We start from the raw sequence: 230686 nt of genomic DNA on the forward strand, positions 1-230686 counted from the left end.
TTTCTTCTATTCCGATTCCTGCTTTAGCAGATGCTAATACCGCTTCAGAAGCATCTAATCCAATTACTTCTTCAACTTCTTGTCTTACACGTTCAGGCTCTGCACTTGGTAAGTCAATCTTATTAATAACCGGTAAGATTTCTAAGTCATTATCTAAAGCTAAATATACGTTCGCCAATGTTTGAGCTTCGATACCTTGTGCAGCATCAACTACAAGAATTGCGCCTTCACAAGCTGCTAAACTACGTGAAACTTCATAAGTGAAGTCGACATGTCCAGGGGTATCAATTAAATGAAGAATATATTCTTCTCCATTTTTAGCTTTATATTGTAACTGCACAGCATTTAATTTAATGGTAATTCCACGTTCACGCTCTAAATCCATTGAGTCTAATAGCTGAGACTTCATCTCACGCTGAGTTAATGCATTTGTTTTCTCAAGAATTCTATCTGCTAATGTAGATTTTCCATGGTCAATGTGTGCGATGATTGAAAAGTTTCTAATTCTCTTTTGTCTTTCTGATCTTGACTCTTTATTCATTTCATCACTCCTAAATTTCTCGACAGCATAGATAGTTTTGATTATATCAAAGAAATAGGGAAATATTCAATCTATATTAGCAGTATATGTCGAATGAAGTTTAGAAGGTCTAATTAAAGCTATCAATAATAGAAGGAATTTTTTCAACAATCTTAACCCCTTTTTCAGTTACATACGTAACAAAATGGGATAGTCCTTTACCAACAACTGTAAAATAATTAAATGCCCCTAATCTTTCTAAATGATCTTCTCTAATTGCTAGTCCTTCTTTCGTGTAATCCTTTCCAAAAAGTACTGGACCAGCTTTCCCATCTTCTTTTGAGATTTTTACTACATCGTCTACATGATAGTAATCAGTTGAAGTAACTTTACTTATTCCATCTTTTGCAACTTGCATACAAGTAATGATTGTTATCGAAAAAATGATGATTAGTGTAAAATACCGAACCATATATTTCATTTGTTTCTCCTCACTTACGAAATATTAATGAGTATATGAGCCAATATTGTCTTGATTAATTTTAGAATGCAGAGCAGCGTTCATACCGCCAGCAATAATATTTGCCATATCTTCAATAAATGTATCCACTTCTTTTGGTGTAACCATTAAATTATGACCTAGTGGTGATAGTACTTCATGAATTAATTTCCGTTTTTCATTTTCTTCAAGTGTTCCTACAATCCCCATAAATGCCATTCGTTCTTTTTCATTAGGCATATCTTCTTCGGTATACTTTTTCTTTTCTCCAAATGCCATTCCTGAAGGGATTAGCGCTTTAGCAGGCTTGTCTCCCTCTTTCATTTCTCGTCCAAAATGTTTTAAAATGAAGTCAATTGTATCACTTGTAATAGCAACAGCATCAACAACAGTTGGAACGCCAATAGCAATTACTGGAATACCTAGTGTTTCTTTACTTAGTTCCTTACGTTTATTCCCTATTCCAGAACCTGGATGAATGCCATTATCTGTAATTTGGATTGTTGTATTAACTCGCTCAATGGACCTAGCTGCAAGCGCATCAATTGCAATAACAAAATCTGGTTTTACTTTATCAATGACACCTGAAATAATATCGCTCGTTTCAATTCCAGTTATCCCCATTACACCAGGGGATAAAGCACAAACTGGACGATATCCATCTTGTACACTCTCAGGCTGTAATTCAAAAAGATGCTTCGTAACAACTAAATTTTCAACAACCATTGGACCAAGTGCATCAGGCGTCACATTCCAATTTCCTAATCCGACTACTAAACAAGTTTGCTCTTCCGTAATGCCTAAATTTTTTAGGAATGCAGAAAACTCGTTTGCAAAAACTTTTTCAACCTTTTCTTGAAGTTCAGTATCTTGTTCACGAATCCCCTGAACTTGAAGTGTTAAATAATTCCCTGGCTTTTTACCGATTCTTTCAGATGCTGATTCTTTAATATGAACATGAGAAATACTTACACCATCTGCTTCACGTTCTTTGACGATTACGCCGGTAATTTCTTCCTTTGACTGTTCACGCTCCTCGAGCATCTCTTTTGCCTCTACTGCTAAATCTGTTCGAACACTATATTGACTTAAATCTAACTCACTCATTTATCTAGCCTCCACAATACTCATCGAAATTTAACAATTCTCTTCTTAACTAGTTTAGCTAGATGTTACTAATTCTAAACGAGTTGTTTATTTTTCTTTTGAAAAGGCGAAAATAGCTTTATGAATTCTATTGCCAAATGGGACTTGTTTTGATAAAATAAGTTTTGTTCTATTTGTATTCGAGGCAAATTTCTCGACTGCATTCGGGAGGTGAAAGGTATGCCAAATATTAAATCAGCTATTAAACGTGTAAAAACAGCTGAAGCTCATCGTGCTCACAACGCATCTCTAAAATCAGAAATGCGTACTGCAGTGAAAACTGTTGAAGCTTTAGTTACTAATAACGAAACTGAAAAAGCGCAAGAAGCTTTATTAACTGCTTCTAAAAAATTAGATAAAGCTGTTAACAGCAATCTAATCCACAAAAACGCTGCTTCACGTCAAAAGTCTCGTTTAGCTAAAAAAGTTAACGCTATGAACGCGTAATGAATTAAATGGTGTCTCAGATGAGACACCATTTTTTCGTGCAATAAAGTTTTTTAATTTCAAAAGACAGGACCACTTATCGCATAAGTTTATTACATTCGCGAATCATAAACTCTATATAATCAATCGCATCTTTTCTTCTTGTAAAAATTGATTTGTAATATGATTTTTTTTGATTAGTTCGTAATCTCATTGACTCGTTAATAATCTTATGCCATCTTTTGGGTACAGCCTCTAAAACATATTCACCTGCTCCTACTTTCGATGTAATATCTTTTTCTTTAAATGTATAATAAAGTCGAGAAATTCCCAAAATCCCCCATTCAATACTTCTTAAACTTATAAATAAACTCAAGTATTTAACTGTAGGAAACTTCTTACTGTTGTTTAACCAGCTAAGCCAATAAGAATTAAGATTGTCTCTCATATTAGCTAGTATTGTATCCCAGTTTACCGAAATATCCATATTATCAATATTTAGCCCTCTGACAGTTATGCCGTATTTTTTTAATTGAAAAGCATCTATGGAGTTCTTTTGAAATTTATTTAAACCTTGAAACTTCCCATCATTGAAACGAACACATAATATCCCTTCTTCATTTAAGGACTCAATATCTTCATTAAGAATATACCACCCATCCAAAATTGTATTAGGAAACTTTCTTTGCACATCTTTATGAATTTCTTTAAGTTTCTTTAAATCGGCATCAGATACTTTGCGCTTAACAACTGCTATAAAATCGATATCGCTAAATCCATTCTTAAAAGCACCTAATGTAATTGATCCATAAAGATAAAAAGAATCAATTAAATTGGGTAATTTTAAATCAAAATATTGTAAGTATGTAGCTAATACAACGTTTATTTCTTTAGGAATTTCCTTCATTCACCCATCTCCCAAATAGCTCTTCTTGGTAAATATTAACAATTACTACATTATAACAAATTGTAAAAGTTGTAGACTGAAAATCATGGCCTTTTTATAACACAAAAATGGCAGTCCAATTTAATGTTATCGGACTGCCATTTGATTTGTTTTTATACTCATTTAAGACTGAATTTCTTACAATTATTTATTTAATTGAAGAATCAACATTTCAAGGATCATAACCTTATCTCCTTGACCAGTTTTCATTTTGTAATCAACTTCAGCAATTAATCGTATTGCTTCTTTCAATTCACTTGCTTGAAAGTTATTCGCTTGCTTTTGTCCATAAAACACTCTTCCTGGTGATACACCAACTGAAGAGGCAATTTGATTATTTGAATATCCACTACTTGATAATTGTTTTATTCCGTACAATAATCTAAACTGACTAGCTAACAAGGCAACTATTTTTATCGGTTCTTCACCTATAAATAATAATTCATGAAGAATTTTAAGTGCCTCAGTTGTCTGTCTTACTGCTGTTTTTTCAATAAGAGAAAAAACGTTTTGTTCAATGGTTTTTGCTACCATCATTTCTACTAGGTCTGCATCAACTTCGCCTTCATTCCCAATAAACAATTGTAGCTTCTCACATTCAAGTTTTAAAATTGATAAATTATTTCCAACTAGTAATTTTAATTTTTCAATTGCATCTTTAGTAATCGTTACATTCCCAGTGAAACGCTCTTTAATCCAGCCGTCTAAATTACTCGTTTCAACAGGATGACATTCAACTAGCTCTACTTGTTTTTTTATCGCTTTTGTTACTTTTTTCCGCTCATCCAATTTTTCAAAAGGAGCAACAAAAACAACAGTAGTAAAAGGCGCAGGATTTTCAATATAATCAAATAGTGGTTCTATATCTTGTACAATTTTTTCTTTTTGAGCTGTTAAAAACAAACATGATTTTATGATGATAACTTTATTTCCACCGAAAAAGGACGGTGTTTGTGCATCCTCAAGTGCTTCACTTAAATAAGACTCTTTTAAATCATATGTTTGATAGTTAAAATCATCAATTTCTCCTTGTAAAGCTGCTTTCACGATTAAGTTTTCTGCTTCTTGAAGTAAAAAATCTTCAGTACCTACCAATAAATACATTGGCGACACATTCTTTTTCAATTTTTTATGTAAATCATTAATCATGTTTTGCTCCTCTACACTAATTTTCTTAGTATAGTATAACATGTCCTACATGAGAAGGAAGAGATTAGTAAATACTAATCTCTAATTTATATTAACGTTTTAAATAAAGACCCGGTTTCTTCATTTAAAACGGTATAACTAAAACAAACATACTATGGATTTTTTAGTTATATTGATTTATACTAAAATTGAATTAGGAGGGGTTATTTGTGAATACTTTTGAAAAAAATGTTCAAAGCAAACGTAATGATTCAACAGATTCTGGCGTTGGCTTTGCTGTTTCATTTGGTTTCTTCGCTACTCTATTTATCATCGCAACAATTGTGGAGTTTGTTACGAGATAATACATAGAATCAAATGACGGGACTGCCTCGGCAGTCTTTTTAATTTCTTTCTTGGTTTCTGTTATTTGTTTTACGATATGCTTTAAATGTATAAATGGTACCTTGTCCTCTTTTAAATTCATAAGTTATTGCACCAAGTTCATCAGTACGTAAGGTTTTAACATTGTACTTTTTTAATCGATCAAGTACTTCTTTTGTTGGATGACCATATCGATTTTTTTCGCCAACTGAAATAATGCCAATTTTAGGCATAACTGCTTTAATAAATCTTTCGGAAGTAGATGTTTTGCTCCCATGATGCCCTATTTTCAAAACATCTGCCTTTAAATCAGGATATTTAGAGATCAGTCGATTTTCTCCATTTTCATCTAAATCACCAGAAAACATCCAATTCTTTCCGCCTATATATGCCTTTAAAACAATTGACCCTTGGTTTTCCTCACCTACATAGTCTTTAATTGGCGAAATCACTTGAAAATAATTTGTATCGATTTTCCAACTCATACCTTCGCTTATTTTTTTAATTTCGACTCCCTTTTTTATGGCTATACTAATTCTTTCTTTTTCTGCTGAAGTAAATTCCGTCTTGTCACCTACGATTAATTGTTTAACATTAAATGACTGTAGTACCTCTTTTCCACCTCCAATATGATCAATGTCACCATGTGTAAATATTAATTTATCTATTTTACTAATTCCTTCTCCTTTTAATAATGGAATCAATAGATCATTGCCAGTAGAAAATGGCTTTTTACGCTTCATCCATGTTTCTTCTTTACCAGTTAACTTACCTCCAGTATCAATTACATAATTCCCTTTATTAAAAGGCAATTTTATTAGTATACAGTCTCCTTGACCTACATCTATAAACATAATCTTTCCAACAGGGTTAATAGAGGGATATACTAAATGACCGAATATAAGAATAAATAATCCAATCAGGCAATTCATCAATAATTTCTTATCTTTCTGACTTTCCATAAAGTATAAAATTAAAAATATTAACACGATATAAATAAACAGTATTCCTTTTGAAGGATGTATAAAAATCAACTTAATAAATGGTAATTGCATGCAAATACTCAATAATTTATCTGACATGTTAATAAAGAGTGTTAGCAATAATGTTAACATTTCGCTGATTTCTAAATTAATAAAACTTAAACCAAAACAAAAAATACATAGTGGCATTATAATAAAACTAATATAAGGAATGAAAAGTAAGTTGATTATTATACTGTATGGTGATAATTCATGAAAATTAAAAAGTAATATAGGGATTGATGCTAATTGGGTAATACTCGATGTATAAAGAGCCCTTGCATACCAAGATTTGTAATTTAAAATTTGTTCAGAAGTTAAAACCAATACAAAACTTGTTACAAAGGAAAATTGAAATCCAATATCATCAATATAATTTGGTTTTGCAAATAACATGATTATACAAGAACTAAATAATAGTGAAGTAATGTCAACTTTCATTTTCGCTAACTTGTAGAAGCAAACTAGAACCCCAATAATAACTGCCCTGACAACTGATGCTGAAGCACCTGCAAGAAATCCATACGATATAATACACAAAATCGTTATAAAAAAACTGGTTTCCTTCGTTACTCCAATTCTAATCAATAGAAAATAGATACCAAGACTCAATAAACTAATATGAGAACCGCTAATCGCAAGTAAATGCACAATCCCAACTATTTGATATTGAGATTCTGTAATTGCATTCATTTTTGTACGGTCCCCAAATAGTAGAGCATTAATATAACCTTCTGTATTGGAATTAAAATTTACCTCTACATATTTAGTTAATGCATGTCGACTATAATTTATTGATTGAATGATGGTCCGTTTTCCATTTTCACAATCCCCTAAACTATTTGGATTAGCAGTAATAATCCAGTGAATCCCTTGATTTAATAAGTATTTCTTATAATTAAACAAGTATGGGTTAGAGTTTTCTAAAGGCAATGTAACCTCACCTTTTACTTCACATATTTCACCAATTTTTCTTTTTTGAAAAACTTTTAATTGTTCTTTTGTATTAGCAAAACTATTAAGTAAGATCTCTTGATTATGGAGTTTAAATGTAAACGAAACCTTATTACCATCTATTATTGGAGTAGAAGTAATTTCACCACGAACATTTTGCGAGGGCTTTGGTTTAGAGGAAATCATTTTATTGTTTTGTAGGTAACATATACTTGAGGTAATACATAGCGAAATAACACAAATTATTAAAAGCAGCCATTTTTTCTTTCCGACTAAAAAAATCATTAAAATGAGTAATATTAATATAAAGAATAAATTATCGCTTTTAAAAAAGACGATTGTTATTATTTGTACAAAAACAATATAAGCCAGATAAATACTCATAATAATTTAAATTAGCGAATGACAATATACGGAGTCATTTTTTCAATGGATTTTTTACCGATTCCATTTACAGATTCTAATTGTTCTACTGAAGTAAATGGTCCGTTTTGATCAATATACTCTAAAATATTTTTTGCTTTCGTTGGACCAACACCCGGTATTTTTTCCAAATCTGACTGTGATGCATGGTTTATATCAATCATCTCATTTTGTTTAGTTTCATCCCCTCTATTAGTAATGATAGTTTGATCGGTTTCTTCTCCAATGAACGGTACATAAATGACCATCTCGTCAACTATTTTTTCGGCTAAATTAACCTTATTAACATCAGCTTTTTCTTTAAATCCCCCCGCCAATCTAATCACGTCAAAAACACGTTCTCCTTCATTACATTGGATTAGACCTGGTTTTTGTATTGCACCTTTTACATCAACCATAAATACTTTTGAATTCACTGGCATACTAACTTCTTTTTTCTGATCATCTTTCTTCTTTACTATTTCTTCTTCAATTGTTTGTTTCGCAAAAACCACTTCATTTTTACGCTCGGTTTGATAAAAATTCACGACTAATATACCGACAATTACGAGACCGAGCCAAACTAGTTTATTATGAATTAACTTTTTCATTATTAGTCCTCCATTTAACTTATATCATTATTTTCGACCTTGCTTCATATAGTGTAGGAGAGAATGTATGCAAAGGAAGGGATGTACTCATGAACGTAGGAATCATAGGTACAGGAAATATGGGCACTATATTGCTCAATGGATTTATAAAATCAAATGCCGTGAAGCCCTCCGAAATAACTGTTACAAACCGCTCAATGTATAAAGCTTATGAGCTAAAAAATATATATCCTGATTTAAATGTTGTTGAGACAGCCAAAGAAGTAATTACCGCTTCTGAAATTGTATTAGTGTGTGTAAAGCCTTTAGAAATTCAGCCACTTTTATCATCTTTACAAAAATATTTCACTAAAAAACATTGCGTTATATCGATTACTAGTCCAATTAATGTTGAACAATTAGAGGCGATCTTACCATGTCAAGTTGCACGCGTTATTCCAAGTATTACGAATCAAGCATTGAGTGGGGTAACTTTAGTTAATTTCGGGAATAGGTGTACGGCCAAAAGTAAGGAACAAATAATCGAACTTTTTTCGAACATATCTAAGCCAGTCATGATTACAGAAGATATCACAAGAGTTTCATCGGATATCGCAAGCTGTGGACCCGCATTTTTTAGTTACTTGCTTCAAAAATTTATTGATGCGGCTGTTTGTCAAACTTCAATTTCAAAAGAGCAAGCAACGATCTTAGCTGAAGAAATGATTATTGGTTTTGGAAAACTAATTGAACAAAAACATTTTACGCTTGAGACACTTCAAGAAAAGGTATGTGTAAAAGGCGGAATTACTGGTGAAGGTATTAAAGTATTAGAAGCACGAGTAGGAGATTTATTCGAAGAAATTTTTGAAAAAACACATGATAAGTTTGATAAGGAAATTGAGCGAGTAAAGGAACAATTTTGATTAACTTTAAAATGATTATACTGCTTTACTCCTTTCGTAACAAAAATACAAAATTCAATTTTGTACGTCTAACAAATAAAAAAACCCTTTAAGAAAAGGAATTTTCTTAAAAGGGTTTTTTTATTTTTTCATTGTAATAAAAAAGATTCGTTCAGAAGTATCATCTACAACTTCATCGAAATCTGCTATGATTTCTTTTACTTCGAATCCAGTTTGATTTAACAATGATTTATACGTATTAATTGGAAATGTTCTTTGATTGTGATATTCTTCGAAGCGTTCATATAAATCACGATTTTCCTCTTTCATAAAGAAAACTAAATCATGTTCAACACTTAATGGATGTTCCCCTTGCGTACAAGACCAGACTAAGCTTAACTCTGCATCATCAATAAAAAATGTCTCTTCACCAAAGATTTCTTCAATTTTATATGGAGAATGTACATCAAATAAAAATAAACCATTATCTTTTAAGCTTTCATTTACTCTTATAAAGGTTTGTTTCACTTGATCTTCTGTTTCTAAATAATTAAGTGAATCACAGAAAATCGTTACACAATCTAATTGATCAAACCCTTCTAATTCCACCATATTTTGTTGAAAAAAAGGGATATTAACTTTTTCAATTTCTGCTTTAGCCATTGCAACACTTAACATTTCCTCAGATAAATCAACCCCGCTAATTGAATAATTCAATTTTGCCAATGAGATGGGTAATGTACCTGTTCCACAACCTATATCTAAAATTGAAGGCTGAAGCATTTCATATTTTTGAAATGCATCTTTTAGGAATTGAACCCATCTTTCATATGGGACATCATTCATTAATTGATCATACAAATACGCGAAGCGATTGTATGTCATGAAAGAAGCTCTCCGTAAACATCAAGAGAAGGTGCATCTCCCCAAAGTTTTTCTAAGTTGTAATAGTTTCTTTCGTCACGATGGAAAACATGAACGACAACGTCACCGATGTCTACTAATACCCAACGAGCTTCGTCAAATCCTTCTAGACGTTTAACATCTTTACCATTTTGTAGAGCTTGATCTTTCACTTCTCTTGCAATAGCCTGAACTTGCTTATCTGAATTACCGTGACAAATAATGAAATAATCTGCAATTGCAGAGATTCCTTTCATATCTAATACGACTAAATCCTCAGCTTTTTTATCGTCAGCAGCATTTACAGCTAGCTTCATTAATTCTTTTTCATTCATTTTTTTATTCCCCCTGGCTTTTAACTTGCTTTAATATTGAGTTATATGTTTTAACCGTTAATGGGTAGACTGTTTGTTCTTTAGCAATCAAAAATGTAATTGTATTTTTTAATGCAAATAATAAAGCTCGATCTAAATCTTGATCCGCTAATCCACGAGCTTCCTCTACACCTGGAAAATTACGATTAGGTTCAATATAATCTGCTACATATATTACTTTATCTAATAAATTCATCTCTTTATGACCACTTGTATGATATGTGATTGCTTGTAATATCTCTTGATCATCAATTCCATATTCATGTTCAGTAAGATATGCACCAACAGGAGCATGCCATAATTCTTTATTGTACTTTAAAAGCTTTAATGAAAGTTTATTTTCTTCCATTATTGATTTTAAGTCTTTAATCGGCATGCATTTTGCGACATCATGGAAAATTGCAGCTAGTTCTGCTTTTTTTACATCCGCACCATACTTTTCGGCTAGCCTAACTGCTGTCTCCATCACACCAATAGTATGTGTAAAACGCCCATTCGTTAGTTTTTCTTTTACAAGTGAAAGTGCTTTTTGTTTATCCATTAATCCGCTTCTCCTCTAATTAACGGTATTTTACATATTAAGGTAGTACGATTGTTTTATTTTCTTCAGACTCTTTATATAAAACAACTGTATGTCCAATTACTTGTACTAGTTCAGCGTTTGTACCTTCAACAAGCTGATCTGCTACATCATAACGATCATCATCACAATTTTGAAGTATACTTACTTTTAAAAGTTCCCTTACTTCAAGCGCTTCTGAAATTTGTTTAACCATATTTTCATTAACTCCACCTTTACCTACTTGAAAAATAGGGTTTAAGTGATGAGCTTTCGAACGTAAAAATCTTTTTTGTTTACCTGTTAACATTTTGTTCCTCCAAGTTTTCTTTCTAATAATGAGTATGCATCAATGGTATTTGGAAAAATTCCCGTCCACTCTTGAAATGCTAATGCTCCTTGATATATAAACATCGGTAATCCGTTTTGTATAGTCGCATTTCTTTCTTCAGCTTCTTTTAAGAATACTGTTTTAAATGGGCTATATATTAGGTCCGATACAATTGCATCTGGTGATAAATTCGTTAGTGCTATTGGCGTGCTATTTTCATTTGGCTTCATTCCAACAGAAGTTGTTTGAATAATAAGAGAAAAGTTACCTAAATGTTCTTCAGCATCTGAAATGGGCATAATATTAACTTCATTCATCAGCTTACCATCTAGTAGATCCTCTGCTTTTTCTAACGTTCGGTTGGTGATTGTAATATGCTTAACCCCTAAGTGCAGTAAACTATAAAGGATTGCTCTAGCAGCACCGCCTGCACCGATGATTAAAATCTTTTCATCTTCAATCGGATTTTTCAAAACATAAGATAAGCCCCTACAATAACCGATTCCATCCGTATTTTTACCATAAAGTTTTCCATTTTTATTGATGACAGTATTAACTGCCCCAATTGCTTTTGCTAATGGATCTATTTCATCTAAGTACTGCATAATTTCTACTTTTAGTGGTGCTGTTACATTAAATCCTTTAACTGTTGAACGAAATTCTGTCATAACTGATTCTAATTCTGTTATCCCAACTTCTTTTGCAGAATAGTGACCCGAAATCTGATTAGAGCCAAACCATTCATTATGCATAGTTGGTGACATTGAATGACCAATCGGTTGACCGATTACATAATATTGGTCTTTCATTTCTCAGCCCCCAAATTATTCTTATATAATAGAATTACGAAGAGTTACAGATACACCTTTTGGTACATGAGCAACAATTTTAGCACCTGGTTCATTCACTGTGATCCATCCTAACCCTGAATAAACTATATCAGTTTTAGCATCTTTTATCATAAATTCATGTTTCACTAATTTAGGAAGCTCATTTATTTGTTCACCATATGGTGGGACTAATAATTCCCCAGCTTGTCTTTCATATAAATCATCAGCATTTTCTTGTTTAGTACGATGAATTGATAATTCGTTTGAGAAGTGACAAGTAAAAGAACGTCTTCCACCCTCTAAATAATCAAAACGGGCTAAACCACCAAAGAATAATGTTTGTCCTTCATTTAATTGATAAACCATAGGCTTAATTTCTTTTTTTGGTGTAATGATCTTTAAACCTTTTTTATCAACGAAATGAGCCATTTGATGATGATTAATAATACCTGGTGTATCAATTAGATCACTCTGATCATCAAGTGGGATTTGAATCATATCAAGTGTTGTACCCGGAAAATGCGATGTTGTAATGATATTACTATTCTCTTCACTATAACGTTTAATCATCGTATTGATAAATGTTGATTTTCCAACATTTGTACAACCTACAACGTATACATCCTTACCCTCACGATGCTTTTCAATACTTTCAGCTAATTCATCTATACCAGTGCCTTTTACTGCACTAATTAAATGAACACCTACAGGTTTAAGTCCCCAACGTTTTGCAGTTCCGCTCATCCATTGCGTAAGCTTATTTTTCTTAACTGACTTCGGAATTAAATCTGCCTTATTTCCAACTAATAATATTTTGTTGTTTCCAACGAATCGATTAATTCCATTTAACCAGCTACCAGAAAAATCAAAAACATCAACGACTTTAATAACAAGACAATCCTTAGAACCTATCCCATTTAAGATACGAATAAAGTCAGAATCAGTCAACTCTACATCTTGAATCTCATTATAGTTTTTTAAACGGAAACAACGTTGGCAAATAATCTCTTCTTTTTCTAATGAAGATGGAGGTGCATATCCAAGCTTATTCTTATCTTCTGTTTGAATTTCAACCCCACAACCAATACATCTAACTTCTGTATTACTCACTTTTTATCCTCCCATTGTAGCAATCCTTGCTTCCTTAAGGATGAAAGAATTCTACGTTCTACCATTCGATTAAATCTTGTCCAAATTCCATCTGTACTTGCAACCGGAACAACTAAAATTGTATGAATTCCTTGACGATTACCACCAAATACGTCTGTAAGCAATTGATCACCAATCATCACGACTTCATTTGGCTTTAAATTCATTTGTTTATATGCTTTTTTATATGATGTAGCGAGTGGCTTACGCGCACGATGAATGAATGGAATTCCTAAAGGATCACAAAACTTTCCAACACGCTCAGCATTGTTATTCGATACAACTGTAATTTTGATCCCTGCATCATCCATGCTTTTAAACCATTTCGTTAGCTCTGGAGTAGCTAATGGACGGTCCCACTCTACTAATGTGTTATCTAAATCAGTAATGATCCCTTTTATTCCTAAGCCTTTTAAATGCCCAGGCGTAATTGCATAAACATTATTAACAGTTTCACTCGGTAAAAATTTATTAAACATTATTACACCTCAATATATTCTTAAAATCGTTCGACAAATAACTACAATCATTCTAACTGTGGATAAATCTTATACACATTATCCTTAGTCCAAGAACCTACCTTTTTTAGAATATATAAACAATTTACCCACAACTTATCCACCTATTTCTGTGGATAAACGAACGATTGTTCTATTTTTAAAAATTTGATACATTAAGTTTACGAAGAAATTCAAAAAACTTTTCTCACTCGGAGGTGAATGCCCAACCGGGCAAATAATATGTACAAATTAAATGATGAGTTGTTACTTGAGTCCTACAAAAAAGCTCTAGGTTTACAGCTTGATCCTGCCTTCATTTATTTAATTGAAAAAGAAATTAAACGAAGAGGTCTAGATTACTATATAAAAAAAACATCTTAAACATTTTTATTATTTTCAATATATGCAAATAATACAAGTGAAATTAAAATACAAGCACTCTTTACAATAACAGAAAAAGAACCATCTTTCTATACGATGGCCCTCATTTCGTGAAAAAAAGTGCATACTTAGTGTAATTTACCAAGATTTTGACCAACTCTGATTGCTTGGCCAGATTGAAGTTTCAAATTTGGTGAAAAACTATTAGCTTCAAAAAGTAAAACAACTGTAGAACCGAAAGAAAAATACCCTACTTCTTCACCTTTTTTCAAACGCTTTTCTTCTTTGGTTACTACGATTGTGTTAACAAACATAGCACCAACTTTAATCATCGCAACATGTTTATTGTTTTCAGAGCATAATACTTCAGAAATAACTCGATAATTTTTTGAAAGTGGATCTTTACCATAAGTTAATCCTGCTTTATTTACTGGATAAGATTTAGCACCTAACTCGAATTGTGATACAATTTCGCCATCGATCGGGCTATGTATACGATGGTAATGGCTAGGACTTAAATACAAGACCATATAATAACCCTCATCATATTTATCTGCCATTTCCTTTGAACCTAACATCTCAATAATGCTATATGTCTTTCCTTTAACGACAAATTTAATATCCATCTCAATTTTCCCACATGACTCTAACACACCATCTACCGGACAAGCTAATTCACTTTCTCCTGCATGAATCGGTCTAGCATTTTGCTTTAGTTCTCTAGTAAACAAAGCATGTAAAGTAGGAAAAACAGTCTCTTTACTCTCATCCATATTTAAATTAAACGCTTTAATATAAGGATTAATAAATACCCTACTAAATCTAGAAGTAGCAAGCCTATGCAAAAGACCCGAAGTAAAACGATTATTCGTCAACTCTATAAACAAACGATAAAAACTCTGTTTCATCAATGTACTCCTAACTAAAATTATATATATAAATTTATAACATATTATTCCAAAACTAACAAAACCCTAAATGTCTTACTTTCGCTGCTATAAATTGTTTATTCTTATAATATTACTTGCACTCTCTGCTTCTTTAATGATCCTGCCATTGCTATCCTTTACTATTCCCTTTACCGAAAACACTTAAAATCCCTGTATCTTACTTGTCACTAACTGTTCACCAAGATTTCACACTGAGTTCACATTAAGCTGGTACAATTACTGATGTAATATACATTAGGAGGTTGCCTATGTTGAAAGATCAAAGCTTAGGTGAATGGACTAACACACTTTTAATATATAAATTTGCGTTAGATGAAATCAATACTAAAATTAGAATTTTAAATGAAGAATTTACTTTAACTCATAATCATAATCCAATAGAACACGTAAAATCTCGCTTAAAAAAACCTGACAGTATAATAGAAAAGCTTGAGCGAAAAGGATTAGAACTTACCCAATATAATTTGGAAAATTATATGAGTGATATAGCTGGAGTTCGTATTAGTTGTTCATTTATTAGTGATATTTATATGATTTATGAACTATTAAAACAACAAGATGATATCCATATAATAGAAATAAAAGATTATATAAAAAATCCAAAACCAAATGGCTATAAAAGCTTTCATATGATTATTGAAATTCCAATTTTCCTTGCTTCTGAAACGAAAAGAGTAAAAGTGGAAATCCAAATTAGAACCGTTGCAATGGATTTCTGGGCAAGCCTTGAACACAAGATTTTTTATAAATACAATAAAAAGGTACCAAAAGCAATTATCGAAAGTCTAAATGAAGCTTCTGCAACTGTAAATTCATTAGACTATAAAATGGAAATGATTAGAGATCAAGTAAATCAGCTGAATTGAATAAAATAGAACTAACGCTAGGCTATTTTCTTTCCTAGTATTCCTAATATTAAATTTAGTAATAAAGAAACAAGGTATATTGACATACCTTGTTTTTTAGAGTGTTGAAATATAAATAGGTCAAAAATATATTAAGTGAACCTTTATTGATTTGATAAAATAATTCATTCTTTGATGATCTAATAATGTTTTTAAATGTTAATATGTTTGAGTAGTTTTATAATATCAACAAACTCTAGTAATTGTATATTTCTTGAGAAGTTAAAGAAATTTCAAATTGATTTATAAGCTGTTATGCTACTCTAAGTAAAGGATCTTAAATTAGGTTTTTAGTGTATCTTTTTTTGATGAATAAATTGATTGGAATGGAGGGATGCTCGACTCCTATGGGATAAGCGGGAAGGCTGAGACCCCGCAGGCGCGGCCGAGGAGGCTCAGCTCTCGCCCCATGGAAAGCGAGCATCTCGTAGTGGAAATCAATCTCACTAAACCCCTTTACGAAAATTTGGTAATTTAATTAACAAGGGATATTAGCATACCTTGTTTTTTTAATTAGGTTTTAGTACATTCTCAACTCATATAATCCACTCAATCTTTCATATATTAAATAACAAAGCTTTTAAAAGAATTACACTCATATATTCTATTTCTAGTTCTTTCAGCTTTAAATTTAAGATAAAATAGGATATGTTAGTATAAATATAAATTAGAAAGTTTATGAACATAGATCAAAAAATTGGAGGAGCCGATTTGGATAATGAATTAAACTATAAAACAATCATTCCAGAAAATATTCCGAATGAACGTAAGTCCGCCTTAAAAACACTTGGCTACTATTTTTTAATATTTATTGTTGGTTTGAACTTACTAATCTTGATTGCTTCAATATGGGGTATGATTTTTGTTAGTGTAGCGGATATAAACCTTACTGAAAAACAATTTGATAATCTTGTAAATACCGTATCAATTTATTCGGATTCAATTTTTGGTGTCCTCAGCTTATTATGGCTCTATTATTATACGAAGAAAAAAGGACTTCTAACTTTAAGACGAATAAATATAAATGTGATTGATGTTGTGATCGTTTTAGGGGCATACGTAGTTCTTATGGCTTCTTCACAACTTCTTGATGTTATTTTTCAACATTTCAATTACTCAATTGCTACGCCAGATAACCAAAAAGCAGTGGAAGGCTTATTACGGACAAATCCAGTCCTTATGATTATATCTGCGGTTATTCTTGCACCAATAAAAGAAGAATGGATTACACGAAAGTTAATTATTGGATCAATTTTTAAAAACTCGCCGATTATTGGTTTAATTGTAAGTTCATTTGGGTTTGGTTTATTGCATATGCTTGCTGGTTTTTCAATCTATGCATTACTATCTTATTCTTTAGCTGGTTTAATTTTTGGTATTATCTATATCAAAACAAAAAAAATCGAAGTTACGATTTTTGCCCATTTTTTAAATAACTTAGTTTCAATTATTGCTTTTTTTATTGTAAACTAACAAAAAAAACGCTCTAAGGAGCGTTTTTATAATGTTTTTATGAGGTGTTTTATGAATTACTTATTTATACTAATCGGAGGATTTTTTGGAGCAATTCTCCGTTACCTAATAGGTCTATCAATCCATCCTCTTTCAAATGGATTTCCAATTCAAACGTTTTTAATTAATATAATAGGATGCTTCTTTTTAGGTTTCTTTTTACCTATGGCTAAAGTTAAATTAAAACCTGAATATACTTTACTAATCGGAACTGGATTTACTGGAGCATTCACTACATTCTCTACTTTTTCACTTGAAAATGTTGCCCTGATGGATGAAAAAAAATTGCTAGTAAGTTTAGTCTATATCATCTCAAGTTTAGTGATTGGAATAAGTTTGGCGTATCTTGGTTTTAAAGGGGCTGAGAAATTCAACAAAGTAAAAGGAGAAACCTCATCATGATTTTTATTGTTGGAATAGGTGGGGGAATCGGAGCAATTTTTCGTTATGCCCTTGGAAACTATGTTAATAAAAAAGTTAAAACAAATTTCCCTGATGGAACATTCGTTATAAACATACTCGGATCGTTTATTTTAGGTTTACTAAACCATTTATATCTCGATAAATCGATTTCTACTACAATGTGGCTGTTTATTGGGGTAGGAATATTAGGTGGGTTTACAACCTTTTCTACATTTGGTTACGAATCGATTCAATTATTGGTTGCAAAAAAGTATAAAACTGCGTTATCTTATATCATTTTATCTACTATTATTAGTATTTGTAGTGCATATGTCGGTTTTCATATTTTTAGATGAACCGATAAATTTAAATCTAAAACAAAAACCTCTGTTCCCAGAGATTTCAGACTGTTGATAAGCGCTCGCTTTCTTCGTTGCTTCGTCTGTCTGCGGTGCTCATTACCGTCAAAGGTAACTCCGCTCCTCACCTGCCTTCGCGCCTCGAAAGACAAGCGTTTTCAATCAGTCTGAAAATCAAATTTTAGAACTTTGTCTACACACTGAAACCTCTGTTCCCAGAGGTTTTTTTATTTTCAATTTTCACCAGCCGAAATCTAGTGTTTTACCAGCTTCTGCATAAGTTTTTACATTACTTAAAATCATTGGCCAGGTTGATTTCGTATTTTCATAAGAAGGGTGATTTTCTGGCCATTTGTCGTTTACTAGTGTTAATTTTGTGCATTCACCCGTCTCTTCAAGTGTAAGTGTAATTCTAGTTTCTAATTCAGCATGATTTTCACGGTAAACTGGGCCTGGATGTTCTGTATAGCTCATCATTTTATGAGGCTCAAATGCTAGAATTTCTCCATAAACATGCACTGTATGATCTCCAGCTTCTCCTGGTCCGACATATTCATATTGTGCTCCGACTTCAAATGTTGATTTTAAAATACAACCAAAAAAGATAGCTTTAGTTCCTTCTGGCGAAACAAATATGTTCCACACCTCTTCAGGTTTAGCCCCAATATAAAACTCATACTTAAGATCTTCCATTTTCTCATCCTCCATTTGTTTTATGTGTAGAATGATGAATTGATTCTAGATGACACTTCCATTATATACCAAAAACGGATCAACTTATTATTTCATTTGTTTTCCAGTACTTATAGATTAAAATTAAATCATACGAAATTTATTTAAAGCTAAAGAATCAATTTTAATGAGGGGTGACAAGATGAATTTAACTTATGAAGTGATTGACGAGAATCAAATGGAATTATGTAAAGATTTATGTAATGAATTAATGACTTTTCAGAAGGCAAAAGCGAAGATAAAACCAGAGTTGTTTGATCGTATGAATTTCGATTCACGTATGGTTCCTTCAGTAAAAAAGGCTATACATAATTATATTGTGATCGTGAAAGATGAAGATCAAATTGTTGGTTACGTTTATTCAAATATTTCTCCAAAAGAAGTATATTCAAGCGAATTTGCAACTTTTTTTGACCTTTCTTCAGTCCATAAAAAGAATGTTGGATGTTTATCTCAATTTTACATTAAAGAAGAATATAGAAAATATGGAGTAGGCTCTAAACTATTCAAAATGTCAATGAACTGGCTAAAGCAATTTGATGATGTAGAGGATTATTTTATCTATGTTTCAAATGGAAATGAAGACGCTCTAGAATTTTATAAACGTAAGGGATTCTCTGTTAGTCATACAATATTAGATGGGTTTATAACGGTTTTAAGAAGTAACGATCAATTTCAAACAATTTAAGAACAGTAAAAATAAAGGGGAGTCTCAAAAAATCTTTTGAGACTCCCCTTTTCTTTTTATTTACTATTAAAATGCCCAGTTACCATTTCTCATGATTGGTTCAACTGAACCATCTTCTTTAATTCCATCGATGTTTAATTCCGCTGATCCGATCATAAAATCAACGTGAGTTAAACTTTGGTTAATTCCTAATTTTTCTTGCTCTTCTGAAGGTAATTTTTCTCCATCCTTCATATTGTTTGGATATGCTTTACCTAAAGCTAAGTGGCAAGAAGCATTTTCATCATATAATGTGTTGAAGAAAATTAAACCTGTATTTGAAATTGGTGAATCATGTGGTACTAAAGCTACTTCACCTAGACGGCGAGCACCTTCATCAGTATCTAATAAGTGTTGTAAAGTATCATAGCCTTTTTCAGCTGTGAAATCGACAACTTTACCATCTTTAAATGTTAAAGAGAAGTTTTCAATTAAATTTCCACCGTAATTTAATGGTAATGTCGCTTGAACAGTACCATTTACACCATGGCTATGTGGCATAGAGAAAACTTCTTCAGTTGGAATATTAGGATTAAACCATTTTCCATCTTCACTGTTCGCTCCGCCACCTTTCCATACATGATTATCTACTAAATCTAGTTTTAAATCAGTACCAGGTGCTGTGTAATGTAATGTTTTGTAACGTTTGTCATTTAATTGAACAACTTTTTCTTGTAAGAAATCATTGTGTTTAACCCAAGCTTCAACTGGATTTTCATTGTCAACTCGGCAAATTTTGAATACTGAATCCCAAAGTAAATCCATCGCTTTATCAATTGGTTCATTTGGATAAACTTTTTCAGCCCATTCAACACATGGAATAGCTACAATTGACCAACGAATTCTATCAGCCATCATGTATTCACGATAATTATGTAGTGCTTTGCTAGCTGTTTTATTAAAATTTGCAATACGTTTTGGATCGATCCCTTTTAATAATTCTGGGTTTGGTGAAATTACTGATAAAACAGCACCGCCATTTTCAGCTAATTCTTCCATTGCTGTTACTTTCCAGCCTGGGAATTCTTCAAAAACTTCATCAGGAGCTAGTTCATATTTAGTACGAGTAATTACATCATCATTCCAATCGATGTTTACATTTTTAGCTCCAGCTTCGTAAGCGAATTTTACTACTTTACGAACGAATTCTGCAGCTCCGATTGGTGCATTTATTTGTAATGTTTGTCCTGGTACGATATTAACACCACTTTTTACCGCAAGTTCAGCATATTTTTCTAATGATTTTTCAAACTGAGACATTGATATCCCTCCATGTTTAACGAATTAAAAACCTAACCTACTAAATTATAATATAAAGTTCAGAAAATTGGTACTCAAAAGAGACTGACTATTCATTTTTATTTGAAATGTCAGAAAGACCTTACCTGATTAGCAAATGACTTGATTAGTTGTCGCTATTTAACCAAAAAAAGCACTTTCGAAAAGTGCTTTTTTAGTGTATAGACAAAGTCCTAAAAACTTGATTTTTTATGAAACAATGTATGTCTCATAACCATTAACATTTAGGAATTTTTCAGCTTTCTCTCTGTCATTTTCTGTTTGAAGGCTTATTCTTAGTACACCTGGTAAACCTTCACGTGATTCTATGATCCTTAGATTCGTAATGCTTACTTCGTGAATCGATAAGATTGTCGTGATGTTAGCAAGCTCACCGACCCGATCTAAAACGTCTACATACAAATCAAAATAACTTGGGATGGCGCCATTTGCTTTTGCTGGCATGTTGTCTCTATAATCTTTTGATTCCTTGAAATAATGAAAGATATCTTCTTTATCCTGGCTTTCAACAAGCTGATACATTTGTTTCATATCATCAATCCAATTCGAAATTAATGAAAGCAATGTATCTTTATTTTGAATCACAATATCAGTCCACATTTTTGGGCTGCTTGATGCAATCCTAGTAATGTCTCGAAACCCACCAGCAGCTAAAGCTGTTACTAAAGGCTCGTCCTTCGCGTAGGTTTTAACTTGCTTAACAAGATTAGAAGCAATGAGATGTGGAAAATGGCTTACCACTCCAGTGATTTGATCATGTGTTTCTTCATCAATTACAACAAAATGTGAACCTGTTCCTTTAAGCCATTCTTTTAATTTATCGATTTGATCATTTTTAGTATTTTCACTTGGTGTCAAAATAAAATATGCATTTTCAAATAAATGAACTTTTGCACTCTCGATGCCCGTTTTATGGGAGCCTGCCATTGGATGACCTCCAATAAAGCAATAACCTTTATCTGTAAGAGTCTTCGAATGCCTCATAATTTCACTTTTCGTACTACCTACATCAGTTAATATGACATCATTCTTAAGTTCATATTCACTTAACATATGTATATATTTTATTGATTCCTCTACAGGACAAGAAAAAATGATTAGATGAGCCTTCTCGGCACAGTCTTTGAGCTGTACCGAGATTTCATCTAAAACTTGAATTCTTTTACCAATTTCAAGTTGTTTTTCGTTTATATCATATCCAATTATATTTACATCATGAACTTTTTTTATTGCCAAGGCAATTGAGCCTCCGATTAATCCAGTGCCAATTAAAAGGACGTTCTTTTTCAAGGCATTCACCGCCTATCCTTCATTAAGTAATATTATTTATGATTGAAGCTTTGCACGGAAGTCTTTTAACTCAAACATGAATTCTTCAAATTGCGGGATATTCATTTGTTGAGCTGAATCTGATAAAGCAACTGCTGGATCAGGGTGTACTTCAGCCATTACTGCATCTGCTCCAATTGCTAATGCTGCTTTTGCTGTCGGTAATAATAAGTCCTTACGACCTGTTGAATGGGTAACATCTACAACTACTGGTAAATGTGTTTCTTTCTTCAAAATAGGTACTGCTGAGATATCTAATGTATTTCTTGTAGCTTTCTCGTAAGTACGAATTCCTCTTTCACAAAGAATAATTTGGTCATTTCCTTGCGAAATAATGTATTCTGCTGCATTAATAAATTCTTCAATTGTTGCTGAAAGTCCACGTTTTAATAATACAGGTTTATTTACTTGCCCCACTGTTCTAAGTAAATCAAAGTTTTGCATATTACGTGCACCAATTTGAATTACATCAACGTATTCTAAAGATCTTTCAACATCATTTGGATTTAGTATTTCACTAATTACTGCTAAATCAAATTCATTTGCAACTTCTCTTAAAATTTGTAGTCCTTCGTAACCAAGTCCTTGGAAATCATATGGAGAAGTTCTAGGTTTAAATGCACCGCCTCGCATCATTGTTAAACCTTGTTGTTTCATAGCTTGTGCTACTGCACGAACTTGTTCGTAGCTCTCAACTGCACATGGCCCCATAATAAATGATTGAGAACCATCACCAAGAACAATATCATTTTTCACTTTAACGATTGTATTGTCTGGCTTTTTCTTTCTTGAAACTAAAAGAGCTTTTCTGTGATCATCCTCTTGTAGTTCTAAGCTTGCTTGGAAGATGGTCTTGAAAATATGTTGTAAAGTTGAAGTTTCAAATGGACCTTCATTTACATTTGCAATCATATCTAACACTTCACGCTCACGAACTGGATCGAAACGCTTAATACCATGTTTAATCTTTTGCTGACCAATTTCTTGAACAACTTTTCCACGCTCGTTTAATAATTCAACGATTTTTAAATTAATCTCATCAACCTTATCACGTAATTGCACTAACTCATTATTTGTACTCATTCCTTTTTCCTCCTCAAATTTTAAATGTCTATTCCAATACCACTTCTTTTATCAAGAAGAAAGTATGTAAAAAATGAAAACAAAAAGTCCCTACTGAATAAACAGTAGGGACGAATTATTTAATCGCGGTACCACCCTAGTTGTGAACAAAAATTCTGTTCACCACCTTCATTTTGTTAACGATCAAAATGACCGTCTCTATTTTCATTAAATGAAATAGAAATTGCTCCAAGAATGTAATTCAGCATACCTTATGTACTGACTCGCAGCTTCCGTCAGTTCTCTTAAACAGGGAAGTTATGCCTACTGTGCCCTTATCAACGCAATATATTTAATTGTCAAAAGATTCATTAAAAAAGTTATTAATGAGGATTATAAAGCACTTTTAAATAGACTGTCAATGCATTTTTTTCTAGAATATGTATCGATTTTAAAAAAGATACATCGTTATCGGAATGGTAGCGCTTACTATTTTCAACATTTTTTTTACACAGCTTACATTTTTTTTATGGTACAGACACACAGAATTTGTACATTACATAAATATATAAATAACAACCAACCTTACCTTCCTTAGGAGTGATTATATGCCTGGTTTATTTACCGCCTTAAGTCTTTTCTTAAAAGAAGTGTTTGTGTTTGTTTCCTATGTTAAAAATAATGCCTTCCCTCAACCTCTTTCTCAAGCCGAAGAGACGCTCTATTTAAATCGTATGGCAAATGGAGATGGAGAAGCACGAAATTTATTAATTGAACATAATTTAAGGCTTGTTGCTCACATTGTTAAGAAATTTGAAAATACTGGAGAAGATGCTGAAGATTTAATTTCGATTGGCACAATAGGTTTAATAAAGGCAATTGAGAGCTTTGTTCAAGGTAAAGGAACAAAATTAGCCACATATGCTGCTAGATGTATTGAAAACGAAATACTTATGCATTTACGTGCTTTAAAGAAAACAAAAAAAGATGTCTCCCTTCATGATCCGATAGGTCAGGATAAAGAGGGCAATGAAATTTCACTTTTAGACATATTAAAAACTGAGACAGAAGATGTAGTTGATCAAATTCAACTTAATATGGAATTAGAAAAAATCAAGCAATATATTAAGATTCTAGATGACCGTGAAAAGGATGTAATTATTCAGCGCTTTGGTATTGATATGGATAAGGAACTAACTCAACGTGAAATCGCAAAGAAATTAGGAATCTCAAGAAGTTATGTTTCGAGAATTGAAAAACGTGCTTTAATGAAAATGTACCACGAGTTTTTAAGAGCTGAAAAAGAAAAGAAAAAAGATAAAAAATAAACCACTAAAGATGAATATGACCTCCAATTGTTAGTCTGAACTAACAATTGGAGTGATTCATTTTTAGTGGTTTTATGCTTGCTCTTCTTTTTGCATTTTGCGTTTAAAATAATTGGATGTCAGAAAGAAACCTAATGCAATAATCAGCATTGTAAAAACGATACTCTCGACTATTAATATTTTATGTTGGGTTAATCCGTCCTTTGGAAGGAGAGTCCCGATATAGAAAAAAGTAGCCAATGCTGTTGTTATTGCTCCAAAAGTTTTAAAATCATTAACCTTCGCCTGTAGCTTTTTTAAATTCACGAATACTACACCTTCCCTTCTTGTTGACTTAATAACTTTAACATACTTTATACAAAAAAAGTGAAGGTAATTAAAGGTAGTACATGTAGAGATTAGTAAGTACATTTTGTCAATGAATTAAATATTGTCTTGTTGATTTAGACTTTTTGATAAATCACTAAAACTATATTGCTAAAACATAAAATGTAAAAAAGAAGAAAGGAATTATTTATAATCCCTTTCTTCTTTGAATGTTTTCACTATGTCAGCTATAAGTTATTTTAGACCATTCTTAATAAACTCAATTGTACGTTCAGTTTCCTGTTCTTCGTTCCAAAAAGGTGTATTTTCAAGGACGATTGAAGAGATCACTAGACCAATTACTGTTGAGATAATTAGTCTTAGTACAATCGGTATCGGTAGTTCTTTTATTTGTCCTTTATCGATAAACGATTGTAGTACAGTGGCTACTTTAGGGTACATTTTATCTTTAAAGAGTCTTTTTAGCTCTTCTTGCATATCGTCTTGGAATGGCATTTCTTGTATGATTATTTTTACGGCTGCCTTATTTTTCTTAGCAAATTCCATACGATTTTTAATCAGCGCATTAAGAAAATCTTCAAATGTTTCGTACTCTAAATGAAATACTGCTTTAGAAAAACGATCCATTTCAAAAGGAGCAATTGTTTTTACTAAGGTCGGTTTGATAATACTTTTTAATAAATCCTTTTTTGTTTTAAAGTAACGAAAAATAGTACCTTCAGCTACATTTGCTTTTTTTGCGATCTCATTGGTAGATGTACTAACGAAACCTTTTTCTGCAAAAATTTCAATTGCAGCTTCAAGAATTTTTATTTCTTTTTCATTCATTTCTTGTAATTTTTCTTCTGGAAAAAACTCTTCTAATTTAATTGGTAACACTCCTTAAATTGAACGCTGTTTCTTTAATGCAACTATATTTAAAGAAATAAATACGATTGAAAATCCAAGTAGGATCAATAATTGATATACAACATCAGAAAGCGACTGCCCTTTTATCATAATACCTCTAAGAGCTTCTGCTCCATATGTTAGTGGTAAAATACCCCCGATAAATTTGAACCAATTTGGTAAAAACGCCGTTGAGAATATACCTGAAAAAAGTATTTGCGGAACAGCAATAACAGGAATAAATTGTACAACTTGAAATTCATTATTTGCATATGCAGATAACAGCATACCAAGTGTAAGAGCAGTTAGAGATAATAAAATATTAACTACGCAGACTTCCCATGCACTTCCTACATTATACATATCTAATACACTGATTGAAAAGACAGTTATAATGATCGATTGGATTAAAGCAAAAAATCCAAAGCCTAGAATATAACCAACAACAATTTCCCATCTTTTAACTGGCGTGACGAGTAATCTTTCAAGTGTTGTTGTTAATCTTTCCCTTACAAATGAAATACCTGATAAGATAAATACAAATAAGAACGAGAAAAATCCAATAAAAATCGGTCCAATTGAATCAAATGATTCCATATTTTTACTACCATAAATTGGGTCCATTACAATTTTAAAATTAGAAGGTTTATTCTCCTTAACTGCTGATTGAATCGCATCCATTACTGCAGTTGTTCTTGCTTTATCTGTACCTTCAAACTGTACTACTATTTCTCCTGATTTAAATAAGACAGCACCATCAAGATCCATCTTTTTCAATTTATCTTCAATGTCTGAAGGATTTACATTTTTTACTTTCGCATAATCTTTTACTATTTGCTCAAATGCTGGAGGGGCATCTACTAGGGCTAAAGTTGGTTTTGTGTCATCTTGTTTTAAGATATAAGAAAATAAAAACAATAATACGATCGGAGCAACAAAAATCATTGCAAGGGATCTTCTATCTTTTAAAAATTGTTTTATTATTCGTTTAGAAATAGCAAAGACTCTCATGAGCTCACCTCAGTATTAAAATATAGGTCTTCGATTTTGCCTGTTTTAGATTGCGAGATTAAATTTTCAGTAGTATCTAAAGCGATTAATTCTCCTTCTCTAATTAATCCGATTCGTTCACATTTTTCAGCTTCTTCCATGATATGGGTTGTAATGATGATCGTAGTACCTTGTTTTTTCATTTCAAAAAATTGATTCCAAATTTGCTTTCTGAGTACTGGATCAATTCCAACTGTTGGTTCATCAAGGATTAGTAAAGTAGGTTTATGGAGGATTGATATGGCAAGAGAAAGTCGTTTTTTCATTCCCCCTGAATATTGATTAACTTGCTTGTTTAATGAATCCTCTAACCCAACGATTTGGGCTACTTCTTGAATTCTCGACTTAAGTTCTTTACCTTTTAAATTATATAGGGCACCAAAAAAACTTAAATTATCAGCACCCGTTAAATCGCTGTATAAAGCGTCAGATTGTCCCATATAGCCTATTGACGGAAGGACTGCGAAATTAGGCATTTCGTTATTATAAACTAATACTTCTCCTCTTGAACTTTTATCAATCCCTGCAATCAATTTTATTAAAGTTGTTTTACCTGAACCTGATGGACCTAAAATCCCAAATATCTCCCCTTCTTGAATGTTCATTGAAATATTTTTTAGTACAGCTCTTTTTCCAAATAAACGATCAACTTTTTGGATTTGAACAACATTGCTCATTTTTTTATTCCTCCGTTCAAGTCTATATCTTTTCTAGTACAATGAGTGAGTACTCACTTTATACCTTTATCTTAATTCACTTTTTATTGCTAGTCAACAAAAAGTGAGTACTCACTCAATTGTATTTAAACAAAAAAAGAAAGATGCCTATAATACATCTTTCTTTAAACAATTTATAACGCTTTAATCATTTCCTCAACCATTAATGTTGAATTAACAGCCGCAGTATGAAGGAATTGATCAAATGAAATATTTGATTCTTTACCTGCAATATCTGACAACGCACGTGTTACAACAAATGGTACTTTAAAAGCATAACAAACTTGAGCAATTGCAGCTGCTTCCATCTCTACAGCATACAGATCACCAAATTTCTCTTTTACGAAGTCAACTCTTACTGGATCGTTCATAAATGAATCGCCAGTTACGATTAATCCTTCAACAACTTGGATACCATTAATTTTTTCAGCGCATTTTTTAGCGATAGACTTTAATTTATCATCAGAAGGGAATGCAGCTGGCATACCTGGAACTTGTCCGTATTCATAATTGAATGCTGTAACGTCTACGTCATGATGACGCACTTCAGTTGAGATAACAACGTCACCAACATTTAAGTCCGTATGAAGTCCGCCTGCAGATCCTGTGTTAATAACAACATCTGGTTGATATTTTTCTAAAAGAATTGCTGTTGCCATTGCTGCATTAACTTTACCAATGCCAGACTTTAATAAAATTACTTCTTTTCCTTCGTATGTACCTATGTTATATTCTGAGCCTGCAACTTCTTCTTTTCTCAGGTTGTCTAATTTATCACGTAATACATGTACTTCTTCTTCCATTGCTCCAATAATAGCTATTTTCATTCTTTCAATTCCCTACTTTCTCTTTCAAACTTTAATCATTTTACCATATAGCGACATATCATTCATCTTTAAGAATACGTACAACTTTATTCTCGCGTTTTAATACTTTAACTCGTTTACTTCTTGTACCAAAATAGGGAGCCAGCCCTCTTTTACAACCCAGTGTAAGTATACGACATATTTATAGCTTAAGTCGTTTGTGGCAACGTATATTTTTATACTTTGCTGATCATATCCTTGACCAATATGCCAAACTGAATAATCTTCTTTTGTTAAAGAAATCGCATTTGATACTGCTTCTTCCATTTCATAAAAGTCCTGAGACCTATGACTATAGTGAACTGTATGAGGCTCAATTTGTCTTGTTTTGTTCGGTGTCCATTCTTTTACAGTCGATTCTATAATATTTTCATCATTTATTGAATCTTTAATAATCTCATTTACTTTTTCACGATATTTCGCTTGATATGGATTCGGTATATCAGTCATTTGCTTTGGTTCTTGAGCAATCGTAGTAATCTTAGCTTTTGCAGTATTAGGCTCGATCTTTTGTTGGTTGACAATCGGTAAAGTTATTTTTATCCCTAAATAGATGATTCCAAAAAGAAGTGGAATAAGTAGTATTCTGTAAAAATAATTTCCTCTTCGTACTCGTCTTAATTTTTGGACCCTTTTGTTTGGTTCAATCGATGACATTGACAAAATCCTCCAAAAACAACTAATTTTTCCCTATTTTAACATAGAGTTAATTAATTAAAAATAGCTATTTTGTGTGGTTTTTATCAAAGTTATATATTGATTTTATTAAACTTGTAACAGTGTCAGAGGTAGATGTAACTTCGTTTGAAACATTTAAACTAACTACTGCGAATGCATATCTTGGCTTATCATATGGAAAATAACCTGCAAACCATTTGTTTTGTTCAACAATTTTACCATCTACTACTTTTGTTTCTGCTGTACCACTTTTCCCTGCTAAAGTATAAGGCAAACTAGTATAGCGATTTCCCGTTCCTTTTGCATCTGTCACTACACCTCGAAGTAACTCTCTTAATTGTTGCATTGAATCTGGAGCTAGATAATCATCTACTAATGTCTGTTCTGGGAATTTAAACATTTCTGTACCATTTTTATATAATACAGAATCTACTACTTTTATTTGTTTTGGGCTACCACCTCGTGCAATAGTAGCCATCATATTAGCTACGGCTAAAGGGGATACTTTTACATCCTGTTGCCCAATGGAAGTATTTAAGAGCTTATCACTTAAATAGTTTCCTACAAAATAAGTTGGTTTCCCTTCATTTTGAAATTGACTAAAATTAGACTCATGATAAACAGATCCTGTCCATCCTACTGGACCATCTAATCCTAGCTTTTTGGCATATGTTTGAAACATATCTTTATTTTTTAAAGTTAATTGCTTACCTAATTGGCCAAATGTGTAATTACAACTTTCATAGAAACTTTGTTGAAAATTTAAATTACCTTTTCGCTTTTTCTCTTCATCTTCGTATTTACCGACTAGATTATTATTACAATTATACATTTGATTTTCTTTCACAATTCCTTGATCTATTGCGGCAGCCGCTACAACTGTTTTAAAGACTGAACCAGGTGTACTAGCTAATAGTGCATAATTAGTCGCTGTATTATCATTCGAAGAATATAAATTTTGGAAATTCATATTTGGCCGGCTAACCATTGCTAATAAATTGTTAGTCTTGACGTCAATTAGCACTGCTGCACCTTTTTGAAGTTTAGCTTGGTCTACAGCTTGTTCTAATATTTGTTGTAAATCTTTATCTAATGTAGTTGAAAGGGAAACTGGATAAAATGGATTACTAGGTTTTGCGTATTTTACTTCATTTCCAAACATCGGTTTACCTAAATTATCTACGTGAAGCATTAAATTAGATGTACCATCAGATTTTAAGAAATCTTCAAACTGAGCTTCTAAACCAATTACTCCAAATTCTTTAGGCTTATAATCTCGATCACTTTCATACTGTTTTTCATATTGTTTTTTATTTTCCCTAGCTATTCCAATTAGGTGTTCAGCCAATTGTTTATCGTCTTTATCTTGAGACAACATGGAAATTAATCCAGAAACATGTAAATTATTTATTTCATCAATTTTTTCCGATGTTAATGTTTTTGTTATTCCTTCTAATGTAAAAGGTTCTTTTTTACCATTAAACTGATTTTTAATTTTTGCAACCGGTACTCCTGTAATCGATGATAATTTATCAATCGGCCAATCAATTGTTTTTAAAAATGGAAATAAAATAACTTTTGGAGTGTAAGCTGCACTTAATAATTTTCCATTCCGGTCAAGTATTTGTCCACGTCCATTATCAATCCGAAACTGAAATGTTCTTTGAGCAACACTTCGTTCGACTAAATTTACCTTTTGTGGGCCAAAATTCTTTTGATGAAGTACACTAATATCTAAACATCTGTATACGATTAACGAAAATAGTAACGAAATAATAATTAATATGGCTTTTATCCGTCTATGCATATAAAAAACACCTCATCTACAGTGTAGACGGGGTGTTCTTTTTTCAAACAATTAAATTGTTAAACAAATCAAATTATTTAACAGCAATAATTCTTACTTGCATATCTCCACCTGGAGTATTAACTGTCACTTCTTCACCAACAGTTTTGCCTAATAAGCTTTTTGCGATTGGAGAATCATTTGAAATTTTACCTTCAAATGGATCAGCCTCAGCACTACCTACAATTGTATAAGTTTCTTCGTCACCAGCTGGTAATTCTAAGAAAGTTACAGATTTACCTAAAGTTACTGTATCTGATGCATCATTATTTTCAGTAATAATTTCAGCATTACGGATCATATTTTCTAAAGTTGTAATACGACCTTCAACAAATGCTTGTTCATCTTTTGCAGCATCGTATTCAGAGTTCTCTGAAAGGTCACCAAAGCTACGAGCAATTTTAATACGCTCTACTACTTCAGCACGCTTTACTGTTTTTAAATTTTCTAATTCTTGTTCTAATTTTTGTTTCCCAGCTAAAGTCATAGGGAATTTTTTTTCGTTAGCCATTTTGTACACTCCTTTTAGTATCCACCGTTTCTTTTATGTAAAACTTCTAAATATATGTTTATACAATGTAGTTGTACAAACAGTGTATGAGAATAATTTATGAAACATTTAACTTATGAAAACGCATTCTTTTATATAGAAAGATGAAGAAGTATGTGCTTCTCCATCTTTCCAAAATTATATTTAGGAATTATTCTCTTATATGAACGTATTATAATACACTTACTCTTTCAAGTATAGTCTGAATTTTTGTAGCCATTAAATCAATAGCCACAAAGTTCTGACCGCCTTCTGGTATGATAATATCTGCGAATTTCTTAGATGGTTCACAGAATTGATTATGCATAGGTCGTACAACATTTACATATTGGTCTACCACAGAATCGACTGTTCTTCCACGTTCTTTTATATCTCGTTGTATTCGACGAAGAATTCGTAAGTCAGCATCCGTATCTACAAATATTTTTATATCCATTAAGTCACGTAAACGCTCGTCTTCTAATACTAGAATACCTTCTAAAATAATTACTTCTTTTGGTTCTACAGGGATTGTTTCTGAAGATCTTGTATGAATTGTATAGTCATATACAGGTTTTTCAATTGCTTTGTATTGCAATAAATCTTTTATATGCTCAATAAACAAATCATTATCAAATGCTAATGGATGGTCATAATTTGTTTTCAATCTTTCTTCCATTGGTAAATGCGTTTGATCTCTATAATAAGAATCTTGCTGAATCATTAAAATTGAATGACCTTTAAATTGATCATAGATTGCTTTTGTTACAGAAGTTTTACCAGAGCCAGTCCCTCCAGCAATTCCAATTACAATGGGCTTATTCCCCATACTTCAATCCCTCTTTCTTATCAAACTAACTTTTTTCTCATCATGTTGTAAGGATAAACTTTTTGATCCACTTTAATTTTTACAATTTCTAATGGATGTCTTGCAGCGTCTACTTCTGTACCTTCTTCATTAACAATTACACCAACTGTTTGTTTGAAGTTGTCCATTTCAGGTCCAAAGAATTCAATTTGGTCACCTGGTTTGAAGTAGTTACGTTGTTGGATTGTTGCGATACCAGTTTCATCATCATAGTCTAATACAAGACCTGCAAAATCATACGTTGTTTTTTTGCTATGATTTCCATACATTTGCTCTTTCATTCCTGGGAATCCTTCAAAGAACGAAGATGCAGTGTCACGATTCGCACATTTATCTAGTTCTTCAACCCATTCTTCTTTAAATTCAAAGTTTTCTGGGTCAGCACAATATGCATCAATTATTTTACGATAAACAGATACAACTGTTGCTACGTAATGAATTGACTTCATACGTCCTTCAATTTTTAAACTATCTACACCCATTTCAATAAATTTAGGAATTGAACGTAATAAATTTAAATCTTTCGGGCTCATTGCAAATGGAGCATCTTCTTCAGCAAATAAAGCATTTTCTGAAGCATCCGGATTTTGAGACTCAGTTTGAACTAAATCGTAATCCCAACGACATGATTGACAGCATCCACCACGGTTTGAATCACGTGCAGTCATATGATTACTCAACGTACAACGGCCAGAATAAGCAATACACATTGCTCCATGAATAAACGTTTCAATTTCAACGTCTACTTTTTCTTTGATTTCTCTTATTTCTTCATAGCTCGTCTCACGTGCTAATACTAATCGATGTAATCCTTCTTCTTTCCAGTACTGTGCAGCACGATAATTTGATAACGATTGTTGTGTACTTAAATGTACCTCTAATTTAGGTGCAGCTTCTTTACATGTTTCAATAATATATGGGTCAGCTACAATAATACCTGTAACTCCTGCAGCTTCAATGCCTTGTAAATACTCAACTAATCCGTCCATGTTTTCGTTATGAGCAAATATATTTGTTGTTACATAAATTTTCGCATTAAATTTGTTTGCAAACTCTACACCTTCAGCCATTTCTTCAATAGAGAAGTTATCTGCATTCGAACGTAAACCAAACTCTCTACCACCAATAAATACAGCATCTGCGCCATATCTTACTGCAATTTTTAATTTTTCTAAATTACCAGCTGGTGCTAATAGTTCAGGTTTCTTCACGATTACACGTTTGCCATCAACTATTTTATCTAATTGTCCAATTGCCATTATTAGTCCTCCTCTTTAATACAGGTAAGGTACAAGGTTCTAGTTCTAGAATTCCCTGGCTTTCCTGCTTTTCAAGCATAAATCTTACCTCTATTAATAAACTGTTTCTTTAAAGAAGAATCCAGTGTCCAGTGGTCTATTTACAGGTTGGATTGCTTCGATTTTGTCGAAAAGTTCGTCTTTGATTTCTTCGTATGCTTCACGGTCTTCTACACATAGGTCTATAGCTTGTCTGTATAGTTTAGTTACTTCAATGATATACTCTGAAGATTTTAAGACACCATCAATTTTGAATGAATCAATACCTGCATCAACTAATTCTTCTAACTCGTTAACGATACAAATATCATTTGGACTCATAATATGAGTTCCATTTTGATCTTCAAAAATTGGATATTTATTATTACGCTCGTGGTCAACTAAGAACATATTTTCTTCATATTTCTTTTGCTCAACGATTTCTAAATTCTTTCCTTGGTATTCAAAATAGTTACCAACAAGTGAACGTTTTGATTGGAACATAGCAGTCATTCCATGTACTTGTACTTCGATTTCTACTTTAGCATTTTCTTTAATTTCAGCGACAGCTTCAAAACTTAATTCTCTAGCTAATACCGCACGTTTTGATCCACGTTTACCCCAGTAATTACAAGTAAACCAGTTTGTAGCCGTTGTTTCTGTATTCCAATGTAATTGCATATTAGGTGCAATCGCACGTACTGACATAAGAACAGCAGGATCTCCGAATACAATTGCATCCACATTTGCATCTCTTAAAAAAGCAATATAATCTTCAATTTCATCAAGAATTTCATTATGGTAAACGCCATTCATCGCTACATATACTTTTACATTTTTTTTATGTGCAATTTCTACTGCTTCTTTTACAGCTTCACGACTAAATTCGCCCGCTAAGCGTAATCCAAAACGTTGTTCACCAATAATAACTGCATCTGCACCAGCATCAGCTAATTTATCTATATCATTTAGGTTAGTTGGCGTAACTAATAATTCAGGCTTAATCATTATTAACTCCCCTTTTCTTACTAATAGCAACTCCATCACCAATTGGTATAATTGTCGAATCATACTTAGGGTGATTCATTAGCCATTCATTGTAATTTTGAATCTTTTTTATTAAAGCTTTCTTTCGTCGGTCATCAACTAAATCCGCACTTTCAGCAACTTGGCCTTTAAATAAAACATTATCTGAAATGATAACACCTCTGTCCGATAACAAAGGCTCATATAATTCAAAAAATCGTTTATATTGAGCTTTAGCTGCGTCGATAAAAATAACATCAAATTGTCTGTTCTCAGGCAACTTTTCTTTTAAAAGTAAAGCATCACCTTCTAAAAGTAAAATTCGATTACTGTAATCACTTCGCTCAATAAACTCTTTTGCTTTTCGAATTCTCTCTGCATTTCGCTCCATTGTAACAATCTTCACATTTGGAAACTCTTTTGCCATTCGAATACTTGAATAACCTATCGCACTACCAATTTCGAGAATGGAAGTTGGCTGTATTAAATAAAGTAAACCAAGCATAAATTCCATGCCTGCTTTATCCATTATCGGCACATGATGCTCCAATGCATATGTTTCCATTTCTTCTATAAAAGGTTCTCTATGTTTATAAAAATTCGCCAAGTATTGACGAACTAAAACGTCATTCATTGCTTATAAAGCCTCCAATAGAAATACAACCTTGTCTTAAAACAAGGTGTAAGTAAAATTTCTGTGTATCTGAATTTTTTTAGACCCGTAATATTCTAACATAAAAAAAAGACCCTTGGCTAGTACCAAGAATAGTTGCAACGCTTTCACAATTTTTTAATTTACAAAATTCCTCAGTAGACTATTTATACTACTGAGGAATTTAATATTTTCACTTTAAAAAAAATTATAAATTGGCAGCAAGGTAGAGTACTCGATGTGGTTGCCAATTTTAGGAATAAAGTATAAGTTCAACTACGCCTCTGTCTTCGCCTATAAGGCTTATCACTCGACGAGTTTTCTATAATATACAAGTATTTCCAACTTTTTATTTTATATGCTTTTCTTTTTCTGTATTGTGCTCTGCTAACGATTTTGTAAAGATTACTTTTCCTGTTTTATCAGCAAGGAAATATAAATAATCTGATTTGGCAGGCTCAAGAGCAGCTACTATACTATCAACGCCAGCACTTGCGATTGGTCCTACCGGTAACCCTTTAATATAATAAGTATTATAAGGAGATTTAACTTCTAAATCTTTATATAATACACGTTCTTTATGTTTACCCAGTGCATACAAAACTGTTGGATCCGTCTGTAATGGCATTCCAACTTTAAGTCGATTATAAAATACACTTGAAATTAACTTTCGATCGGTTGTACCAGTTGCTTCTTCTTCAATTAACGAGGCCATTGTTAATGTCTGATGAGGCGTAAGTTTTTTGTTACTCATTTCTGCTTTATATTGGTCCAAAATTTTCACTGTTTCATTTAGCATAGGAGTGATAATTTCTTCTAAGCTCGGAGTAAAATCCCCATACATATAAGTTGAAGGATATAAGTACCCTTCTAAGGGATAGCGAATTCCAGGTTTAAAAACATCATTCGTTATTAATTGAGGAAACTTTTTTTGTAGCCCCTGAATAAATGCTTTATCATTCAACTGTTTTAGTACAGCTGCTTGATCTAATTTAAATTCTTTTGCGATAATCGCTGCGATTTCGTTTAATTGAGATCCTTCAGGAATCATTAAATCCTTTACAGCAACTTGATATTTACCACCTACCTGTAAATGGTTTACAATCGTTGCAACCCCTTGGTTTTCGCTAAAATGATAATTCCCTGATTTTAGACTAGCGTTGTTATGCAACTTCACATATAGTTTAAAAATTGATGTATTTTTTATTAAGTTTTTCTTTTTAAAAATTGCTGCAATATTATCAACAGAACTTCCTTCAGGAATTGTTACCAATTTAATTTGTTTATTTGCTGAATTAACAGGTTTTAACATATATTTATAAGTTGCAAAACCCGCACCAACTATGACAATACAAGCAATAAGTAAATATGTAAAAATAAGCATACCTCTGCTTTTTTTATTTGTATTCTTGTATCCATTTTTATCAAAATCATTAAATGACAAACTTATCTACCTCCTTTTCCACGTTATAGTATACTACAAATATGTGCTAAATCGGCAATTTTCTACATAAAAAAATGCTAAACACTTTTATAAGCGCTTAGCATTTTTAAATCCAGAGATATTATTCTCCCTCTTCTTCATCAAAGAAAGTGTTTAATACTTCTTCAACCATTTCCCACTCTTCGTCAGATTCGATTGGATATAACTCTCCATCTTCACCATCTTCTGCAGGAATGAAGCTAGATGCATGGTAAATTGGGTCTCCATCTTCATCAAACTCTTGTCCAACTGGACTATAAATTACGTATGATTTACCATAATCATCTGATTCAAAAGTCATGATAATATTGCAAAGAATCTCATTACCTTCCTCATCGATGATTGTAATTTGTCTGTCTTCACCGTGTTCCATTTATATCACCTCAATTATTTATCCTTTTATGTATAAGTGAATAGTTGGAGGGGCCGCCCAATTAGTTAGATTGCAAATACACTTATTGTCGGCCAGGCTCCATTCTTCTTTATCACTTTATACTATCTAAGTAGTTTTGTAAAATAACTACTGCTGCCATTTTATCGATAACTTGTTTTCTTTTCTTACGACTTACGTCAGCAGAGATTAGAAAACGTTCGGCAGCCATTGTTGAAAGTCTTTCATCCCATAGTATAACCGGAAGATTGAATTCTTCTTCAATCATTTTTCCAAAACGCGTACAAGCTTCACCGCGTTCACCAATACTTCCGTTCATATTTTTAGGTAAGCCTACAACTATTTTTTCGACTTCGTAGCTGTCGATGATTTCTTTTAGTCGGTCTAGTCCAAATTTCTGACGTTCTTCATCTATTTTGACTGTCTCAATACCTTGAGCTGTCCAACCAAGAGCATCACTTACAGCTACACCAATTGTTTTAGTACCTACATCTAGCCCAAGTGCTCTCATTAATTATTCTCCACGATGTTGTTGTAAGTAAGATTTAACTAATTCCTCAATGATTTCATCACGTTCTAATTTTTTCATCATACTTCTTGCGTCATTGTGACGAGGAATGTATGCAGGATCACCTGATAATAAGTATCCTACTATTTGATTGATTGGATTATAGCCTTTTTCTTGTAACGCGTCATGAACCTTTAACAAAACTTCATTAACTCGTATATCTTGACCTTCATCTTGCAAACTAAACTTCATCGTTTTATCAAATGAATCCATACAAAGCACCCCACTTATCCGTATATTTTTAGCTAATTACATTGTACCATTTTTATTACACAGTTACGAATCAGCTAAAAATTTTTATATCTGTTATTGTACACGATTTTTGTATTATTTTGAAATCGTGTTCATCCATTTTTCAACAAAAGCAACAGCCTCGTCTAATTTCGAAGGATCTTTACCGCCAGCTTGAGCCATATCAGGACGGCCTCCGCCTCCTCCGCCACAAATTGAAGCAGCTTCTTTTATTAGATTTCCTGCATGATACCCTTGCTCTACTAAATCTTTTGTAACCCCAGCAATTAAGTTTACTTTACCTTCATTAGCAGAACCAAGTAATACAACAACAGAACCAATTTTATTTTTAAGGTCATCAACCATTGTGCGAAGACTATTCATATCTGCTCCATTTACTTTAGCAGCAACGAATTTTACTCCATTTACTTCTTTCACGTTATTACTAATATTTCCTGCTTCAATATTGCTTAATTTTGAAGAAAGTGATTCATTCTCTTTTTGTACTTGTTTTAAATCTGATTGTAAAGTTTCAATACGAGCAACAACGTCTTTCGTATTTGATTTTAATAGGCTAGCTGCCTCTTTTAGTTGACCAATTTGTTCTTGCATATATTCGTAAGCTGATTTGCCAGTTACTGCTTCAATACGGCGCGTACCAGCTCCAATACCTGACTCAGAAATTATTTTAAATGTACCGATTGATGCTGTGTTATCAACATGACATCCACCACATAGCTCAAGACTATAATCTCCAACTTGTACTACTCGTACTACATCACCATATTTTTCACCGAATAATGCCATTGCTCCCATTGCTTTTGCTTCAGCAATTGCTTTTTCAGAAATTTGAACTGGAATGCTTTCCCAAATTTTTTCATTCACAATTTTTTCAATTATTTCAAGTTCTTCAGACGTTACTTGACCGAAATGTGAGAAGTCAAAACGTAAGCGTTCTTGGTTTACTAATGAACCAGCTTGATTTACATGAGTTCCAAGTACATCCTTTAATGCTTGGTGTAATAAATGAGTAGCTGTGTGGTTCTTTACAATACTCGAACGGTTAGCTTTATTAATTGTTGATTCAACTTTAGCACCAACTGATAACGCACCTTCAACAACCTTCACTCGATGTAAATTTTGCCCGTTTGGAGCTTTTTGAACATCAAGAACTTCTACTTTTAAACCAGGAGCAGTTAACGTTCCACGGTCTGCAATTTGACCTCCACTTTCAGCGTAGAAAGGAGTTACATCAAGAATTAAATGAGCTTCTTCGCCATTTGCTACATCTTCAACTCGCTCTCCGTCTTGTACTAGAACAAGAACTGTAGATTCTATCGAACCTTTGCTATAACCGACAAAAGTTGAAGTTTCCTTGATTTCACGAAGTGCTTCACTTTGTACCTGCATTGAGTCAACATCTTGTCTTGCAGAACGAGCACGCTCACGTTGTTTTTCCATTTCAACTTCGAAACCGTCATGATCAACTGTTAATCCTTCTTCTTCTGCATATTCTTCTGTTAATTCAATCGGGAATCCATATGTGTCATAAAGACGGAAAACATCTTCACCTTTAATAACAGTATTTCCTTTTGCTTTTGCATCCTTCATTACATTTGTAAGAAGGGATAATCCTTCATGTAATGTTTCGTGGAAACGCTCTTCCTCATTTTTAATTACTTTTTGAATGAACGGTACCTTTTCTTTTACATTTGGATAGTAGCTTTCCATGATTTCAGCAACAACTGGAACAAGTTCAAACATAAATGGACGTTCAATACCTAGTTTTTTAGCAAAACGAACTGCACGACGGATTAATCGACGTAATACATATCCACGACCTTCATTTGAAGGAAGAGCGCCATCTGCAACAGCAAAAGATACTGTACGAATATGGTCAGCAATTACTTTAAAAGCAGTATCTTGATCTAATTGTCCATTTCGATATTTTTGACCAGAGATTGTTTCAACAACATTGATAATTGGCATAAATAAATCAGTGTCAAAGTTTGTGTCTACTTCTTGTAGTACACTTGCCATACGCTCTAAGCCCATTCCAGTATCAATGTTTTTGTTTGGTAATTCTGGATATTCTTTGCGGTCTAAACCATCTTTTGAATTAAATTGAGAGAATACAATATTCCAAATTTCTAAATATCGATCATTTTCTAAATCCTCTTTTAATAATTTAATTCCAATGTTTTCTGGATCATATTTTGTTCCACGATCATAGAAAATCTCTGTACATGGTCCACATGGTCCTTCACCAATTTCCCAGAAGTTACCTTCTAACAGTATAATATGCTCAGGATTTAATCCTAATTTAATCCATAAATCATACGTTTCTTTATCTTCAGGATAAACAGTAACGTATAATTTTTCTTTTTCAAAACCAAACCATTCAGATGAAGTTAAAAGCTCCCAACCCCATGTTACAGCTTCTTCACGGAAATAATCCCCGATTGAGAAATTACCTAACATTTCAAAAAATGTATGGTGACGAGCTGTTTTTCCAACATTCTCAATATCATTTGTTCGAATTGATTTTTGTGAATTTGTTATCCTTGGATTCTCTGGTATTACTCGACCATCAAAATATTTTTTTAATGTCGCTACACCACTATTAATCCATAATAAAGTTGGATCTTCTACTGGTACTAAAGATGCACTTGGCTCAATCGAATGACCTTTTTCTTTAAAGAAGTCTAAGTACATTTGGCGAATTTGAGCAGCAGTTAGCTTTTTCATTATATTAACCTCCATTTAGTAAATTTATAATGTTATAAAAACAAAAAAATCCCGTCCCTAAAACAGGGACGAGATGTACTCGCGATACCACCCTGATTATGAATAGAAAGCTTATTGCTTAGGCAAAATGCCTCGAAGTCTATTCATCACCTCAAGAGACCGTAACGTGGTCTGACGCGTCAGTGATTAGCTGCATTCAGGAGTAGCTTTTCTGTCACCCTTCATTAAAGTTTCTTTCAGCCTAGGAAACTTCTCTCTTTTGCATAAGCTTAAATGGTTTAGTGACATACTTGTTCCTTCAAAATTTTGCAAATATAAATTGTATGAAAAAATAGTATCATTGTCAAAAATGAAAGTCAAGTTGAGAGACGTTCTTTTCTATTACTGTAATAGCGAATAACAGAAATAATGACAACTAATAATGGAACCGCAATTAACAAACCAATAAAACCAGCTATTTCACCTGCAACTAATAATGAAAACATAATAATAACTGGATGTGTATGAATTGATTTTCCAATAATGAGCGGAGAAAGGACGTTCCCTTCAATCAATTGTAATACAATTAATGTAATACCTACTCTAATTAATAAACTGGTCCCCTCCGAAGCGGCTAGAAACAAGGTTGGTACAGCTCCAATAACCGGTCCGAAATATGGAATGATATCTGTTATTCCTATGATCACTCCTAATACTAGAGCATATTTCATTCGAACTATCCATAGAAATATTGTTGCTAATCCAAACAGCAAAAAACAAACTAATATTTGACCACGAATATATTTTCCAAATGTATTATTAAGCTCTTTTGCTAAACCTTTTGCTTCATATCGCCATTTGTAAGGGATAATTTTCCAAAACATATTCGATAAGACCTTATAGTCTTTTAAAAAGTAAAAAACGATAAACGGAATGATAAAGAGTGAAATAATATTATTTACTAATTGCTTCATCCATTCACCAGATTTATTCAATAATGATAATCCTGATCTTTCAGCGCCATTAATCATTAAATCAATACGATTATGAAGAAAAATTGGCATCCTCGAAGTTTTTCGATCGATTTTTGATAAGAAATTATCATATAATGCCATTACTTTAGGAAAAGCTCTTAAAATATCTTGCCACTGTTGTTTAAAAATAGGGAGTAATAAATAAAGTCCTAGTACACACCCTCCAAAAAATAATAAATAGATCAATAAAATCGCAATTACTCGTTTTATCCCTTTATTATGAATATATTCAATTGCAGGATGTAACAAATAGGCAATGATTAAACCAATTAAAAATGGAACCATCGATTTTAAAACACCAATTACAATATGTAAATAAACCGGTTTTAAATAATAAAAAACGATTCCAACTAATCCAATTAGCAAAATTAAACATAATCGGTATATCCATTTTAACTTTAAACCGTCCATAAAAAACCTCCATACTGGTAATAGTATGGAGAATTTCAATTAAATTATGTGACTTGTTAAAAATTTTGCGAAGTCTTCTCTCTTAACAACATTCAATACACATTTGGTTTTTGCTTCTTTTTCAACGATTGTTAGTTCATTTGGAAATTCCTTCTCTACACCAATTGTCATATAAGCTAATTTCTCTTGTGCACGCCTTGACCTAGTATTTGAATCTTTTGCTCCAGCAAAAACATAGTCCATCTTCAACTCGTTAAAAGCAATTTTTAAGATTTCAACTTTTGAAGCTTCATTATAACCTTGCCCCCAAAATGGAACTCCTATCCAAGTACCGATATGGCAAATTCCATCTCCTCGGTCAATATGCTTTAAACTAGTTATACCGACAACCTCATCTTGCTCATTCAAAATTATCCGATTAATTACCTTACCTGCTGATTCCTGCTGAACAATATTACTAATAAATCCAATTGTATCATCAATATGATCTACTTTTATTCCTAAAACATCTTTCACACCGGGATCTGATGACAACTTAAAAACCTGCTCTGCATACTTTACATCATTCTTAACAAGCCTAACTCCCACTCCCATATTTACCATCTCTTTTCCATGTTTTTATAAATGATAAAAGAAGATGTTCATTTTCTCAATGAAAACTTTTAAATAAATTTGGAATGTATAATTAGGATTCGATTTAATAAATTAAAAAACAAAGCACATGTCTTTTAAGAGACATTTCAGAGATTTTTATACAATAATGATTTTAAATGTGATATGTTGAGAGGTTTTATAAGATCAACAAACTCAAGTAATTGTTTAATCTTGAGAAGTTTAAAAAATATAATTGCTAATTTTTAGAAAAACAAATACTTAACCTACAAACTCATTAACAAAACAAGTTGTTATATTACTCAAAGTAAAGGATATTAAATTAGGTTTTTTAGTGTAGCCATTTTTTGATGAGTAAGTTGATTGGAACGGAGGGATGCTCGACTCCTATGGGATAAGCGGGAAGGCTGAGACCCCGCAGGCTTGCCGAGGAGGCGAAAGAATCTCGCCCCATGGAAAGCGAGCATCCTGAAGTGGAAATCAACATCATTTTACTCCTTTTACGAAAATTTGATAATTAAATTGATAGGTTGTATTTCAACAGCGTAACAGGTTCTTTTTAGACATGTGCTAACTACCGACTGCGCTTCGGGTTAAATATTAGTAAAAAATTGACTAACTCTTTTTCTGCAGTAAAAAAGCACATGCCTCATAGACATGTGCTAAAAAAAATTAAAGCATTTTTTTCAATGACTTTCTCATACGTTTCATATTCTTTGAAGTAAGCCATTTGTTATCGTACATTAACTTCATCGCAAGTGCACCTGCACCTAAACCTAAACCTAATAAAGAGCTTTTTCTAGCCATTAATTACCCACTCCTACATACTAAGTTTTCGATCCTCTTCGTCAAATAAATCATCCAACGAACTTAACGTACCATCTTCTTCAACTTGGTGGGTATAAATTATACCTTTATTAATTGTTAGTTCAATATAACATCCCCAACAATAATATTGATTTACACCTATTTTCCCTAAGTCTTTACTATGACAATTTGGACAAATCACAACGCTCGCTCCCTTAGCCAAAAAAGGCAATGTTTCTAAGCATTGTGACCAAATTTTCATAAAAATATACGTTAGTACAGGAATCGTCTTGCACTATATATTCTTAGTCATTTACATGAAATCATAAGGTGAAAGATTTGGTAATTCGTCTGAAAGCTGAAATGGTAAATCCTCGTTTAGTTGTACTTCTCCATTTTCAATCCCTTTTAGTTTCATACATAGAGTAGTCTGTCTTTGACCATCATCTGTTCTGCCTATGCCTTGAATAAATGCATCTTGTTCACCGCACATGATTAAGAACTTCTTACTTCTTGTCACTGCAGTGTAAATTAAATTTCTTCGAAGCATTCGATAATAACTTTTGACAATCGGAAGCACAATAATATCAAATTCACTACCTTGAGACTTATGAATTGAACAACAATAAGCAAGAGTTAATTGAGAAAAGTCTGGTCTAGTATACGTCACTTCATTACCATCAAATGAAACGATTATAATGTCTTGTTGTTCTACATTTTCTTTGGCGAAAAAAATGTTTACAATTTCACCCATATCTCCATTAAAAACATTATTTTCAGGAACATTTACGAGTTGGAGAACTTTATCACCTGTCCGAAAAGTTGTATCACCAAAATTCATTTCACGTTGCTTTTCTTTTTTGGGGTTAAACACTTCTTGAAGCCCTTCATTTAGAGCATCAATTCCTGCTGGGCCACGATACATCGGTGCTAATACTTGGATATCTCTTACAGGAAAACCTTTTTTATTGGCGTTTTCACACACTTTTTTGACGACTTCAACAACTTGTTGACTTGAACAACCGATAAATGAACGATCTTTTCTTTGTTCAAATAAATCCTCGGATATTGTTCCATCTTTTATATAATGTGCAAGCGTAATAATCGAAGAATCTTCTGATTGACGGTAAATATCTTTTAATCGTACTGTTGGAACTGTACCAGAGTTTAATAAATCCTTTAAGACTTGACCTGGGCCAACAGAAGGTAATTGATCCTCATCCCCTACAAAAATGACTTGGCATCCTTCTGGAATGCTTTTGAGTAATTGATTCCCTAACCAAACATCGACCATTGAAAACTCATCAATAATTAGTAACTTTCCATTTAAAGGATTTTCCTCATGATGGCTAAACTCCCCTTCTCTTGTCCAACCGAGTAAACGATGGATTGTTAATGCCGGTAATCCAGTTGCTTCACTCATTCTTTTTGCCGCTCTACCTGTAGGTGCAGCAAGCAAATAAGGGAATGGATCATCTTTCGGGTAAGAATGCTGATCTAATGATAAATCATGGATTGTTGAAAACAGATTAACAATTCCTTTAATAACTGTCGTTTTACCTGTCCCTGGTCCACCTGTAAGGACCATCATAGCTGACTCCATAGCCTTTTTGATTGCTTGTGCCTGTGAAGGGGCATATTTTACATTCATTTTTGATTCGAGGTCTTCTAGCTCTTTTGCAAATCTAGTTTCAGTCATTTCTCCTAAATCTGGAGCACCACTTAATAATTTTTGGATCGCATTTACAATGCCTTTCTCAGCGTAATAAAGCGCAGATAAATAGATTCTCTCATCTTCCATTACTAGCTTTCCGTCAGCTACCAATCGTTTCATTTCCCGAGAAATGTCGACTGCTTCGACAAGCTCTTTATCCTGTTTCATTAATAATTGTCTAGTTTCATCAATAAACTGATCTTGCGTTATATAAACATGTCCTTCTTGCATCGATAAATGTTCTAAAATATAAATACAACCCGCTCGTATCCGATCCGGATGATTTCCTGTAATACCGATAGCTCGACCAATTTCATCTGCTCTTCCAAACCCAATCCCATCCACATCTTCAATTAACTTAAATGGATTTGTTCTGATAACATCAAGAGTTGATTCATTATAAGTCTTATAAATTTTTATCGATAAACCCGTTCCAATACCGTAGCTACTTAAAAAGCTGATTACTTTTTCAAGACCTTGATGAGATAAAATTGTTTCATAAATTTCTTTAGCTTTAGATTTTGCCAGCCCGGGAACACCTTCTAGGCTATCTGCATTATCTAAAATTTTATTAATCGCACCTTCACCTAAATGATCAACGATTTTCTCGGCTGTTTTCTTTCCAATTCCTTTAAATAAATCAGATGATAAATATTGAATAACACCTTTTTTAGTAGATGGAAGCTCTTTTTCAAATGATGAAATTTGAAACTGTTTACCATACCTCGGATGGTCTTTTACAATCCCTTTAAATGTATATGTTTCATCTTCATTCATCCTTGGAATATTCCCAGTAATGGTCATTTCCTGTTCACAATTTGATAAATTTGTATCAACTACTTTTACCTTTGCAACAGTATAAAAATTTTCTGCATTATAAAAGATGATTGTTGTGATATGCCCTTTAATATATGGTGTCTCATCAACAAACAATTCCATTTCACTTTGGGTTTGCATTTCTCCACCTCCCCGAACTTACACAACTAAACTAGCTTCATTCTACTTCTTTATTTTCAATTACTTTTAAAGCATGCATAGCAAGCATATGATCATCTTGACTTTCAATCGCTTTATTAAAATGGTCTTTCGCAATTGTAACTTGATCATTAAACATCGCAATTATGCCTAGATTATAATGTGCATCCGCATGAAGTTCATCTAATTGTATAACTTTTTCTAAATTAATTTTTGCTTCATCTAGCATTTCTAATTTAGCTAAAGTAAGGCCATATTGGAATAATGCGTCAACATCTTGATCATCTAGCTCAATCGCTCGTTGAAAAAATGGAAGTGCAAAACGATCTTTGCCATTATTAACACAGCATAATCCAATCATAAAATGGACATCACGATCATTCATGCCAAGTTTCACACAATGTTGAAAATGTTTTTTAGCTAATTCAAACTTTCCATCTTCAAAATATACTGTTCCAACTGCATAATGCGCTGCAGCCAATTCCGGATCAATTTCTAAAGCCTTTTCAAAAAAACGACAAGCTCGTTCGACATCACCCATTGATAGTAAAAGCTGACCAAAGTTTACATATGCTAATGTATTAGTAGGATTTTCTTCAATTTCTTTCGTTAAAAAATTAGCTGCATCCTCTAAGTTTCCCTCTTGTAGGGCTGCTACTCCACGTTCAAAATTATTCATATATGACACCTCTATGTATTTTCTTTCAATTATTTTTGATAGACTCCATTTTCTGTACTAATCAGTTTAAGAAACTTAATATACCTATTTAACACTATCACACCATAGTATACATTTCAAAGGAACGTTTCTTCAAAATTTCTACGATAAATTATGTATTTCCATTCAAAAAAACAACCCCAACCATTATGATTGGGGTAAATAGATTTATCTTAAATAAGTTAATTCATTACCATCGATAAATGCACGATCAATTGTTCCACCACCTAGACAGTCTGTCCCGTCGTAAAATACAACGGCTTGTCCTGGAGTGATTGCACGAATTTTTTCGTGGCAAAGAATTCTTACTGAGTTATCATCTAAAATGTGAACTGTTACTTCATTATCTTCAGAACGATAACGGAATTTAGCAGTACATGTAAATGAACCTTCTTTCGGTTTATTTGATGTCCAACTAATATCAGAAGCAAGTACTTCATTACTATAAAGTAACTCATTATGGAAACCTTGTTCAACTAATAAAATATTATTTTTCAAGTCTTTTCCTACAACGAACCATGGGTCTCCATTTCCACCGATTCCAAGTCCATGACGTTGACCAATTGTATAATACATAAGCCCATCATGTTTACCTTTAACTTCCCCGTTCATCGTTCTCATTTCACCAGGTTGTGCAGGTAAATAATTACTTAGAAATTCTTTAAAGTTACGTTCACCTATGAAGCAAATTCCAGTACTGTCTTTTTTCTTAGCTGTCGCTAAATCTGCCTCTTCAGCAATTTTACGGATTTCTGGCTTTAAATAGCCTCCAAGTGGAAACATAACTTTCGATAGTTGTTCTTGACCAAGTTGATTTAGGAAATAAGTTTGGTCTTTATTGCTATCAATTCCTCGTAACATTTTATATTCATCGTCACGAAACTCAACTCCAGCATAATGACCTGTCGCTACATAATCTGCTCCAAGCTCCATTGCATGTTCAAGAAATGCTTTAAACTTAATTTCTTTATTACACATTACGTCTGGGTTTGGTGTTCTACCTTTTTTATATTCATCTAAGAAATAGGTAAACACTTTATCCCAATATTGCTTTTCAAAATTCACTGCATAATACGGAATTCCTATTTGATTACAAACTGCAATTACATCTTCATAATCTTCAGTTGCTGTACATACGCCAAATTCATCTGTGTCATCCCAGTTTTTCATAAAAATACCGATGACATCATATCCTTGTTGTTTCAATAAATATGCTGTTACAGATGAATCTACACCACCTGACATTCCTACTACTACGCGAGTCTCTTTTGGATCTTTTTTATTCATAAATTATATCCCCTCGCACTTAAAAAATTTATATTTTAACTAATCGTTTTACAATTGAAGATACACGTTCTCCAAGTATACGGATTTGTTCGTTTGTATTCCCATAACCAAAGCTGAATCGAACCGAAGAACGTATTTTAGGTGAATCTATTCCAAACATTTCAACTAAAACATGTGATGGATCTATACTACCAGCTGTACAAGCAGATCCGCTTGAAGCAGCTATACCTGATAAATCGAGGTTTACCAAAAATGATTCAATCGAAATATCTTCAAATGATAAGTTTAACACATGTGGTGCAAAAAACGACTCATTTCCATTCTTTTCAAAACGAATTCCATTTTCTTTTAGAACATTCATTAAAATTTCATGGAAATGCAAATAGCTTTCTATACGATCATCTCTTTCGATGTGAATTACTTCTACTGCTTTAGCTAATCCAACAATACCAGGAACATTTTCTGTACCCGCACGGCGTTTACGCTCTTGCTGTCCGCCATATTGTAATTGTGTAAAAATTGCATTTTCACTTACATAAAGAAAACCTACACCTTTTGGTCCATTAATCTTATGTGAGGAAATGGATAAAAAGTCGACACCAAGTTCTTCAACATTAATTGGAATTAAGCCGTAAGCTTGTACTGCATCTGTATGGAAATGAGCTTTATGGTTACTAAGAAGTTCACCAATTTCTTTAATTGGTTGAACTGTTCCGATTTCATTATTAACCATCATAATTGATACTAAAATTGTATCATCACGTAGTGCAGCCTTTACATCCTCTACATTCACACGACCTGTATAATCAACAGGTAAATACGTAACCTCAAAGCCTTCCTTTTCAAGAGCCTGGCATGTATGTAATATAGCATGATGCTCGATGCTAGAGGTAATAATGTGCTTACCATACTTTTGATTCGCATAAGCTGCGCCTAACACAGCAAGGTTATCACTTTCCGTTCCACCGCTTGTAAAAATAATTTCGTTAACTTTTGATCCTATACTATTAGCACAAACCATGCGTGCAGTATCAATCTTTTGGCGAGCTTGTCGGCCAAATGAATGAATACTAGATGGATTTCCAAAAGTCTCTTGCATTTCTACAACCATCTTTTCAATTACTTCTGGATGCATTGGAGAAGTCGCAGCATGATCTACATAAATACGTTCCATTTTTATTAAACCCTTTCTTTATGAAGCGTTCACCTATCTTTGAACGCACTAAAATTAAATATAAAACATATATCCATTTAAATCATCAGATTCTAATTTTGCTAAATCCTCAAGACTCGTATGGTCTAACACTTCATTAATCGCTTTTTGAACACGAGTCCATAACTCTCTTTGTGCAGGATTTTCATCTTCAAGATTTTCGATTGGAGATAGTGATCCTTCAAGTGCAGTTATTACTTCACCTGCAGAAATTTCATTCGGTTCCTTTGTTAAAATATACCCACCATATGCTCCACGAATACTCTTAACTAATCCTGCATTACGTAATAATGAAATAATTTGTTCTAAATAATGCTCAGAAAGATTTTGTGCTTTCGCAATACTCTTGAGTGAAATTGGTTTATCACAATATCTTTTAGCTAATTCAATCATAACTGTCAGTCCGTATCTTCCCTTAGTTGAAATCTTCATTAATTCACTCCGTTCAATAAACTGTATCTCTTATTTTTATCTGATTTATCCTATTTTTAAACTGTAGTAATACAATTATTGTACACTATTTATCCTATAAATTCACATGACATGAAAAAAATGCACTAAACCAATTGGAAAAGTGCAATATCCATCTATGTTAATAACTAGTCAGGTAAGTTTACTAACTTGAACTTCATCGCTTTATAAATTCTAAAATTTTTACTCCATCATTCTCGCTAATTATCTAGTAATCTCAAAACCGGGGACAAAGATTAATATTTCTCTAAATCTACAAAAAAGAAACACCCCTAATGTTATATAGTTTAACCATACGACATTAGGGGTTTTTTTCTATTTTAGTCTGTTTGCTTTCGTTTTTTGCTTGCTTAACTTTTCAATTTACCAGCACGTACGAATTGAGCAGCTGCCGCTTTTTCATCGAAATCTTCAACATTTTTTCTAGATTCTTTTATGTTGTTTAAAAAGCTAATGACTTGGAATTCGATACTTTTAATTTCGTATTCAGTATCAGCATTTAATAAATCCTCTAATAAATCTAAATAAATGGCTTTCTCTTCGGGTGTTAGCACTAGCCTCATTACATGCCTCCTTCATCTTTTGCCAAGTAAATTATTGAAAATACTACACAATTTGCTTAGAAATATTATGCAGTGAACTTACCCTTTCCCGTTCAGTGTTAAGTGCCCTGCTTAAAAGAAAGCTTTGAGATGAGAGACCAGCTAATATACAGTATCCGATTACCATTCGCATATCTTTTAACATGTTTTCTGGTATAAATAAAGAAACAAATAATGTCGCGGCTGTTGCTCCAAATAAAATATCTGCAAGAAAACCTAAATAAAAGCCTTTCTTTCGTCTCACCGGGAGCATAATCGTACCTTTGTTAAACAGGATGTGAAAAATAAATCCGGTCACTCCACCAATGACAACCGCCAGGACATAGAGTTTAACCATGTTCATCCTCCTTCTTATTTTTAGGTACAAAAAAAATTCCTACTTTCGTTTCGAGAATAAGTTAATCGAAATGATCGCTAGGATTGGACAAGTTCTATATAAAATATGAACAGCTTGTTCTTATTATTATAAAAGCTTAAAAATAAATTATCAAAACCATTTTGTAAAATTTATCCAATTATGACAAAAAATGAGGTAAAAGACCTGAATTTTTATTTAAACAAATACACTACAAGACTATTTAACTATTTCTCAATACCCTTATTATGATATATTGGAATTAAAAAGAAGCTAGAGGAGGTTTTCAGTTGGCTGTACAAAGAAAATTCAAGAGAATAGTAAAACAATTACACCACCAAGATCTATATCAGCGTGCAAAAGGCATAGACCAACTTAGAAAGTCTCTTCGATCAAGTGCTTCTATTGAATCATTAATTTATTTATTAGAAGAAGCGGGAAGCAATTTCCCGAAATCAATAGAAGATTGGGATGATGGAAGCTATCACTTAGTTGGATTTTGTTCAGAGTTTGCACTCCAAGAATTAATAACTCCAATCGAAAAGAATTTTGAAGCATATAGTGAACGAGCAAAACTTCAAGCCCTCTATTTATTAATAAGTCTGAACTCAGAGTTAGCTAGAGATGCTTATATACGAATCATAGAAAAAAATAGTAAACGGTACTCGCTTGATATCGATGTTCAATTCATTTTCGAAGAGACAAATTGGGCTCCAGAACTTGTAAAAAAACTATTACGTTTAATCGAAAATGAAGAAACTGCAGTTTCAATTTTTCATCTGATTCTATTGTGTAAAAGAAATTCAATCTCATTACCTTTTTCATCCGATGAGAAAAATTATATAATCGAACAAATTAAAGTTTTATATAAGCTTAAACGAGAATCATATTTAAATTATGATCAAGATTACAACTTAAAATATGTTTACCAAGCTTGGAAAGAATCTTACCTCATCGTTCGAACAGAAATGGGTATTTGCCTTCAATTAATGCAATATTATTTTGACAATCACATGCATGAATATTTAAATGCAGCACTTGAATATAAAGATCCTTACCTAAAAGTGGATGCTGTTCTATCACTGATGGAACATGGCGTACAAATTGAAAAAGAAATCCTTGATTATTGTGCTCATAATATTGAATCTGCGGTATGGTTTTATACAAAATTAAATGAATTTTCAAAGAAAGATATCTACACATTTACGGAAGTGCATCAACATAGTTTTGTAAAAAACAGACTGTTTCTTTATTTAATTGCTCATGAAGATTTTGGTGTGATTCCCGACGAGATCGAAATTATAAAGCGTTATGATACTTCAAACTATTATGAACAAGAAGTAACTTATTATTTAACTAAATTTCGTAGTCACCAAGAAAATTGGGAAGAAAATGATTGGATGGCTGCATATGTAGGGGCTTATATCTCTGACCAAATTCCTAGCCCACGATTTTACGATGAAACAATTACGGCATTTACAAAATGGGATAAATATACTGAGGATGAACATAAAGCCCAACTTGAATTATTAAATAAAGAAGAAAACGATAAATTAGGTAAAGAAGTCATTTTGGAATCAAAGCCAAGCTGGCATTTTGGTACTTATTTTCTAGGCTTTCTAACTGCTGTTAGAACCGGTACTGCTTTTGGAAATCACGATCCTTTTTATTTTTTATTACTTGCTTTACTATGGATTATTTTCTTATATAAAGTGTATGCAACAATTCAACTTCGAAAAGAATCAAAAGTAATTTTAACAAGTAGACAGCTAACCTTAAAAAAAGGTAATGAATTGAAGTCGATCGAGCTTCATAAGATAAACCGGATGACGATCGAACTCCGAAAATGGGGTAAAAACGAAGGTAAAATGGCAGCATATCAACGAAAAGTTAATTATATTGTTTTCTATGATAAAGATGACGAAGAGATTTTATCAATCCCTTCAACTTTTATTAAACCCGATTTACTTTTCCTCGAGATAAAATTATTAACTAGTCATTTAGTTGATTCTCCAACTATTGAAGTTTTTGAAAATGATGTTAGTGCTTAAAAGTCGAGACCCGAATCTCGACTTTTTTTATTCATGTTCCGTTCATATTAGGTTGTTATGATATTAATTAAATAATTTTATACTAAATTACATATTATCAAACTAAATATCGGGGGACAGGTTTATTTATGAATTCTAAAAAAAGTTGGTGGATTTTATTTATTATTTCGCTTTGTGTCATTGTTCCATTTATGGCTCCTTATTTTCTTATTGATCCAGATAAAAGTCGTATCCAAATTAGTTCAACTTCAATTCAATACCCTGCTTTAATAACACATATCTTTTTTGCATTTATTGCTTTAATTGCTGGGTTCATTCAGTTTGTTAAGAACATTAGTACTCGTTACCCAAGAATCCATCGAATGATTGGAACTACTTACTATACTAGCGTTTTTATAAGCGGAATTTTGTCATTAATCGTAATATTTTCTATTGAAAATTTTTCAAAAGTAATGTCTTTTCTTGTTTTAGCTATACTTTGGATTTTCACTACAATTAAAGGTATTCATAGCACAAAGAAGAAAAATTACATAGCTCACCAAATCTGGATGATTCGAAGTTTTGGAATCACATTAGTAGCAGTTAGTGGTAGGGTTTTAGTACCATTAATATTATTAGCCTACTTTTCGCTAAATGGATTGCATATACCTGGTGGAAGAGAACAAATGGTTGAGGAAGCCCTAAATGTTAATATATGGGTAGGTTTATTAATAAATTTAATCATAATTGAGTGGATCATAATTAAAAAGGAAGGTAGATTAAGCGACCAATTTCGCTTTATATCTACCTTCTCTTTAATTAATGACTTAATTACGATTTTTCTTAAACTGCTGTAGTTTTTCAAAAATAGCCCCGTAACGTTTTTCGTTTCCTGCTTCTTTTGGTTTATAGTAAACTTGATTTGCTAATCGATCTGGAAGATATTGTTGATTTACCCAACCGCCAAAATTACCTAAAGGATGATCATGCGGATAAATATAACCTATCCCATGCCCCATATCCTTCGCTCCAGCATAGTGCGCATCTTTTAAATGTGCTGGGATATCATCATGTAACCCACTTCTCACATCATTTAATGCTCGATCAATTGATGTGACACTAGAATTAGATTTGGATGACAAACAGAGCTCAATTACTGCATTTGAAAGAATAATTCTTGCTTCAGGAAATCCAACTTGCTTTGCGGCTTCACAAGCCAGGACAACTTTCCATGGATCTCCAGCTAATCCGATATCCTCATAAGCAATCACTAATAATCTTCGAATAATGCTAGTTAAATCGCCCGCTTCAATGAGCCTTGCCAAATAATAAAGTGCCGCATTTACATCACTTCCACGAATACTCTTTTGGAAACCAGACAATGTGTCATAATGAAAGTCTCCATTTTTATCATGATTAAAACCTTTTGAACGAAGAAATTCATCAATAATTTTATCTTGTACTATAATCGTTCCGTCTGACTCCTTTGTTGAACCGTATACGATTGATTCCAAAATATTTAATGATGATCTTGCATCTCCGTTTACTCCATGAGCAATTTTTAAAATTTGTTCCTCTGAAATTTGGATTTGCAAGTTTCCTAATCCTCTATCCTCATCTCTCAAGGCTTTATCTAATAATTTATAAATATGTTTTGGTAAAAGCGGTTCTAATTTTAAAATGTGGTTACAGCGAGATCGTATGGCACTGTTAACATCGTGGTATGGATTCTCAGTTGTTGCCCCAATTAACGTAATAAATCCGCTTTCTACATATGATAATAAATAATCCTGTTGCAGCTTTGACCAACGATGAATTTCATCTGCAAATAGAATGATTTCACCGAACATTTTCGCCTCATGAACGATATCCTCAAGTTCTTTTTTACCAGAAGTAGTCGCATTAACAGTTACAAAACGTTTATCAACCGTACCAGCAATTGCATGGGCAAACGATGTTTTACCTATTCCAGGTTCCCCGTGAATTAACATTGAAGGAACTCGTCCGTTATGTATTAATCGATATAACGCTGATTCTTTTCCGATAATTTTTTCCTGACCAATTAATTCATCAATCGTTCTTGGTCTCATACGGTATGCTAGAGGTTCATGACTCAATTTTCTCCCTCCTTTACAACTCTTTTTACTATTGTAATTGAATTGGAAACATTTTTCATCTGCACCCCGCAAATATTTCTTTTTACTAATCATTTATTTGGTGAACATAATAATAGTTGAAATAAAGAAGGTGAAAAAATGAATGACCCAAAAACAAAATGGTCACTAGAAGATGAAAACACATTAATTGAACTAGTTGAAAAATACGAAAGCAAAGGTAAATCAAAGCAAGAAGCATTTGAAATGGTAGCAAATATTATTAATCGGACAAAGACAGCATGTGCGTCTAGATACCGAAAACTATCAAAAGATCAATTTAAAGAAATAAACAAACCTAAAGAAGTTACCAAATTAAATAACCCTATAAATCCTCCTTCAATGAATATTGAAATGGTCATCCAATTCTTAATGAATTTCGAACAAAAGCATAAAGCTTCGGAGGAAAATAGGCAGTTAAAAGAAAGAGTAGTTAAATTAAAAATTGAAAATGAAAATTTAAACAAAAAAATTGTTAATCTAAAAATATTAATCCGAAAGAAACAAAATGTATTGATCAATCTAACAGAATAAATTTGGACAAAATAATGTAAAACATTCACAGTATATTATCACTTGTACTATTGTATAATGAAGTAACAAAATGCAAGCAATAGTAAGGAGTATAATGAAATGAATTGGAAAAAAGGCGGTTTATGGATAATTATATTTTTTATTATTAAAGGTACGTTATCTACACTTTTAATTGTTACCGGTGCTAAATACTTTAACTTATCCTATCTTCAAATTCTACTTCTTGTAGTTGGACTATTAGTTATCTCTCTAATTGGACGCCAATTTGTGAGAAGACGTAAAAATAGTTCTAAAAATGAGAAGGATTTAAATATGTAATCCCCTTTTCCACTATATGGTAATGTGTCTGATCAGCTGATTGCTAGCGCTTGTCTTTCGAGGCGCGAAGCATGGTGAGGAGCGGAGTTAGCCTTACGCGGTAATGAGCCCAACGAAGAAAGCGATCGTTTTCGGGCAGACTGAAACCCCCAATAATTTGGGGGTCTTTTTTATTTATTAGGCTTACGTTTATTCATTTCAATGGATTCCATATCGTTAACGACGCCATCTTTGCCAACCTTACCATTTTTCTCGACAACATTATTTTTCTTTTTATACTTAACATTAATCCGATTGGATAAATTATCTACATGATGCTGTTTTGAATCTTTTTCCACGTCACTTGTACTGTTACAAGCAGTTAATAATGATAATGATAATCCGAAAGTACAAAATACTTTTAAGGCTCTATTCAACATCAAACACCTCCTATTGAAGGTAGTTTTTACATTAATAAACAAAAAAACTGTAGGAAATTAATTCCTACAGTCAGCAATGTTTGAGCATTAGTTATTCTTTACCTACACGCTTAATTTCAATATCCTTTATTAATTCACGAACTGCATGACTAGCTGCGATTAAGCCGGCAACTGATGGTACAAAGGCGTTTGAAGATGGTGGCATTTTCGCTTTACGAATTTTTGTATTTTCATCTGGTACGATTTCTTTACGTACATCTTCACGAATAACAATAGGACTTTCATCTGAATAGACAACTGTTACTCCTTTTTGAATACCTTCTTTGCGAAGTTTAGTTCGAATAACCTTTGCAATAGGATCGTGTGTTGTTTTTGATATATCAGCAATTTTAAAGCGAGTCGGATCCATCTTATTAGCAGCACCCATACTTGAAATAAGTGGAATTTCACGGCGACGACACTCTTTAATTAAGTGAATTTTATATGTAATTGTATCAGAAGCATCAATTACATAATCTAATGGAATTTCAAAAAACTTTTCAAATGTTTCTTCTGTATAAAACATTCTATGTGTAATTACTTCGCACTCAGGATTAATCTCAAGAATACGTTGCTTCATCATTTCTACTTTAGGCTCTCCAACTGTTGATAATAAAGCATGGATTTGTCTATTCACGTTTGTAATATCAATAACATCTTTATCCACTAGTATTAAACGTCCGACTCCAGAACGAGCTAATGCTTCTGCAGAAAATGAGCCAACGCCTCCAATACCTAAAATAGCTACCGTACTGTTTTGTAATCGCTCTAAACCTGCTTTACCAAAAGCAAGCTCATTACGAGAAAATTGGTGTAACATTTATTCAACTCCCACTATCTTAATCAGATTACAATGATTTAAATATACATGATACAAGCTATTTACATCAAGCTTGAATTAAAGAAATACAGAATTTTTCTTAATCCTTCAACAAGAAAAAGGAAAGGATTAAGAAAATTAATTCCTTCACCCTTCCTTTTTATTTTACTCTTCTACAGTTGTTTTTAACGCTAATTCTTCTAATTGTGCAGAAGAAACTGGACTTGGTGCATTTGTTAATAAGCAACTTGCTGATGCTGTTTTAGGGAATGCAATTGTGTCACGTAAATTTGAGCGACCTGCAAGTAACATAACAATACGGTCTAATCCTAGCGCAATTCCGCCATGTGGTGGAGTTCCGTATTCAAATGCTTCCATTAAGAAACCAAATTGCGCTTGTGCTTCTTCGTCAGAAAATCCTAAGCATTTGAACATTTTTTCTTGTATGTCTCTTTCGTAAATACGAACTGATCCTCCACCAAGCTCGTAACCATTTAGTACTAAGTCATAAGCTTGAGCTTTTACACTACCTGGATCTGTATCTAATTTATCAATATCTTCACGAACAGGTGATGTGAATGGATGATGAGCAGCAAAATAACGATTTAAATCTGCATCATACTCAAGTAATGGCCAGTCAGTAACCCATAAGAAATTGAATTTAGATTGATCAATTAATTCTAAGTCTTTACCTAGTTTTAATCGAAGTGCACCTAAGCTATTTGCAACTACTGAAGCATCTGAAGCTACGAATAAAATTAAGTCTCCTGCTTCCGCCTCTACAGCTAATTTTAATGTAGCAAATTCTTCTTCACTAAAGAATTTAGCGATTGGACCTTTGAAACCATCTTCTTCAAGTTTTAACCAAGCAAGACCTTTTGCTCCATATCGACCAGCATATTCTTGAAGACCATCGATGTCTTTACGAGAATAATTTGCAGCTTGACCTTTTACATTTAAACATTTTACTTGGCCACCGTTTTCAACAGCTGAAGTAAATACTTTAAATCCACTTTCTTTAGCAAAAGAAGAAACATCAATTAACTCTAATCCGAAACGAGTATCAGGCTTATCAGAACCGTAGCGATTCATCGCTTCATCATAGCTCATACGAGGAAGTGGAGTAACTAGGTCAACACCTTTTGTTTCCTTCATCATTTTAACCATCATTCTTTCAGACATTTCCATTATTTCCTCTTGAGAAAGGAAGCTAGTTTCAATGTCTATTTGAGTAAATTCTGGTTGACGGTCAGCACGTAAATCTTCGTCACGGAAGCATCGTGCAATTTGGAAATAGCGTTCAAATCCTGAAACCATTAATAATTGTTTAAAAATTTGAGGTGATTGTGGTAAAGCATAAAACTCACCTGGATGTACTCGGCTAGGAACTAAATAGTCACGAGCTCCTTCTGGTGTACTCTTCGTTAAAATTGGCGTTTCAACTTCTAAGAAGTCTTCACCATCTAAGAAATCACGAATTGATTTTGTAATTTTTGAACGTAATTTAAATGTGTCATACATAACTGGACGACGTAGATCTAAATAACGATATTTTAAACGAAGGTCTTCTGCTACTTCCGTTTTATTTTCAATTGCAAATGGAGGATTCTTAGCTTTATTAATAATCTCAAGCTTTTCAACAGAAACTTCAATTGCTCCCGTTTCAAGATTTTGATTAGCTGTACCTTCACCACGAGATACTACTTTCCCGTGAACGTGAAGAATAAATTCATTACGTACAGTTTCAGCTAGAGCTAAAGCTTCATCTGAAGTTTCAGGATTAAAAACGATTTGTACAAGTCCAGAACGGTCACGTAAATCAATAAAAATTAATCCACCTAAATCGCGTCTTTTTTGTACCCATCCTTTAAGTGTTACACTTTGACCAATATGTGATTCTCTTAGTTCTCCACATAAATGCGTTCGTTGTTCCATTTTCAATTCCCCCATTTGTTTATTTAGAGCTTACGTATTTTACAAAGATGTCTAATGCAACTTCTTCTTGTACACCAGTCTCTTGGTCTTTTAAATTAATAACACCTCGAGATAATTCTTCTTCACCAAGAACCGCTACGTATTTTGCTTTATAACGGTCCGCTGCTTTGAATTGCGCTTTTATTTTACGATCTTGGTAATCTTTTTCACAAACTAGACCAGCTTTACGCAATTGATATAAAATAGCAGTCGCTTCTTTTTTCACTTCTTCTCCAAGTCCAATTAGGAATACATCCATTTCTTGTTGAATTGGAAGTTCGATTCCTTCTGTCTCAAGAGCTAATATTAAACGTTCGATACTTAATGCGAAACCAATACCTGGAGTGTTAGGTCCGCCGATTTCTTCAACTAATCCGTTATAGCGACCACCACCACTTAAAGTTGAAATTGTACCGAATCCTTTACCTTCTAACATAATTTCAAATACAGTGTGATTATAATAATCTAACCCACGTACTAAGTTTGCATCGATCTCAAACGGAATTTTCATAGCTGTTAAGTAAGATTGAACAGCTTTGAAATAGTTCATAGATTCTTCATTTAAATATTCTAATATCGATGGAGCTGTCTTCATTGAAGGGTGATCGTGATCCTTTTTACAATCTAAAACACGTAATGGATTAGTTTCTAAACGATTATTACAATCACTACATAGCTCATGTGCTACCGGTTTAAAATGATTCACAAGCGCTTCACGGTGTGCTTTACGGCTTTCTAAGTCACCTAAACTATTAAGGACTAACTTAACATTTTTCAATCCAAGACCACGATATAAATCCATCGATAAAGCTAATACCTCTGCATCGATAGATGGATCATTACTTCCTAAAGCTTCGATACCAAATTGCACGAACTGACGATAGCGTCCAGCCTGTGGACGTTCATAACGGAACATAGGACCGATATAGTACAACTTAGTAGGTTGATTGCTATTTCCGTACATTTTATTTTCAACATAAGAACGAGCGATTGACGCTGTTCCTTCTGGGCGTAATGTTAATTGACGATCTCCACGATCAGTAAATGTGTACATTTCTTTTTGAACAATATCCGTTGTATCTCCAACACCACGTTGGAATAATTCAGTATGTTCAAAGATTGGTGTACGAATTTCGTTATAGTTATATCGTTTGCATAAATCACGTGCAAACTTTTCAATATACTGCCATTTTTCAATCGTACCAGGTAAAAGATCCTGAGTTCCTCTTGGGATATTAATCGACATTGTAAATCCTCCTAAATAATAAACCTTTATAAATACAAAAAACCCTCGTGCCTACTGAAATAAAAACAGTAGGGACGAGAGTTATAAGCCCGTGGTGCCACCCTAATTGAAGAACAATAAACTGTTCTCCCACTTTCATCGTTAACGCCGATTACGTTTATCCTTACTAGAAATCGTTCAGGATAAAGCCTCGGGAGTGTCTTTCAAATAGTCTACTTGTGGAAATGCTCTCAGCCACGGCATTTCCTCTCTCTACAAGAGATTCTATCCTACTTTTCTCCGTCTATGGAATGTTACTATGTATCAATATGTTATTTAATATCTTACGTTCGGATACAACAAATGTCAAGAACAGTTAAAAATTTTTTACGAACGCTCTAACTGTCTTTTCAAATCACGCACTTCTCTTAAAGTTAAACCAAACTCACTTGCCATCTCTAATGAATTAGATTCTTGTCCCCTATTTTGAAACTCATGAAAATCCATATTCAAGACACCTTTTCTACCTGATCCTAGACTATTACGATTATTTATTCTCATGCTGCAGTCTCCTTCCAAGTATGTTGTTATATAGGATGTCCAAATAATTAATGGATTAAACAATTAAAATACTGTTGTGAAACTTAAGTAAGTTTTTAGTTGAGATTCCAGATTTTTATTTGCTATTCACTTTTTTATTTGTGATTCCAGGATTTATTAGTGATTCCTGGGTTTTAATTACGATCCCACGTTTTATTTTGCCATTCCCAGCTATTATTAACTACATCTGACATTCTCATTTCAACTAAAAAAACCATGGTACATACCATGGTCTAATGAAATATTCTTAAACTAGATTGAATGCTTTCAACTGATCCGTCAATGAAATACATTAATCCGTAATAAACTAGGATGATTAAAATAACAAATAAAAGTGCTTTAAAGAAACTTTTGAGGATTGTAAACAAAATTACACCAGCGATAAGGATTAACACAATTGTAATTATGTCCATATAGTTGCCTCCTCTAAATTCTTTGTAAAAACCGTGTAATTAAGTATATTCGCTCTAAGAAGTTATTATTTTAATAATTAATTCTAGCAAAAAAAAATGCCTCCTTTTGGAAAAGGAGGTTAAAGATTGGCTTATTTACTTTCAATCATAATTGTAATTGGTCCCCAGTTTGTAAAGGTTACATCCATATCTGCACCAAAAATGCCTGTTTGTACTTCGTATCCTTGTTCGCGTAAATATGAATTAAAATATTCGTATAATTCATTTGCGATATCTGGTTTAGCTGCATCTGTGAAGCTTGGACGTCTACCTTTTCTCGTATCGCCATATAAGGTGAATTGAGAAACAGATAGAATCTGGCCACCAACATCATTTAATGATAAATTCATTTTTCCGAGTTCATCTTCAAAAATTCTTAGGTTAACTGCTTTGTCAGCACAATATTTCACATCTTCTATCGTGTCTTCATGCGTTATTCCGACTAGTAATAATAACCCTTTAGGAATTTGACCTACTACTTGTCCGTCCACTACGACTTTTGCTTCTTTTGTGCGCTGTAATAATACTTTCATAAGTGGCACCTCCTATTAGTGGAAAATACGTCTCACAGAGTAAATGTCTGGAATTTGTTTAACCTTATCCACTACTTTTTGCAGGTGGTTTATATTACGAATAGATAAACTCATTGTAATAGTTGCCATTTTATTTCGATCATTTTTTCCTGTTACTGAAGAGATATTAGTTTTTGTTTCATTTACTACTGAAAGAACTTCATTTAAAAGACCACGACGATCGTAACCGAAAATTTCTATATCGACGTTATAATCACGTTCAAATGTAGGGCTTTCTTCCCAATCAACTTCAATAAAACGATCTTCTTCACTATCATTTAACATGTTTACACAATCGCTTCTATGAACTGAGATTCCTCTACCTTTTGTGATATATCCAACAATATCATCACCAGGAACAGGATTACAGCATTTTGATAAACGGATTAATAAATTATCTACACCTTTTACAGAAATACCAGCATCTTTACGACGTGATGGAGCTTTTTTAAGATCCGAAGAAAGTTCTTTTAATCGGTCTTCTAGCTCAATTTCAGTACGTTTACGGAATTTATCTGTTAAACGGTGAGCAATCTGTGTTGCAGTAATTCCATTGTATCCAACGGCTGCATACATATCTTCTGCATTAGAGAAATTAAATTTCTCTGCGACGCGTTTTAAATTTTCAGACGTTAATACTTCTTTTAAATCACATTCTAGAGCTTTAATTTCTTTTTCAACTAATTCCTTGCCTTTTTCAACATTCTCTTCTCTTCTTTGCTTTTTAAAATATTGACGTATTTTATTTTTAGCATGTGAAGACTGAGCGACCTTTAACCAGTCTTGGCTAGGTCCATACGAATGCTTCGATGTCATAATCTCAACGATATCACCGGTTTTAAGTTTGTAATCAAGGGGTACCATTTTCCCATTTACTTTTGAACCAATTGTTTTATTTCCGATTTCAGAGTGAATTCGGTAAGCAAAATCGATTGGAACAGATCCTAGTGGTAATTCAAAAACATCACCTTTTGGAGTAAATACAAAAACCATATCAGAGAATAAATCCATTTTTACTGATTCCATGAACTCCTCTGCATTTGTAGAATTATCTTGCCATTCGATAATTTCACGGAACCAACTTAATTTATTTTCTAACGTTTTTTGTGAAGGAAGATTTGCATTTTCATCTTTGTATGCCCAGTGTGCTGCAACACCATATTCAGCAATTTGGTGCATTTCTTGTGTACGAATTTGTACTTCTAATGGCTCACCTTTTGGACCGATTACAGTCGTATGAAGTGATTGATATAGATTTGCCTTAGGCATTGCAATATAATCTTTAAAACGGCCTGGCATTGGTTTCCAGCATGTATGAATAACGCCTAAAACAGCGTAGCAATCTTTAATACTATTAACAATCACACGTACGGCTAATAAGTCATAGATCTCGTTAAATTGTTTATTCTGCTTAGCCATTTTATGATAAATGCTATAAATATGCTTAGGTCGTCCAGAAATTTCTGTTTTTATTTCCACATCCTCAAGTTGAGATGAGATTTCGTTTATAACCTCTTCTAAATATTGCTCGCGCTCTGCTCTTTTTCGCTTCATTAAGTTAACGATTCGATAGTATTGTTGTGGATTTAAATAGCGTAATGCCGTATCTTCAAGCTCCCACTTTACTTTACTAATCCCTAGTCGATGAGCTAGCGGTGCAAATATTTCTAACGTTTCATTCGCAATTCGCATACGTTTTTCTTGAGGTAAGTGTTTTAACGTTCTCATATTGTGAAGGCGATCGGCTAATTTAATTAATATTACTCTCAAGTCCTGTGCCATCGCTACAAACATTTTGCGATGATTTTCAGCTTGCTGTTCTTCCTTCGATTTAAACTTGATTTTACCTAACTTTGTTACACCATCTACAAGCATAGATACTTCTTTGCCAAATTGGTTCTCTAAGTCCTCTTTAGATACTTCAGTATCCTCTACTACATCATGAAGAAAACCAGCACTAATGGTTGTAGCATCCATCTCCAAGCCAACAAGGATACCTGCTACTTGAACCGGGTGTATAATATATGGTTCACCTGACTTACGAAATTGCTCACTATGTGCGTCACGAGCATATTCATAAGCACGTTTAATAAACGCCACATCATCTTCTTTTAAATAATGGGTCGCTTGCTCTAAAACCTGTTCTGCTGTCAAAACTTGCTCAGTAGCCATCTAATCACCTTAAATCATTATTTCTTCTATTATCATGAAAATTTCGTTTTTTGTAAAGCAGGAGTCGTCAAATTTCATTTTTTTTTGCAGATCTTTGATAGAAAAAGAGCACTCTGATTAATCAGAGTACCCTATTTGAATAACAATATCATATGTTAAAAATTAATATGTCATTAGTGTAAATATATCATAGCCTTCTAATTTTTTACGACCTTCTAAGTAAGAAAGCTCAATTAAGAAAGCAATTCCTACTACAATTCCACCTAATTCTTCAACTAGTTTGATTGTAGCTTCAATCGTACCACCAGTAGCTAATAAATCATCAGTGATCAGAATACGTTGACCTGGTTTAATAGCATCTTTATGCATTGTTAACGTATTTGTACCATATTCTAAATCGTAATTGTAGCTAATAACTTCACGAGGTAATTTACCTGGTTTACGAACAGGTGCAAAACCAATTTCTAAAGCATAAGAAATTGGACAACCAACGATAAATCCACGAGCTTCTGGTCCAACTACTAAATCAACATCTTTTTCTTTCGCATAAGCTACAATTTGATCAGTTGCTTCTTTATAAGCTTTTCCATCATTCATTAATGATGAAATATCTTTAAACTGTACGCCTTCTTTTGGCCAGTCCGGTACGATCGTTATATAATCTTTTAAATTCATTAAATAAGTGCCTCCCCATTTTCGGAAAAATGACTTTTCATATTTTGAAAAAATGTAGTTAATTCATCACATTTTGAGTACAGAAACAAACGTTCTAGTTCAATACTAGCTAATTTTTTTGCATACGTATTAGATAAAGAGAGATCTTTCTTCTCAGTTTGTGGCAACAAACGAATTTTTCCATCCTCTATTGTAACAAATTCTAAATCAAAAAACACCTTTGTCATAAAATCGACTTGTTCTTTTTTCCATCCCATCTTACGACATAATGCCACTTCATACATGTTCATGTCAAATGGATTGGTATTTGCTAAGATTGAATAGAATTTTTTAAAACTTTCTCTACTCGGAATTGGTGAGAAGAAATGTAATTCTTCTTGATTAAAAATTAAGTAGATCCGTTCTGATAAACCATTTCGAAAAACTTCTTTCAAATTATTTTCAGAACTAGGTAAATCAAGTAGGATTACATAATTATTTTGTATATTAATATCTAAGTTTAATACATCTTCGTATGCAACAAACGTAGAAATAGGATATTTAGTCTTTAAATTTTCATATTCATTTGATGATTGATGTAAAAATATGAATTTTTCTTCGGTATGAGGTAAAGTTAATCGATGTGGCTCTTGACCTCTTAAGTCAAATAACTGCCAATGATTTACTTTAATATCATGAATCATTAACTGTGGCTTTCGTTTACCATTCCATTCGTTAATAGAAGCCATTCCTAAGCAGGATATTTTTGATCCAGTTGCAATTTCATTAGCAACATGTCCAAATCCAAACCCTACAGCATCAAGGAATGTAACATCATCTTTTAGTTGTACTTTAAGATGTGCACCTTCATTACCGATTTGTTTAATATTTAGAGCATCAACCTCGTTTATTTCTAATACAGGTTTTGGATTATGCATACCAAAAGGTGCCAGCATATTTAATTCATTAATAAATGAAATTGAAACTTCACTAGCCTGACATTTTAAATCGACTTCTTTTAATGGGATAAAATCTTCATCTGTCATAATTTGATCTGCATATTCATTTAAACGATGTCTTAATAGCTCGACATCTTCAATTGCCAATGTCATACCAGCAGCAAGTGTATGCCCTCCAAAATGAGGTAAAATATCTTTACATTTTGTTAAGTTTTCAAATAGAGAAAACCCTTCAATGCTTCTTGCTGAACCTTTTGCTATTCCTTTTTCATGATCAATACTTAGAACAATTACTGGTTTGTAAAACCGATCAACTAATTTCGAAGCAACGATTCCAACTACCCCTGCATTCCAACCTTCTTTTGCGACAATAATTACTTTATTTGAACAAGATGAATCAAGTTCGTTAACTTGCTTAATTGCCTCTTCTGTCATACGTGAAACTAATTCTTGTCGTTCCTTATTTAGAATTTCAATTTGCTCTGCTCTTTTTTTAGCAAGTGCTCGATCATTTTCTAAAACTAAGTCTACTGCAGGCTTAGCATCACCGAGTCTACCAACTGCGTTAATTCTAGGACCAATTGCAAATCCAATTGTTTCTTCCGTAATTGAATCTGTTGTAGTTCCACTAATCTCTAAAAGAGCTCTTAGTCCTTCACGTTGAGTTTGCTTCAGTTGCCTTACACCTTTTTTTACGATTAAACGATTTTCATCAACTAAAGGTACTAAATCAGCAACCGTCCCAATCGAAACTAGTTCCAAATATTCCTCTGGCTCCCTACCTAATAATGCGGAAGCGAATTTAAACACCACTCCTACACCCGCTAATTCTTTAAAAGGATAGCTAGGACTTAGCTTTGGATGAATGATTGCAATAGCATTTGGTAATTCCTCTGGTGGTTCATGATGATCCGTAATAATTACGTCCATACCTAGTTCATTTGCAAAATTAACTTCCTCAGCTGCTGAAATACCTGTATCTACAGTAATGATTAATGAATAACCTTGTTCGTTCGCCCATTTAAATGCATTCTTATTTGGACCATACCCTTCAGTAAAACGGTTAGGTATATAAAAATCTACTTTTGCTTCTAGTTCGATTAATGTTAAATACAATACTGAAGTACTGCTAACTCCATCTGCATCATAATCGCCAAAAATTAATATTTTTTCATTTTCTTCAATCGCTTGAAATACTCTGTCAATTGCAATATCCATACCCTCTAATAAAAACGGGTCATGAAAGCTCATTTGATCTTCATATAAAAACTTACTTGCTGCATCTACTGTATTAAATCCACGAGTAACAAGTAGTTTAGCTAATAGAGGGGAAATCTGTAATTCTTTACTTAATAATTGCTCTTCTTGGTGATTCGATAATTTCGGTTTCCAACGTGCTTTTGACTTTAACAATACTCTCACCCCTAACTGTACTATTATACTAAAGTAAACTTATTGGATGAAAGAGTTATTTTTATCATTATATGGATTAATATGGACAAAAACATTTTCCACATCTTTTTGTTCCATCAACTTTGCTTTAACATTTTTACCAATCTTATGTCCTTCTTCAACCGTTATATATGGATCTACTGAGACTTTCAAATCGATTATGACGTAATAGCCATGTTCCCTTGCATAGAGAGAATTTATCTCTTTAACACCTTCTACGTTTTTAACGATTTCTTTATATGGTTCAATATCTTCTTCATGAAGGACATGATCCATTGTTGTATGTATTGATTCTGCTCCTATATCCCAAGCCATTTTTAAAATCATAATTGCTACAATAAGCCCAGCCGCAGGGTCTGCATATAAAAGTACTGGCATATTAAATTTAGTACCTAAAATTGCAATTCCAATACCAACCATAGCTGCAGCAGATGAGTATACATCAGAGCGATGTTCATATGCATTAGCGATGATTGCGTCACTATTTAACCTTTTCCCTAAAGCATATTTATAGCGAAACATCCATTCTTTTAAAAATATAGATATAAAAGCTGCTAATAAAGCGATTAACTCTGGTGGATGAACTGGTTTAAAAAACGCGGTTATAGAGGATTTAGTTATTTCAATTCCAACGATAAATAAAAGTACGGCAACAATAATTGCAGCGATTGATTCAGCTTTACCATGTCCATAAGGATGATCCTCGTCTGGAGGCATTTTCGCAGCTCTTAAACCAAATAAAACCGCTATTGAACCGACCACATCTGACGCAGAATGTACTGCATCGGCCATTAACGCTTTACTATTTCCAATATATCCGATAACTGCTTTAACAATTGCTAGAAGTAAATTTCCATATATTCCGATATAAGCCCCTTTCCTGGCTTCCTTATAACGCTCTTCCTGTTCCATATACTTTACCTACTTCCCTTTTTCTAACTCTAAAAAACACACTTATCATTATTAACACATTATATTAGTATCTTCAAATCATAATGAATTTAATACAAAAAAGAGTATAAGCAATAGCCTATACTCTTTTTTGTTTATTTAGCTTCTTCAACATCAATTACTTGGTTTTTATCAAGTTGGCGACCTTTAATAAATAACCAAATTTGTGAAGCGATAAAGATTGAAGAATATGTTCCAACAACTAAACCGATTAATAATGCAAGTGAGAAGTTAAGAATTGCATGACTTCCGAATAAAAGCAATGCAAGTACTGCTAATAGTACAGTAAGAACTGTTTTAACAGATCGGCCTAAAGTTTGACGAATTGATTCGTTTACGACTTGTTTCAATTCTTCTCTAGAACGAATTTTCTTCTTAAGCTTCATATTTTCACGAACTCGGTCAAATGTAACGATCGAGTCATTAATCGAATAACCAACAATCGTTAGAACCGCTGCGATGAAAGTGATATCTACTTCTAATCTAAAAATACTAAATACTACAACAATGAAGAATGCATCATGTAGTAGGGCAATTACTGAAGCAATTGCATATGAGAATTGGAAACGTAATGATACATAGAGAATAATACCTGCTGATGCGATAATTAATGCTTTAATAGCATTAGCTGCTAATTCTCTACCAACAACTGGATCAACAGTACTTACGTTTGGTTCTACCCCAAATTTAGCTGTAAAATCCTTTTTCAAATCATTAATCTGATTTTTTGTTAATACACCTTTAAATACGATTGAACCTGTTTTTGCATCATTTGTAGAAACAGTAATACTTTCAGGCTTCAAGTTCATTTTTGAAATTTCATCATTAACAACTTGTTTTGTAACAGCTGATTTTGATTCAAATGTTACACGTGTACCACTTGCAAAATCAATTCCTAAATTTAATCGGAAAATAGAAAGTAGAATAACCCCAACTACTAATGTAACAATTGAAAAATAAACAAATTTTCGACCAACGCTTACAAAATCAACTTTATCATATTTTGTAGGAGGGTGCGCTAAGTTATGATTTAAACCAAGAATTTCACTTTGTTTAATACCAAACCATGTCTTCTTATTATTTAAGTAACGACTTTGAACTAATAAAGAAAGTAATAAACGAGTACCGAATACTGCAGTTAAAAAGCTTACTAAAATACTAACAATTAAACTTGTTGCAAATCCTTTTACTGAGCTTGTACCGAATGAGAACAAAACTACAGCAGCAAGTAAAGTTGTAATATTAGCATCAAAAATCGTTCCAAATGAACGCTGATTACCTGCACGATACGCTGACGCAACTGATTTTCCTAGTTTAAGTTCGTCCTTCAATCTCTCAAAAGTGATAATATTGTTATCAACCGCAATACCAACACCAAGTATTAATGCCGCAATACCTGGAAGTGTTAATACCGCATTCATGCCGTCAAATACAAGTAATGTTACATAAGTATAAGCCATTAACATGATGCTTGCGATTAAACCTGGTAAGCGATAGAAATAAAGCATAAATAAGAAAATAACTGATACACCAATAATTCCAGCAAAAATTGTTTCATGTAGAGCATCTGTACCAAATTTTGCACCGATTGATGTTGAATACATTTCTTCAAGGTGTACTGGAAGAGCCCCTGCATTTAATAAATCTGAAAGTTCTTTTGCACTTTCAACTGTGAAAGTAGAACCAACAATGGAAAGTGTATCGTCGGTAAATACTTGGTTTACACTAGCTGCAGATAAGAATTTAGGCTTTGCTTTTGCAGATTCCTTTTTGAAAGAGTCTTCTCCTTCTTTGAAATCTAACCAAATAACCATCATATTATTTGGAGCACCCATTTTTAACACTTTACTTGTAACATCTTTAACCTTAGAAGCATCCTTAAATGTGATTGATACACTTGGTTTACCCATTTGGTCAAATGTTTGCTTTGAAGCGCCTTCTTTTAAATCCGCTCCAGTCATTAGAACCTTATCATTTACGTCACGAATTGTTAAGTTCGCTTCCGTAGAAAGAATATCACGTGCTTTAGCTTGATCTTTTACACCAGCTAATTGTACACGAATACGATCTTTCCCTTCGATTTGAATGTTTGGTTCACTTACTCCTAATACGTTTACACGTTTTTCAAGAGCTTTTGCTGTACTTACTAAAACATTTTTGTTAATTTTATCGCCTTTCTTAATCGGCTTAACTTTGTAAAGCACCTCAAACCCGCCCTGTAAATCCAGACCAAGTTTAATATTTTTCGCGGTACCAAATACAGTTGTGCCAATTACTGCTGCTAACACAGCAATAATTAAGAAGAAGGCAACAATCCTGTTACGCTTCACCATGTTGTGAATTTCCTCCTCTAACTAGTTCAAGTTCTAGTACGAAAATGGTATGTTTTCATTCTTATATTATACAAATGCAATTTTTTTATTGTCAATTAATGGTTAAACTGACTCCCCAAACTGCCAAGTAGGTGATTTAAATGCTTCGATTCGAATATAATTCATATAATCGTTTACAGTTAATGAGAGTATGTCTTCTACCAGTTGAAAAAGCTTTGGTTCATCCTCTTTCTTTCGCCATATAGTTCTTTCGAGGCATTCCCATAAGTCATCCTCACTGACAGTATCGAATCCAAGCATTCTAAATTCATCCAGTTTACTTTCAATTACTACCTGTAGCTGTGGTTTAAATTCTGCAGCTTGTTGATGAAAAGTCGACATACTCTTCCCTCCTAATTTTCTGTATTTTTAGAAAAATGATTTTAGACCTTCACATTCATTTCCTAGATGTTGAACTAACTTGTCATGCTTGCCTACATTTCTAGCATATATATAATTGTAAATCATTCTAGGCTGTTTGAGAAGGTGGTAAAAGTAATGACAAAGCAAACGTTTTTAAGAGGAACGTTTTTTTTACTTATTGCAGGGCTCATCACAAGAATATTAGGATTTTTTAATCGTATTGTTGTAGCAAGAATTATGGGTGAAGAAGGCGTAGGATTATTTATGATGGCAGTACCAACACTATTTTTGGTCATGACGCTAACACAGCTCGGCCTACCAATTGCCATCTCAAAATTAATTGCAGAAGCAGTTGCTCAAAATAGACATGATCGGATAAAAAAGATTTTAGCTGTTTCAATGTCAATAACTGGCATTTTAAGTATTATTTTTACTACTGCAATGATCTTTTTATCCCCTTTCATCGCTAAAAACTTATTAACGGATGCAAGGACTATGTACCCATTAATTGCCATCGCTCCAGTTGTTCCAATTATCGCAATCTCATCAGTTTTACGCGGATATTTTCAAGGCGTACAGAATATGCGCCCTTCTTCCTTTTCCCAAGTTATTGAACAAGTTGTTCGTATTGTACTAGTTGCAGTTTGTACTAAAACTTTTTTACCATATGGAGTTGAATTTGCCGCTAGTGGCGCCATTATCTCTTCTGTATTAGGAGAATTAGCTTCGTTAATTTATATGCTTTATGTTTTTAAGAAAGAAAAAAATGCAAAGTTCATTTCTGGATTTAAGAACAATATTAAAGATGGAAGAAAAACGCTTAGCGATCTATTAAGTATTGCATTACCAACAACTGGAAGTCGTTTAATTGGTTCAATATCAATGTTTTTAGAACCAATCGTTGTCTCACAAAGTTTAGCAATTGCAGGGGTAACTGCAGCTGTTGCAACAAAACAATATGGATTACTTGCAGGATACGCTTTACCACTTTTACTTTTACCAGCGTTTATTACTTATGCACTATCTACTGCACTTGTGCCAGCGATTAGTGAAGCAATGGCCAAAAAAGATCGTGTAACTGTTGAAAGAAGATTGCAACAAGCACTACGCTACTCAATGATTGCTGGTGGTTGGTCTGTTGTCATTTTATACGTCTTTGCTTCACCGATTTTAACACTAATGTACAAAAGTGACCAAGCTACGAATTTTATATTACTTTTAGCACCATGCTTTATTTTTTACTATTTCCAAGGACCACTACAAGCTGTATTGCAGGCACTTAATCTTGCAAATTCAGCTATGATAAATAGCTTTGTCGGTTCAGTCGTTAAAATCGCTAGTATTTTATTACTAGCTACAAATCCAAAGTTCGGTATTAACGGTGTTGCCTTAGCTATGAATATTAGCATTGTAACAATAACAGTTCTTCACTATTTCACTGTATTAAAGGCCATCAACTTCTCAATTTTTGTTAAGGATTATGTTTATTGTCTAATCATTTTAGGAATTTGTATTTATGTCGGAAAATTCATCAAAGAATATGTAGTTTTTTCACCTTCATTATTAGTACAAACCTTAGTGAGTATTTCTGTTGTTACATTAATGTATATCTTATTAATTTTATTATTTAACCTAGTTAAGAAAGATGAGATCATCCGAATCCCATTCTTTAAAAAGCTAATTACAAGATAATTGACAATAGAATAGACAAAACAAAACCACAAAGTAATTTAAGAACTTTGTGGTTTCAGAGTGTTGAAATATAAAGTGGTCAATAGGGAAAACGGACATTAATTGAACATTTATTAAGGATAAAATTATCATTTGCTTGGATGTTCTATTAATGGTTTTAAATGTAAACATGTATGAGGAATTTAATGATTCTAATAACACACACTTACTATTATTTCAGAAGTTAAAAAGATTATGAGCTAATTTTTTGGCAAACAAAACCAATTGATTAGTTTATTTAATGTTCGATATTAATTGACCTACAAAAATGATTATAAACAACTGTTAGGTTACTCTAAGTAAAGTTTTTTTGATTAGGTTTTACTGCAGACTTTTTTGATGAATAAGTTGATTGGAACGGAGGGGTGCCCGACTCCTATGGGATTAGCGGGAAGGCTGAGACCCCGCAGGCTTGCCGAGGAGGCTCAGGTCTCGCCCCATGGAAAACGAGCATCCTGTAGTGCAAATCAACATCACTATACTCCTTTTACGAAAATTTGGTAACTTAATTGACAACGCTGTTTTTCAACATCGTGAAACCACAAAGTAATTAATGTACTTTGTGGTTTATTTATTTTCTTATATGTAAATGTATGTTATGTTAGTTAATTTCCACTGCAAGATACTGTTAACCCTAGATCCTTCGTTATTCGTCTTTTTTATCAAAAAATATTTCTCCGCCTCGTAAGCTACAATAAGATACTTGTTTAAAATCATCATAACCATGTTTTTTTAACTCTTCTAATAACCATTGTTTATCTTTATAATACTGATTTAAATTATCTTCTTGAACGACACCGTCTAATATTAATGGAAATGTGAGTGAACTATAGTTTATATCACCGTTTATTTCTTTTTTAAATATTGATAATTTCCCTGTAGGCTCTAGTAATGCATAATCAACATCCCTAACATCTCCAATATCCTTCTCTCTTAGTTGTAGTAATAGATCATCAAATGTGTATCTCTGTTTTTTCATCTCTTTCTCTAGTACTTTTCCCTTACTAATAATTAATACTGGATGTCCATCTAATATTTTTCTAAACATAACACTTTTTAATGAGATAAGAGAAAAAATTATTTGTATAACCACAATTAAAAACATTGGATAAATCACTTTTATAATCGGTTCATTGTGGGTTTCAATTCCGATAGCTGCTATTTCAGTTAACAAAATATATACTACCAAATCTAACAAACTTAACTCCCCAATTTCTCTTTTACCCATTAATCGAAAGAAAAGTGCAATGATTAAATAGATTGAAATCGTCCGAATCGTCATAGAACCTAATTCCATTTTACTTACCCTCACATCCAAAACTTGTTGATTTTAAAAAACATGTTCTTTAGCTAGCACTTAATACCAGTAAATATGAGTTAAAATACAACTAATTTTCCATAAAGAAAATAATAGTAGAATTTTGTTCATAATTTTACTATTTGTAATTGCCCTATAAGTATTCTAAAAATTCATCTCATGAATATGCTTGTATTAAAAGAGTGTACAAGGGGGAATATGAATGAAAAAAACAGCTGTAGCTGTCTCTTTTGGCTTTTTAACTATTCTATTATTAGTATTGTCAATTAGTTTGATTTTATCATTATTACTTAAACTAACTTCACTTACAGAAGCAAGTGTCACAACAACAACTCTTATCCTATCATTTATCGTTATGTTAATTGGTGGTTTTGTTACAGGAGCGAAAGGGAAAGAAAAAGGTTGGATTCTTGGATTATTAACGAGTGGGGCGTATTCTATTTTTGTATTTTTTGTACAGTTTCTTGGCTATGACCGAACTTTTTCACAGGAACAAATAATGTATCATGGGATCTTCTTAGGTGTTTGTATGTTAGGGTCAATTTTTGGAGTGAATGCAGCAAGTAATAAATCTTATAATAAATAATCAGTCTCAGACTGCCCGAAAACGCTCGCTTTCTTTGTTTCTTCGCCTGCTGAGCGCGGTGCTCATTACTGTCTAAGGTAACTCCGCGCCTCGAAAGACAATCGCTTGCAATCAGTCTAATCTCAACTTTTTTGGGATTTGTCTAGAACACTAATTTAAATTTCTTACAAAATAAACAAAACGCTAGTTTCCGAAATGGAACTAGCGTTTCTTACGATACAATTAATTAAAATTAAGCTTGTGTTCTTGTTTCACGAATTGCGCTTTTTTCAAATACCATACGTGATCCATCAGTAGTTTTTAAAGTAATTGTATTATTTTCTTCGTTGACAGCATCAACTAAACCGTGTAATCCACCGATTGTTACAACCATATCGCCTTTGCTAATTCCAGCTTGCATATTAGCTGTTTGCTTTTGACGCTTTTGTTGTGGACGGATTAGTAAGAAATAGAAAACTATGAACATTAATATTAGAGGTAAAATCCCCATTAAACCATTACCCATCTTAATCTTCCTTTCAATATGTAAATTTTAGAAGTTCCTAGCGTTCGGCTTATTAAAACCGTATTGTTCAAAAAACTCTTCTCGGAAATCACCTAAACGGTCTTCGCGGATTGCTTGGCGAACTTGTTCCATTAATTGTAACAGAAAATGTAAGTTATGGTAAGTAGTCAAACGCATTCCAAACGTCTCTTCGCATCGGATTAAATGACGGATATATGCTCTTGTGTAGTTTTTACATGCATAACAATCACAATTAGGATCAAGAGGAGAATAGTCCTCTGCATATTTTGCATTCTTAATTACTAATCGACCTTCACTTGTCATACATGTACCATTTCGAGCAATACGCGTTGGAAGTACGCAGTCAAACATATCCACTCCACGAATTGCACCATCAATTAATGAGTCAGGAGAACCTACCCCCATTAAATACCTTGGTTTATCCGTTGGTAGTAAAGGAGTCGTAAATTCTAAAACTCTATTCATTACATCCTTTGGTTCACCAACTGATAATCCACCAATTGCATAACCTGGGAAATCTAAAGATACTAAGTCTCTTGCGGATTGTTTACGCAGTTCTTCGTATTCTCCACCTTGTACAATACCAAATAATCCTTGATCCTCTGGTCTTTGGTGTGAATTTAAACAACGCTCTGCCCATCTACTAGTTCTTTCAACTGAACGTTTCATGTAATCATACTCAGCAGGGTATGGAGGACACTCATCAAACGCCATCATGATATCAGAACCTAATGCATTTTGAATTTCCATCGCCTTTTCAGGTGAAAGGAATAATTTATCGCCATTTAAGTGATTTCTGAAATGTACGCCTTCTTCTTCTATTTTTCGGAATTGACTTAAGCTAAATACTTGGAATCCACCTGAATCTGTTAAGATTGCACGATCCCAGTTCATAAATTTATGTAAGCCACCAGCTTTTTTAATAATCTCATGTCCTGGTCTTAACCATAAATGGTAAGTATTACTTAAAATAATCCCTGATCCCATTGCTTTTAAATCTTCAGGAGACATTGTTTTAACAGTGGCTAAAGTTCCAACAGGCATAAATGCTGGAGTTTCAAATGAACCATGTGGAGTATGGACAATTCCTAATCTCGCACCTGTTTGCTTACAAGTTTTAATATGTTCATAACGAATTGCTGTCATTTTTCGATTCCTTTCAATTCTTAAAGTATTAACATTGCATCGCCAAAGCTAAAAAAGCGATATTTTTGATCTACTGCTTCTTTATAAGCAGATAAAACTGGTTCTCTTCCAGCTAAAGCACTAATTAGCATAATTAGAGTTGATTTTGGTAAATGGAAGTTGGTAATCATCCCGTCAATTCCCATAAATTTATATCCTGGGAAAATGAAGATAGACGTCCAACCACTAGACCCTTCAAACTTACCGTTATTTGCCGTAGCAATCGTTTCAACTGTTCGTGTAGAAGTTGTTCCAACAGTAATGATTCTACCACCGTTTGCTTTCGTTTCATTTAACAGTTTAGCCGTTTCATCAGACATATAGTAGTATTCTGAATGCATATCATGTTCTTCAATGGACTCTACACTTACCGGTCTAAATGTACCTAACCCTACATGCAATGTAATAAATGCTAACTTTACACCTTTTTCTTGAACTTTAGCTAAGAGTTCTTTTGTAAAATGTAAACCTGCCGTAGGTGCCGCCGCTGAACCAATTTCTTTTGCGAATACAGTCTGATAACGATCTTTATCTTCTAATTTTTCTTTAATATATGGAGGAAGCGGCATTTCACCTAGTTGGTCTAAGATCTCATAAAAAATTCCATCGTATTGGAATTTTAATTTTCTTCCACCTTGATCACTTGAACCTACACATTCTGCCTTTAATCTGCCATCTCCAAATAAAATGATTGTACCTTCTTTTACTCTTTTAGCAGGCTTAACTAATGTTTCCCATACATCCTGCTCTTCTTGTTGAAGTAATAATACTTCAATTTGAGCACCTGTATCTTCTTTCACACCAAATAATCTAGCAGGCATGACTTTTGTTTCATTTAAAACTAAACAGTCTCCCTCTTGTAAATAATCTAACACATCTGGAAACTGTTTATGCTCTACATTGCCAGAGTCTTTATGTAATACCATAAGTCTCGATGCTTCTCGGTCCAACAGAGGAGTCTGAGCAATCAATTCTTCAGGTAAATCAAAATCAAATAAATTTACATCCATTTTTATACACCTCATAAATTTCAGGAGTAAGGACAAGGGAGGTTACCCACAATTCCCTTTTCCAAACTCTATTTATTCCTACTCATTTATTTTCTCCCAAATAGTGAAAAAATAAGTGAAAGTAAAATACTTATGATAATACATGTTACAATCGGAAAGTAAAATGATACATTTCCTTTTTTTATAAAAATATCGCCCGGAAGTTTTCCTACAAATCGAATAAACAATCCAACAACTAATAAGATAATTCCTAACGTAATTAAAATTTTTGACAAATCAATCATTGCTCCGGCACCTGCAACCGGAAATGTTTGTATGTTAAATCAGTAACAATTCGTCCCCTAGGAGTCCGCTGAAGAAATCCAATTTGAAGTAAATACGGCTCATATACATCTTCAATCGTTTGTGACTCTTCACCGATCGAAGCTGCAATCGTATCAACCCCAACAGGACCGCCTTTAAATCGCTCAATAATAGCTAGTAACAATTTATGATCGATATGGTCTAGACCTGCTTCATCTACCTGCATTTGAATTAAAGAGTCTTTTGCTATTTCAAAGGTAATAATTCCACTCCCTTGAACTTGAGCAAAATCTCTAACCCTTCGTAATAAACGGTTTGCAATTCGGGGTGTACCTCGAGACCTTCTAGCTACCTCTAAAGCAGCGTCATTTTCAATTTCCATTCCAAATAACTCTGCTGTTCTTTTTACGATCAATGCTAGCTGTTCAACTGTATAAAATTCTAACCGATTTAATACTCCAAAACGATCTCTAAGTGGTGAAGAAAGGAGACCTGCTCTAGTTGTTGCACCTATTAATGTAAATGGTGGCAAATCAATTCTTACCGACCTTGCAGTTGCATCCTTGCCAATTACGATATCAAAGAAAAAGTCTTCCATTGCTGGGTAAAGTACTTCTTCCACTGTTCGAGGCAGTCGGTGAATTTCATCAATAAATAATACATCACCTGGTTGAAGTGAAGTCAAAATAGCTGCTAGATCTCCAGGACGTTCAATCGCTGGTCCTGAAGTCGTTTTGAATCCAACACCTAGTTCATTGGCAATAATCGCTGCTAAAGTGGTTTTACCTAATCCAGGAGGACCGTATAATAGAACATGATCTAAAGACTCATTTCGCATTTTTGCCGCTTCAATAAAAACTTGCAAATTCTTTTTAACTTTATCTTGCCCTATATATTCCCTTAATGATTGAGGCCTTAGTGAAAGCTCTTGATCAAATTCCTCGCCACTGCTTTCACTTGATAAAATTCGGTCATCCATTTTCATCACCTCTTAGCTTGCAATAGTAATTGAAGTGCTTTTTTAATATATTCATCAGTTGAAAGTTTTTCATTTTTTAATAACGGTACAATCCTTTTAACTTCTTTTTCCGCATAGCCTAATGCTTTTAAAGCTTCAATTGCATCATCTAATGAAGATGCTGCACTTTCTTTCTCTTCTATAGCATCTAGGTCAGTAAATAAATCAACTTGTACTGCTCCAAAGACTTTTTCAAGTTTTCCTTTTAAATCAAGGATCATTTGTCTTGCTGTCTTTTTACCAACACCAGGAAACTTTGTTAAAAATACTTCGTCCTCTTCTTCTATCGCATGAACAATTTGATTTGGCTCTCCAGTCGCAACAATTGCCAAGGCACCTTTAGGACCGATACCTGATACACTTAACAATTTTTGAAATAAAGTACGTTCATCTAGTGTTTTAAAACCATATAACATCATAACATCTTCTCTTACATAATGATGAGTATAAACTTTTAAGATTTCATTTGAAGGTCTAAAAACATATGGATTAGGTGTAAATAATTGATAGCCCATTCCATTATGATCAATTACAATATATTCTGGTCCAACCCATTCTATCTTTCCAATTATGTATTCGTACATGGTTTTCTCCCCTTTTTACATGTATTCCATTGTACCATAGATAGAAGAAGGAAAAAAATAGTCGGCTGTCGAAAATAAAAATTTTATACATATGATTTAATGAAAAAGTTTAGATAAAAATGACTAATGAATATAGCAAAATTTTAAAAGCTAGTTACTTAAGAAAATCCAAAGGGAGGCTATTCGATTTGGACATGTTTCCAATTCTAACTACAGAGAGACTTTATTTACGAGAAATTAAAGTCACTGATCTTAATCGAATGTTCAATATTTTATCAAGAGAAGATGTCACCAAATATTATGGACTCGATGCACTAAAAAATAGTAGTGAAGTATTGGACGTAATTCATTATTTTAGAGAAATGTATGAAACGCGCAATGGCATCCGTTGGGGAATGATTGATAATGAAACAAACAAATTAATCGGAACATGTGGATTTAATGCCTACCAAGAACGAAACAAAAGAGCAGAAGTTGGCTATGAGCTACACCCAGACTATTGGAGAAAAGGTTTTGCGACAGAAGCTTTAAAGGCATTAATATCATATGGTTTTGATGTTCTCCAACTAAATCGAATTGGAGCGATCGTTTATCCTGAAAATCTCCCTTCCCAAAAACTTCTTGAAAAAATAGGATTTACGAATGAGGGTCTACTACGCGAGTATTTAATACAAGGAAGTACAGCGCATGATACTTATGTTTATTCAATTTTGAGAAATGAATGGGAAAGAGCCCAGGAAAAGAAAGTTCGAGATAGAAAAATGATTTGAACCCTTAAAATACAAAAAATCCACAAGGAAAATAAATCACCTTTGTGGATTATTTTTATATTTAGATAGTCGTTACCGATTGATCACAGGCGAATTCCGAAATTCAATTTACGATTCTTTCATACTCTTTTAAGTAATGTAATAAATATTCGTAATGATCTTTGGTCGAAATTTTAATCCCTTTCTCAAGCTGCTTTTGTTTATTTACTTCTAATTTATTCGTATCTATTTGAAAAAAAGATTCAATAATATTATTACCACTTGGCGCTCCAATATATAAATTCAAAACTCCATTTGAATTTATTCCTAAATAACCTTTCGACTTTAAAGTAGGTGAAAGATCATTTATTTTTTTCATTAATACGATTTGATCATCATTTTCTTCTATGACTTTCCAACCCTTAAACTCTTTTTTCACTTGCCCAAGAGTTTTGTGTTGATTAATATAAATTTCCTCAATCACTTCACCGTTTATATATACTTTATGTAAAATGATTGTAATCCCCTTTTTGTTGGAACTATGATGAATATCATTATGAGCTGCCAATGTTTCAGTTTGTGCCGGTATTAATAAAGCTAGTAAACAAACAAATATTAAAATGAACTTTTTCACAAACATCCACTCCTTTAGACAAATTCATACAAGCTTTTTTAGTTTGACCATTCCTTTTATCTTTATCCAAGATGTTTAAAATTTTTTAAATGGCCATTAATCTTTTAAACAAAAAAAACGAAAGAGTTGTCTTTAGGAAAGGGGGGTTGAAAGCTAATGATCATCATCTTTTTTACATTTTAATTTTATCTTTAAAGATTAGATGTATTTTCAAATAGAGATATATAAAAATTAGGTGCCACTTCAATTTCCTTATGAAATGTAAAACCAGAAGTTTTATATAAGTTAATGGCCGGTAGGTTATCTGACCCTGTTGAAACAATTACCTTTTTCTTTTTGGCAATTTCATTTAAAAAATAATGAACTAATTTTCTTGCTATCCCCCGCTTAAAGCAAATAGGATGTACTACCAATCTACATATTTGATATTCGTTATCGCCTTCTGAATAGGCTAAAAATCCTTTTAAATCATTATCAATCACATAACCGATAAAGATTTCTCTGGAATCTCTAATACTTTCAACATTGTCCTTTAATTGTGGTATCCCTTCAAAATTGATTAACTTTGCCTCTACCTTATATGCAGGTAACTGTACATTTAAAATTGAATTTGCCATTTTTCTGTCTTTATTGTCTAATTTAAAAATCAAAATTTTCTCCTCCTAATCCCCTAACCCTTAATCATGCCCTTTTGATAAACCATTTAGGATATAAAAGTTAAATAACTCAGTAATTTTTTTAGGACTTAGTGCTTCGTGCTCTTTCTCCCAATCGATTTTAAGTGTGGTATAAAGTCGAAACATTACTAAAGCGGTTATTTCGGGATCACATTCAACAATTTCTTTCTTTGCAATTGCCTCTTCAATTTTTTTCTGTATGTAGAGAATGATTGAATGATTCAATCGTCTTAAAGCATCATGTACGATAGTTGTTCCCATTTCTTTTTGTTCCTGAAGTAACTTTATTGTTAATTCATGTTCATTATGAAAGGCAATAAAAACTTCAATTCCTTTATGTGCTTTTTCGATGAATGAATCTTCATCACGAATGGATTGTTCTGCTAAAAATTTCATTTCAGTAATCAAATTATTGATGATTTCATCAAACAACTCTTCTTTATTTTTGAAGAAAGTATAGATTGTTCCCTTTCCAACATTTGCCTGTTTTGCGATTTGACTCATTGTAGTTGCTTTATAGCCAAAGATGGTAAATGACTTTGTGGCAGCTTGTAAAATATTTTGCTTTTTCAAAAAACTCACCTCAAATTCTCTTTTTAACCAATTGACCACTTCGAACTTTTGGTCAATATAAAAATCACTTTACCATATTGTTTAACCCTCATCAAACGAATTATTTAACTATTCTAAGAACTAATAGTAACTAAACTTGATAAAATCCAACCCCAAAAACCTGAACACTTAAAAAAAGGAAGAAGCAAGGGCTTCTTCCTTTTCAATGTAAAAATTTGTTTTTATCGGTTTGGATTAGTTGCATCCTTAACATCATTTTTTACATTACGATACATATGTTTAACATTTTCTTTTGTATCGTATAATACATTTTTAGTGGCATTAGGAACATTATTTGTAATGTTATTTAAATTATTTCTTATTGTACCATCGAATGTTACATATACTTTTTTACCACTCGTGTATGGTGATAAAGCGTCTTTGATTTTAGATCTAAATGCGCTTTCATCAACATTTTTATTTACTAAATCTACTGCAACTAGAACTTGATCACCAACAGCTACCGTGTTTGCTTTGGCAACATTTGACATTTGTTCTACTCGTTTAGAAATTTGGTCAGCAAACTTTCGTTCACCAGCATTCATATTAGTATTTGTACTAATATTTGTATATGGTACAAGAGGAGCTGTGTTTAAATCGTTATTATAACGAACTTGATCCATCGTGTAGTTTCTATTCATATTGTTAACATTTCTTCCATATGTTCCATCATGGATTACGCCATCATTAGAATACTCACTACTTAAACCTTCATTTATACGATCATTTCCGTAGTGATTATTTTTCTTTGTGAAATAATCTTGGTTATTAGGATAGTTTACGTTTTCATAACGATCATTAACAGCATAAGGGTTTGTCGGTCTATTGAAGTTTACTTTTTCATAACCAACATTTCTTTTATGGTCATTCATGGCATTATTGTTTGTTCCACAAGCAGATAATGTTATAGCTGTTAGCACCGTACCTGTAGCAACGATAAGACCTTTTTTATTCAATATAAAACCCTCCCTTTAATTACAGCCAATTGTAATACTAAAGTTGTATTACAAAGTTAGGTTGACCTTTTTAGGTGGATTTTAAATTGTTAATTGATGGTTGGAAACTCATTTTAAGTAAAAAAGTAGCCTTTAAAGGCTGTTTCATGAGAATTTAATTTCTACACCAATTAATTCCTGTATTGAAATAGAAAATAAAAAAAAGACGATTAAAAATTAATCGCCTTTTTAAATAAAATTCTTTATTGTTCATCTTCCTCGAAATATGGCACTCCGTATGAAGACTGATTTTGTGCATAAGGAGTAAATAATTGCGAATTTGGATCAAAATAAGGTTCTGATGCATCACGATACATTGGAGTCGGTCCAGTAGCATACGGTGTAGCAACTGGTGCGCCTTGGAACTTTGGATAGTCCATAGCAGGCAATGTTTGTGGGAAGTTTTCATTTGGTCCCATATACGCTGGCAATGTTTGCGGGAAGTTTGCGTTTGGTCCCATATATGCTGGCATTGTTGCTGGGAAGTTTGCGTTTGGTCCCATATATGCTGGCATTGTTGCTGGGAAGTTTTCATTTGGTCCCATATATGCTGGTAGTGTTGCTGGGAAGTTTGCGTTTGGTCCCATATATGCTGGCATTGTTGCTGGGAAGTTTTCATTTGGTCCCATATATGCTGGTAGTGTTGCTGGGAAGTTTGCGTTTGGTCCCATATATGCTGGTAGTGTTGCTGGGAAGTTTTCATTTGGTCCCATATATGCCGGCATTGTTGCTGGGAAGTTTTCATTTGGTCCCATATATGCTGGTAATGTTTGTGGGAAGTTTCCGCTCGGTCCCATGTATGCCGGTAATGTTTGCGCTAAATTTGGATTCGGTCCCATATATGCTGGTAGTGTTTGCCCTGTATTTGGATTTGGTCCCATATACGATGGCATTGTTTGCCCAGTATTTCCTGGCATTGGCGCTGGTAATGGCATTGGCATCGCAGTTGGCGGAACTGGTGCTCCTGGTGCTCCTGGTGCTCCTGGTGCTCCTGGTGCTCCTGGTGCTCCTGGTGCTCCTCCAGTCACTCCTGGTGCTTCTCCAGATCCTGGCAACATCGGCATAGCTCCAAAACTCGGTAATGTTGGTAATGCCCCTCCTTCTCCACGTGGATAATATGGGTATCCAGCATTTGGTCCCATATATGCTGGTAATGTTTGTGGGAAGTTTGCGTTTGGTCCCATATATGCTGGTAATGTTTGTGGGAAGTTTGCGTTTGGTCCCATATATGCTGGTAATGTTTGTGGGAAGTTTGCGTTTGGTCCCATATATGCTGGCATTGTTTGTGGGAAGTTTGCGTTTGGTCCCATATATGCCGGCATTGTTTGTGGGAAGTTTTCATTTGGTCCCATATATGCTGGTAACGTTTGGGCTGCGTTTGGGTTTGGTCCTACATATGCTGGTAATGTTTGGGCTGCGTTTGGATTTGGTCCCATATATGCTGGTAATGTTTGGGCTGCGTTTGGATTCGGTCCTACATATGCTGGTAGCGTTTGAGCTGCGTTTGGATTTGGTCCTACATACGCTGGTAATGTTTGCGGTACATTCGGTCCTGCGTATGCTGGTAGTGTTTGTGGTGCATTCGGTCCCATAAACGCTGGTAATGTTTGGGCTTTATTAGTAGCTACTGGTGATACTTGCGCATTTGGCTTTCCTGTTGCCACTGGCGATACTTGCATATTCGGTTTTCCTGTTGATACTGGTGATACTTGCATATTTGGTTTTCCTGTTGATACTGGTGACACTTGCATATTTGGTTTCCCTGTTGATACTGGTGATACTTGCATATTCGGCTTTCCAGTTGATACTGGTGATACTTGCATGTTTGGTTTCCCTGTAGATACTGGTGATACTTGCATATTCGGTTTTCCTGTTGCTACAGGTAATACTTGCTCTTTTGGTTTTCCTGTTGATATTGGTGATACTTGCACATTTGGTTTTCCTGTTGATACTGGTGATACTTGCACATTTGGTTTTCCTGTTGATACTGGTGATACTTGTTGATTTGGTTTTCCTGTTGATACAGGCGATACTTGTTGATTTGGTTTTCCTGTTTCCGCTGGCGATACTTGCGGAGTTGGTGTTGACGGAGAAACTAATGATCCTGGGAAGTAGTTCTTTTTCTCTGACATGCTTTGTCCTCCCTTGGTGTTCACATTTGATTTATTATCATTTATCGGATTTTTAACTGCCACTGGCGAAACAACTTGCGGTATGTTCGCATTTGGTTTTCCAGTTTGAACAGGAGATACTTGTTGATTCGCATTATTTGTCGCAGGTGATACAGTCGGTTTCGCAGGTGGAATAGGTACCTGAATTACAGGTTTTACTGTCGGTGTAACCTCTACATTAATATTCAAATTATTATCAACAGGCTTTGTATTCGGCATGACAGCAGGTTGTGTCTGTGCTACAGGTTGAACATTTCCTTCTTCTACCTCCAAAGCAACACTTGGTTTAGGTTGCTGTACCTCCTTTTTAGAACCTATTGGGGCTGGTTTTTCTCCCCTTTCTGGCACTTTTATTTTCATGCCAGGATAGATCATATCTGGATTACTTAGTTGGGCATTTAATTTAACTATCTCTTCGTAGTCGATGTTATATTTTTGAGCAATGCTCTTAAGGGTATCGCCCTTTATTACTATGTGAATTCTCACCTTTTCCCCTCCTGACCAATTGCCTCTACGTTGGATTGTACATTAGTACCTCACAACAATGTATGTCTGAATATTTGTATTTATGATAGAAGGTATTTTAATTTATGACGAGTAAGCTTGTATAAGTATTTACTTTATTCTTGTTTTTTCTATAAAAAAAATCATTTAGCTCAGAATGAACTAAATGATTTTAATTTTTTTGCTATTTAATTTTTAAGCAAGCTCAAGCATTTTATCTAATGCTTTAACTGCATCTTTTGCAGTTTGCTTATCTACTGTAATAATATTTTGAATGTTACCTTTTTCGATATTTTCTAAAGACCATAATAAATGTGGTAAATCGATACGATTCATCGTTAAGCAAGGACACATAAACGGATTTAATGAAATGATCTCCTTATCAGGATGATTTTTAATAATTCTTTGAACTAGGTTCATTTCAGTTCCAATTGCCCATTTACTTCCTGCAGGAGCAGCTTCAATTTGGTCAATAATATATTTAGTAGATCCATTGTCATCACTTGCTGCTACAACTTCTCTAGAACATTCTGGATGCACAATAATTCTCATATCTGGATGATTTTTTCGTACATTCTCAATATTTTTCACTGTAAAATTCTCATGAACAGAGCAGTGACCTTTCCAAAGTATTACTTTGATGTTATTTAGATCATCACCCTCATATTCTAAAGTGTCCGTTATTGGATTCCAAATCGCCATATGCTCTAACGGTACACCTAATTCAAATGCTGTGTTTCTACCTAAATGTTGATCGGGTAGGAACAAAATACGTTCCTTTTGTGTAAAAGCCCACGAAACAACTTTTTTAGCATTAGATGATGTTACGGTTGCTCCATCATTTCTACCGACAAACGCTTTAATAGCAGCAGTTGAATTAACATATGTTAACGGTAAAATTGTGTCTCCGAAAAGCTTCTGTAACTCTACCCATGCACGATCAGTTTGATGGTGATCTGCCATATCTGCCATTGAACAGCCTGCTCTCATATCAGGTAAAATAACAATCTGTTCGTCTTCTGTTAAAATATCTGCGGTCTCTGCCATAAAATGTACACCACAGAATACGATATATTTCGCTTTTTTATTATTAGCAGCAACTTGAGCAAGTTGTAGAGAATCTCCAGTCGAATCTGAAAAAACTACAACTTCTTCCTTTTGATAATGATGACCTGGAATGAAAAGAGCATCACCTAATCTCTCTTTTATATCTTTTACTCTTTTTTCCATTTCCTCAGTTGATAATGTATAGTATTCATCAGGAATTTGATATCCTTCATTTTTTTGTATCATATCTAAAACGTTCATTGTCCCCACTCCAATCCCTCTTTATTACAAGTAGAAGCTTATATCTAATGCTTTTGCCGAATGTGTTAAACAGCCTAAAGAAATAACATTTACACCACAGTTTTGAAAACTTGCTAAATTATCTAAAGTAATTCCACCAGAAGCTTCTGTTACAATCGTTTCTGGAACAAGCTTAACGAATTCTTTTATTTCATCTGGAGTACGATTATCAAACATAATGACATCTGCACCAGCTTCAATGGCTTGAAGAACTTGATCTTTGTTTTCTGTCTCGACTTCAATTTTGACCATATGACCTAATTTATGACGTAATGAATCTACTGCATTTTTAATTGAACCTGCGTAAGCAATATGATTATCTTTCAGCATCACTGCATCATATAAGCCGAAACGATGGTTTGAGCCTCCACCACAAGTAACTGCATACTTATCAAACAAACGTAAACCTGGCATCGTTTTTCTTGTATCAACAAGTTTGATTTTCTCGTCGTTTAATGTTTCAACTGCTTTTGAAGTAAGCGTTGCAATCCCACTCATTCGTTGTAAAAGATTAAGCATAACTCTTTCACCTGATAATAACACTTGAACTGGTCCTTCTACTTCCGCAAGGAGCTGCCCTGCCTGAACAGTTTCACCATCTTTAACGTGCAGTGTTACTTTTATATCTTCATGAAGTAATTTATAAGTTATTTCGATTAAATCAGTACCAGCAATTACTCCATCTGCTTTTGCAAGTACTTTTCCAGTTGTTCTTTCATGCATTGGAAAAATATGAATTGAGGATAGATCTCCTTCTCCAATATCCTCTAGTAAAAATTGCTCAATCATTTTTTTAGCTTTTAATGTATTCATGCATTTCTCTCCTCAAATATTAGCTGTTTGATCGATATATTCTATAAAATGTGAGCCGATGCTTTCTTTTCTTCTTATTGCAGCTTCTGCTATTAGTTTTCCAGTAATTAGCATATTGTATCTTTCTATTTCCTCTTTGTTCATCGGGCGTGTATCAACTGTTTTAGATTCTAAGAAGTAAGAAAAATAGGTGATTGCTTTAGTTAAATCGTCTTCTTTTCTTACAATACCGATATACTTCATCATTATTTCTTTAATTTCATCTTTTGTAGGTAATGTTCTAAATCTTGGTAACATGTATTTTGGCAGATTCTCATTTATTTTAGCTAAAGGAAGGTCAGCAATAAATTTCGCAACCTTTTTACCAAACACAATCCCTTCCAATAAAGAATTACTTGCGAGTCGATTTGCACCATGCACACCTGTACAAGCAACCTCTCCTACTGCATACAATCCAGGTATTGTCGTTTCTCCATTTGCAGATGTCTTTACCCCACCCATGTGGAAATGTGCGCCAGGAACAACAGGAATCAATCCTTTTTCTAGATCAATTCCATTATTAATAAGATTGGCAGTAATTGTTGGAAAACGTTGTTCAAATCCATCAATCATTTCAATCGATAAATAGATTTCTTCCCCGTTTTGCATTTCATTAAAAATCGCCCTACTAACAACATCTCTTGGTGCTAAATCTTCAAAAGGATGAATTCCTTTCATAATGCGACGACCAGTTTTCGTAACTAAAAAAGCTCCTTCGCCTCTAACAGCTTCTGATACTAGACCTTTACATGCCCCATTAATGTAAAGCATGGTTGGATGAAATTGAATAAACTCCAAATCTGCCATCTCACAACCTGCTCGAAATGCCATAGCAATTCCATCTCCGGTTATGGCCCTATTATTGGAACTAAATTGATACATTGCCCCAATACCGCCAGTTGCCAAAAGTGTTGTGTTTGCAAAACAGGATTCTAATTCCCCATTTTCATTAAGTATATAAACACCCTTACATATTCCATCTTGTATGATTAAATCAATTACCATTTCATGTTCTATAATCGTTATTTTATCTTTTAACCGAGCATAGATAGTTTCAACTAAATGCTTTCCAGTGGCATCTCCGCCAGAATGTAAAATTCTATTTTTCCGATGCGCTCCTTCTCTACCAAGATGAAATTGACCTAATTCATCTTTATCAAACTCCATGCCAATAGAAACAAGATCCTTCATAGACGTTGTTCCGTTCTTTACTAGTTCTTCTACTGCTTCTATATTATTTACATTACAACCCGCTTCGAGCGTATCTTGTTTATGAAGTTCCCAAGAATCATCATCAGACATTACAGCTGCAATTCCACCTTGTGCAAGCATCGAATTGCTGTCCCAAATTTTTTTCTTTGTGAATAGAATCACATTTTTAGACTGACAAATTTCCTCAGCAGCCATTAAAGCAGCAATCCCACTGCCAATAATGACAACGTCTGCAGTTCGCATAGTTGCCCCCTCCATTTACAGTACATCTATTTAAATTTTATCTTATAGATAAAAAAGCTGTCTTGACACCTATATTTACATATATTTAAACTAATGACAAGAAATTTTTTTTTAATGAGTAAAAAAGGAGACTTTAATTTGATTTATTTAGACTATGCTGCAACAACTCCAATGAGTGAAGAAGCCATTGAGACATTTATCACTGCCTCTAAAAATTACTTTGGAAATGAGCGAAGTTTACATGATATTGGCTCAAAGGCATCACTGTTACTTGAAGCATGCCGCAAGCAATTAGCAGGCTTTATAAATGCTAGCCCCGCTTCAATTTACTTTACAAGTGGAGGAACTGAATCAAATTTAATTGCTATTCAAACCCTCTTGAAGAGTACAAAAAAAGTCGGAAAACACATACTAACCACAACATTAGAGCATTCTTCAATAAGTAATTATTTAAAAGTACTGGAAGAACAAGGATATGAAGTTTCTTATTTGCCAGTTACAAATAGCGGGATTATCTCTTTAGAAGTAATTGAAAATGCAATTCGTGAAGATACTATATTGGGCATTTTTCAACATGTAAATTCTGAAATTGGAGCTATTCAACCGATTAACGAGATTGCAAATTTATTTAATTCATCAAATATTTTACTTCATTGCGATTGTGTACAATCATTTGGAAAAATAACAATTGATGTCTCAAAATATGAAATTTCTAGTCTGAGTATTTCAGGTCATAAATTATATGGACCAAAAGGGATCGGAGCCCTTTATTTAAATCCTAAATTAACTTGTCAACCAATCTATCCCGGTACATCTCATGAAAGTGGGATACGCCCCGGTACTGTTAATGTCCCAGCAATTGCATCATTTGTAACAGCAGCTGGTCATATAATAAAAAATCAAGATGAAGAGCAAAAGAGATGTCTCTATTTAAAAAATGTTTTAAAATCACAATTACAAGATGTTCAACATCTTGTAAAATTTGAAGGTTCTGATGGAGAGTATATTCCAAATATAATTGGAATGAGGATCATTGGACTTGAAGGTCAGTTTGTTATGCTTGAATGTAATCGACATCAATTTGCCATTTCAACGGGAAGTGCTTGTGCAATTGGTATGCAAAAACCTTCAGAAACAATGTTAGCAATTGGAAGAGACCCCCATGAGGCAAAACAATTCTTCAGAGTTTCAATCGGAAAACATACAACAGAAGAAGACTTAGTCAAATTTTCGTCTGTGTTAAAATTAATCATTAATCAAAATTTTTAATCGAGGAAATTAAAATGAATAAAAAACTTTTAGGGGAAGAAAGAAGAAAGAAAGTTTTACAATGGTTAAAGGAGTCTGAGTCGCCCTTATCAGGCAATTCCTTAGCTAAAAGAGCAAATGTTAGTCGACAAGTTGTCGTAGGTGATATTACACTTTTAAAAGCGAAAAATGAGCCTATACTAGCAACTGCACAAGGCTATATTTATATACATCCTAATAAGGAAACCGACAAAATTAGAAAAGTAATCATTTGTCACCATACAGCTGAAGACACTCAAAAAGAACTAGAAATATTAGTCGATCACGGTGTTACTGTTAAGGATGTAATGGTTGAACATCCCGTCTATGGATATATCACAGCCCAATTACAAATTGCGAACCGTTATGATATAAGCTTATTCCTTCAAAAAATGGGAGAAACGAGCTCTGTCCCACTGTCAAATTTAACAAATGGAACACATCTTCATACGATAGAGGCAGATAGTGAACAGCAGCTTGAAAGTGCAATCTTACAATTAAAAACTGAAGGTTTTTTAGTAGACATGCCATAAGTGAACAATAAGGAGTGTCTCATATGTCAAGGAAATGGACATATGGGCATCCTTTTTTTATTTTGAGCAGGGGTATCTTAGTTAGACTTTAAATTGTAGTTGAAGTTTTCGATCTTGTGGATGGTCATTTCAGCAAGCTTTAATCAATTTTCAATCGAAATAGGAGTAAAATTGCTTCTTTCCCTTTATAAGGGTCTTATTTTTGTACAATGTGAAATCAGTATACCTTTACTAGTATGGGTAAAACTTTATCTTATTTGCGATTATTGGAAATTTATTTGCTGTTTTGCCAAGTTTAACTGCTATTTTAACAATGTTAATTGCGATTCTCCAAATTTATTTGCAGTTCGCTTTTTAGTTACCTATTTATGAATAAATAAGAAAGAGGGTGCCCAAAATTTGGACACCCTCTTTTTATATAGGAATTATTAATCGATAAATTCGAATTCGTATTCAGAAATTTTAACGATATCTCCGTTTTTCGCGCCACGTTGACGTAGTGCTTCATCAATCCCCATTCCACGCATTTGACGTGCAAATCGACGAATTGACTCTTCACGTTCAAAGTTAGTCATTTTGAATAGTTTTTCAAGCTCTTCACCTTTAACGACGAACGTTCCATCACTTTCACGAGTAATCTCAAAAGTAGGTTCTTCTTTTTGATATTTATAAAGAACTCGTAATGGTTTATCTTCCTCTTCGTCATGAAGTGGGAATTCTGGAGTTGTTTCAACTAAATCTGCAACTGTAAATAATAAATCACGTAAACCTTGACGTGTTACCGCAGAAATTGGGAAAATTTGAACTTCATCTCCAACTTGTTCTTTAAACTTAATTAAGTTTTCTTCAGCTTCTGGAATATCCATTTTATTTGCAACGACTACTTGAGGTCGTTCAGTTAAACGTAAATTATATTCTTTTAGCTCTTGATTAATTGTTAAGTAATCTTCATACGGGTCTCTGCCTTCAAGACCTGACATATCAATTACATGAACAATTACACGTGTTCTTTCAATATGACGTAGGAATTGATGCCCAAGTCCAACGCCTTGATGTGCTCCTTCAATTAACCCTGGTAAATCGGCCATTACAAAACTTCGATTATCTTCTGTTTCTACAACACCTAAATTAGGAACAATAGTTGTAAAATGATAATCAGCGATTTTTGGTCTAGCAGAACTTACAACAGATAGTAATGTTGATTTACCAACACTTGGGAAACCAACTAATCCAACGTCAGCTAAAACTTTAAGTTCTAGTTTAATGTTTCTTTCCTTACCTGGCTCACCATTTTCAGCTATTTCTGGAGCCGGATTTGCAGGCGATGCAAATCGACTATTTCCACGGCCTCCACGGCCTCCTCTTGCAATAATAGCTGTTTGACCATCCATTGTAAGGTCAGCTATTAATTCACCTGAATCAGCATCTGTTACAATCGTCCCAGGTGGTACTTTTACAATCATATCTTCTGCATTTTTACCATGTTGATTTTTAGACATACCATGTTGACCACGATCTGCTTTAAAATGACGTTTATAACGGAAATCCATTAATGTTCTTAAGCCTTCATCTACTTTAAATACAACATTAGCTCCCCTACCACCGTCTCCTCCAGCAGGGCCACCTTTTGGAACATATTTTTCACGACGGAAGGCTACCATACCGTTTCCACCGTCTCCACCTTTTACATATATCTTGACTTGATCAATAAACATAAATCCACCACTCTTTTATTTTTCCATTTTAAATTCGATACTGCACTCTTCTGTCTCACAAAAATATGACATCATTCTAATTTTTGAGCTGTCATTTGATGATGAAACAATCCACTTCAACATATCTTCTTTCTTTGTTAGTTTACCTCTGAAGTCAAAAAAGAAACTAACTGTTTTATCATTTATTTCAATTGTTAAACTAACAAAATTTTCCTCATAAATATGTACCCAAGATTCTAGTTTTTCTAAAAAATTTTGAATCCATTCTGTCATCACTTCGTCTAAATTTTTAAGCGAACATGGTTCCCCTAAAATTTCATAATCTAGTACAATTGTACGAGGCTTCCAGTTATAGGTAATGATAAATTCTGCAAACTCTGGAATTTGTAACGAACAAATTTTAGCTTCATTCAAAGAATCAGCGACAATTTTTGTTATCGTTTCTTCTAGCTGGTCAGATTGACCTGTGGCCATGTATCCTTTTATTAATTGAATTCGATTTAACCAATCATGACGTGAATGTCTTAATACCTCTAGAACGTCCCATTTCTCCTGCATTGTATTCTCCTATAGGTTTACATTTTTGGTATTTATGAAGGTAATAAAAAAGTTAGACTCGGCAATTCATTGATCATATTGAAAGTCTCAAACTAGTCTGTAGCTTGTAAAATGCCGAGTCTTTGGAGCATATTGTTTGAGAGGTTGCTATAACAACACCTATTTTCATGTTGAATAGCAATTTATTATAAATAAAAATGTCTTAAGTACAGAAAAACTCTAACCTAAAAGGTTAGAGTTTCTAAGTTAGTTTCTTAAGCTTCTTGAGCTACAGGGTATACACTTACTTGTTTGCGGTCACGGCCTAAACGTTCGAATTTAACTACGCCATCAACCTTCGCAAATAATGTGTCATCTCCACCACGACCAACGTTTACACCTGGATAAATCTTAGTGCCGCGTTGACGGTAAAGAATTGAACCACCAGTTACGAATTGTCCATCAGCACGTTTAGCGCCAAGACGTTTTGACATTGAGTCACGACCGTTTTTTGTAGAACCTACTCCCTTTTTAGAAGCAAATAACTGAAGATTTAATTTTAACATGGTTACACCTCCTGTTTTACTCGTTTATAGTGACATAGTCACCGTAACTTGCAGCGATAGTTTGTAAAGATACGATCATCGCTTCAAGGATAAGTTGCGCTTTTTGCATATTTTCTTCATTTAAATCAATCGGTAATTGATACTTCAAGAAACCTTTCTTTTCATCAATCACTGTATTTAATTCCGAATCTATACGGCAAATTGCTTCCAAAGCATTTACAGATCCTACTGAAACTGCTGATATACCGGCACAAACAATGTCAGTTCCGGCATCAGAAAAAAATGCATGTCCACTTATTTTAAAGGAACCTATACGTCCATCTTTTAAACGTTCAATTGTTATTTTAGTCATTACTTAAAATTAAGCGTTGATTTTTTCGATAACAACTTTAGTGTAAGGTTGACGATGACCTTGCTTACGACGGTAGTTCTTTTTAGATTTGTATTTGAATACAAGAATCTTTTTAGCTTTACCGTTCTTTTCAACTTTTGCAGTTACAGTAGCTCCTTCAACAGTTGGGCTACCAACTTTGATGTTTTCGCCACCTACGAATAAAACTTTGTCGAATGTTACAGTTTCACCTGCGTTAGTATCAAGTTTTTCGATGTAGATTGCTTGACCTTCTTCAACTTTGATTTGTTTACCACCAGTTTCAATAATTGCGTACATAATTGCACCTCCTCAATAGTCTAAGACTCGCCACCAATAGGCATGCTAAAAATAGCAATTTAATACCTATTATGCGCGGTTGTAGCACGGGTGCGCTACAAACAATAACATTATGATGTTACCATGGCGCATGTCGAATGTCAACAACTTCTTCAGTTAATGACTGCTTCTAAATAGCTGGTGATTTCCTTGGTCGTACCAGTTCGAACTATATTATAAAAAGGTGTTTTTGAAGATAAAATTTTTAAACAGATTTTTATAAACATTGCTTTTTCTAGTCTTTGTACATGATTATTTTGATCTCCATTTAACGCTATTGCGACATCTTCACTACATTCAACAAGTAAAGCCTCAATATCACGACTTGTTGAGAGCTCCCAAAGCGCTCTTTCTAGCTCAAAAACTGTCTGAACTGTGTTTTTTACAAGCCCACTACCATTACACTCAGGGCACTTTTGATGTGTTGCTTCGATATGTGAATGAGCTGTTCTTTTGCGTGTAAGTTCAAATAAACCAAGGTCAGAAAATCCAAATAGCTTTGTATATGCTCGATCATTTTTAAAGGCTTCCTTTAATTGATCGCCTATACTTTTTTGCTGTTCAACGGACTTCATATTTATAAAATCAATAATAATCATGCCACCAATATCACGAAGTCTTAATTGGCGAACAATCTCATTTGCAGCTAATTTATTTGTATGATAAACAGTTTCTTCACGATTATTTTTCCCGCTAAATTTACCTGTATTTACATCGATCACTGTCATAGCTTCAGTTTGCTCGATTAGAAGAAATGAACCATTTTTTAACCATACAATTTGTTTAAAAGATTTCTCTATTTGTTCTTCAATTTTAAATGCCACGAAAATATTTTCATTTCCTCTATAACTAATTATTTGAAGATCTTCAGGCAAATAATTTTTATAAGCAGCTAAATCATCAATGATTAATTCACTGATTGTATCTTTAGGATGTAATTTAAAAAACTTAGTAAACAAGGAATTCGCTTCCCATACACATGTGATTTTTTTAAAACTTTGATTTTTTAATGAATCATAAAATGTTTGAAAGCCTTTTAACTCATTTAAAATCACATCTGATTCAACATTTTCACATGAAGATCTGAAAATTAGCCCCTCATTCTCACTAGTGTAATCTCGGCCTAATGAGTATAATTTATTTCGTTTCGATTCTTTTTTTATTTTATTTGAAACAGCAACTTGTTTTGTAAGAGGGAAATATACAACGTAATCACCAGAGAACTCAAGATTATTTGTAAGCTTAGGACCTTTCTCATCAAACGCATCCTTTATGACTTGAACCAAAATATATTGTCCTTTTTGGAACTTTTTTCTTATTAATTCGTCTTTATTGATTTCAGATTCTTTACCCTCGACTGTATCTTCGAATCTCATGAAGCCATTTTTATTTAAACCAATATTTACAAAAATTGCATTTAATTTCGGCATTACTTCTTGGATTTGTCCTACATATATATTTCCTACATATGTATTTTGGTCTGCAGAAGAAAACCATTCAACTAGCTGTTCATTTTCAGTTACAGCAATTCTTTTCTCTGAATGTTTTACATTCATAATAACTTTCTTCAAATTCATCTTCCTAACTATGTATAGTATCTATCACATTTTATTCATTTAAGTAGAAAAAAGCTAGTTAATACAAACTAATTAGTTCGTCTACTCACATGAATAGTAGAAATTGAATATTATATTAAGATTTCACTTACATTTTCCCCTTTTCTTTTCCTGTATTACCCTTTCTTTTACTTAATCCTGATTTAGAATGGAGCGATTATATGGATATAATTCTATCAATTCTTATTTCAACTGTCCCCGAAAGAATGGGGTATTTAAATAATATTATTAATGAATTAGATAAACAGAGTAAAGCATATCCAGTTGAAATATTAGTACTTTTAGAAAATAAGAAAAGAAGCATTGGTGAAAAGAGAAATGTTCTAATTGAGCAAGCAAAAGGAGATTATGTAGTTTTTATAGATGACGATGATCGGATAGAACCAAATTATATCGAATTATTGTGCTCAGCAATCAATGAAACGCCAAATGTTGACTGTGTTGTATTTGACGTTTTAGTAAATTTTAATAACCAATTTTCTAAAGTTTGTAAATATGGGAAAGAGTTTGCACATGGGGAAGATGAAAATTATTATTATCGAAAACCAAATCATTTAATGTGCTATTCAAAAAAGATTGCCTCGGCACATAAATTTCTTAATATTAGTTTTGGAGAAGACGATGAATGGGGCAGACGAGTTTCAAACGATATAATAATTCAAAAAAGGATCCCTTCTATACTGTATTACTATGACTATATTCCAAAAGACTCCTCGTGGTATGTATAGTAATAATTGAATAAAATTAATTAAAAAATGGCCTCACCTAGAGACCATCTTTTTTTGTTTGCTATTGGAATGCTTATTTTAATTTTCAGCTCTATAAAGATAGCTTTATATCAAGCCATCTTGAGTTTATAGAAAATGTATTAAATAATTGAAATCTAACTAATTAACTCTTCAAGCGAGTAGGTTGCTTTCTTCTCAGTAAAGTAAGCATGTAATAATTCATTTTCATCTAACATTTGTTGATTTTTTTTATCAAGAGAAAAGACGACGTTGTATTTATATCCTTTTTGAAAGTTAGAAAAAACTTGAAATAATTTTGTTTCTTTATTCAAGGAGATCGATTTAATTTTTTGGATATATTGTTCATTTCCATAAAACCGTTCCATTAAAAATCGTATAACAACAAAATGCCTATTTTTCCATTCTCCCCATAAGGAAACGATTAAAAATAATAGACAAACCCAAATTGTAATATTCATAGGCTGTATGATGATTGTAAGTAATGAGGATAACAATAAAAATACAAATGATGAGTACAAGCTATATATATGAGCTTTAACGAACGGAAAGATCAATGAAAATAACTGATAGATTAATTTTCCACCGTCTAATGGCCATATTGGTAATAAATTAAAACAAAGAATACTAAGATTGTAATTGATAAAAAGCGTATAAAGGTTTTCAGGCATTAAATTGATTTGAAATAGGAAGTTAGCGATTATATATAAAGTTAAATGTTGAATGGGGCCAGAAATTGTAACAATAAACTCCTCATAGGTTGGTCGATTTCCATGTTCATCAAGATCTACAACCCCCCCAAAGGGAAGTAGCGTAATTTTATTTATTCTCCAATTAAATGAAGTAGCAGCAATGGCGTGACCTAGTTCGTGGCAGAAAATGATAATTGATACAAACAATACTGACCAAAAATTAGCTGTCATAATACCAATACATGCAATGAATAAATACAGTGGATGAACAGAAATTTTGGAAGGAAGAGTTAGCCATTTATTCAAATGGAATCACCTGTTTCGGATCTATAAATTTTTCCCCCATTTTAATTGCGAAATAATAAGTCCCTAGATTCCCTTCATCATTAGATGATACCGTTCCGATAACCTTTTTACTATCCACTTCGTCATAAACTTTTACGTTAGTTGTTCCTAATTTTCCGTACCAAGATTCTGAACCATCGGCGTGTTGAATAATGACCGTATTTCCTAAATTATCTTTCTTTCCTACAAAAAGTACTCGACCTTTTTTGATTGACTCTACTTTTTGGTTAGCTTCAGTTTGAATCAATATACCTTGGCCGTCCGTTTTAAAACTTTGCAGTACTTTACCACTTGCAGGAACAGCATAATTATCATTTCCAGCATTGTCTTTTTGATCATTTAATTGCGGTAAAAAAGCAATAGGACTTCCAAAGCGATCTTCATACCATTTCTGTAATGAAGCAAACTGAAATTCACTTTCATAAACTTGTGATAGACCATGCCGAACTTGAGATGCCATAGGTGAGTTACTTTTTAAGATGATGGCTAAAGCTAGTACAATAATCGCGCATAATAAACTTCTAAACATAAAGTTAGAGTTATTCATTATTTTCTTACCCTGCTCTTCTACCAAATCATCATAAGTATAAGTGTATCCGCCCTCAGTATTTTGCACTTCTTTTACCGGAAATTTGCTCATCATTTGATTCTGATTCGGGTTTCCCCATTTTTCTTCTTGTTCACGCCGTTTAGCGATCCGCTTTCTTATATCATCTACGCGCTTACTCAAAGTGTCACCTCTCCTCGCAAACTAGTTAATTAATTTATATGAATCTATAGGACAACTTATGAGTAGATAATTTGAAAAGTGGATAAAGCTATTAGGCAGTATTTTGGAAGAGATTAAAGAGGACTTTTGAAAAATAGAAAAAGAAAAACACTTCGCTTTTTACGAAGTGTTATCGAATACCAAATAATTTTTTCACTTTAAAGAAAATACTCTTTTCAGTTTCTAATGATTGTAATGGTACAGATTCCCCTAGTACTCTTCTTGCAATATTTCTATATGCAATAGAAGCTTTTGAATTTGGATTCATCGCTACAGGTTCACCACTATTAGTTGCCTTAATAACGTTTTCATCATCTTGGACAATACCAATTAAATCTACAGCTAACATTGAAGTAATTTCATCAACATCTAAGCTATCTCTATTTTCCATCATATGACTTCTAATACGATTGATTACTAGTTTAGGAGGCTCAATATCCTCTTGATCTAATAATCCAATAATACGATCTGCATCACGAATTGAAGAAACTTCAGGAGTTGTGACAACGATCGCTTTATCTGCACCTGCTACTGCATTTTTATATCCTTGCTCAATACCAGCAGGGCAATCTATTAATATATAATCATAGTCTTTTTTTAATTCATCAACAAGCTCTCTCATTTGTTCAGGAGAAACAGCAGTTTTATCGCTAGTTTGTGCAGCAGGTAATAAATATAAGCACTCAAAACGCTTATCCTTTATTAATGCCTGATGCGTCTTACAGCGACCTTCAACAACGTCCACTAAATCATAGACGATGCGGTTTTCTAATCCCATGACAACGTCTAAGTTACGTAGGCCGATATCAGTGTCAATTAAGCACACTTTTTTTCCAAACATCGCTAATGCTGTTCCTAAATTTGCCGATGTAGTTGTTTTACCAACTCCACCTTTACCAGATGTAATTACTATAGCCTCTCCCACAGTTACATCATGCCCCTTTCTAACCTTGTCAAACTAGGTCTAAGATGAGTCAGAAATTGTATGCGATCGACAATGATTTGGCTGTCTTCGTTTATATACGCGCATTCCATCTCATTGCCTTCATCACCATAATGATCCGGTGCTCTGTTCATTATGCTGCAAATTCTCAACTGCATTGGTCTCATTATTGATGCCGCAATAACTGCCTCCCTATTACCATTAAAACCGGCATGAGCAGTACCTCTTAGTGCACCCATAATAAAGATATTTCCACCCGCAATAACAGTTCCACCTGGGTTAACATCACCGATTAACAGTAAATCACCTTTCACTTGGAGAATCTGACCGGATCTTACCATTCTACAAATAGGTACAATTTCCTCCCTTTTCATCCATTCAATAGCTTCTTGCTTCGAAATCACATTACTTTCGATTGTTTCAACCACAAGATTATTCTTTTTACGAACAATTGAACGAATAATTTCATCTTGTTCGGGAGATAAAAAACGATTTCCTATTTTTAAACGAACTGCAAGTAAGGGACGATCATTGCTCTCAAACAAGTGGGTAGACAGTCTTTCTTCAATTTCATCTACTAAAATTTGAAAAGAACATGTATCATCGAGGTGCAGTGTTAGACCATCTTTCGTTCCTTTTATTGTAACATATTGTTGCCTCTGTTCCATGATAAGTGTTCACCCCGATTGTATAATTCGACATGCACCAGAAAAATCCTTTATTTTTCCTCATTATTTTCACTAATCGTTCTTAATAATGATGAGAAAGGATATGCAAAAATTAATATAAATAGTGCATTCAGTAATAATGTCGGAAATAATCGATGATTTAAAAAGTATGTATTATTCATATTAGTAAATCCGAACAACGCATTTAATCCGTATACTAAATATTCTAAGGCTGCTGTCCATATTAAAACAAGAATACTTCGTACGAATAAGTTCGCGTAAAGTATTTTAATTGCCTGACTTATTAAAAAGATAAATAACGGAAAAGCAGCTAAATATATACCTATAATCTCTGTATAAACAATATCATAAATGAATCCAAAGATAACACCATAAATAAGCGCCTTCTTCGGATTGTAATATAATGTAATAAATAATAAACCAAAAAATAAAAAATGTGGAACAATTATCGCATTGTGACCAAGAATATTTGGCGATACAGTTGATACATAAATATTTTCTAAAATAAACAGAAATGTTAAAAGGAGAGGTAAACCATACTTACTCATTTACTAATTACTCTCCTTTCTGTGGCTGATCAATTGAACGCTTAACAGCTAGTACATGATTTAGGTCATTAAAATCTGCTTGCGGTTTAATATAAGCTGTTTGAGTTAGCCCATGTTCATCTGGAACAACTTCCTCAACTTTTCCTATCACTAGATTAGCTGGAAAAACACCACCAAGACCTGAAGTCACGACTGTTTGTCCTTTTTTTACTTTTGCATTTGAAGGAATTCGTTTAAATAATAAAGCTTGTTTCTCAACATCATAACCTTCTATCAAACCAAAAACCGTATCTTTTTGCTGAATTTTTGCAGAAATTCGATTTGTTCGATCTGAAGAACTTAATAATTGTACAGTTGATGAAAATTTAGAAACATTTTTAACTTTACCAATTAAGCCTTTAGAAGTGATAACTGCCATTTCTTTTTCAATTCCACTTATCGATCCTTTATCAATTGTAATGATTTGTTGCCATTTATCAGGATCTCTTATTGTTACTGTAGCTTGAAATGTATCATAATCACTTAAACTTTTTTTGATTCCAATCGTGTCTTTTAATTCTTTGTTTTCTTTTTCTAATGCTTTCTCACGTACAGATAATTCAACATATTTATCGAGCTTACTTTTCAAAACTTGATTTTCTTCATATGTATCTTTTAAGTCCGCCATATTATTAAATAAACCCGCAATAAGTTGTGCGGGCTTATTAAATACTTTTTCAGTCAAACTTACTGTATCTTTAATAAACTGCTCAGGAATTGAAAGGTTTCTATTACTTCTTAAAGAATAACCTAGAAGTGCCACTAGTAAGATAATAGCAGCTAAGACAATCATTAAACGTTTATTTTGAAAAAATTGTGGCATTCTTACACCCTCTTATAACAATTCAACTTTTTGTTCTAACGATTTCATGAATGTAATCCTCACTAATTGTAGTGAGGATTACAAATTTTAACTAATCTTCTTATTAAAGAACTTATTTAGTAGTTCAACCTTTTAGAAAACTAGCTTATTTTTCAATACATTTTCCATTCAATTTTATCGATATTGACTTGAATTTGCACCAAAATTCTTTTTGAAAATATCGATATTATCTAACGCTTTACCTGTCCCCATTGCAACACAATCAAGAGGGTCTTCTGCAACTATTACAGGCATATTTGTTTCTTGAGCAATTACTTTGTCAATATTACGAAGAAGTGCTCCACCGCCTGTAAGAACGATTCCACGATCAATAATGTCTGCTGCTAATTCAGGTGGCGTTTTCTCTAAAGTATTTTTTACAGATTCAACAATTGCGGCAACTGTATCACTTAATGCTGTTGCAATTTCTTCTCCATGGATTGTAATTGTTTTAGGTAAACCAGAAATTAAATCACGACCACGAATATCCATTTGTTCATCTGATTCAGTTTTAATAGCTGAACCAATTTCAAGCTTTAACTGTTCGGCAGTTCGTTCACCAATTGATAAGTTATAGTTCTTTTTAATATATTGAATGATCGCTTCGTCCATATCATCACCAGCAGTACGAATCGATTGACTTGTAACGATTCCACCTAATGAGATAATTGCAACTTCAGTTGTTCCTCCACCAATATCAACAACCATACTTCCAGTTGGTTCCATAACTGGTAAATTAGCACCAATTGCAGCAGCAAAAGGTTCTTCAATTAAGAATGCATCACGTGCACCAGCTTGTCTTGTTGCATCAATAACAGCTCTTTTTTCAACAGCAGTAATACCTGATGGTACACATACCATTACGTAAGGTTTACGTGAAAAAAATCCGTTACTCTTTTGAGCTTGATCAATATAGTGCTTCATCATTGTTGCTGTTGTTTCAAAATCAGCAATTACACCATCTTTCATTGGTCTAGTTGCAACAACATTTCCTGGAGTACGACCAATCATTAATTTTGCTGAATTACCTACAGCAACAATTTGTTTCGTATCCGTCCTTAAAGCAACTACAGAAGGTTCTCTAACTACTATTCCTTTTCCTTTTACAAAGACTAAAGTATTCGCAGTACCTAAGTCTATTCCTAAATCACGAGTAAATCCACCTAATCCAAACATATGTATCTTCCTTTCTAAAACGTACAACTTAAATTCATATTTAAAGTATCTATACTATATTCTCTTATCGTTAGTAAATAACAGGTTTTTATCCATAACTTACATTATAAAACAATTAGCTACTAATGAACACCCTTAAACGTAACCTTTTTCTTTTAAACTGACATACTTATGTTCACCAATTATGATATGGTCTAGTAATTCAATTCCAATTATTTTTCCACATTCAACTAATCGTTTTGTTACTTCGATATCTTCTCGACTTGGAGTTGGATCCCCACTTGGATGATTGTGTAAACAAATAATCGAGCTTGCAGATCTACGAAAAGCTTCTTTAAAAACTTCACGAGGATGGACGATCGAAGCATTTAAACTACCTTTAAAAATAGTTTCGCGGGCAATAACTTGATTTTTCGTATTTAAGTATAAACATACAAAATGCTCTTGTTCAAGAAATCGCATTTCATCCATCATAAATTTAGCACAATCATCTGGACTTTTAATACTAAATCTTTCGTCATATTGAAGACGGTTAATCCTTTTTCCTAATTCAAAGGCAGCAATTAACTGTACAGCTTTCGCTTCACCGATCCCTTTAATATTTGATATTTCTTCAACAGACGCATTCATTAATAATCTTAGTCCATCAAATTTCAATAAAAGTTCGTTTGAAACTTTTAAAACCGATTCATTTTTTGTCCCAGTCCTTAATAAGATCGCAAGTAAATCTTGATTAGACAAACTACCGGGACCAAATTTTAACAATCGCTCTCTTGGCCTTTCATCTTTCGGAAAATCTTTAATGAGAACCGAATTTGACAAAATATCACCTCAAATCAAAAGTTAAAAATTTAGTTCTCTTAGTTTTTTCTTAACTTTATTGATCGGAAGTCCAACAACAGAATAATAGTCGCCGTCTATTTTCTCTACAAATGTTCCGCCATATCCTTGTATGCCGTAAGAACCAGCTTTATCCATCGGTTCATTAGTATTGATATAATCAATTATTTCTTGATCACTTAGTTCACTAAAGGTAATTTTTGTACATTGATAAAAGCTACTACTTTTACCTTCATTAATAATTGAAACTCCAGTAAAAACCTCGTGTGTTTTTCCAGATAGCATTTTTAACATTGCAAATGCATCTTCTTTTGAGGTAGGCTTACCTAGTTTTTTATCATTATAAGTAACGATCGTATCAGCACCGATTACTACTGCATTTGGAAATTTATTGGATACATCTGTAGCTTTTTCTTCCGCCAATTTCATTACAATCTCAGAAGACTGCAAGTTCTGCTCCATTACTTCTTCAACATCACTAGTTTCAATGATAAAAGGGATATTTAACATGCTAAGAAGTTCTTTTCTTCGAGGAGATGCAGAGGCTAATATAAGTTTTTTCATTGTCATTCACCTATTATTTAATTTTAAAGGAAGGATACAAGATTATCCTACCCAAGTAATCACTATAACACAAATTAGTAAAAAACACTTTTCGTTGTCTATTCGTTATTAAAATGTAATAAAAATGAAAGTTTTGTTAAGTATTAAAATACCCTAATAATAAAATTTCATTTTTAAATATTTTATGTCCAAACCCAGTCTTTTCGGAGTAAAATTTGCTTAAAATTTGAATAGATATCAATTTCTAGAAGAAGTTTTTAATGTTAAATATTAATTTCTTTCATTTAATTTGTAATAAAAAATACAAAAATAATTTGCCAGTGTATTCACGTTGTTGAAAAATGATCTTGTCAATTTATTTTCAAATTTTCGTAAAGGAGTAGAGTGATGTTGAATTCCATTACAGGATGCTCGCTTTCCATGGGGCGAGATTCTTTCGCCTCCTCGGCAAGCCTGTGGGGTCTCAGCCTTCCCGCTTATCCCATAGGAGTCAAGCATCCCTTTCGTTCCAATCAACTTTTTCAATCAAAAAAGTCTGCAATAAATACTAATCTAATAGCTTTTACTTAGAGTAACTTTAAACCATTAATAAATCATCCAAAAAGTAATAATTTCATCATTAATAAATGTTCATTTAATGTCCGTTTTCTCTATTGACCATTTTATATTTCAGCACTCTGGATTAAATGCTAATTTAATGTCCTTTACTTAGCATAAAAAAACAGTTTTTCATTTGTTTGTATGTCAATTGAGATCAAACATCAACTTATAAACTAATCATTAGAATTTATCTAATATTTACTCTTAATTTTTAACTCTTCAATAAAACAATTACTATAGTTTGTTGGTTTAATAAAATTGTTTAAACACACATTAACATCTAAAATCTTAATAGGTCTTCAAAATATGAATTTTAACATCAATAATGTTCAACTGATTGACTTTTATATTTCAACAAACTAAAAATACACTAACAAAATTTAATTTGTTAGTGTATTTTTTTGTTCTTTTAATATTTTAAATAAGGATAACATGTCATATTGGACTGATTGGGTTACTTTATTTAGATTGTGCTTAGTGTTTGAGGACATTACTTTTTCGATGTTTTGTAAATGCTTAAGTCCACTTAGTAATTGCTTATTTTTAATATAATCTTTTTGTTTAGACAAAATTAACATGGTTGAGCTTATTTGTTCAAGCTGTTTTTCGTTATTAAAGTTTTTATCTGTTAAGTACGATAACATAAAATTAAATGTTTCCACTTCAGCTTTGTACATATCTACTGATTGTTTTGGGCCTTTGTATTCTTGCCCACCAACTGTCTCTTCTTTTAAATATGTGCTTTTTAATTTTTTCTTAACTTCATCTGCTAAAAACGTGCTATCTTTCCCGCTCAAAGCAATAACGACGAAAAAATTATTATTTTTTTCATAAATGACAGGGGTAAAGCCATTTGTAGATACTTCTTTTTCATTTTTCTTAGCTGATTCCATACTTTTATACATTCCAACTTGTGCGAGATCAAACTTCACTGCTGGAATCTTCATTTGTACTTGATTTGTTGCTGTACCAGAAACCGATACACTATTTTTTGTTGGGTTAAGTGCATCTGGCTTTGATTGTTTAAATATGCCTAAAAATACAAACCCAAAACACAGTCCTATTAAACTTGCACCTATAATAGAAATAATAATACTTTTCGAAGGTGACTTCTTTGTGAAAAAAGAAATCTTCTTTTTCTTTTTCTCCTTCACCTTTTGCTCTGGCTTAATCTTTTTCTTCTTTTTAACATCATCTAAAACGATTACTTTTTTGCCTAACCCATCAGGAGTTGGTAAAACCCATCCAAATTCCCCGTTCTTCTCCTCTACCTGATCTTGAGAAGTCACGGCACCTTCTTCAAACGCTTTTTCCTCGCCATTAATTTTAATTGATATCTTTGAGGACTTGTCCATATGAATCCTCCTACTACTTTATTTTAAAACGTAAAAAAATACTAACATATAATTCCAGAAAAACACGCCGACATTTGTCGAGGGCAAACAGGTATCGTGCAACAAAAAATTACAAAAACTTGCCTATTTTTTATCTACATAAATAAATAACCACCGTAGAATTCCCGGTGGTTATTTGCTATACATTGCCACTTTATTTCTTCCAGCATTTTTTGCTTTTGAATACATAGCTCTGTCTGCACATCGAATTAAGTCTGACGGTTCTGTCGCCACAAATGGTGCAACTGCTGCTCCTATACTTGCTGTTACTGTTAATTTAATCTGCTGATCTTCGTTAGTCATATGATTTGTAATGTAAAATGGAATAATTTCAAGTGATTTTCTAATTTCTTCTGCTAAATTATATGTTTCTCTTTCATTATGATTTACAAGAAGTACTGAAAATTCCTCTCCACCAAAGCGAGCAACTAAACCACTTTGCTTCACTACCATTTTAATCCGTCTTGCAACTTCAAATAATACTTCATTACCTGCTTGATGACCATATTCGTCATTCACTCTTTTAAAATAATCTAAATCTATGAGGAGTAATGAAATTGACTTTATCTTGAATGATTTCAACTGTTCAAATTCATCTTTAATTTTAGATTCGAGATATTCAAAATTATATAAGCCGGTTAAAGAATCAGTTTCACTTCTGATTTTTGTTTGTAAGTAAAACCTTGCATTTTCAACCGCAATTGCGAGATATAATGCAAGTATTTCGATCAGAACTACTTGGTATTTTTTAAACGCATTTTTTTGTTCTGATGCAATTGTAAGTACACCAACTACTTCTTGATTTTTTATAATTGGGATTGATAATAAACTTTCTGCTTCTGAAAATTTCAAATGATCATTAGTGTACCATTGTGATCGTCTGCTAAAACTATATCTTCTTTTATCAGAAAAAACTTTTTTAGATATTGAACCTTCAAGCGTATCAAAGTAAGGACAACTAAATATTTTTTCATCACATTTATTTTGAAAATATCTTTTTAATTTAAGCGATTTATCTTCAACTATAAATAAATTTCCATATGAAACTGGAATTAAAGTAGTAAGTTGTTCAAAAAACTCATCGATTACTTCTTCTTCGTCCATTCTTTGTGACAGTTTTTGACTTATTTTCATCGTTTTCTTTAAATATTTGTTCATATTTAAAGCAGAGGATAAAGAGTTTAAAATAATCATTAAAATAATATAGTAAATAGTTATGTAAATTATCGTAATATATCCTTTTGTCTCTAACATTAAATAAAGACTTATTCCGATTGGATACATTAATATATAGATAAACAAATCCCACTTAAATTCCCTATTAATCAATTTCATTTCTCTTTTATATAAGTAAATCGTAATAAAATAAATAACGATTTGATTAATGGAAAAAGATACAAGAGTGTAAATTAGGATTGGAATTAAGCTGTTCAATATTTCTTTAGTCCCAGTAGGTTCAATCTTTCCCCCAACTAAATAATAAAGTAACGCACTACCAATAGAACATAATGCAAACATTAACGAATTAAGTGGCATTCGGTAGAGAGTTTTTTTTGTAATACTCAATCTTATATACAAAATCGAATAGGCTAATTGACTTATTAAAAGTTCTGCAACTAAACCATACGATAAAAAAACCAAAATTGAGATTCCGAAAATAAAAGAAAATGTAGCATCATTAATTTTAATTGGCATATTTGCTACAATTAGAAATAACGCAATTATAATTAAAGAATTTGAACGTTCTATATGTCTAAGAGGGCTAACCATATTAGCATAATAAAATATGATAGGCATTAGAACAATCCATGCGATCCAAATCAACCTATTACTATGCTTACTAAGCAAGATTATGGGCCCTCCTTTACAATTCTAAGCGAATTTTTTTAGCAAATATCTTCTTACTACCGAGATAAAATATAATGAACCGGTTATTAATAATATCTCGTCTTCCTGTATATCCTTTATATTCTTATCGATTGCAATAGATAAATCACTTTCATATTTTATATTAAGTGTATTAGCATTCGAAATTAATTCGTCGTTATTCATCGCTCTAGGAAAATCAAAAGTTGTCATTACAATATTATTTGTTATACCTCGTAATTCTTTTAACATCTCTTCAACATTTTTATCTTTCAAAGCAGAGAATAGAATCTTTATTTCCTTATCAAGAAAATGGTTATTCATCGTCTCCACTAAACTTTTAATTCCTTCAACATTATGTGCTCCATCAATATAAATGACAGGATTAGAAGCTATTTGTTCTAATCTACCTGCTTTTTGAGCTATTTTTAATCCTCTTTTGATATGATCTTCACTAAACTTCATTCCATATTTATTTTGTAATAATTGAACAACACAGATTGCGCATGAAGCATTCCTAATTTGATGGTGCCCAAGCATCGATAGCTCAATATTTTCAATTAACATTTCATTGCCTTTGTAATTAAACTTTTCATAAAGTGAATCTTTCAAAGGAGAAGCAAAAAAATGCTTACCATATTCAAAATAATCAGCCTCATTTTTAATTGCGGCATTTTGAATAATCGTTAAAGCTTTTTCTTTCAATTCTGCTGTAACAATTGGAATTCCCTTTTTAATAATTCCTGCCTTATGCTTAGTGATTTCGTCTATTGTTTCACCAAGAATTTGTTGATGATCATGGCCAATACTCGTAATAATACTAATTAAAGGTGTCATTACATTTGTGCAATCCTCTAACCCACCTAAACCAGCTTCTACTAAAAATATGTCATGTTCTTTTATTTTACCGAAAAAGTAAAAAGCCATTGTTGTAATGATTTCAAATTCAGTTGGAGCACCACAAGGCAACTGTTCAACTTCTTCAACAACTGGCATCATACAGTTTACTAGTTGAATAAATTCTTGTTCACTAATCATTTCACCGCAGAACATGATTTGTTCACGATAATCTAATATATATGGTGATGTAAAAGTTCCTACAGTATACCCTGCTTCTAATAAAATACTTTGAAGGAAAGTAATTGTAGAGCCTTTTCCGTTCGTTCCTGCGACATGAATTGCTTTGACACTAAGCTGAGGATTTCCTAATCTAACTAGCATTTCTTCCATTCTTTGTAGTCCAGGTACAATGCCAAATTTTGTTCTGTTATACATCCATTTCAGTGCTTCCTCATATGTATTAACCATCTTACCCCTACCTTTATAGTAAAAAACGACGAATTCTTAACTCAATTCGTCGTTTTTATTTTACTAACTTTTATTACAGTCGATTAGCTCGCCTGCTTAAACTACTTATTTACTTAGTTCTGCAATTCGAGCTCTTACAGATTCTTGTTTTTCAAGATAATCTTTTTCTTTACGACGCTCTTCTTCAATAACTGCTGCAGGAGCTTTCGCTACAAATCCTTGGTTACTTAATTTCTTTTGAACTCGTTCAACTTCACTAGTCCATTTTTCTAATTCTTTCTCTAAACGTTTTTTCTCTTCTTCAAGATTAATTAAACCTTCTAGAGGAAGATAAAGCTCAGCTCCACTAATTACTGCAGACATCGATTTTTCTGGTGCAGTTAAGTTAGTAGAAATTGTTAATTCTTCTGGATTACAGAAGCGCTCGATATATGAACGATTTTCTTCTAATGCAGCTGCAATCGTTTCATCCTTTGCAGAGATCATTAGTTGAACTTTTTTGCTCATTGGCGTGTTTACTTCTGCACGAATATTACGAACTGAACGAATTAACTCAACTAATATTTTCATCGTTTCAGAAGCTTCTTTATTTGTTAATTCCTCTCTAACTGTCGGCCAAGCAGAAACTGTAATAGACTCCCCTTGGTGTGGTAGAGATTGCCAAATTTCTTCAGTTACGAAAGGCATAAATGGATGTAAAAGCTTCATTGTACTTTCTAATACGTAAGCAAGAACTGAACGAGTCATATTTTTTGCATCTTCATTTTCACCGTATAAAGGAATCTTTGCCATTTCAATATACCAGTCACAAACATCGTCCCATATGAAGTTATAAAGTACACGGCCAACTTCACCAAATTCATAACGATCGATTAAAGCTGTTACACTTTCAATTGTTTCATTTAAACGAGTTAAAATCCATTCATCAGCAACAGATTTTTCTTTCGTTAAATCGATATTTTCATATGTGAAACCTTCCATATTCATTAAAGCAAAACGAGAAGCATTCCAAATTTTGTTTACAAAGTTCCAAGTAGCTTCAACTTTTTCAATACTGAAACGTAAATCTTGGCCCGGTGAACTTCCTGTTGTTAAGAAGTAACGTAATGAATCTGCTCCATATTTCTCAATAACATCCATTGGGTCAACACCATTACCAAGTGATTTACTCATTTTACGTCCTTGCTCATCACGTACTAAGCCATGAATTAAAACATCGTTAAATGGACGTTTACCAGTAAATTCAATTCCTTGGAAAATCATTCGTGATACCCAGAAGAAAATAATATCATAACCAGTTACTAATACATTTGTTGGGAAGTAAGCTTGGAAATCCTTACTTTCTTCATTTGGCCAACCTAAAGTTGAGAATGGCCATAATGCAGAACTGAACCAAGTATCTAAAACGTCGTTATCTTGATTCCAATTTTCAATATCAGCTGGTGGCTCTTGATTTACATAAATCTCACCAGTTTCTTTATGGTACCAAGCCGGAATACGGTGTCCCCACCATAATTGACGTGAAATACACCAGTCACGGATATTTTCCATCCAACGTAGATACGTTTTTTCAAAACGATCCGGTACAAATTTTACGCTATCATCAGAATTTTGTAATGCTACTGCAGCATCCGCTAGTGGTTGCATTTTAACAAACCATTGTGTTGATAAATATGGCTCAACAACCGCTCCGCTACGTTCACTATGACCTACAGAATGCATATGTTCTTCGATTTCAACAAGAACACCCATCTCTTGTAAATCTTTAACAATTTGTTTACGGCATTCAAAGCGATCCATACCATTATATTTTCCTGCTTTTTCATTCATTGTACCATCTTCATTCATTACAAGAATGCGAGGTAAGTCATGACGGTTTCCAACTTCAAAATCATTCGGGTCATGGGCAGGAGTAATTTTTACAACTCCAGTACCAAATTCCATATCAACATAATCGTCAGCAATGATTGGAATTTCACGATTTACGATAGGAAGTGTAACAGTTTTACCAACCATTGATTTATATCTTTCGTCTTCTGGGTGAACCGCAATTGCAGTATCCCCAAGCATTGTTTCAGGACGAGTAGTTGCAATTTGAATTTTTCCAGTTCCGTCTGTTAATGGATATTGCATATGGTAGAATGCACCTTGAACATCCTTATAAATAACTTCGATATCTGATAAAGCTGTTTTTGTTGCTGGATCCCAGTTGATGATATATTCACCACGATAGATTAATCCTTTGTTGTATAGCTTAACGAATACTTCTTTTACTGCATCAGATAAACCCTCATCTAATGTGAATCTTTCACGAGAGTAATCTAGACCCAATCCAATTTTTTCCCATTGAGAACGAATATGAGAAGCATATTCTTCTTTCCACTCCCAAGCTTTTTCTAGGAATTTTTCACGTCCTAAATCATATCTTGATAAGCCTTCTTCTCGTAATTTCGCCTCTACTTTTGCTTGTGTAGCAATACCAGCATGGTCCATACCAGGTAAATAAAGTACGTCATAACCTTGCATTCGTTTAGTACGAGTTAAGATATCTTGTAATGTTGTATCCCAAGCATGACCTAAGTGTAATTTTCCAGTTACGTTTGGTGGAGGAATTACGATTGTATATTTCTGCTTTTCTGATTCCACTTGTGCTTCAAAGAATTTCCCATCTAACCAAAATTGGTAACGATCTTTTTCAACTAAATTCGGATCATATTTTGTTGGTAATGATTTTTTTGTTGTTTCCATTCGGATTCATCTCCTCTAATATTTATTGAAAAATAAAAAAACTCCACTCATCCTTGAAAAGGACGAATGGAGTTGAATTCGCGGTACCACCTTTTTTTGTCAGAAAAAACTTGTGTTTAACTGACACACTTAAAAAAGATAACGGATCATCCGGTAACTTCTAATCACAAAAAGCTTTCGAAGTCACTGCTCAAGGGCGACATTCCAACTCTATTTTCTAGAAACCTCCCACCAAATGGTTTCCTCTCTGAAGAACTAGTTCGTTGTACTCTTCCCTATCATTGCATTTCATTATGAATATATGTAATAGTCTACAAAATTTACTTAAGCTTAGTCAACATTATTTCTAATTTCTTTCTAGATTATTCAATATGTGTCAATATCGTACCACATTTTTTAATACATAAAAAAAATACGACAAATAATTGTAATGATTATTTAACATTCTGGTATACTAGTACTTATTTAATTATGCGATAATTATATAGTATGTAGATATAATTTTTAGGGGGATATTCATGGGGTTATTTAAAAATACATTAGCTCGTGTTCTCGGAATCGGTGGAACGAGAATCGATACAAAGCTTGAAAAAACAGAATATCAAGCTGGTGAACGAGTAAAAGGTGAATTATATATAAAAGGTGGTCGAGTTAAACAAGAACTAGATTCCGTCTTTTTACATGTAATGACTGAATATCAAGTTGAATCAAATGATAAGATTATTAATAAGAATGGTACTTTACAAAAATTTATCGTATCAGTTGATCGTATAATAAATGCAAATGAAGAAGTTGTTATTCCTTTCTTTTTCACCTTATCTGAAAATACACCAGTATCACTTCACAAATCCCATATTTGGATTAAAACTCATTTAGAAATAGAAAAAGCTGTTGACCAATATGATGCTGATGGCGTTCAAGTAGTGCCTTCAGTCGGCTTAAAAACGGTAATCCAGGCACTTCAAGAAGAAGGATTTGTATTAAGAGATAGTGAAAACAAAAAGAAATATGGGAAAATTATTCAAGAATTTGAATTTTACCCAATGAATGGCGAATTCCGTGGAAAATTAGAAGAGGTTGAAGTTAACTATTTAAGCTTTGACAAAACAGTCGACTTAATCCTACAACTTAATCAAAATCAAAAAGAAACAACTAGTAAATTTTCTAAATTATTTGGCTCTGATGAAAATAATGTTCGAATTTCTTTTTCAAAGGATCATATTACGGACAAGGATTTTGTACGTAAAAGTGTAGTAAATGCAATTAAACGTCATGTAAAATAATAAACATAAAAAACATCTATCCATGTTACTAACATTTAGTGATACATTTTTTGGATAGATGTTTTTATTTTCTCTCTTACTAATGCAAATTGAACTCATAAACCATCTATAGATTTCTCTGCTTCAATATCCTCTTGTATTTTTGAGACAAAATATTCAATATTAATCATATGCCAATAAGCATTTAATAAATCTCTTACATTGTCTTTTTCATTATTAACCCCGGATCGCTTTAAATAGTTAGAAATTTTGGAAGAAAACTGAGTTGGATATGCCATATAACTTAAAAATAACATTCTTTCCTCTTCTCTTAATGAAAAATTCTTTTCATACATTTTAAGCCAATTATTACGATCAGATTGCTGAATAGGATAAGTTTTAAAAGAATTCTTATAATAGTTCGTTAAATCTTGAATTGGTGTAGTTTCTTGTGCATTTTCTAGATTGATAAAGACACCTTCACCTCTTTTATTTACAAGAAAGTGAGAAATAGATAAATTCCCATGGTTCATGACAACTCTAGTATTTTCAGTTTCCTTCATTTTTTTAAACCATTCATCTAACTGTCCCTTAGCAAATTGATGTGCACTTAATATTTTATGAAAATACGTACAATAGCTTAGTTCATAAGGTGACATATACCAATTACCTTCTGCAGCCTCAATGAAATTTTCCAATACATCTTTATCTTTACTCCACCTTTTAGTTAACGTATCATAATGGATTTGTAATTGATCTTTATCTACCTTTTTCTCTTTCTGTGTACTGTTGTGCATCTTACCTAGTGAAGTAAACATTCGTTGAAAATGTAAATTCTCATCTGACTTTTCATCAACACTTTCAATCCATGGCATTAAATAGTAATGCTTCGTATTAAATTCAACAATATAATCTCCACTCTGGGTATGATATATTGGTACAACATTTCGAAAGCCTTTATCTTGTAAAGAACGAACATTTTCAATCAAATTATTTCGATAAACTCGATTCACATTTGCTTCTTTTAGTGCGAATACACCTTGATTCGTATAAATCTTAACGACCTTACCAACAGTTTCAAAATAATTTGGTACAATGTGATACTGCGCTAAAATGACGCTTATTTCATCTTTAGGTTTTCTATACAAGATGCGTCACTCTCACTTTCTAAATGCGTAAAAGCCTTGTATTAGTAGACAAGTGTCTTAACTAATACAAAGCTCTCACCATATGGTTATTGTTTTATAGCAGTTACAGGAATATAAATGATTTGCCCTTCCGATAAAAATTCATCATTCAAGTTATTAACCCGATTCAACTGCTGAGTTTGTAGGTTATATTTTTTAGCTACAGATTCAATTGTATCTCCATTTTGAGCTAAATATAATTTTAATTTAGTATAAGAATCTTCTCTTCCTTCGCCAGTAAACAAGCTTGATAGTAGATTGTCACTTTTAACACTTCTTGCTTCACTTACTTCTTCTTTTACTTCCTTTTTACCAACTGGATCAGCTTTTATTTCTACTTTTGGTAATTCAGGTGGTGGTGCTTCTTGCTGCTCCACTTGAGCTTGATAATAATCCGCATAATATGGTGGTGTTTGACGAACATCATTTGGATTCTCAAAATTATTTTCTTGATTTACTTGAGGGAAGGGATTTTGATAGAGTTGTTCCTGATTTTGATTATATGCAAATGGTGCTTGCTGATATTGTTGGTTAACATAAGGTTGATAGTTTTGCTCTAAAGTTCGATTATATAGTTCTTCATATTTTTCTATTTCTTTTTGAGCATTGTTTTCATTATTAGCATTTTGCAAATTACTAAAATCATTATCTAAGAAGCTAGGTCTACTATTTAAAGAATTGTTTAAATAGCTGTGTACATTAAAATCATTATTCAAGAAACTAGGTCGCTCATTATACGTATTATTTACATTGTTAGATACCTGTGCATCATTTTCACTTTGACTAGCTTCTGCATCATTATTATTCATTAAGAAGCTCGGTGTTGGATCCACTGCTTGTGGTTCCATTACTTGTGGTTCCATTGCTTGTGGTTCCATTGCTTGTGGTTCCATCGCTTGCGGCTCTATTGCTTCAGCTGATATATTAAAGCCTCTAAATACTTCTTCATATTCTTCTTCCTCTTGGGCCTCTGATTGTTCTTCTAACTGTTCTGACTGCTCTGACTGGGCCATAATTTCAACATTAGATTGTTCTTCTACTTGTTGTTCCTCTTCATAACTTTGTTCATTGCTTTCTTCTAACTCATAATAATGTTCCTCTTCATAACTTTGTTTATTGCTTTCTTCTAACTCATAATAATGTTCCACTTCATTTTCAACTGCTTCGACTCGATCTTCAACTACTTCTTCAGGCTGAAAAACCTCTAAGTAAGTAGGCTGCCCAGGATATGTGTCTTGTTCTTCTTGCTCATCATTCTCTTCAAGAGATTGAATCCAATCACTGCCGTAAAGATTATCTTGTTCACTTGTTTCCTGTTCTGAAGTAGGTTGATGAAAGAACTGGAATTGTTCTTCTTGTTCTCTATCTTCCTGATACACATATCCTTCATTTCCTTCATTACTTGAGCGATATTCGTTTTCGTATGCGTAGCTATTATATTGCTCATACCCTCTTTGTTCTTGATAAGTTTCTACTGCTCTATTATGGTCATGTAAACCAGAAATACATAAATCAGCAGCAATTTGAATACTACCTTTTTCAGCTATTTGATAATCAAATGTCTCTACAGAAACACATAGATTTTCAAGATCAGTAATCCTAGTTAATGGTATTGAAATATCTACAGGGAACTGATGATTCATTTCACAACTTCCATCTTCAAGAGCGATTACATTTTCTATCATTCTTGAAGGTGCTAATTCTCTTAATGAGTAATAATCACCTTGATTTGATAAATCAGGTGTGTAATTACCTTCTAAGGTTAAGACACCCTTCACTTGAACATATTCTTCAAATTGCTGTATAGTAATGTCTGGATTTAACGAGAGTGACCTTACCTCTTTAACTTCCTGTCCTTTTTGGAACCAGACAGTTTCTTTCAATGAAAAGCGAATATTTGTTTGATTTTCTGAAGACACGTTAATGTCCTCCTCTCATCGTCCAATTTGGTCTATGACATTACATTTTTATGAAAGAAACGAAAAATTTATGAAGAAAAGATTGTTATTTTATATTAAGAAAGGTTTAATAATCGCAGGATTCAAGAAAAACAGTGATAAGGGAGTAGGAAAAAGAAAAATCAAAAGTGGTATTTAAGAAGCACTGGACGAATAGTATCAGAAAAAACTTGGGAGAAAAATGAGCAACTATGTCATTGAAATTTTTTACTAATTAGTAGATGAGGAACTATAGAGTCTTTTTCATTCGCTTAATCATATTTATAGATTTTTCTTCGATAATGAAATGTACAATCTTTAAAGGTAAATATTTGAAAATATCTACTTTTGTATAGTTTTTTAGGTCAATATTAACTGGTATGGGTAATTTTACATGTTAATTGCAATTCTTTGGATTTTTATTGCAGGTTTGCTAATAATATTTGCGATTTCCTGATTTTATTTGCAGTTAACTTTTTTTGTAGATTCTCCTCATCTATTTTTACATAGATCGGCATCTTATTTACAATTCTCCTCTCTATCTATTTATAGCTTGAACTTCTCTATTTTTTTATACAGTCGTTCTACTGAAGCTTTACCAACTCTTTTTGCTATAACAAATAAGGTGCCCTAAAAATAGGACACCACCTTAAATTAAACTAATTGCGAAAATGCGTATTCAGCAGCTGCAATTGTTTTTTGAATATCTTCGTCTGTATGTGAAGTTGATAGGAATAAACCTTCAAATTGTGATGGTGGTAAGAAGACACCTTGTTCAGCCATTAGTTGATAGTATTTAGCAAACATTTCTAAATTAGATGTTTTTGCTGCTTCGTAATTTTCAACTTTTTCGTTTGTGAAGAAGAATCCAACCATTGAACCTGCACGATTAATACAATGTGGAATATTGTATTTTTCAGCTGCAGCTTTATAACCAGCTTCTAGCAAATCAGCTTTACGGTTAAATTCTACATAATCTTCTTTCGATAGCTGACTTAATGTTTCGTAACCAGCCGTCATCGCTAAAGGATTTCCTGAAAGAGTTCCAGCTTGATAAATTGGGCCACTTGGAGCAATTTGATTCATGATTTCAGCTTTACCACCATATGCACCTACTGGTAAACCTCCACCGATCACTTTTCCTAAGCAAGTGATATCAGGCGTTACACCAAAATGACCTTGTGCACAATTATATCCTACACGGAAGCCAGTCATAACTTCGTCAAAAATTAATAATGTACCATATTGAGTCGTAATTTCTCTTAAGCCTTTTAAGAAACCTTCAACTGGTGGAACAACACCCATATTACCTGCAACCGGCTCAACAATAACCGCTGCTAGGTCATCTCCAAATTGTTCAAAAGCATATCTTATACTTTCTAAATCATTATAAGGAACAGTGATTGTATTTGATGCAACACCTTCAGGTACACCAGGGCTATCTGGTAAGCCAAGTGTAGCTACACCAGATCCTGCTTTAATTAATAAGGAATCACCATGTCCGTGGTAGCATCCTTCAAATTTTAAGATTTTGTTTCGACCAGTAAATCCGCGAGCAAGACGTAAAGCACTCATTGTCGCTTCTGTTCCTGAGTTAACCATTCGAACAACTTCAATCGAAGGCACTCTTTCGATTACAAGTTTAGCTAATTCTGTTTCTTTTAATGTTGGTGCTCCAAAGCTAGTTCCAGTTTCTGCTGTTCGCTTTAAGCCTTCAACTACACGCTCATTTGAGTGACCTAAAATTAGAGGTCCCCAAGATAATACATAATCAATATACTCATTTCCGTCTATGTCATATATTTTAGAACCTTTTCCATGACTCATAAAAATTGGTGACATATTAACACTTTTAAATGCACGTACCGGACTATTTACTCCACCAGGAAGTACTTGTTTTGCCTCTTCAAAAGCTTCAATTGACTTGTTATATGATCTCATTTATAATTACTTCCCTTCTGATAACCATCTGCAAGCATCTTTAGCATGATAAGTCATAATCATATCTGCACCAGCACGTTTCATACTAATTAATTTTTCCATTACAACTTTTTCTTCTTCAATCCAACCATTCAATGCAGCAGCTTTAACCATTGCATATTCTCCACTAACATTATAAGCAACGATTGGTTGGTGATAGTTATTTCTGATATCTCGAATGATATCTAAATATGAAAGAGCTGGTTTAATGATTAAGAAATCTGCACCTTCAACTGTATCTGATTCTGCTTCACGGAACGCTTCTAAACGATTTGCAGGGTCCATTTGATAAGCCTTACGATCACCTTGTCCTGGAGCACTTTGAGCTGCCTCACGGAATGGTCCATAAAACGCTGAAGCATATTTTACTGCATAAGACATAATTGGAATATTATCAAATCCAGCTTCATCTAAAGCATGGCGAATTGTTGCTACGAATCCATCCATCATATTTGAAGGAGCAATAATATCTGCGCCAGCCTGTGCTTGACTTACTGCTGTTTTTGCTAATAGTATTAACGATTCATCATTATTAACATACCCATCTTCTAAAACTCCACAATGTCCATGATCTGTATACTCACATAAACATGTATCTGCAATAACAATCATTTCAGGATATTGTTCTTTCGTTTGTGAAATCGCACGTTGAACGATTCCAGTTGCACAGTACGCTTCAGAACCTACTGCGTCTTTTACATCAGGAATACCAAAGAATATGACAGATTTTATACCTAATGATACAATTTCATCCATTTCTTTTTTTAATTCATCTAAAGAAAATTGAAATACACCTGGCATTGAACTAATAGGATTTTTTACCCCTTGTCCTTCAACAACAAAAAGAGGATAAATAAAATCTTCTTTATGCAAATGAGTCTCTCTAACCATAGAGCGTAATGCTTGTGTACTTCTTAAACGACGGTGACGATCAAACGGAATAGAATAAGTCATTTTTTTCTCCTTCTTATAAAGACGATCTGATTACTCAAGATCATCTACTATTTTTTTAATTAAGGCCTCTGTTGTAAATTTACTAGGAACAATAATATTATTCAAACCTTTTTCTCTAGCTTTTTGTGCGGTTACTTCACCAATACAAGCAATTTGAATGTTTTTTAAATCTTCCATACTAATTGCATTTCCAATCAAAAAACAAAACTGTTCTACACTAAATGGATTTAAAAATGTAATCACATCTAGTTTTTTATTTAGTAATAGATTTAACAGTTCATTTTTAACACCTAGATTTGCTATGGTCTCATAAACAGTTAATGAGTTAACTATATGACCATTTTCTCCTAGTATTTTTGGTACGTTATCACTCGCTAAAGAGCCACGTAAAAATAAAAATTTTGTTCCTTTTTCTACTATGTAACTTAACTCAGAAGCAAATGTTTTACCAGTAAATTGACTTGGAAGGAAAGCTACTTCAAACCCTTCATCAACTAATCGGTTCTTTGTTTTTTCTCCGACAGCACCAATTTTTTTTTGAAGAATTTTTTGTTTTAGATCCTTTGTAATATTTTGCACAAAGTAATTTACTGAATTAACACTTGTGAATAAAATCCATTTTGTATCAAGAACTAATTTTTCCAAATCATTAATTGAAATATCACTTTTAACTATTTTTTGAAGTGGAAGATTAATAGGACATCCACCAAACTGATGAATTAATTGATTGAATTCATCAGCTTGTTGCTCTGCCCTTGTCACTAATATTTTCATTCCATTTAAGGAATTATTCATCCGCTGCCTCTTTGACAGAATCAATAATATCCTTTGCTCCACGTTCAATTAATAGATTTGCAGCTTTTTCTCCAATTTCAGTTGGATCAGTACCTTTAACAGTTTCTTTTAAGATGATTGTTCCATCTGGTTTAGCTACTAATGCAGTTAACGAGATTTCATCTTTGTCATCGATCGTTGCAAATCCAGCAATAGGAACTTGGCAACCACCTTCCATTTTATGAAGAAATACACGTTCAGCTTCTACTGTTGTATACGTTAATTCATCATTCAGTCTATTTAGTAATTCACGGATTTCTGTATCATTTTCACGACATTCGATAGCAAGTGAACCTTGACCTACTGCTGGTACACAGATTGTTTCGTCAATGTATTCAGTTATACTTTCTTCAGCCCAACCCATTCTTGTTAAACCAGCTGCTGCAAGAATAATCGCATCATATTCATTATCCTTTAGCTTTTGAATACGTGTATCGATATTTCCACGAATCCATTTGATTTGTAGATCTGGACGAACTGCTTTAATTTGAGCACTTCTTCTTAAACTACTAGTACCGACAATTGAGCCTTCTTCAAGTTCCATTAATCCTTTTCCACTATTTGATAGCAGGGCATCTCTAGGATCAACGCGTTTTGGAGTACATCCAATCATTAAACCTTCAGGTAAAATAGCTGGCATATCCTTCATACTATGTACAGCTAAATCAATTTCACTCGTTAGCATTGCATGTTCAATTTCTTTAACGAATAAACCTTTTCCTCCAACCTTTGAAAGGGTTACATCAAGTATTACATCACCTTTTGTAACGATTTCCTTTAACTCAAATTCATAATCGGGTGCTATTTCTTTTAGTTTCTCTACAAACCATTTAGTTTGTGTTAATGCTAGTTTACTTCTTCTTGTACCAACAATAATTTTACGCATTGTTACATCTCCTTACGTACTCCATAAATGAAACTTTGAATATAGATTTGAAACAACATAATTTCCGAACAAAACTAAGAAGCAACAGATGTTAAATATGCAAAGAGATTTGCCATAGAAACGGTTGCTTACCTTTAAATACATAAATGTACTATACATGATTAAAACGAAAAATGAGCCGATTACTTTCATATCATACCAAACAAATGTGTGTAATCGAATACTTGCCCAGATAACACCTAAAATAAGGGAAGTTAGCATTAATGGAACTCCAAATAAGTTAAATGTGATAAACATTTTTTCCAACTTACCTAAACTCCCCAATTTCTTTAAATGAGTAGACCATTTCTTCTTTTTTAATAAAACATATTGAAAAATGTACATAACCGAAAAAATAAAGGACAGGGTAAATGCACCGTATGCTAAGAAAGCAAGTCCAATATGGATATATAATAACTCCGATTTCAACTGATCAACTAATGTAGCTGTTTTACCCGCCTTCGGAATTAAAATTGATAATGAAAATACTAAAAATGAAACAACATTTGTAAAGAAAACTAAATACTCTAGTTTCACTACCCAATTAATAAACAATGATAGTGATATTATAATCCATACATAAATATATAGCCCTTCTCTAGAAGTAAAAAAGGAATATAAACTGTATTGGCTAATGGTGTAAATCATTAAAACAGAAGAAAACACCCAAACAATTGCTAGCAAATAAAATGCTACCCGACTTGCCATCCTATTTGTATCTATAAAATCTATAAAAGAAAAAACGATACTCCATGCAAACAATAAGATTAATAAGTGATAGATAAAACTACTTTCCAAAATCGCCACTAATTAAACCTCATAAAAAACCTAAGTTTTGTTTTAAAGAAATAGTCTCTTTTTCTTGATTAGTTTGCATGTGTTTTTCATCTTTAGATTCTTGTAAAATTTCATCTAGACTAAATATTTCTTTAAAAAGGGCAATTTGTGCTTCTGAGTGTTTAGATGTACCCATTTCTTTTGCTTTCATAATTGGATCTCGTAAAATTTGATTTACGATACTTTTTGTGTGCTTTTGGATTATTTTTAAATCTCTTTCAGATAAATGGGGAAGTTTTCTTTCTAGACTACTCATTGTATCTGCTTGAATATCTAACGCTTTTTCACGTAATGCAGAGATTACTGGAACCACACCTAGCATTGATAACCAAGATTGAAAAATATCAATTTCTTCAGTTATTGCCTTCTTAATTTTTACTGCCTCACGTTCACGTTCTGCTAAATTCTCAGCAACAATCCCTTGAAGATCATCAATATCATACAAGAATGCACTATCAATATGATGAATTGATGGTTCAATATCTCTTGGAACAGCGATATCAACTAAGAATAGTGGGTTACCTTTTCTTGATTTTTCAATTCGACGAATCATTTTTTCCGTAATCACGTATTCTTTTGATCCAGTTGAACTGATAACGATATCTGCTTCTTTTAAAGCATTTTCAAGTGATTCTAATCCTTTTCCGATTCCATTGAATTGGTCTGCAAGTCTAACAGCATTTTCAACAGTTCTGTTAATAACAGTAACCTTACCTACACCTTGAGAATACAAGTTTTGTAAAGCTAGGTTACTCATTTTCCCTGCTCCAACAATCAGTACATTGCAGCCTTTTAAATTGCTAAAAATCTTTTTTGATAGCTCTACAGCAGCATAACTTACAGATACAGCATTTTCACCGATTCCAGTTTCTGAGTGAACTTTTTTTGCAAATGTAATTGCTTGCTTAAATAATTGATTAAAAATCGTACCGATTACATGATTCTCTTGAGCAAGTAAATAACTATCTTTTACTTGTCCAAGAATCTGAGTCTCACCAATTACCATTGAATCTAAACCACTTACTACAGTGAATAAATGGTTGATTGCATCATTTCCAGTTTTAATGATTAGATATGGTGATAATTCCTCGTCTTTTAAGTCAAAACGTTGTAATAAAAAGCGTTTCATATAATATTGACCAGTATGAACTTGATCGACAACTGCATAAATCTCCGTACGATTACAAGTAGAAACAATAATGTTTTCTAAAATGCTTTTTTCTTTTTTTAATGAGTTCATTGCGTCCTGTAGTTCATTTGGAGCAAACGCTACCCTTTCTCGCACTTCAACTGGGGAAGTTTTATAATTAATCCCTATTGTAATGATGTGCATGCCCTAAAGCCCCCCTAAAAAACTTTGTACAAACTTGTGTTTTATATCTATCTTTGCTTAGCAAAATATCATATCCATGTTCTACATCAATATGCTATCATAAATGTAATATTTTGTAGAATTTTTAATCCGATTTATACTATTAAATGTACACAAATTTCATTATACAATAATTTTAAAATAAAAGTGATTACAAATAATGTTAAACAGGAGTTGCTATGAAAAAAAATCGATTATTTATTGGAATCTTATTAATTGGCTTTGGCATTTATTATCTTATTTCAAAATGGCAAGTCCCAGCTTTACAGATTTTTACATATTGGACGACTCCGATCTGGATAACTGGTATTGCACTTCTCGTTCAAGCCTTTAAAGGTAGAGAAATCCATTATGTATTCCCGGGTATTGTCGTTCTTGGATTTGGAATTCATTTTTATGCCATCGAACATTTTCAAAATTGGCCAAACCATTGGTCCGTTCTTACACTCATCATTTCAATCGGAATGTTATTACAATCTCGAAATGGAAAAGGTGAGTTATTACCCGGATTGCTATTATTTATTATGTCTTTATTTTTCCTTTTTAATGAAAAGCTTGCAACAATGCTTAGTTCGCTCCAATCACAGGTCTCTTATTTCCAGAACTATTGGCCAATATTGATTGCTGTTATCGGTTTATATCTTCTATTTTCTAAAAAATAAACATACTTTTTTATACATAACTAGCAGTTTTAAAAGGAGGAACATCTTTGTTATACTTCCTTGCGCTATGGAAAAAATTTGTATCATTTAATTATGTATCAATATTAATTCTATCTATTCTAATTGTTTCTTTTGGTTCAATAACTATACATATTTTAGAGCCACAAACCTTTCCAACTTTATTTGATGGTTTGTGGTGGACAATGACTACTCTGACGACAGTAGGCTACGGAGATTTCTTTCCAAAAACTGTTGCAGGAAAATGTTTAGGCATGTTTTTATTTATTTTTGGGGTCGGTATTATAGGCTTACTAGTATCTAAAACTGTTGATTCCTTTTCTAAATATCATCGTTTAAAGCTGGAGGGAAGAATTGTGTATAAGGATCATGATCACTTTATTTATATTGGTTGGTCTAAAAAAACAAGAGATGCTATTGAGGAACTATTCGATTCTTCACCGAATGCAAAGATTGTATTAATAGAAAATCTAGAAACATCACCTTACGAGCATCCACTAGTTCATTTTATTCAAGGTGACCCTTCAATCGAAAACACCTTACTAAATGCAAATATATTTGGGGCAAAACGGGTATGTATATTTGCAGATTCTACAATAGAAGATAGTGTTTTAAAGGATGGAAAAACGCTATTAATCGCTTCTGCAGTCGAATCACTATCAACTATGAAAAAAATGCCTATCCATACAATTGTCGAAATATCGAAAGAAAGCCATATCGTTAATTTCAAGCATGTAAATGTCGATGATTTTGTATTATCATATGAATCTGTTTCACGTCTAATCGCTAAAACAACTTTACACCCTGGAACTTCAACGATATTTAGACACTTTTTAAATACAAAGTTTGATGGAAGCAATATACATGTAATAGGGCCTAATAAAGAATGGAAAACTTATGAAGATGCCTTTTTACAATTATTTGAAAAAGGAGCAACTTTGTTAGCAATCAATGAGCAGTTAAATGTTCCAAAGCTTAAAGAGTATAAATTAAATTCTACTGATCGTTTATATATTTATTGTGAAGAGGATTTATTAAAAGCGATAGGAAAATAGGATAGAGCAGTGTTAAGGGAATAGACTTAAAAGCTGGCGGATTAAAAATACCCTATATAGTAGACTTTTATTAAGTGTCTATTGTATAGGGTATTTTATTTGCACCAATGGTCTTATAGATAAGTACTTAATTTTATGGAATAAGTTTTAAGAGGATATTGAATCGATTAAAATTAATAAAGGACCGCTATAAGCGATAGCGGTCCACAGTCTATAATGAATGTTCCAGTTCAAATTTCACAATTTCCATTTCTTTATTCACTAGTGTATCAATCATTTATCACTTAATAAGTTGATCTTCCATAAAACGCATCCTTTTATTTATCTGACCTTCCTTATTTTTATTATATACATTGTATTCTTTTTGTGGTTTCGCATCTGACCAAACTATATATGCAATTAGATCATTCTTATGCTGTTCTAGTCGATCTGTATTCATGTAACTTTCATCAGGCTCCCAGTCTCTTGGCAAATCCTTACTTTCCCTATAGAAGGACATATCAAAAATCCTATTTTTGCCTTCTATATCTTTCTTTTCTTCTTCAACTGGATGTTCCTTACTGTATTTTTCAATTATTTCTTTCAATTTATTTAGATCTTTTGGTGGATTTAGAATCATAAAATGCTTTTTAACCAGCACATCTTCTTCATTCTTTTTACCAAGGATTTCTTCTGTGTTGTTAATTTCAAAAATCTTTATTTCACCACTTGATTCCTCATTCTTATTACATCCAATTAAGTATAATAAAAGTATGAATATAACAAACATTAAAACTATCATTTTATAATTTAACTTAGTCACTTAAATTCCCCTCAAATGGTACATCCATTTCCATTACAGTAACAAATGGCTTATATTTACCATCATAATCATCATAATGCTGTAAGACAAACCAAGAACGGAATCCTGCTAGGTTGACATACACCTTCTCAACATCTGGCTGATCCAACCCGAAATGATCATATAAACGAACACGCATAACTCCTTTAAAGTGATTATTCTCTACAGAATAGTTTTTTACGGTGATGGTATTTCCCCAAGTATCATTTACTGTAATTGTAAGTCCACCTACTCGATCACCCCATGTGCTAAACGTCGGATAACTAGCATTTCTCTGTACAAAATTATAAAATTCATTTGTATTCTTTGTACTTTTATCAAACTTAAGTGCGGTCAAATTACCTCCATTATTCTTTAGCTCATCAACTAAGGCACTTTTGACAAATTCAATATAGGATTTCGTTGTTTCATGCTCACTCGCTTCATTAGTTAAAGTCTGGTTTCTATATTCTTTTCCAGTTCCATCTTTAAAATGATCAATCATATCTAAAACAACGTCTTCCATATCTCCCGTTGAAAATAAGCTTGTCGACATATCTTTAAACTCAGAAAAGAGTATATTTGGGAAATAAGACTCAAGTAATTGAAGTCTGAACATCCAGCTAATGTCTTTTAGTTCATCTTCTGTATAATCATTTGTTGTCATATCGTTCGCTACATTTCCATTTTCATCATAGCCTTCTGGTCTATCTGACTGAAACACTACTGTATCGGAATAATCAGCGTATAAAGGTTTCAAATCCTCTTTATCAAACTTTCCATCTCCGTCACTATCTTTTCTGTCTGGGAAACTCGTTGGAAAGAAACCTTCAAAATGAATTTTAATGCCAAAAATTTCTATCGTAAATGATTTTAATTGCCCCATTTCTTGCCCATCGGTTAATCCATCTCCGTCACTGTCTTTCTTATTAGGGTCTGAGTAAATTATACCGTATGGTGTTTTCATTCCTTCAATTTCACAGATGTCATATAAGCCATCCCCATCGGAATCTTTTGGATCTGTCCCTCCGTCGTCTGAATCATCGCTAGTAACAATGCCACTTGATTTCTCGTTGCTTGCAGCTTGATAATTTTCTACGCCTGTATTCATTGTACTTTTTTGAAACAGCATTTCATTTAGGACATTAGGTTTTGAGTAGTTTATTTCTCTACTCCAAAGTTCCAACCATTTTGTCTTATCAACAACCATAAATTCTCCAAAATGAGTAGTTTCCACACTTATTGTATTTTCACTTGTATTTAACACAGCTTGAGGGCTTTCAAACATTTCTTCATCTGCGTTGTACCAAATAATGGCTAAATCATCTTCCAATGTGTCTCCTAGTTTCGTTTCATCGTACGTAAACTTAATACTTGCTTTTTCAAATTTCGAGTGCGTATTGATGCTAACAGGAGATCCAATAATACCTTGTAAATTAGTTGTTTTAATATTTATATTGTTTGTGCTACTAATTCTAGTCGTTTTATTAATATTATCACTTGTTCTAAACTCAACTTCTACGCTTTTAATTTCTGATTTATCAGGTTGAATTAATGATTTACTAATTGATTGTGTATAGAGTTCTTTTGAATCCTCGACTCCGTTATTGTCGCTGTCTTTAACATTCGGATTTGTCTTAAGTGCATATTCATCTCCATCACTTAACCCATCGTTTTCTGTATCAAGTGTATTAGGTAATGAATCGAACTGATGTACTTCAAATCCATCAGTTAGACCATCTTGGTCTGAATCCCCCTTAATTAAATTAGTTTGAAAAGCTTGCTCATCTTTATTACTTAGATCGTCTTCATCGATATCTTCATCTGCATCACTTATACCATTTTGATCTGAATCATATTTTGTCGGGGAAAGAAATGATCTAACCTCGTATTCGATATTATCCTGTAATCCATCACCATCAGTATCTTTTTTAAATGGATTCATTCCCTCTAGGAATTCTATTCCATCTGTTATAGAGTCGCCATCCGTGTCAGAAGTAGATTCAAAGAATTTTGTGTTAACTGAATAGCCAGCTTTTTCAAGTCCGAATAAAACTTGTTTATATGCATTTTGATAAGATTTTGCTGCAGGGATTGCAAGATCTTTTTCTAGAAATCCATTTGCTTTTTCAGACATTTTCACAGCGTTATTCAAATGAGCTTTTAGTTTATTTCCATTGTGTTCTACTTGATCCGAAATATCTTTTAAGATGCCGATAGCATTTTTATTGACAATTTTATCAGATAAATAAAAATTAAAGAGTATATCTGAAAGTAATACTTCAGTTGGTACATTAAAGTCGTTTTTTGTTACATACCCCCATAAACATATGGTTAGCTTATGTTTGATTTCCAAAAGCCGATCACTTTTAAGTATCACCTCTTGTATGTATTCCTCTTGAACAGCTTGTTCATATTCTTTAATTAATTGTTGAAGTGTATCAAGTTCATTTATATCCCTTTGTTTAAAGTCTCTAGTTTCATCAATTTGCATTATCAGTTTGGAATCAAACTTAGCATTCGTTTCTTTTATGACTGGTACGAGGCGCTTTAATTCATTTATTGCTGTCTGATCATAGATTTTTGCTATCCTAGTGTCCTCATAGAATTCATATTCGCTTAACCACTGCTTCACATTTCGCTCACTAGAATTTGTATTTCCCCCTTGATTAGCATCGTTTTTACTCTGGGCATACACCGCTTGCCCAGATCCGCTAAGAATCAATGCAAAGATCAATAAAAAACTTACTAGTATTCTCACTTTATTCGCCATCATAATAGTCTCCTCTATTAAAATAGTAATAACCTAAATACGATATCGTAGTTCTATTCCAAAGAAATATTGTCTAAATTTTACAGATAACTTATTAAATCAACTCCTTATAAGTGTTATTTTGTAATGCAACTAGTTGGTAGCTAACAAAAGGATGTGATGGTTGTGTTATATATACCAAACAATACGAATGCAGAAATAACTGTAAATTAAAAAGTAAGAAGTCGTCACGAATATTTAAGATTCTTTACTTTTTAAACATACTAGTCATGTATTTCTGTTTACAAACTAATGTATCTCTTGTTTGGCTCCCAAGTGTTTATTTGAAACATGTTAAGGGATGATGGTTTTGGTGTTCCATAGACTGCGGAATAATGTAAAAAACATTGTAGAGGATAAAAACACAGTAATAGCTTCTATAGTTTCTAGAGGGAAAAACTCATTTTTCTCCTTTCCTCCCTAAAAAATAACTAAGTAATAGTTTACAGTTTAAAAATTGGAAATAAAAGGTAAATATTTCCTAAATAATTATTTTCAGTCATATGAATAATGAACTTTCTTTAGAGATTGAATCTATATATATTTAGATTTCTTTTAAAACTTTTGTTCAATCAAATGGCAAAAATTGGAAATATTTTTCAATTCCCCGAGCCTGTTTTTTCTATTTATAAACAAAACTAACATTTGGATTAGACATTTTTAAATTTCTATTCTATAAGGTACTTTTTAGTCCACTCTCAGATGAGAATTGAATTAAAGGCAAGAAGGGAAAGGTTTGAAACATAAAAAAACTGGTGGATTGTTCTCCACCAGGTTTTTTATTTACAAATACGATCAATTACTGACCATGCTTTTTCTTTACCCATACCAGTTTCAGATGAGAATAAAATTAATTCATCCCCTTCTTCAATCTGTAACTTTTCACGAACTACTTTTGCATGTTTATCCCATTTTCCTTTAGGGATTTTATCTGCTTTTGTTGCTACTATAATGACTGGGATTTGGTAATGCTTTAAGAAATCATACATCATTACATCATCTTCTGTAGGTGAATGACGTAGATCAACTAATAAAATAACAGCTCTTAATTGCTCACGAGATGTAATATATGTTTCGATCATTTTACCCCATGCTTCTCGTTCCTTTTTGGAAACTTTAGCATAACCATAACCTGGCACGTCAACATAGAAAAGCTGTTCATTAATTAGAAAGAAATTTAATGTTTGCGTTTTTCCAGGTTTTGATGATGTTCGGGCTAAGGCTTTACGATTTAACATTTTATTTATAAATGAAGATTTCCCAACATTTGAACGACCTGCCAAAGCGATTTCAGGAAATTGTGTATCTGGATATTGATTTGGTCGGACTGCACTAATGACAATATCCGCTGTTGTTACTTTCATTTTTTCACTCCTACTATTGCATGCGCAAGCACTTCATCTAAATGGGAAACAGGTATAACAGTTAAACCTTCTTTCACCATTGGTGGTACCTCTTCTAAATCTTTTTCGTTTTCTTTAGGTATGATAACAGTCGTTAAACCTGCACGATGCGCACTAAGCATTTTTTCTTTTAATCCTCCAATTGGTAATACGCGACCACGTAATGTGATTTCACCAGTCATTCCAACCTCTTTACGGATTGGTCTATTTGTTAATGCCGAAATCAATGCTGTTGCCATCGTTATACCTGCTGAAGGGCCATCTTTTGGAACCGCACCTTCTGGAACATGAATATGAATATCATATTTCTCGTGGAAATTTTGGTCAATATTCAGCTCTTCTGCTTTTGAGCGAATATAGCTAAATGCAGCCTGTGCTGACTCCTTCATTACATCCCCTAGCTTACCAGTTAAAGTTAGCTTACCCTTTCCAGGATATAGTGATACTTCAATAGAAAGTGTGTCTCCACCAAATGCAGTATACGCTAAACCTGTAGCTACACCAATTTGGTCTTCACTTTCCATTTGACCATAAGAGAATGTTTTCTTACCTAAAAATTCTTCAATATTTTTATCGGTAAATATTATTTTTTGTCTTTCGTTTGAAACAATCAACTTAGCAGCTTTTCTACATAGTGTCGCTAGAACTCGCTCTAATGATCTTACTCCTGCTTCACGTGTATAATGACGAATAATTGCACTCAATGCACTCTCACGAATTTGTACAGTAGATTTATTTAAGCCATGCTCCGCTAATTTTTTAGGGAATAAATGCTTTTTAGCTATATTAACTTTTTCAAGTTCAGTATATCCGGATAAAGTAATAATCTCCATTCGATCACGTAATGGACCTGGAATAGTTGATAAATCATTTGCAGTTGCGACAAATAAAACTTGAGATAAATCAAATGGCTCTTCGATGTAATGATCACTAAATGTATGATTTTGTTCAGGATCCAAAACCTCTAACATTGCTGATGCTGGATCCCCTCTAAAATCGCTCGACATTTTATCAATTTCATCAAGTAAGAATACAGGGTTATTTGTTCCTGCTTTCTTCATACCTTGGATAATTCGACCTGGCATAGCCCCAATGTATGTTCTTCTATGTCCTCTTATTTCTGATTCATCTCTTACGCCACCTAGAGAAACGCGTACAAAGTTTCTAGACAAAGCGTTTGCGATTGATTTCGCTAAAGATGTTTTACCAACTCCAGGAGGACCCGCTAAACATAAAATTGGACCACGAAGTGAATTCGTAAGTTGTTGAACAGCTAGATATTCTAATATTCTCTCTTTTACTTTTTCAAGACCTTCATGTTCATTATTCAGTATCTTTTCAGAACGATGTATATCCAATGTGTCTTCTGTTTGCTTAGACCATGGTAGAGCTACCATCCAATCTAAATATGTACGAACTACACCTGCTTCTGCGGCATTAGGAGGTAGTTTCTCATATCTAGCTAACTCTTTTAGTACTACTTCCTTTGTTTCTTCAGGCATATTTGCCTCTTCGATTTTTGTTAAAAACTTATCAACTTCTTCAGTTTTACCTTCACGATCACCTAGTTCGCGTTGAATAACCTTTAATTGCTCTCTTAAGAAATATTCTTTTTGAGTTTTATCAATATTTTTCTTAACTTGTAGGCCAATCTTTTCCTCAAGCTTAAGTAATTCTTTTTCATCTTGAAGGAAATTTAAGATAATATGTATTCGTTCAGTAACATCAATTGTTGCTAATATTTTTTGTTTTTCTTCTTCCCTTAATGGAATTGAATCGATCATTGCATCTGCAAGTTTACCTGGGCGGTCTTGCTTAACAATTGAAGCAATTGTCTCTGGCAAAATTCGCTTTGATAATTTACTGTATTGTTTAAAATGCTGCAATAAAGTTCTCATTAAAGCACGAAGCTCTTTAGATTCATCTTCTACATCTGGATATTCTTCTACCTTTGCAGTTAAGAAATCATTTTGATCAATAATTGATTTGATTTTTCCTCTGTGTAATCCTTCAACAGTAATACGAACAGTGCCGTTTGGAAGTGTAATTTTTTGTGTTAATTTAGCTAAAGTTCCAAATTGGTACAATTCGTCTAACTTTGGATTTTCAGTATCTGCATCTATTTGAGTAACAACAAAAATTAAATGATCTAACTCATCAGCTTCTTGTATAGCTTTTATCGATTTCGTTCTTCCTACATCTAGATGTGCAATAGTGGCAGGAAATACACTAATTCCTCTTAAAGGTAGGAGGGGTACAACTTTTTCTTTTGTAACATTCATTACGTTACACCTCCATGTTTTTCATTCTATTTAGTTATTTTACCTTAACATATATATCATTTACAATGAAATGCATTAAAAGAAAATAAAGAAGCTACATAATCAATCAACAACTGTTTAGCTATTATCTTATTTTTGACTAAAGATACGAAGTAAAGCTCGTAATAAGATTAAATCATAAAGAATGGATTTCTACAAAATAAAAAGTGTTCGATCACTTCATTGAAAAATAGAATGCAAAAATAGTTTGTATTCTTTATTTATTCAAAATGAAATGATTCGAACACTTATTTTTATCTACATAGATTGCGATTGATTCTCTTCAAACAATGTTAATTGCTGGAAATCAGTTTTTGTTTCAGCTGGTAGTTCAAATTTCCAATTATCTTTAAAGACTTCATGGAGAACTTTTTCTATGCGATCTACTGCTAATATTTCTACATCTTTATATTGATGTAATGTTGCTTGATCGTTCTCTTTCGGAACAACAATTTTAGTTGCTCCTGCTTTAACAGCTGCCTTTACTTTTTCTGGAACACCGCCAACTGGTTTTACATCACCTTGAATGCTCATTTCGCCAGTCAATGCGATTGTATTTAATACTGGAACATTATTAACCGCTGAAAAAATACCAACTACCATGGCAATCCCTGCAGATGGTCCATCAATTAATGCGCCACTTGGAAAATTAATGTGAATCGTAAAGTCATCGATTGGTACACCAATTTTTCGTAAGATTGTCGTAACATTTTCTAAAGAGCCTTTTGCCATACTTTTTCTTCGAATGGATTTAGCTTGATTACCCAAGCTTTCTTCCTCAACAATTCCAGTAATTGTAATTGAACCTTTACCGATTTCTTTTGCTTTCATTGCAATTACTTCAATCGGTAGTAACGCACCAATATTTGCTCCATAAACAGCTAAACCGTTCACCAATCCTACTGTTGGAGCTTCAGGAATTTTGTTAACAAGTCTTGGTGATAATCGACTTACAGAAACAACCCATCCAATATCATCTTCTACTAATTCTTTTCGTCCAGAAGTTAAAACCATTCCGCCAGCTAACTGGATTAAGTTAATCGCTTCACGACCATTTTTTGCATATGTACCTACCAATTCTAAGGCTTTTTCTGATAGGCTCAATTCAATTTTTTCAGCAGATCGTTTAGCTACTGCTTGAATTTCATCCTGTTCTAATTCTCTGAAAAATATTTCTAAACAACGTGAACGAATTGCCGGTGGTATATCTTCTGGTGATCTTGTTGTTGCACCAACTAATCTGAAATCTGCTGGTAAACCGTGTTTAAAAATCTCATGAATATGTGCTGGTATAGAAGGATTCTCTTCTTGGTAATAAGCACTCTCAAATTTTACTTTACGGTCTTCAAGTACCTTTAGCATTTTATTCATTTGAATTGGATGAAGCTCGCCAATTTCATCAATAAATAAAATCCCTCCATGCGCATCGGTTACTGCTCCTTTTTTAGGTTGAGGAACACCTGCTTGCCCCATCGCACCTGCACCTTGATAGATTGGATCGTGAACTGAACCGATTAAAGGATCCGCAATTCCTCTTTCATCAAATCGAGCAGTTGTAGCGTCTAATTCTATAAATACTGCATCTTGTTTAAAAGGTGTATTCGGGCTCTTTTTCGCTTCTTCTAATACCAGTCTAGCCGCTGCCGTTTTTCCGACACCAGGCGGTCCATAAATGATTACATGCTGAGGATTAGCACTGCATAGTGAAGCTTTTAACGCTTTTATTCCATCCTCTTGGCCAACTATATCATCAAAAGTTGTTGGTCTAACTCTCTCTGCTAACGGAACAGTTAATGAGATTGACTTTAATTTACGTAACTGCTCCATTTCTTTTTTAGATTCCCTGTCAATCGAAACTTTAGTTGTTCGTTGACCTTTTAATAAATGAATAAAATACAATGCAACGATTGTACCTAATGCTAATTGAGCTAATAAGATAATAGTTGTTAAACTCATTCTTTACCCCTCCACTGAAGTAGAAATTAATTTTAGTATCGCCCTCTAAATGGAAGGATAAACCAAATTTTAAAAATTAAAGAAAAGGTTTACCGAGTAAAGTTCCTATGCAATTAAGAAAGATTTTAAAAAAATCACTTAAAAAAGACAAAAATAAAAAACCAAATGCAAATGCATTTGGTTCTTTACTTAAGCTAATTTATTTGCTTTTTTCTTTAACTCTAATTCTGTTCCATCTTCTAGTACAAGCTTAGGAGCTGCACCAGTTTTAACAGTTTCTGCTGAGATAATACATTTTTGAATATCCTCACGTGAAGGTAATTCAAACATAATATCTAACATAATCCCTTCAATGATCGAACGTAGTCCACGAGCTCCAGTTTTACGCTCAATTGCTTTTTTAGCAATTTCAGTTAATGCGTTATCCTCAAACTCAAGTTCAACTTGGTCAAGCTCTAGTAATTTTTGATATTGCTTAATTAAAGCATTTTTTGGTTTAGTTAAAATTTCAACTAATGATGCTTCATCAAGTTGCTCTAAATTAGCTAAAACTGGTAAACGACCGATGAACTCCGGAATTAAACCAAAGCGTAATAAGTCTTCTGGTAATACGTGGTTTAAGATTTCTTTTGAGCTTAAATCGCTCTTTTCAGAATCACCACTGAAACCAATTACCTTTTTACCTAAACGGCGTTTGATAATTTGTTCGATGCCATCAAATGCTCCACCACAAATAAATAAAATATTTGTCGTATCAATTTGAATGAATTCTTGATGTGGATGCTTACGACCACCTTGAGGGGGTACGCTTGCAACTGTTCCTTCAAGAATTTTTAAAAGTGCTTGCTGAACACCTTCACCTGACACATCACGTGTAATTGAAGGGTTTTCAGACTTACGAGCAACTTTATCAATTTCATCGATATAAATAATACCTTTTTCAGCGCGTTCTACATCATAATCAGCTGCTTGGATTAATTTTAAAAGAATGTTTTCAACATCTTCCCCAACATATCCAGCTTCAGTTAATGAAGTTGCATCTGCAATCGCAAATGGTACATTTAAAATTCGTGCTAAAGTTTGAGCTAATAATGTTTTACCACTACCAGTTGGCCCAATCATTGCAATATTACTTTTTGATAACTCAACCTCATCAATTTTGCTATTTGAATTAATACGTTTGTAGTGATTATATACAGCAACAGATAACGCTTTTTTAGCATTGTCCTGTCCAATAACGTATTCATCAAGAATTTCGCAAATTTCTTTCGGTTTCGGAACGTCTTTAAATTCTACTTCCTCTTCTTTTGCTAGCTCTTCTTGAACAATTTCAGTACAAAGCTCAATACACTCGTCACAAATATATACACCAGGTCCTGCAACTAATTTTCTAACCTGAGACTGTGACTTCCCACAGAACGAACATTTTAGCTGTCCTTTTTCTTCGTTAAATTTGAACATATGTTCACTCCCTCTAAAAATTTCTAAAAACACTCAATATGTATGTAATCGAAAAAAATATGTATCTTGTAGCTATATAATAGCATACAAAATAAACAAAGCAATTAATTACTACTCTAAAATTGTTTAAATTTTTAGAATATATATATTCTAATCTAAAGCTAATAATCCTTCTTTTGAAGAATTATTTTTAGTATAGCCACAATTATTTTTTAAAATCTGTATAACAGATTCTAACATATGTATATGTATATTTTAAAGGAAACAGTTCACTTTACCAAATATTTCTTTATTTAAAAACAAGGCACGAAAAATCTCGCGCCTTGTTTAAGTCAATATATGTTTATTTAACGCTTATTTTTTTCTGCTATCTACTAATAATTCAACAGCTTTACGGATTTGAATATCATCACGTACAGCGTCAGTTCCACCTAGCATAGTTACTAATTGCTCAGAAGGAACATTGTACATTTCAGATAAACGAGCTAATTCTTCGTTCATTTCTTCTTCAGTTGCATCGATTTTTTCAGCTTCGATGATCGCATCGATTGTTAAGTCGATTCTTACACGAGCTTCAGCATCTTGACGCATTTGAGCACGAAGATCTTCTTCTTTAGTACCAGTGAATTGGTAATAAAGCTCTAAGTTTAATCCTTGTTGTGCAATACGTTGTTCAAAGTCTTTAACCATACGGTCAACTTGGCTTTCGAACATTACGTCTGGGATTTCGATTTCAGCATTTTCAGCTGCTTTTTGAACTAAAGCATCACGTAAACTACCTTCAGCTTGAGATTTTTTTGATTCAACTAAATCATTTTTAATTTTAGCTTTAAGATCTTCTAAAGTTTCTACTTCGTCATTTACGTCTTTAGCAAACTCGTCGTTTAACTCAGGAAGTTCTTTCGCTTTGATTTCATGAACAGTTACTTTGAAAGTAGCAGATTTTCCTGCTAATTCAGCACTGTGGTATTCTTCTGGGAATGTTACATTAACATCAGTTTCCACACCAGATTTAGCGCCAATTAACGCTTCTTCAAATCCAGGAATGAAAGAACCTGAACCGATTTCTAGTGGATAGTTTTCACCTTTTCCACCTTCGAAAGCTACGCCATCAACGAAACCTTCGAAATCAATTACAGCTGTATTACCGTTTTCAACAGTACCATCTTCTTTAACTACTAACTCAGCTTGACGCTCTTGTAATGTAGTTAATTCAGCTTGTACGTCTTCGTCAGTTACAGTAGCATCCATTTCTTCAACTTCTAAGCCTTTGTATTCGCCTAATTTTACTTCAGGTTTTACAGTAACTTTTGCTTTGAAGATTAAAGTTTTACCTTTTTCCATTTGCTCAACGTCAACTTCTGGACGATCAACTGGCTCAATACCAACCTCTACAACAGCTTTGCTGTAAGCTTCTGGTAAAATTACATCTAAAGCATCATTGTAAAGTGCTTCAATACCAAATTTTTGTTCGAAAATTGGGCGAGGTAATTTTCCTTTACGGAATCCCGGTACATTGATAGTTTTAACAACTTTTTTGAAAGCTGCATCTAAACCTTTATCTACTTCAGAAGCTTCAACTTCTACAGTTAATAGACCAACGTTAGCTTCTAATTTTTCCCATTTAGCAGTCATTGTTAGTTCCCTCCAAAATTATCTAAAAAAATATATGTGTTTACGTATTTTCGTACTATACATGCCTGTCCATTTTTAATAAAGAAAATGCATGTATAATTAAGTAAATAGTCGTTACAACCATTCTATTATAACACATTCCTTTTTTGTTTCAATATTTCCTATTTTTATAAGGAGAAAATATTAGGGTTTTTTAATTTTGAATTTTAAATCAGTTTAGTTCCTTTAAAAAATAAACGATGACTTTCATTCCTTATTGCTCGCTTTCCGTAAGGCGTTACCTAAGTCCATCTTCGAATTCGCTCAAAAATAAAAATCGGTTTTATCTCCGCTTCCATCACTTTAAAATACCTTTTTTTACATAAAAAAACATAGAAGCCCAAATGGAACATCTATGTTTTTTCCAACTATTTATTTTAAATTAAAATTAGTGTAAAGAAAAGTTCTACAAACTTGATTGTCAGACTGATTGCAAGCGCTTGTCTTTCGAGGCGCGAAGCCTGGTGAGGAGCGGAGTTACCCTTAAGCGGTAATGAGCACCGCAGATAGGCGAAGCAACGAAGAAAGCGAGCGTTTGTCAACAGTCTGACATGTCATTTTAAATTAAAATATCCTTCATCTTCAAACCGTTTTACTAAAGCAATTGCACTTTTTACTGGAAAATATTCTACATTAAATAAGTCTTTTAGTTCCTCTTCATCTACACTACGATCAAAAAATTGTTGGACTATGCAATAAAAACAGGCTGCCCATGTATTTATATCCGCTGGCATTGGGATAAACGGGAAGTAAATTGTTATAAAGTGTTGGAAGTGTGTTTTTGCGATTTCGAAAGCAGAAGGGTCTTCACTTTCTAATACGTCACTTAATTTTTTTAATATAGCATCTACAAAGATTTTATGTTCATCGACTGAAACCGATGTATTCCAAATCATCCTTTGGTTTACTTTGTTAAGTTCAAAATCTTTATCGATTGATTGTTCTTGTAAAATAAACAAAATAAAACTTTGAATTAATGGATTTGCTTTGGTGCTTTTTAATATTTCGCTAATTTGATCGATAACAAGATTACAATCTAAACTTCTTAATTCATTAATTAATTCAAGTTGCTTATCAATCGGCTCAGAATTTTCAACGATTTTATGTAAATTAAGAACTTCACCCTTAATGCCTTCACGATCTGAAATTACTTTCTTTGATAATGAGAGCATCGCTTGAAACTTATCCATCTGATTTTCATCAATCCGTTTTTGAGTGAGTAATTTTTTTATATTTTTTTGTAATTCTTCATATTCTTTTAATTGAAATAAAATGCTTATGTACACTTCAATTGCTTCATCACTCTCAAAAGGCCCGAAAACTAAATCCTCACATCTTTCCTTAGCTTCTTTAGCCTGATTTCCTTCTAAAAGACACGCGACTGCAGCAAGTTCTGTTTGTGAATTATGCTCATTCATTTCTTTTAATTGATTACATAACATTAAAGCTTTACTAAAATTTTTTTCTTCTAATGCTTTTTTGCCTAAATTTATTATCCGATCCTTCAGTTTAGGAAAAAAGACAATATTGTCTTCCATGTTACTCTCCCCTAACATTTGTTATTTCCTGCACAAACTAGTTATGAAAAAGTGTATCATGAATTAAAATTATTTAAAATATTAAAGATACGTGTATGAATGAATCTGTTTTAGCTTTAGTACCCTAACGGTTTATTGCCAAATCTTTTCCATAGCTTTGGGAACTTAGCTTTTAGTTCGTCTTTTGATTTCCAATCGATTGTTAATTGTTGTTCAGGATAATCATAGCCTTTACTCTCTATTAATGAATTGAACTCATTCCACAATTGATCATCCCAATCATCATCGCCTTTACGCTTGATTGTATACGCTTGTAAAGCTAGATCTAACATATCTTCCAATTCGGGCGTAAGTCCTTCTTCTTCATAAATTGGAAAGATGTATTCAGCTAAATAATCTGGGTCATTTAACGTTTTCTTGTAAACTTGTTCTCCTTGTCCAATTAACCAAGCTCTAAAATGTACAAATGAATCCTCAGAACAGCCATCCATTATGATCCATGCAGCTCCTAAAAGATTTGTAGTATACGCTTTGGAAAAATAAGTTTCAAAATGAATTTCAAAACTAGCTATCTCTTCCTCTGATTGTTTAGCTAAATGATTTATTACCCATTCATACGGTTCTTCAACAATATGCATTTTGGATATTAAGCTCCAAAATTCATTTTCATTCATTTATATCACTCCACTCTTTTATTTATACTAGAATAACATAACTAGTATAAATTTAATGATGACCTAAGACTTCTATTAATTAATAAGAACCCATCCTAATTTATATAGTAAACGTAAATCATCATATTATTTCTAAAGTTCCTTCATTAAAAATAATTAAAATACAAAAAAAGACACTTATTTTACATTTCGTAAAACAAGTGTCTTTTGGACGTCCTGAGAGGGATTCGAACCCCCGACCGACGGCTTAGAAGGCCGTTGCTCTATCCTGCTGAGCTACCAGGACATATGGAGCGGGTGATGGGAATCGAACCCACGACCGAAGCTTGGAAGGCTTCTATTTTACCATTAAACTACACCCGCATATTTGTTATTTCTTTTTCGTTTCTTTGCGACATCACCCTGTCGACATAATTTAGTATAGTCGTTATGGAAATTAAAGTCAACACTTTTTCAAAACTTTTTTTCCAAAATAAAGGAAAAAATTTTAAAGTTGTATAATTACCTTAGTTTATTAAGGTTTTCCGGCTTTTAGTACTCCGAATTTTTTTGTTTTAGATAAGGTTAGTAGCGTATGAGCTACTAACCCCCATTAATTCATTATAATTTAAATGAAGTAGTATTAAGCACTGTTCCATCTGTATTATAAAAAGTAACATTAGCTTTCTTATCAACTGTTTCAAGAATAGCATATGTCTTTTCTTTTCGCATTCTCGGTAATAAAATGCTGCCAGGGTTAATAAATAGCACATCATCAATTACTTCGGCTCCTAATACATGTGAGTGACCGAAGCAAGCAATTGTTGCTCCAACTTCTTTACAACGATAATACAGCTTTTGTAATGACTGTTTTATTCCATGTAAATGACCATGTGTTGCATAGATTGTATATTCATTCCCACGGTGAATAAATTCTTCAGGGAATTCTCCTCTGAAATCACAATTCCCTCTTACAACATTATAATCCTTTAGTTCCTTAGCATTTACTTCTAATTCCGAATCTCCACAGTGTATCATTAAATCTACACTGTCACGATATCGTTCGCCAATTTCTTGCAATGGTTTTGTCAATCCATGGCTATCACTTACAATTAGTACTTTCATTAATTTGATCCTCTAAATAAAAAATCTTTATCTTCTTTATTTATAACATTCATTAATGATTTAATTGCATTTGCGCGATGACTTAAACCACCTTTTTCATTTGTTGTTAATTCAGCCATCGTTTTATCTAATTCTGGCAAAAAGAATATTGGATCGTAGCCAAAACCATTTGTTCCTCTTTTTTTATTGGCAATATATCCTTCAACTGTACCATAAACAGTGATTGTTTCTTTACCTTGAACCGCTAAAGCTAAAGCACAATAAAATCGCGCAGTTCTTTTCCCAGGAAAAACACCTTCTAGTTCACTTAATACTTTTTGTAAATTATCTTCGTCACTTTTATGTAATCCAGCATACCTGGCAGAATAAACGCCTGGTCTACCTTCAAGTGCATCCACTATTAAACCCGAGTCATCTGCAATGACTGGTGTATTTAACTCACTCGCTAAATACTCAGCTTTTAAAACCGCATTTTCTTCAAATGTAGTTCCTGTTTCTTCAATTTCTTGAATTTCAGGAAAGTCTTTTAAAGACTTAACTTGAAATCCCATCGGGTTAAAAAGTGCTTCAAAATCCTTCACTTTGCCTTTATTATTTGTCGCAATAATGATTGTTTCCATCCCTAAAGCCTCTCCTCGAAATGATTATTGAAATTTAATACCTTCTTGTAATAACACTTCTTTTTGTTTTTCAATTAGAGATTTGATGCCTAATTCACCCAAAGATAGTAACTCATTTAATTCTTCTCTTGAAAATGTTGCTTCTTCACCAGTTCCTTGGAGTTCAACAAACTGTCCTTTTCCAGTCATAATAATATTCATATCAACACTTGCAGCTGAATCTTCTACATAATATAAATCTAGTACTGGTCCAAGGTCATCTAAAATACCAACTGAAGTTGCTGCTAAATAATCTTTTACAGGATACGATTTCAATTTATCCATTTTAATTAATTTATCAAAAGCAAGCATCATTGCAACAAATGCACCAGTAATTGAAGTAGTTCGTGTTCCTCCATCTGCTTGAATTACATCACAATCGATCCAAATTGTCTTTTCACCAAGTGCCTCTAAATCAACTACTGCTCTTAACGCTCTTCCTATTAATCGTTGAATTTCCATTGTTCGACCAGTAACTTTACCTTTAGATGATTCACGTATTGTGCGCTCTTGAGTAGCTCTAGGTAACATTGAATATTCAGCTGAAATCCAACCTTTTCCACTGTTTCTCAAAAATGGTGGTACACGGTCTTCAACTGTTGCATTACAAATTACCTTCGTATCACCAATACTGATCAGCACTGAACCTTCTGCGTGCTTAGTATAGTGAGTAATAATCTCGATTGGTCTAAGTTCATTATTTAATCTTCCATCTGTTCTTGTCATGATTGTTCCTCCTACAAAATCTTCCAAATACTAGTATAGACAAAAATGTGATTTCATTTCTACTTATTAAGTTTAATTTAAAGATAAAATTAAAAACCTTGTACAAAAATCATCACAATTTTTGTACAAGGTTGATATTAAAACCATTTTATTAAAAGGCAAATTATTAACTTTTCATAACCACCGGTTTACAATTTTTTCGTATTTACATCCTTAGGTCTTGAAACAGGTTGGCTTAAAGGCTTGCCTTGTTGGTCTAGCGCAGTTAATTTCCCATTGATTTGAATTTCAATGGACTTAACACCTTTTTGCTCAGTTAAAGAAAGTACAAGTGGCTGTAGTACATCATTATTGATCATGTTTTTTGCAATATTTCCATAGATACCATCGTTAAAATTAAGTACTAGCTTACCGCCTTTAAAAACAGGTTGACTAACTAGTTTCGTATCAGTTCCAAAATCGGATACTAAATTTGAATATTCAGATGGACCTTTTACTAGTTCATTTACGATTGCTGAATATGAATCTTTCTCTGCATTTGAAATCCTAGTCGTTACAGGCACATAATAAGTGTCTCCCATTTCCCCTTGAGAAACATAATATAGCGTAACAGGTCTGGAGTTCATAATATCTACAATGTCACCTTTATCAAAGTTAATTCCATCATCTCTTGTTAACCCATCACCAATTTGAGCTTTATTTACTGGCATCGATGCAAGCTCTTTTCCGTTTACTCGAATTTTTACCTTCGTCACATTATCAAATTGAGTTAACGTCCAAGTAACAGCTTGAAACACTTTTAATTCATCTTCAGCACGGTATTGCTTAAATTCTGGTGAAAAATCAGCAATAATCGTACCATCCTTTTGAGTTTGAACTCCTAAAACTTCAGTATTCGGAGGTAAAACTGCTTGGAAACCATTCGGTAATTCATCTGTAACAGGACCATCTTTTACTAAGTACTCTAACGCTTGTTTAGCCAAGCTAGTAGACTTAGGTAATTGGAACGTTTGCGGTACAATATACCCGTTACGATCAATTAAATATAATTCCCTTTTTACAGTTTCCTCTTTCTTTGCTACTTCTTTTGAAGGTTGATCACTTTTATAAACTACAGTTTTAGGTGGATCAATGTCAGTTGAAGATTTCGTTGGAAGTAAACTACATCCACTCATTGTTGCAATTCCACATACCGCTGCCGCTGTTACTAACAATCTTTTTTTCATCACCATACTCCCCCCACGCTTTTTTACTATTTATACGAGCCTGTACATTTTTTAGAACAAGCTAAATAGAAAAAAATAAATAATTTAAATCTAGCTCTAAATTTACTGGAAATATTCACCTAAAAGACCTATCGTTCATATTATAAAAAGACTAAATGAATACCCATCCGAAGAACAGCTCGGTCAAGCAAGGAGGGTTAGCACAGTTGAAGGATAGAGACTATCAAACAAAGCACACACTCACAAAGCGTGAAAAAGAAGTATTCGAGCTTCTTGTTCAAGATAAGACTACAAGAGAAATTGCTGAAGAACTTTTTATAAGTGAAAAAACTGTGAGAAATCATATTTCAAATGCAATGCAGAAGCTTGGGGTTAAGGGGCGATCACAAGCAGTTATTGAGCTTCTTCGTATGGGAGAGCTTGAACTGTAGTTATTTTGTAGAAACAATTCTACAAACCAACATACTGCCGGCATTCTAATGACATGCCGGTTTTGGTATTTACATTGAAGCTTAAGTTTTTCATTTCTCTATTTTCTTGCTTGTAAAGAATCTGATTATCTAAATTGAAAGTTATACTTTATATCCTACTTATAGTAGATAAAAGGCCTATCTGTAAATTAGGATAGATGCTCTGCTATAGGGGGATTTTATTTTAGCTCTTATTACCTATCTAAAATTAAAATAAAAAAATCTTTTACGAAAATTTGCTAATTTAATTGACAAGGTTGTTTTTCAACAACGTGAAAAAAATCGTTTCCAGTCGGAAAACGATTTTCTTATTTTATATACTATAAAACCTCTTAGTATTTTCATATAAAGTTTTATATGCACTTGACAGATCTATGTCTTTTAACTCAGCTATTTTTGCAACTGATTGATGCATAAATTTTGGATGTGTCCACTCATTTTCAAAAGGCCCTTCAAATGGCCAAGGACCATCTGTTTCTATCATCATTAATTCTAAAGGATACTTTTTTACTAAGTCTTGAATCTCATTTTCATATAATACATCTGGTGTAATCGAGATAAAATACTCATTTTTCATCATCCGATTTATTGTAACCTCGTCACCTTTAAACCAATGAAAATGGGCTTTTTTAATAAAATATTTTTCTAATAGATTACATACGGTTTCGGCGTCCTCATATACTGCATGTAATATGATTGGTTTATTTAACTCTTTTGCAAGCGAGATAAATTTTTCTAGTAATATAATATAAGGTACGTAATCAATCTCTTCTTCTAAATTCTTATAATATGGTAATCCAACTTCTCCGATTGCGACCATTTCATCCTGATGGTTCTTAATCCATTCAATTAATTTATCAACCTCTTCATCAGAAGGGATTTGTTGTTCAGGATGAAATCCGAATGCTGGATATACACTATTATTTTGATATTTCAACTCTAAATTTTTCTTACTAGATTTTAAATCCATTGATACCGAAATGAGCGCTTCGATTTCGTGTCTTTGTATATTAGTTAATATTTCTTCTCTTTGACTAGTATCATAAGAATCTAAATGAATATGAGCATCTATCATTTTCATCGTATTACTCCTTCTCTAAAGCCAAATAGATTTTTCTTTTATATTCCGTAAATTCATCACTTAATAATATTTCTTTTTTACGTGGTCTTGGAAATGGCACTATGATTTGTTCTTTGATTTTGGCAGGTTTGTCAGAAAATATATAAATTCGATCAGACATTAACAACGCTTCATCAATATTATGTGTTACTAATAAAATTGATCGTCGTTGCTCCTCCCAAATTGATAAAAGCCATTGCTGCATTTCAAGTCTAGTGAACTCATCTAAAGCTGAAAAAGGCTCATCCATACACATGAACGACTGCGGTGCTAGTAGAGACCTTAAAAATGAAACTCTTTGTTTCATACCACCAGATAATTCATGAGGGTAAGCATTCTCATAGTTTTCTAAGCCAGTTCTTTTAAGCCAGTCTCTTGCCAATTTTTCATCAGGCTTATGTTTTAATTCTTGTGACAAAACAATATTTTTTAATACTGTTCTCCAAGGTAGTAATGAATGATCCTGAGGCATAAAACTAACATGACCAAGTTCTCCATTTATTATCGACCCATTTAACTTTACTTCTCCAGAATCTGGTTTTACTAAACCTCCAATAAGATGGAACAACGTACTTTTCCCACTACCAGATGGACCTAGAATCGATACAAATTCACCCTCGTTTACATAAAGGGATATATTTTCTAATACTTGATGACCGCTATAACTCTTTGATAATTGTTCCACTTGTAGTGTCATTTCCGTTTCTCCCCTTTAACTTTCCATTTAACAGTAAAACGTTCAATTACAACTATTAGGAAGAAGAAAAGCATACTTAAAAACATAATGATAAAAATTGAAACAAATACTCGATCTGTTCTAAATGAAGATGAAGCTAAAGTCATATAGACCCCAATTCCAGATTTCGCTCCTAGCCATTCAGAGATAACTGCTCCCATAACACTATAAGTCGCTGAAATCTTTAAGCCAGAAAAAATGGAAGGTAGAGAAAAAGGCAATTCAACTTTCCAAAAAATTTGTGATTTGGATGCTCCCGCCATTTTCATATAATTTATTAGTTCACTTGGTGTTTGTCGGAAACCATCCAACGCTGAAACTGTAACAGGGAAAAAACAAACAAGAGAAATAATAATTAATTTAGGTAATACACCAAATCCAAACCAAATAATTAAAAGCGGTGCCAATACGATAATTGGTACATTTTGCGAAAGAATTAATAATGGGTAAAAAGCTTCCCTAACACCTGGAATTAAATGCAATAGAAATGCGATTAAAAATCCTAATAAACTACCAATTAACAAACCAATAATCGTTAATTGAATTGTAGAAGAAATATGAGGAAGTAGTGAATTAGTTGATTTCATTCCTTCTTTAAAGATTGCGATTGGTCCTGGTAATAACCAAGATTCGATTTTCCAAATTTTAATACTTAGCTGCCAGCAAATTAAAAAAAGCAGGATGACAACGATAGGTTGCCATCCTTTTATATTTTTAGATTTCATTAACGGTACTTCTCCGTTAACACATCCATCGTAATACCTTGTGGTTGATAAAGTATTTTCATTTGAGTTATTACATTGTGGCAACCTATTTCAATCATTCTTTCATTCATTTTTTGAACAACCATTAATAATTGATTCAAGTCGCCTTCCATAGTTGTTTCCAATGGTTGAACTTGATATTTTACACCTGATTCATCAATAATTTTAATTGCTTCATCAACTGCTGGAATAACATCCTCAATATTATTTGTTTTCGGTATAATTTGGACACTCATTAAAGTAGTTTGCATTTTTGCTCCTCCTTATTTCGCTGGTAAGAAATCATTCGTAAATGCTTCTTTTGGCTTAAAGTTTCCTTCTAATAATTTATTTTCAGCTAAGAAATCAGCATAGTTTTTCCAAACTGATAACTTTTGCTCACCCCAACGGTCCGCATCATCTTTATATTTAGATGCTAACCATTCTTGACTTTTTTCCACTAATTTTTTATCTAAGTCCGGATTATCTTTTATTAAAATCGATGCAGCTTCTTTTGGGTTATCAATCGCAAAATTATATCCTTTTGATGCTGCAGCCACAAACGCTTTTACTATTTTAGGGTTTTTACTAATCATTTTTTCGTTCGTAGCTAAAACTGGAGTATAGTAATCTAGCTTTTTACTATAATCAGTTAAATATATCATGTTTAATTTTTCTCCACGTAGCTCTGCTTCAATTCCTGTCCATCCTTGATAAATCCACGCAAAATCGATATCTCTTTTTACCGCTGTAAAGAAATCAGCATCACCCATATTAACGATATTTAACTTATTAACATTCGCATTTTCTTCTGACATAAGTGATTTTAAAATAGCCTTTTCAACCGGTGAACCCCAACCACCATATGTTTTTCCAACGAAATCTTTTGGTGACTTAATTCCTTTTTTCACTGGTGATGCAAATCCAGAAGTATTATGTTGAATAATTGCTGCAATAGATACAATCGGTACATTTTGAACTCTTGCTTGTGTAATTGACTCTTGATAAGAAACCCCAAAATCTGCTTTACCAGATGCAACTAATTGGTCTGCACCTGTTTCTCCTGGGCTGATTATATCTACATCAAGACCTTGTTCCTTAAAATAACCTTTTTCCTTAGCAACAAATAGCCCAGTATGATTTGTATTTGGCGTCCAGTCTAGTACGACAGTCACCTTTTTTAATTGCTTTGGCTTTTTAGTAGTAGCAGTTTTGTCTTGACCACACCCAGTTAACATTAAACAAATAGCTACTAAAAATACTACTAGTTTTTTCATTATCTATATCTCCTTTTTGTTTTTTGTTTATACAAAAAGAAAACGTCCGGATATTAACCCGGACGTAAATGCGCTGTAAAAAACATATCTAAAAAGAGATACTGTTCCCTACGCTGGCATCACCCAGATCAGGTTCTAAGAGTCAACATCTTAAGGATGCTATCTCAGCCAGCAACACTGGCTCCTCCACATTTTTTCTCATATATAAACTTTTCCTCATTAATATAACAGATAATGATTGAATTTACGAATTATTTTTAACTTGTGTTTAAATGTTTTAATACTCTGTTAATAAGAGCAATAAAACTATGAAATTTTAACATTTTTAAAAAGAGAATGATAAACAAAAATATCATTTCTTATAGTAAAATCTTAAATGAATAAAGAATATACTACATCAACAAATTATTAAGTAAAATGAGGGGATTTTTTGAATAAACCAATCGGAGTCATCGACTCAGGTGTTGGGGGCTTAACAGTTGCCAAACAAATTATTAGACAATTACCTAAAGAGGACATTTTATACTTAGGCGATACTGCAAGATGTCCATACGGATCACGACCATATACGGAAATCAGAGAATTCACTTGGGAAATGACTAACTTTCTATTGGAGAAAGATATAAAAATGTTAGTCATCGCCTGTAATACAGCAACTTCAGTTGTCTTAAATGAAATGCGAGAAAAACTTCAAATTCCAGTCATTGGAGTTGTCCGCCCAGGTGCTAGAGCAGCAATAAAATTAACACAAAATGACCAAATCGGTGTCATTGGAACGAATGCTACTATTAATAGTAAAGCATATCATTCCGCACTAAAGCGGATTAATGACAAAGTTATAATTGAAGGCTTGGCATGCCCAGAGTTTGCTGGAATTGTTGAAAATGGGGACTACAATAAACCTGAAATATTTGAGATTGTTAAACACACTCTTGCACCGCTTATTGATTCAAATATCGATACCCTAATACTAGGTTGCACGCATTACCCATTACTTGGTCCAATCATCCAAAAAGTGATGGGACCATCAATCCAACTTATCAGCTCTGGTGATGAAACAGCTCTAGAAGTAAGTGCAATTCTGGATCAACAAAATATATTATCTAACTACGAAATCACTTCACATGAATTTTTTACAACTGGGGATCCAACCATTTTTAGTAAAATAGCTTCATCCTTATTCCAAGAACCGATGGAAAACGTAAAGTATATTAAACTATAAAGGTCAATAGAGCACTTTAAATGAAAAAAACCAACAAAGTAAGCCTTTGTTGGTTTTTGTGTTTTTAAATTACGAACGCTCTTCTAAAAATTTATTCTTTTGTGTTACTTGAAAAATAATCTTTTAGCATCGCATTGTTCTTTACAATATCATCTAATGTATATTGATCTAAAACGTGTAAAAATTGTTCTAATGCATTATTAAATATATGTTTTAAAGAACAAACAGGTGTAATAACACAAGTATTACCGTGTTCAAAACATTCTACAATATTAAAGTCTTCTTCAGTTTTACGAATTATTTCACCGATATTTATTTCTGATGGTAATTTAGCTAAACGGATTCCACCGTTTCTGCCACGAATTGTTTCGATGTAACCCATCTTACCTAAATTATAAATTATTTTCATTAAATGATTTTTAGAAATATCATAAGCTTCAGCAATGTCCTTAATATTAACTAATTTTTCACGTGGCTCAGAGCTTAGAAATATTAGTACACGAAGAGAGTAATCCGAATAAGTTGTTAAACGCATAACTTGTCCTCACTGTTTTATTTAAGATTAATCATAGCATAATTGTGAACTTTTTTTAAACTTTTATGCATTTTTGCGAAAAAATACAAAAAAGATGTATTTTACATATTGCTTTAAATAAATTCTAGGTCTAAGATAAAGATGTATTTATAATACTACTTTAAAACGTGATTAGGGGGATTTTTCATGCTATCTCAAAAAACAATTGATATTATTAAGTCAACAGTTCCAGTCTTAGAAGTAAAGGGTACAGAAATCACTAAAGTATTCTATAAAAATTTATTTACTAATCATCCTGAACTATTAAATGTATTTAATCATACAAATCAACAACAAGGTAGACAACAAACTGCTCTTGCAAATACTGTTTTAGCTGCTGCACAAAACATTGATAAACTAGCAACAATTATTCCTGTTGTAAAACAAATTGCGCAAAAACACCGCAGTCTTCAAGTTAAAGCAGAGCACTATCCAATCGTAGGGCAACATTTACTAGGGGCAATTAAAGAAGTACTTGGTGATGCTGCAACTGATGAAATACTAGGTGCTTGGGCGGAAGCATATGGAGTTATTGCACAAGTATTTATCGATATCGAAAAAGAAATGTATGAGGAAGCATCTTCCCAAGAAGGCGGTTGGTCTGAATTTAAAGAGTTTAAAGTCATCGAAAAAGTTGAAGAAAGCGATGTAATTACTTCATTCTACTTAGTTCCTAAAGATGGTTCTTCAGTTCCTTCTTTCTTACCTGGTCAATATATTACTGTTCGCTCACAAATTCCTGGTGAAGAATATTTATCAAACAGACAATATAGCTTATCTGATGCACCAGGTAAAAATCACTTTAGAATTTCAGTAAAAAGAGAAGCTGAAGAAAACCAACCACTTGGTAAATTCTCAAACTACCTACACAATCAAGTAAATGTTGGTGATACTTTGGATATTACTGCTCCAGCAGGTGAATTTACTTTAAATACTGAAACTGATTCAGATGTTGTTTTCTTAAGCGGTGGTGTTGGAATTACACCATTAATCAGTATGGCTAAGTCAATTACAAGCAATCAACCAAATCGTCAAGTCAGCTTTATAAGCGCTTCAAGAAACGGTAAATTACAAGCATTTGAAAATGAACTAAACCAATTAAAAGAGCAATTAACAAATTACAATTTATCATTTGTTTATGAAAATCCATCTGAGGAAGATCTTCAAAATAATAACTTTAAAAAGCAAGGTTATATTGATGCAGAATGGTTAAATAACAATGTTAAATCAGACAATGCAGATTATTACGTATGTGGTCCAGTACCATTTTTAAAAGCGATTATAACAAGCTTAAAAGAATTAGGAATTAAAGATGCACAAATTCATTATGAATTCTTCGGACCAGCAATGAATTTAGACACTGAGCCTAAAAGCCCTGTTCAACAAGGTTAATATTTAGAAAGGATGCTCAATTAAGAGCATCCTTTTTTACGCTGTTGCAAGACAATCTTCTCAATTAATTATCATATTTTCGTAAAAGGAGTAGAGTGATGTTGATTTCCATTACAGGATGCTCGCTTTCCATGGGGCGAGACCTGAGCCTCCTCGGCAAGCCTGCGGGGTCTCAGCCTTCCCGCTTATCCCATAGGAGTCGAGCAGCCCTCCATTCCAATCAACTTATTATTTAAAAAAGTTTAACGTTAAAATCTAATGTAATATCCTTTACTTAGCGTAACATAACAGAATTTTAATCAGTTTGTAAGTCAATTGAGATTGAACAACAACTTATAAACTAAACATTTAAAACTATATTTCTAAATTCGCTCTTAATATTTTTTAATTTCGAAAAAGTTTACTATAGATTATCGGTATATCAAGATTGTTGAAACACTTTAACATTTAAAATCGTTAATCGTTATTAAATTAAAAAATGAATTTTAACATCAATAATTTCCCACTTAATATTGTATTCCCTATAGACTTTCTATTAAGAGCACATCCTTTTTTATTTCCGCTCTAATAATACAGCCACTCTTTTTAAAACTGTCGGTATAGTAAAGCTACCAAAAATTGCGATTAGGTCACTTGAGTAGTATTTTTTTAGAGTGCCATATACTAAGCCACTTATCATTAGATCGTACAAAAAGAATCGACCAAAATCACGTTTAGTTATGACCATAAAGATGATAGATGCATTTCTTGTTGTAAGAATAAGCCCACCTTCTTCTAGAAAAATTAGTCATTCTAATCAATACAAATCACAAATTTATTTTTTATCTAACATCCAATAATACTTTTCAATTTCTTCTTTTACTTTTATCATGCCAATTTTCTCTAAAACTCTAATAGAGGCATGATTATAAATGGAACAAATAGCAGATATTCTTATAACATGATTTTGCTTTAATCCCCACTCACAAATAGCCCTAGCCATTTCAGTTGCATACCCTTTACCTTGATAACTTGGTGCAATACTATAACCTATCTCCATAATCCCAGTTTCATCAGGACCACCTTTAAATCCCATGTCCCCAATAATTACTCGATCTTTTTTATGAATAATAATTCCTTCATATTTTTCTTCAGTAGGATGTGTTTGAAAACGAGAAATTTTATAAGGGAAAAGATTTTTATATACGAGAATTGGCCACCCTTGAGCGAAACTATAAAATTGATTTTCAAATTCTAACTCTTTATTTCCACTTAAAACAGAAAGCATCGCTTCTGCTGTAAAAGTCATTAATAGTAAATTTTTAGTTTCAGTGATTATCATTACCTGACTCCTGTATACTAAATTTATTAGTTTTTTTGACTACTGCTTCCCTTAAAAAATATTCTAGAAATGACTAATCCAATCAGTCCAAGCAGTATAAATAAACCGGCTCTAACCATCAATGTAATATTTGGTAAATCTATTAATACAAGTTTTCCTAGCGTCAATAATAATAAACCTATCCCAGTATATGTCCAAACTTTGAACTTCTTAATGTTACCAAGTATCATGGCTAATATTGAAAGCAAGATCCAACTTATATTAATTAATAATCGAATTATATTGTCGGATTGATCTACTGCGAGTATTTGAACAATTTGTGTTATAAAAGCAATTAATATAACCGTAATTAATAAGGAACTACTTAATAAGATAAATTGCTTTTCATCTTCATTTTTATAAGCCAAAATTGCAATCGTAATTAGAGCTAGAATTAACATAAACCAATTCATTGTTTCAAAAGACCATAAAGAATCTATTCCAACTGATAAAATGGATATCCCCACCGGAATAAATGTAAGAGTAGCTATAATTAATTTTAGTAGATCTCGATATCTTAAATAAAATAAATAAGTTGATACTGCTTGAATTATTAATACTGTACATAGTAAGTTTTCTGAAACACTATCCAAACAAAGGAATGAAATGGCTAATATAAAATTAGTCGAAAATCCAAAGAAAAAATCCGCTTTCTTTTTATAATAAAAAGTCAGGAATAAATATCCTACACATAAAAAAATTAAAATCATTGTTCTATTCAGATCTTCAAATGCACTAAAGATCCAACCGATTGTTAAAATAAAACTGGTGTGAAGAATTATTACTTGCTTTTTAATAGCAAACTTAGATTTTATCAATATAGCTAGCAAACTAATATGTTGAACGAGAATACTTAGTGCGAAATATTCAATTCCATTTGTATTAAAATTAACTAAAGCAACAATTAAATAAGATAAATGCAATAATATTACAGACGAAAGATAGATGAATTTATATTTCTTAAATGTTGCATAAAACATAAAGCATAAATAAATCACTGTTTCATAGATTGAGAAAAATAAATAGTTTGGCGAATCACTTTTAACTAGGAATGGTACAAAAACGGCTCCTATTATACTTATTAATCCAATTACTTCTGACTTGTATCTATTCATCGAATAAAAACCAATACATACCCAAATAATCAAAAGGGTAAATGCAATCGTTGACCCAACCATGTGATATAAATGATGCATAGCAAACGTAGTTAAAAATAATACCGGTAACACGCCACCAATTAATGATTGGCCAAGTGTTGATCGTTTAGCTTCCATTTGACGATTACCGTACCAGAATAAAGCAATGGCTATAACAAATCCAATACCTACTTTTGCATACTTATTTAATACCCCATAATCTGATGCCGCTTTAAATCCCCACATTACGCCAAGAATGAAAATAAATATAAAAAATCTAGGTAACCACTTTTGGAAAATAAGTGCTTCATAGTCAACCTTTTCATTTTCAACTGTTACTTTAACCTGTCTGCTAACTGTTTTTTGTGGTTTAGGATTATTTACTTTAGTTTGAGTTATTTGTTTAATCTCGTTTGAAGTTTCTTTCGTGATTAAGAGAAATTCAATTTGTTTCTTCATTTCTCTGACTTCTTCTTCAAGCTTTTCTACCTTTTTTTTAAGATCTTGATTCTGATTATCCAACTGCATCACCTCTTATCATAACTATGTATTTTATTAAGACTAAATAACTGAAAAGACATCCTTCATATAAGTTCGCTACTTCCTGGATTAATCCTATATAAAAAAATATTTATGAAGTATGTTTTTTTGCAAATTTCGTCATATTTCCCAGGAAATAAAGACAATCAGTTCTACTGAAAAACAAGTCGTTAATTAAATCGGTCAAATAAAAATCCTCTATTATAAAAATAGAGGATTTTTAAAATTAAAATAGAACTTTTTCTGATTTTTGTTGATTAATCATTTCTAAGAAGCTCTCGAATGGTTGAGTACCAATGTCACCTTCGCCACGTTTACGAATAGCTACAGTATTATTTTCAACCTCTTGATCACCAACTACTAACATAAAAGGTAATTTTTGAAGTTGTGCTTCACGGATTTTATATCCAATTTTTTCGCCACGTAAATCAGCTTCAACACGAATTCCTGCAGCTTTTAATTGATCAGCAAGTTTTTGTGCATATTCATTGTGAACACTTGAAATTGGTAATACAGCCACTTGAACTGGTGCTAACCATAATGGGAATGCTCCAGCAAAATGTTCAGTTAAGATTCCTAAGAAACGGTCAATTGAACCATAAATTGCACGGTGGATAACAACTGGACGTTCTTTTTGGTTATCTTCATTAACATAAGTTAAATCAAATTTCTCAGGCATTTGGAAATCTAATTGAATTGTAGCGCATTGCCAGCTACGTTTTAATGCATCTTGAATATGGAAATCGATTTTAGGACCATAGAATGCGCCATCGCCTGGGTTTAATTTAAAGTCTAAGTTCTCAGATTTTAGAACATTTTCTAAAGCCTGCTCTGCTGAGTTCCACAACTCTTCTGAGCCCATTGAATCTTCTGGGCGAGTTGATAATTCTACTTTATAAGTGAATCCGAATACGCCGTAAATTTCTTTAATTAAGTTAATTACTTCAATAATTTCGCCTTCAATTTGGTCTGGACGACAGAAGATATGTGCATCATCTTGAGTAAAAGTACGAACACGCATCATACCATTTAAGGCACCAGAATATTCATGACGGTGAACTTGACCATTTTCACACATACGAACCGGTAGATCACGGTATGAATGTAATTTATTTTTATAAACTAACATATGACCTGGGCAGTTCATCGGTTTTAATGCGAATTTTGTTTCATCAACCTCAGTAAAGTACATGTTTTCATGGTAGTGATGCCAGTGACCTGATTGCTCCCATAATCTTTGATTCATAATGAATGGTGTACGAACTTCTTTGTAATCTTTTGAAGTTTGTAATCCGCGCTCATACTGTTCTAATTCATTACGGATAATTGTACCTTTTGGTAAGAAGAATGGCATACCAGGTGCTTCTTCAGAGAACATGAATAATTCAAGTTCTTTACCTAATTTACGGTGATCACGTTTTTTAGCTTCTTCTAATAAGAATAAATGCTCTTCTAATTCCTTCTTACTTGGGAAAGCAGTACCATAAACACGTTGAAGCATTTTATTATTCGCATCGCCTCTCCAATAAGCTCCAGCAACTGATAATAATTTAATCGCTTTTACACGGCCAGTTGTAGGAACATGTGGTCCACGGCAAAGGTCTACGAATTCACCTTGAGTATACATTGAAATAACTGCATCTTCTGGTAAATCACGGATTAATTCTAGTTTAAATTCATCGTCTAATTCAGTGAAGAATTTAATTGCCTCTTCACGACTAACTTCTGAACGAGTAATCGGTAAGTTTTCTTTAATAATTTTTTCCATTTCTTTTTCAATTTTAGGTAGGTCTTCTACTTTAATTGAAACAGGAAGATCAATATCATAATAGAAACCGTCAGCAGTTACAGGTCCAACCCCAAATGCAGCTTTTTCGCCTTTATAAAGACGTTTTACTGCTTGAGCTAAAATATGCGCTGAACTATGACGCATCATTTCTAATCCATCTTGATCATCTTGAGTAATTATTTGAACTTCACACTCTTCAGTAATAGGTGTATTTAAATCCACTAATTTACCATTAATTTTTCCACCAAGCGCTTTTTTCTTTAAGCTAATGGAGATTGAACCCGCGAAATCTTCAACTGTTGTATTTTGTTCCACCTCGCGAATTGATCCATCTGGTAATTTAATTGAAATCATTTAAGTTCACTCCTTTTTCAAATTAATTTTGACAATAAAAAAAGAGCACACTCGTAGGGACGAATGTGCTCGTGGTTCCACCCTAATTTAATGTACACAAAAATAAGTATACAAAATCTCATCGTTTTAACGGTCTACACCGATAGTAGTTACTTGTATAAAAATTTACGTTCCCCACTATAGCTACAAGGTGGTAAGTCATTCAACGTATAGAGAATTCTCGCACCAAATGAATTCCTCTCTTACTATCGTCTTGAACGCTCGTGTCCTTGATCTTTGCTTTTCCTTATTCGTATAAAAGTATTATATAGAATGTCATTGAATTCTTCAAGTACTCATCTTAAGATAAATTTAATTGTTTTATCATTCTATTCAATCTTTATTCAGTATGTTACAACATTACTTGTTTTAAACACTAACTACTGAATTCTTTATTTCATTTAATAATTTTTCTTTCCATTCTTTTTTCCATTTTTCACTTCGCCCTGTATGACGATTTATATTTACTAAGGAATTTCGTCCTGTAAAGCAAATTTCATTTTGAGGATTAATCCCCATATAGTGTAAATCGATTGATGAATTTCCTACTTTTGCAATTTTTACGTACACATCGATGATTTCATTAAAAAATACTTGTCGTAAGTAATCACATTGTAAATCAGCAACAACTGGAATAAATTCACTATGATTTGCCGTCCATTCTTGCATAAGCCTTAAATTTTTTAAATACTCAATTCGTGCTTCTTCAAAATAAACGAATGGAACTGTATTATTCATATGTCCAAACATGTCCGTTTCACTAAATCGAACTTTAATAGTAATCTTAAATGAAAACTCAGATTGCCACTCCTGTATATTAGATACATAATTCATTTTCCCCATCGAATTTGCCCCCTTACTATTTATATTATAGCATTAATTTCTTTAAAGAATGAATATTCATTCAGTTTCAAAGGGGACAGGATGAAGGAAATAAGGGACTTATAAAATAGTAAAAGGCTTCATTAGAGAATAATATCTTCTCTACTAATTTTTCTATCTACTGCTCTCCCTTTCTTTAACCTAAGCCTGTTTAGTTACTAAAAAACACCCTAAACATTCAATAATTTTGATGAATATAATTTCCATGTTTAAATGTAATTCTTTTGAAATGATTATTTCGCATCCAAGCATCTACACTTTTTTCAAAAAGTTCTCCCCCATATATTGGGTATTTTTCAGAAATAGGATTTTTTTCATTATATATCTTATTTTTAAAATCATTTGTCCTGATTAAGTAACATTGATCTGAAAATCCATAACCAATATAAAAGTTTTCAACTTCTTCAAATGATTCTTGTTTTGCCTCAAAAATATTTCCATTCCATACTGGCTTTGCTACTTTAAATCTTTCATCCTCTTGAAGTTTTAATATTGATAAATCAATCCAATTAAAAGGCTTTTCTAAAATAGAATCACTTGAAAAATGAAGTAAAAACTCTGTATTGCAATGATAAATACTAACAAGTTCTGAGATTGAAAGTAATAACCACCTTTGAAGCTTTCCTTCGTAACCTCAAAATAATTGAGGGCTTCCTTTGAATAATTATCAACTATTACATATGACGATAAAACATCCCTTGCGACAGTTTATCTGCATGACGACTGACTTCCCTTACATCTTATACGTTATTAATATATAAAATTTTTTCTTTAAATTGAAATTGATTAAACTCATCATTTTTTCGCCGCTCTGTCTTTAAAAGTATTTCCCAATCTTTTTCAAAGCATTTCGTCTCAAATGTCACTTCAAACTGTTGCATTCAAGTCAACCTCTGTTCGAAAGGGGTAAGACACCGCACATCCCTTTGCTGCCTTTACTATTGATATGATTTAAAAGTGGAGTTTATTAGAAGATATTTATTTAAACATGCAAAAAAAGCATGTCCCCTAAGGAACATGCTTTTATAATTATTAAATTTCGTCGCTTCCAAAGAAGTCTTTGAAAGATTGGATTGTAGTTGCACGGTTTAATGCTGCAATTGAAGTTGTTAAAGGAATACCTTTTGGACAAGATTGTACACAGTTTTGTGAGTTACCACAGTTTGATAGTCCACCGTCTCCCATAATTGCATGTAGACGTTCTTCCTTATTCATTTCTCCAGTTGGATGAGCATTAAATAAACGTACTTGTGAAAGCGGTGCAGGCCCAATAAAGTTAGATTTACTATTAACGTTTGGACAAGCTTCTAAACATACACCACAAGTCATACATTTTGATAATTCATAAGCCCATTGACGTTTTCTTTCAGGCATTCTTGGTCCAGGACCTAAGTCATGCGTTCCATCAATTGGAATCCATGCTTTAACGCGTTTTAAAGAATCGAACATGCGGCTACGATCAACTTGTAAGTCACGTACTACTGGGAATGTGCTCATTGGCTCAAGACGAATTGGTTGTTCCAATTTGTCAATAAGCGCAGAACATGATTGTCTTGGTTTACCATTTATAACCATAGAACATGCTCCACAAACTTCTTCAAGACAGTTCATGTCCCAAGAAATTGCAGTCGTTTCTTTTCCATTTGAATTAACTGGATTTTTACGAATTTCCATTAACGCCGAGATTACGTTCATATTCGGACGATAAGGGACAGTAAATGTTTCTTCATATGGCGCAGTATTTGGTGAATCTTGACGTTTAACAATAACAGTAATTGTCTTTTCAGCAGTCATTGTTCCATTATGCATTTGCTTTGTCCTCCTTCTTCTTAGAATAGTCACGTTTTCTAGGTTGAATTAATGATGTATCAACATCTTCGTAATGGAATAATGGTGAATTTGATTTCTCATCAAATTTAGCCATTGTAGTTTTTAAGAATTCCTCATCATTACGTTCTGGGAATTCAGGTTTATAGTGAGCTCCACGGCTTTCATTACGGTTATATGCACCTAATGTGATAACACGTGATAAGTGAAGCATGTTTTCTAGTTGACGAGTAAATGAAGCACCTTGGTTACTCCATTTAGCTGTATCATTAATGTTAATGTTTTGATAGCGCTCATAAAGCTCTTGAATTTTTTCATCAGTTTTTAATAAGCGATCATTGAATCGAACTACAGTAACGTTGTCTGTCATCCATTCTCCAAGCTCTTTATGAAGAAGGTATGCATTTTCTTTACCGTCCATTTTATAAATGCGATTCAATTTTTCTTTTTCTTCATTAGCATTTGATTCAAATACAGAAGTTGAAACATCATCTGAAGATTTAGCTAAACCATTTACGTATCTTACAGCATTTGGTCCAGCAACCATTCCACCATAAATAGCAGAAAGTAATGAGTTAGCTCCTAAACGGTTAGCTCCGTGCATTGAGTAATCACACTCACCTGCAGCAAATAAACCAGGAATTGTAGTCATTTGGTCATAGTCAACCCATAATCCACCCATTGAGTAGTGAACTGCTGGGAAGATCTTCATTGGAACTTTTTTCGGATCATCACCTGTGAATTTCTCATAAATCTCGATGATTCCACCAAGTTTTACATCAAGTTCATGTGGATCTTTATGTGAAAGATCTAAATAAACCATGTTTTCACCATTGATACCAAGCTTGTGGTCAACACATACAGAGAAAATCTCACGTGTAGCAATATCCCTTGGTACAAGATTTCCATATGCAGGATATTTCTCTTCTAAGAAATACCATGGTTTACCATCTTTATACGTCCAAACTCGTCCACCTTCACCACGAGCACTTTCACTCATTAAACGGTTTTTATCATCTCCAGGGATTGCAGTTGGATGGATTTGAATAAATTCACCATTTGAATAAACTGCACCTTGACGATATACAGCTGCAGCAGCTGAACCAGTGTTGATAATTGAATTTGTCGTTTTACCAAAGATAATACCAGGGCCACCAGATGCCATAATTACAGCATCCGCAGGGAAACTTACAATTTCCATTGATGTTAGGTTTTGTCCAACGATCCCACGACATACGCCTTCATCATCAACAATAACTCTTAAAAATTCCCAGCCTTCATACTTTTGAACAAGACCTTCAGATTCGTAACGACGAACTTGCTCATCTAATGCATATAATAATTGTTGCCCAGTCGTAGCACCAGCAAATGCTGTACGGTGATGTTGCGTTCCACCGAAACGACGGAAGTCTAATAGTCCTTCAGGCGTACGGTTGAACATTACACCCATACGGTCCATCATATGAATGATGCCAGGTGCTGCTTCTGCCATCGCCTTTACAGGTGGTTGGTTTGCTAAGAAATCCCCACCATAAATTGTATCATCAAAGTGCTCCCAAGGAGAGTCACCTTCACCTTTTGTATTAACAGCACCATTAATTCCACCTTGAGCACATACTGAATGTGATCGTTTTACGGGAACTAATGAGAATAAATCTACTTTTGTACCAGCTTCAGCGGCTTTAATTGTTGCCATAAGACCAGCTAAACCGCCACCGACGATAATTATTTTCCCACTCATGACTCTCTCTCCTTACAAATTCGCTAGTTGTGGATCAATGAATGCAAAGATAGCAGTTAATCCAACGAATGATAATACTACGAATATACCTAATGTAACATATGTTGAAATACGTTGTGATCTAGGTGTTACTGTAATTCCCCAAGATACGAAGAACGACCATAATCCATTAGCAAAGTGGAAAATTGTTGAAATTACACCTACTATATAGAAAACTAACATAAATTTTGAAGTAAAAATATCAGCCATCATATTATAATCAACCGTTGCTCCTAGTTGAGCAGCGATACGTGTTTGCCATACGTGCCAAGTAATAAAAATTAAAGTAACTACACCAGAAATACGTTGGAATAAATATAACCAGTTACGTAAGTATCCATAATTTTTAACATTGCTAGTTCCAGTGAACGCAATGTATAGTCCGTAAATTGCATGGTATAAAATTGGTAAGAAAATGACAAAAACTTCTAAAAAATAGCGGAATGGTAAATTCGCCATAAATTCAGCAGCTTTGTTGAACGATGTTGCTCCATTTGTCGCAAAATGATTGACAACTAAGTGCTGTGTTAAAAAGATCCCAACCGGAATAACTCCTAGCAATGAATGAAGTTTTCTAAAGAAAAACTCCCTTCCATTCTTGTTGCTCATGTAAACCCCTGCCCCCTTTAGTTTGTGCACATGAAAAATTTAATTCCTCTATTATTCTAAAAAAATAGAATAAATAAGCAATACGCATAAAAAGTCGAAATTTTTATGACATTTATCTACAACCCATTTTACTCCTGATAATATAGGAGGTCAAGAAAACGCGTACATTTTTCTTTACTGAAAAAACTTCTCATTTAGATTGGTAATCCTTGTAATCTACTGTTGTCGAATTATTGTTTTTACTATTAAATATTGTATATAATAAAAACATGTTTTTTTAGGAAAGGGAGAGTTATCCGACCATGACGAACGGCATTGAAAATTTAAATATTCCGGGAAATATTTCTGGTTTTGGCTATGAGCTAATACGTAACGATTTATTGAATGATTTATTAGGAAAAGAGCAAAATGATATTTTATATTGGGCGGGTAAAATGATTGCCAGGAAATATCCTTTAGCAACCTTTGAAGAAATTATAGAATTTTTTGATCAAGCTGGTTGGGGTACTCTTACTGTTGAAGAAGAAAAGAAGCAAGAAGTTCATTTAACACTATCTTCTGAATTAATTACATACAGAGATCAACAAAAAAAGAACGTATCTTACCAACTAGAAGCTGGATTTCTAGCGATGCAAATTCAACAGCAAATCGATGTTATAGCTGAAACGTATGAAGAGCAAAGCAAAAGAGGCGACAAAGTAAAGTTCCAAGTAAAATGGGATTTAAAAGATCCAATTACAAGAAGATAACACGAAAAACACCACAAGAACTTTGGTCCCTTGTGGTGTTTTCTTTTGAATAATTTTTTCTTGAAATATTGAAATATAAGTTCAATTACAGGTACAACAATGAGTATTAACCAATAAATCATTAAGTCCAAATTTTTACTTCAATTTAAGAAAAAGATCAGGTAGTTATTATTTAACTTACCCCTTCTCTTTCCTTTCCTTACTTGGATCCTGCCTTCTAATTCCCTCAAAATTCTTGTTTCTTTTAACTCCCTTAATAATAGAATTTAACAAGAATAAACAAATAGAAACAAAAAACAAAATGGCGAGTATTAATAGAACGAACTGTAGCACAATTTCTCCATATCCGTAGGCAAGTATACTATGCCCCATTATTAATACCTCCTTCTTTTATTTACCATTTAGCCGTTCGCCTTACTTATTTTAAATTTACAGAATCTTTATATAATTTATTCGCTTAACGATTAAAAAACCCTTTTAAACGCTATCACTATACTATACGGCTCTGTATATCTGAACGTGATGAATATTGATAAAATCAATATTTCAAAGCCTATATATAAGTATTTGAACGCCTAAAAGGGTTTATTTTACTATTTAGTTTTCCACTACTACTTCTTCATTAATACGATCTAATTCATATCCTTTATGAAGAGCGTGAACTGCTTCTTGTAATTTTGATTTTGGTACAACTGTAGATACTTTAATTTCAGAAGTACTTACCATTTTTACAGGGATTTCACTTTCAGCTAAAAATTTAAACATTTTTGCAGCAACACCTGGATTTGAAACCATTCCACTACCTACAATTGATACTTTAGCAAGTTCACTTTCAAAATCAAATGAGCGGTAACCTAAAAATTCTTTCTTTGATTCTAGAACCGCTATTGCTTCCATCATATTTTCAGATTTGATCGAGAATGAAAGATTTACTAAGTTATCTGATGTTACGCTTTGGATGATAATATCAACATCAATACCTTCACTTGCTAATAAAGTAAAGATTTTAGGTAATAAATCTACATGGTTATTTAAACCATTTAAAGTCATCCTTGTTACATTAGATTCGAATGCGATTCCTCTTACGACTGATTGTTGTTCCATTTGTGTTTCCTCCCCAATAAATGTACCGATTTCATCATGTTGACTTGAACGAACTTGAATTATTAAATTATAATTTTTTGCGAATTCTACTGCTCTTGGATGTAAAACCGCTGCTCCTAAAGCTGCAAGCTCTAGCATTTCATCATAAGAGACATGGCTTAGTTTAGAAGCATTTGGTTCAACTCTTGGATCCGTAGTATAAACACCTAATACGTCCGTATAAATATCACAACGTTCTGCATTTAAAGCAGCTGCCAATGCAACAGCTGTTGTATCTGAACCACCACGACCTAATGTCGTAATTTCATTGTTGTCACTTAAACCTTGGAAACCAGCAACAATTACGATATACCCTTCATCAAGTAATTGTTGAATTCGATCAGTATGAATTGTTTCAATACGAGCATTTCCATGGACAGATTCAGTTTGAATTCCAGCTTGCCAACCAGTTAGTGAAATAGCTTTAAAACCTTTAGCTTGGATTGCCATTGCTAGTAACGAAATCGAAACTTGTTCCCCTGTAGTAAGTAACATATCTAATTCACGTTTACTGTTTTGCGGACTAATTTGAGCTGCTAAACTAACTAGTTCGTCTGTATGATGTCCCATTGCAGATACAACTGTAACTACTTGGTTTCCTTCTTTATATGATTTGGTTACTGTTTCAGCAACATGCTGAATTCGTTCAATTGAGCCTACTGAAGTACCACCGAATTTCTGAACAATAATTCCCATTTTTCTCATCCTCACTTTTTACTTAAAAAAGAATACAAAAAAGCGCGTGAAGCAATGTTCACGCGCCTAATTTACAAATAAAATAAAATAGACAAATCATCAACATCTCTTCAATAGCTCCCCGCATAATTATTATGCGACAGTACTACATTTCTTAAATGCAGTCCCAACAAAATGAATTGTGGATTCATTTTATTTCGGCAAAACTTCCTTTCAACTGTCCATCACAACGCCACACGTCTATGACAGCATACTTTTAAGTTTTGCACCTCTATTACGAGAGAAAATCATTTAATTTTAACTAAAATATAAATTATTTTGAAAATAGTGTCAAGATAAAAATTTTGGCAACTATGTTACTCTTTATGGAAATGCTGATAAATTTCTTCTGCAACATTTTTTGGCATTTTAGCTGCTATTAACTCATCGATTGATGCCTCTTTTATTTTTTTGACCGATCCAAAATGTTTAAGAAGAGCTTTCTTTCTTGTTCCACCAACACCTGCTATGCCATCTAAAGCCGATTGAACCATTGATTTACTATGAAGCTGACGATAGAATTCAATCGCAAACCTGTGTACCTCGTCTTGAATTCTTTGTAATAAAAAGAATTCTTGGCTTTGTCTTCCAAGTTGGACAATTTGAGGTGGTTGTCCGATTAATAACTCTGAAGTGCGGTGCTTTTCATCTTTAACAAGTCCAGCTGTTGGGATGTATAGGCCTAACTCATTTTGGAGTACATCTTCAACTGCAGCTAGATGTCCTTTCCCACCATCCACAATTATTAAGTTTGGTAAAGGTAAATTCTCTTTTAATGCTCTCGAATATCTTCTACGTACTACCTCACGCATTGAATCGTAATCATCAGGTCCTACGACAGTTTTGATTTTATATTTGCGATAATCTTTTTTTGAAGGTTTTCCGTCTATAAAGACAACCATAGCTGAAACAGGATTTGTTCCTTGAATATTTGAATTATCGAATGCTTCAATTCGATATGGAGTTTCAATATTTAAAATATCCCCTAGTTTTTCTATTGCTTTAACTGTTCTTTCTTCATCTCGCTCAATTAACTTAAATTTCTCACCGAGTCCAATTTTGGCATTTTTATTTGCTAATACTACGAGTTCCTTTTTTTGGCCTCTTTTTGGTTGGAATACAGGAATTTTTAGTAAACCTTTTAGAATTTCAGTATCAACTTTATCTGGTACAAAAATTTCTTTTGGTTTTATATTGTGTGGTTTTTCATAAAATTGCCCAATAAACGATAGGAATTCTTCTTCTGGTTCATCGTAAATTGGAAAATATGATACATCTCTTTCAATTAATTTTCCTCTTCGAATAAAGAAAACTTGAACACACATCCATCCCTTATCAACCGCATATCCAAATACATCTCGATCAACTAAATCACTACTCATCATTTTCTGCTTTTCCATAGTCGCTTCAATAGATACAATTTGGTCTCGATACTCTTTCGCGCGCTCGAAATCTAATTGTTCAGATGCAGCAAGCATTTTTGCCTCTAATTCTTTTCGTATTTGGTCTTCCCCACCGTTTAGAAAACGGGCAATTTCATTAACTATTTCCTGATTTTGTTGATCAGTTACTTCTTTTACACAAGGCGCAAGACACTGACCAATATGATAATATAAACAAACTTTATCTGGTAATGAAGAACATTTTCGTAATGGATATAGACGATCTAATAATTTTTTTGTTTCACTAGCGGCTGTAGCATTAGGGAATGGTCCAAAATATTTCCCTTTATCTTTTTTTACATTTCGCGTAATTAATAAGCGAGGATGTTTTTCAGCAGTGATTTTAATAAAGGGGTATGATTTATCATCCTTTAACATGATGTTATATTTCGGATCATATTTCTTAATTAAATTCATCTCAAGAATTAAGGCTTCCATATTTGAAGAAGTAACAATATATTCAAAATCAGTTATCTCTTGAACTAATCGATATGTCTTACCATCATGGGATCCCGTGAAATAAGATCTTACTCTATTTTTTAACACTTTAGCTTTTCCTACGTAAATGATCGTCCCTTGAATATCTTTCATCAAATAACAACCAGGCTGATCAGGTAGTAGCGCTAATTTTTCTTTTAAGTGATTGTCCATTTCCTCTCACCTCTTTCGTGCAATTGTACACTTAATATTATAATCTCCATATTTAAAAACTGAAAATACTTTAATGATATTAAGTAAAAATTAAGTTTTCTATTGTAACTTTAATTTCATCAAGAGAAGAAAAGGAGAAATGTTAAGATGAAAAAAGTAAGAGTAGTTCATTTTTGGATAGGTGTGATTGTTTCGGTTTTCTTACTAATCGAATCTACTACAGGAATTATCCTGTATTTCAATAAAGGTGGCGAAGAAAAAGGAAGATTTTCTATGCAAGGTCAGTTTCCATCGGGTGGACAGTTTAATGGTAACCAACAATCTCAAAATAGCGATCAAAACACAGCGCTTCAAAATGGACAAAGTGGTGATAATACTCAAACTCCATTTCAAAATTTTGGAAAGAGAACTGAGCAGTCTGCATTTTCAGTCAAAAGCTTACATACCGGCATAATTGGTTTAATTAGTGGTATCGGTCTTTTTATACTTACTGGAACAGGTTTAGCGTTATCTTGGATTTTGTGGAGTAATAAACGAAAAATGAGAAAAAGAAAAGAAAAAGTATCCGTGGCTATCTAACAAAAAGGGTGTCCCTGAAAAGTACTTTTATGGGACCTTTCTTTTTTCTTCATTATTGGGATTGGGAAATCAGTGGTCAATTGGCATTTGGCATTTTTAATTTAAAATAAAAACCATCCAAAATATTTTGTAGTGACCCCATAAAGTTAGACTGGTTACTTCAATTAGGCAGCCTGTTGGGCATGAACTCGGTATTTTACTGGGCTCATGCCTTTTAATTTTGCCTTAATTCGTTTGTTATTGTAGTAATCTATATATTTAGCTAGTTCTTGTTTAAAGTGTTCGACACTGTTAAATTCTTTAAGATAGAGTAGTTCAGATTTCATGATACTAAAGAAACTTTCAATTACTGCGTTATCGTAACAGTTTCCTTTTCGTGACATACTCTGAGTGATTCCACGTTTAATAAGAGCACTACGATATTTTTTCATTTGATAGTGCCACCCTTGGTCTGAATGAATTAGTAGTGTATCGGAATCTGTTAAACGTTCAAGAGATTGTTCTAACATATTTGATACAAGTGAATAAGTTGGACGTGAACCAATTGTATAAGCAATTATTTCTCCATTATATAAGTCCAACATAGGTGAAAAGTATAGCTTTTCTCCAAATAATTTAAATTCAGTTATATCTGTAGCCCATTTCTCATTTGGTTTTTCAGCTTGAAAATTTCGATTTAAAATATTGGGTGCAATCTTACCTACTTCACCTTTGTAAGAGCGATATTTCTTTACCTTCACAAGTGATTTTATCCCTAGTTCTTTCATAAGTCGTTGAACTTTTTTATGATTTACTTTATAACCACGATTCGTAAGCTCGTCTCGAATTTTACGATAGCCATAACGAAATTCGTGTTCCTCATAAATTTCTTTTATCAGCACTTTTAACTCTGCGTCTGGATCAGGACGTTCTAGATTTTTCATCCAATAATAAAACGTACTACGCGGAATACTGGCTAGCAGTAGAAGTTCTTTTAACGAAAACTCATGCCTTAATTCATAGACAACTTTTACTTTGTCTTGTTTCGTGATTTTTCCTTGTTTTGAACTAAGGCATTCAACTTTTTTAGATATGCATTTTCCATGCGTAAACGTTCTATCTCAGCTTGAAGTTCTTCAATTGATTCTACAACAGGTGTAGTTTTCTTTGTTTCTTTTTTCATGGAAAGTCGCCCCTTTTTCTTTGATTCTAGGGCGTCTTGTCCTTGTGTTTCAAATTGAGTCCTCCATTTTCGAATCGTTCTAGGGGAAGGAATACTGAAAATTGCAGCTGCTTCATTAGGTGACGTCCCGTGGTCATTCATATACTTTAATACGTTTAGTTTAAACTGTACCGAATAACTTGTATATGACTTTTTAAGCAATCCATTAATCCCATTTTCCTTATATTGAGCTACCCAGTTTCTCACTTCAGCATGGGACGTTCCAAATAACTTACCAATAGAACGAAAACTTTCCTTACCTTCTAAATAACGCATAACTACCGCTAATTTATGTTCAGTAGTAAATTTAGTCATAAAAAATGCACCTCCAAATGTTAGTCGTGTCTAACATTTGGGGTGCACTTCAAATATTTCTGGATGGTTTTTACTTTTATGTTTACAGCTTGAGAAATTACGAAGTCGCAGTTTCCACTTCTACTTGTTCTTGCTCATTACCTTCTTTATCTCCAGCTTTTCTGTTCGTTAATTTAATTGGTGTTAGGAACAATGTTACGATTGCACCAATTATGATGAATCCTAAACCAACAAAGAATACTTGGTGTAATGAATCCATTAATGATGTTTTAATAATCGGTAACATACCTTCTAAAATTGGCTTAGGAATTAGCTTCTTAGCATCCGCATTAAATAACATTGTAAATACAGATTGAGGAGTTGTATTAATCATGTCTTTAAATTTGTCTACTAATGGTGCAGCTTGAGCTGGTAATTTATTTAAAAATGGAACTAAATCATTGTTTAGAAGTGTTCCTGATTTACTGTTCATTACAGCACCTAAAACAGTTGCTCCAAAAGTACCACCGATTGAACGGAAGAATTGGCTAGAAGATGTTACAATCCCTAATTCCTTCTTATCAAATACTTCTTGAAGAGCTAGAGTAATTGTCGGCATTACTAAACCAATCCCTAGACCCATAACTCCCATAAAGATTGTTGCAATCGTTTTAGTTGAATTCATATCTAAAGTTGTTAATAAGTATAAACCTAATGCAATTACGAACATACCCGTAATAATCTGTGGTTTAATACCTATTTTAAATACAACCTGACCACCAATAATACTTGCAATAATCATAGTGATCATCATTGGCGTCATAATTGTCCCCGATTGTGTTGCACTTACTCCAACAATTCCTTGCATGAAGAATGGTACGAACATAATTGCACCAAACATTGCAATTGTCATAAAGAAACCAATTAAGTTCAATGTTACGAACGTTCTATTTTTAAATAAATGCATTGGTAGTATTGGCTCTTTAGCTTTATTTTCTGCGATCACGAAGCTAATGATTCCAACTACTGCTAATACAAATAAACTAATAATTTGCCAAGAATTCCAATCATACTTAACTCCACCTAAACTTAAACCAAGGAGTAAGCTTACAACACCGATAATCATAGTCACCATACCAGCGATATCGAAATTGATTGGTCCAGTATTTTTTCTTCCTTTTAAACCTAATGCAATAAAAATTGTTGCGATAATCCCTACTGGAAGGTTAATGTAGAATACCCATTTCCAGTTTAATGAGTCAACAATCCAACCACCGATTTGTGGACCGATTACTGAAGCTAAACCGTAAATTCCACCGAAAACCCCTTGGAATTTCGCACGTTCTTTACCTGTAAATAAATCCCCGATTACAATCATCGCCATCGGCATCATTACACCGCCACCGATACCTTGAATACCACGGTAAATAATTAATTCAGTCATGTTATGGGCAATACCACATAATGCTGAAGCTGCCATAAATATAACTAAACCAGCAATATAAACACTTCTACGACCTAATAAGTCTGCTAATTTACCTGCGATCGGCACTACTGTAGTTGAAGTTAATAAGTATGCTGTTGTAAGCCAAGTCATCATACTTAAACCACCAAGGTCTCCAACTATTTTAGGCATTGCAGTACCAACTATCGTGCCATCTAATGCCGAGAAAAACATTGCAATAATTAGACCAATTAGCAATAGTTTACGATTGCCTTCTTTTTGAACAACTGTATTTGTAGTCAAAATATATTTCTCCCTTCTCTCCCATATCTTTTTTCTTTTTATAATTACTAATACAAAAAAATATTTTGTGAAAATTTCTATAAATCTGCTGCAGCATTTGCAAGCTTTTCAGTAATCTTTGCAAATTGTAATAACTCTTCGTCAGAAAGGTTAAACAAGAAACCTTCAAAAATTTCTTTTCGATCTTTTATCACTGATTCTAATTTTTTAATACCTTCATCAGTTAACATAATATTTACAACTCTTCGGTCCTTTTTATCATGTTCTCTATAGACAAAGTCATTATGTTCAAGTCGATCAATCATAAATGATACAGCACTTGGTTTTACACCCATCATCTCTGCGATCTCAGATATTTTACAGCTTTCTTTTTTTCGTAAGTACATTAAAACAAAAAATTGAGTAGCTGTTACACCATGACTATTCATACTTTCTGTCACTTTTGGTTGCATTTTATGAATAGTGCTTTGAAGTGCAATCTGGATCCGTTCAATGTACTCATTTTTGTTACCCAAGAAAGTTAACCTCCTTTAAAAATTAATCCAAATAAATATTTAATGTCTGTTAAATATTAATGCTTATTAAATATAAAACGTGACAGAAAAATAGTCAATCTTATTTACATTAGAAATTTTTAACATTACTCTCATTAATCATATTGCTAATTATAATGAAAACATTTACATTGGCTTGTGTTATTGGTTTTATTAATATTGTTCTAACCAGCTTTTTTTAGTTAAAAATGCAAAAAAAAGAAATGCACTCATATTATGAGTGCATTTCTTACAAATTATAATTAACCAATATGTGGCGTAATTAATTCTTCTAAAGCTTCTTTAGGTTTGAAACCTAAAGTTTTTTCAACTACTTCTCCGTCTTTAAGAACGAATAATGATGGAATGCTCATAACTTCAAATTTAGCTGCTGTTTCTTGGTTTTCATCAACATCAACTTTAACAATTTTAACTTTTTCTCCATATTCAGAAGCTAATTCTTCTAATACAGGAGCAATCATTTTACAAGGACCACACCAAGTTGCCCAAAAATCAACTAATACTACACCTTCTTTTGTTTCTTCTGCAAACGTTGCGTTTGTTGCATTAACAATTGCCATTTATTTTTCCTCCTACCTGCGCAATCTACATAAGTAAAATATGTAGAATGACATAATTTGTTATAATTTTAAAGAAAGTATACCATATGAGAATTAGCATTTTCTATTTATTTGCTCAAACTTACTATTTCCAAACAAATAGTTGATATACCAATGAAAGGACTAAAAAAGTGATAACATTTGAAAGAATTACAACAGACTTAATTGAAGTAATAGAAGAAATTACAAATTCAAATCAACATTACAATTTAATGGAGAATGGTCGTTTAACACGAACAAAAGAAGAACTAATGAAGGAATATTTTTTTTCCTCACACCAAACGGAAACTTATTTTATTAAATTAGATGATACCTATATAGGATTAATTGATTTTTTAGCGCTTAATCCTAAAGATAGTTTTCCATGGCTAGGTCTTTTAATGATCCATCATGATTACCATGGATATGGATTTGGAACAAACGCATTTATATTATTTGAAGAACTACTTATAAAAAGAAATATTCACGGGTTACGATTAGGTGTGTTAATTAATAACGAACAAGCAAAATCTTTTTGGAAATCTCAGGGATTTAAATATATAGAAAATAAAACGAATGCAGATGGTATTGATGTAGAGGTTTATGAAAAGATTTATTCATAATATTTTCATATTATTTTCATATTTAAATGTTAAAATATTGATTGTCTGCTACATGAGACGTCAAGATTATCGATCTAGTCCATGAGTAACAATTCAATCCGCTACTTTTGTCACAATTTTGTAAAATTTCAGCCGATTGTTGTATGTTTTTTATGTTAATATATTATTGAATATAATAATAATATTCAAAAAATTTATCACGAATGGAGTGGCAGTTATGAGAAAACCTTTTCGAAAAACGTTTAATCAATTAGTTAATGAGAATAAACAATCTTTATTACGAAACAAAGAAGAAATCGAAAAAATTGAAAGAAAAATTGAAAAGCGCCACGAATTGTTATCTGAAAAAAACAAACTAAACAAAGCTATTTCTTAATTTTTAAGTAATCCTATAGAGGGATTACTTTTTTTGTGTTTAATACGTTTTGTATTTCTATTTGAATAAGCGACGATCTCTTTATTTACCCCTGATCTATTTGTTTCCTACCCCGTCAGTATAATAGATAATTTACATCCTTAAATAAAGTTAAAACTCTAATCTTTATATTTGTGCCTTAAGCACTAATACTCTTCACTTATGTCCTCAATTACTACCATTTTATTTCCATTTATCCTATTAAGAAACTATTTAATGGAATTTTTTGGAAATGATATTTTTGAAAATTCTCTTAAAAAATCAACGAATGATATGACCAAACCAGTACATTCCTAATAATTAGCTTAATAGTCATACTTTTAGTTAATTCCAGTTCAAAAGCACTTTCAAAAATATTCTAAAATAATATTGTATAGATTATTTTTGTAATATTCAAAAAATAGATAAGTATAAATATCATGTAGTCCAAAAAAAAAAGGAGGAATACAATGAAAAAATTATTAAATGGAGTTTTAGCGGTAGGTTTAGTTACAGGTATTATATCTAGTTTTGGTCCAAGTAAAATAACAGAAGCCTCTTCACCTCGTAAGTCACAAATATCTAGCATAAAAAATCTTTCTTTAAACCAGCAGGTTAAGGAATTAACAGAAACTAAAAAGCGAAGTCGTATTATGAATAGTCTTAAACTGGCCTTACCGCTTCCTTCCACTAGTGAGATTAATAAACTTAGTAAAGAAAAACAGAAATCATTGATGAAAGAAATCAATCAAAGTAAGAAACCATACTATAGTCCTGACAGAATAATTATCAAACTAAAAAATAATACTACCATGTCAATTATTCAAAAATCTACACTGTTACCAGTTAAAAATGTCTCTTCACTATCAAAAGATACATATATTGTAAATTTAACACAAAAACAAGATATGAAAGCTTTAATTGCAAAACTAAACAGTCAACCTAATGTTGAATATGCAGAGCCAGATTATATCCGTACTACTTTAACAAACGATACGAATTTTACTAAATTATGGGGATTAAAAAATACAGGTCAAACTGTTTTTGGTTCAGTCGGTGTACCAGGAATGGATATAGGTGCTGAAGGAGCTTGGGCCAAAACGAAGGGATCCTCCTCACTTGTCGTAGCTGTAGTTGATACTGGTTTAGATACGACTCAAGCAGATTTAGCTTCAAACATATGGGCAAATTCTGGGGAAGTAGCAAATGACGGAATCGATAATGATAAAAATGGTTATATAGATGATAAAGACGGATGGGATTTTTATAACAATGATAAAACTGTTTATGATGGTTATTTAAAAGACGATTTTCATGCCACTCATGTAGCAGGTACAATTGCTGCAAAATCTGATAATAATTTAGGCGTAGTCGGAGTTGCCCCAAATGTGAAAATTATGCCCCTTAAATTCCTTGGAGTTTCTGGTGGATATGATTCCGATGCAATACTTGCTTTTAATTATGCTAAAGCAAAGGGTGTTAAAATTTTCAATAATTCTTGGGGTGGATACGGTTACTCCCAATCATTATATGATGCAATGAAAACAAACGGTGGATTATTTATTTGTGCAGCTGGAAATGATTCGGAAAATAACGATTCTTCAGATTACAAATCCTACCCAGCTAGTTTTGACTTATCTAATATTATATCTGTAGCTTCAATTAATAATATGGGCGAGCTTTCATGGTTCTCAAACTATGGTAAAAAAAGTGTGGACTTAGCCGCTCCAGGAGAAGATATACTAAGTACTTTTCCAAAAGATTGGAATGCTGAAGGCTTTATGGATTACGATTATTTATCTGGAACATCTATGGCAACTCCACATGTAACTGGTGTTGCTGCACTTGTAGCAAGTCAAAATCCATCTTTAAATGCCACTTCAATTAAATCTGTACTGATGAGTACTGTAAAAAAATTAAGTTCACTTAATAATATCACTGCAACTGGTGGACTATTAAGTGCTAAAAATGCTTTAGTTGGTGACGATGATATTCCTGGTGTAGCCTTATCTTCAACCGTATCCGGAACTTTAAACAACTCTAGTGACAAAGATGATGTATTTAGAGTGGCGCTGAGAAAAGGTGAAAAAATAACTCTAAATTTAACTGGTGCTTCGGGAACAGATTTTGATTTATACCTATATGGTACTAAAGCAACAACAGTAAAAATTAATCAAGATATGGTTGCCCATTCTGAAAAGGCCGGTTCTTCCACTGAAAGTATAGTGTATACTGCTCCAAGTAGTGGTACTTATTATGTAGATGCATATTCTTATAGTGGTTCAGGCTCTTACACATTAACGAGTAAACAAGGAGTAACAGCAGGTACTTATGAGAATACTAGCTCAAATATTGAATATGTAGGTAATTGGTCTACATCTTCAAATAGTAGTGCTTCAGGTGGATCATTTATTATCGGTAATAATTCAGGAACTTTGGCAAATTTAGTGTTTAATGGTACATCTATTAAATTAGTAGCAACCAAAAACAGTGCACAAGGAATCGTAAGTATTAAAATCGACGGTGGATCAGCTTCTGAAGTTAATCTTTACTCTGCTTCATCTGTATATAAATCGGTTGTTTACACTAAAACAGGTCTATCTAGCGGAAAACATACAATCACTGTTTCCTATACTGGAAAAGCTGCTCCAGGTTCTCGTAAATCAGCTACACAAGTAAATATTGATAGCTTTATCGTAAATTAAATAAACCTTAATTAAATAAGTAAAAAAATTATAAGGCCAGTGTGAATTCGATTAATATTCGGAGCACACTGGCTTCTTAAATTAGTAGCACATTTTTTCTTTCATAACACCGTTAGTGAAAATCAATCACATTTTATATTATTAAGTTGCCATTATTCCTGAACTAAACTAAAATAGGCGAACTCTTACAATAATATAGACGTACTATATAGTACATTGGTCTAGAAATTGGAGGTAAAAGTATGCATCATCATCCATTTTGGAATTCACATCCGCATCATCCCCAACATCCTATTAGAAACGGTGTTCAAGGTCATGTACAAACTGATCATCAATCAATCATGCAAATGTTCATGAATCTTGAAAATCAAATTACAAACCTTGTAAAAGCAATAGAAGCGAATAATGAATTACTTAGACAACTTGAACAAAAACAAAATCAAGTTGTAACAAGTGGCGGTGGATCAGTCATTGTTAGGATGTAATGACAATGGCTTGTAAACGAATAGAAGAACTATAAGTGAGGTGTTACAAAAGTTAAAATACTTTTGAACCCCTTCTTTTTTATTTGAATTTTTTTCATGACGTACACTTAAAAAACACAAAAAAACCCACAAGATACTTGTGGGCTATTATTTATAGTTCTATATTAAGAGTTAACTAATACAGCTTTAAATTCTTCTGTTAATAAAGGTAATACTTCGAATAAGTCCCCAACGATTCCATAGTCAGCTACTTTGAAGATATTAGCTTCTGGATCTTTGTTAATTGCAACAATTACTTTAGAGTTTGACATACCAGCTAAATGTTGAATAGCTCCTGAAATACCACATGCAATATATAAATCAGGTGTTACAACTTTACCAGTTTGACCAATTTGTAAAGAGTAGTCGCAATAGTTAGCATCACATGCACCACGAGATGCACCTACAGCAGCACCTAGTACTGAAGCTAATTCTTTTAATGGGTTAAAGCCTTCTTCACTCTTAACTCCACGGCCACCAGCAACAACCACTTTTGCTTCTGAAAGGTCTACACCTTCACTCGCTTTACGCACAACATCTTTGACGATTGAACGTAAGTCTTTAATTTCAACTGAAACAGTTGCTATATCACCAGTGCGAGTAGCATCTTTTTCTAATGCTGAAATGTTATTTGGACGGATTGTCGCAAAAATAAATGGATCTACCATAACTTTTTTCTCGAATGCTTTACCTGAGTAAATCGGACGAGTGAAAACAATATTTCCACCAGCTACTTCGATAGCTGTAACATCTGAAATAAGTCCACTTTGCATACGAGCAGCAAGTTTAGGAGATAAATCTTTACCTAAAGCTGTATGACCGAATACTAGACCTTCTGGTTTTTCTTGGTCAATAACTGCTAAAAGTGCTTGAGAATATCCATCAGAAGTATATGATGCTAATTTTTCATCTTCAACAACGATTGCACGATCTGCACCGTATTGAATCATTTCAGTAGCTAATGTACTAACTGATTTACCTACTAATACAGCAACTACTTCTCCGCCCTCAGCAACTGTTTTAGCCGTACTTACTGCCTCAAATGAAACATTTCGTAGTGTTCCTTCACGAACTTCGCCTAATACTAATACTTTACGTGACATGTTATTTCCCTCCAAAATTATCTATTACGATATTAATCTATTATTTAAGTTCTAATATTCAATAAAATTAGATTACTTTTGCTTCAGAACGTAGTAACGAAACTAATTCTTTTACTTGATCCTTTAATTCACCAGTTAAAACTTTGCCCGCTTCTTTCTTCGCAGGTAGGTAAATTTCAATTGTTTTCGTTTTTGCTTCAACTTCATCTTCTTCTAAATCTAGATCATCTAATTCTAATTCATCTAAAGGTTTTTTCTTAGCCTTCATAATACCAGGTAAAGAAGGATATCTTGGTTCATTTAAGCCTTGTTGAGCAGTGATTAATAATGGTAAAGATGTTTCGATGATTTCTGTATCACCCTCTACATCACGTTCGATTGTAGCTGTTGTACCATTAATGTCAATTTTAGTAATTGTTGTCACGTAAGGAATATTTAATAATTCAGCAACGCGTGGACCTACTTGACCTGTACCTCCATCAATTGCAACATTACCTGCTAAAATAATTGAAGGATCTTTATCTTCTAAGTATTTAGCAATAAGTTTAGAAGTTGTATATTGATCAGCATTTGTAACGTCATCTTCAACGTTAATTAATACAGCTTTATCAGCACCCATAGCTAGTGCTGTACGAAGTTCTTTTTCACTATCTTCGTTACCAATTGTTATAACAGTTACTTCGCCACCATGAGCGTCACGAATTTGAATTGCTTCTTCAACTGCATACTCATCGTATGGATTTATAATAAATTCAGCGCCATCCTCTTGGATTGCACCATTTGAAATTGTAATTTTCTCTTCAGTGTCAAATGTTCTTTTTAATAGTACATAAATGTTCATTGTTATACCCTCCCAGGAAATGTAACTACATCTATTTTTTAAAAATATTAAACTACTTATTTATTAAACACTGGTTTTCTTTTTTCTAAAAATGCCGAAATACCCTCTTTTGCATTTTCAGATGTAAAAATTTCTCCAAATAATTTAGACTCTTCTTCCACCGCTTCATGATATGAAGTAGTTCTAGTAGAAGATAGTAGTTGTAGAATATATTGAATTGATTGCATACTTTTATTTGCAATTTTAGCTGCTAATGCATTTGCTTCATCTAATAAAGTTTCTTCTGGCACTACAATTGTAGCTAATCCAATTTTCCCAGCTTCAATACCAGAAATTGGTTCAGAAGTCGCAAGCATAACTAACGCTTTATCTTTTCCTACATAACGTGGTAATCGTTGTGTCCCTGCAAACCCAGGAATAATTCCTAAGTTTAATTCAGGTAAACCAAGTTTTGCGTTTTCTGCAACAACTCGAATATGACAGCTCATTGCAAATTCTAGTCCGCCACCTAATGCAGCTCCGTGAATTGCTGCGATGATTGGCTTAGAATAATTTTCAACACGATCAAAAACTAGTTGACCTCTTCTTGCAACAGCTGCTGCATCTTCAGCATTTTTGAAAGAAGTAAATTCTTTAATATCTGCACCTGCAGAGAAAAATCTACCTTCTCCATGAACAACTAAAACGCTTACATCATTGTTATTTTCTAATTCATCTAAACGCTTAACTAAATCAGCAAATACAACCGAAGACATTGCATTTGCTGGTGGATTTTGAATTGTTAATAATGCAATACCATCGGATATTTTACATTGAATTAAACTCACGACTATTCCTCCCTATTTTTCAAAATGTACTAGAACGTTAATTTTGGTACCCGCATCCTCTTATTAAAAGTTGGTGAACTTTATCGGCTTTTGACTCTAAATCTTGTTTTTGACCGGTCATTACCCAATGGGTCATCACTTCATCAATTGTGCCGAAGATCATTTGTCTAGCTGTACGAATATCCAATTGTTTGTCGAACAAACCACTATTAATTCCTTCATTTAAAATTGAATCAATGATATGTAGATACTCTTTTAGTACCTCATTTATTCTTAATCTCAGGTCAATATTAGTTTGTCTTACTTCCAATTGCATAACGATTGCTAAATGAGAATCTTTAGACATTTCATAAAAGTGAGTTTTTACCAACATTAATAATTTCGATATCGCGTCCGGTTTACCTTCAATTTTTTCACGAATTTTTTCAGTAAAATTTCCCATCTTCTCTTCAAACAGTGAAATTAAGATGGATTCTTTATTTTTAAAATACAAATAAATTGTTCCGTCAGCTACACCAGCCTGTTTTGCAATTTTAGAAACCTGCGCTTGATGGTAACCATTTTCAGCTATTACAACAACTGCAGCATCAATTATTTGTTTATATTTTGGTTTATCTCTTTTCATTTTTTATTTACCCCTTCTTACAGTGAATGAATAATCATTCATATTCTCATAATACAAATTTATCAGAAAATTGTCAATTGTCCTTTAATATTTTGTGTATAAAATTTCTTTACAAAAGCTTTTAATATACTATTTAATCTTTGTACTTTCATTCAATTTTATCAGGTTTCTTTTCTAATCAATCTTTAAATTTATTTTAGCATAGTATTTTGATAACAGTTCATAAAATAAAGAGGGATGCCTATGTGATCATCCCCCTTATATTATTAAATTAAATTTTCATCAGAATCCACAGGTTGCGTATTCTTTTGTTTTTCTTCTTCTAGTAATGTTCTTCTTAAGATTTTACCAATCATTGTTTTAGGTAATTCATTCCTAAATTCATAAATTCTTGGAACCTTATAAGCTGCTAAATATTTCCGACAAAAATCATCTAGTTCAGCCTCAGTAACTGATTTTCCTTCTTTTAATACAATGTAAGCTTTAACCGTTTCTCCACGATATGCATCAGGAATACCAACTATAACTGCTTCTTTAATAGCCTCGTGTTCATATAATACTTCCTCAATATCTCTAGGGTAAACGTTAAACCCTCCTGCATTAATCATATCTTTCTTACGGTCAACGATATAAAAGAAGCCTTCTTCATCCATATAGCCTAAGTCACCTGTATATAGCCAGCCATTTTTTAACGTCGTTGCGGTTTCCTCAGGTCGATTCCAATACCCCTTCATTACTTGTGGTCCTGAAACGATTAATTCCCCAATTTCACGATAAGGTAACTCTTCGTCAGTTTCTAGAGATACTATTTTAGCATCTGTACTTGGCCAAGGAACTCCAATGCTGCCCGTTACTCGCTTATCCCAAAGGAAATTACTATGTGTAACTGGAGAAGCTTCTGATAAACCATAGCCCTCTACTAATTTTCCGCCTGTCACCTTTTCAAATTGATCTTGAACTTCAACAGGTAGCGCTGCAGACCCACTTAAGCAAGCATGAATACATGAGATATCGTTATTCTTTAAATCAGGATGATTTAATAATGCAATATACATTGTTGGTGCACCCGGGAACAATGTAGGTCGATATTTATTGATCGCCACAAGCATTTGAGTTGCATCAAATCTCGGAACGATAATCATTTCATACGCACACATGATTGATAAATTCATACATGTCGTCATTCCATATACATGAAAAAATGGTAACACAGTCAAAATCTTTTCTTGGCCCTTCTGACTTTTATATAACCATTTCTCTGCCATTAACGTATTTGATGCTAAATTTTTATGTGTAAGCATAACACCTTTAGGAAATCCAGTAGTTCCTCCAGTATATTGAAGTATTGCTACATCTTCCACACTACTACTTGAGAGATCCTGTTCAATCGGTGCAGATATTTGCATAATAAAACTAAATTGATGAATCGAGTGATCATTAGGAAACTCTGGTGCCTTTGGTTGTTTTGAATAAGGATATAACAGCTTTTTAAAAAGTGGTAAATAGTCCTTAATCCCAGTAACAAAAATATGTTGTAGATTAGTAGATTTTTTTACTTCGTACACTCTTTTAATTAATAAATCTAAACAAATAATAGCTGTTGCACCACTATCATTCATTTGATATTCAAGCTCACGTTCTGTATATAGCGGATTTGTTTGGACGATAATTGCTTCTGCAAAAAGAATCCCATAATAAGCAATCACTGCTTGAGGGCAATTAGGAAGCATAATTGCAACTCGATCGCCTTTTTTAATTCCTAAATTCCTTAAAAAATTGGCGAATCTTAAAGACTGAATATAAATTTCATTAAACGTCATCGATTTCCCAAGGAAATTAAGCGCTTTCTTAGCTGGATATTTTGAAGCTGTTTGCTTTAAATATGTTGGTAATAAATCAAACTGTTCGTCTAATGTAGCTGGTATTTGCTCTGGATACTGACTCACCCAAGGCTTTACTCTTGGTTCCTCCATACCATTCACCACCAGTATTTTAAAAGTATGTTCATACTAAAATTAGTATATGTTACAAATTTCAGCTATACAATCAAAATATTAAGAATATTTAATCACAAGTGGTTTTTGAATTTGTTTTGGAATTTAGTGAACTAATTGATTAATTACTTCATCGCTATTATAGTAAAAATCAGATGGCAAATCGGTACGATTGGTCAATAATCCAAAATTGTATTCATCATAGTTTTCTAAAGTGAGAGATTTAGCTTTCCCATCATTTGATAAACTTTTTACAAGTTTAAAAATAAATGAGTATTGCGAGTCAATATCAGTTGTTGAAAGATGGAATATTCCTTTTAAATCCTTTTCAATAATTTTTCTTACTTGCTTAGCAATTCCTGTATCAATTGCATGATTTAAAAAAATATTATCATATGCGTCAATTTCTTGACCCTTTTCTATTTTATCTTTTATTTCATTTAGTCTAGGCGATTGTTTTCCCCAAACCATTGGCAATCTTAATACGATCCCATTTTCGCCAATCTCATTCTTAATTAATTCTTCACATTTTATTTTAAATAGTCCATAATCTGATTCGGCAACTGGAAGATCGTTTTCAGCGTGATGCTTTGAAACTTCTCCATCAAAAACATTCGTAGTAGAACAAAAGAAAAATTTCGTTGAAGTTGATTTTATTTTTTCAACTATTCTAGAATGCGCCTCAAATTGAACATTAAAATCACCACGTAAACAAGAAACAATTGCATCTGGGCAAATACGGTCAATCCAGGTTAATATTTTCTCTGAATCATTAATATCCCATTGTAATTGATGATCATTTTTCAAATCTAATTTCGTTTGATTAAACGTTCCATAAACGTCATAATCAGGAGAAAATTCTTTTATTAAAGCCTTCCCAACTAGTCCGCTAGCACCTAAAATTAATAATTTCATTGCCTCTCTCCTTTTTACAAAATATTTAATAAACTTGTGATATATTGAATGTATCATAATAAACAGTGTTTACAAAGGTCATAAATTTAAAGTCCAGACTATTTGAAAACTTTTAATCAAACAGACTTAAATGATAATAGGGAGTGGGGTTCATATGAAAGCAAAGGTTCTTTTAAACAACCGTATTGTCGATTTAAAATCTGCAAATGTAAATATTTTAGATCGAGGTTATCAATTCGGAGATGGCGTTTATGAGGTTATTCGTTTTTTCAATAAGTCATATTTTGAACTCGATGCACATTTAATTCGCTTGAAGGAAAGCTGTGAAAAAATATTAATTCCTTTTAAAATGCACCTGAAAAAGCTTGAAAGTGATTTAGTTTATTTAATGAATACTTGCGATTACGATAATGGATATGTTTATATCCAAATTAGTAGAGGTGTAATGAACCGCAATCATATTTACCAAGACGAAGCTAATTTAAAGCCACAACTGATTGCATATACAGTAAGAGAAGATCATAGACCATTACAGCAAATGGAAAAAGGAATAACCGCTTTCATAACGAATGATATTCGATGGCTTCGCTGTGATATAAAAAGTTTAAACTTATTAGGTAGTGTTTTAGTAAAAAATGAGGCTTACGCTAAAGGAGCGAAAGAAGCCATTTTGCATAGAGATGGGATCATTACAGAAGGATCAGCAACAAATGTTTTTATCGTAAAAAACTCTACTCTATTCACTCATCCTGCCAATCACTTAATTCTAAATGGCATTACCCGAAAAGTGGTACTTGAAATTGCAAAAAAAGAAAAACTCGAAGTAAAAGAGATTCCTTTCTCAATTGATGAACTTTTAAATGCAGATGAAGCTTTTACAACAGCATCCGTTTCTGACATCCTACCTGTTACTTCAGTTTTAATTGACGAAAAATCCTATTCTATCGGTTTAGGAAAGCGTGGAGACATAACAAAGAGAATTCAAGATTCATACACTAATTTAATTGATAAAATTCCGCAGGATCAGTCAACTAACTAGACTACATTATCTAGCATTATAAAACCGCATCAAAATATAGTGGTTTACCTTAGTGAGGAGTGACTTGATTTGGCAATTGTTATAGCAATGTTGATCGCCTTATTTGGCGCAGCTCTTGCTCTCGTTTTTACTATAGGCCAATCTAGAAAACGAAAATATATCATATGGGGTATCGCAAATATGGTAGCCATTGGACCATTTTTGTCATTTGCTATTGGAATTACGTACGCTATTATCGAAGGAGATGGCTGGGCAGCGATGTTAATGTGGGTATTGTATCCATTCATATTTCTTATTGGTCTCATTCAGTTAATTATAGGGATCTTCATGAAAAAAAGCTCCGATAATAATATTTATAAGCACCATTAGTTACTGAAAAGTATAGCCTGTATCTTAGACTGAATTATAAGATACAGGCTTTTTGTTGTTTTTCTAACGATCGAAGTGCAACTTTCTTTTAATAAACATTTTTTACAATTGATTTAAAGTTTTGTTAAGTTGATTTTATTTGTATAAATGTAATATAGATTAATTTTTATATATAAAATGTTACATACTGCAAAATCCTGTACTATCATTGTAATTTCATTTTTAGTAAATAGGCTTTACATGTTTATGAAGTAAATATGTAAAAAGGGTGATTGCTATGGCAAGATTAACATCGTATGTAAAACGTATTTTAAATTCATTATTTACAAATATAGCTGAGGCAAAAGGAAAAAAAATAACCGGTTACAAATCAAAAATATGGATTAGTTACGGAGATAGTATCACTTCATCTAACGGATGGCAGCCTGCTGTTGCGGAAAAGTTAGGCTTGACTCATGTTAATAGAGGGATTGGCGGAACAACTGTAGCTGAAAATGGTTCGATTGCCTGGATTGATAAGAATGGAAATTACAAAGGTCAACCACCTAAATCACAGCCAAATGGCACGACAGTAATTTTATCAAGTATGTGTAACAGTCAAAGGATCAATGCTACGATTCCACTTAATACTCAACTTTTAACAATAATGGGTGGAACAAATGACTTTGGTAGAGGTATTCCTTTAGGAAAAGGGTTCCCAACAAATGAACGACCCAATTTAGACGAATCTACATTTATCGGTGCTTTGTGTTCAATGATTGAAAAAATACAAACAAGGTTACCAAATTGTAGGATTATTCTTATGACGCCTGTACCTAGATATCACAACGGAAAATATGAAGATAAAAATAAAGCCGGTTATTTAACATCTGATTATGCTAGAGCTGTTAAAGAAGTAGCTGCCTTTTACGCATTGCCATGTATCGACCTATACTCTAATGTTGGGTGGAATAGAATGAATGGTGAATATTATTTAATTGATAGTATGCATCCAAATAAAACTAGAGGATATAAACGTGTTTCAGAGATTGTAATTGGAGAATTAGAAGTTCTACAGCAGGATGCTAAAAGTAGTATAGTAGAAGAGGATCATAATCATACAACAGAAAATTAGAAAATAAAAAAATCGATCTCAAGAGTCAGCAACTTGACCTATGAGATCGATTTTTTTTATTGTCTTTTTAATAATCTAGCTACATCTTTCCACTTTACTTTTTCACTGTAATACATTACCCCATTAACATAAATATGGCTAGCAACACGAGTTAAAATCATTATTGAAACGATTAAAATTAATATACTAGCACTTATTTCTATAAAATTCATTTCTCCACTTACAAATCTAGAAAATGCTACAAGTGGAGCAAAAAATGGAATATATGAGCTAATTTGAACAAATGTACCACCTGGATTTACTAATGCATTAATACTAATAAAGAATGCCGCTACGACTAAAATAGTAATTGGCATCAGAACCATTTGAAGCTCTTCTGTTCTTGAAACAACTGATCCAATTGCAGCGTAAAGTAAACCATAAAGTAAATAACCTAATAAGAAATAAACTACAAATGCAATGATGGTTGTAGTATCTAATGCCTCTAAATCTATTTTCATTCCGAAAAAAGATATCGCATTCGTATTAACCCAGCCTAATAAATTGGCAAAAAGAAATCCTATTCCTAATACAATTAATTGTGCACAAGCTACAAAAAATACCGCAATGACTCTCCCGTATAAAGTCACGACAGGACTTACTTTTGGTAGTAATACTTCCATTACCCTAGAAGACTTCTCAGCAACAATTCCCGTTGCAATTGAGTTTCCATAAATTAATAGAAACATATACAATAAGAAACCGAAAAAGTAAGCAATTCCGAATGTAGCCATAGGATTTTTTAGAACATTTTCATTTACTTCTACTTTTTGCAATAACTTAGTTGCAGATTCAGGCGATAGCTTTAAATCTTGGGCAGTTTTATTTAAGTAATTTTGCTGCAAAGACATATTTACGACTGAAAGCACTTCACTATTTGAAAACTTTTTATACGTATATTGAATTGAAGGGACATTGTTCTTTTCGGAAAGAATAAGCAGTCCATCTTTTGAACCATCTTCAATTTGATTTTTTAAATCTTTTTCTTTCGATGCATCGCTCTGCTCAATCTTTGCAGATTTAATCGTTTTGTTTAAACTAGCAAGATCTACCGAATAATTTTTCGAATTATCGATTAAAACAATTTTATCTTTATCCTTATTACTCTTTTCTGTACCAGCAAAATATTTTTGTACTCCAAATATTCCAACGACTAATACAAATAAAATAACACTCATAATCATCGTTGCTCTCGCCAAAAGACCTTCACGTAAATGAAATAAAAAGACCGTACTAAACTTCTTCATTTATTTCGCCCTCTCTATAAAGATATCATTTAGTGTAGGTTCTAATAATTGAAACTTCTTTATAGAACCCAATTTTGACTTAATACGGTTTAAAATCGTAAAAGCCTCCTCATCACTTTTTACCTTTACGTAAATTCCTAATTGCTTTTGTTCATAACTTACATTATTGGAATCTAGTATTTGTTTAATCGATGTTATATCTTCTAAAATTAAATTTCTATACCCATAGTCTTCTTTTAAGCTATTTAAACTACCTTCCGCGACTACATTACCGTTCTTAAGTATACAAACATGCTCACAAAAAGCCTCCACTTGATCCATACGGTGGCTTGATAATATGACCGTTTTCCCTTTCTGAATTTGTTCGGTAATAATTGAAGCCATTAACTCAGCATTAACTGGATCTAGTCCACTAAATGGCTCATCTAAAATAATCAACTCAGGGTTATGTAATAAAGTTACAATTAGTTGAATTTTTTGTTGGTTACCTTTTGAAAGCTCCCCTGCCTTTTTATTTCGGTAATGTGGTATTTCTAGACGGTCTAGCCAATATGTTATTGCTACCTCAACCTCTTTATTAGACATACCTTCTAATTTCCCGAAATATTTAAGCTGATCAACAACTTTACTTTTGGTAAATAATCCTCTTTCTTCTGGTAAATACCCTACCTTAACTTTATCGGATTTAAATGGGCTCCCTTTCCAAGTTATTTCTCCTTTTGTAGGTGTAAGAAGACCTAATAACATTTTAATGGTGGTCGTTTTACCTGCCCCATTTCTACCTAATAAACCTAATACTCTTCCTGTAGGCAAAGTCAATGACAATTCGTTAACGGCAATAGTATCTCCAAAACTTTTAGAAAGCTGTTTTATTTCTAAAGTCAACGCTCTTCCCCCTTTGAAGTTTAAATGTAATTCATATACATTAAGCATACATTTTAAAGAATTTTAATTAAAGGTAAATATCGTAATTAGTTTATCAGTTCATTTAACTTGATTAGACTAAAGACAGAAACGAAAAAATGAGAATGCCACTCTAGCATTCTCATTTCAATGTGTTAACAAAGTTCTAATAACCAGATTTTCAGACTGATTGCAAGCGCTTGTCTTTCGAGGCGCGAAGCCTGATGAGGAGCGGAGTTACCCTAGACGGTAATGAGCACCGCTCAACAGGCGAAGCAACGAAGAAAGCGAGCGTTTGGCGGGCAGTCTGATTAATATGAAATACTACCTGAAATTAATAAACCTACTGTTACACTTAAAGTAAACAATAAAGCAGCTACTGCAATATTTCCTTCTTCAACCTTTTTAGCAAATGAAATTTTCGGAAATAATACAAATTCTGCAATCCAATATGTAACCATTTGAGCTATAATACCAACTAAGCTCCAAATAATGAAATCACCATAGTTAACTGAATACTTTGCTGCTGACATAATAACAATGGCTAAACCTACTAATTTTCCCGCTAATTTCAGTGCAACGGCAATATTACCGTCCTCTAAAATTAATTTTTGTTCACTCATCTTAGTGGTAAAAGTAAAAGCTAAAAATCCAATAAATAAAAGAATAAGTCCTGATCCTAAATACATTAAAGTACTAACAATACTATCCATTTATCTTCTCATCCCCTCATTAATTAATTTTTTTCTTCAACGATTCCTATTGGTAAAAAACAACTTTCGTTTCCGGTAATAATATTCCCAGCACGTACACCAATTGCGCCGTATTCTTCTTTAATTAAAAAACTACCTATTAATACATGTAAATCTAGCATTCCATCAGGAGTCATAACCCTTCTCATAGGTAAAGGTGAATATTGTTGAAACACCATAACTTGATCTTGATAGTTATTTTGTTTACTTTGTTGACGGTTTTCTCCGTTAATAATCTTAATTGAATCTCCTTCACGGCCAAATGCAGGTTTCTCAACATAGGGAAGATTGTTTTCTATAAAGAAATCTGGCTCTAAAAATGTTGGCAGAAAATGTTTTCTAATGGCCTCATGTTCTTCTACAGTAAAAACATCTGATTGCTCAATATGTAAATTCCAAATTAATGCTTGAACAGCCTTGGACTGTAGTAAGAATGAAGATAATGGATTAAAAATAATCAATTTCCCTTCTTTTACAAGTTCTAATAGTGCCAGGCCAATTTTTGTTCCATCTGAAGATTGATCAAGCTCTAGATGTTCAATTGGATAGGTTTGTCGGTAAAGAATGTGTATTCGTTCCCCTTTAGGTGTATAAAGTCCATCGTTTTCAATAATCTGTAAATCTTCTAGCGCTATTAATTGACTCTTGCCATTGTATAGGGATTGGATATATTTAGCTGTCTTCCAATCTTCTTCATGATCACCATGAGCTGTAAAAACAATAATTGGTTTATCTAACCCTTTTATGCTTTTGTTAACAACATGATTTATGACATAAGAAAGTTTCATTTCACTATCAGCATTAGGATTCTTCAAGTTAAAATAATCCGTAATGTAACCATTGACATGATGGGTCTCCATAATAAAAGTGGGGGTGTCACTATTGCATTCATAATGTTTCCAACCATCTTTTGTACGAACAAGGTCAATTCTTCTAATGATTCCTTCACTTTCAATCGTTTTATGACGTAAAAAAGGTACGATTTCCTTTGAATAACCAAGCATATAAAAAATATCATCTGGTAATTGTCTCATTAACCGAGCAGTCTTATCATAGATTTTACCAATTTGTTCCGTAATTAAATGAATTTCATCAACTTCACTTTCAGTCAACGGATAATAGTCTAATAAAGCATAATATGAATCTTGTAAATCCGCCCAAAAATCCGGAAGTTTTTGATATACTTCTTTACGTTTTCGTCTGTGATTCTGTAAATTCGCATTATCCATTATTAACCACCAAATCCTCCAGATGAACCTTTTCCAAAACCACTTTTACTTGAAGATGAAGTATGCCCTGCATATTTACTAGAAGATTTGTAGCTCTTATAAGAACTACTTGCATGAAGTGCCGTTCTTGTAGGATAAAATATTCCGCCATGATAATAACTATGGTAGTAATGACTAGTGCTATCATCACAAACCCAAACACCTTCGTCATCATCAAACTCCCAATCACGGCAATCGTCATTTTTCGGTTTATCTGGTCGGTCAGCATTTTGAGAACCACAGCCGGCTAATGTACTTACTGCTAAGCCACTCGTTAATGCGATACTAACTTTTTTCATTAATAATGATGTTTTTGACATTGGGATCTCCTTTCGAGTATTGAAAATTATTCTATTCTATACTAAACTAATCTCTTTCATAAAGTATATAGAAATTAGCTTGAACTATCCCTCTTACTCTCGTTATCTTTTAAACTAACCTCCAAATCCCCCAGAAACTCCACTGCCAAAACCACTTTTTTTAACTGAAGAATTTGTACTTTTAATCATGCCTGAGGATTTGTATTGATTAAAATCATTGTTGCTATATAACATATTTTTTGTTGCAAAGAATGAGCCTAAAAAGAAAAAATTACGGTAAAATGAGCTTGAAGTATCATCACAAATCCAAATATTATCTTCATAGTCAAATTCCCAATCACTACAATTTTCATCATCAGGCATTTCCGTATCTGTGTACGCAAAATCTATTTCGTCACTATCAGTATAATCAGTCTCATCAATACTATCTTCAGTCGTTGTCTCCTCATCAACCTCATTTACTTGCTTGGTATTTTCATAGACCGGTTGACTTGATTCATAAGAATTATCAGTTGTCTCAATCGACTCTGGTTCAGATCCACACCCGGTTAATGAACTTATTACAATACCACTTGTTATGGCAATACTCACTTTTTTCATTAATTTTGATGTTTTTGACATTGTATTCTCCTAATTCAATATATAAATACATACATTTCTATCCTAAACTGTGTTATATACTAATGTATATACAATTATTAAAGGAGTTTGAACAATGTTTAATACAGACAACATCTTTGTTCTTGAATATCGATTACTTGATGGAGAATTTACACGACCTATTTACCATTTTCCATTTTTATCAAAGGTCCAAATCTTTACAAGAAGATATTGCGATTACTTTATTTTAAATGGTTTTGTTTACGAGAATAGAGGCTCTTATATCGAGGAAGATCGATATGTAATTGAAGTAATTGAATCGGACATGGAAAATACTCCTTTTTACCATTTAACCAGACCGTTAGGCATTGAAATTAGAGATGTCGATACTTTTGATGAAATTCATTTCTATGAGAGTGGAGATGAATTGGATCTACTTTCTTGGCTTCAATCAACTTATATAACAATAAATCATCAAATTTACGAGCAAACTTCAAATGAAGTTGATCAAGACCGTAATACTTACGTGATGTATGTCAAACGGTATATTGAATAAAAAATAAGCTACCTAAGGCTTCCTAGGTAGCTTCAGACTGTTGACAAGCGCTTGCAATCAGTCTGATAATCATGTTTTTAGTACTTTGTCTATACAATAAAGCTACCTAAGTCTCCTTAGATAGCTTTATTGTATACTATAGTATTTGTTCTAGCTTGATTAAATCCTTACACTGTATGCCATTTTCCCATATTTCTTCATCATAATTATCAATAAAGAAATCATGAAAAACAGTACTGATTTGAAATCCGCAATTTTTATATAATGCTAATTGGTATGTACTTGAGTTACCGGTACAGATCGAAATTTTAGAATAACCAAGTTTTTTAGATTCATTAATACCATAATGGATTAAATTCTTTCCAAATCCTTGTCCTTGGAAGGTCGGATCAATTGCAATATTTTTAATTTCAACCTCTTCACTTGAATTTTCCATTAATACTAATACACCGACGAGTATTTTTTGTTCTAGTACTTCATAAATATTACTCTTTTGAATATATTTATCTACCATTTCTTTTGATGGATCAGCTAGTAATAATAGATTCCAATGCTCTTTCGTTAGAAATTGAATTTTATTTATATGATTCATTGATACTCCTTACTTTTTTAATCTTGCCTTTAAATAATTTATCGTATCATTGGTAGATTTTTGTACCGAAAGATTTGTAAATCCATGGTTTCCATTTTTAAGTGCAATCAACGTAACCATTTTTGGATTTTTTTTAGCAAATCGCTTAGATTGACTGAACGGAACAAGCTTATCTCCTGTTCCATGTACGATAAAGATTGGGACTTTTGTCTTTTCTACATATTGAATAGGACTCATTCGATTATACTCATCTGTCATTTGATCAACAGTACTATTCATATATTTATCTACAATTTCTGAACTTCTTGAAGAAGGAGATTGATTCATCGTCGTTAAGTCTGAAATTGGATACCAAGCAATAATATATTTTATTTTGTTTTGTATATCAGGCTGAAGACCAGTTAATAAGGCTAAGTGTCCACCAGCAGAAGCTCCAGCTATCCCGATTTGATTGCGATCAATTCCTAATTCAGTTGAATGTGTGTAAATAAAGTCGATTGCCGAATTCACATCACGAACTGGAAAGTTATATGAATAATTTTCTTTTGAATAAAGTGTGTAGTCTATACTAATTGCTGTATATCCATCTTTTACTATTTCATTAAAAATCGTACTCCAACGTTTATTTAACGCTTTGCTTCCATATCTCCAAGAACCGCCATGAACAAATATCAACGTTGGCGATGGACCATGAGAATTTTTAGATCGGTATATATCAAAGGTTTGTGGAACTTGGGCAGGATTTGTGTAACGTACATCTCTTTGCACAATAATATCTTTATTTACATCATTTATCTTCTTTTGGTGTTTATGTTGAAAACCATTAAATCCAACAAAGACAATTACAAAGATGACTAATGCTAAAATGATTTTCTTCAAGCCAATTCACCTTTCTAATTAAAAAGAGACTAACTCAGGTTATGTCTTCTAAGTTCATCTTTATGTAAGATTTTAAATGTCTACATAAATTAATAGAAATACACTAATGATGCTAGCCTCAATTACTTTATTTAATAACTGTTACATACAAAATTCCCCAAATTAAAAATACTGCACAAACCGCAAATAATATTTTTGCCAACTTTTCCATCTTAGAACCCCTATTACCTTATTTTAAATCGACAACAGTAACACCAATTCCGCCCTCGGAAGCTGCTCCATATCGATAGGATTTAACAGATCTGTGTTTTTTTAAATATTCCTGTACCCCTTGTCTCAGTGCACCAGTTCCTTTTCCATGAATGATATTAATTCGTGGATAACCGGCTAATAAAGCATCATCGATATATTTTTCAACACGAATTAGTGCATCTTCATATCTTTCACCTCTAAGATCCAGCTCAAGATTAACATGAAAATCCTTACCTTTTACAGAGGTAACAGTTCGTTCTTTTACTTCTTTAGGTGAACTAATATATTCAATATCTTTTTCTTTAACTTTCATCTTAATAATACCGAGCTGAACTTGCCATTCCCCTTCACTAACTTGATCAAGTAGTGTCCCTTTTTGGTTAAAACTAATTACTTTTACTTCGTCACCTTCACGAAGCTTTCTTTGTTTCTTCGGAGCGGCCTGAGGAATTGTTTTCTTTGGAGCATAAGGAATTGCCCCTTCTAAACGAGTTCTTGCCTCAATTAATTCATGATCTTTAATAGAAGCTAATTGGTTATTCTTTAACGATCTTAGCTCTTTAATAATTTCCTCAGCTTCTTGTTGTGCAACTCTGACACGCTTTTTCGCTTCTTCCTGTGCTCCACGATATAATTCATCACGGTGTTCATAAAATTCCATCATTTGCTTTTGTAAGTCTTTGAATACACGCTCTGATTCTTTACGGAAATCTTCTGCTTCTTTCCATTCTGTTTCTGCACCTTTTCTACTCGTTTCTAAAGATGCAATCATATTTTCAACTTCATTACTTTCTTCACTTACATGATTTCTTGCTTTTTCAATTACACGATTTGAAAGTCCAAGTCTTCTAGAAATCTCAAATGCATTACTTCTACCTGGAACACCAATTAATAGTCGATAAGTCGGACTTAATGTTTCGACATCAAATTCAACACTAGCATTCATAACGTGCTCTCGATTGTAACTATATGCTTTTAATTCAGGATAATGCGTTGTCGCTACTACTCTTGCACCGTATTCACTAACCTCATCTAAAATTGAGATTGCTAAAGCCGCACCTTCCTGAGGGTCAGTTCCAGCTCCTAATTCATCAAATAATACAAGACTACTATGATTAACATGTTTTAAAATATCTACAATATTCACCATATGAGAAGAGAATGTACTTAAGCTCTGTTCGATTGATTGTTCATCACCAATATCGGCGAAAATCTGCTCAAACACACAGATTTCTGAACCGTCTAGTGCAGGAATTTGTAGACCAGATTGTGCCATTAAAACACAAATACCAATCGTTTTTAAAGTAACGGTCTTACCACCCGTATTTGGACCAGTAATAACAATCGTAGTAAAATCTTTACCTAATTCAATATCATTAGCTACTACTATATCCCTTGGAATTAGAGGATGACGTGCTTTTTTTAATTTAAAATATCGATCGTTATTTAAAATAGGTTTACTTGCCTTAATTGAATGCGAATAGTTAGCTTTTGCAAATAAGAAATCCATTTCAGCTAAAATTTCAACATTTTGCAATAAATCCGCTGATGCCTCAGCTACTTGACCCGTTAATGCCATTAAAATTTTCTCAATTTCTTGCTCTTCTTTAACTTTAGCTTCTTGTAAACTATTGTTTAATGTAACGACAGCTTGTGGCTCAATAAATAATGTTTGACCAGAAGAAGATTGATCATGAACAATACCACCATAAACATGTCGATATTCTTGTTTTACTGGAATAACGAAACGATCATTACGAATCGTTACGATTGAATCTGATAACATTTTTTGTGCATTTGTTCCTCTAGTTAGACTCTCTAATTTTTCACGAATTCGGGCTTCAGCTGTTCGAACTTGTCCACGAATCGTTCTAAGTGTCACACTAGCGTCATCTAAAACTTCTCCGTTATCACCAATGGCAGCCTTTATATTTTTATCTAACTCTAATAAAGGAATGATTTGCTCACTTAATGATTCTAAGTATGGAATTTCTACTTCACTCTCAATTAAGCCCTCAATAAATCGAATCATTTGACGCCCGGCATATGTCACACCAGAAATCGCAATTAGCTCAGAAGGAGATAGCATTCCACCAATATCTGCCCTTTTTACTTGCATTCTTATATCTGATAATCCACCAAGAGGTACATTTCCTCGCAGACGAATAACTTTCACAGCTTCGTCGGTTGATTCATGTAGTTCTACAACTTCATCATAACTAGTACTTGGTAAAAGGTTTTTTATACGTTCCTTACCTAGTGAAGATGAAGCATGTTTAAGTAATTGTTCTTTTATTTTATCGTACTCTAAAACTCTTAACGTACGTTGCATACCCCGTCGGAACCTCCTTACACTCGATTACGTTTTCTTTCAATCAAACTTAAAAGTTCGAGTAATTCAAATGTATTTACAATATTTTCTCTTTTTAACCAAGCCTTCTTGGCCGCACTAACTCCAACAGTCATATGCTCTAGCATATCAATGTTATGTGCATCCGTATTTATTGATAACATCACACCAGCTTCCGCAGCCATCATTAACATTTCTTTATTTAAATCTAATCGATTCGGATTTGCATTTAATTCTAAAATTGTACCTGTTTCTTTTGCTACAGAAATTAATTCTTCAGCATTTACTTTGTACCCAGCTCTTCTGCCAATTTTTCGTCCTGTTGGATGGCCAATCATGCTAACATATGGATTTCTCATTGCATTTTTTAAACGCATCATGATAGTCTCTTCATCTTGACTAAAGCTAGAATGAATTGATGCAATTACAAAATCAAGTGAACGTAAAACATCATCTTCATAATCTAATGATCCATCAGGTAAAATATCCATTTCTACCCCATGTAGAATTGTAAAATCAGTGTATTTTTCATTAACACGCTGAATTTCTTCTTTTTGTTTCCATAAACGCTCAGGAGTTAAACCGTTCGCAACCTTTAAATATTGTGAATGGTCTGTGATGACAATATATTTATACCCCTTAGCACGACATGCATCTGCCATTTCTTCGATTGAATAGCCACCATCACTCCAAGTAGAGTGCATATGTAAATCAGATTTCATATCTTCTAAACGAATTAGTGGGTAATCGTTTGTAAAAGTTGAAACTTCCTTTCCATCCTCTCGTATTTCAGGTGGAAAACAAGGTAAATTAAAGTGAGCATAAAAATCTTCTTCATTTTCAAATGTTAAAACTTCTCCAGTATTAACGTTCTCAACACCGTACTCACTAATTTTTTCATCACGTTCTTTAGCCAATTGACGCATAGCTACATTATGATCCTTAGAACCAGTAAAATGATGTAGCGTTGTAGCAAACTCCTTAGGTTGAATAATTCGGAAGTCAACTGAAATCTCATATTCAACACCTTTTAAAACAAGAGAAACTTTTGTATCACCTTGTGCAATTATTCGAACGATTTCCGGCATCGAAAGTAATTGTTCTTTAATACTTTCAGGTTTATTTGATGCAACAATGAAGTCTAAATCTTTAACTGTTTCACGTACTCTTCTAAGGCTTCCTGCTCTTGAATACTTTTCAACATCCTTCATTCCTGCTAAATAAGCTTCAATTTTATCAGCAATCGGTAATACATCTGCTAGTGGCAAGCGTTCAGGCTGCTTACCAAACTCCTCGATTGATTCTAAAATATTTTTCTCTGTCTTTTTACCGAATCCAGCTAACCCTTGTAACTTACCATTTAAGCATGCTTCTTTTAACTGCTCCATGCTCTCAATTTGTAATGACTGATAAAGTTTAGCTACTTTTTTCCCACCTAATCCTGGTAGTCTAAGTAAAGGTAGTAAAGTTTTCGGCAATGACTCTTGTAGTTCTTCCAATACAGTACTTTTACCAGTTTCGATATATTCTAAAATTACTGCAGAAGTCCCTTTTCCGATTCCTTTTATAGCAGTAAAATCGTCGATTTGCTCAAGACTTCTTTCATCAGTTTCTAATGCATTTGCCGCTTTACGAAATGCTGATATTTTAAAAGCATTCTCACCTTTTAGTTCTAAATAAGTAGCAATTTGTTCTAACAGTTTAATTAACTCTTTTTTGTGCATTTTAAGTCACCTACTTAACATAGAAATTGTTTTTCAATTAAACTCGATTAAAGTATTTCAGTACTAGAAAATCCTTTCTCGTTCCATAATTCCATTAATTGATTTGATATAAATGGAGTATGTTGAACCATGAAATGCACGATATTTGATTTAAGTAATAATACATGAAGCGTATCAATTGGTATGATTAAAGCTATAAAAAGCCCCAAAACCAAAAATAAATAAGCCTCTATAAAACCAAAAATACCACCTAAGAAGGAGTTCATCTGCTTTAAAACCGGTAATTGGAAAACTCCATTTAATAACGAACCAATAAATGAAATAACTAACCTTGTCCCAATAAATAGTAAAGCAAAAGCTATAATTTCATAGACAAACTGCTCTGCATTTACGACCTGGCCACCACTTATATGAATTGGAAATATTTTTTTAAGCGAAGTAGCGGTCTGCTCATAATAATGATAAGCTAGGTATATGGAAAGTAAAAATCCTAGTAATCGTACAAGGCTGCTAATAAATCCTCTTCTCCAACCTGTCAAAATTCCTAAACTAAAAATAATAAGTATAATTAAATCAATCATTTTCTTTCTGCTCACTTTTCGTTTGTTTTTCTAATAATTTTTCGAGCATTTCAGCTCTTTCTTTTAATTTTACATAATCACTTACAATATTTATTGCTGTCAAGACAGCTAATTTATTAGTATCTAATAATGGATTCTTTTTATTTATTTCTTTCATTTTATCATCTACAATTGAGGCAACATGGCGAATATGATCTGTTGACTCGTCACCAGTAATTGCATAATGTTGCCCATAAATAGTTACATTTAGTTTTTGTTTCGATGAAGAATTGGACAACTTCATACCTCCATTCAGCTATAAACATTCTAACCTTAACTATAACATGAAATTCAATACAATCAAAAGTATTGGAAAATATCCATTTATAAAGGAGAAATTTATGTCAAACACTGTATTAACAGTTTCTGAGGATACTCTCTTAAAGATGAAAGCACACTACCAAAGTAGCCTCCAATCAAAAGTACCACAAGGTGGAGTATTTATGGCCAAACCAAGTGGCTGTACAATTACTGCATATAAATCTGGTAAAGTAATGTTTCAAGGCTCAAATTGTGATGCTGAAGTAAGTAAATGGCAAGGCAAATCGGCTAGCCAAACGATTAAAAAGGTAAACCCTACAAATACGAATTCAACTTTACCAAAAAACTTTTCAAGTCTTGCAGTAATAGGTAGTGATGAAGTTGGTACAGGCGACTACTTTGGACCAATGACAGTAGTAGCTTCCTTTGTAGAACCAAGTCAATTCGAATTATTAAAAGAATTAGGCGTAAAAGATTCCAAAGAACTAACTGACGATGCCATATGTAGCATTGCAAAAAAAATTGTTCATGTCGTAACCTACAGCCTCTTAGTACTACATAATGAGAAATACAATGCTATGCAAGAAAAAGGCTATAATATGAACAAACTAAAGGCTCTTTTACATAACCAAGCAATTCGAAATACTATTTCAAAATTGGAAGATAAAAAATATGATGCAATCTTAATTGATCAATTTACTCCTCCAAATCTGTACTACGGATATTTAAAAGGAACAAAAGAAGTTATTCGTGATAAGGTTCAATTTGCTACTAAAGCAGAAGGTTTGCATCTCTCAGTTGCCGTTTCTTCTATCTTAGCCCGCTATGCTTTCCTACAACAAATGGATCAATTAAGTGAAAAAGCTGGCATGACCTTACCAAAAGGTGCCGGAGCAAAAGTTGATCAAGCCGCTGCAAAACTAATTAAATCAAAAGGTTTTGAAGCTTTAAGAAGTTTAACGAAATTACATTTTGCTAATACCGAAAAGGCATTAAAAATTGCTAAAAAATGATATTCCTAAAGTGCATTCTAAAGGAATATGAAAACATCAAAAAAGCTGTATTCTAAACATATATTTAGAATACAGCATCTAGTATAAATATAATGAAACCTAATAGGCTAGCAACTTGTTTTTGTTTTTTATATCGAAGCATCGGTTTAGATAATAAAAATAAACAAATCAAAAATCCAAAAGGGATCGGTAACCAAAATAACCTAAATGGTAAAGAAGCTAGTACATAATAACCGATCATTTGAAACCCAAGATTACTAACATCCCGCTTAATGGCATCTTTATAAACTGCTAACACTCCAATTAACAATCCGACATAAAGCAAAAAGATTAACATCAAGCCACCTCCAAGATTGTCCTACTAATAACCTATTCACCTATGGCTTGTCTAAAGACTCATAAAGAAAAATGTTTAAACATATTCATAACATGTAGAAACGAAGGAGGAATAGTTAGATGAATAATTTAATGAACGAATATAGTAGTCTAATCCAATCTGTTCCAAAAATCATCAGAGCCTTATCGAATACAGATTTTAAACCAAATCATACAAAATGGTCTAAAAAAGAAATCCTTGGACATCTTTGCGATTCTGCGACTATGAATCATAAAAGATTTATAGATCGATTGTCATCTAATGATGAACTAGTTTTGGAGCTTTATAAACAAAATTCATGGGTAGCATTAAATGATTATCAAAATAGCTATACAATTGAAGAAATTCTTACTTTATGGACTGCCCTAAATTCACGTTTCATGAATGTGCTCGTAAACATTTCAGAAGACCAATGGAAACTACAATATATTAGTCAAAATGAAGAATCTGTTACATTAAGTTGGTTATTTACTGACTACATTGACCATATGAAGCATCATTTAAATCAAATATTAGGATAGGATCAAGGTGTCGCCATGAAATTTAAAGTGAAGAAAAATCCTCTATTAGTCGTCCTAATTCTGAGCTTAATTCCCATCATTATTTCAGTTCCCATCATCAGCTTTATTGAAGCTGATCGCACAGTAATCATCATAAGTTTAGTAGTCTTTGTCTTTCTATTACCAATATTGATTGTTCTTGTTTGGGCATTATTCAACACATACCATGAATTAACCGAAACTGAATTCAAATCAAAATTTGGTTTTATAACAATTCTCATTCCATACAGTGAAATTAGAACAGTTACTTTCTCCAATAATCCAGTTTCATCACCTGCATGGACCTTTAAACGTTTAAAAATCGAATACAAAAAGTACGGATTTGCCTTACTTTCACTTCCAAAAGACGAAGAAATTTTTTTACAAGAAATCAAAAAACGCTGTCCAAATGCTACTATTATAAATCGTCAAAAAGCAGAAGTTATATTTAATTACGATCTTTAAAACAAAGAAAACTCACAAGGTAATAAGATCCTTGCGAGTTTTCTTTGTTTATTATTGATTTTTAGCCTGATTTCTCCAAAAATAGTTGGAGATATAATTCATGAACCTTTATGAGGTACTACATTCCATCTTTCTGCTCTTTTACTTACTCATCCCCCCCTCATGAGGTACTATATTCCATCTTTTTGCTTTTTTACTTACTCATGAACCACTCATGAGGTATTATAATGCATCTTTTGCTTTTTTACTTACTCATGAATCCTTCTAATCACATTTCCCTAATCTAAGGCACAAAAAAAGTCTCATAAGCACTTTGACTTACAAGACCTCTCTCTACATAATTAATTATTAATATACTTCTCAAACACCGATCCGAAATCTTTAACTTTGTATTGATCTCTTGACTTCATTAACCATTCAAAAGCAGCTTCATTAATTTCTTTAAAACTGTTCACTAAATTATTTTCATTTGAAGTTACGCGGCCTAATGTTGTAGAAGCAATTTCGATGCTTTCTTTCGCATACCCTAGTGCTTTTTCGTTTTCATGACTAATTTCGGCAATCATTAGTAACGCTTTATATAGATCCTTAACTTGTTCAATATGTTTTTTATGAACATCAATCGAAAACTCTCTACCACCAATGTTGAACTTAATTTCAACATCTAAATCAATTGTACCAGCTGTTTCAAGTAAAACATGTGTGATTTTATGAGTGTGATAATTATAACGATGAAGTGTACGCTTTTTACTTATTGCACTTGTACCGTCTAAATGGATTAAAGCTTTATTCGTAAAGCAATACTCATCTGATTTTGATTTAATTAAGAAATAAATTTTTTCATTATCTTCATGCATTACATAATCGTCAGAATCAACTTTGTCATAATTTTTCGGTTCAATAACACTACCTACATCACTTAAACCAAGCATATCTGCAGCAACTTTACCAAACATTAAACTTCCTCCTCCGAATAGTAGGTATGGCTAATTCTATATTTATACGCCTTCAAAACCCACTTTTTGACTATTACACTTCTGAATTATACATTAAATACAAAAATATAGGGATAGGAATAGTAGGTGTATATGGATTTTTTTTCCTCTTTTTCAAAAGTCCTCTCGGTTCAAACCCTCCTCCCTTAAGTTATAGCTTAATTTACTGTTGAACACATACCCAGTTGCAGACTATAATTAGATGGTGACTGTTTAAATTACGTTCTTTCATAAAAGAACATTATTATATGAAAAATAGAGAAAAGGTGTCGATCTATGAGTATTTTAACTGTAAAAAACTTAAGCCATGGATTCGGTGATCGTGCAATTTTTAATGATGTATCATTCCGTCTATTAAAAGGTGAACATATCGGTCTTATTGGTGCAAATGGTGAAGGTAAATCAACTTTCATGAATATCGTTACTGGAAAATTACAGCCTGATGAAGGTAAGGTTGAATGGTCTAAAAAAGTACGTGTAGGTTATTTAGATCAGCATGCTGTATTACAACCAGGTATGACAATTCGTGATGTATTAAAAAGTGCTTTCCAATATATGTTTGATATGGAAAATGAAATTAATGATTTATATGTAAAAATGGCTGAAGCAACTCCGGAAGAAATGGAGAAAATGCTTGAAGATGTTGGTGTTCTTCAAGATACTTTAACAAATAATGATTTCTATATTATTGATGCTAAAGTTGAAGAAATTGGTCGTGGTTTAGGTTTAGAAGATATCGGACTTGATCGCGATGTAACTGAACTTTCTGGTGGTCAACGTTCAAAGGTTCTTCTATCAAAACTTCTTTTAGAAAAACCAGATATTTTATTACTAGATGAGCCTACTAACTATTTAGATGAGCAACATATTGAATGGTTAAAGCGCTATTTACAAGAGTATGAAAATGCATTTATTTTAATTTCACATGATATTCCATTTTTAAATAGTGTTATTAACTTGATTTATCATATGGAAAACCAAGAATTAAATCGATATGTTGGTGATTATGAAAATTTCAAAGGAATTCATGAAATGAAAAAATCACAATTAGAATCAGCTTATAAACGTCAACAACAAGAAATCTCTGAACTAAAAGATTTCGTTGCTCGTAATAAAGCTCGTGTTTCTACTCGTAATATGGCTATGTCTCGCCAAAAGAAACTTGATAAAATGGATGTAATCGAGCTTGCACGTGAAAAGCCAAAACCAGAATTCAACTTCAAACCTGCTCGTACTTCAGGTAAATTAATATTTGAAGCAAAAGATTTAGTGATTGGTTACGATGAGCCTCTATCTAAACCGTTAAATCTACGTATGGAACGTGGACAGAAAATTGCTTTAGTTGGTGCGAACGGTATCGGTAAAACGACGTTAATGCGTAGTTTACTTGGAGATATTAAACCAATTTCTGGTGAAGTTGAGCGCGGTGAATTCCTTCACATTGGATACTTCGAACAAGAAGTAAAAAGTGATAATAATAAAACATGTATCGATGAAGTTTGGGATGAATTCCCATCATTTACGCAATATGAAGTTCGTTCTGCACTTGCAAAATGTGGTTTAACGACTAAGCATATTGAGAGTAAAGTTGCAGTTTTAAGTGGTGGAGAAAAGGCAAAAGTTCGTTTATGTAAGTTAATTAATCAAGAAACAAACTTACTTGTTCTCGATGAGCCTACTAACCATTTAGATGTAGATGCTAAAGAAGAACTAAAACGCGCACTAAAAGAGTACAAAGGAAGTCTTTTAGTTATCTGTCACGAACCTGAATTCTATCAAGGATTAGTTACAGATGTATGGAATGGTGAAAACTGGACTACTAAAGTGTTTTAAGATGATATTATAAAAAAAGAGAGTATCAAAAAGAAATCCTTTTTGAACACTCTCTTTTTTTTATAATATCAATCTAAATTTAATGCTGCTTCACCAATTTCAGCTAACTTTTTTTGCCCTTCAATTGTAGGGTGAATATCATTCTGTCTAACATATGTACTTTGACGATTATAGAATGTTGAAAAAGCGTCTGCTATAACGATGTTAGAAACTCCAATTGCTTTGAGAGAATTCACTGAATTGTAAATATTTTTGTTAATAATGTTACTCAATAGGAAATTTCCTTGTGCATACATAGGATCTGTAGTTTGGAAAGGATTATAAATGTTATATACTAAAATCGGTGCATCAGTAAGAGATCTAATTTCTAAAATAGTATCCGATAAATTCTTTAATAACACAGGTAGCATTGCACCAACTGATTGCTGTAGTTTAGTAGAATCTCCATTACTCGCTTTGAGAGCTTGAAGAAGATCGTTGTTTCCAATATCTAAAGTTACATAATCAGCATGTCTAACTGCATCTCGATATGTATCATCATTCTTGATTGAGAACAATAATTGATCAGTCCTCCAGCCTGGAACACCTAAGTCACGAACTCTTAGATTAGCATCTTGTCCAATAATATATGGAAAAGCAACCTTAGAAGGATGATCATTATTTACACCTAAATTGTAACCAAACGTAATCGAATCTCCTAAAGCTACGAGTGATTTCTTTGCATTTTCACTCTGTGCCATAGCAGCGGTTGAAAACATAGTACTTGCTAAAGTTAAAGCAGAAATTGTTGTTAATAATTTTTTCATTATTAAATTCCTCCCTTAAAATAATGCCTTTTAAAATGGATTATAATTAAAAAAATTTACAAAATGTGTCGAATTAAGCTACAAAACTTTTGGTAAATTTTAGGTAATAAAAAAAGAGTAATGCATTTATATTAAATACATCACTCTACATGTCATATTATTTGTTTAAGAAAGTGTAATATTTTGACTTAACTTAGAAGTCCATTCACTTGGATGTTTTCTTTTCTTTGTTCCTTTTGGCATTGAATTTATATAACCGATATGAAGAGCTCCTAAAATTTTTCGATTTTCTGGAATACCCATCTCTTTGTAAAATTGTTTATCAAAAATATAAGGATTTGTTCGCCATACCATTCCAATATTCTTTTCCCAAGCTGCTAATTGTAAATTTTGAACAAATGCACAGGTTGCGCCAATCGCTTCTAAATTTTTCTTTTCATTTTCTGAGTGGTCTGTCGTAATAATTAAATGCATAGGTGTGTCGATGATATATGTTTTAAAGAATTCCGTTGATTTTTTAATTTTCTCAACTGTATATGTTTCAGTTAATTCCATTCTTTCGTAGCTATCTACAATTTTTGAAGCATAATATTCTTTTTCTTTTTTTTCAGAAACCATAATGAATTGCCACGGCTCTTCTTTACTGTGGAAAGGAGCATAAGATGCTGCTTCAAGTAGCTCCATTATATCTTCTAAATCAATTGGATCTTTTTTTGTATCTCGAATTGTTCTTCTATTTTTAATTAGATCTAAAATCGACATCAAATATTATTCTCCTTATTCTTACTACTCTCTTACATATTATAAACGAAAATGATAATCACTTTCAATAAAACAGTTGAAATATAATAGACTATAAGTGGATTTTTATAAAGGGGATCATTGAAATTGACGCTTATTTTAGGAGTTAATTTAGAACACAAATAGTGTTTAGCTATTACTAAAATAATGTGGATATAAGTTTTTATGTGAATAAATCCATTCTTTCATCTCTCTTATCATATCTTCATAACTAGGTACAATAAATGTAAAATCATTTCTGTTATTAATCAGTGTTTTATCAACATTTATTGAACTATTTGGTATAATATTTATTTCATTTGCCTTAAAATTTTCATTAAATAGCTTTAATAAATCAAGTTTACTTATACTTGTATTATTAACAAGATTATATATCCCAGATATTTTTTCGAATGTAGCTCTTTCCATAGCCTTTGCTAATGTTAAAGTTGAAACACCAGTCCATTTTGCTTCCGAATAACCATCGATACTTCCATTTTGTTTCATAAACCAGTTAAATAAGCCAATTCCGTCCTTATTCATATCTGGTCCAATTATAGAATTTCTAAAAGTTAAATTCTTGTGATCATCGAATTCACCCAATGCCTTTGTTCGATCATAAAAGGTTTCACCATCACGAAAACTATTTTCGGAATAAGGTGCTGATTTTCCTGAGAAAACACAATCAGTGCTCATATGAAACAGTCTTGTTCTAGTACTTTTCAATAGATCAGCTAATAAGTGAGGTAAGTAACTATTTAAATAAACAGCCCTTGATGGCTCTTTATTACATGCATCATTTAAAACACCTATGCAATTAATTACAACATCATAATTATTTAACAAAATTTGTTTTAATAAAAATTGATCCATAATGTCACCCTTGATATTATCGCAATAAGGGAAGGATTTCCTTGAAAAGGTGGTTACTTCATGACCTCTCTCATGTAAATATAATGCGATCGTATGACCTGCCATTCCAGTAGCACCAAGAACTAAGTATTTCACTTTTTTCCTCCCTTCCAATCTCGTAATTCATCTTGAATATATGAAAGTGTTAGTAATTTCTCTTTAATTTCTTCCACTGAAAGTATTTTTGTGTTATTTGAGTTATATTCATCTGTTACAGTAATTTTCGGTGACCCATCTTCAAGATATTTGCCATAATTCAGATCTCGGTTATCTGCTGGAACTCTATAAAAATCCCCCATATCCAATGCTTTTGCCGCTTCTTCTTTAGTAAGAAGTACTTCGTAGATTTTTTCACCGTGACGAGTGCCAATAATTTTAATTTCATTATCTACTTCAAACAATTCCTTCAATGCTTGTGCCAAATCTCCTATATAAGCAGAAGGCGATTTTTGAACCATAATGTCTCCATTAGATGCATGATTAAATGCATATAAAACTAAATTAACGGCATCTTCTAGACTCATAATAAAACGAGTCATTTTTGGATCAGTAATCGTTAGAGATTTTCCAGCTTTTATTTGTTCTATGAATAATGGTATGACTGACCCACGAGATGCCATTACGTTCCCATATCTAGTTCCACAAATTAGCGTTTTTTCAGGAGAGACTAATCGAGATTTTGCAATGAATGTTTTCTCCATCATTGCTTTTGAAATTCCCATTGCATTCACAGGATATGCTGCTTTATCTGTGGAAAGACAAATTACTTTTTTTACACCCGAGTTGATCGCTGCAGTTAATACATTGTCTGTTCCAATAATATTAGTTTTTACAGCTTCTAACGGGAAAAATTCGCACGAGGGAACTTGTTTAAGGGCAGCAGCATGAAAAATAAAATCAACACCGTGCATAGCATCATATAGACTATTGATATTTCGTACATCTCCAATATAAAATTTGATTTTATCATTTTGATAGAATGCACGCATATCTGCTTGTTTCTTTTCATCTCTTGAAAATATTCTAATTTCTTTTATATCCGTATTTAGAAATCGTTCTAATACAACATTTCCAAAAGAACCTGTACCGCCTGTTATTAATATTATTTTATCTTTAAACATATAAATCGTCTTCACACTCTTTTCTGCGTATGAAATATGTCAATCTAGTAAAAACAAATGATCTATACATCTCATCATTTTAGTCCTCTTAAATGCAAACTAGATTCAGAATTTTCACGTGGATAGTTATACCAATATGCAAAAATATGAGTATATTTACATTTTGGTTTTTGATCTACTAACGCTCTATTAAAGTCATAGTCACCAGCAATATCTTTTCTAATTGTAAATTTTGCATCGCCGATAAAGCTTCTTCTGATGATTTTAAATTGTCCTGGCCAATTATAAATGTCATCTGTTTCAGTTTTAATAAAAGGCGTGCCATCTTTCGTAAGCATATTGTAATAATAGATGTCACATTCTCCATCAACTTGTACTAAAACGTCTTTAATAGCAGGCAAATACATATCATCGCTATCAATTATTGCAATATAGTCCCCAGTTGCTTCTGCAATACATCGGTTATATGAAAAACTTGCACCTATATTTTTTTTATTCTTTAATATTTTTAATTGTGGGCAATTTTTTTTATATTCTTCTAAAAGCTCTAATGTATTATCAGTAGAACCGTCATCACATACAATAATTTCATAAGCATATTCTTTAGGAATACTATCTAACATCCTCTTAATCCATTCCGAACTATTATAAGCAGGACTTAAAAAGCTAAATTTCAATGAAAACCTCTCTCCTTTTATTAATTTTGTAGTTAAATACAATTTCAGCTAATATTCAATTTAAAACAAGTGGATAACATCTACTCGAATAATATATGAATATATTTATATGGAGGTTCCTCGTATTGCTCTGTTATTACGGTTTTAGACTTAAGAACTAAATATTAATTTCCCTTCAAATAAACTAATTCTTATGGAGTTTATCACTTACGATCAAGTACCGTTAAAAATAATGCCACTTTTAGACACACTCATTATTATTCTTTAACGAACCTCCAAACCTAATCGGCTGTATAAAAAAAGAAAAACAGGCGTTGAAAGAAGCATCTTCTTCAAAACCTGTTTTTTCTTACATTTCTTTTGGAGCACGAATTCCTAATAATCTTAGTCCTTCTTCTAAAACAATGGAAACAACTTTAATTAATGCTAATCTACTCTCTAATTGGTCATCATTTGTTAGAATATGAGTAGTTCCATAATATTTATTGAAGCTTTGTGCCAAATCGATTGTATATTTAGCAATGACAGATGGCTCAAATTGTTCAAAACTACGTGTAACTTTGTTAGGAAACTCAAGAATATGTTTTATGATGTCCCAACTATATGAATCATCTAGCCCATCTTGTTTATTTAAATCCTGTGATGAGGCTTTATCTAAAATTGAATTTGTTCTCGCAATTGAGTATTGTACATATGGCCCTGTTTCACCTTCAAATTTTAGCATCTGCTCAAGTGAAAATTCGATATTATTCATACGATCATTTTTTAAATCTTGGAAAATGATTGCGCCGACTCCAACCATTTTTGCAACTTCTTCTTTATTTTTTAATGTAGGATTTTTTTCTGCAATATTTTGACTAGCTAAACTAATCGCTTCCTCAATTACCTCTTCTAAAAGAACAATTTTCCCTTTTCGCGTTGACATTTTTTTACCGTTTTGTAGGATTAAACCGAATGGTACATGTACCATATCTTTAGACCATTCGTACCCCATTTTATTCAAAACTGTATATACTTGCTCAAAATGTAATGCTTGTTCTCCACCAACTACATATATGGCCTTATCGAAATCGTAAGTTTCTTTACGGTAAAGTGCAGCTGCTAAATCTCTTGTTGCATACAATGTAGCTCCGTCAGATTTTCTAATTAAACATGGTGGTAAATCTTTTTCAGTTAATTCAACAACTTCGGCACCCTCAGATTCCACTAAAAGATTTTTTTGCTCTAGAAGTTCAATAACTCGTTCCATTTTATCATTGTAAAATGCTTCTCCGTTAAAGCTATCAAAGTTAACACCTAATAAATCATAAACTAACATGAATTCTTTAAGGGACTCATCACGGAACCACTTCCATAAATGTAAAGCTTCTTCATTTTTTTCCTCTAATTGCTTAAACCAGCTTCTAGCTTCTTCCTCAAGTTGAGGCTCTTTTTCAACTTCTTCATGAAATTTAACATATAATTTTAAAAGCTCTTTGATTGGATTTTCTTTTACTGCGTCTTGATTACCCCAAAGTTTATAAGCAACAATTAATTTTCCAAATTGTGTTCCCCAGTCTCCAAGGTGATTAATTTTTATTGCTTTATACCCATTTTTTTCAGCAATTTTAGCAATTGAATTTCCAATCATTGTTGAACGCAAGTGCCCCATCGAAAATGGCTTTGCAATATTAGGTGAGGAACAATCAATCGCAACCGTTTTGTCTTCACCAATTACTTGATTTCCATATTCATTCCCTTGGCCAAGAACTAATTCAATTACTTGCTTACTTACTAGCTTTTTATTCAAAAAGCAGTTTACATACGGTCCGTTCGCTTCTACTTTTTCAATTAAATCATGATTAATTTGTGGTGCAATTTCCTTTGCAATCATAACCGGAGATTTTTTTAATGCTTTTGCTAATTGGAAACAAGGAAATGCTAAATCACCTTGATCTGCATAATTCGGTTTTTCGATAAGTGAGTTAATTTCAGTTAAAGTTAGTGATCCATTTAAAGCTTTTTCAATTTGTTCACTATACATTTTTACATAATTCATTCTGATCAATCCTCTCCAAAATATAAAAAACCCGTCTCTATCATAAGAGACGGGTTTAACTAATCCGCGGTACCACTCTAATTGTTCAAATAAATTGAACCAACTTTAAAATTTGTTAACGAGGTCTTCCCCGGCAAAGTCCTACTATTAATTCAGACTGCTTCTCCGAAGTGCGCTTCATCCTATTCGCTCTGTTAGGCTTCCACCATCCCCAACTCTCTACAAGAATCAAAATAAGATTACTCTCTTCATCTAAAAATTTTCAATATTCATTTTTTCCATTTAATCATATCTAATGTAGAAATTCAACATTAATCTTTTTTTGAACTTTATGAATTGCACCATTTGTTGACAACCTTAATAACATAGAAATTGAGGTGGAATTCATGAAAAAAAAACCAATAACTTTAAGTCTTTGTATGATTGTTAAAAACGAAGAAGCTGTACTTTCCAGATGTTTATCATCTGTATCTAATATAGTAGACGAAATTGTCATTATTGATACTGGTTCAACAGACAAAACTAAGGAAATAGCTAAAAAGTTTACAAATTCTATATATGATTTTACTTGGATCAATGATTTCTCAGCAGCAAGAAATTTTGCTTTTTCTAAAGCAACGAAGGATTATATTATGTGGCTTGATGCTGATGATATTATCACTGATGAAAATGCAAAAAAATTACTTAAATTAAAAAAGTCATTAACTAAAAATGTCGACGCTGTCGGAATGAAATATCATCTAGCCTTCGATGAAAATGGTAATCCCAGCTTTAGTTCTGTACGAAATCGAATCGTTAAGCGAGAAAGAAACTTTAAATGGATTGGTTTCGTTCATGAATATTTAGAGGTTTACGGCGAAATTATTCAATCGGATGCAGCAATTATTCATCACAAAGACAAAGAGTATTCTGATCGAAATTTAAAGATTTATGAAAATGCGATTTCATCAGGAAATGAATTAAGTCCTCGTGACAAATACTATTATGCTAATGAATGCGTGGATCATCAACTATACGAAAAGGCAATTGCATGGTATGAATTGTTTCTTGATGAAGGGAAAGGCTGGTACGAAGATAATATTCAAGCCTGTGGAAAAATGGCAGACTGCTATTTAAATCTAAACGAAACAGAAAAAGCAATTAGCAGTTGTCTAAGATCATTTTCTTATGATGGACCACGTGGAGAAAACTGCTGTCGTTTAGGATTTGTGTATCTTCAAAAAGGTGATTTTACACGTGCTATTTCATGGTATAAACTTGCTACTCTTGTTGATGTTCCTACAAGTAGTCCTTTTATTAATCAAGCGTGTTACACTTGGTTACCTAATCTACAGTTATGTCTTTGCTATAGTCGATTAGGCAATCAACTTACTGCTAGAAAATATAATGAGATAGCAGCAAGCTATGTTCCAAATAACCCTTCCGTTCTACACAACAAAGAGTATTTCCGCTCTTTTTTTAAAGAACAATAACTCACCCGTACTATCTACTAACATTATGTTTCCATTCCTATCCTATCTGTTTAGAAAGCATACTAGATGATTTGGAAGCTACTAATTAAGTAAATCAACACTAAATTATCATCAATCATTTAATACAAAATCAAAATTATAGAAAAGGGTGATAGCTTGATCACAGTCAGTTTATGCATGGTTGTACAAAATAATGAAGCCACAATTGAAAGATGTCTAAGTTCAGTTAGTAGCTTAGTTGATGAAATTATCATCGTTGATATGAATTCCCACGATCGAACGATTGAGCTAGCAAGACAGTTTACAGGCCAAATACATGTCTTTGATGGTGTGGATGAAATAGATGCATTAAATTTTTCAAAATCTTTGGCAACGAAAGACTTTATACTTTTACTAAACCATAGTGAAGTTTTACTAGAACATGATCGTTTAACATTTTCTAATCTAAAACTATCATTAAACAATGAAGTTTATAATGTAGCTGTCGATTATCAGATCGGTTGGAATGTAAATAGTAAACAAAAAATCAGTAGATTAATTAAAAAATTAGGTTCAAATAGTCATTCACCGAATTTGAAAAATGAACAAACCTCTGAATCATTTTCTACTAATCTTGTTATTACAGATCTCCCTTTTACAAAAAATACAAAAGAAAATATTCAAATATATGAACAAATGTTAAGTAATAACTTTAATCTTTCAACAATGGATTTGTTTTATTATGCAAAAGAATTAAGTTCAGATCATCAACATGATCAATCGATAAAATATTTTTTAAAATTTTTGAGATTAAATCAACCATTTGAAGAACTTAATATTCTTGCATGTCATTATATTGCTAATTGTTATCACGAGTTTAATCTAAGAGACTTAGAAACTACTTGGTTATTAAAAGCTCTTAAATATGGCAATACTCACCCAGAAACATGTTGTAGATTGGCTTATACATTTTTTGAGAAAAATAATTTTGATTCAGCTATTTATTGGTATAAAGAAGCAACCTTAAATAAGGTGAACAATCGTTTGATTCTTCACAACCCATCATGTACTACTTGGCTACCACATTTACAGCTAGCTGTATGCTATGACAGAATAGGTGAATTACGACTTGCAAATGAGCACAATGAATTAGCCTATCATTTTTACCCAACACATCCAAGTATTCTCTCAAATAGAGAGTATTTTTCGAATAGATTAAATAACGAAGGCAGCTGAGGACCTCTCAACTGCCTTTTAATCATTTTTTCCTTATCAACAAGAGCATATTATATATTTCAAGATTTGAAGTTAGTTGTTCAAGATTTATTCCAAAACTATGAGCTAAATGAACTACTTCTTCAAAAAACAACTTAATATTTAAATCTACATTTATATTTTCATTCATTGTCGTCACTTCAAATTGGTCAGTTGGAAATAGCGTATTAATTGTTTGAGGCGTGAAAAATCTAATATTTTCTTTTTTCAATATTCCAGCATGAATATAATTCCATTGGCCTTGTAGTAATTGAAAGAGAACTTCACCATGTGAAACATTTGGAACTCTACAAATAATTGAGCCAGATGGTTTTAATAGATTAGTGATTTCTTTTACGAAACTCCAAGGATCTACAAGATGGTTTACAATATTATCAATTATGATTAAATCAAAAAACTCCTCAGGGTAACTGTGGGGCACTTCGTCAATACTAATTGTATCAACCCTTTTATAAAATTGTGATGCAATTGAGGATAGTTCTGAATCACTTTCTGTTCCATATAATTCACATTTATATAGATTTTTAATTTCTAGACCTGTTGCCCCAGCTAAGCAACTAATTTCTAATACATTATTTATGTTACCTGGCACCATTTCAATAATTTCCGTCTTCGGATACCCAATATCTATTAAATTGTTTCCCCACTTTTCGATATACTTCATTCTATTTTCAATATATAGGTGATTTATATTAATATCACTATTTCCGTTGAACGTCATGTGCCCATAATGATGAACAAATGAATCTAATGCAATATGCAATTCATATCCTTCTAAAATAGTCCTTAAGCAAATATCATCATCTTCAAATGAACCTAGTCTAAATCTTTCATCAAATCCTACTAATCGATCAATTAATTCACGTCTAACTAATAAACAAAATCCTACTAATCTTAATACTTGCTTAGACATTCCTTTTACACTTGCACAATATCTTAATGAGAAATCATTAATTTCTTGATCATTTTGATAATCAACATTAATCCGCTGCAATCCACTTACATAATTACTTACAGGCCCAACCATGCCAATTTTATCATTACTATATAAAAGAGTAAGCATTGCATCTAACCAATTTTCTGTAACGATTGTATCATTATTTAAAAATAACAAGTTATCACCTGTAGCGACTTCAATTCCTTGATTACAACCTTTAGCAAACCCCATATTGATCTCATTAAAGATTGTAATAAAAGAAGGATTATTCTTTAAATAATCTCGTGTGCCATCAGTCGAGCCATTATCAATAACGATAATTTCTACTTCATCTTCCTTTGTATATTTAGCAAGACTTTCAAAGCATTTTTTCGATACCTCGAGCTGATTATAAGTCAAAATAATAATACTAGTTTTCATTCATTAAACACCTTCTTAGTATCTTACTGCATTAGCAAGTATGATTTCTTTAAAATTCATTTAACTAAATAACCCATGCAATAATTAATATATTCAAGATGGAAATATTTGGTCAGTGTTAATTATTTAATAAAAAAATCCTCATTAATTTATTCAAATAGATTACTATTGAATAATTAATGAGGACGTCGTACATCACCTTAGGATAGACTACTAATCTCTAAAATTAATCGTTAAACAATACGATGAACTGACCAATTGATACCAGCTGTATTGTTTCCACCTAAAGTAAGCGGAACAGTTAATCCGTCAGCCTCATAGAAGAGACCAATCACATCTCCTGCAGATAATTGTAAGTCCCCAGTAATTGTGACAGTTCCATCTCCAAGAATAGCACGTAGATTTAGCACTAATGCAATATTTACATCTAAAATTGGCATTAATCCACTTAATAAATCTGCTGTCGTAGGTGATGTTCTACGGAATACAAATGAAGGATTTACTCCTGCTCCAATTGCTGCTGTTAAAGTTGCAGTTGTAGAGTAACTAATTGTCGCTTCAAAAGTATAACGTCCAGTTGCTGGAACAGTGAAATTACCAGTCGTTGGATCAAAAGTTGTTCCATTAAAGAACGGACTTGTAACACTCCATCCTGTTAATTGAGTTGTAGTTGCAGTATTCAATGCTGGTAAAAACGCCGAAAATCCTTCAGAAAGTACATTTGGACCTGTTGCTCCTGTTGCTCCTGCTGGACCTGTTGCCCCAGTTGCTCCTGCTGGACCTGTCGCTCCGTCTGCTCCCGTTGCTCCTGCTGGGCCTGTCGCTCCTGCTGGGCCTGTCGCTCCGTCTGCTCCTGTTGCTCCTGCTGGACCTGTCGCTCCGTCTGCTCCTGTTGCTCCTGCTGGACCTGTCGCTCCGTCTGCTCCTGTTGCTCCTGCTGGGCCTGTCGCTCCGTCTGCTCCTGTTGCTCCTGCTGGACCTGTCGCTCCGTCTGCTCCTGCTGGGCCTGTTGCTCCTGCTGGACCTGTCGCTCCGTCTGCTCCTGTTGCTCCTGCTGGGCCTGTCGCTCCGTCTGCTCCCGTTGCTCCTACTGGACCTGTTGCTCCTGCTGGGCCTGTCGCTCCGTCTGCTCCTGCTGGGCCTGTCGCTCCGTCTGCTCCTGTTGCTCCCGCTGGACCTGTTACTCCGTCTGCTCCTGTTGCTCCTGCTGGGCCTGTCGCTCCGTCTGCTCCTGTTGCTCCTGCTGGGCCTGTCGCTCCGTCTGCTCCTGCTGGGCCTGTCGCTCCGTCTGCTCCTGTTGCTCCTGCTGGACCTGTCGCTCCGTCTGCTCCTGTTGCTCCTGCTGGACCTGTCGCTCCGTCTGCTCCTGTTGCTCCTGCTGGGCCTGTCGCTCCGTCTGCTCCTGTTGCTCCCGCTAGACCTGTTACTCCGTCTGCTCCTGTTGCTCCTGCTGGACCTGTTGCTCCCGCTGGACCTGTTGTTCCTGCTGGACCTGTTGCTCCCGCTGGGCCTGTCGCTCCGTCTGCTCCTGCTGGGCCTGTCGCTCCGTCTGCTCCTGTTGCTCCTGCTGGGCCTGTCGCTCCGTCTGCTCCTGTTGCTCCTGCTGGGCCTGTCGCTCCGTCTGCTCCTGTTGCTCCCGCTAGACCTGTTACTCCGTCTGCTCCTGTTGCTCCTGCTGGACCTGTTGCTCCCGCTGGACCTGTTGTTCCTGCTGGACCTGTTGCTCCCGCTGGGCCTGTCACTCCGTCTGCTCCTGTTGCTCCCGCTGGACCTGTTGCTCCCGCTGGACCTGTTGCCCCTGCTGGACCTGTTGCTCCTGCTGGACCTGTTGCCCCTGCTGGACCTATTGGACCTGTTGCTCCTGTTGGACCTGTAACTCCTGTTGGAGCTGGAGGACCTGGTGGCAGTGGTGCTCCCGTAGGACCTGTTGGAGCTGGTGGTAATGGTAAGATTGGTGGTAATTGTGGGCCTGGTGGGCCTGGTGGTATTGGCAAATAGATACACCTCCAAAAATATTTTGACGTACACTTTATACTATTTTTGTTGGACAAGTTTGTTTGGATTTTAATACTATTTCTATTAAAAATCCGCAAAAAAAACTCTACTTACTAGATTCAATCCTATCATTCAGATAGAATTAATAATCTAATAGAGTAGAGTCAACTCTTGAATTAATATCTTACTTATCTATTTATTGATTAATTAAGCGTAATTCCTGCACTTGCATAACCAACTACAGTATTAGCAAGGTTAAGTCCAGTTGCTTCAGCTGTAAACACCATCATTAATCTTGTTGTTGCAGCTACCGGAATTGCTAAAGGAGCGCTAATACCATTAGCAATAAATCCTAAAGATACAACTCCTGTAAGGTTTGGAGCTAACGTTACTGAAGCTCCTGGAATTGGTGTAAAGCTATTACTATTTGCTGGTGCACTATATAATTGAGCAGTTACCGTGATAGATGTTTGAATAAGATTCAAACCTACTGTTTCACTAAAGAATGCAGAGATTGAAGTGATTGTACTTGCTCTTGGAACTGAAAATGCAAAGTCAAGAATTGGACCTAACACAGTTCCAGTCAAATCGATTGCTCCTCCAAGTATTTGTACATTTGAAGCTGAGCTACCAAATCCAATCAGGCCTGCTGTATCAGCTAATCCAGTTAATAGAGTACTCATTGAAACCGGACCACCCGATGCAAACGGAATGATAGCACCCGCTCCCCTTGCTCCTGCTGGACCTGTTGCTCCCGCTGGGCCTGTTGCTCCTGCTGCTCCTGCTGGGCCTGTTGCTCCCGCTGGGCCTGTCGCTCCATCTGCTCCTGCTGCTCCTGCTGGGCCTGTTGCTCCCGCTGGGCCTGTTGCTCCCGCTGGGCCTGTTGCTCCTACTGCTCCTGCTGGGCCTGTTGCTCCCGCTGGGCCTGTCGCTCCATCTGCTCCTGCCGGGCCTGTTGCTCCCGCTGGGCCTGTCGCTCCTGCTGCTCCTGCTGGGCCTGTTGCTCCCGCTGGGCCTGTCGCTCCGTCTGCTCCTGTTGCTCCTGCTGGGCCTGTCGCTCCTGCTGGGCCTGTCGCTCCCGCTGGGCCTATTGCTCCGTCTGCTCCTGCTGGGCCTGTTGCTCCCGCTGGGCCTGTTACTCCTGGTGCTCCCGGTGTTCCTGGTGTTCCTGGTGTTCCCGGTGTTCCTGGTGTTCCTGGTGTTCCTGGTGTTCCCGCTGGACCCGTCGGACCTTGTACACCCGGTGTTCCTTGTGGACCTGCTGGACCTGTTGGGCCTGGAATTCCTGCTGGGCCTGCTGAACCTGTTGGGCCTGCTGGACCTGGGATCCCTTGTGAACCTGTTGCTCCCGGTGCACCTGGTGTTCCTGCTGGGCCTGTTGCTCCGTCTGCTCCTGTTGCTCCTGCTGGGCCTGTTGCTCCCGTTGGACCTACTGGACCTCCTGAAGGGCCTGTTACTCCCGCTGGGCCTGTTGCTCCTGTTGCTCCTGTTGGACCTTCTACAATTACAGTTGGCGCTGTTGGTCCCATTGGTCCCATTGGCCCCATTGGCCCCGTATGTCCCATTGGTCCCATTGGCCCCATTGGTCCAATATAACCTCTTGGACCTCTGTCGCCATCTTCTCCTTCTTTACCTCGCTTACCTCTTTCTCCTCGAGGACCTGTTACACCTGTTGGGCCTGTAGGGCCCATAGGTCCAATTGGTCCAATTAAACCATTTGATTCATTTGAACCAAATGAATAACTAGGTGAGTAAGGAGAATTTGTTATAGGTGAATCTTGTGGATCTTTATTTAGTGACATTTTTGGTTCTTCTGGTTGTTCTGATGGTTGTGGAAATCGTGGTGGTAATGGTGGTAGTGGCAAAAAAATACACCTCTCAAAAAATTTTAATTGTACAATTTATTGTATAAAAAAAGGACAAATTGGTTCATTCTCACCATAAAAATGAGTCAAAAAATAGGTGAATACTCTATTAAAAAAATCTAATAGAGTATTCACCTATTAAAAAACCAGAAATCTTAGATTTCTGATTTTCATAAGTTTTTAAATTTTATTAAATCAGTATGTCACATTACTAAAAAACTGATTAAAATTAGTAAATTTTATATAAACTTTAATACTATTTATTCAAATAGAGTAGTGTAGTTAATTAACCTCGCAATTGAGCATTATGCGTTTCTTCTACAGCTTTTAATACTTTTGAATGAGCTTTAGTTACTTCTTCATCCGTTAAAGTGCGTTCTGGATCGAAGTATGTTAATGAGAAGGCTACTGATTTTTTACCAGCTTCCATCTTATCACCTTCGTATAAATCAAAAATTGTAGCATCCTTTAGAAGTCTTCCACCAGTTGAACGAATTGTAGATAGAATATCACCAGCAAATACTTTTGAATCTACTACTAATGCCATATCTCGATTCATTGATGGGAAACGAGGAATTGCATTGTATAAAATATCATCAAATTCAGTATTTAATAGCTTTTCAAGAGATAATTGGAATACATACGTTTCTTTAAGATCCCACTCTTTTTGAGTAACAGGATGAACTTGACCGATAAAACCAATTTCTTCTCCGTTTAATAAGATACTTGCAGTACGTCCTGGGTGTAATTCTTCTTTTTTAGCTGCAACGTATGAAATTTTACTAGTTAAACCTAATTCAGTAAATAAACCGTCTAAAATACCTTTTACAACATAGAAATCCACAGCTTTTTTCTCGCCTTGCCAAGCATGTTGCAACCATAAACCAGTTAGCGCTCCCGCTAAATATTCTTCTTCATGAGGAAGATCGTTCTTTTCCTTTGTTAAGAATACAGAGCCTGTTTCGAATAGTTGAACATTTTCTTCTTTACGTGCAACATTGTATGCAATAGCATCTAATAAGTGTGGTACTAAACTGAAACGTAGCTCACTGCGTTCTTCACTCATAGGTAATGCTAAACGTACAGGTTCTGCATCTACTGTTTCTAGTGCAAAGCGTTTTACTTTATTATTGCTTGTTAGAGAGTAAGTTACAGCTTCGTAAAGACCTGCATGCTGTAAATACTGACGAATTTTTCTACGTTTTGCTTGATAAGGTGTTAATTGTCCACGACTAGCAACACCTGTTGGTAATGTAGCAGGAATATGATCATAGCCATATAGTCTTCCTACTTCTTCAACTAAATCTTCTTCTATTGAAAGATCACCACGACGACTTGGAACAGTAACTGTAAATACTTCACCATTCTTGGTAGCTTCTAATCTTAAGCGACGGAAAATATCTTTTACTGTTTCAGCATCAATTGATGTACCAAGTACACCATTAATCTTACTTACAGAAACTGATACTTTTTTAGCATCTTCAACTAAATTGTCGGCAATTACAGTACCTTCTACAATTGTTCCACCAGCTAGTTCAGCCATTAACTGAGCAGCACGTTCAGAAGCAGGGAATGTACGAGAAGCATCAATTCCTTTTTCAAAACGAGCACTTGAATCACTACGTAAACCTAGGTCTTTTGAAGTTTGGCGAACACTTTGACCTCTGAAAACAGCTGATTCAATTAAAACGTCTACAGTTTCAACATCAACTTCAGTACTTTGACCACCCATTACACCTGCAACTGCTACCGCTTCTTTTTCTGTTGCGATGACTAAATTATGTGGCTGTAATGTGCGTTCTTCGCCATCAAGTGTAACGATCTTTTCGTTTTCTTTCGCATGACGAACAATAATTTGATTACTATTTAATTTATTAAAATCAAACGCGTGTAACGGTTGACCATATTCAATTAAAATATAGTTCGTAATATCAACCACATTATTAATCGGACGAATACCAGCACTCATTAAACGAGCTTGCATCCATAATGGTGAAGGACCAATTTTTACACCTTTCACTAATTTAGTACTATAATATGGTGCATCTTCTTTTGATTCAATTGAAACTGAAACATAATCAGCAGTTGTAGCTGATTGAGCGCTAATTGCTGGAAGTTTCACGTCACGATCTAAAATTGCTGCTACCTCATAGGCAACACCAATCATATTTAAGCAATCAGCACGGTTTGGTGTTAATCCAAGTTCTAATACTGCATCATCACGATATAGTACGTCTAATGCATCTGCTCCTACTTCAGCATCACTTGGTAAAACAAAAATGCCATTTGAGAATTCTTTTGCAACTACTTTGCCTTCAATTCCTAATTCTTGAAGAGAGCAAATCATTCCTTCAGAAACTTCTCCACGTAATTTTGCTTTTTTAATTTTGAAATTCCCCGGTAAAACTGCGCCTACTTTTGCCACGATCACTTTTTGACCTTTAGCAACATTCGGTGCGCCACAAATAATTTGTACTGGTTGTTCTTCTCCAACATCAACAGTACATTTTGATAATTTATCTGCCTCAGGATGTTGTTCACGTTCCATTACATAACCAACAACAACATTTTTAATTCCTTCTGAAAGATGATTAACACCTTCAACTTCAATACCTGCTTTTGTTATTAATTTTGCAAGCTCGTCTGGTGTAACACCACTTAAATCAACGTATTCTTGTAACCATTTTGTTGATACAAACATGTTTTAGTCCCCTCCTACCTTACATTTGTTGGAATTGCTTTAAGAATCTTATATCGTTCGTATAGAAATGACGAATATCATCAATACCATATTTTAATAATGCAATACGTTCTGGACCCATACCGAAAGCAAATCCTTGAACTTCTTTTGGATTATACCCAGCCATCTCAAGTACGTTAGGATGAACCATTCCTGCACCTAAAATTTCAATCCATCCAGTGTGTTTACACATGTTACAGCCTTTTCCTCCACATTTCATACAAGAAATATCCATTTCTACTGAAGGCTCAGTAAATGGGAAGAAGCTTGGGCGTAAGCGAATTTCACGATCTTCACCAAACATTTTTTTCGCAAAAAGTTGTAAAGTACCTTTTAAGTCACTCATTGAAATGTTTTCACCAATTACAAGACCTTCGATTTGCATAAATTGATGAGAATGAGTAGCATCATCGTCATCGCGGCGATAAACTTTACCTGGACAAATTATTTTAATTGGTCCTTTTTCCACGTTTGCTTCCATTGTTCTAGCTTGAACAGGTGAAGTATGAGTTCTCATTAATGTTTCTTCAGAAATATAAAATGAATCCTGCATATCACGAGCTGGATGACCTTTTGGTAAATTTAATGCTTCGAAATTATAATAGTCCTTTTCTACTTCTGGACCTTCTGCGATCTCATATCCCATTCCAATAAATAAATCTTCAATTTCTTGAATAACCGCTCTTAATGGATGAGCTCCACCAGCATGGACTGGTCTTCCTGGAAGTGTTACGTCAATTGATTCACTTTCTAATTTTTCATTAATTGCATTTTGTTCTAATACAACTTGCTTTGCTTCAAGTTTTTCTTGGATTGCCGCACGTACTTCATTAGCTACAGCTCCCATTTTAGGGCGCTCTTCAGGAGTTAAATCCTTCATTGCTTTCATTGCCTCAGTAATCGGACCTTTTTTTCCTAGATAGGCAATTCTTATTTCATTTAATACTTTTAAATCTGTTGCTTCTTCTATTTGCTTAATCGCTTCTGATTGTAAAGAAACTAAACGCTCTTGCATGAATAATCCTCCTATTCAAATTCATAAATTTAAACATAAAAAAACCTCGCTCCCAAAAAAGGGACGAGGATTGATCGCGGTACCACCCTAATTAACAGTTATTATGTTACAAAAAACTAACTGCTCACTTCATTCATATAACGATCTACTTAGATAGACCGAGTCGCCTTTACATTCAAAAATGGTCCCGGCGCTAGCTCAAGAGGTGAATTCAATTTGGTCTACTATAAAAGTGCTTACAGTCTACGGCACCTTTTCCCTAAATAGAGATTCAAATTTACTATTCTCTGTCATTGCTTTTTATGTATTAAATTTTCTTAATTAATTATATTGATTTTTTTCAATTAATGCAACTGCTCAACATAATTATTTACTAAATGATTGAATCATTTTTACTGACCTAGAATGCTCAAATGAGGCTTCTATTATTTTTTACAGACTATACATTAGAATCCCTGCTGCAATACCAACGTTTAATGATTCAGCTTTACCGTAAATCGGTATATATAGATTTTCATCAGTTAATGAAAGTAATGTTGAATTCACACCTTTACCTTCATTTCCTACAATAATGGCAAAACGATTTGTAACGTTTACTTCATTAAATGGTTTTGCATTTTGAAGAGATGTTCCGTAAACAGTTAATCCTTTATCTTTTAAATTAGAAACTGCTTCAACTAAATCACCACGTAATATTGGTAAATGGAATAATGATCCTTGTGTGGATCGAATTGTTTTAGCATTATATAGGTCACTTGTACCCGAACCTAAAATAACCCCATCAAAACCAGCCGCATCCGCTGTTCGAATCATTGTTCCAACATTCCCTGGATCTTGAACTTCATCAATTAATAATAATTTTGACACTTTCTCAAAATCAATTCTAACAAAAGAAAATTCAATAATTGCAAAAATACCTTGAGATGTTTCTGTTTCGCTTAATTCTTTGCTAACCTCTTTAGATATATACGTAATTTCAAATGACCCTGTCGAAAAATTAGAAGGTAAGTCAATCTCTTCACTAATTAATAAATGGAGAATCGGTGCATCTTGTTTAATTGCCTCCTCGACTAAGTGAAAACCTTCTACGATATATTGTTTAGCTTTATCTCTTCCTTTTTTAGTATGTAGCTTTTTCCAAGCCTTTACAGAATTATTTTGTATGGAATCAATTTGTTTCATAAGTTTCCTTTACCTTTCATCGTATCTCATATCGTTTATCATACATAAAATCGTTTCCGTTTACAAATACTACATAAAGCTTAATATGAAAGGAGAATCCAAATGAATTTTAATATTCGCGGAGCAGTTCTTCACAATATTTCAGGTAATAAAAGTGATCAATTAGAAGCAACAATTGTAGATGCTATTCAAAGTGGCGAAGAAAAAGTATTACCAGGTTTAGGTGTACTTCTCGAAGTTTTTTGGAATCACGCTTCTGAAAATCAAAAGCATGAACTACTTACAGTTTTAGAAAATGGAGTAAGCCACTAAACTAATCTGTTAAAAACATAGAAAAGGACTAACTTTTCGTTAGTCCTTTTATTTTTGTTATTTCGTTTTACCTTTTAAATCCTCAATCGAATTAATTTTCATATATTCTGGTACGACTAAGCCTAATTTTGTCCCTTTTAAATTCGGTCCAAGATCAACCAATTGTTTTTTATACTCATTCATATAATCTTTATGAGTTGTCGGAAGCCAAGCTGCGACCATTGCATCTGCACTTCCATCTGAGATACCAGCAAACATCGGTCCTGCCTCAACCTGTTTTAATGTTACGTCATAGCCTTGGTTTTCAAGTACTTTTCCAATCACATTTGTACTGGCAACTTCAGATTCCCATGAAACATAAACGAGACTAATTTTTTCGCCATTTCCTTTTGTAGCATCCTTCGTCCAATTATTTACTTGATCTTGATGCTTTTTAATCCATTTCGTCGCTGCATTCTCAGGTTTCGCACCGTCTTGAATATCACTCATCACTTCTTCCATATCAGAAGGTTTCCATGAAAAGTTATCTAAAATCTTGTACGCACCAGGAGATTCTTCTTTTAATCCTTTTCTAACCACTGTATGAATTTCTTCATTCTTACCAAATGACCCTTTTGGATCTTCTAAATACTTTAATTTATATTTTGAAAACATCCAGTGGGGTGTCCATCCTGTAACGATTATAGGTTCTTTATTTTCATACGCTTTTTTCAATTCAGCAGTCATCGCAGCTGAAGATCCTTCTTTTAAAGTCCAATCCTTTAAATCGTAATCCTTCATCGCTTTTTCAGTTGCTTTCATTAACCCAGCTCCTGGATCAATTCCGGTAATCTCAAAATTAACCCCGGCACCTATTTTATTTGAAGCTGTTTTTTGATCCTTGCCGCCTGCAAAGGCAACTGAAATGGCCGAAATACAAAAGATTAATACAGTAAATCCATAAACATATTTTTTTGCAAATTTTTTCCCATAAGCAGGTTGACGAAGATTTTGAGAAATTCGATCGAGAATAATTGCAACGATAACAATTGATATTCCTGCCTCGAATCCTTCCCCTACCTTAATCTGGGTTACAGCTCGATAAACCTCTGCACCTAATCCTGGAGCACCTACTAGTGATGAAATAACTACCATCGATAATGCAAGCATAATACTTTGATTTATACCAGCTAAAATGGTAGGTGCTGCTAAAGGTAGCTGTACTTTAAAGAGTCTTTGCCACGTTGTTGATCCAAAAGCGTTAGATGCCTCTATTAAATCATTTGGAACCTCTCGTATACCTAAATTCGTTAATCGTATTGTTGGAGGAATTGCAAAAATGACAGAAGCTAAAATACCAGGAACTACACCAATTCCGAAAAAGAGTATTGCTGGAATTAAATAGACAAATGCTGGCATTGTTTGCATAAAGTCTAGTATTGGTGTAATCACTTGTTTCACTCGATCGTTTTGCGACGTCCAAATCCCTAAAGGAATTCCAATTACAACCGTTATAACGATTGATGATAAGATCAATGCTAACGAATCAACTGTAGCATCCCAAAGTCCAAGATTATCGATTAATAATAAGCCAAGAAACGTAAACAGTCCAACTGTCCACCTACTTGTATAAAAAGCAAGTAATGAAATTAATATGATTAGAATAATAGATGGGCCAAGTCCTAAAACTTTAACAAGGTTATTTAAAAGGGTTTCTGTGATGTTGGTTATTGCGCCAAATAGAGGATGGAAAGTTTTAATGATTAAATCGACAATTTTATCAATCCATTCTGCTAATGGAATTTTTGGAATACCCATATGTTTAACCTCCCTTTATATTTAAATCGTCTGTTTTACCCGCTAAAGCACCGATTACTGCTCCACGGATAATGACACCTTTTAATCGATCATTTTTATCTATAACTGCTAACGGTAGTTCAGAAGTTGCAAGTGCTCCAATTACATCTGTTAATAAAGTATCTTCATAAACAGACACAATTTCCTTCTGCATAGCTTCCTCTACCGATTTATTTTTAATAAGAGCATTTGAAGCATCATCAGCAGTAATTGCTCCAAGTAGCTTTTGTCTACGATCAACCACAAATATACTTGAATATCCTTGGTCTCTCATTACTTGTAAAGCTACACGTGGTCCACGGTCAGGCGTAATTCTTTCAGCACGCTTCTGCACATGAGCCGCCGTTAAAACTTTTGATAGATCTACATCTTCTACAAATCGTTCAACATATTCATTGGCTGGATTTACCATAATCTCCTCAGGAGAACCAATTTGCATTATGTTACCATCTTTCATAAGAGCAATCCTGTCTCCAATTCGAAGGGCTTCATCAAGGTCATGTGTAATAAATATAATCGTTTTTTTCATCGTCTCTTGCAGTTCTAATAATTCGTCCTGCATATCTTTACGAATTAATGGATCGAGCGCACTAAATGCTTCATCCATTAATAAAATATCCGTGTCACTTGTTAATGCCCTTGCAAGGCCAACACGTTGTTGCATACCACCACTTAATTGTGATGGGAACTGATGCTCATAACCTTTTAAGCCAACAATTTCTAATGACTTCAAAGCTTTTTCAGTTCTTTCTTCCTGTGAAATATTTTGTACTTCTAAACCATATTCCGTATTTTCAAGAATTGTCTTGTGTGGGAACAGAGCAAAATTTTGAAATACCATACTAATTTTTTTACGACGAACATCTCTTAACTGCTGAGGATTCATTTTTACAATGTCCTCATCATCGATTAAGATTTGCCCAGTAGTTGGTTCAATTAAACGATTAAGCATTCGAATCAAGGTCGATTTACCACTACCTGACAAACCCATTACAACAAAAATTTCACCTGGGAATATTTCAAAGCTTGCATTATTTACCCCGATTGTTGAGTTTGTCTGCTCTAAAATTTGCTTTTTTGAATATCCCTTTTCTAGTAACTTTATGGCGTTCTTTGGAGACTTACCGAAAACCTTTGTTACGTTATTCACTTTAACTTTTGCTTTCATTAACTCACCTCAAAACTTATATTTATTTTGCTTCTCCATATATAAATAAGGATTCTCTCTATAAAAAAAATCAGCCAAGTACTAATTAAGTCTTGGCTCCTTAAGAAACTCCATTTACAAAATTGGAGTCTAAATTTTATTTATTAGCTTTAAAAATTCCCGTAAGAAACCATTTTTCAAACTCTATTTCCGAGTATCCTTATTTGAAAAGCGTGCATTCATGATAACAATAAGATGTGACAAAACTATTTCAAACTAGTTATAGGAATAATACAATTTGTTTCAGTTCGATAACGTTAAAGAAGAAAAAAGTGGGAAAATCAGGTTGGTTAGGTAAGTAGAAAAAGCAAAAAAACCTTAATAAATGAGGTTTTTACGAAGATATGAAAATTACATACTCAAGTAAGATTCATGAGGATGTAAAAAAGCAAGATGGTGAGATTTAGTTACTCATATGTGTTAGTAAATAAGTTCAAACTAAAACAACAAAAAAAATCCCTCAATAAATGAGGGATTGATTTTTCTTAGTTATATGTTAAACGCTCTACTGTATCGCGATCTAATCGTTTGATTACTTCTACGATTAATTTTACTGTATTTTCATAGTCATCACGATGAAGGATACCAGAGTGAGAATGAATATATCTCGTTGGAATTGTGATTGCTAATGCTGGAACACCTTTCATAGTAAGATGCATTGAACCAGCGTCAGTTCCTCCGCCAGGCATGGATTCATATTGATATGGAATTCCAATTTCATCTGCTACATTTACTACAAATTCACGTAAATCTTTATGAGACACCATTGATGCATCATATAAAACGATTTGTGGGCCTTTGCCTAATTTACCTTGTGCTTCTCTTTCAGATACACCTGGCATGTCACCTGCAACACCGACATCTAATGCAAAACCGATATCTGGCTCAATTTTATATGTAGATGTTTTTGCTCCACGAAGTCCTACTTCTTCTTGTACTGTTCCAACTCCAAATACAATATTTGGATGTGTTTGGCCTTGTAATTGTTCTAAAACGTCAATTGCAATCGCACAACCGATACGGTTATCCCATGCTTTTGCTAATAATAATTTTTCATTTTTCATCGTTTGGAATTCAAAATACGGAACAACTTGGTCCCCAGGACGAACCCCAAATTCTAATGCCTCTTCTTTACTTGAAGCACCGATATCAATAAACATATCCTTAATATCTACTACTTTTCTTCTTGCTTCTGCACTCATGATATGAGGTGGTTTCGAACCAATAATACCTGTAATATTACCTTCTTTTGTTGAAATGGTAACACGCTGTGCAAGCATTACTTGTGACCACCAGCCACCAATTGTTTGAAAACGTAAAAATCCTTTGTCATCAATTTGTGTAACCATAAATCCAACTTCATCAAGATGTCCAGCAACTTCAATTCTTGGACCATTTGGGTCTCCGGTTTTAACTGCTATTAAGCTTCCTAAATTATCAGTTACAACCTCGTCAGCAAGTGGTGTAATATATTTTCTCATTACTTCACGTGGTTCATGTTCAAATCCAGCTACGCCGTTTGCATCCGTTAATTCTTTTAACATTTGTAACTTTGCATCTAAAGTAGACAAACTCATCCATCCTTTTTTAAATTAAGATTATGTACATATAACATTATACAATTCGGGATTCCTTTTGACAAAATTTTTAGATAGTTCTTCAGCCCTCGTATTAAAACATATAAATTTTATATTAATTTTCTCTAAATTATTTGTGGGGTATAATAATGAAGCCTATAAATTATTACTAGTTTTTTAAATTAACGATCTGGAGATTAATATGATAACAACTTCCGCTTTATATAAAGAAGCATTTTCCTTTATATCACAATGCTATAAGGAACTCGATAAATCCGAACAAATAGAAAAACGATTAAAAAGTATCGAAGCTGAAATTCGTGATACTGGTGTCTACACTCATACTTATGAGGAACTAGAGCACGGTGCAAAAATGGCGTGGCGCAATAGTAACCGCTGTATCGGTAGACTTTTTTGGGATAAGCTTCATGTTTTAGATGCTCGCCATATTAACGATGATAAAAGTATAGAGCACGAAATATTGCATCATATAAGCTATGCTACAAATTCAGGTAAGATTCTACCTACAATTACAATTTTCAAACCAAATCTAGGAACAAATAATACTCTTAAAATCCATAATCACCAGTTGATCCGATATGCTGGCTACGAAACAGAAAATGGAATAATTGGAGACCCAAAATCGATTGAGTTTACAAAGGAATGTGAGAATCTTGGTTGGAAAGGAAATGGTACTAATTTCGATATTTTGCCCATTGTTTATTCTTTAGACAATCATGAACCAAATTATTTTACGATCCCTAATAAAATCGTACTCGAAGTACCGATCGAGCATCCTGATTATGACTTTTCCCCTCTAAATACTAAATGGTATGCTGTTCCGATGATATCAGATATGACTCTAGAGATTGGTGGTATATCTTATAGTGCTGCCCCATTTAATGGATGGTATATGGGAACTGAAATCGGTGCTCGAAATTTTGCTGATGAATTTCGTTTCAATCTGTTGCCTAAAGTAGCAAAAATTATCGGTCAAGATACGAAAAGAAACAGTACACTTTGGAAAGATCGTGCGCTAGTTGAATTAAATATTGCCGTTTTATATTCATATAAAAAAAATGGTGTTAGTATTGTTGATCACCATTCTGCCGCACAGCAATTTCTTCAATTTGAAAAACAAGAAGAATCATGTGGCCGAGAGTTAACAGGTAATTGGAAGTGGCTAATTCCGCCTATGTCACCTGCTACAACTCATGTCTTTCATAAACGATACGATGATACAACGCTTAAGCCAAATTTCTTTCCAAGATAATCATTGTAAATAGTTATAACCTTAATGAACTGACACATTTGTAGTTAATTCATTAAGGTTTTTTCTATTATTTGATACAATATTAAGTATCAACATAATCTTCTAAAAATTATTAAAGGAGTAATTCAATGATTTTATTTCAAAATGACAATATTACAGTATTTCAAAGTGCATTATTTCAAACAAACTCAACCGTTGTAGCAACCGACGATTGTATCATTATTGTCGATCCCACTTGGTTACCTCATGAAATAAATGAGATAAAGGAATTTGTTGAATCAATTAAAAATGAACGACCAATTTATTTATACTTTACACATGGAGATTTTGATCACATTATAGGTTATTATGCATTTCCTAATGCTAAGACTATTGGAAGCGAAAATTTACATAACCATCCTGAAAAAGATATTAAACTTTCAAAAATCCGTCAATTTTACAATGATAATTATATTAATCATGCCCGACCAATACAATTTCCAAAAATTGATTTAATGATTAGTGAAGATGGTCAGGAAATTAAAATCGGACAGACAACATTAAGATTTTATCATTCTCCTGGACATACGAAAGATGGTTTATTTCTTTATATTGAAAATTTAGGAATATGGGTTACAGGTGATTATTTATCTGATTTTGAACTGCCGATTGTATTTGATAGTGTAAAAAGCTATTACAATACTTTAGATAAGGCAGAAGAACTAATTAATAAGTTTGAATTATCATTGTTAGTTCCAGGCCACGGTCAAGTTTCATCAAATAAAGAAGAGATTGCTACTCGAATTGAGCTAGGTAGAAGTTACTTAAAAAGACTTCAAAAAGCTATACAGAATAATAATGAGGCAGAAATAAATTCATTAGAAAAAGAGTTTTCATTTCCTTCTGGTTTCACAAAATATTGTCATGAATCAAACGTTAATAACATGAAAAAAGAATTTAGTTTCGTTTAAGAAATCTATTCAAATAAAGAAAACTTGCCGATTAGCAAGCCTTAAGGCGAAGACAGAGGTTTAGTTGCACTTATACTTTATTCCTAAAATTGGATACCACGTCGAGTTAACTTTCTCGTTGCCAATTTATACTTTAAAGTGAAAAAAAATCCTTAACAAATGTTAAGGATTTTTTAAACGAATTATTTTAAGTTAGCTTTTGCAGCGTTTGCTAATTCAGCAAATGCTTTTTCGTCAGCAACAGCTAGGTCAGCTAACATTTTACGGTTAACTTCGATACCTGCTAATTTTAATCCGTGCATTAAACGGCTGTAAGAAAGTCCGTTCATACGAGCAGCCGCGTTGATACGAGTGATCCATAATTTACGGAAATCACGTTTCTTTTGACGACGGTCACGGTAAGCATACATTAATGATTTCATAACTTGTTGGTTTGCAACTTTGAATAATGTATGTTTAGAACCGTAATAACCTTTTGCTAATTTAATAACCTTTTTACGACGAGCGCGTGTAACTGTACCGCCTTTAACTCTTGGCATATTGTTTCCCTCCTAGATATCTATCTAATACGTTTATCGTTCTTATTTCATGTTTGTAAGCATAAAGCGGATACGTTTGAAATCGCCTTTGCTTACTAATGAAGCTTTACGTAATTTACGTTTTGCTTTTGTAGATTTGTTAGCGAATAAGTGGCTTGTGTATGCACGACCACGTTTTAATTTACCTGATCCAGTCTTTTTAAAACGTTTTGCTGAACCACGGTGAGTTTTCATTTTAGGCATATCGTGTTTCCTCCTCAAATAAATTACTTTTCGTTTTTAGGTGCTAAGACTAAGAACATACTACGACCGTCCATTTTTGGATGTGACTCAACAGTTGCAACTTCTGCACAAGCAGTTGAGAAACGATCAAGTACTCGTTGTCCAATTTCCTTATGCGTAATAGCGCGTCCTTTGAATCGAATAGACGCTTTAACTTTATCGCCTTTTTCTAAGAACTTAATTGCATTACGAAGCTTTGTGTTAAAGTCATGTTCATCAATTGTAGGACTTAAACGAACTTCTTTCATGCTAATAATTTTTTGGTTTTTACGGCTCTCTTTGTCTTTCTTTTGTTGCTCGAAACGGAATTTTCCGTAGTCCATAATTCGACATACAGGTGGTTTTGCCGTTGGTGCTACCATCACTAGATCAAGATTAACATTCGAAGCTAACTCAAGAGCCTCTTGTTTTGTCTTGATTCCAAGTTGATCTCCGTTAGGACCAATTAATCGAACTTCACGAGCACGAATTCCATCGTTTACCATCATGTCTTTGCTAATAGTAAAACACCTCCAAGGTATTGTAAGAATGATCTTAATTTGTATCGTTGAAGCAATCATAACCCAACAAAAAAGTGTGGGTATATAAATACACCCACACTGACAGTATCAAAGTAATAAATGATTCTGTTACCTGATAACAGCCTTGTAGCGTCATCCAGGTGAGAAGCGGGTGCTTCTTCTTCAACAAATAAGTATTCTTTTCTTTCGTTACTATAACATAGCGACATGATGTTGTCAATATTCGTATGCTTTGTTCGCAACGAAATTTATTATATCAAAGAAACTTATTTATGACAATGCTTTTTTAAATTATAAAATTTCATTTCAATTTTTCCTGTGAAAACTCTTGTAATGTATGTATTAGGACTCGTTCTTGAAAGATATTTTGAAGTGTAATGATTAATGAAATATCGACTGATGAAGTGTATAAATGAATTCTTTTAGGTGCAATTGCCGTTAAGGGCAAAATTAATTCGTTATCAATATACTCTCTATTTTCCACTTGTTTTCCATATTCTTTTAGTACATCTTTAGTAAGTGGTAAAAATAGATGATCATATACGCTAAATTTTCCGTCAAACACTATATGCACTTGAGGAATAAGCGCATCCGTTTTAAGTACCTGCTGTCTTAGATTCTCAATAAGATTCTGGTATTCGTTTTCTAATTTGTACTCATCTATTGCAATTTCACAAACATAAGCTAACTGCTTATAATATTCCTTCAAACGAAATGTAATAAAAGAATCTAAGCTAAAATTTACTCCATCTTTTAAGTACTCAGAAAGTGCATATGAAACTAAATTCTTACTTCGTCTAATTTTTTTCTGGTTTGGTATGCTTCTTCTAGTTCCTCTTAATAATGATTGTGCGATCGGTATGATTTGACTTTGCTCGTCTTCCTCATAGAAAAAAGATGTATGTAAAATGGATTGAATCCACTTATCTTCTTTTTGAAGTAAAATAAATTGTACTAGTGTCGGAACTAAAATACTTTTTATTAAATCTTCAGTGTTTTGAGGAAATGTGATTAAAATTGTATTGATTTTGTGTCTTCTTAAAATGTATGGTCTCGATTGCTTTTTTAAGCGTTTTTGTAATCGTTCGTAGACATAAGCTGCGTCAATGGGTTC

Annotated in this window: 220 protein-coding genes, 2 tRNA genes, 2 riboswitches and 7 other annotated features (2 of these 231 running past the window's edge); of the genes, 45 read left to right on the forward strand and 177 right to left on the reverse strand. The window is 33.2% G+C overall.

Annotated features, from left to right (window positions below):
- From lepA to gpr, 3 genes are all read right to left on the reverse strand, one after another.
- On the reverse strand, positions 1–541 hold the start of the coding sequence (lepA, locus tag V5E38_RS15180) for a translation elongation factor 4 (RefSeq protein ID WP_097978151.1). The gene continues 1280 nt to the left of window position 1, outside the view; 541 of the gene's 1821 nt are visible here — the first part of the coding sequence; its start codon is at positions 539–541; the stop codon falls past the left edge of the window.
- Between the two features lie 109 nt (positions 542–650).
- The gene (locus V5E38_RS15185) at positions 651–1001 is read right to left on the reverse strand and encodes a DUF3679 domain-containing protein (RefSeq protein ID WP_069035097.1); all 351 of its coding nucleotides are present in this window, start codon (positions 999–1001) and stop codon (positions 651–653) included.
- 24 nt (positions 1002–1025) lie between these two features.
- Positions 1026–2126 carry a GPR endopeptidase gene (gene gpr / locus V5E38_RS15190; protein ID WP_499210648.1) on the reverse strand — a complete coding sequence of 367 codons (1101 nt, stop codon included), beginning with the start codon at positions 2124–2126 and terminating at the stop codon, positions 1026–1028.
- A gap of 219 nt (positions 2127–2345) precedes the next feature.
- On the opposite strand from gpr, the gene rpsT reads away from it, so the two are divergent.
- The gene (rpsT, locus tag V5E38_RS15195; RefSeq protein ID WP_056472820.1) at positions 2346–2612 is read left to right on the forward strand and encodes a 30S ribosomal protein S20; all 267 of its coding nucleotides are present in this window, start codon (positions 2346–2348) and stop codon (positions 2610–2612) included.
- 76 nt (positions 2613–2688) lie between these two features.
- Here the strand turns inward: rpsT and V5E38_RS15200 are convergent, their stop codons facing one another.
- Both V5E38_RS15200 and holA read right to left on the reverse strand, forming a co-directional pair.
- Positions 2689–3498, reverse strand: a complete 810-nt coding sequence (locus tag V5E38_RS15200) for a DUF4111 domain-containing protein (protein WP_499210649.1) — start codon at positions 3496–3498, stop codon at positions 2689–2691.
- 183 nt (positions 3499–3681) lie between these two features.
- Positions 3682–4686 (reverse strand): DNA polymerase III subunit delta, encoded by a 1005-nt coding sequence (gene holA, locus V5E38_RS15205; protein ID WP_176522626.1) that lies wholly within the window; start codon positions 4684–4686, stop codon positions 3682–3684.
- A gap of 209 nt (positions 4687–4895) precedes the next feature.
- Here holA and V5E38_RS15210 point away from each other — a divergent pair, with 209 nt between their 5' ends.
- Entirely contained in the window at positions 4896–5030 is a 135-nt protein-coding gene (locus V5E38_RS15210; protein ID WP_097978154.1) for a YqzM family protein, read from the forward strand.
- Between the two features lie 39 nt (positions 5031–5069).
- Here V5E38_RS15210 and V5E38_RS15215 read toward each other — a convergent pair whose 3' ends face one another.
- On the reverse strand, positions 5070–7409 hold the full coding sequence (locus V5E38_RS15215) for a ComEC/Rec2 family competence protein (protein WP_499210650.1): 2340 nt from the start codon (positions 7407–7409) through the stop codon (positions 5070–5072).
- An 11-nt stretch (positions 7410–7420) separates the two neighbouring features.
- Positions 7421–8038: a helix-hairpin-helix domain-containing protein gene (locus tag V5E38_RS15220; protein WP_499210651.1), complete on the reverse strand. Its 618-nt coding sequence runs from the start codon at positions 8036–8038 to the stop codon at positions 7421–7423.
- 89 nt (positions 8039–8127) lie between these two features.
- On the opposite strand from V5E38_RS15220, the gene comER reads away from it, so the two are divergent.
- Positions 8128–8943 (forward strand): late competence protein ComER, encoded by an 816-nt coding sequence (gene comER / locus V5E38_RS15225; protein WP_097978157.1) that lies wholly within the window; start codon positions 8128–8130, stop codon positions 8941–8943.
- Between the two features lie 120 nt (positions 8944–9063).
- Here comER and V5E38_RS15230 read toward each other — a convergent pair whose 3' ends face one another.
- From V5E38_RS15230 to V5E38_RS15260, 7 genes are read right to left on the reverse strand one after another with little or no spacing between them, the layout of a single operon-like run.
- On the reverse strand, positions 9064–9807 hold the full coding sequence (locus V5E38_RS15230) for a class I SAM-dependent DNA methyltransferase (RefSeq protein ID WP_499210652.1): 744 nt from the start codon (positions 9805–9807) through the stop codon (positions 9064–9066).
- Positions 9804–10160, reverse strand: a complete 357-nt coding sequence (gene rsfS, locus V5E38_RS15235; protein ID WP_097978159.1) for a ribosome silencing factor — start codon at positions 10158–10160, stop codon at positions 9804–9806. The genes V5E38_RS15230 and rsfS overlap by 4 nt, the downstream gene beginning before the upstream one ends.
- A 4-nt stretch (positions 10161–10164) precedes the next feature.
- Positions 10165–10740, reverse strand: coding sequence for an HD domain-containing protein (gene yqeK / locus V5E38_RS15240; protein WP_499210653.1), 576 nt, complete (start codon positions 10738–10740; stop codon positions 10165–10167).
- Positions 10741–10777: 37 nt separating this feature from the next.
- Positions 10778–11068 carry a ribosome assembly RNA-binding protein YhbY gene (yhbY, locus tag V5E38_RS15245; protein WP_097978161.1) on the reverse strand — a complete coding sequence of 97 codons (291 nt, stop codon included), beginning with the start codon at positions 11066–11068 and terminating at the stop codon, positions 10778–10780.
- Positions 11062–11898: a shikimate dehydrogenase gene (gene aroE / locus V5E38_RS15250; protein ID WP_097978162.1), complete on the reverse strand. Its 837-nt coding sequence runs from the start codon at positions 11896–11898 to the stop codon at positions 11062–11064. Before aroE ends, yhbY begins: the two co-directional genes overlap by 7 nt.
- A gap of 21 nt (positions 11899–11919) precedes the next feature.
- A complete protein-coding gene (gene yqeH, locus V5E38_RS15255) occupies positions 11920–13029 on the reverse strand; it encodes a ribosome biogenesis GTPase YqeH (protein ID WP_499210654.1) in 1110 nt (369 codons plus the stop codon).
- Complete coding sequence (locus tag V5E38_RS15260; RefSeq protein WP_499210655.1) at positions 13026–13547, reverse strand: YqeG family HAD IIIA-type phosphatase; 522 nt, start codon at positions 13545–13547, stop codon at positions 13026–13028. Before V5E38_RS15260 ends, yqeH begins: the two co-directional genes overlap by 4 nt.
- 261 nt (positions 13548–13808) lie before the next feature.
- Between V5E38_RS15260 and V5E38_RS15265 the strand changes: the two genes are divergently transcribed.
- Positions 13809–13949 carry a sporulation histidine kinase inhibitor Sda gene (locus V5E38_RS15265; RefSeq protein WP_069035227.1) on the forward strand — a complete coding sequence of 47 codons (141 nt, stop codon included), beginning with the start codon at positions 13809–13811 and terminating at the stop codon, positions 13947–13949.
- 128 nt (positions 13950–14077) lie between these two features.
- Here the strand turns inward: V5E38_RS15265 and V5E38_RS15270 are convergent, their stop codons facing one another.
- Positions 14078–14857, reverse strand: a complete 780-nt coding sequence (locus V5E38_RS15270; protein ID WP_499210656.1) for a phosphatidylserine decarboxylase — start codon at positions 14855–14857, stop codon at positions 14078–14080.
- 290 nt (positions 14858–15147) lie between these two features.
- Here V5E38_RS15270 and V5E38_RS15275 point away from each other — a divergent pair, with 290 nt between their 5' ends.
- The 4 genes from V5E38_RS15275 to crcB (V5E38_RS15290) all read left to right on the forward strand — a co-directional run bounded on the left by V5E38_RS15275 (position 15148) and on the right by crcB (V5E38_RS15290) (position 18074).
- Positions 15148–15765, forward strand: coding sequence for a GTP pyrophosphokinase (locus V5E38_RS15275; protein WP_499210657.1), 618 nt, complete (start codon positions 15148–15150; stop codon positions 15763–15765).
- 750 nt (positions 15766–16515) lie between these two features.
- Positions 16516–17277, forward strand: a complete 762-nt coding sequence (locus V5E38_RS15280; protein WP_176522628.1) for a CPBP family intramembrane glutamic endopeptidase — start codon at positions 16516–16518, stop codon at positions 17275–17277.
- A gap of 51 nt (positions 17278–17328) precedes the next feature.
- Entirely contained in the window at positions 17329–17718 is a 390-nt protein-coding gene (crcB, locus tag V5E38_RS15285; RefSeq protein ID WP_499210658.1) for a fluoride efflux transporter FluC, read from the forward strand.
- Complete coding sequence (crcB, locus tag V5E38_RS15290; RefSeq protein WP_499210659.1) at positions 17715–18074, forward strand: fluoride efflux transporter FluC; 360 nt, start codon at positions 17715–17717, stop codon at positions 18072–18074. Before crcB (V5E38_RS15285) ends, crcB (V5E38_RS15290) begins: the two co-directional genes overlap by 4 nt.
- 243 nt (positions 18075–18317) lie before the next feature.
- Here crcB (V5E38_RS15290) and V5E38_RS15295 read toward each other — a convergent pair whose 3' ends face one another.
- Entirely contained in the window at positions 18318–18770 is a 453-nt protein-coding gene (locus tag V5E38_RS15295; protein WP_499210660.1) for an SRPBCC family protein, read from the reverse strand.
- Positions 18771–18951: 181 nt separating this feature from the next.
- On the opposite strand from V5E38_RS15295, the gene V5E38_RS15300 reads away from it, so the two are divergent.
- Positions 18952–19497 carry a GNAT family N-acetyltransferase gene (locus tag V5E38_RS15300; RefSeq protein ID WP_499210661.1) on the forward strand — a complete coding sequence of 182 codons (546 nt, stop codon included), beginning with the start codon at positions 18952–18954 and terminating at the stop codon, positions 19495–19497.
- 66 nt (positions 19498–19563) lie between these two features.
- Here V5E38_RS15300 and V5E38_RS15305 read toward each other — a convergent pair whose 3' ends face one another.
- From V5E38_RS15305 to V5E38_RS15315, 3 genes are all read right to left on the reverse strand, one after another.
- Positions 19564–20796 carry an aminopeptidase gene (locus V5E38_RS15305; RefSeq protein ID WP_097978173.1) on the reverse strand — a complete coding sequence of 411 codons (1233 nt, stop codon included), beginning with the start codon at positions 20794–20796 and terminating at the stop codon, positions 19564–19566.
- 228 nt (positions 20797–21024) lie between these two features.
- Entirely contained in the window at positions 21025–22125 is a 1101-nt protein-coding gene (locus V5E38_RS15310) for a prephenate dehydrogenase (protein ID WP_499210662.1), read from the reverse strand.
- Positions 22126–22161: 36 nt separating this feature from the next.
- Positions 22162–23247, reverse strand: a complete 1086-nt coding sequence (locus tag V5E38_RS15315; protein ID WP_335480285.1) for a bifunctional 3-deoxy-7-phosphoheptulonate synthase/chorismate mutase — start codon at positions 23245–23247, stop codon at positions 22162–22164.
- Positions 23248–23350: 103 nt separating this feature from the next.
- Positions 23351–23577 (reverse strand) — a binding site (T-box leader).
- A gap of 257 nt (positions 23578–23834) precedes the next feature.
- On the opposite strand from V5E38_RS15315, the gene sigK reads away from it, so the two are divergent.
- Positions 23835–24554, forward strand: a complete 720-nt coding sequence (sigK, locus tag V5E38_RS15320) for an RNA polymerase sporulation sigma factor SigK (protein ID WP_069035122.1) — start codon at positions 23835–23837, stop codon at positions 24552–24554.
- 72 nt (positions 24555–24626) lie between these two features.
- On the opposite strand, the gene V5E38_RS15325 is transcribed toward sigK, so the two are convergent.
- The 28 genes from V5E38_RS15325 to V5E38_RS15460 form a co-directional block, all read right to left on the reverse strand.
- Complete coding sequence (locus V5E38_RS15325) at positions 24627–24860, reverse strand: YrhC family protein (RefSeq protein WP_176522677.1); 234 nt, start codon at positions 24858–24860, stop codon at positions 24627–24629.
- Between the two features lie 255 nt (positions 24861–25115).
- Positions 25116–25760: a TetR/AcrR family transcriptional regulator gene (locus V5E38_RS15330; RefSeq protein ID WP_499210663.1), complete on the reverse strand. Its 645-nt coding sequence runs from the start codon at positions 25758–25760 to the stop codon at positions 25116–25118.
- Positions 25761–25763: 3 nt separating this feature from the next.
- Positions 25764–26780, reverse strand: a complete 1017-nt coding sequence (locus tag V5E38_RS15335; protein ID WP_499210664.1) for an ABC transporter permease — start codon at positions 26778–26780, stop codon at positions 25764–25766.
- The gene (locus V5E38_RS15340; RefSeq protein ID WP_499210665.1) at positions 26777–27496 is read right to left on the reverse strand and encodes an ABC transporter ATP-binding protein; all 720 of its coding nucleotides are present in this window, start codon (positions 27494–27496) and stop codon (positions 26777–26779) included. The genes V5E38_RS15335 and V5E38_RS15340 overlap by 4 nt, the downstream gene beginning before the upstream one ends.
- 173 nt (positions 27497–27669) lie before the next feature.
- Positions 27670–28362, reverse strand: a complete 693-nt coding sequence (mtnN, locus tag V5E38_RS15345; protein ID WP_097979014.1) for a 5'-methylthioadenosine/S-adenosylhomocysteine nucleosidase — start codon at positions 28360–28362, stop codon at positions 27670–27672.
- A 99-nt stretch (positions 28363–28461) separates the two neighbouring features.
- Positions 28462–29058: a YrrS family protein gene (locus V5E38_RS15350; RefSeq protein WP_097979015.1), complete on the reverse strand. Its 597-nt coding sequence runs from the start codon at positions 29056–29058 to the stop codon at positions 28462–28464.
- A gap of 67 nt (positions 29059–29125) precedes the next feature.
- Positions 29126–30886, reverse strand: a complete 1761-nt coding sequence (locus V5E38_RS15355) for a peptidoglycan D,D-transpeptidase FtsI family protein (RefSeq protein ID WP_499210666.1) — start codon at positions 30884–30886, stop codon at positions 29126–29128.
- A gap of 73 nt (positions 30887–30959) precedes the next feature.
- A complete protein-coding gene (greA, locus tag V5E38_RS15360; protein WP_097979017.1) occupies positions 30960–31436 on the reverse strand; it encodes a transcription elongation factor GreA in 477 nt (158 codons plus the stop codon).
- 211 nt (positions 31437–31647) lie between these two features.
- On the reverse strand, positions 31648–32283 hold the full coding sequence (gene udk / locus V5E38_RS15365) for a uridine kinase (RefSeq protein WP_056472723.1): 636 nt from the start codon (positions 32281–32283) through the stop codon (positions 31648–31650).
- 20 nt (positions 32284–32303) lie between these two features.
- Positions 32304–33581 (reverse strand): peptidase U32 family protein, encoded by a 1278-nt coding sequence (locus V5E38_RS15370; RefSeq protein WP_499210667.1) that lies wholly within the window; start codon positions 33579–33581, stop codon positions 32304–32306.
- 93 nt (positions 33582–33674) lie between these two features.
- Positions 33675–34607 carry a peptidase U32 family protein gene (locus V5E38_RS15375; RefSeq protein WP_098566218.1) on the reverse strand — a complete coding sequence of 311 codons (933 nt, stop codon included), beginning with the start codon at positions 34605–34607 and terminating at the stop codon, positions 33675–33677.
- Complete coding sequence (locus tag V5E38_RS15380) at positions 34600–35259, reverse strand: O-methyltransferase (protein WP_097979020.1); 660 nt, start codon at positions 35257–35259, stop codon at positions 34600–34602. The genes V5E38_RS15375 and V5E38_RS15380 overlap by 8 nt, the downstream gene beginning before the upstream one ends.
- Positions 35260–35626: 367 nt before the next feature.
- Positions 35627–36721 carry an endolytic transglycosylase MltG gene (gene mltG, locus V5E38_RS15385; protein WP_499210668.1) on the reverse strand — a complete coding sequence of 365 codons (1095 nt, stop codon included), beginning with the start codon at positions 36719–36721 and terminating at the stop codon, positions 35627–35629.
- A 121-nt stretch (positions 36722–36842) separates the two neighbouring features.
- Positions 36843–37133, reverse strand: a complete 291-nt coding sequence (locus V5E38_RS15390; protein WP_056472710.1) for a DUF1292 domain-containing protein — start codon at positions 37131–37133, stop codon at positions 36843–36845.
- 112 nt (positions 37134–37245) lie between these two features.
- Positions 37246–37662 carry a Holliday junction resolvase RuvX gene (gene ruvX, locus V5E38_RS15395; RefSeq protein WP_097979021.1) on the reverse strand — a complete coding sequence of 139 codons (417 nt, stop codon included), beginning with the start codon at positions 37660–37662 and terminating at the stop codon, positions 37246–37248.
- Between the two features lie 3 nt (positions 37663–37665).
- On the reverse strand, positions 37666–37932 hold the full coding sequence (locus V5E38_RS15400) for an IreB family regulatory phosphoprotein (protein WP_056472706.1): 267 nt from the start codon (positions 37930–37932) through the stop codon (positions 37666–37668).
- A gap of 114 nt (positions 37933–38046) precedes the next feature.
- The gene (alaS, locus tag V5E38_RS15405; RefSeq protein ID WP_499210669.1) at positions 38047–40698 is read right to left on the reverse strand and encodes an alanine--tRNA ligase; all 2652 of its coding nucleotides are present in this window, start codon (positions 40696–40698) and stop codon (positions 38047–38049) included.
- A gap of 356 nt (positions 40699–41054) precedes the next feature.
- Complete coding sequence (locus V5E38_RS15410; RefSeq protein ID WP_097979023.1) at positions 41055–42122, reverse strand: AI-2E family transporter; 1068 nt, start codon at positions 42120–42122, stop codon at positions 41055–41057.
- A gap of 39 nt (positions 42123–42161) precedes the next feature.
- A complete protein-coding gene (locus V5E38_RS15415) occupies positions 42162–42716 on the reverse strand; it encodes a GNAT family N-acetyltransferase (RefSeq protein WP_499210670.1) in 555 nt (184 codons plus the stop codon).
- Between the two features lie 690 nt (positions 42717–43406).
- The gene (locus V5E38_RS15420) at positions 43407–43541 is read right to left on the reverse strand and encodes a DUF3918 family protein (RefSeq protein ID WP_082459514.1); all 135 of its coding nucleotides are present in this window, start codon (positions 43539–43541) and stop codon (positions 43407–43409) included.
- A gap of 13 nt (positions 43542–43554) precedes the next feature.
- Positions 43555–43764 carry a YrzR-like zinc ribbon domain gene (locus V5E38_RS15425; protein ID WP_499213587.1) on the reverse strand — a complete coding sequence of 70 codons (210 nt, stop codon included), beginning with the start codon at positions 43762–43764 and terminating at the stop codon, positions 43555–43557.
- Between the two features lie 90 nt (positions 43765–43854).
- Positions 43855–46212 carry an ATP-dependent RecD-like DNA helicase gene (recD2, locus tag V5E38_RS15430; protein ID WP_499210671.1) on the reverse strand — a complete coding sequence of 786 codons (2358 nt, stop codon included), beginning with the start codon at positions 46210–46212 and terminating at the stop codon, positions 43855–43857.
- A gap of 37 nt (positions 46213–46249) precedes the next feature.
- Positions 46250–46909, reverse strand: a complete 660-nt coding sequence (locus V5E38_RS15435) for a tetratricopeptide repeat protein (protein WP_499210672.1) — start codon at positions 46907–46909, stop codon at positions 46250–46252.
- Between the two features lie 207 nt (positions 46910–47116).
- Entirely contained in the window at positions 47117–48235 is a 1119-nt protein-coding gene (mnmA, locus tag V5E38_RS15440; protein ID WP_499210673.1) for an MnmA/TRMU family protein, read from the reverse strand.
- A 28-nt stretch (positions 48236–48263) separates the two neighbouring features.
- Positions 48264–49409: a cysteine desulfurase family protein gene (locus V5E38_RS15445; RefSeq protein WP_499210674.1), complete on the reverse strand. Its 1146-nt coding sequence runs from the start codon at positions 49407–49409 to the stop codon at positions 48264–48266.
- 54 nt (positions 49410–49463) lie between these two features.
- Positions 49464–49880, reverse strand: coding sequence for a cysteine metabolism transcriptional regulator CymR (gene cymR, locus V5E38_RS15450; RefSeq protein WP_056472685.1), 417 nt, complete (start codon positions 49878–49880; stop codon positions 49464–49466).
- A gap of 389 nt (positions 49881–50269) precedes the next feature.
- Positions 50270–50482 (reverse strand): hypothetical protein, encoded by a 213-nt coding sequence (locus tag V5E38_RS15455; RefSeq protein WP_056472680.1) that lies wholly within the window; start codon positions 50480–50482, stop codon positions 50270–50272.
- A 43-nt stretch (positions 50483–50525) separates the two neighbouring features.
- The gene (locus tag V5E38_RS15460; protein ID WP_056472677.1) at positions 50526–50858 is read right to left on the reverse strand and encodes a DUF4257 domain-containing protein; all 333 of its coding nucleotides are present in this window, start codon (positions 50856–50858) and stop codon (positions 50526–50528) included.
- Positions 50859–51166: 308 nt separating this feature from the next.
- Between V5E38_RS15460 and V5E38_RS15465 the strand changes: the two genes are divergently transcribed.
- Positions 51167–52927, forward strand: a complete 1761-nt coding sequence (locus V5E38_RS15465; RefSeq protein WP_499210675.1) for a hypothetical protein — start codon at positions 51167–51169, stop codon at positions 52925–52927.
- Between the two features lie 128 nt (positions 52928–53055).
- Entirely contained in the window at positions 53056–53763 is a 708-nt protein-coding gene (locus V5E38_RS15470) for a DUF2306 domain-containing protein (protein ID WP_499210676.1), read from the forward strand.
- On the opposite strand, the gene V5E38_RS15475 is transcribed toward V5E38_RS15470, so the two are convergent.
- Positions 53734–55023, reverse strand: a complete 1290-nt coding sequence (locus V5E38_RS15475) for a replication-associated recombination protein A (protein ID WP_499210677.1) — start codon at positions 55021–55023, stop codon at positions 53734–53736. The genes V5E38_RS15470 and V5E38_RS15475 overlap by 30 nt on opposite strands.
- 138 nt (positions 55024–55161) lie before the next feature.
- Between V5E38_RS15475 and V5E38_RS15480 the strand changes: the two genes are divergently transcribed.
- Entirely contained in the window at positions 55162–55593 is a 432-nt protein-coding gene (locus V5E38_RS15480; protein ID WP_499210678.1) for an SANT/Myb-like DNA-binding domain-containing protein, read from the forward strand.
- Positions 55594–55692: 99 nt separating this feature from the next.
- Positions 55693–55911 (forward strand): hypothetical protein, encoded by a 219-nt coding sequence (locus V5E38_RS15485; RefSeq protein ID WP_387332309.1) that lies wholly within the window; start codon positions 55693–55695, stop codon positions 55909–55911.
- Between the two features lie 170 nt (positions 55912–56081).
- On the opposite strand, the gene V5E38_RS15490 is transcribed toward V5E38_RS15485, so the two are convergent.
- From V5E38_RS15490 to V5E38_RS15550, 13 genes are all read right to left on the reverse strand, one after another.
- On the reverse strand, positions 56082–56330 hold the full coding sequence (locus V5E38_RS15490; protein ID WP_097978439.1) for a hypothetical protein: 249 nt from the start codon (positions 56328–56330) through the stop codon (positions 56082–56084).
- 91 nt (positions 56331–56421) lie between these two features.
- Complete coding sequence (locus V5E38_RS15495) at positions 56422–57189, reverse strand: tRNA threonylcarbamoyladenosine dehydratase (protein ID WP_499210679.1); 768 nt, start codon at positions 57187–57189, stop codon at positions 56422–56424.
- A 165-nt stretch (positions 57190–57354) separates the two neighbouring features.
- A complete protein-coding gene (gene aspS, locus V5E38_RS15500; RefSeq protein WP_499210680.1) occupies positions 57355–59124 on the reverse strand; it encodes an aspartate--tRNA ligase family protein in 1770 nt (589 codons plus the stop codon).
- Between the two features lie 19 nt (positions 59125–59143).
- On the reverse strand, positions 59144–60409 hold the full coding sequence (gene hisS, locus V5E38_RS15505) for a histidine--tRNA ligase (protein WP_098233129.1): 1266 nt from the start codon (positions 60407–60409) through the stop codon (positions 59144–59146).
- A 67-nt stretch (positions 60410–60476) separates the two neighbouring features.
- Positions 60477–60704, reverse strand: a binding site (T-box leader).
- A gap of 71 nt (positions 60705–60775) precedes the next feature.
- Positions 60776–60949, reverse strand: coding sequence for a hypothetical protein (locus V5E38_RS15510; RefSeq protein WP_088013656.1), 174 nt, complete (start codon positions 60947–60949; stop codon positions 60776–60778).
- A gap of 272 nt (positions 60950–61221) precedes the next feature.
- A complete protein-coding gene (locus V5E38_RS15515) occupies positions 61222–61401 on the reverse strand; it encodes a hypothetical protein (protein ID WP_097978435.1) in 180 nt (59 codons plus the stop codon).
- 131 nt (positions 61402–61532) lie between these two features.
- On the reverse strand, positions 61533–61973 hold the full coding sequence (gene dtd / locus V5E38_RS15520; RefSeq protein ID WP_097978434.1) for a D-aminoacyl-tRNA deacylase: 441 nt from the start codon (positions 61971–61973) through the stop codon (positions 61533–61535).
- A gap of 15 nt (positions 61974–61988) precedes the next feature.
- Entirely contained in the window at positions 61989–64184 is a 2196-nt protein-coding gene (locus tag V5E38_RS15525) for a RelA/SpoT family protein (RefSeq protein WP_499210681.1), read from the reverse strand.
- A 162-nt stretch (positions 64185–64346) separates the two neighbouring features.
- Entirely contained in the window at positions 64347–64859 is a 513-nt protein-coding gene (locus V5E38_RS15530; protein WP_069035154.1) for an adenine phosphoribosyltransferase, read from the reverse strand.
- Positions 64859–67210 (reverse strand): single-stranded-DNA-specific exonuclease RecJ, encoded by a 2352-nt coding sequence (gene recJ / locus V5E38_RS15535; protein ID WP_499210682.1) that lies wholly within the window; start codon positions 67208–67210, stop codon positions 64859–64861. Before recJ ends, V5E38_RS15530 begins: the two co-directional genes overlap by 1 nt.
- A gap of 39 nt (positions 67211–67249) precedes the next feature.
- Entirely contained in the window at positions 67250–68161 is a 912-nt protein-coding gene (locus V5E38_RS15540; protein ID WP_499210683.1) for a cation diffusion facilitator family transporter, read from the reverse strand.
- A 134-nt stretch (positions 68162–68295) separates the two neighbouring features.
- Positions 68296–70533, reverse strand: a complete 2238-nt coding sequence (secDF, locus tag V5E38_RS15545; RefSeq protein WP_499210684.1) for a protein translocase subunit SecD/SecF — start codon at positions 70531–70533, stop codon at positions 68296–68298.
- A 102-nt stretch (positions 70534–70635) separates the two neighbouring features.
- Entirely contained in the window at positions 70636–70914 is a 279-nt protein-coding gene (locus tag V5E38_RS15550) for a post-transcriptional regulator (protein ID WP_097978429.1), read from the reverse strand.
- A 156-nt stretch (positions 70915–71070) separates the two neighbouring features.
- Here V5E38_RS15550 and spoVB point away from each other — a divergent pair, with 156 nt between their 5' ends.
- The gene (spoVB, locus tag V5E38_RS15555) at positions 71071–72627 is read left to right on the forward strand and encodes a stage V sporulation protein B (protein ID WP_499210685.1); all 1557 of its coding nucleotides are present in this window, start codon (positions 71071–71073) and stop codon (positions 72625–72627) included.
- 685 nt (positions 72628–73312) lie between these two features.
- Here spoVB and V5E38_RS15560 read toward each other — a convergent pair.
- Positions 73313–73963 (reverse strand): DUF421 domain-containing protein, encoded by a 651-nt coding sequence (locus tag V5E38_RS15560; protein ID WP_335478371.1) that lies wholly within the window; start codon positions 73961–73963, stop codon positions 73313–73315.
- 223 nt (positions 73964–74186) lie between these two features.
- Between V5E38_RS15560 and V5E38_RS15565 the strand changes: the two genes are divergently transcribed.
- Positions 74187–74570, forward strand: a complete 384-nt coding sequence (locus tag V5E38_RS15565; RefSeq protein ID WP_069035161.1) for a TIGR04086 family membrane protein — start codon at positions 74187–74189, stop codon at positions 74568–74570.
- A gap of 232 nt (positions 74571–74802) precedes the next feature.
- On the opposite strand, the gene yajC is transcribed toward V5E38_RS15565, so the two are convergent.
- The 6 genes from yajC to ruvA form a co-directional block, all read right to left on the reverse strand.
- Complete coding sequence (yajC, locus tag V5E38_RS15570) at positions 74803–75075, reverse strand: preprotein translocase subunit YajC (RefSeq protein WP_286133679.1); 273 nt, start codon at positions 75073–75075, stop codon at positions 74803–74805.
- A gap of 27 nt (positions 75076–75102) precedes the next feature.
- On the reverse strand, positions 75103–76242 hold the full coding sequence (gene tgt / locus V5E38_RS15575) for a tRNA guanosine(34) transglycosylase Tgt (protein WP_097978898.1): 1140 nt from the start codon (positions 76240–76242) through the stop codon (positions 75103–75105).
- A gap of 20 nt (positions 76243–76262) precedes the next feature.
- On the reverse strand, positions 76263–77291 hold the full coding sequence (gene queA, locus V5E38_RS15580; RefSeq protein ID WP_335478954.1) for a tRNA preQ1(34) S-adenosylmethionine ribosyltransferase-isomerase QueA: 1029 nt from the start codon (positions 77289–77291) through the stop codon (positions 76263–76265).
- Positions 77292–77377: 86 nt separating this feature from the next.
- Positions 77378–77575: a DUF2905 domain-containing protein gene (locus V5E38_RS15585; protein ID WP_056472616.1), complete on the reverse strand. Its 198-nt coding sequence runs from the start codon at positions 77573–77575 to the stop codon at positions 77378–77380.
- Positions 77572–78573 (reverse strand): Holliday junction branch migration DNA helicase RuvB, encoded by a 1002-nt coding sequence (ruvB, locus tag V5E38_RS15590; RefSeq protein WP_499210686.1) that lies wholly within the window; start codon positions 78571–78573, stop codon positions 77572–77574. Before ruvB ends, V5E38_RS15585 begins: the two co-directional genes overlap by 4 nt.
- 5 nt (positions 78574–78578) lie before the next feature.
- On the reverse strand, positions 78579–79196 hold the full coding sequence (gene ruvA / locus V5E38_RS15595; protein WP_499210687.1) for a Holliday junction ATP-dependent DNA helicase RuvA: 618 nt from the start codon (positions 79194–79196) through the stop codon (positions 78579–78581).
- Positions 79197–79390: 194 nt separating this feature from the next.
- Here ruvA and V5E38_RS15600 point away from each other — a divergent pair, with 194 nt between their 5' ends.
- Positions 79391–79966, forward strand: a complete 576-nt coding sequence (locus V5E38_RS15600; protein ID WP_499213588.1) for a GNAT family N-acetyltransferase — start codon at positions 79391–79393, stop codon at positions 79964–79966.
- 103 nt (positions 79967–80069) lie between these two features.
- Here V5E38_RS15600 and V5E38_RS15605 read toward each other — a convergent pair whose 3' ends face one another.
- From V5E38_RS15605 to nadB, 8 genes are all read right to left on the reverse strand, one after another.
- A complete protein-coding gene (locus V5E38_RS15605) occupies positions 80070–80579 on the reverse strand; it encodes a BofC C-terminal domain-containing protein (RefSeq protein WP_387332337.1) in 510 nt (169 codons plus the stop codon).
- Between the two features lie 191 nt (positions 80580–80770).
- Positions 80771–81229 (reverse strand): GNAT family N-acetyltransferase, encoded by a 459-nt coding sequence (locus tag V5E38_RS15610; RefSeq protein WP_499210688.1) that lies wholly within the window; start codon positions 81227–81229, stop codon positions 80771–80773.
- Positions 81230–81256: 27 nt separating this feature from the next.
- The gene (locus V5E38_RS15615; protein WP_499210689.1) at positions 81257–81838 is read right to left on the reverse strand and encodes a TetR/AcrR family transcriptional regulator; all 582 of its coding nucleotides are present in this window, start codon (positions 81836–81838) and stop codon (positions 81257–81259) included.
- 212 nt (positions 81839–82050) lie between these two features.
- The gene (locus V5E38_RS15620; RefSeq protein ID WP_499210690.1) at positions 82051–82824 is read right to left on the reverse strand and encodes a YhcN/YlaJ family sporulation lipoprotein; all 774 of its coding nucleotides are present in this window, start codon (positions 82822–82824) and stop codon (positions 82051–82053) included.
- Positions 82825–83066: 242 nt separating this feature from the next.
- Positions 83067–85520 (reverse strand): LysM peptidoglycan-binding domain-containing protein, encoded by a 2454-nt coding sequence (locus tag V5E38_RS15625; RefSeq protein WP_499210691.1) that lies wholly within the window; start codon positions 85518–85520, stop codon positions 83067–83069.
- A gap of 213 nt (positions 85521–85733) precedes the next feature.
- Complete coding sequence (gene nadA, locus V5E38_RS15630) at positions 85734–86831, reverse strand: quinolinate synthase NadA (RefSeq protein WP_499213589.1); 1098 nt, start codon at positions 86829–86831, stop codon at positions 85734–85736.
- A 39-nt stretch (positions 86832–86870) separates the two neighbouring features.
- Positions 86871–87698, reverse strand: coding sequence for a carboxylating nicotinate-nucleotide diphosphorylase (gene nadC, locus V5E38_RS15635; protein WP_387332345.1), 828 nt, complete (start codon positions 87696–87698; stop codon positions 86871–86873).
- 12 nt (positions 87699–87710) lie between these two features.
- Entirely contained in the window at positions 87711–89192 is a 1482-nt protein-coding gene (gene nadB, locus V5E38_RS15640) for an L-aspartate oxidase (protein ID WP_499210692.1), read from the reverse strand.
- Positions 89193–89306: 114 nt separating this feature from the next.
- Between nadB and V5E38_RS15645 the strand changes: the two genes are divergently transcribed.
- Together V5E38_RS15645 and V5E38_RS15650 are read left to right on the forward strand one after the other, a co-directional pair.
- Positions 89307–90461 carry an IscS subfamily cysteine desulfurase gene (locus V5E38_RS15645; RefSeq protein ID WP_499210693.1) on the forward strand — a complete coding sequence of 385 codons (1155 nt, stop codon included), beginning with the start codon at positions 89307–89309 and terminating at the stop codon, positions 90459–90461.
- Between the two features lie 8 nt (positions 90462–90469).
- On the forward strand, positions 90470–91012 hold the full coding sequence (locus V5E38_RS15650) for a transcription repressor NadR (RefSeq protein ID WP_097978908.1): 543 nt from the start codon (positions 90470–90472) through the stop codon (positions 91010–91012).
- Between the two features lie 428 nt (positions 91013–91440).
- Here the strand turns inward: V5E38_RS15650 and obgE are convergent, their stop codons facing one another.
- The 6 genes from obgE to V5E38_RS15680 form a co-directional block, all read right to left on the reverse strand.
- A complete protein-coding gene (obgE, locus tag V5E38_RS15655; RefSeq protein ID WP_097978909.1) occupies positions 91441–92727 on the reverse strand; it encodes a GTPase ObgE in 1287 nt (428 codons plus the stop codon).
- Between the two features lie 15 nt (positions 92728–92742).
- Positions 92743–93285, reverse strand: a complete 543-nt coding sequence (locus V5E38_RS15660) for a Spo0B C-terminal domain-containing protein (RefSeq protein WP_499210694.1) — start codon at positions 93283–93285, stop codon at positions 92743–92745.
- Positions 93286–93539: 254 nt separating this feature from the next.
- The gene (rpmA, locus tag V5E38_RS15665) at positions 93540–93830 is read right to left on the reverse strand and encodes a 50S ribosomal protein L27 (protein ID WP_025672162.1); all 291 of its coding nucleotides are present in this window, start codon (positions 93828–93830) and stop codon (positions 93540–93542) included.
- A 16-nt stretch (positions 93831–93846) separates the two neighbouring features.
- Positions 93847–94182, reverse strand: a complete 336-nt coding sequence (locus tag V5E38_RS15670; protein WP_499210695.1) for a ribosomal-processing cysteine protease Prp — start codon at positions 94180–94182, stop codon at positions 93847–93849.
- Positions 94183–94191: 9 nt separating this feature from the next.
- Positions 94192–94500 (reverse strand): 50S ribosomal protein L21, encoded by a 309-nt coding sequence (rplU, locus tag V5E38_RS15675; RefSeq protein ID WP_025672164.1) that lies wholly within the window; start codon positions 94498–94500, stop codon positions 94192–94194.
- 13 nt (positions 94501–94513) lie between these two features.
- Positions 94514–94591 (reverse strand) — a sequence feature (ribosomal protein L21 leader region).
- A gap of 61 nt (positions 94592–94652) precedes the next feature.
- Positions 94653–96110, reverse strand: coding sequence for a ribonuclease E/G family protein (locus V5E38_RS15680; RefSeq protein WP_499210696.1), 1458 nt, complete (start codon positions 96108–96110; stop codon positions 94653–94655).
- 206 nt (positions 96111–96316) lie between these two features.
- Between V5E38_RS15680 and V5E38_RS15685 the strand changes: the two genes are divergently transcribed.
- Complete coding sequence (locus V5E38_RS15685) at positions 96317–96883, forward strand: glycosyltransferase family A protein (RefSeq protein ID WP_499210697.1); 567 nt, start codon at positions 96317–96319, stop codon at positions 96881–96883.
- A 155-nt stretch (positions 96884–97038) separates the two neighbouring features.
- On the opposite strand, the gene V5E38_RS15690 is transcribed toward V5E38_RS15685, so the two are convergent.
- From V5E38_RS15690 to V5E38_RS15750, 13 genes are all read right to left on the reverse strand, one after another.
- Positions 97039–97899: a zinc metalloprotease gene (locus V5E38_RS15690; protein WP_499210698.1), complete on the reverse strand. Its 861-nt coding sequence runs from the start codon at positions 97897–97899 to the stop codon at positions 97039–97041.
- Positions 97892–98668, reverse strand: a complete 777-nt coding sequence (locus V5E38_RS15695) for a peptidoglycan DD-metalloendopeptidase family protein (protein WP_499210699.1) — start codon at positions 98666–98668, stop codon at positions 97892–97894. Before V5E38_RS15695 ends, V5E38_RS15690 begins: the two co-directional genes overlap by 8 nt.
- Before the next feature lie 169 nt (positions 98669–98837).
- Complete coding sequence (gene minD, locus V5E38_RS15700; RefSeq protein ID WP_056472557.1) at positions 98838–99632, reverse strand: septum site-determining protein MinD; 795 nt, start codon at positions 99630–99632, stop codon at positions 98838–98840.
- 2 nt (positions 99633–99634) lie between these two features.
- Complete coding sequence (gene minC, locus V5E38_RS15705; protein WP_499213590.1) at positions 99635–100321, reverse strand: septum site-determining protein MinC; 687 nt, start codon at positions 100319–100321, stop codon at positions 99635–99637.
- A 47-nt stretch (positions 100322–100368) separates the two neighbouring features.
- The gene (mreD, locus tag V5E38_RS15710) at positions 100369–100887 is read right to left on the reverse strand and encodes a rod shape-determining protein MreD (protein ID WP_098426875.1); all 519 of its coding nucleotides are present in this window, start codon (positions 100885–100887) and stop codon (positions 100369–100371) included.
- A gap of 7 nt (positions 100888–100894) precedes the next feature.
- Positions 100895–101749: a rod shape-determining protein MreC gene (mreC, locus tag V5E38_RS15715; RefSeq protein ID WP_499210700.1), complete on the reverse strand. Its 855-nt coding sequence runs from the start codon at positions 101747–101749 to the stop codon at positions 100895–100897.
- A 174-nt stretch (positions 101750–101923) separates the two neighbouring features.
- Positions 101924–102964 (reverse strand): rod shape-determining protein, encoded by a 1041-nt coding sequence (locus tag V5E38_RS15720; RefSeq protein ID WP_097978918.1) that lies wholly within the window; start codon positions 102962–102964, stop codon positions 101924–101926.
- A gap of 135 nt (positions 102965–103099) precedes the next feature.
- Positions 103100–103786, reverse strand: a complete 687-nt coding sequence (radC, locus tag V5E38_RS15725; protein ID WP_420488112.1) for a RadC family protein — start codon at positions 103784–103786, stop codon at positions 103100–103102.
- Between the two features lie 21 nt (positions 103787–103807).
- Positions 103808–104368: a Maf family protein gene (locus tag V5E38_RS15730; protein ID WP_499210701.1), complete on the reverse strand. Its 561-nt coding sequence runs from the start codon at positions 104366–104368 to the stop codon at positions 103808–103810.
- 980 nt (positions 104369–105348) lie between these two features.
- Positions 105349–106323, reverse strand: coding sequence for a hypothetical protein (locus V5E38_RS15735; protein ID WP_499210702.1), 975 nt, complete (start codon positions 106321–106323; stop codon positions 105349–105351).
- Positions 106324–106494: 171 nt separating this feature from the next.
- A complete protein-coding gene (locus tag V5E38_RS15740; RefSeq protein WP_499210703.1) occupies positions 106495–108210 on the reverse strand; it encodes a sensor domain-containing diguanylate cyclase in 1716 nt (571 codons plus the stop codon).
- Positions 108211–108234: 24 nt separating this feature from the next.
- Positions 108235–109536 carry a bifunctional folylpolyglutamate synthase/dihydrofolate synthase gene (locus V5E38_RS15745; protein ID WP_499210704.1) on the reverse strand — a complete coding sequence of 434 codons (1302 nt, stop codon included), beginning with the start codon at positions 109534–109536 and terminating at the stop codon, positions 108235–108237.
- A gap of 105 nt (positions 109537–109641) precedes the next feature.
- Positions 109642–112284 (reverse strand): valine--tRNA ligase, encoded by a 2643-nt coding sequence (locus tag V5E38_RS15750; RefSeq protein ID WP_499210705.1) that lies wholly within the window; start codon positions 112282–112284, stop codon positions 109642–109644.
- Between the two features lie 55 nt (positions 112285–112339).
- Positions 112340–112575, reverse strand: a binding site (T-box leader).
- A 227-nt stretch (positions 112576–112802) separates the two neighbouring features.
- Here V5E38_RS15750 and V5E38_RS15755 point away from each other — a divergent pair.
- On the forward strand, positions 112803–113567 hold the full coding sequence (locus V5E38_RS15755) for a sporulation protein (RefSeq protein ID WP_499210706.1): 765 nt from the start codon (positions 112803–112805) through the stop codon (positions 113565–113567).
- Positions 113568–113662: 95 nt separating this feature from the next.
- On the opposite strand, the gene ysxE is transcribed toward V5E38_RS15755, so the two are convergent.
- The 8 genes from ysxE to hemA all read right to left on the reverse strand — a co-directional run bounded on the left by ysxE (position 113663) and on the right by hemA (position 123533).
- Positions 113663–114694 (reverse strand): spore coat protein YsxE, encoded by a 1032-nt coding sequence (gene ysxE, locus V5E38_RS15760; protein WP_176522644.1) that lies wholly within the window; start codon positions 114692–114694, stop codon positions 113663–113665.
- Between the two features lie 86 nt (positions 114695–114780).
- A complete protein-coding gene (locus V5E38_RS15765; protein ID WP_499210707.1) occupies positions 114781–116652 on the reverse strand; it encodes a LysM peptidoglycan-binding domain-containing protein in 1872 nt (623 codons plus the stop codon).
- Positions 116653–117324: 672 nt separating this feature from the next.
- Positions 117325–118611: a glutamate-1-semialdehyde 2,1-aminomutase gene (gene hemL / locus V5E38_RS15770; RefSeq protein WP_499210708.1), complete on the reverse strand. Its 1287-nt coding sequence runs from the start codon at positions 118609–118611 to the stop codon at positions 117325–117327.
- A 6-nt stretch (positions 118612–118617) separates the two neighbouring features.
- A complete protein-coding gene (gene hemB, locus V5E38_RS15775) occupies positions 118618–119604 on the reverse strand; it encodes a porphobilinogen synthase (RefSeq protein WP_097978417.1) in 987 nt (328 codons plus the stop codon).
- A 30-nt stretch (positions 119605–119634) separates the two neighbouring features.
- The gene (locus tag V5E38_RS15780; protein ID WP_499210709.1) at positions 119635–120399 is read right to left on the reverse strand and encodes a uroporphyrinogen-III synthase; all 765 of its coding nucleotides are present in this window, start codon (positions 120397–120399) and stop codon (positions 119635–119637) included.
- Positions 120392–121324 (reverse strand): hydroxymethylbilane synthase, encoded by a 933-nt coding sequence (gene hemC, locus V5E38_RS15785; RefSeq protein ID WP_499210710.1) that lies wholly within the window; start codon positions 121322–121324, stop codon positions 120392–120394. The genes V5E38_RS15780 and hemC overlap by 8 nt, the downstream gene beginning before the upstream one ends.
- 12 nt (positions 121325–121336) lie before the next feature.
- Positions 121337–122170 (reverse strand): cytochrome c biogenesis protein CcsA, encoded by an 834-nt coding sequence (gene ccsA / locus V5E38_RS15790; RefSeq protein WP_097978414.1) that lies wholly within the window; start codon positions 122168–122170, stop codon positions 121337–121339.
- Between the two features lie 10 nt (positions 122171–122180).
- The gene (gene hemA, locus V5E38_RS15795; protein WP_499210711.1) at positions 122181–123533 is read right to left on the reverse strand and encodes a glutamyl-tRNA reductase; all 1353 of its coding nucleotides are present in this window, start codon (positions 123531–123533) and stop codon (positions 122181–122183) included.
- Positions 123534–123751: 218 nt separating this feature from the next.
- On the opposite strand from hemA, the gene V5E38_RS15800 reads away from it, so the two are divergent.
- Positions 123752–124234 (forward strand): hypothetical protein, encoded by a 483-nt coding sequence (locus tag V5E38_RS15800; RefSeq protein ID WP_097978412.1) that lies wholly within the window; start codon positions 123752–123754, stop codon positions 124232–124234.
- Between the two features lie 47 nt (positions 124235–124281).
- Positions 124282–125307 (forward strand): potassium channel family protein, encoded by a 1026-nt coding sequence (locus V5E38_RS15805; RefSeq protein WP_499210712.1) that lies wholly within the window; start codon positions 124282–124284, stop codon positions 125305–125307.
- Between the two features lie 280 nt (positions 125308–125587).
- Here the strand turns inward: V5E38_RS15805 and V5E38_RS15810 are convergent, their stop codons facing one another.
- The 15 genes from V5E38_RS15810 to V5E38_RS15880 all read right to left on the reverse strand — a co-directional run bounded on the left by V5E38_RS15810 (position 125588) and on the right by V5E38_RS15880 (position 143687).
- Positions 125588–126109 carry a hypothetical protein gene (locus V5E38_RS15810; protein WP_335485534.1) on the reverse strand — a complete coding sequence of 174 codons (522 nt, stop codon included), beginning with the start codon at positions 126107–126109 and terminating at the stop codon, positions 125588–125590.
- Positions 126102–128900 carry a DUF3289 family protein gene (locus V5E38_RS15815; protein WP_499210713.1) on the reverse strand — a complete coding sequence of 933 codons (2799 nt, stop codon included), beginning with the start codon at positions 128898–128900 and terminating at the stop codon, positions 126102–126104. The genes V5E38_RS15810 and V5E38_RS15815 overlap by 8 nt, the downstream gene beginning before the upstream one ends.
- A gap of 818 nt (positions 128901–129718) precedes the next feature.
- Entirely contained in the window at positions 129719–130303 is a 585-nt protein-coding gene (yihA, locus tag V5E38_RS15820) for a GTP-binding protein (RefSeq protein ID WP_499210714.1), read from the reverse strand.
- Positions 130300–132624, reverse strand: coding sequence for an endopeptidase La (gene lon / locus V5E38_RS15825; protein WP_499210715.1), 2325 nt, complete (start codon positions 132622–132624; stop codon positions 130300–130302). The genes yihA and lon overlap by 4 nt, the downstream gene beginning before the upstream one ends.
- A 297-nt stretch (positions 132625–132921) precedes the next feature.
- Positions 132922–134619, reverse strand: coding sequence for an ATP-dependent protease LonB (gene lonB, locus V5E38_RS15830; protein WP_499210716.1), 1698 nt, complete (start codon positions 134617–134619; stop codon positions 132922–132924).
- A 189-nt stretch (positions 134620–134808) separates the two neighbouring features.
- Complete coding sequence (gene clpX / locus V5E38_RS15835; protein ID WP_098860190.1) at positions 134809–136080, reverse strand: ATP-dependent protease ATP-binding subunit ClpX; 1272 nt, start codon at positions 136078–136080, stop codon at positions 134809–134811.
- A gap of 354 nt (positions 136081–136434) precedes the next feature.
- Positions 136435–137715, reverse strand: coding sequence for a trigger factor (gene tig, locus V5E38_RS15840; protein WP_097978407.1), 1281 nt, complete (start codon positions 137713–137715; stop codon positions 136435–136437).
- Positions 137716–138308: 593 nt separating this feature from the next.
- Positions 138309–139292 carry a hypothetical protein gene (locus V5E38_RS15845; protein WP_499210717.1) on the reverse strand — a complete coding sequence of 328 codons (984 nt, stop codon included), beginning with the start codon at positions 139290–139292 and terminating at the stop codon, positions 138309–138311.
- 116 nt (positions 139293–139408) lie between these two features.
- On the reverse strand, positions 139409–139966 hold the full coding sequence (locus V5E38_RS15850) for a DUF4240 domain-containing protein (RefSeq protein WP_499210718.1): 558 nt from the start codon (positions 139964–139966) through the stop codon (positions 139409–139411).
- Between the two features lie 212 nt (positions 139967–140178).
- Positions 140179–140252, reverse strand: a tRNA-Arg gene (locus V5E38_RS15855).
- Between the two features lie 3 nt (positions 140253–140255).
- A tRNA-Gly gene (locus V5E38_RS15860) sits at positions 140256–140329 on the reverse strand.
- Between the two features lie 237 nt (positions 140330–140566).
- Complete coding sequence (locus V5E38_RS15865) at positions 140567–141070, reverse strand: metallophosphoesterase family protein (RefSeq protein WP_499210719.1); 504 nt, start codon at positions 141068–141070, stop codon at positions 140567–140569.
- Positions 141070–141690, reverse strand: coding sequence for a non-canonical purine NTP pyrophosphatase (locus tag V5E38_RS15870; protein ID WP_499210720.1), 621 nt, complete (start codon positions 141688–141690; stop codon positions 141070–141072). Before V5E38_RS15870 ends, V5E38_RS15865 begins: the two co-directional genes overlap by 1 nt.
- A 24-nt stretch (positions 141691–141714) precedes the next feature.
- Positions 141715–142455, reverse strand: coding sequence for a ribonuclease PH (gene rph, locus V5E38_RS15875; RefSeq protein WP_098231844.1), 741 nt, complete (start codon positions 142453–142455; stop codon positions 141715–141717).
- 188 nt (positions 142456–142643) lie between these two features.
- The gene (locus tag V5E38_RS15880) at positions 142644–143687 is read right to left on the reverse strand and encodes a GerMN domain-containing protein (RefSeq protein WP_499210721.1); all 1044 of its coding nucleotides are present in this window, start codon (positions 143685–143687) and stop codon (positions 142644–142646) included.
- 200 nt (positions 143688–143887) lie between these two features.
- Here V5E38_RS15880 and V5E38_RS15885 point away from each other — a divergent pair, with 200 nt between their 5' ends.
- Positions 143888–144112, forward strand: coding sequence for a helix-turn-helix domain-containing protein (locus V5E38_RS15885; RefSeq protein ID WP_056472461.1), 225 nt, complete (start codon positions 143888–143890; stop codon positions 144110–144112).
- Positions 144113–144464: 352 nt separating this feature from the next.
- Here V5E38_RS15885 and V5E38_RS15890 read toward each other — a convergent pair whose 3' ends face one another.
- From V5E38_RS15890 to V5E38_RS15910, 5 genes are read right to left on the reverse strand one after another with little or no spacing between them, the layout of a single operon-like run.
- The gene (locus V5E38_RS15890; protein ID WP_499210722.1) at positions 144465–145232 is read right to left on the reverse strand and encodes a TatD family hydrolase; all 768 of its coding nucleotides are present in this window, start codon (positions 145230–145232) and stop codon (positions 144465–144467) included.
- A gap of 4 nt (positions 145233–145236) precedes the next feature.
- The gene (locus tag V5E38_RS15895) at positions 145237–145968 is read right to left on the reverse strand and encodes an ABC transporter ATP-binding protein (RefSeq protein WP_499210723.1); all 732 of its coding nucleotides are present in this window, start codon (positions 145966–145968) and stop codon (positions 145237–145239) included.
- On the reverse strand, positions 145965–146732 hold the full coding sequence (locus V5E38_RS15900; RefSeq protein ID WP_499210724.1) for an ABC transporter permease: 768 nt from the start codon (positions 146730–146732) through the stop codon (positions 145965–145967). Before V5E38_RS15900 ends, V5E38_RS15895 begins: the two co-directional genes overlap by 4 nt.
- Positions 146732–147022 (reverse strand): thiamine-binding protein, encoded by a 291-nt coding sequence (locus tag V5E38_RS15905; RefSeq protein ID WP_069035213.1) that lies wholly within the window; start codon positions 147020–147022, stop codon positions 146732–146734. The genes V5E38_RS15900 and V5E38_RS15905 overlap by 1 nt, the downstream gene beginning before the upstream one ends.
- Positions 147023–147034: 12 nt before the next feature.
- Positions 147035–148027, reverse strand: a complete 993-nt coding sequence (locus V5E38_RS15910; protein ID WP_499210725.1) for an ABC transporter substrate-binding protein — start codon at positions 148025–148027, stop codon at positions 147035–147037.
- 88 nt (positions 148028–148115) lie between these two features.
- Positions 148116–148225: riboswitch (TPP riboswitch) on the reverse strand.
- Positions 148226–148457: 232 nt separating this feature from the next.
- Here V5E38_RS15910 and racE point away from each other — a divergent pair.
- A complete protein-coding gene (gene racE, locus V5E38_RS15915; protein WP_499210726.1) occupies positions 148458–149249 on the forward strand; it encodes a glutamate racemase in 792 nt (263 codons plus the stop codon).
- A 91-nt stretch (positions 149250–149340) separates the two neighbouring features.
- Here racE and V5E38_RS15920 read toward each other — a convergent pair whose 3' ends face one another.
- Positions 149341–149784 (reverse strand): RrF2 family transcriptional regulator, encoded by a 444-nt coding sequence (locus V5E38_RS15920; RefSeq protein WP_097978395.1) that lies wholly within the window; start codon positions 149782–149784, stop codon positions 149341–149343.
- A 186-nt stretch (positions 149785–149970) separates the two neighbouring features.
- On the opposite strand from V5E38_RS15920, the gene hmpA reads away from it, so the two are divergent.
- Positions 149971–151215 carry an NO-inducible flavohemoprotein gene (gene hmpA, locus V5E38_RS15925; protein ID WP_499210727.1) on the forward strand — a complete coding sequence of 415 codons (1245 nt, stop codon included), beginning with the start codon at positions 149971–149973 and terminating at the stop codon, positions 151213–151215.
- A gap of 814 nt (positions 151216–152029) precedes the next feature.
- Here the strand turns inward: hmpA and V5E38_RS15930 are convergent.
- From V5E38_RS15930 to V5E38_RS15965, 8 genes are all read right to left on the reverse strand, one after another.
- Entirely contained in the window at positions 152030–152536 is a 507-nt protein-coding gene (locus V5E38_RS15930) for a GNAT family N-acetyltransferase (RefSeq protein WP_499210728.1), read from the reverse strand.
- 26 nt (positions 152537–152562) lie between these two features.
- Positions 152563–154233, reverse strand: coding sequence for a DUF2339 domain-containing protein (locus tag V5E38_RS15935; RefSeq protein WP_499210729.1), 1671 nt, complete (start codon positions 154231–154233; stop codon positions 152563–152565).
- Positions 154234–154477: 244 nt separating this feature from the next.
- Entirely contained in the window at positions 154478–156394 is a 1917-nt protein-coding gene (thrS, locus tag V5E38_RS15940) for a threonine--tRNA ligase (RefSeq protein WP_499210730.1), read from the reverse strand.
- A gap of 408 nt (positions 156395–156802) precedes the next feature.
- A complete protein-coding gene (locus V5E38_RS15945) occupies positions 156803–157276 on the reverse strand; it encodes an acyl-CoA thioesterase (protein WP_499210731.1) in 474 nt (157 codons plus the stop codon).
- A gap of 779 nt (positions 157277–158055) precedes the next feature.
- Positions 158056–158196: a hypothetical protein gene (locus V5E38_RS15950; RefSeq protein ID WP_499210732.1), complete on the reverse strand. Its 141-nt coding sequence runs from the start codon at positions 158194–158196 to the stop codon at positions 158056–158058.
- A 151-nt stretch (positions 158197–158347) separates the two neighbouring features.
- Positions 158348–159109 carry a succinate dehydrogenase iron-sulfur subunit gene (gene sdhB, locus V5E38_RS15955; RefSeq protein WP_056473098.1) on the reverse strand — a complete coding sequence of 254 codons (762 nt, stop codon included), beginning with the start codon at positions 159107–159109 and terminating at the stop codon, positions 158348–158350.
- 7 nt (positions 159110–159116) lie between these two features.
- Entirely contained in the window at positions 159117–160883 is a 1767-nt protein-coding gene (sdhA, locus tag V5E38_RS15960; protein ID WP_097978388.1) for a succinate dehydrogenase flavoprotein subunit, read from the reverse strand.
- Positions 160884–160895: 12 nt separating this feature from the next.
- Positions 160896–161531 carry a succinate dehydrogenase cytochrome b558 subunit gene (locus tag V5E38_RS15965; RefSeq protein ID WP_097978387.1) on the reverse strand — a complete coding sequence of 212 codons (636 nt, stop codon included), beginning with the start codon at positions 161529–161531 and terminating at the stop codon, positions 160896–160898.
- 302 nt (positions 161532–161833) lie between these two features.
- On the opposite strand from V5E38_RS15965, the gene V5E38_RS15970 reads away from it, so the two are divergent.
- Complete coding sequence (locus tag V5E38_RS15970; RefSeq protein WP_499210733.1) at positions 161834–162280, forward strand: YslB family protein; 447 nt, start codon at positions 161834–161836, stop codon at positions 162278–162280.
- A gap of 597 nt (positions 162281–162877) precedes the next feature.
- Here the strand turns inward: V5E38_RS15970 and V5E38_RS15975 are convergent.
- Complete coding sequence (locus V5E38_RS15975; protein WP_387328973.1) at positions 162878–164119, reverse strand: aspartate kinase; 1242 nt, start codon at positions 164117–164119, stop codon at positions 162878–162880.
- Between the two features lie 106 nt (positions 164120–164225).
- Positions 164226–164401: riboswitch (Lysine riboswitch) on the reverse strand.
- A 74-nt stretch (positions 164402–164475) separates the two neighbouring features.
- Complete coding sequence (gene uvrC, locus V5E38_RS15980; RefSeq protein WP_499210734.1) at positions 164476–166251, reverse strand: excinuclease ABC subunit UvrC; 1776 nt, start codon at positions 166249–166251, stop codon at positions 164476–164478.
- 147 nt (positions 166252–166398) lie between these two features.
- On the opposite strand from uvrC, the gene V5E38_RS15985 reads away from it, so the two are divergent.
- On the forward strand, positions 166399–166830 hold the full coding sequence (locus V5E38_RS15985; protein ID WP_097978382.1) for a PepSY domain-containing protein: 432 nt from the start codon (positions 166399–166401) through the stop codon (positions 166828–166830).
- A gap of 164 nt (positions 166831–166994) precedes the next feature.
- On the opposite strand, the gene V5E38_RS15990 is transcribed toward V5E38_RS15985, so the two are convergent.
- From V5E38_RS15990 to trxA, 4 genes are all read right to left on the reverse strand, one after another.
- A protein-coding gene (locus tag V5E38_RS15990; RefSeq protein WP_499210735.1) for an IS3 family transposase occupies positions 166995–168346 on the reverse strand; the annotation gives its coding sequence in 2 pieces (ribosomal slippage) (positions 166995–167899 and positions 167899–168346; 1353 coding nt in all).
- Between the two features lie 97 nt (positions 168347–168443).
- Positions 168444–170072: an MDR family MFS transporter gene (locus tag V5E38_RS15995; protein ID WP_499210736.1), complete on the reverse strand. Its 1629-nt coding sequence runs from the start codon at positions 170070–170072 to the stop codon at positions 168444–168446.
- Positions 170073–170149: 77 nt separating this feature from the next.
- Complete coding sequence (locus tag V5E38_RS16000; protein ID WP_098566243.1) at positions 170150–170587, reverse strand: MarR family winged helix-turn-helix transcriptional regulator; 438 nt, start codon at positions 170585–170587, stop codon at positions 170150–170152.
- A 281-nt stretch (positions 170588–170868) separates the two neighbouring features.
- A complete protein-coding gene (gene trxA, locus V5E38_RS16005; protein WP_056472391.1) occupies positions 170869–171186 on the reverse strand; it encodes a thioredoxin in 318 nt (105 codons plus the stop codon).
- Positions 171187–171356: 170 nt separating this feature from the next.
- Here trxA and V5E38_RS16010 point away from each other — a divergent pair, with 170 nt between their 5' ends.
- From V5E38_RS16010 to V5E38_RS16025, 4 genes are all read left to right on the forward strand, one after another.
- A complete protein-coding gene (locus V5E38_RS16010; protein ID WP_499210737.1) occupies positions 171357–171827 on the forward strand; it encodes a GNAT family N-acetyltransferase in 471 nt (156 codons plus the stop codon).
- A 217-nt stretch (positions 171828–172044) separates the two neighbouring features.
- The gene (locus tag V5E38_RS16015; RefSeq protein WP_097978379.1) at positions 172045–172203 is read left to right on the forward strand and encodes an FbpB family small basic protein; all 159 of its coding nucleotides are present in this window, start codon (positions 172045–172047) and stop codon (positions 172201–172203) included.
- Between the two features lie 488 nt (positions 172204–172691).
- Complete coding sequence (locus V5E38_RS16020; RefSeq protein ID WP_499210738.1) at positions 172692–174926, forward strand: S8 family serine peptidase; 2235 nt, start codon at positions 172692–172694, stop codon at positions 174924–174926.
- Between the two features lie 242 nt (positions 174927–175168).
- Positions 175169–175411, forward strand: coding sequence for a hypothetical protein (locus V5E38_RS16025; RefSeq protein WP_499210739.1), 243 nt, complete (start codon positions 175169–175171; stop codon positions 175409–175411).
- Positions 175412–175575: 164 nt separating this feature from the next.
- Here V5E38_RS16025 and V5E38_RS16030 read toward each other — a convergent pair whose 3' ends face one another.
- The 6 genes from V5E38_RS16030 to V5E38_RS16055 form a co-directional block, all read right to left on the reverse strand.
- A complete protein-coding gene (locus V5E38_RS16030) occupies positions 175576–176553 on the reverse strand; it encodes an electron transfer flavoprotein subunit alpha/FixB family protein (protein WP_499210740.1) in 978 nt (325 codons plus the stop codon).
- A 67-nt stretch (positions 176554–176620) separates the two neighbouring features.
- Positions 176621–177394 (reverse strand): electron transfer flavoprotein subunit beta/FixA family protein, encoded by a 774-nt coding sequence (locus tag V5E38_RS16035; RefSeq protein ID WP_097978376.1) that lies wholly within the window; start codon positions 177392–177394, stop codon positions 176621–176623.
- 56 nt (positions 177395–177450) lie between these two features.
- Positions 177451–178221, reverse strand: coding sequence for a Clp protease/crotonase-like domain-containing protein (locus tag V5E38_RS16040; RefSeq protein WP_499210741.1), 771 nt, complete (start codon positions 178219–178221; stop codon positions 177451–177453).
- A gap of 37 nt (positions 178222–178258) precedes the next feature.
- Complete coding sequence (gene fadR / locus V5E38_RS16045; RefSeq protein ID WP_056472373.1) at positions 178259–178846, reverse strand: fatty acid metabolism transcriptional regulator FadR; 588 nt, start codon at positions 178844–178846, stop codon at positions 178259–178261.
- Between the two features lie 266 nt (positions 178847–179112).
- Positions 179113–180819 carry an AMP-binding protein gene (locus V5E38_RS16050; protein WP_499210742.1) on the reverse strand — a complete coding sequence of 569 codons (1707 nt, stop codon included), beginning with the start codon at positions 180817–180819 and terminating at the stop codon, positions 179113–179115.
- A gap of 126 nt (positions 180820–180945) precedes the next feature.
- Positions 180946–181755 (reverse strand): Rossmann-fold NAD(P)-binding domain-containing protein, encoded by an 810-nt coding sequence (locus V5E38_RS16055; protein WP_499210743.1) that lies wholly within the window; start codon positions 181753–181755, stop codon positions 180946–180948.
- A gap of 154 nt (positions 181756–181909) precedes the next feature.
- On the opposite strand from V5E38_RS16055, the gene dat reads away from it, so the two are divergent.
- The 3 genes from dat to V5E38_RS16070 all read left to right on the forward strand — a co-directional run bounded on the left by dat (position 181910) and on the right by V5E38_RS16070 (position 184277).
- The gene (gene dat / locus V5E38_RS16060; protein WP_387329006.1) at positions 181910–182794 is read left to right on the forward strand and encodes a D-amino-acid transaminase; all 885 of its coding nucleotides are present in this window, start codon (positions 181910–181912) and stop codon (positions 182792–182794) included.
- Positions 182795–182863: 69 nt separating this feature from the next.
- Entirely contained in the window at positions 182864–183163 is a 300-nt protein-coding gene (locus tag V5E38_RS16065; protein ID WP_097978371.1) for a hypothetical protein, read from the forward strand.
- Between the two features lie 277 nt (positions 183164–183440).
- Positions 183441–184277: an SGNH/GDSL hydrolase family protein gene (locus V5E38_RS16070; protein WP_499210744.1), complete on the forward strand. Its 837-nt coding sequence runs from the start codon at positions 183441–183443 to the stop codon at positions 184275–184277.
- Between the two features lie 56 nt (positions 184278–184333).
- On the opposite strand, the gene V5E38_RS16075 is transcribed toward V5E38_RS16070, so the two are convergent.
- The 6 genes from V5E38_RS16075 to V5E38_RS16100 form a co-directional block, all read right to left on the reverse strand.
- Positions 184334–185563: an ABC transporter permease gene (locus V5E38_RS16075; RefSeq protein WP_499210745.1), complete on the reverse strand. Its 1230-nt coding sequence runs from the start codon at positions 185561–185563 to the stop codon at positions 184334–184336.
- Entirely contained in the window at positions 185564–186448 is an 885-nt protein-coding gene (locus tag V5E38_RS16080; RefSeq protein WP_499210746.1) for an ABC transporter ATP-binding protein, read from the reverse strand.
- A 329-nt stretch (positions 186449–186777) separates the two neighbouring features.
- Positions 186778–187179 carry a DUF350 domain-containing protein gene (locus V5E38_RS16085; protein WP_069034569.1) on the reverse strand — a complete coding sequence of 134 codons (402 nt, stop codon included), beginning with the start codon at positions 187177–187179 and terminating at the stop codon, positions 186778–186780.
- A 23-nt stretch (positions 187180–187202) separates the two neighbouring features.
- The gene (locus V5E38_RS16090) at positions 187203–188447 is read right to left on the reverse strand and encodes a glutathionylspermidine synthase family protein (protein ID WP_499210747.1); all 1245 of its coding nucleotides are present in this window, start codon (positions 188445–188447) and stop codon (positions 187203–187205) included.
- Positions 188448–188449: 2 nt separating this feature from the next.
- Positions 188450–188806, reverse strand: coding sequence for a hypothetical protein (locus tag V5E38_RS16095; RefSeq protein ID WP_499210748.1), 357 nt, complete (start codon positions 188804–188806; stop codon positions 188450–188452).
- Between the two features lie 114 nt (positions 188807–188920).
- Positions 188921–189427: a hypothetical protein gene (locus V5E38_RS16100; RefSeq protein WP_499210749.1), complete on the reverse strand. Its 507-nt coding sequence runs from the start codon at positions 189425–189427 to the stop codon at positions 188921–188923.
- Between the two features lie 94 nt (positions 189428–189521).
- Between V5E38_RS16100 and V5E38_RS16105 the strand changes: the two genes are divergently transcribed.
- The gene (locus tag V5E38_RS16105) at positions 189522–189962 is read left to right on the forward strand and encodes a hypothetical protein (RefSeq protein ID WP_097978363.1); all 441 of its coding nucleotides are present in this window, start codon (positions 189522–189524) and stop codon (positions 189960–189962) included.
- Positions 189963–190098: 136 nt separating this feature from the next.
- Here the strand turns inward: V5E38_RS16105 and V5E38_RS16110 are convergent, their stop codons facing one another.
- The 6 genes from V5E38_RS16110 to zapA form a co-directional block, all read right to left on the reverse strand.
- Positions 190099–190554 carry a GNAT family N-acetyltransferase gene (locus V5E38_RS16110; RefSeq protein ID WP_499210750.1) on the reverse strand — a complete coding sequence of 152 codons (456 nt, stop codon included), beginning with the start codon at positions 190552–190554 and terminating at the stop codon, positions 190099–190101.
- Positions 190555–190563: 9 nt separating this feature from the next.
- Positions 190564–191433: an alpha/beta hydrolase gene (locus tag V5E38_RS16115; protein WP_176522640.1), complete on the reverse strand. Its 870-nt coding sequence runs from the start codon at positions 191431–191433 to the stop codon at positions 190564–190566.
- A 229-nt stretch (positions 191434–191662) separates the two neighbouring features.
- Positions 191663–194017, reverse strand: a complete 2355-nt coding sequence (locus V5E38_RS16120; protein ID WP_097978360.1) for an endonuclease MutS2 — start codon at positions 194015–194017, stop codon at positions 191663–191665.
- Between the two features lie 17 nt (positions 194018–194034).
- Entirely contained in the window at positions 194035–195759 is a 1725-nt protein-coding gene (gene polX, locus V5E38_RS16125; RefSeq protein ID WP_499210751.1) for a DNA polymerase/3'-5' exonuclease PolX, read from the reverse strand.
- Positions 195760–195806: 47 nt separating this feature from the next.
- Entirely contained in the window at positions 195807–196340 is a 534-nt protein-coding gene (locus V5E38_RS16130; RefSeq protein WP_499210752.1) for a CvpA family protein, read from the reverse strand.
- The gene (gene zapA / locus V5E38_RS16135) at positions 196333–196623 is read right to left on the reverse strand and encodes a cell division protein ZapA (RefSeq protein WP_056472333.1); all 291 of its coding nucleotides are present in this window, start codon (positions 196621–196623) and stop codon (positions 196333–196335) included. Before zapA ends, V5E38_RS16130 begins: the two co-directional genes overlap by 8 nt.
- Before the next feature lie 97 nt (positions 196624–196720).
- On the opposite strand from zapA, the gene rnhC reads away from it, so the two are divergent.
- Positions 196721–197653 (forward strand): ribonuclease HIII, encoded by a 933-nt coding sequence (gene rnhC / locus V5E38_RS16140; protein WP_499210753.1) that lies wholly within the window; start codon positions 196721–196723, stop codon positions 197651–197653.
- Between the two features lie 64 nt (positions 197654–197717).
- On the opposite strand, the gene V5E38_RS16145 is transcribed toward rnhC, so the two are convergent.
- A complete protein-coding gene (locus V5E38_RS16145; RefSeq protein ID WP_097978356.1) occupies positions 197718–197990 on the reverse strand; it encodes a hypothetical protein in 273 nt (90 codons plus the stop codon).
- 119 nt (positions 197991–198109) lie between these two features.
- On the opposite strand from V5E38_RS16145, the gene V5E38_RS16150 reads away from it, so the two are divergent.
- Positions 198110–198550, forward strand: coding sequence for a DinB family protein (locus V5E38_RS16150; RefSeq protein WP_499210754.1), 441 nt, complete (start codon positions 198110–198112; stop codon positions 198548–198550).
- A gap of 15 nt (positions 198551–198565) precedes the next feature.
- A complete protein-coding gene (locus tag V5E38_RS16155; RefSeq protein WP_499210755.1) occupies positions 198566–199033 on the forward strand; it encodes a PH domain-containing protein in 468 nt (155 codons plus the stop codon).
- Positions 199034–199374: 341 nt separating this feature from the next.
- Here the strand turns inward: V5E38_RS16155 and V5E38_RS16160 are convergent, their stop codons facing one another.
- Positions 199375–199989 (reverse strand): PH domain-containing protein, encoded by a 615-nt coding sequence (locus V5E38_RS16160; protein ID WP_499210756.1) that lies wholly within the window; start codon positions 199987–199989, stop codon positions 199375–199377.
- A gap of 315 nt (positions 199990–200304) precedes the next feature.
- Between V5E38_RS16160 and V5E38_RS16165 the strand changes: the two genes are divergently transcribed.
- Positions 200305–201861 (forward strand): ABC-F family ATP-binding cassette domain-containing protein, encoded by a 1557-nt coding sequence (locus tag V5E38_RS16165; protein WP_097978352.1) that lies wholly within the window; start codon positions 200305–200307, stop codon positions 201859–201861.
- A gap of 68 nt (positions 201862–201929) precedes the next feature.
- Here V5E38_RS16165 and V5E38_RS16170 read toward each other — a convergent pair whose 3' ends face one another.
- The 6 genes from V5E38_RS16170 to argS form a co-directional block, all read right to left on the reverse strand.
- Positions 201930–202667, reverse strand: a complete 738-nt coding sequence (locus V5E38_RS16170) for an SGNH/GDSL hydrolase family protein (protein ID WP_499210757.1) — start codon at positions 202665–202667, stop codon at positions 201930–201932.
- A gap of 165 nt (positions 202668–202832) precedes the next feature.
- Positions 202833–203429 carry a nitroreductase family protein gene (locus tag V5E38_RS16175; protein WP_499210758.1) on the reverse strand — a complete coding sequence of 199 codons (597 nt, stop codon included), beginning with the start codon at positions 203427–203429 and terminating at the stop codon, positions 202833–202835.
- 168 nt (positions 203430–203597) lie between these two features.
- A complete protein-coding gene (locus V5E38_RS16180) occupies positions 203598–204455 on the reverse strand; it encodes an SDR family oxidoreductase (protein WP_499210759.1) in 858 nt (285 codons plus the stop codon).
- Positions 204452–205480 (reverse strand): polysaccharide biosynthesis protein, encoded by a 1029-nt coding sequence (locus V5E38_RS16185; protein ID WP_499210760.1) that lies wholly within the window; start codon positions 205478–205480, stop codon positions 204452–204454. The genes V5E38_RS16180 and V5E38_RS16185 overlap by 4 nt, the downstream gene beginning before the upstream one ends.
- A 74-nt stretch (positions 205481–205554) precedes the next feature.
- A complete protein-coding gene (locus tag V5E38_RS16190) occupies positions 205555–206157 on the reverse strand; it encodes a glycosyltransferase family 2 protein (RefSeq protein WP_335479943.1) in 603 nt (200 codons plus the stop codon).
- Between the two features lie 349 nt (positions 206158–206506).
- The gene (gene argS / locus V5E38_RS16195; protein ID WP_499210761.1) at positions 206507–208195 is read right to left on the reverse strand and encodes an arginine--tRNA ligase; all 1689 of its coding nucleotides are present in this window, start codon (positions 208193–208195) and stop codon (positions 206507–206509) included.
- A 42-nt stretch (positions 208196–208237) separates the two neighbouring features.
- Positions 208238–208459 (reverse strand) — a binding site (T-box leader).
- 122 nt (positions 208460–208581) lie between these two features.
- On the opposite strand from argS, the gene V5E38_RS16200 reads away from it, so the two are divergent.
- Both V5E38_RS16200 and V5E38_RS16205 read left to right on the forward strand, forming a co-directional pair.
- Positions 208582–209667 (forward strand): tetratricopeptide repeat-containing glycosyltransferase family 2 protein, encoded by a 1086-nt coding sequence (locus V5E38_RS16200; protein WP_499210762.1) that lies wholly within the window; start codon positions 208582–208584, stop codon positions 209665–209667.
- A gap of 156 nt (positions 209668–209823) precedes the next feature.
- Positions 209824–210882: a tetratricopeptide repeat-containing glycosyltransferase gene (locus V5E38_RS16205; RefSeq protein ID WP_499210763.1), complete on the forward strand. Its 1059-nt coding sequence runs from the start codon at positions 209824–209826 to the stop codon at positions 210880–210882.
- A 22-nt stretch (positions 210883–210904) separates the two neighbouring features.
- Here the strand turns inward: V5E38_RS16205 and V5E38_RS16210 are convergent, their stop codons facing one another.
- From V5E38_RS16210 to V5E38_RS16235, 6 genes are all read right to left on the reverse strand, one after another.
- Complete coding sequence (locus V5E38_RS16210) at positions 210905–212278, reverse strand: glycosyltransferase (RefSeq protein ID WP_499210764.1); 1374 nt, start codon at positions 212276–212278, stop codon at positions 210905–210907.
- 233 nt (positions 212279–212511) lie between these two features.
- Entirely contained in the window at positions 212512–214272 is a 1761-nt protein-coding gene (locus V5E38_RS16215) for a collagen-like protein (protein ID WP_499210765.1), read from the reverse strand.
- A gap of 204 nt (positions 214273–214476) precedes the next feature.
- Positions 214477–216138, reverse strand: coding sequence for an exosporium glycoprotein BclB-related protein (locus V5E38_RS16220; RefSeq protein WP_499210766.1), 1662 nt, complete (start codon positions 216136–216138; stop codon positions 214477–214479).
- 286 nt (positions 216139–216424) lie between these two features.
- A complete protein-coding gene (gene pheT / locus V5E38_RS16225) occupies positions 216425–218839 on the reverse strand; it encodes a phenylalanine--tRNA ligase subunit beta (protein ID WP_499210767.1) in 2415 nt (804 codons plus the stop codon).
- 19 nt (positions 218840–218858) lie between these two features.
- A complete protein-coding gene (pheS, locus tag V5E38_RS16230) occupies positions 218859–219893 on the reverse strand; it encodes a phenylalanine--tRNA ligase subunit alpha (RefSeq protein WP_097979068.1) in 1035 nt (344 codons plus the stop codon).
- A 56-nt stretch (positions 219894–219949) separates the two neighbouring features.
- Positions 219950–220196: a binding site (T-box leader), on the reverse strand.
- 129 nt (positions 220197–220325) lie between these two features.
- Positions 220326–221075 (reverse strand): TrmH family RNA methyltransferase, encoded by a 750-nt coding sequence (locus V5E38_RS16235; protein WP_097979069.1) that lies wholly within the window; start codon positions 221073–221075, stop codon positions 220326–220328.
- A gap of 102 nt (positions 221076–221177) precedes the next feature.
- Between V5E38_RS16235 and sspI the strand changes: the two genes are divergently transcribed.
- On the forward strand, positions 221178–221387 hold the full coding sequence (sspI, locus tag V5E38_RS16240; RefSeq protein WP_097979070.1) for a small acid-soluble spore protein SspI: 210 nt from the start codon (positions 221178–221180) through the stop codon (positions 221385–221387).
- 57 nt (positions 221388–221444) lie between these two features.
- Here the strand turns inward: sspI and V5E38_RS16245 are convergent, their stop codons facing one another.
- The 3 genes from V5E38_RS16245 to V5E38_RS16255 form a co-directional block, all read right to left on the reverse strand.
- The gene (locus V5E38_RS16245; RefSeq protein WP_499210768.1) at positions 221445–223184 is read right to left on the reverse strand and encodes a glycine betaine ABC transporter substrate-binding protein; all 1740 of its coding nucleotides are present in this window, start codon (positions 223182–223184) and stop codon (positions 221445–221447) included.
- Between the two features lie 4 nt (positions 223185–223188).
- Positions 223189–224391, reverse strand: coding sequence for a quaternary amine ABC transporter ATP-binding protein (locus tag V5E38_RS16250; RefSeq protein WP_387329080.1), 1203 nt, complete (start codon positions 224389–224391; stop codon positions 223189–223191).
- 524 nt (positions 224392–224915) lie between these two features.
- Positions 224916–226007 carry a M42 family metallopeptidase gene (locus V5E38_RS16255; protein WP_387329082.1) on the reverse strand — a complete coding sequence of 364 codons (1092 nt, stop codon included), beginning with the start codon at positions 226005–226007 and terminating at the stop codon, positions 224916–224918.
- 202 nt (positions 226008–226209) lie between these two features.
- On the opposite strand from V5E38_RS16255, the gene V5E38_RS16260 reads away from it, so the two are divergent.
- Positions 226210–227280: a nitric oxide synthase oxygenase gene (locus V5E38_RS16260; protein ID WP_499210769.1), complete on the forward strand. Its 1071-nt coding sequence runs from the start codon at positions 226210–226212 to the stop codon at positions 227278–227280.
- A gap of 128 nt (positions 227281–227408) precedes the next feature.
- Positions 227409–228230, forward strand: coding sequence for an MBL fold metallo-hydrolase (locus tag V5E38_RS16265; protein WP_499210770.1), 822 nt, complete (start codon positions 227409–227411; stop codon positions 228228–228230).
- Positions 228231–228412: 182 nt separating this feature from the next.
- On the opposite strand, the gene rplT is transcribed toward V5E38_RS16265, so the two are convergent.
- The 4 genes from rplT to ytxC form a co-directional block, all read right to left on the reverse strand.
- Complete coding sequence (gene rplT / locus V5E38_RS16270) at positions 228413–228769, reverse strand: 50S ribosomal protein L20 (protein ID WP_025568430.1); 357 nt, start codon at positions 228767–228769, stop codon at positions 228413–228415.
- A gap of 42 nt (positions 228770–228811) precedes the next feature.
- Positions 228812–229012, reverse strand: coding sequence for a 50S ribosomal protein L35 (gene rpmI, locus V5E38_RS16275; RefSeq protein ID WP_025568429.1), 201 nt, complete (start codon positions 229010–229012; stop codon positions 228812–228814).
- Between the two features lie 23 nt (positions 229013–229035).
- On the reverse strand, positions 229036–229539 hold the full coding sequence (infC, locus tag V5E38_RS16280; RefSeq protein WP_069034593.1) for a translation initiation factor IF-3: 504 nt from the start codon (positions 229537–229539) through the stop codon (positions 229036–229038).
- A gap of 74 nt (positions 229540–229613) precedes the next feature.
- Positions 229614–229741: a sequence feature (ribosomal protein L20 leader region), on the reverse strand.
- Between the two features lie 132 nt (positions 229742–229873).
- Positions 229874–230686: the 3' portion of a sporulation protein YtxC gene (gene ytxC, locus V5E38_RS16285; protein WP_499210771.1), read on the reverse strand. It continues 21 nt past the right edge of the window; only the last 813 of its 834 coding nucleotides appear in the window; the start codon falls outside the window, past its right edge; its stop codon occupies positions 229874–229876.

Origin of the sequence: Rossellomorea sp. GAMAL-10_SWC, assembly GCF_049568075.1 — a bacterium.
GTDB lineage: Bacteria > Bacillota > Bacilli > Bacillales > Bacillaceae_G > Gottfriedia.

What these genes read in the sequence shown, in the direction of transcription:
- V5E38_RS15815 (WP_499210713.1), bottom strand. Translation starts at nt 128,900, where the DNA reads ATGGCGAATAAAGTGAGAATACTAGTAAGTTTTTTATTGATCTTTGCA.
- rplU (WP_025672164.1), bottom strand. Translation starts at nt 94,500, where the DNA reads ATGTACGCAATTATTGAAACTGGTGGTAAACAAATCAAAGTTGAAGAA.
- V5E38_RS15660 (WP_499210694.1), bottom strand. Translation starts at nt 93,285, where the DNA reads ATGCAGGAGAAATGGGACGTTCTAGAGGTATTAAGACATTCACGTCAT.
- V5E38_RS16170 (WP_499210757.1), bottom strand. Translation starts at nt 202,667, where the DNA reads ATGAAAAAATTATTAACAACAATTTCTGCTTTAACTTTAGCAAGTACT.
- nadC (WP_387332345.1), bottom strand. Translation starts at nt 87,698, where the DNA reads ATGAATACATTAAAAGCTAAAAAAATGATTGAGCAATTTTTACTAGAG.
- V5E38_RS15905 (WP_069035213.1), bottom strand. Translation starts at nt 147,022, where the DNA reads ATGCAAACTACTTTAATGAGTGTCCAAATTATACCGAAAACAAATAAT.
- V5E38_RS15480 (WP_499210678.1), top strand. Translation starts at nt 55,162, where the DNA reads ATGAATGACCCAAAAACAAAATGGTCACTAGAAGATGAAAACACATTA.
- sdhB (WP_056473098.1), bottom strand. Translation starts at nt 159,109, where the DNA reads ATGACTGCTGAAAAGACAATTACTGTTATTGTTAAACGTCAAGATTCA.
- V5E38_RS16055 (WP_499210743.1), bottom strand. Translation starts at nt 181,755, where the DNA reads ATGAAATTATTAATTTTAGGTGCTAGCGGACTAGTTGGGAAGGCTTTA.
- V5E38_RS15800 (WP_097978412.1), top strand. Translation starts at nt 123,752, where the DNA reads ATGAAAAAAAATCGATTATTTATTGGAATCTTATTAATTGGCTTTGGC.
- V5E38_RS15355 (WP_499210666.1), bottom strand. Translation starts at nt 30,886, where the DNA reads ATGCATAGACGGATAAAAGCCATATTAATTATTATTTCGTTACTATTT.
- pheT (WP_499210767.1), bottom strand. Translation starts at nt 218,839, where the DNA reads ATGTTTGTATCAACAAAATGGTTACAAGAATACGTTGATTTAAGTGGT.
- ruvA (WP_499210687.1), bottom strand. Translation starts at nt 79,196, where the DNA reads ATGTACGAATACATAATTGGAAAGATAGAATGGGTTGGACCAGAATAT.
- holA (WP_176522626.1), bottom strand. Translation starts at nt 4,686, where the DNA reads ATGATTAATGATTTACATAAAAAATTGAAAAAGAATGTGTCGCCAATG.
- ruvB (WP_499210686.1), bottom strand. Translation starts at nt 78,573, where the DNA reads ATGGATGACCGAATTTTATCAAGTGAAAGCAGTGGCGAGGAATTTGAT.
- V5E38_RS15845 (WP_499210717.1), bottom strand. Translation starts at nt 139,292, where the DNA reads ATGGAAGACAATATTGTCTTTTTTCCTAAACTGAAGGATCGGATAATA.
- V5E38_RS15645 (WP_499210693.1), top strand. Translation starts at nt 89,307, where the DNA reads ATGAGTAAAAAAGGAGACTTTAATTTGATTTATTTAGACTATGCTGCA.
- hmpA (WP_499210727.1), top strand. Translation starts at nt 149,971, where the DNA reads ATGCTATCTCAAAAAACAATTGATATTATTAAGTCAACAGTTCCAGTC.
- crcB (WP_499210659.1), top strand. Translation starts at nt 17,715, where the DNA reads ATGATTTTTATTGTTGGAATAGGTGGGGGAATCGGAGCAATTTTTCGT.
- V5E38_RS15720 (WP_097978918.1), bottom strand. Translation starts at nt 102,964, where the DNA reads ATGTTTGGATTAGGTGGATTTACTCGTGATTTAGGAATAGACTTAGGT.
- gpr (WP_499210648.1), bottom strand. Translation starts at nt 2,126, where the DNA reads ATGAGTGAGTTAGATTTAAGTCAATATAGTGTTCGAACAGATTTAGCA.
- V5E38_RS15380 (WP_097979020.1), bottom strand. Translation starts at nt 35,259, where the DNA reads ATGAATGACGTTTTAGTTCGTCAATACTTGGCGAATTTTTATAAACAT.
- V5E38_RS15275 (WP_499210657.1), top strand. Translation starts at nt 15,148, where the DNA reads ATGTTGAAAGATCAAAGCTTAGGTGAATGGACTAACACACTTTTAATA.
- hisS (WP_098233129.1), bottom strand. Translation starts at nt 60,409, where the DNA reads ATGTCGATTAATATCCCAAGAGGAACTCAGGATCTTTTACCTGGTACG.
- V5E38_RS15670 (WP_499210695.1), bottom strand. Translation starts at nt 94,182, where the DNA reads ATGACTAAAATAACAATTGAACGTTTAAAAGATGGACGTATAGGTTCC.
- V5E38_RS16020 (WP_499210738.1), top strand. Translation starts at nt 172,692, where the DNA reads ATGAAAAAATTATTAAATGGAGTTTTAGCGGTAGGTTTAGTTACAGGT.
- udk (WP_056472723.1), bottom strand. Translation starts at nt 32,283, where the DNA reads ATGGGGAATAAGCCCATTGTAATTGGAATTGCTGGAGGGACTGGCTCT.
- V5E38_RS15400 (WP_056472706.1), bottom strand. Translation starts at nt 37,932, where the DNA reads ATGGATTCATTTGATAAAACGATGAAGTTTAGTTTGCAAGATGAAGGT.
- V5E38_RS15375 (WP_098566218.1), bottom strand. Translation starts at nt 34,607, where the DNA reads ATGATTAAGCCTGAATTATTAGTTACGCCAACTAACCTAAATGATATA.
- V5E38_RS15565 (WP_069035161.1), top strand. Translation starts at nt 74,187, where the DNA reads ATGAAAAAAACAGCTGTAGCTGTCTCTTTTGGCTTTTTAACTATTCTA.
- greA (WP_097979017.1), bottom strand. Translation starts at nt 31,436, where the DNA reads ATGGCTAACGAAAAAAAATTCCCTATGACTTTAGCTGGGAAACAAAAA.
- V5E38_RS16105 (WP_097978363.1), top strand. Translation starts at nt 189,522, where the DNA reads ATGTTTAATACAGACAACATCTTTGTTCTTGAATATCGATTACTTGAT.
- V5E38_RS16130 (WP_499210752.1), bottom strand. Translation starts at nt 196,340, where the DNA reads ATGATTGATTTAATTATACTTATTATTTTTAGTTTAGGAATTTTGACA.
- hemC (WP_499210710.1), bottom strand. Translation starts at nt 121,324, where the DNA reads ATGCGTAAAATTATTGTTGGTACAAGAAGAAGTAAACTAGCATTAACA.
- sspI (WP_097979070.1), top strand. Translation starts at nt 221,178, where the DNA reads ATGAATTTTAATATTCGCGGAGCAGTTCTTCACAATATTTCAGGTAAT.
- V5E38_RS15350 (WP_097979015.1), bottom strand. Translation starts at nt 29,058, where the DNA reads ATGTCATCGATTGAACCAAACAAAAGGGTCCAAAAATTAAGACGAGTA.
- V5E38_RS15470 (WP_499210676.1), top strand. Translation starts at nt 53,056, where the DNA reads ATGAATTCTAAAAAAAGTTGGTGGATTTTATTTATTATTTCGCTTTGT.
- V5E38_RS16250 (WP_387329080.1), bottom strand. Translation starts at nt 224,391, where the DNA reads ATGAAAGCAAAAGTTAAAGTGAATAACGTAACAAAGGTTTTCGGTAAG.
- V5E38_RS15215 (WP_499210650.1), bottom strand. Translation starts at nt 7,409, where the DNA reads ATGAGTATTTATCTGGCTTATATTGTTTTTGTACAAATAATAACAATC.
- V5E38_RS15780 (WP_499210709.1), bottom strand. Translation starts at nt 120,399, where the DNA reads ATGAATAATTCCTTAAATGGAATGAAAATATTAGTGACAAGGGCAGAG.
- V5E38_RS16145 (WP_097978356.1), bottom strand. Translation starts at nt 197,990, where the DNA reads ATGTTAATCTTTTTGCTTTATGTCGGATTGTTAATTGGAGTGTTAGCA.
- V5E38_RS15295 (WP_499210660.1), bottom strand. Translation starts at nt 18,770, where the DNA reads ATGGAAGATCTTAAGTATGAGTTTTATATTGGGGCTAAACCTGAAGAG.
- V5E38_RS16150 (WP_499210754.1), top strand. Translation starts at nt 198,110, where the DNA reads ATGAATAATTTAATGAACGAATATAGTAGTCTAATCCAATCTGTTCCA.
- V5E38_RS15410 (WP_097979023.1), bottom strand. Translation starts at nt 42,122, where the DNA reads ATGGACGGTTTAAAGTTAAAATGGATATACCGATTATGTTTAATTTTG.
- argS (WP_499210761.1), bottom strand. Translation starts at nt 208,195, where the DNA reads ATGAATTATGTAAAAATGTATAGTGAACAAATTGAAAAAGCTTTAAAT.
- V5E38_RS15895 (WP_499210723.1), bottom strand. Translation starts at nt 145,968, where the DNA reads ATGACACTACAAGTGGAACAATTATCAAAGAGTTATAGCGGTCATCAA.
- V5E38_RS15865 (WP_499210719.1), bottom strand. Translation starts at nt 141,070, where the DNA reads ATGAAAGTACTAATTGTAAGTGATAGCCATGGATTGACAAAACCATTG.
- uvrC (WP_499210734.1), bottom strand. Translation starts at nt 166,251, where the DNA reads ATGGACAATCACTTAAAAGAAAAATTAGCGCTACTACCTGATCAGCCT.
- V5E38_RS15415 (WP_499210670.1), bottom strand. Translation starts at nt 42,716, where the DNA reads ATGGGAGTGGGAGTTAGGCTTGTTAAGAATGATGTAAAGTATGCAGAG.
- V5E38_RS15490 (WP_097978439.1), bottom strand. Translation starts at nt 56,330, where the DNA reads ATGTTGAATAGAGCCTTAAAAGTATTTTGTACTTTCGGATTATCATTA.
- rph (WP_098231844.1), bottom strand. Translation starts at nt 142,455, where the DNA reads ATGACAAGAACAGATGGAAGATTAAATAATGAACTTAGACCAATCGAG.
- nadB (WP_499210692.1), bottom strand. Translation starts at nt 89,192, where the DNA reads ATGCGAACTGCAGACGTTGTCATTATTGGCAGTGGGATTGCTGCTTTA.
- cymR (WP_056472685.1), bottom strand. Translation starts at nt 49,880, where the DNA reads ATGAAGATTTCAACTAAGGGAAGATACGGACTGACAGTTATGATTGAA.
- V5E38_RS16025 (WP_499210739.1), top strand. Translation starts at nt 175,169, where the DNA reads ATGCATCATCATCCATTTTGGAATTCACATCCGCATCATCCCCAACAT.
- V5E38_RS15950 (WP_499210732.1), bottom strand. Translation starts at nt 158,196, where the DNA reads ATGCAACAGTTTGAAGTGACATTTGAGACGAAATGCTTTGAAAAAGAT.
- V5E38_RS15185 (WP_069035097.1), bottom strand. Translation starts at nt 1,001, where the DNA reads ATGAAATATATGGTTCGGTATTTTACACTAATCATCATTTTTTCGATA.
- fadR (WP_056472373.1), bottom strand. Translation starts at nt 178,846, where the DNA reads ATGAAAAGAGATAAACCAAAATATAAACAAATAATTGATGCTGCAGTT.
- V5E38_RS15685 (WP_499210697.1), top strand. Translation starts at nt 96,317, where the DNA reads ATGGATATAATTCTATCAATTCTTATTTCAACTGTCCCCGAAAGAATG.
- V5E38_RS15260 (WP_499210655.1), bottom strand. Translation starts at nt 13,547, where the DNA reads ATGTTTAATAAATTTTTACCGAGTGAAACTGTTAATAATGTTTATGCA.
- V5E38_RS16200 (WP_499210762.1), top strand. Translation starts at nt 208,582, where the DNA reads ATGAAAAAAAAACCAATAACTTTAAGTCTTTGTATGATTGTTAAAAAC.
- rplT (WP_025568430.1), bottom strand. Translation starts at nt 228,769, where the DNA reads ATGCCAAGAGTTAAAGGCGGTACAGTTACACGCGCTCGTCGTAAAAAG.
- obgE (WP_097978909.1), bottom strand. Translation starts at nt 92,727, where the DNA reads ATGTTTATTGATCAAGTCAAGATATATGTAAAAGGTGGAGACGGTGGA.
- trxA (WP_056472391.1), bottom strand. Translation starts at nt 171,186, where the DNA reads ATGGCAATTGTTAATGCAACAAACGCAACGTTTGCAGAAGAAACAAAA.
- V5E38_RS15515 (WP_097978435.1), bottom strand. Translation starts at nt 61,401, where the DNA reads ATGGACATAATTACAATTGTGTTAATCCTTATCGCTGGTGTAATTTTG.
- V5E38_RS15435 (WP_499210672.1), bottom strand. Translation starts at nt 46,909, where the DNA reads ATGAATAATTTTGAACGTGGAGTAGCAGCCCTACAAGAGGGAAACTTA.
- V5E38_RS16155 (WP_499210755.1), top strand. Translation starts at nt 198,566, where the DNA reads ATGAAATTTAAAGTGAAGAAAAATCCTCTATTAGTCGTCCTAATTCTG.
- V5E38_RS16175 (WP_499210758.1), bottom strand. Translation starts at nt 203,429, where the DNA reads ATGTCGATTTTAGATCTAATTAAAAATAGAAGAACAATTCGAGATACA.
- V5E38_RS15600 (WP_499213588.1), top strand. Translation starts at nt 79,391, where the DNA reads ATGTTTCCAATTCTAACTACAGAGAGACTTTATTTACGAGAAATTAAA.
- pheS (WP_097979068.1), bottom strand. Translation starts at nt 219,893, where the DNA reads ATGCAAGAGCGTTTAGTTTCTTTACAATCAGAAGCGATTAAGCAAATA.
- yhbY (WP_097978161.1), bottom strand. Translation starts at nt 11,068, where the DNA reads ATGTTAACAGGTAAACAAAAAAGATTTTTACGTTCGAAAGCTCATCAC.
- V5E38_RS16185 (WP_499210760.1), bottom strand. Translation starts at nt 205,480, where the DNA reads ATGTTTAAAGATAAAATAATATTAATAACAGGCGGTACAGGTTCTTTT.
- clpX (WP_098860190.1), bottom strand. Translation starts at nt 136,080, where the DNA reads ATGTTCAAATTTAACGAAGAAAAAGGACAGCTAAAATGTTCGTTCTGT.
- yajC (WP_286133679.1), bottom strand. Translation starts at nt 75,075, where the DNA reads ATGGGTAATGGTTTAATGGGGATTTTACCTCTAATATTAATGTTCATA.
- nadA (WP_499213589.1), bottom strand. Translation starts at nt 86,831, where the DNA reads ATGATACAAAAAAATGAAGGATATCAAATTCCTGATGAATACTATACA.
- V5E38_RS16095 (WP_499210748.1), bottom strand. Translation starts at nt 188,806, where the DNA reads ATGTCAAAAACATCATTATTAATGAAAAAAGTTAGTATCGCATTAACG.
- mreD (WP_098426875.1), bottom strand. Translation starts at nt 100,887, where the DNA reads ATGAGTAAGTATGGTTTACCTCTCCTTTTAACATTTCTGTTTATTTTA.
- lonB (WP_499210716.1), bottom strand. Translation starts at nt 134,619, where the DNA reads ATGAGTTTAACAACTATTATCTTATTAGCTCAATTAGCATTAGGTACA.
- V5E38_RS15745 (WP_499210704.1), bottom strand. Translation starts at nt 109,536, where the DNA reads ATGGTTAATACATATGAGGAAGCACTGAAATGGATGTATAACAGAACA.
- V5E38_RS15910 (WP_499210725.1), bottom strand. Translation starts at nt 148,027, where the DNA reads ATGAAAAAACTAGTAGTATTTTTAGTAGCTATTTGTTTAATGTTAACT.
- V5E38_RS15880 (WP_499210721.1), bottom strand. Translation starts at nt 143,687, where the DNA reads ATGGTGATGAAAAAAAGATTGTTAGTAACAGCGGCAGCGGTATGTGGA.
- mtnN (WP_097979014.1), bottom strand. Translation starts at nt 28,362, where the DNA reads ATGAAAATAGCTATTATTGGAGCAATGGAAGAAGAAGTACATGTATTA.
- V5E38_RS15525 (WP_499210681.1), bottom strand. Translation starts at nt 64,184, where the DNA reads ATGGCTACTGAGCAAGTTTTGACAGCAGAACAGGTTTTAGAGCAAGCG.
- rnhC (WP_499210753.1), top strand. Translation starts at nt 196,721, where the DNA reads ATGTCAAACACTGTATTAACAGTTTCTGAGGATACTCTCTTAAAGATG.
- V5E38_RS15585 (WP_056472616.1), bottom strand. Translation starts at nt 77,575, where the DNA reads ATGATTGATTTGTCAAAAATTTTAATTACGTTAGGAATTATCTTATTA.
- V5E38_RS16035 (WP_097978376.1), bottom strand. Translation starts at nt 177,394, where the DNA reads ATGAACATTTATGTACTATTAAAAAGAACATTTGACACTGAAGAGAAA.
- V5E38_RS16245 (WP_499210768.1), bottom strand. Translation starts at nt 223,184, where the DNA reads ATGGGTATTCCAAAAATTCCATTAGCAGAATGGATTGATAAAATTGTC.
- V5E38_RS16100 (WP_499210749.1), bottom strand. Translation starts at nt 189,427, where the DNA reads ATGTCAAAAACATCAAAATTAATGAAAAAAGTGAGTATTGCCATAACA.
- secDF (WP_499210684.1), bottom strand. Translation starts at nt 70,533, where the DNA reads ATGGTGAAGCGTAACAGGATTGTTGCCTTCTTCTTAATTATTGCTGTG.
- V5E38_RS15485 (WP_387332309.1), top strand. Translation starts at nt 55,693, where the DNA reads ATGAATTGGAAAAAAGGCGGTTTATGGATAATTATATTTTTTATTATT.
- V5E38_RS16120 (WP_097978360.1), bottom strand. Translation starts at nt 194,017, where the DNA reads ATGCAACGTACGTTAAGAGTTTTAGAGTACGATAAAATAAAAGAACAA.
- V5E38_RS15420 (WP_082459514.1), bottom strand. Translation starts at nt 43,541, where the DNA reads ATGGCTAGAAAAAGCTCTTTATTAGGTTTAGGTTTAGGTGCAGGTGCA.
- V5E38_RS16210 (WP_499210764.1), bottom strand. Translation starts at nt 212,278, where the DNA reads ATGAAAACTAGTATTATTATTTTGACTTATAATCAGCTCGAGGTATCG.
- V5E38_RS15510 (WP_088013656.1), bottom strand. Translation starts at nt 60,949, where the DNA reads ATGAGAATAAATAATCGTAATAGTCTAGGATCAGGTAGAAAAGGTGTC.
- V5E38_RS15920 (WP_097978395.1), bottom strand. Translation starts at nt 149,784, where the DNA reads ATGCGTTTAACAACTTATTCGGATTACTCTCTTCGTGTACTAATATTT.
- hemA (WP_499210711.1), bottom strand. Translation starts at nt 123,533, where the DNA reads ATGCACATCATTACAATAGGGATTAATTATAAAACTTCCCCAGTTGAA.
- V5E38_RS16265 (WP_499210770.1), top strand. Translation starts at nt 227,409, where the DNA reads ATGATTTTATTTCAAAATGACAATATTACAGTATTTCAAAGTGCATTA.
- V5E38_RS16090 (WP_499210747.1), bottom strand. Translation starts at nt 188,447, where the DNA reads ATGGATAATGCGAATTTACAGAATCACAGACGAAAACGTAAAGAAGTA.
- V5E38_RS15900 (WP_499210724.1), bottom strand. Translation starts at nt 146,732, where the DNA reads ATGAAATCTAAAAATATAAAAGGATGGCAACCTATCGTTGTCATCCTG.
- V5E38_RS16050 (WP_499210742.1), bottom strand. Translation starts at nt 180,819, where the DNA reads ATGGAGGAACCAAGAGTAAAGCCTTGGGTGAGTCAGTATCCAGAGCAA.
- V5E38_RS16255 (WP_387329082.1), bottom strand. Translation starts at nt 226,007, where the DNA reads ATGAGTTTGTCTACTTTAGATGCAAAGTTACAAATGTTAAAAGAATTA.
- V5E38_RS15220 (WP_499210651.1), bottom strand. Translation starts at nt 8,038, where the DNA reads ATGAAAAAGTTAATTCATAATAAACTAGTTTGGCTCGGTCTCGTAATT.
- hemL (WP_499210708.1), bottom strand. Translation starts at nt 118,611, where the DNA reads ATGAGATCATATAACAAGTCAATTGAAGCTTTTGAAGAGGCAAAACAA.
- dat (WP_387329006.1), top strand. Translation starts at nt 181,910, where the DNA reads ATGAAAGCAAAGGTTCTTTTAAACAACCGTATTGTCGATTTAAAATCT.
- V5E38_RS15200 (WP_499210649.1), bottom strand. Translation starts at nt 3,498, where the DNA reads ATGAAGGAAATTCCTAAAGAAATAAACGTTGTATTAGCTACATACTTA.
- V5E38_RS16110 (WP_499210750.1), bottom strand. Translation starts at nt 190,554, where the DNA reads ATGAATCATATAAATAAAATTCAATTTCTAACGAAAGAGCATTGGAAT.
- yqeK (WP_499210653.1), bottom strand. Translation starts at nt 10,740, where the DNA reads ATGGATAAACAAAAAGCACTTTCACTTGTAAAAGAAAAACTAACGAAT.
- queA (WP_335478954.1), bottom strand. Translation starts at nt 77,291, where the DNA reads ATGGATGTAAATTTATTTGATTTTGATTTACCTGAAGAATTGATTGCT.
- V5E38_RS15230 (WP_499210652.1), bottom strand. Translation starts at nt 9,807, where the DNA reads ATGACATACAATCGCTTCGCGTATTTGTATGATCAATTAATGAATGAT.
- V5E38_RS15305 (WP_097978173.1), bottom strand. Translation starts at nt 20,796, where the DNA reads ATGTCTCAGTTTGAAAAATCATTAGAAAAATATGCTGAACTTGCGGTA.
- crcB (WP_499210658.1), top strand. Translation starts at nt 17,329, where the DNA reads ATGAATTACTTATTTATACTAATCGGAGGATTTTTTGGAGCAATTCTC.
- V5E38_RS15975 (WP_387328973.1), bottom strand. Translation starts at nt 164,119, where the DNA reads ATGGGAATTATTGTTCAGAAATTCGGTGGTACTTCAGTAGGCTCAATT.
- spoVB (WP_499210685.1), top strand. Translation starts at nt 71,071, where the DNA reads ATGACAAAGCAAACGTTTTTAAGAGGAACGTTTTTTTTACTTATTGCA.
- V5E38_RS15730 (WP_499210701.1), bottom strand. Translation starts at nt 104,368, where the DNA reads ATGAAAAAACTTATATTAGCCTCTGCATCTCCTCGAAGAAAAGAACTT.
- V5E38_RS16260 (WP_499210769.1), top strand. Translation starts at nt 226,210, where the DNA reads ATGATAACAACTTCCGCTTTATATAAAGAAGCATTTTCCTTTATATCA.
- comER (WP_097978157.1), top strand. Translation starts at nt 8,128, where the DNA reads ATGAACGTAGGAATCATAGGTACAGGAAATATGGGCACTATATTGCTC.
- zapA (WP_056472333.1), bottom strand. Translation starts at nt 196,623, where the DNA reads ATGAAGTTGTCCAATTCTTCATCGAAACAAAAACTAAATGTAACTATT.
- V5E38_RS15945 (WP_499210731.1), bottom strand. Translation starts at nt 157,276, where the DNA reads ATGGGGAAAATGAATTATGTATCTAATATACAGGAGTGGCAATCTGAG.
- V5E38_RS15265 (WP_069035227.1), top strand. Translation starts at nt 13,809, where the DNA reads ATGTACAAATTAAATGATGAGTTGTTACTTGAGTCCTACAAAAAAGCT.
- dtd (WP_097978434.1), bottom strand. Translation starts at nt 61,973, where the DNA reads ATGAAAGTATTATTACAGCGCACAAAAGAAGCAAAAGTCGTAGTGGAC.
- infC (WP_069034593.1), bottom strand. Translation starts at nt 229,539, where the DNA reads ATGATGGTAAACGATGGAATTCGTGCTCGTGAAGTTCGATTAATTGGT.
- V5E38_RS16235 (WP_097979069.1), bottom strand. Translation starts at nt 221,075, where the DNA reads ATGAAACAAATTGATTCCATACAAAATAATTCTGTAAAGGCTTGGAAA.
- tig (WP_097978407.1), bottom strand. Translation starts at nt 137,715, where the DNA reads ATGACTGCTAAATGGGAAAAATTAGAAGCTAACGTTGGTCTATTAACT.
- V5E38_RS16165 (WP_097978352.1), top strand. Translation starts at nt 200,305, where the DNA reads ATGAGTATTTTAACTGTAAAAAACTTAAGCCATGGATTCGGTGATCGT.
- V5E38_RS16085 (WP_069034569.1), bottom strand. Translation starts at nt 187,179, where the DNA reads ATGGATAGTATTGTTAGTACTTTAATGTATTTAGGATCAGGACTTATT.
- rpmI (WP_025568429.1), bottom strand. Translation starts at nt 229,012, where the DNA reads ATGCCTAAAATGAAAACTCACCGTGGTTCAGCAAAACGTTTTAAAAAG.
- recD2 (WP_499210671.1), bottom strand. Translation starts at nt 46,212, where the DNA reads ATGCAAACCCAAAGTGAAATGGAATTGTTTGTTGATGAGACACCATAT.
- V5E38_RS15970 (WP_499210733.1), top strand. Translation starts at nt 161,834, where the DNA reads ATGACGAACGGCATTGAAAATTTAAATATTCCGGGAAATATTTCTGGT.
- V5E38_RS15270 (WP_499210656.1), bottom strand. Translation starts at nt 14,857, where the DNA reads ATGAAACAGAGTTTTTATCGTTTGTTTATAGAGTTGACGAATAATCGT.
- polX (WP_499210751.1), bottom strand. Translation starts at nt 195,759, where the DNA reads ATGCACAAAAAAGAGTTAATTAAACTGTTAGAACAAATTGCTACTTAT.
- V5E38_RS15560 (WP_335478371.1), bottom strand. Translation starts at nt 73,963, where the DNA reads ATGGAATTAGGTTCTATGACGATTCGGACGATTTCAATCTATTTAATC.
- V5E38_RS15340 (WP_499210665.1), bottom strand. Translation starts at nt 27,496, where the DNA reads ATGAGCAATGTTGTTCAAATCCAAAAAGTTGATCGTTTATTTGGAAAA.
- V5E38_RS15550 (WP_097978429.1), bottom strand. Translation starts at nt 70,914, where the DNA reads ATGTCGACTTTTCATCAACAAGCTGCAGAATTTAAACCACAGCTACAG.
- rpsT (WP_056472820.1), top strand. Translation starts at nt 2,346, where the DNA reads ATGCCAAATATTAAATCAGCTATTAAACGTGTAAAAACAGCTGAAGCT.
- alaS (WP_499210669.1), bottom strand. Translation starts at nt 40,698, where the DNA reads ATGAAAAAGCTAACTGCTGCTCAAATTCGCCAAATGTACTTAGACTTC.
- V5E38_RS15335 (WP_499210664.1), bottom strand. Translation starts at nt 26,780, where the DNA reads ATGAGAGTCTTTGCTATTTCTAAACGAATAATAAAACAATTTTTAAAA.
- V5E38_RS15985 (WP_097978382.1), top strand. Translation starts at nt 166,399, where the DNA reads ATGAAAAAAGTAAGAGTAGTTCATTTTTGGATAGGTGTGATTGTTTCG.
- sigK (WP_069035122.1), top strand. Translation starts at nt 23,835, where the DNA reads ATGCCTGGTTTATTTACCGCCTTAAGTCTTTTCTTAAAAGAAGTGTTT.
- V5E38_RS15540 (WP_499210683.1), bottom strand. Translation starts at nt 68,161, where the DNA reads ATGGAACAGGAAGAGCGTTATAAGGAAGCCAGGAAAGGGGCTTATATC.
- mnmA (WP_499210673.1), bottom strand. Translation starts at nt 48,235, where the DNA reads ATGAATAAAAAAGATCCAAAAGAGACTCGCGTAGTAGTAGGAATGTCA.
- V5E38_RS15530 (WP_069035154.1), bottom strand. Translation starts at nt 64,859, where the DNA reads ATGAATTTAAAAGATTATATAACGATCGTACCGGACTGGCCAAAAGAA.
- V5E38_RS15750 (WP_499210705.1), bottom strand. Translation starts at nt 112,284, where the DNA reads ATGGAAACAACAAAAAAATCATTACCAACAAAATATGATCCGAATTTA.
- rpmA (WP_025672162.1), bottom strand. Translation starts at nt 93,830, where the DNA reads ATGTTAAAATTAAATCTTCAGTTATTTGCTTCTAAAAAGGGAGTAGGT.
- V5E38_RS15460 (WP_056472677.1), bottom strand. Translation starts at nt 50,858, where the DNA reads ATGGTTAAACTCTATGTCCTGGCGGTTGTCATTGGTGGAGTGACCGGA.
- V5E38_RS15735 (WP_499210702.1), bottom strand. Translation starts at nt 106,323, where the DNA reads ATGGACAAGTCCTCAAAGATATCAATTAAAATTAATGGCGAGGAAAAA.
- V5E38_RS15455 (WP_056472680.1), bottom strand. Translation starts at nt 50,482, where the DNA reads ATGAGGCTAGTGCTAACACCCGAAGAGAAAGCCATTTATTTAGATTTA.
- lon (WP_499210715.1), bottom strand. Translation starts at nt 132,624, where the DNA reads ATGAATGTTACAAAAGAAAAAGTTGTACCCCTCCTACCTTTAAGAGGA.
- rsfS (WP_097978159.1), bottom strand. Translation starts at nt 10,160, where the DNA reads ATGAATGAAAAAGAATTAATGAAGCTAGCTGTAAATGCTGCTGACGAT.
- aroE (WP_097978162.1), bottom strand. Translation starts at nt 11,898, where the DNA reads ATGAAAGACCAATATTATGTAATCGGTCAACCGATTGGTCATTCAATG.
- V5E38_RS16160 (WP_499210756.1), bottom strand. Translation starts at nt 199,989, where the DNA reads ATGTTTGGTAAAGTTGCTGCAGATATGCTTGGTTTAAGTGATGTAGGT.
- V5E38_RS16070 (WP_499210744.1), top strand. Translation starts at nt 183,441, where the DNA reads ATGGCAAGATTAACATCGTATGTAAAACGTATTTTAAATTCATTATTT.
- thrS (WP_499210730.1), bottom strand. Translation starts at nt 156,394, where the DNA reads ATGATTTCAATTAAATTACCAGATGGATCAATTCGCGAGGTGGAACAA.
- V5E38_RS15965 (WP_097978387.1), bottom strand. Translation starts at nt 161,531, where the DNA reads ATGAGCAACAAGAATGGAAGGGAGTTTTTCTTTAGAAAACTTCATTCA.
- V5E38_RS16015 (WP_097978379.1), top strand. Translation starts at nt 172,045, where the DNA reads ATGAGAAAACCTTTTCGAAAAACGTTTAATCAATTAGTTAATGAGAAT.
- aspS (WP_499210680.1), bottom strand. Translation starts at nt 59,124, where the DNA reads ATGGAACAACGAACGCATTTATGTGGAGAACTAAGAGAATCACATATT.
- tgt (WP_097978898.1), bottom strand. Translation starts at nt 76,242, where the DNA reads ATGACAGCAATTCGTTATGAACATATTAAAACTTGTAAGCAAACAGGT.
- V5E38_RS15370 (WP_499210667.1), bottom strand. Translation starts at nt 33,581, where the DNA reads ATGGCAATTGGACAATTAGATAAAATAGTTGATGGCAAACGTGTAATC.
- V5E38_RS15315 (WP_335480285.1), bottom strand. Translation starts at nt 23,247, where the DNA reads ATGAGTACAAATAATGAGTTAGTGCAATTACGTGATAAGGTTGATGAG.
- hemB (WP_097978417.1), bottom strand. Translation starts at nt 119,604, where the DNA reads ATGACTTATTCTATTCCGTTTGATCGTCACCGTCGTTTAAGAAGTACA.
- V5E38_RS15850 (WP_499210718.1), bottom strand. Translation starts at nt 139,966, where the DNA reads ATGAATGAAAATGAATTTTGGAGCTTAATATCCAAAATGCATATTGTT.
- ruvX (WP_097979021.1), bottom strand. Translation starts at nt 37,662, where the DNA reads ATGAGAGCACTTGGGCTAGATGTAGGTACTAAAACAATTGGTGTAGCT.
- mreC (WP_499210700.1), bottom strand. Translation starts at nt 101,749, where the DNA reads ATGCCACAATTTTTTCAAAATAAACGTTTAATGATTGTCTTAGCTGCT.
- V5E38_RS15930 (WP_499210728.1), bottom strand. Translation starts at nt 152,536, where the DNA reads ATGATAATCACTGAAACTAAAAATTTACTATTAATGACTTTTACAGCA.
- sdhA (WP_097978388.1), bottom strand. Translation starts at nt 160,883, where the DNA reads ATGAGTGGGAAAATAATTATCGTCGGTGGCGGTTTAGCTGGTCTTATG.
- V5E38_RS15870 (WP_499210720.1), bottom strand. Translation starts at nt 141,690, where the DNA reads ATGGAAACAATCATTATTGCGACAAATAATAAAGGCAAAGTGAAGGAT.
- V5E38_RS16030 (WP_499210740.1), bottom strand. Translation starts at nt 176,553, where the DNA reads ATGTCACGTAAAGTATTAGTATTAGGCGAAGTTCGTGAAGGAACACTA.
- V5E38_RS15300 (WP_499210661.1), top strand. Translation starts at nt 18,952, where the DNA reads ATGAATTTAACTTATGAAGTGATTGACGAGAATCAAATGGAATTATGT.
- V5E38_RS15495 (WP_499210679.1), bottom strand. Translation starts at nt 57,189, where the DNA reads ATGTTACACCAATTTTCTCGTAATGAGCTTGCTTTTGGTAAAGCAGGT.
- V5E38_RS16075 (WP_499210745.1), bottom strand. Translation starts at nt 185,563, where the DNA reads ATGAAGAAGTTTAGTACGGTCTTTTTATTTCATTTACGTGAAGGTCTT.
- V5E38_RS15755 (WP_499210706.1), top strand. Translation starts at nt 112,803, where the DNA reads ATGGGGTTATTTAAAAATACATTAGCTCGTGTTCTCGGAATCGGTGGA.
- yihA (WP_499210714.1), bottom strand. Translation starts at nt 130,303, where the DNA reads ATGAAAGTAACAACAGCGGATATTGTCATTAGTGCAGTCCGACCAAAT.
- V5E38_RS15890 (WP_499210722.1), bottom strand. Translation starts at nt 145,232, where the DNA reads ATGAAAATGATAGATGCTCATATTCATTTAGATTCTTATGATACTAGT.
- V5E38_RS15445 (WP_499210674.1), bottom strand. Translation starts at nt 49,409, where the DNA reads ATGGAACGTATTTATGTAGATCATGCTGCGACTTCTCCAATGCATCCA.
- V5E38_RS15390 (WP_056472710.1), bottom strand. Translation starts at nt 37,133, where the DNA reads ATGGAACACGGTGAAGACAGACAAATTACAATCATCGATGAGGAAGGT.